This is a genomic window from Pelagibius sp., assembly GCF_965227505.1.
Classification (GTDB): Bacteria; Pseudomonadota; Alphaproteobacteria; order Kiloniellales; family Kiloniellaceae; genus Pelagibius.
This window is the reverse complement of the sequence record NZ_OZ245757.1, coordinates 5085343-5316028: the sequence shown is the minus strand read 5'-3', so window position 1 is coordinate 5316028 and position 230686 is coordinate 5085343. Positions and strand designations below refer to the sequence as shown.

Genomic DNA, 230686 nt, shown 5'->3' with positions numbered 1-230686 from the left:
TCCGGCCGCCGCATCGGCCCCGTTGCCGGCGCGGGTCAGCAGACGGCGTGGCGCGCCGTAGGGCGCGTGCCAAAGCTCGTTGGGGCTTTCCTGGCTCCACTCCAGCCCGCCCTTGTCGCCGTAGACGCGCAGCCTGAGGGCGTTCTCGTTCCCCGGCGCCACCTGGCTGGCCCAGAGCATGCCCCGGGCCCCGCCCTTGTAGCGCAGCAGGATGGCGGCATTGTCGTCGACCTTGCGGCCCTTCACGAAGGTGGAGAGATCGGCACAGAGCGAGTCGATCTTCAGTCCGGAGACAAAGCCGGCCAGGTGATAGGCATGGGTGCCGATGTCGCCGATGCAGCCGCCGGCGCCCGACTGCTTGGGGTCGGTGCGCCACTTGGCCTGCTTGTGACCCTCGGCCTCCAGGCGTTCGGTCAGCCAGTCCTGCGGGTACTCAGCCTGCACCACCCGGAGGGTTCCCAGCTCCCCTGCCGCCACCATGGCGCGGGCCTGGCGGATCATGGGATAGCCCGAGTAGTTGTAGGTGACGGCGAAGATACGCTTGCTCTTCTTCGTCAACGCCACGAGGTCCTTGGCCTGCTTCACCGTGGTGGTCAGCGGCTTATCGCAGATCACGTGGATGCCGGCCTTCAGGAAGGCCTTAGCCACCGGCGCATGCATGTGGTTGGGCGTGACGATGGCCACCGCCTCGACACCGTCCGGCCGCTTGGACTCCTTGACCGCCATCTCCTCATAGGACCCGTAGGCGCGGTCGCTGGCGATGCCCAGCTCCAGTGCCGAAGCAACGGCACGCTTCTTCTGCGAGGAGAGCGCCCCGGCCACCAGATCGTAGTGATCGTCCATCCGCGCGCAGAGGCGATGCACGGCGCCGATGAAGGCCCCCTGCCCGCCGCCGACCATGCCCAGGCGGATCCGCCCGCCGCTGCGCGCATCGCCGCGCCCTTCGATTGCCATGTTCTCTCCCCCTTACGCGATGCCGAGCATGCGCCGGTTGGCGTCGTCGTCGCTGCCGGCGTCGGCGAAGTCGTCGAAAGCCTTCTCGGTGACGCGGATGATGTGATCGCGGATGAAGGTGGCGCCCTCGCGCGCACCGTCCTCCGGATGCTTCAGGCAGCACTCCCACTCCAGCACCGCCCAGCCGTCGTAGCCGTAGCCCGTCAGCTTGGAGAAGATGCCGACGAAATCGACCTGGCCGTCGCCGAGGGAGCGGAAGCGCCCGGCCCGGTTCACCCAGGACTGGTAACCACCATAGACGCCCTGGCGCCCGGTCGGGTTCAGCTCCGCATCCTTCACGTGAAAGATCTTGATGCGGTCGTGGTAGATGTCGATGTGCTCCAGGTAATCCAGCGCCTGCAGCACGTAGTGGCTGGGGTCGTAGAGCATGTTGCATCGCGGGTGGTTGCCGAGCCGCTCCAGGAACATCTCGAAAGTGATGCCGTCGTGCAGGTCCTCGCCCGGGTGAATCTCGTAGCAGAGGTCGCAGCCGGCGGCATCGAAGGCATCCATGATCGGCCGCCAGCGTTTGGCCAGCTCGTCGAAGGCGGTCTCGACAAGCCCGGGCGGACGCTGCGGCCAGGGATAGATGTAGGGCCAGGCCAGCGCCCCGGAGAAGGTGACATGGGCGGTCAGCCCCAGGTTGGCGGAGGCCTTGGCGGCGCGCATGAGCTGGTCGACGGCCCATTCCTGGCGCGCTTGGGGATTGCCGCGCACCTCAGGTGCGGCGAAACCGTCGAAAGCATCGTCATAGGCCGGATGCACCGCCACCAGCTGGCCCTGAAGATGCGTGGAAAGCTCCGTCAGCTCCAGGCCGTGACTGGCGAGAACGCCCTTCACCTCGTCGCAGTAGTCCTTGCTTTCGGAGGCCTTCTTGAGATCGAAGAGGCGCCCGTCCCAGCTCGGCATCTGCACGCCCTTGTAGCCGAGCGCCGAGGCCCAGCCGGCAATAGACTCCAGGGAATTGAAGGGGGCCTCGTCACCGGCGAACTGGGCCAGAAAGATCGCCGGGCCCTTGATCGTCTTCATCAGGCATCTCCTCTTTTTGCGCCGGTGTTCCGCTCCGCTGGTCCGGGATCGGAGGCGGGGTGGTCCGGCCTTATGGAATGTTGTCGCGCAGGAACACATCGATGCGGATACGCTCCTGATCGGCCACGATGGGCGTTCCTTCGCAGGCCGACAGCAGCACCCGCGCGGCGCTCCGCGCTTCGTGCCCCGGGTCCTGATTGACCACGGCATCGATGGCGCCGCGCACGAGCTGCTTGCGGGTGAAAGGCGTCAGGTCGTGGGCGATGAAGACCACCTCCCCCAGGCGACCGGTCGCCTCCAGAGCCGCGACGATCCCCCGGTTGCCGGCGCCCACGTTGTAGATGCCCACCAGATCGGGGGTCTCTTCCAGCAGCGCAGTGGTCACGGCTTCCACCTTCTCGAAGTCGTCGCGACCTTCACGCACCGGGAGCACCTCAAGATCCGGAAACTCGCGGGCCATGATCTGTTCGAAGCCGAACTGGCGCTCCACGTGGTCGCGCAAGGCAAGCGATCCGGCGATCAGGCCGACCTTGCCCTGCCGCGGACCGACGAAGCGGCCCAGCAGCATGGCCGCTGTGCGGCCGGCTGCGGTGTTGTCGATGCCGACGTAGTGCACCCGCTTGGCGCCCGGCGCGTCGGAAACCAGGGTGACCACCTTGACGCCCGCATCCGAAAGGCCGTTGATCGCCTCGCGCACCGCGGGATGGTCCAGGGCCACGACGGCGACGCCGTCGAAGTCGTCGCCGAGCGCCTCCAGTTCCTCCGCCAGGGCCAGGCCGTCGAAGACGTCGACCATGCGCACGGCGATCCGCACCCGCTCGGCCGTCAAGCGCTCGGCCGTCCGCTCCACCTCGCCCTGGAGGGTCTGCATGAAGGTGTTGGTGCCGGTCGGCAGGATGAAGCAGAAGCGGTAGTCGCGCGCCCGCGCCAGCCGCGCCGCCAGCCGGTCGGGCTGGTAGGCGAGCTTGTCGGCGGCCGCCTCAACCCGCTTTACGGTTTCGGATCGGACGCCGCTTCTGCGGTTGAGAACACGGTCGACGGTCGCGACGCTGACGCCCGCCTCCCGGGCCACGTCTTGGATTGTTATCCGCGCCACGGGATCACTTCCTCCCTGAGGCGCAAACCATGGCACGGCGCCCTGATGGGCGCAACTCAAATGATGAGGCTTTGCCTTCTAAGGTCGTGGAAAGCCCCGGAAATCGCCGCGGGAATCTAGGCGCGTTCGAAGCCGCGGCGGCGTTCCCAGTCCGTTACCCGGCGGTCGTACTCGAGCTGCTCCCACTCCGCCGTGTGGACATAGTGGTCGATCACCGCATCGCCGAAGGCCGCGCGCAGCATCTTGGATTTGGCGAGGGCCCGCGTCGCCGCGCGCAGGGTCTTGGGCACCTCGCGCAGACGCTTGCCGTAGTAGGCGTCGCCGACGAAAGCGTCCTCCAGATCGAGCTTTTCCTCGATTCCCGCCAGGCCGGCAGCCAGCAGGGCGGCGAAGGCCAGATAGGGGTTGAGGTCCGCCCCGCCGACGCGGCACTCGATTCGCACGGCCTTGGTGTCCTCGCCGCAGAGGCGGAAGCCGGCGGTGCGGTTGTCGCGGCTCCAGACCGCCTTGGTGGGCGCGAAGGTGCCGACCTGGAAGCGCTTGTAGGAGTTGATGTAGGGCGCCAGGAAATAGGTGATGTCGTCGGCGTACTTCAATTGCCCGGCCAGGAACTGGCGCATCAGCTTGGACATGCCGAGCTCGCCCTTCGGATCGCGGAACAACGGCTTCTTGCCCGCCTTGTCCCAGAGCGAGGCGTGGATGTGACAGGAGTTCCCGGCCAGTTCATAGTCCCACTTGGCCATGAAAGTGACGGCCTTGCCCTTGGCGTAGGCGATCTCCTTGATCCCGTTCTTCAGGATCGCGTGGCGGTCGGCCATCTCCAGCGCGCTCGTGTAGCGCACATTGATCTCCTCCTGGCCCGGCCCCCACTCGCCCTTGGAGTTCTCCACGGGAATGCCCGCGCCCTGCAGGCCGTTGCGGATGGCCCGCATCACCTCCTCCTCCTTGGAGGTCTGGAAGATGTGATAGTCCTCGATGTAATAGCCGGCGGTCTTCAGGTCGTTGTAGTGCTTCTGGTGTGCGCTCTCGTAGCTTTCGTCGAAGAGGTAGAATTCCAGTTCGGACGCCAGGAAGGCCGTGTAACCCTTGGCGGCGAGGCGCGCCTCCATCGCTTTCAGGAGGGCCCGCGGCGAATGGGGGATGTCGTCGTGGTGGTGATGATCCTGGACATCGCAGAGCACCAGCGCGGTGCCTTCCAGCCAGGGCGTGACCCGCAGCGTCGAGAGGTCGGGCTTCAGCACGAAGTCGCCGTAACCCTGGGCCCAGTTGGCCGCTTCGTAGCCGGGCACAGGCTCCATATCCAGATCGTTGGCCAGCAGGTAGTTGCAGGCGTGGGTTTCGCCCTGCGCAGACTCCAGGAAGAACTGCGCGTGGAAGCGCTTGCCGACCAGGCGCCCCTGCATGTCCACCATGCAGACAAGGACTGTGTCGATCGCGCCCTGAACGACCGCTTCCTTAAGTTGCGCGAGTGTAAGATTGCCTGGCATGGCCGGACCTCCGGAGATGACTGGAAACACCGGAGAAGACCCTCCGGCAGGGGGAATCGGTTGGGACTGCGAGCATAGAGCCTGACGCGGCCCCAGGTCGAGGCCCAGGTCGAGGCTTTCGGCCGCCAGACGCAGGCGCGAGCCCGGCGGCAGCCCGAGTTTGATTGTGCATGCAGGCCTTGCCCGCATAATGGACCAGACGATGGACAGCATGACGGCAGACATTCTGCTCGCCATCGGCGGCGTCGGGCTCTTTCTCCTCGGCATGGTGGTCCTGACCGAGGGGCTTCGGCATCTGGCCGGCGATGCCCTGCGCGGCCTGCTGGCGCGCTTCACCCGAACGCCCCTGCGCGGTGTCGCCGCCGGGGCGTTGACCACCGCCGTCATCCAGTCCTCCAGCGCCACAACGGTCACCGCCGTCGGTTTCGTCGGCGCCGGTCTGCTGACCTTTCCGCAGGGGCTGGGCATCGTTCTCGGCGCCAATGTCGGCACCACCGTCACCGGCTGGATCGTCGCCATCCTTGGCTTCAAGCTCAACCTCGGCACGGTGGTGCTGCCGCTGGTGCTGCTCGGGGTGCTGCTCAGGCTCTTCGCGAGGGCGCCCTGGCGCCACATCGGCTGGGCCCTGGCGGGTTTCTCTCTGCTGTTCGTCGGCATCGAGGCGATGCAGCAGGGCATGGTCCCTTTCCAGGGCGTCGTGACGCCGGCGGACTTTCCCGATGACACACTCCTGGGTCGCCTGCAGATGGTGTTGATCGGCATCGCGATCACCCTGGTCACCCAATCCTCCAGCGCCGGCGTTGCCGCCGCACTGGTGGCACTCGGCACCGGTGCGATCTCCTTTCCCCAGGCGGCAGCGCTGGTGATCGGTATGGACGTCGGCACGACCTTCACTGCAGTGCTGGCGACCGTCGGCGGGTCCACCGCCATGCGGCAGACCGGCTATGCCCATCTCGTCTACAATAGCCTGGCCGCCACCATTGCCTTCTTCCTGCTCGGCCCCTTCGCCGTCGCCGTTGCCCCTTGGCTCCTCGCGGGAAGTACAGGCAATGCGCAACTTGCCCTTGTCGCCTTCCACACGACCTTCAACTGCCTCGGCGTTGCGCTGGTGACGCCTTTCGCGCGCCCCTTCGGGCGCCTCATCGCCCGGCTGGTCCCCGAGCGCGGCCCGCCGCTGCTGCGCCGCCTCGACAGCGGGCTTCTGCGCGATCCCTCCGCTGCCGTCGACGCGGCGGTGGCCACAATCCGCGATATCGCCGCGGGACTGACCATTATACTCACCAAGCAGCTTGAACCCGGGACTGCGCGACAGGCCGGCGAAGACCGACTCGCCGCGGTCGATGAGGCCCTGGCCGCGACCCGCGATTTTGTCGAAAAGATCCGCACCGAGCCCAGCAATCAGGCCGCACACCGGCGTCACCTCGCCACCATGCATGCGCTCGACCATCTGATCCGGCTTGCCCAGCGCTGCGACCAGCGGGCCCGCATCGAAATCCTGCAGACCGAGCCGCGCCTGCGGCGCCTGGCATCGCTGTTGCGCGGCGCCACCATGGCCATCGGCCAGGACGACGACCCCGGCGTCTCGGAGGAACGCTTCAACCGGCTGCGCAGACTGCTGCGAGAACAGCGGTCGCGCTACCGCGAGCGCATGGTCGAAGCGGCTGCCGCCCAGCAGATCGGTGCCAGGACCACGCTGCGACGCCTCGACAGCGTGCGCTGGCTGCACCGCGTCGCCTACCATCTCTGGCGTACCCTGCATCACCTGGGCCTCGCTCATCAGGCCGCCCCGCCACAGCCCGCCGCCCCGGAATCGTCCATCGAACTGGAGAACGAGTGAAGCGCGGCAGGCATGGTCGGAAAACGCGCCTAGTCCCCGTCATGCAGCCGGTGGCTGACCGGGGTCAGCCCCTGGCGGGCCTCGTCGTAGAGCGTGAAGAGCCGGCTGTAGACCGCATGGCGTCCGGGGTCCGGGACGTTCTCCTCCGCGATCCGCACGCAGGCCGCCACTGCTTCTTCGGGCGTGGCGAAGATGCCGGCGCCGACAGCAGCCACCAGCGCGGCGCCGAAAGAGGCATCGCCGTTATCCGGCACCTTTACCGTCAGGCCGGTCACGTCGGCGATGATCTGGCGCCAGTTGGCGCTGCGCGCGCCGCCGCCCAGCAGCCGCATGTCTGCGAAGGTCGCGCCCGAGAGCGCCTTGGCCGCCAGCAGCACGTCGTTCAGGGCAAAGGCGATCCCCTCGTAGCAGGCGCGGGCAAAGTGGGCCCGGCCATGCCCAAGGGTCAGGCCGATGAAGTCACCGCGCAGCTTCGGGTCCCAATGGGGCGCGCGCTCGCCCATCAGGTAGGGGTGGAAGATCAGGCCGTCGCTGCCCGGCGCGACCCCGGCGGCCATGCGATCCATCTCCGCAAAGGCGTCCTCTTTCGGCAGCTCGGAAAAGAAGGTGTCGCGAACCCAGCGGTGCGCCGTGGCGCAGGCATTGATGCCGGAGGCCATGTACCAGCGCTCCGGCATGATGTGGGGATAGCAGGAGACCGGCGGGTGGACTTCGGGGTTTGCCGTCGTCAGGAACACGACCCCCGCCGTCGCCAGCTTGATCGCCCCCTGCCCCGGCGCGATGGCCCCGGCGCCGTAAAGCTCCACCGTGGTGTCGTTGGAGCCCACCACAACGGGCGTTCCGGGCTTCAGGCCTGTCGCCGCGGCGGCTTCGGCCTGGACCGTGCCCGCGACCTCCCAGGGTTGGCGCAGCGGCGGCAGGCTTTCCACGGGCCAGCCGATGAGGCCGCAGATCTCTTCAGACCAGCCGCGGCTTCCGACATCGGACATCAGGGCGCCCAGGGCATCGGAGTAGTCGGAGGTCCAGTCCCCGGTCAGCCGGCTGCGCAGCCAGTCCTTTGAGATGTAGAGACGCGCCGTGCGGGCGATGACCTCCGGCTCGTGCTTCTGCAGCCAGGCGAGCTGGCAGAGGGTCCAGGTCGGGTTGGCGCGGTTGAGCCCCTTTTCGATGATCAGGTCGCCCGCACGGGCGTGCAGTTCGGCGGCCTCTTCGGCGCTGCGCTGATCGTTCCAGAGGATGGCCGGCCGCAGCACCTGACCGGCGGCGTCTTCGAGCACGGCGATGTGCGCACCACCGGAAAGGCCGACGGCTGCAATCTGCCCGGCATCGATGGCCGCCTGCTCCAGCACCCGGGGGACGGCGCTGCAGAGCGCCGCCCACCAGTCTGCCGGATCCTGCTCGGACCAGCCGGGCTGCGGGCTGTTGGTGACGATCGGGTCGGCGGCCTCGGCCAATGTGGTGCCGGTCTCGTCGACCAGGGTCGCCTTCAGGCTGCCGGCGCCGAGATCGATGCCCAGCGTGACCCGCTTGGCCGCCGTCATGCGCCGCCCTCAGATACGTCGTCCCCAGATACCCCGTCCTCTGGCGTCACGTAGGCGGCGGAGATACCCCCGTCCACCAGCCAGCCGGCGCCGGTCACATAGCTCGCCGCCTCGGAGCAGAGGAAACAGGCCACCGAGGCCACCTCCGCCGCCTCGCCGAAACGGCCGAGCGGCATGTGCACCCGCCGCCGCTCCAGCTTCTGTGGCGTGTCAAAGAGTTCCGCCGTCAGCGGCGTGCCGATCGGCCCCGGCAGCAGCGCATTGGCGCGAATGCCCTGGCGGCCGTACTGCACGGCGATCTCCCGCGTCATCGCCATCACCCCGCCCTTGGAGGCGGTGTAGGCAAGCTGGGGGACCGCCGAGCCCATGACCGCAACCAGCGAGGCCATGTTGAGTATGGCCCCGCCGCCGGCGCGCCGCAGGGCCGGAATGCCGAAGCGGCAGCCGTGGAAGACGCCGGTCAGGTTGATGGCGATGGTGCGGTCCCAGATGGCGAGGTCGGTGTCCTCCGGTCCGCGGTCCTCCGACAGCATGATCCCGGCGTTGTTGAACAGCGTGTCGACGCGCCCGAGCCCGGCCTCAGCTGCCGCGATCATTTCCGAAACGGACTCGCCCTTGGCAACGTCCACCTCCAGCGCCAGGGACTTGCCTCCGGCCGCCGTGATCGCCTCCGCCGTCGCCTCGGCCGCCGCGAGATTCAGATCGGCGGCTGCCACCGCCGCCCCTTCCCGGGCGAAGAGCAGCGCCGCCTCACGCCCGATCCCGGCGCCGGCGCCGGTGATGACCGCGTGGCGCCCGGCCATCTGCTGACCCGGCATCCGCTGACCCGCCGTCTGCTGATGCGTCATGCTTTCCCCCTGCGGGCTGATCCTCGTAAGGTCCCGGATCAGAAGGTAGCTTGCGTCACTTGGCAACTGCAACATAATGTTGGTAAGTACCAACTCAATGCGGCAGCACAGGGGCTGCCGCCAACAACGCGGAACGGGGACACGAGGAGGCAGGACATGGCGGGGGATTCAATAAAGGACATGATGGCGGCCTTGAAGAAGATGGACGCACGCTACGTCCGCTTCGAACTGCCGGACCTGCACGGCGTCAGCCGCACCAAGGTGATCCCGGTCTCGAAGGTCGAGGGCTACGCCCGCAAGGGTCTGAACTTCTACGGCGGCACCATCGGCCTCGACTCCGCCTCGGCGGTGATCGGTGGCTGCGGCGTCCACGAGGAGGTCAGCTACCGCGACCAGCAGTTGATCCCCGACCCCGCGACCCTGCGCCCCGTGCCCTGGCTGGAGGGAACCGCCAAGGTGATCTGCGATGCGCGCTGGGGACCGGGCGAACCCATCGCCGCCACCCCGCGCACGGTGCTGGCCAGCCTGCTGAACCAGGCCCACAAGATGGGCTACGACGTGATGTTCGGCCTGGAGTTCGAATTCTATCTGCTGGATGCGGAGACCAGGCAGCCTCTGTTCGGCGGTGTGCACATCTTCAACGCGACGCGGAATCAGTACGTGCCCTTTCTGGACAGCCTGCTCGACACGCTGCAGGCCGCCGGCATCGATGTGATCACCCACAACTGCGAGTACTCGCCCTCGCAGTACGAGACCAACTTCGGCCCCGGCATCGGCCTGGACGGCGCGGACACCGGCTTCACATTCAAGAACGCGATCAAGGAGCTGGCGCACCGCAACGGCTATCTCGCCACCTTCATGTCGAAGCCGGCGAGCGACATGGCCGGCTGCGGCTGCCATGTGCATGTCAGCCTGGTGAACCGCAAGAACGGCAAGAACGCCTTTTATACGAAAGGCGCGAAGGAAGGGCTCAATCCCCTGATCCGACAGTTCGCCGCCGGCATCCTGACCCATGCCAAGGCCCTGCAGCCGCTGATCGGGCCGACGCCCAACTGCTACCACCGCCTCAAGCCGCATACCTTCGCCCCCTCCAACATCTCCTGGGGCGTGGAGGACCGCACGGCCATGGTGCGCATCAAGCACGCGGGCGGCGAGGACTGCCATGTCGAGATGCGCGCCGCCTCCGGCCTCTCCAACCCTTACCTCGCCGCGGCGGGCGTGCTGGCCGCCGGGCTGCTGGGCATCAAGGCCAAGGGCGACCTGCCCACGCCCTCCAAAGGCCCTTCGGAGGACGACCCCAAGCACGAGAAGCTGGCCGGCAGCCTGGAAGAGGCCCTTGCGGCGCTCAAAAAGGACAAGGCCATGCAGGACATGCTGGGCAAGGACTTCATGAAGCTCTTCGTCACCGTGAAAGAGGCCGAACTCGCCCGTTTCCGCAGCCATGTCACCGACTGGGAGCGCAACGAGTATCTGGAGCTTTACTAGGCAACGACCTTTTGCCTGGGACGCGACAGCAGCGCGGCGGGCTAGGAAAAGCGCTCCCAGGCGGCCTGGCGGGAGACGCCGAGAGCAGCGCCGATGGCCGCCCAGCTCACGGCGCGGCGGCGCAGTTCGTCGATCTGTATTTGCAGCACGGCGCGGGTGGCCTCCACCGTCGCCTCGGCGGTCTTGAGGGCGGCCAGCAGGTCCTCGTCGCTCATGCGCTCCCAACCCTCGAAGCCGTCCGGCGTCGCCTCCAGGATACGGTTGCAGACGCCGACACAGTCATCGCAGATGTGGACGTCGGGGCCGCCGATCAGCCGCCGCACCTCCCGCTCCGGCTTGCCGCAGAACGAGCAGGCCAGGCTCTTCTTCCGCTTGAGCATCGCTGCCCGCCTTTTATGATTGTCAGGACATTCTTGACATACCTGAAGCCAGCGTCAAGAAATTCTTGACGCTGGCCCGCTTGTCGTCACGGCCATTCTCTGCGGGTACGCTACCGCATGCGCTTGATGAAGTTACGGGCGCAGAGGATTTCTTAACCACTGCCGCTGTAATCCACCACAGGTAGATATTCGGATTGCAACGGGGCCTGAGATGTCAACCCAAAGCGGCTGCCCGCTCCATGTTCTGATCATCGACGACCAGAAGACCATGCGGTCGATCATCAAGGGTATGCTGCGAACCATCGGCATCACCTCCATTACCGCCAAGACCAGTGGCGAAGATGCGCTGGAGTACCTGATCGACAGAAACAGCCGCTTTCCCGATGTCATCATCAGCGACCTTCATATGGAGAACATGGACGGGATCGAGTTCTGTAACACCGTGCGCCGTAACAAGGAACTCAAGAACAAGGGCGTGCCGATCCTGATCCTGACCGGCGATACGGAGCCCTTGCTGCACGAGGTCTCGAAGCAGGTCGGCGCCCTGACCGTTCTCACCAAGCCGATCACGGCAGAGGCCCTGAAGGTCCAGATCGAGGAAGCCGTGGGCTACTCCTTCGCCTGAACCCGGCAAAGGGGCGCTTCCGAATTCCGTATTGGTGAACGCCAAACTTCTGGTTGTATCACACGACAGCGACACCTCTCGATTTAAGACAAACGAAACGTCTTCCGCCCAGACTGGCAGCAGTTCGAGATCGACATCGAACAGCGACAGCAATCGCCATGAAGATCGACCAGAAGACGGCCAGTCCGGCGCTGCGCACCCGCGCCCGCGAGGACCTCTCCAGCCTGCTGCGCAGCCGCGTGGATGCACCGCCCCCCTGTGCGGCCAATTGTCCGGAAGCTTTCGGACCCCGCTGCTCGCGGAGCTGCCCGGAGGTTCCGCGCAAGCTGTCCTCCGACCCCGAAGGTCATCCGCTGGACCCGCTCATCGCACCGCTGGTCTACGAGCTTCAGCGCCTGAAGGTGTTTCAGCCCTGCTGGTCCTGTGAAGGCCACAACGGCCCGGACGGTGCGCTCTGGAAGGTTCCCCGCGTCTGGTTCTACAGCGACAGCATGACCCATGTCCGCGCGCTGGCAGGCGCCATTCGTCAAATGGAACTGGACCGGCGCCTCCATGCATACTGGCAGGTGGTGCTTGTCTCGCTGGATCAGAAAGACCCGGACTGCTGTTTCTCCCTGGAGCCGTCAGGCCTGGCGCCGACCGTCCGCCTGGAAGACCTGCAGGCCGACGTAACGGTTATCGCCGCCAGTCTTCACGATCTCGTCGTACAGATCGCCGACGATCTGGCGCGGAGGATCGGATAGATGTGTCTCGGACTGGACCCGGCGCTGCTGCCGCGCCTGCTTGAAGACCCGGTCGAGCCTTCGGCCGACCGGCTGCGCGGGGTCGGCTTCCAGGCCAGCGTGCTGATTCCGGACTATCGCCGAAGCCTGCTCAGCCACTACGGCCGGAACAGCGACAGCGGCCTGCCGCCCCTGCCCTTTCACCACTTCGGTCTGCTCCTGGATTTCGAAAGCCCTGTCGAACTGGCGCTCCACGACCATGCGCGCACCCTGGATGCGGAGCTGCGTTCCCTGGTACGGGCTTTCGGGCCGGTGCTGCTGCGCAACGTCGTTCTGCAGGGGGAAGACAGACGCGCCGAACAGCGCAATGTGTTCTCCAGTCTTCAGTTCCACATCGACCGCGGCCCCACGCAGCCCGACCATTACACGCTGTTCTGGCGCGACCCTCAGGATGCGCAGCAGCGGAGCCCGCGCAGCTCCTCCACCCTGGTCATGGCCAACACGGCGGCCTTTCTGCAGGCCGAACGAGAAGGTCAGGGCGGTGACTTCAGGTCATCCTACCAGCTGCTCGAAAACGAACCCGTCGACAGCCTGAAAAACAAAACCCTGATCGAGATCCCCTGGCGCGCGCCGGAGGGAACCGGCGAGGTGGCGGTCCTGGACAACACCACGGTCCTCCATGCCAGCTACTACGTCCACCCGGAGCTGCGCGGCTACCCGATTTCGGTGCGCTACCTCGCCTGAGGGCAGCCACACTTCCCGGCTTCAGTCCGCAAGGGTCGGGTCCAGCCGATCGCGCAGCCAGTCGCCGATGAGGCTGACCGAGAGCGTGGCGATAAAGGTGACGGCCCCGGGGAGAACCGCCATCCACCAGGCTGTCAGGAGGTAGTTCCGGCCGTCGCCCAGCATCTGGCCAAGGCTGGTGAGCGGCGGCTGCACGCCGAGGCCCAGAAAGCTCAACGAAGTCTCCAACAGAATGGTCTGCGGGAAGTTCAGCGTGAACTGGACGATCAGGACCGCAGCGATGTTGGGCAGCACATGGCGCAGGTAGAGCCGCCATTCGGAGGCGCCGAAGGCATAGATCGCCTGGGCGTAGCCCCGCTCCCGCACCGACAGGGCCGCACCGCGGGCCAGCCGCGCATAGACCTCCCAGCCGTTGATGCCGATCACCAGCACGAAAAGCGTCAGGTTGTTGCCGAAGAACGCCAGCACCGCCAGGGCCAGGATCATGAACGGCAGGGAGGCCTGCACGTCGACCATCATCATGATGGCCTCCCCCGTCCAGCCGCGCAGACTCGCCGCCAGAAGGCCCAGGAAGGTCCCCAGAATGGCCCCGATGATGGTGCCCAGGAAGGCGATGGAAAGACTGAAGCGGATGGCGTAGAGCAACCGGCTGAGCAGGTCGCGCCCAAGCTGATCGGTCCCGAGCACATGGTCCCAGCTGCCGCCCAGGAAAACAGGGGCCGCCAGCCGGTTCAGCAAGGCCTGGTCGCGATACCCATAGGGCGCCAGCAGGTCGGCAAACACGGCAATCAGAACCAGCAGACCGATTGCGGCAATGGACACGAGGACCAGAACCGGCGGGCGTTTCCAACGCCGTTGTGCGATCACGGCTGGGGCTGCATTGGCCTGGGTCATCGTCCTGCGCGCCGCCTTGCATCGCTGGCCTCGGCGACCCGCGGATCGAGAAAGCCGTAGAGGAAATCGACGAGCAGGTTGGCCAGCACCATGGTGAAGGCCGTCAGCACCAGAATGGCCTGAACCACAGCCAGGTCGCGCGACGTAACCGCCCCCACGAGCATCCGGCCCATCCCGGGCCAGGCGAAGACGGTTTCGACGATGATCGAGCCGGCAACGATGTCGCCCAGGCGAAATCCGAGGATCGTCACCACGGGAATTGCGGCATTGGGCAGAATATGGCGTGCGAGACGCTGCAGCTCCGGCACCCCCTTGGCCTTGGCCGCCCGGACATAGGGCTGGTTCAGAACCTCCAGGACCGAGGAGCGCATGAAGCGGGCGATGGTCGCCGCCAGGTGGGTGCCCAGCGTCACCGTGGGCAGGACAAGGTGCGCCCAGGTGCCGCTGCCGGAACTGGGCAGCACACGATAGACCATGGCGAAGACAAGAATGAGCACGATGCCGAAGAAGAAGTTCGGGATCGAATAGCCGAAGACGGCGACGCTCATGATGGCGCGATCGAGCCAGCTGTTGCGGTGCAGGGCCGCCAGGGTGCCGAGGATGCCGCCCACCACGAGGGCGAAGACCAGCGCCGCAAAGCCCAGCTGCAGGGTGGCGGGAATGGCTTCCAGGACCAGGTCGAGAGCCGGTGTCTCGTCCGAGAGGGAAATGCCGAAGTCGCCCCGCGCCAGAGAGCCCAGGTAGTTGAGGTACTGCTCCCAGACCGGCTTGTCGAAGCCGTACTTTTGCTCGTAGTAGCGCTGAACCTCCAGGGGCGCGTCGTCGCCGGCCAGAATCTCTACCGGGTCGCCTGTGAGCGAAAGGATCACAAAGGCGAAGCTGGCGACGATCCAGATGGTGATGAAGGCCCGGACGAGCTTGATCAGGACGACGTTGAGGGTCATGAAGCGCGCAGGGCCGCCCCGCCCTCTATGCGCTGGACGTCAGCCTCCTGGACGTAGACATGCTGCCCCAGACGGCGCCGGCGCAGGACATCCCGGCCAAAGGCGTGGACCGTTTCGAAGACTTCGTCCTCCGGCTCGGTAAGCGCGGCGGTGTCGTGACCGGCCAGGCCCTCGCTCAGGACCCTGCCGGACATGAGCGGCGGCGGCGCAATGCCCAGCAGCGACAGCACCGTGGGCGCGATGTCGACCACCCCGCAGGGCAGAGCGCTGACGACGCCGTTCCTGAAGGCGCTGCCGCCGGCGCCCAGCACGCTGCGCATCTCGTAGCTGCTGAGGCCGCCATGGGTGCTGCCGCCTTCTTTGAGCTCGGAGCCCACAAAGCGCCCGCTGCCGGGAACGCCGCGCGGCCCGGCCTCGTCGCCGACGGCGAGGGTGTAGAACAGGTCGGGGGAGCGGGCGTGATCGTTGAGCAGCAGGGAACTGTTCAGGGTGCCGGCGACAAGGCCGTTTGGAACTTGCGAGCCATCCGGGCCCTGCGTGAAGATCGCACCGCACCAGGGCTGCTCGCGCAGGAACTGCACGAGGTCCAGGAGCTGAGTATTGTCGGCCGCCTGCAGCGCGCGCACGGCGCCGACCTGCAGCGGCGCCCCCAGCAAGCCCCGTTGCGGGCCGCTGGCCGGATCGAGGTCAAAACCGGCCTCTCGCAGCTCCCGGCCCGCTTCGACGCGGCCGACCGCATTGATGTGTCCGTGGTCCGAAGCGACCAGGATCTGGATGTCGCGCCTGCGGGCTGGGTCCCGGGCCCAGTCGACAAGCCGCGCGAACTGCTGATCCACCGCGCGCATAGCCGCCAGGGCCTCTTCCGATCCCAGGCCGCGGTAGTGAAAGGTGTAGTCCGGGTCGCCGTACCACACGATCGCCACATCGGGATCGACCTCGGGCATGACATGGTCCAGGACGATGTCGGTCAGACAGCGCGAGATGGCGACGGCCGGCATCTGCAAGTCCGGCAGCCCGCCGAGACCGTCCATCACCCGGTCCGCAAAGGCCTTGGGGTAGGAAGAGCCCCAGTCCCTCAGGCAGAGGCTCACCTGGCCGTTCTCGGCGACGCGCGGGTTGAGGACGCGTGTCGTGCCGCCCGAGGCGGAGGTCACGACGGCGAGGCTCCTGCCGCCGGCGACCAGACTCTCGGCAAGCCCGTCGACGGTGACGAAGCGCCCCTCGTAGGCCTGCATCGCCGCCTCGATGTGGCTGACCTTCCCCGTGTGGAAGAGCCCATCGGCGAAGACCTTAGGATCGTAGAACTGGTTGGCGATCACGCCGGTCGTTCCCGGCACGCATCCGGAGCCGATGGCGGCGGCGTTGACCCGGGTCATGGAAGGAAAGACCGCGCGCGACTCCCTGTAGTCGACGTTCTCGCGCAGAAACGCGTGAAGGTTCGGCGTGTAGGCCGCGGTAACAAAGTCCCGTCTCAGGCCGTCCAGGACGACGAGTATGACTTGGGGGTCAGATGGCACCGGCTTGATCCTCTTCTGCTACTCTGTCTGCTTGTTCTTCGTTTGCTTGGTTCCTGGTCGCGTTTCGGGGCGCCACGAAGTGGCAGGCCGTGTGATGAAGCGGCTGGGTTTGCGCGAGGGCCGGCGCAACCGAGCGGCAGATCTCCTGCGCATAGGGGCAGCGCGGATGGAAGGCGCAGCCCGGCGGCGCATTCACCGGGCTGGGCGGTTCGCCCTGGAGCAGCGGCGCGCGCATCGCATCCGGGGCGTCGGGGCGTGGGATCGCCGTCAGCAGCGCCTGGGTGTAGGGGTGCCGCGGCCTGAGGAAGATCTCCTCCTTGGGCCCCTCCTCGACGATGCGCCCAAGATACATGATGGCCACGCGCTGGCAGAGTTCCCAGACCGCACCCAGATCGTGCGAGATGAAGAGATAGGAAAGGCCCAGGTCCCGCCGCAAGCGGTCGAGCAGGCGCAGGATCTGGCGCTGGATGGGGGCGTCGAGGGAGGCCACCGGCTCATCGCACACGATGACCTTCGGCTCCAGCGCAAGGGCGCGGGCGATGACGACGCGCTGCGCCTGGCCGCCGGAAAGCTCGTGCGGATAGCGCAGAGCCAGATCTTCCGGCAGTTCGACATCCCGCAGCAACTGCATCACCCGCTCCGCCCTGGTCTCGCGGGTTCCGAGCCGGTGGATCTCGAGCGGCTCGGCCACGGCCTCGGCGACCTTGAGACGCGGATCCAAGACGTCCAGAGGGTTCTGATAGATGGTCTGCACCCGCCGGGCATGGGTCCTGCGGTCGGCGGTCGGCGGCGCGCCGTCGACCAGAACGGTGCCGCCGTCCGGCTGTTCCAGCCCCTGTACCAGCCGCCCGAGCGTGGACTTGCCGCAGCCGCTTTCTCCGACCAGGCCCAGCGCCTCGCCCGGATCGATGGCGAGAGACACGCCGGCGACGGCCTGCACCCTTGGTCTCTCCCGGCCGAGGAAGCCTTTCGCCGGCCCGGCGAAGCTGCGCCGCGCGTCGGTCAGTGTGACGAGCCGCCGCGTCATGGCGAGCCCTGACCGGGCGGCCGGGGGTCTGCGTTCCCGAGATCAGGCGGCGTGAGCGCTTCCGGGGTCGGCAGGCGCATCGCGTCGGCAACGATCTCCTGCGTTACCGGGTGCCGGGGGTCGCGCAGGACGCTGGTCATGGCCCCCTCTTCCACGATCCGTCCCTGCGACATGACCGCCACGGAGTGGGCCAGTTCGGCAACGACGCTCATATCGTGCGACACCAGCAGGATCGCCGTGCCGAAGCGTTCCTGAAGGTCCCGCAGAAGCGCCAGGATCTGCGCCTGGGTGGTGAGATCCAGGGCCGTGGTGGGCTCGTCGGCGATCAGCAGGTCGGGCCGGGCCGCCGTCGCCATGGCGATCATCACCCGCTGGCACATCCCGCCGGAGAGCTGATGGGGATAGGCCCTGGACCGCAGATCCGGATCCGGAATGCCGACAAGGCGCAGCAGCGCCTTTATCTCACCTGTAAGAGCAACTCCTGAAAGCCCACGGTGCAGCTGCAGGGTTTCGCCCAATTGGGCGCCAATGGTCATGACGGGATTGAGGGAGCGCACCGGGTCCTGAAAGATCATCGCGATCCGCCGGCCGCGGCAGGCCGCCATCGCGCCTTCGTCGAGCGCGAAGAGGTCCTGACCATCGAAGACCGCGGTGCCGGAAAGGCGCTGGGCCGTTGGCGGCAGCAGATCGAGAATGGCGTGGCAGGTGACGGACTTGCCGCTGCCGCTGGAGCCCACGAGGCCCAGTGTGCGCCCTTTCTCGATGGCGAAGGAAACCCCGTCCACAGCCCTGCCGGCGCCGAGAGCGCCGTCAAAACTGACCGCGAGATCGTTCACCGATAACAACATCGAGACGCCACCGGAAGTCCTGACGAAACTGCGGCGGCGGTGATGCGGCGTTTTGGCACCGCATCACCGTCTCCGCCAGCCCAGCCTATTGGCCGAGGCTCAGCTTGAAGTTATCCGGGCCGAAGTCCATGAAGTAGAGGCTGTAGGGCGTCCACTCCACGTCATTGGCCATGATGAAGGTAACCAGGGGGTTGTAGAGCATGGTCATGGGCATCTCGTCCTCGAAGATGTCGAGCATGCGCTGAAACTTCGCCCTGCGCTCGCCCTGATCCTCGATGCTGACGAGGGACGAGGCAATGTCGTTGAACTCGGAGGGCGGCGTGAAGAAACCGTATTTCTTCTGGATGCCTGCGTTCGGCCCCCAGTTGACATTGATCGCCCCGGTCGGGTCCGGCAGGCGGTAGGTGTTGGACCAGGCATAGACCTGCGCCCCTTCGGACCGCACCTGCTTGAAGCTCTCGACGAAGTTGAGCTCCGCGTTGATGCCGACCTGACGCCACATCTCCTGAATGATCTGGGCTGCATCGCGGCCGTTCAGATAGTAACCGTCGATGAGGCGGAAGGAGATGGTGGAGCCGTCGTAGCCGCTGGCTTTGACCAGTTCGCGCGCCTTCTCCGGATCGTAGGTGTAGCCGGCACGCTCTGCGCTGTACATCGCGCCGAAGGAGGCGAGTTGATGGCCGTTAGGCGTGTAGTTCTCGTCGTTCCACAGCGCCTTGCGCAGGGCGTCGCGGTCGATCGCGTAGCTCATCGCCTGGCGCAGGTTCTTGTCCGCGAGAACGGGGTCCGCCTGGTTGAAGACCAGCACGTGGGTGTTATCCAGCGAGACGCTCGTTGACTTCACGTTGTCGTAGCCGGCGACGACCTGCATCTGATCGGGCGGAATGTCGACGGCCATCTTGTACTCGCCGCTGACGACACCGGCGATGCGCGCCGAGACCTCGGGGACCTCCTTGAACTCGATGGCGCTGACGGCCGGCTTGCCGCCCCAGTAGCCCTCGTGCGCCTCGAGCCGGATGAAGTCGTTCTTGCGGTAGCCGGTGGCCTTGAAAGGGCCGGTGCCGACCGGCGCCCACTTCATCTCGTCAAAGGCGGCTTCCATCCACTCAGCGAAGGGCACGCCGTCCTTCTGAAAAGCCATCCAGGGCTCGTCGCAGACAATGAAGGAGGTGTAGCTGGTCAGACGCTCCTCGAGGATGAGGTCGGGTGCCTTGGTGACGAAGCGCACCGTCCTGTCATCGACCTTCTCGACACTTTCCAGGTGACTGAAGTAGTTGCGGCCGCGCGGATAGAACGACTGCGCGCCCCATAGGCGTTCTTCGCTGAAGGTGAAGACCACGTCATCGGCGTTGAAGGGCGAGCCGTCGTGGCAGACGACCGCCTCGCGCAGCGTCACCTCCAGGGTGCGCGCGTCCGGGCGCGACCAGCTTGTGGCAAGTCCGGGTTCAAGCTTCACCCCGACCTCCGGGGCGTTGCGGAAGTCGCGCTTGATGAGCGTATCGTAGATCGAGAAGTAGACCCGCACGTCCACATTGCCGGTCTGCCGGCCGGGGTCGAGGTTGCGCGCAAGCTTGTTCACGGCCACGGCGATTTCCGGGGCCGTGGACTGGGCCTGAGCGGAGGCCACCGCGGTGGTGCACGCCAAGGCCGACACAAGACCAAAGGTGAGACTCTTCGAGATGGGGGACATGTCTGAAGCTCCTGTTCCTCTCTCCGGGTGAAGCGACACCGCCGGCGTTATCGTGCGAACCGTTTCTTCAGTTCGTCGTAGCGCGCCAAGGCGGCAAGCGAGCGGCCGTCATCGGTGGCCGCCAGTTCCAGAATGATCGCGTTGGTGATGGTCATGGGCACAACCAGCGACTGGGACTCGCCGGCGGCGCCGCGCGGTGCGGAAATGTGAAGATCGGGTTTGGGATCGAGGCGCCCGCCGCCCACGTCGGTGATGGCCAGGACGCGGGTGCCGATGCCCCGCGCGGTGGTCAGCAGTTCCTGCAGCCGCGCCGTGGGTTCGCGAAAGGCGAAGAGAAGCAGCAGGTCCTCGGGGCCCAGGTTGATCAGAAGCTCGGCAGGCCCGGTGATGTGCGACCCGATGTCGATAACCGGATAGCCGGAGCGCCGGAGCCGGCGGCTGACCAAGGACGACAGCGATGCGGCATGTCCGCGCCCGTAGACATAGAGCTGCCGCGCCTTTGCAATTTCCCTTGCCGCAGCAGTGATCTCGCCATCGGCAACGGCCTCGCGCAGCCCGGCCAGCGCCGCCATCTCGCTTTCGATGACGGCGGAAAGGCTGGAGCTCTCTTCGCTACGGGCCAGGCGGGCCATGACCCGCGCGGCCGGGCTGCGGAAGTCGTCCTCGCCGGCTGTCAGGTTCTCGCGCAGAAAGGCGCGGAACTCGGGATAACCGGGAAACCCCAGCCGCTTCGCCAGGCGAACCGCCGCGGCCGGATGCACGTTGGCCCGGTCCGAAATGTCCTTGCCGGTGTCCATGGCCGCACGCAGCGGGTCCTGCAGCAGGACATCCAGCAGGCGGCTGTCGGCGGTCGTCAGCCGGCTGGCATGGGCGGCGATGAGCTTTTGAAGTTCTGCGGACACCCGATCCCCCTCCTGCGATCCCGGTTAGACCAGCACTATTTCTGCAATTTAAATTGCAGACCACAGTTTTGTGAAATTTTGATGACAGTTGCGGTCGAACGCACCCCTGGCGTTGCACCAGAGGTTTCGGCTCTACCCTGCGTGGCCGGTCGGGCCAAGCAGGCTACAGAGTCTCAGATGTTGGAAGGGTGGCGGGTGTCAGGCCGCGCCGAACACTCAGGCCACGACCGTGATGATGCCGGCGTTCCTGGCCGCCTCGGCCAGCTTTTCCGGCAGCGGCCGGTCCACGACCAGATCGGTCAGGTCGGTCAGCGGCATGACGATCTCCAGCAGGCGGACGTTGAACTTGGCGTTGTCCATCATGAAGATGCGCCGCTCGGCCCGCTTGAACATCGCCCGCTTCACCCAGCAGGCGTTGGAATCCACATCCGTCACGCCGTTCTCGGTGATCCCCCCGGCGGAGGTGAAGGCGACGTTGGCATGGAAGCGGCCAAGAAAGTCGCAGGTGTCCTGACCGTAGACCCCCTTCTCATGGGCCGAGTAGGCGCCGGGACAGAGGATCACGCGCGCGTTGGGCGAGACGCCCAGTTCCTCGGCGATCTCCAGGCCGTTGGTGATGACGGTCACCTCGATGCCCTCCGCCGCGATGCGCTGGGCCAGGTGATGGGTGGTCGCCCCGGAATCGATCATGACGACGTCGCCCGGTGCGATCGCCTGGATCGCAACCGCGGCGATACGCTGGCGTTCTGCGACCATGGCCGTGTTGCGCTCGCGCACGCTGGGCTCCCGCCCCATCGGTGCCGCCGCGCCGCCATAGGTACGCTCCACCAGCCCGCGCGAGGACAGCGAGTCGATGTCGCGGCGGACGGTTTCCGTGGAAACCCCGAAAGCCTCGGCCAGATGCGAGATGCGCACCGTGGGATTGGACTGCAGTTCGCCGATGATGCGCCGATGGCGCTCGTCCCTGTCCAGGCGGTCACTGTTCCGCGCACCCGGTTTTGCATTCTGCCGCGATGCCAGCTTGGTCGGCGCCGTCTTTTGGGGCGCGGTCTTTTGGGGCGCCGTTTTGGCTGGGGCGGTCTTGGCGGACCCGCTCATACAGCCGCTTCCAGGATGTCGCCGAGCTGCGAGGCCAGGGCGCCCTTGCGCGGCGAGAAAGAACCGTCAAAGGCCGCGGAGCCGATGGTGAAGGCATTGGCGCCCGCCTCCGCCAGCCGGCGGACACGGTCGGGCGAGTCGACGCTGCCGGCCACCACCAGCTTGCCCTGCGTGCCGCGGCGCGCCGCCTGTACCAACTCCAGCGGGTCGGCCTCGGTGGCCCGATAGGCCAGCAGGTCGACGCCGGCACAGCCGAGCGATTCAAAGCGGCGGCAATCCGCCTCCACGTCCGTCGCCGTCCCGCCGAGTTCGGTCGGATGGCCCACCGGACGGCCGGGAAACGGCAGATAGCCGATGCCGCTGCCGTCGAGGATCTTCAATATCCCTGCGGCGTCGGTGCCGCCCATGACCCAGTCGACACCGATCTGACGTGCCGCGCGGGCAGAGTCCAGGCAGGCCTCCGGGGTCGTCGATACAACCTCCAGGTAGCTGGTGGCCCCGGCGGCCTTGATGCGCCGGTTCAGTTCCACCAGCGTCTCGAAGTTCACGCCAACGTCTTTGAAGCCCATGTGTTTCACGCCGGCCCCCGCAACGATATCGAAGACGTCGAGGCAGTCCTCCACCGTCTGATCGGCGCGGGTGAACATGAAGATAAAGTCAATCGCCGGTCGCGTGCTGGCTTGCGTCATTCAGGGCCTTCCCTCTTCGCAGTCCTTGAGCCGCTGGAAGCTGCAGGGGCGCTGTTCGGGCTTTGCGCCTTTCCGCCAAACGCCGTGCATCGGTTATGCCCCAAGTTCGTGGCGAGTACAACAAATCATGTTGGAATTACCAAATTCTGCGTGGTACTTTCATCACTGAAGGTTTCTTGGGACGCTGCCGAAAGATGCTTCCGGCAGCACAGTCCCGTTGGACCAGGTCCGTTTCGGACGGGCTCTCCAGGGGGACAGTACGGGCACAAACAAGAAAAGCGGGGAGCGTGATCATGCAGTTCGACCGTCGCAGTCTGTTGAGGTATTCCGCCGCTGCCGGGGCCCTCGGCCTCGCTGGCCCTCTCGCAGGTCCCGCCTTGGCGGCGCGCGAGAAGGAACTGAACATCCTTTGCTGGGAAGGCTATAACTCCGACGAAGTGCTGGACCCCTTCCGCCGCAGCACCTCGGCCGATGTCTCCGCCGAAAGCGGCACCTCTGACCCGGACATGATCAACAAGCTGCGCGCCGGCGAAGTGAACGTCTGGGACGTGATCAACGTGAACCAGCCCTGGGCCCGCGACGAGATGTGGCCGGAGGGGCTGATCAAGCCGCTGCCGAAGGACCGCTTCGAGCCGTTCTTCGCCGACATGATGGCGCCCTTCAACGAGAACTATAAGTGGTGCTATTCCGAGGACGGCGCCAACCTGCTGGGCATCATCCAGCGCTTCGGGCCCTTCAACTTCGTCGTAAACACCGACAAGGTCAGCCGCGCAACGGCCGAGGACGAAGGCTTCAACCTGTTCAACGAAGCTTCCAACGCCGGGCGTTTCGGCATCCTCACTTACGACAACTGGAACATCTTCCACATGTGCATCGGCGCGGGGCTCGATCCCTTCGTGCCCCACAGCGAGGCGGAGATCGCCGCCTTCGAGAAGACGGCGCGCGCGTGGTTCAAGGGTGCCAAGCTGCTCACCGACGATCTGGTGGCCATGAACCTGGCGCTGATCAACGGCGAGATCGATTTCTACCTGACCGGCGGCACCTACACCGCCAGCCCGGCGCGTCTCGACGGTTCCACCAACATCCGCGGCATCACCCCCAAGAAGGGCCCGCTGGCCGGCGGCAAGGGCGGCATCACCTGGGTGGAGGTGACCTCCGTGGTGAACAATCCGCAGGTCTCACCGCTCGCCTATGACTTCCTGGAATACGTGCAGGACCCGGAGGTCTGCCACGCGGTGGCTTTTGCCGAGGGCACCTACAATCCGGTGACCCAGATGGGCAACAAGAAGGTCTTCGACCTGTTCTCCAGCGAGGAACTGGACGCCATCCAGTGGGACAGCCTGGAAGAGGAACTCTCCAGCACCGTCGACTATCAGATCAATCCGGACTACGAGGTGATGGACAAGATCTATAATGCCGCCAAGCGCGAGGCCTAGTGGCGGAAAAGCCGCTCTAGGTCGGTTCTCCTCCGGTGGCCCAAAGGCCGCCGGAGGCTGGACCTTTCGGTCCGCAGCCGCCAGTGTGACCGAGCCGCCTTTCCAAAGGCCGAAGAAAGGGCGAGAGTTTGGCTGACCCCATCCTCAGACTGTCGCAGCTATCGAAGCGCTTCGGCCAGTTCGCAGCGGTCAAGGACATCGATCTCGCCATCGACGAAGGCGAGTTCTTCACCATCGTCGGACCCTCCGGTTCCGGCAAGACAACGCTCATCCGCATGCTGGCCGGTCTGGAAGATCCCAGCAGCGGGGAGATTCTGCTGCGCGGCGCACGCATCAACGAAACACCGGCCAACCGTCGGCCGACCTGCATGGTCTTCCAGTCGCTCGCTCTCTTCCCGCACCGTTCCGTCGGCCAGAACATAGAATTCCCGCTTAAGATGCGCGGCGTGCCGCCGATGCAGCGCCGTGAGCGCGCCGATGAACTGCTGCGCCTGCTGCGCCTGCCGGAAGACTACTACGGCAAGCAGGTCAGCCAGTGTTCGGGCGGCGAGCGCCAGCGCATCGCCCTGGCCCGTGCCCTGGCCTTCGATCCGGAGATCCTGTTCTTCGACGAACCGCTCTCGGCCATCGACTTCCGCCTGCGCAAGACCCTGGAAAAGGAACTGAAGGACCTCCACCGCGAGACCGGAAAGACCTTCGTCTACATCACCCATAGCCTGGAAGAGGCCATGGTGATGTCGGACCGCATCGGCATCATGCGGGCCGGCGAGCTGGTGCAGGTGGGCGCGCCGGACGAGATCTATTCCCGCCCCGCCAACCGCTTCGTCTCGGAGTTCATGGGCGAGGTCAATGTCCTGGAGGTGAAGCCCAACGGCGCCGGACTGCACTGCCCCGCCCTGGGTGTAACCCTGCAGGGCCCGGGCAGCCCGGGCGGCCAGGGCGACTTCGCCGGCGGCTACCTCGTGATCCGGCCCGAGTACCTGCGCTTTCTCGGCCCCGGTGAGACAGCCGAGAACCAGGTGGAGGGCGTGCTCTACAACGAATATGCGCTGGGCAGCCGCATCCAGTACCAGGTGCGGGTCGGCGAAGCCGTCTTCCTGGTGGAGAAACTGCGCGAGCAGCGCTACGAAGGCCGGCTCGACGACCGGGTGGTGATCGGCTGGGAGGCACGCGACAGCGTGCTGGCGCCGGAATGACCGCCGCGACCGAAAGCACCCTCACGGATACCACGAGACCCGCGCCGCGCCCGCGGCGGCGCCTGCGCAACCCCGGGCTGTTGGCGGCGCTGCCGGTGCTGATCTTCCTGGCGCTGGCCTTCGCCGCGCCGCTGCTGGCCGTGCTCGGCTACTCCTTCATGCCGGAAGGCAGCTTCGATTTCACCTTTCCGCCCACCATCGAGAACTATCACACGGTGTTCTCGGGCAGCTACTACATCTCCTTCGCCAAGTCCCTGGGGCTGGCACTGGTCACGGTCGCCCTGTTGATGGTGATCTGCTGGCCCATCGCCTACGGCATGGCCAAGATCTTCGGCCGCTGGGCCAACCTGATGACCCTGGCCATCGTGATCCCGCTCTTCGTTTCCGAGAACATCCGTCTCTTCGGCTGGGTGCTGTTTCTCATCAAGGGCGGCGTTCTGCTGGGCAGCCTGCAGACCTGGCTCGGCATCGACGCAGAGAGCATTCTTTACGACGTGCCGGCCATCGTGCTGGGTCTGGTCTACGTCTACCTGCCCTTCACCCTCTTTCCCATGGTGCTGGGCATCTCCATGGTCTCCCGCGAGGTGACCGAGGCGGCTTTCGACATGGGGGCCTCGCGCTGGCAGGTGTTCCGCGAGGTGGAGCTGCCGCTGGCCATGCCGGGCATTCTCATCGGCGGTCTCCTGACCTTCATCCTCTCGCTCGGTTCGCTGGCGGAGTCCAAGATCCTCGGCGGCCAGGCCGTCATCATGATCGCCGATGAGATCGAGACCGCCTTCACCTTCGGACAGAACTGGCCGCTGGGCTCGGCGCTCTCGGTGCTGCTCATTCTCTTCTCCGGCACCCTGGTCATCACCCTGCTGAACTGGGTCGACCTCGACCGCATCCTGGGGCGCGGCCGCGATGACTGAGGCCCGCAAAAAACGCATCACCCATGGCCTGATGGCCGCCTGGTCGGGATCGATCATCGTCTTCCTCTACCTGCCGATCTTCTGCGTGGTGCTCGCCTCCTTCTCGCGGCAGCGCTACTTCCGCTTCCCGGTTCCGGCCTTCGACACCAAGTGGTACGACCGCGCCTTCTCGTCGCTCACGGTGCGCGATCTGGTCTCCACCTCCCTCAGCATCGCGCTGCTGGTCGCCCTCGTCTCGGTGGTCCTGGCCTTCTTCGGGGCGCTGGCCTTCGCGCGCTTCGACTGGCGCGGCCGGCGGCTCTACCAGCGGCTCGTGCTGCTGCCGATTTTCTTTCCCCAGGCCGTGCTCGGCCTGGCCCTGCTCATCTGGTTCTCGTCGGTGGGGATCATTCCCGACTGGCGGACGGCGGTGATCGCGCACCTCGTTTGGATCGTGCCGATCGTGACTCTTGTCATCTCCATCCAGGCTTATTCGTTTGACCCCGCCTTGGAAGAGGCCGCCTTCGATCTCGGCGCCACGCGCTGGCAGACCCTGAAAGAGGTCACGCTGCCGGTGCTCTGGCCGGGCGTTGTCTCCGGAGGGCTCTTCGCCTTCCTGCTGTCCTGGGGCAACTTCCCGCTGTCGCTCTTCACCACCGGCGCCGACCAGACGGTCCCGGAATGGCTCTACGCCAAGATGGTCTCCGGCTACACGCCGCTGGTGCCGACCCTGGGGGCGCTCACCACCTCGGGCGCCGCGCTGGTGCTGATCCTCGGCTACGGCAGCTGGATGCTGCTGCGGCGCCGAAAGTCACAAAGGGCATGACCATGACCATTGATCTCGACGAAAGCCTGCGCGGCGAACGGGTGCCGCTGGAGAAGATCCCGGTGATCGACTTCGGCCCCTTCCTCACCGGCGACCTCGCCGCACGCCAGGCCGTCGCGCGGGAGATCGGCGCCGCCTGCCGCAACATCGGCTTCTTCTACCTTTCCAACCACGGCATCGCCCCCGATCTGATGGCGCGCACATTCGCAGAGGCGAAGCGCTTCTTCGACCAGCCTCTGGAGGCCAAGCTGGCCATCGACATCGAGCGCTCGCCCTGCCACCGCGGCTACTTCAAGCTGGGCGGCGAAAATCTGGACCCGGGCAAGCAGACCGAGGCCGGCGACCTGAAAGAGGGCGTGAAGATCGGCCGCGACCTCGCCCCCGACCACCCGCTGGTGCAGGCCGGTCTGCCGCTGCATGGCCCCAATCTCTGGCCCGACAACCTGCCGGGCTGGCAGGGCGCCATGCAGTCCTACTTCGATGCCCTGACCGGGCTGGGGCGGCAGATCATGCACGCTTTCGCTCTGTCCCTCGGCCTCGACGAGTGCCACTTCGACCGGGATCTTACCGACCCCATGGCAACCCTCGGCCCGCTGCACTACCCGCCGCAGCAGGGCGCCATCACCGAAAAACAGATCGGCGCCGGCGCCCATACCGACTTCGGTTGCCTGACCATTCTGGCGCAGGACATGAACGGCGGCCTGCAGGTGAAGAATGCCGCCGGCACCTGGATCGACGCGCCGCCCATCCCGGGTGCCTTCGTCATCAACATCGGCGACATGATGGCGCGCTGGACCAACGACCTCTTCGCCTCCACCCAGCACCGGGTGGTGAACCTCTCGGGGACGGAGCGCTATTCCCTGCCCTTCTTCTACGACCCCAACTTCCGGGCCAAGGTGGAGGCTCTGCCGAGCTGCGTGAGCGCGGAGCGGCCGGCGAAGTTCCCGCCCACGACCTCCGGCCAGCACCTGCTGGACATGATCAACGCCACCTTCGATTACCACCGCGAGAAGGCGGAAACGGCGTAACCATGACCGAAGGCGCTCCCGGCTACGATTTCAGCCTCTCGACCGGCGGTTCGGCCCTTCTGGTGGTGGATCTGCAGCGTGGCTTCTGCGACAAGGCTTTGGCCGAAGACCTGGGCTTTCCCGCCAGCGATCATTACTGGCAGCGCCTGGAGAGCACGGTGCTGCCCAATGCGGCAAAGCTGGTCGAGACCGCGCGCAGCGCCGGCATCGAGGTGATCTACACAGTGATTGAGGCCCTCACCAGGGACGGCCGCGACCGCAGCCTGGACCACAAGCGCAGCGACTTCCTGATCCCCAGCGGTTCGCCCGGGGGCCAGGTCATGCCGGCCCTCGCGCCCCAGGGCGACGAGATCGTCCTCCCCAAGACGGCTTCGGGCATCTTCAACGCCACCAATATCCACTACCTGCTGCGCAACCTTGAGGTCGAGCGCCTTGCGGTCTTCGGCGTTTTCACCAACCAGTGCGTGGAGTCAGCCGTGCGCGACGCCGCCGACCGCAGCTATCTGGTCACCATGGTCGCCGACGCCTGCGCCACCAAGAGCGCGGAAGAGGAAGCCGCCAGCCTGGCGGTGATGAAGGGCTACGCCCGCATTGCGGAGACGGCGGACTTGCTGGCGGAGATGCGGGCGCGCGGAGCCTCGGCGGCATGAGGCGCCCCCTCGTCGGCGTCACCGCCGACTACCGTACCTACGACAACGCGCCCTACCACGTGGTCGGCGACAAGTACCTGCGCGCGGTCTGGGAGGCGGCGGATTGTACGCCGCTGGTGATCCCGGCCATGGCCGAGAGTCAGGAGGCCGCGGCGATGCTGGAGGCCCTCGACGGCCTTCTGTTCACGGGCAGCCCCTCCAACGTCCATCCGACGCTCTACGGCCACACCCCCAGCGAGCGCTACGAGCCCTACGACCAGGCGCGCGACGCCATGACCTTTCGGATGATCGAGGCAGCGCTGGAGAAGGGCCTGCCGACGCTCTTCATCTGCCGGGGCTTTCAGGAGCTGAACGCGGCCCTGGGCGGCACGCTTCATCCCCGGGTGCACGAGGTCGAGGGCCGCCTGGACCACCGCATGCCCAAGCACGACGACCCGGACGTGCGCTACGGCCCGCGCCACGCCATGACCTTTACCGCCGGCGGCGCCTTCGCGGAGATCGCCGGGGCCACGGAGATCGAGGTGAACTCCCTGCACGGCCAGGGCATCGACCGGCCCGCCGCGGGCCTCACGATCGAAGGCCATGCCCCCGACGGGACGCCGGAAGCGGTCACCGTCAGCGGCGCCAAGGCCTTCGCCCTGGGCGTCCAATGGCATCCGGAGTACAAGCCGCTGGAGAACGCATTTTCCACCCGCCTCTTCCGCGCGTTCTCCCAGGCGGTTTACGGCTAGGGCCGGCGGCTTGGAACGCTATCTAAGCCGCTCCACCCTCTGGTCGATGGCGCCGAAGATCGACCGGCCGTCGGCATCCAACATCTCTATCCGAACGCTGTCGCCATTTTGCAAGAAGGGCGTCTTGGCTTCGCCGTCCAGGATGGTTTCCACCATGCGCACCTCGGCGATGCAGGAATAGCCGCGCCCGCCCGCGCCGACCGGCTTGCCGGGCCCGCCGGAAGCATCGCGGTTGGAGACGGTACCGGAGCCGATGATGCTACCGGCGGAAAGGGGGCGGGAGCGCGCCGCGTGGGCGATGAGCTGGCCGAAGTCGAAGGTCATGTCCTCGCCCGCCTCGGCCTTGCCGAAGGGCTCGCCGTTCAGCCGGACCAGCAGCGGCAGGCTCAGCTTCGCCCCATCCCACGCGGTACCCAGCTCGTCCGGGGTCACGGCGACCGGCGAGAAAGCCGAGGACGGCTTGGCCTGGAAGAAGCCGAAGCCCTTGGCCAGTTCGCCGGGGATCAGGCCGCGCAGGCTGACGTCGTTCACCAACATGATCAGACGGATCGCTTCCGCCGCTTGTGGCAGCGCTGTGCCGGGGGCGACGTCGTCGACGATCACCGCCACCTCGCCCTCCAGGTCGAGGCCCCAGGCCGGGTCGACGAAGGGGATCGGGTCGCAAGGCCCAAGGAAGGAGTCGGAGCCGCCCTGGTACATCAGGGGATCGGTCCAGAAGCTCTCCGGCATCTCCGCGCCGCGCGCCTTGCGCACCAGTTCCACGTGGTTCACGTAGGCCGAGCCGTCGGCCCACTGATAGGCGCGTGGCAACGGCGAGTGGCACTTGGCCGGCTCGAAGGGGAAGCTGTCGCCGCCGTCGCCGCCCGCTTTCACGATCTCCTCCAGGGCCGCCGCTTCGGCCTCCAGGCCGGGGGCCGCCGCGGTCCAGTCGTCGAGGGCAGCCTGCAGCGTTGTCACGGTCTGCGCCTTCGCCGCCCGGGAAAGGTCGCGCGACACAATGAGCAGGCGGCCGTCGCGGCTGCCGTCCTTCAGGGTTGCGAGTTTCATGGGTTCCCTCTTGTATGTCGAACTCGACAGCTACGGCGTGCCTTCGAAGTGCTTTTCAAGGCCATCCCAGCAGGTCACGTAGTCCTTATCCAAGGTTTCGAGATTAGCTCCAAAGTCAGTCACTTGCTGCGGAAACCTGGTTTCGAACATGAACGCCAGGGTGCCGCTTTGCTTGACCGGGCCCAGGTCCTCCGTGCTTGCCTTGGCAAAGGCGTTGCGGTCGGGACCGTGGGGCAGCATGGCGTTGTGCAGGCTCATGCCGCCGGGCTGGAAGCCGTCCGGCTTGGCGTCATAGATGCCGTAGATCAGCCCCATGAACTCAGACATCACGTTCATATGGTACCAGGGCGGGCGGAAGGTTCCTTCCGCCACCATCCAGCGGTCGGGAAAGATGACGAAGTCGACGTTGGCGGTGCCCGGCGTCGCCGAGGCCGAGGTCAGTACCGTGAAGATCGAAGGATCCGGATGGTCCGTCAGGACAGAGCCGACCGGAGAAAAGGTCCGGAGATCATACTTGTAGGGCGTGTAGTTGCCATGCCAGGCGACCACGTCGAGGGGCGACTGGGCGATCGCGCAGGCGTGGAAAGCGCCGCCCCACTTCACCGTCAGGCGGGCCTCTTCCGCCTGATCCTCGTAGGCCGCAACCGGCGCCTGGAAATCCCTGGGGTTGGCAAGGCCGTTGGCGCCGATGGGCCCGAGGCCGGGCAGCGCCAGGCGTGCGCCGTAGTTTTCGCAGACGTAGCCTCTTGCCGGCCCGTCAAGCAGTTCGGCACGGAACTTCATGCCCCGCGGCAGCACACAGATCTCGCCCGGCGTCACCTCCAGGACGCCGAGCTCGGTGGCGAAGCGCAGGCCGCCCTGCTGCGGCACCACCAGCATTTCGCCGTCCGCGTTATAGAAATACTCCCGCTCCATCGAGCGGGTGGCGAAGTAGAGGTGGGCGGCCATGCCGTCCTGCACGCGGGCATCGCCGGCGGCGGTCATGGTCCGCATGCCGGTCACGAAGGTCAGGGCCTCCCCCGGGATCGGCGGCGGCCCCCAACGCAGCGGGCCGAGCGCCAGTCCCGCTGCCGCCGGCCGCGGTGCGGTTTCCCAGAGCGGCAGATCCACGCTCTGGAATGGCCCCTGGTGGCTGACGGAGGGACGGATGCGATAGAGCCAGGTGCGCGCATTGCTGTCCCGCGGCGCGGTGAAGGCGGTGCCGCTCAGCTGCTCGGCATAAAGGCCGTAGGGGCAGCGCTGCGGCGAGTTCTGCCCCACCGGCAGGGCGCCGGACAGGGCCTCGCTCTGGAACTCGTTGCCGAACCCGGAAAGATAGCTCAGCGCCATAGACTCACTCCCTCATACTCTTTCTCAAACGGCAGCCGCAGGCCTGCAGCCCTGCTTGCCCATACCGGATCGCTTGCACAGACCCGGGCCTTTGTGATAGTTGCAGATGTAACTATCAAGCTGCGTGGAAACAACTCCCAAAGTGCGGCGACACCGAACGGGGACCAGAACAGGGATTGTATGCAATGACCCTGAAGACCGACCCATCACGGGCCCAGGCGCCCGACGCCCTGGAGCTGGAGACTTTCCTGCCCTACCGACTGAACCGGGCGGCGGCCATCGCCAGCCGCCAGTTCTCGGCGATCTACCGCAATGAGTTCGGCTTGACGGTGCCGGAGTGGCGGACCCTGGCCACCCTCGGCCAGTTCGGCGTCGCCACGGCCACCGAGATCGGCGCGCACTCGGCCATGCACAAGACCAAGGTCAGCCGGGCAGTGGCCGCCTTGCAGCGCCGCCGCTGGCTCCAGCGCCACACCGACGAGCAGGACCGCCGTATCGAACACCTCGCCCTCTCCGCCGCCGGGATCGCCGCCTACCGCAGGCTGGCGCCGAAGGTCCTGCGCTTCGAGGCGGAGCTGATGGAGGGCCTGTCGGCGGAAGACCGCGAGGCCCTGGTCAAGGGCATGGCCGTCCTCGAACGGGCGCTCGGCATTCACAAGAAGTCCTCGCTGCTGTCCCGGCGCCAGACGGCGGAGGGCAAGGGACCAACAGGCCTCCAATCACGCCGCACCCACGCTGCGTGAGCCGTCACAGGCCGAGATAGCGGTCCTGAAGGTCGGCATCGGCTGCCAGGTCGTCCGGGTTGCCACGCCAGACGCTGCGGCCTTTTTCCAGGATCACGCAGGTATCCGAAAGAGGCAGCAGGTCTTTCAGGTTCTTGTCGACGATGAGGATCGCTTGACCGCGGGCCTTTACGGCGGCGATGGCGGCCCAGATCTCGTGCCGGATGACGGGCGCCAGACCCTCGGTCGCCTCGTCGAGGACCAGCAGGCGCGGGTTGGTCATCAGCGCGCGGCCGATGGCCAGCATCTGCTGCTCGCCGCCGGAAAGCGTGCGCGCCATCTGCTCGGCGCGTTCCTCAAGCCGCGGGAAGAGTCGGGCGACGGCGGCCCGGTCCCAGCCCTCGCCCCGCGCGGTGGCCAGCAGGTTCTCGCGCACCGTCAGGTTCGGGAAGCAGCGCCGCCCCTCCGGCACCAGGCCGATGCCGCGGCGGGCGATGCGGTAGGCCGGCAGGCCGCCGATATCCTCTCCCAGAAAGGTCAGACTGCCGGCGCGGGCCGGCATCAGGCCGCAGAGAGTACGAATGGTGGTGGTCTTGCCCATGCCGTTGCGCCCGAGCAGCGCCACCATCTGCCCTTCGTCGACGGCCAGGTCGACGCCGAAAAGCGCCTGGGAGGAGCCATAGGCGGCCTCAATGCCTCTGACCTCCAGCATCAGGAGTCCCCCAGATAGGCTTCGCGCACCGCGGCGGAGCGGCGGATTTCCTCCACCGGGCCGGACGCGATGACCTTGCCGTAGACCAGCACCGAAATGCGGTCGGCCAGGGCAAAGACCGCGTCCATGTCATGCTCGACCAGCAGGATTGCCGCCTCCGCCTTCAGCGGTTTCAGGAACTCGGTGAGCTGGCGCGTGCCTTCGGGACCCAGGCCGGCCATGGGTTCGTCCAGCAGCAGCACCTTGGGCCGCAGCGCGAGCGCCAGGGCAATCTCCAGGAGGCGCCGCTCTCCATGGGAAAGCGTCGAGACCTGCAGCCCGGCGCGGTCCGAGAGGCCCACACGCTCCAGGATCGCCATGCCCTCCGCGCGCAGGCGGGTGTCCTTGCGCAGCGGCGACCAGAAACGGAAAGCGCCGTGGTCGCGCCCCTGCAGCGCCAGGAGCACGTTGCCCAGAGCACTGAACTCCCCGGCCAACGACGAAACCTGGAAGCTGCGCCCCAAGCCGCGGTTCGCCCGGGCTGCGACGGAGAGGTGGGAAACGTCCTCTCCCAACAAATGCACGGCCCCGGCGTCCGGTTTCAGCCAGCCGGCGACCTGGGCGATCAGGGTCGACTTGCCGGCGCCGTTGGGGCCGATGAGGGCATGGATCTCCCCGGGCAGCAGCGTGAGATCGACACCGTCGCAGGCCTTCACGGCACCAAAGGCCTTGCTCAGGCCCCGCAGTTCCAGCAGCGGCTCAGTCATGACGGGCCCGCCCCGCCAGCAGCCCCATCACCCCGCCGCGGGCGAAGAGCACCACGCCGAGCAGGACCGCGCCGAGCAAAAGCTGCCAGCGGTCGGTGAAGCCGCCGATGAAGCTTTCCAGCAGAATGAAGAGCGCGGCCCCGGCGAGTGGGCCGAACAGGCGGCCGACGCCGCCCAGGATGACGAAGATCATGATCTCGCCGGAGCGGTGCCAGGACAGCATGGAAGGTCCGACGAAGCCGTTCAAGTCGGCGAAGAGCGCGCCGGCGATCCCGGTGATCACGGCGGAGATCACGAAGGCGGTGAGCTTCACCGGGTAAGGCGCGATGCCGGAGGTGGCGAGGCGCACCTCGTTCATGCGCGCGCACTGCAGCGCCATGCCGAAGGGCGCGGCCACGATGCGCGCAGAGACAAACAGCGCCAGCAGCAGCAGGCCGTAGCAGAGGAAGAAGAACACCAGCGGGTTGTTGCTATCAGCCAGCGGCATCTGGTTGCGCAGGTAGATCGCCAGCCCGTCCTCGCCGCCATAGGCCGGAATGGAAATGGCGAGGTAGTAGATCATCTGGGCGAAGGCCAGGGTGATCATGATGAAGTAGACGCCGGAGGTGCGCAGCGAGATGGCGCCGATGGCCAGCGCCGCCAGCGCGGCCACCAGGGCCGCCACCAGCCAGACGACCAGAAGCTGGTCGCTGCCGCCGATGGTGATGGGCCAGGCGATGAAGGCCGAACCCTCGAAGGCATGGAAGGCGGCGATGCCCGCCACATAACCGCCGAGGCCGAAGAAAGCCGCGTGGCCGAAGCTCACCATGCCGCCGTAGCCGAGCGCCAGGTTGAGGCCGACGCCGGCCAGGGCGAGGATCGCCACCCGGCTGGCCAGGGAGACGTAGAAGGGTTCGTCCAACAGCGTTGCGACCAGGGGGGCCGCCAACAGCAGGCCCGCCAGCACGGCATTCACCAGGGTTTCGCGGGAGCGTTCGATCATCGCCGGCGGCTCATGCGTTCACCGGGAAGAGGCCCTTGGGCCGCCAGGCGAGGATCGCCGCCATCAGAAGATAGATGGCGACCGAGGCCAGGGCGGAACCGACGGCGGTGGCCTCGGCGACCGGCAGCACCAGCGCGAAGGCCTGCGGTAGGAAGACGCGGCCCAGGGTATCGGTGAGGCCCACCAGTATCGAGGCGACGAGCGCGCCCTTCACCGAGCCGATGCCGCCGATGACGATAACCACGAAGGCGAGGATCAGCACCGGCTCGCCCATCCCCACCTGCACCGACTGCAGCGCCCCCACCATGCCGCCGGCAAGCCCGGCCAGCGCGGCGCCGAGGGCGAAGACCGCGGTATAGAGCTTGCGGATATCGACGCCGAGGGCGCCGATCATCTCCCGGTCCGACTCTCCGGCGCGGATGCGCATGCCCAGACGCGTCCGGGTGATCAGCAGGTAGAGTCCGTAAGCGGTCAGCAGCCCGACGACGATGATCGCCAGACGGTAGATGGGATAGCCCCCGCCGCCGGGCAGCGGCAGGAAGCCGGACAGCAGCGGCGGAATGTCGAGATAGAGCGGCTGGTCGCCGAAGACCCAGCGCGTCACTTCGGAGAAGATCAGGATCAGCGCGAAGGTTGCCAGGACCTGGTCCAGGTGGTCGCGGTCATAGAGCCGCCGGATAACGACGAATTCGATCAGGGCGCCGGCCGCGGCCGCTGCCAGGAAACCGCCGCCGAGGCCGATCCAGAACGAGCCGCTGGCCTCGGCGATCCAGGAGCAGAAGAAGGCACCCAGCATGAAGAGGGAGCCGTGGGCAAGGTTGATCAGGCCCATGACGCCGAAGACCAGGGTCAGGCCGGCGGCCATCAGAAACAGCATGACGCCGAACTGGAGGCCGTTCAGAAGCTGCTCGATCAGGAAGGCAAAGGACACGCTGCGCCCGGCGGCTGGTGGAGGACCCTGAAAACAAACGGGGGCCGCCGGACGGCAGCCCCCGTGACCTGCGACGCCGCGGCGCTACATCTTGCAGTCCGCGACATAGGCGTTGGCATGCCCGGTGAGGCCGACGCCGACGATCTTGTTGGTCAGCACATCGCCTTCCTTCACCACCTCGCGCACGTAGATGTCCTGCACCGGGTGATTGTTGTCGGCGAACGCGAAGGCGCCGCGCACGGAGTCAAAGTCGGCAGCCTTCAAGGCTGCGCGGAACGCTGCCTTGTCTTCCAGGCCCCCTGCCTGCTCGCGGGCCGCCAGGATCAGCTTGGCGGCATCGTAGCCCTGGCTGGCGTAGAGCGACGGGAGGCGCCCGTACTCCGCCTGGAAGGCTTCGACGAAGGCCTTGTTGGCAGGGTTGTCGATGTCCTTCGACCACTGGGAGGTGTTCTTGACGCCGAGCGCCGCATCGCCCACGGCCTTCAGGATGCCCTGGTCGAAGGAAAAGGCGGGGCCGAAGACCGGAGTGTCGAGGCCGGACTGGGCATACTGCTTCATGAAAGCGATGCCCATGCCGCCAGGCAGGAAGAAGAAAATCGAATCCGGATCGGCGGCGCGGATCTGGGCAATCTCTGCCGCATAGTCGGTCTGGCCGAGCTTGGTGTAGATCTCGCCCGCCAGTTCGCCGGTGTAGTAGCGCTTGAAGCCGGTGAGCGCGTCCTGGCCCGCCGGATAGTTGGGCGCCAGGATGAAGGGCTTCTTGAACCCGTTGGCCTGAACGTAGCCGCCCATGGCCTCGTGCAGATTGTCGTTCTGCCAGGCGACGTTGAAGTAGTTCTCGTGACAGCCCTTGCCCGCGAGCGCCGAAGGCCCGGCATTGGGGCTGATGTAGAAGATGCCCTGGCGCACGCTGGCCGGCACCACCGCCATGGCCAGGTTCGACCAGATGATGCCGGTCAGGATATCCACCTTGTCGCGCTGAATGAACTTGTCGGCGATCTGCTTGGCGAGGTCCGGCTTGCGGGCATCGTCCTCGACGATGACCTCGACATCGTTGGCGCCGGACTGCTTCACCGCCAGCAGGAAGCCGTCGCGCACGTCGATCCCCAGGCTGGAGCCGCCCCCCGAGAGCGTGGTGATCATGCCGATCTTCACGGCGTCGGCCTGGGCCGTTCCGAAGCCTGCCAGCAGCCCCGCGGCCCCCAGGACCATTCCCCGGGCCATTCCCCGGGCCATTCCCCGCAATGCCTTGTTCATGCTCTTCCCTCCTGTTCTCCCTTTGCGGCCTTCGCGCGAAGGCCCTGCTTTCCTAGCTGCCGAAGGCACCGCCGGTGCCCGACCGGCCCTTGGAAAAGGCACGACCCGGGCCGGAACGGTTCTGGAGGATCCCCCTCCCCCTCAGCTTACGGGGCCTTGCGGCCGCCTTGCTTGCCGAAGGGTATAGCGCTTTCGGCGGGGTTCCGCCATAGAGCCCTGAGTGCCGGTCAGGCCACCCGGTCCGCCGGCTCGCGCCCGCCGAAGAAAGCGTCCAGGTTGTCCAGCGCGCGAAAGCCCATGGCGTCGCGGGTGTCCCGGGTGGCGGAGCCGATGTGCGGCAGCATGAAGAGGGTGTCGAGCGCCGCAAAGGCCGGATTGCCGCCAGGCTCCTGGCGGAAGACATCCAGGCCAGCCGCCGCCAGATGGCCGGACTGCAAGGCCTCGATCAGGGCCGCCTCGTCCACCAGCGCGCCGCGGGCGGTGTTGACCAGGATCGCGCCGGCCGGCAGCTTGGCCAGACGCTCCCGGTTCATCAGGTCCGTGGTCTCCGGCGTCGCCGGGCAGTGCAGCGAGAGGAACTCAGAGACCGCCAGCAGATCGTCCAGGTTGTCATGGAAGGTCGCGCCCTCCTCCAGCTCCGGGGCCAGGCGTTTGCGGTTGTAGTAGTGCACCTCCATATCGAAGCCGCGGGCGCGCCGCGCCATGACCCGGCCGACCCGGCCCATGCCGACGATGCCCAGCCGTTTTCCCGTCACCTGCTGGCCCACCATGAAGGCGGGGCTCCAGGAGGTCCAGGCGCCGGCACGGACCATGCGGTCACCCTCCGAGGCGCGCCGCGCCGCGCCCAGCAAGAGCAGGAAGGCGATCTCCGCCGTGGCGTCGGAGAGCACGTCGGGCGTGTTGGTAACCACGACACCCTTCGCCTTCAGAGCAGTCAGGTCACAGTGGTCGACGCCGACCGAGTGGTTGGCGATGATCTTCACCCGGTCCGAAAGCTGCGCGGCGACGTCAGCCGAAAAGACCTCCGAGTGGCAGGGCAGGATCGCGTCCACATCGGCGCTCCCGGCCACGAGTTCTTCGGCGGTGAAGACCCGGTCTTCGGGATTGAGGATGACGTGGTAGTCGTGCCGGGCTCTCGCTTCGGTCGCGGCGGACAGCTTACGGGTGATCCACAGACGGGGTTTGTCGCTCATGTCACTGCTCTGCTCGTGGAGAGGGTGGTTGCGGAAGACTGCGGCGGCTAGCGCTCGCCGACCGCATGGGTCAGGGAGGCGCCGAACTCATAGTAGGCCTGTTTGACGCCGGCAAGCCTCTCACGATGAGCGTCCACCGGGTCGCAGGGAAGCGCGCGCTCGTTGCCGTCGACCAGATAGGCCGCTACGGCCTTGCCGAAGGTGGTGCCCGGCGAGATCCCGCGGCCGCTGTAGCCGAAGACAGAAACGCCGCGCTCCCCCAAGCGGAGGATCTTGGGCAGATGGTCGCCCGTCATCGCGATGCGTCCGCACCAGGCATGCTCCAGGTCGATGCCCGCGAGATCGGGAAACAGGGCCGCCAGCTTGCGCTCGGCCCAGGCACGGTGCCAGCGCGCACCCGGTCCCTCCAGCGACCCCACGGCACCGACCAGCAGCCGTCCGGCCGCATCCAGCCGAAAGGACGACATGACCGGCGCCGTATCCCAGCAGCCCTGGCGCTCCGGCAGCACACCGCGCCGCAGATTGTCGGTGAGCGGCCGGGTCGCAATCTGAAAGTAGTGAACGGGCACATAGGCCGGGGCTGGCATACCCGTGGCGGGCCGGCCGTAGGCATTCACCGCGACCAGCAGCGCCCCGGCCGTGACACTGCCATCAGGTGTCGTAACCCGCCAGGCCTCTCCGTCGCGCGCGATATCCAGCGCCGGCGTGTGTTCGTGCAGAACGGCGCCCGCATCGCGGGCGGCGCGCGCCAGTCCGCGACAGTAGGCGAGCGGCTGGATCGTCCCCGCCCTGCGGTCCAGAAGCGCGCCGTGAAAGGCCGGGGTTCCCGTCCGCGCGGCCGTCTCCTGCGCGTCCAGCAGTTCCACAGGCGCGCCCTGGGCGCGCAGTTGGCGCAGGCGGTCGTTCAGGTCGTCGAGACCGCCCTGGCTGTGGGCGCAGTGCAGAGTGCCGCTGCGGGTTGCCTCGCAATCGATACCGAGGCGGCCGATCAGGGAGAAGACGAGCTCCGGACCGGCAGCCAGGGCGGCGTTCAGGCGGCGGCCGACAGCTTCGCCCAGGGCCTCCTCCACCTTCTCCGGAGGCAGCCAGAGGCCGGCGTTCACCAACCCGACGTTGCGCCCGGATCCGCCAAAGCCGATGCTCCGGGCCTCCAAGAGTCGGACGGCCATCCCAGCTTCGGCCAGATGCAGTGCAGCGGAACACCCGGTGAAGCCGCCGCCGACGATCACCGCGTCGGCCCGGACGTTCCCTTCCAGCGGCTCAGCGGCAAGCGGCGCGCCAGCGGTTCGCCACCAGAGGTTCCCGACATCCTGCGTATCCGAGTCTTCTCCAACCACGACTGCCGATGTCATCAGACGCCCGCCGTCGAAGCGCGCTCAACGATCGTGGCCTCCAGCCGCACGTCGGGCAACGCCGCACCTTTGTCCAGATGCGTGACCAGCGCCTCGGCAGTGCGCCACCCCATACGGGCGGTCGGCAGGCGCAGTGTCGTCAAGGGCGGCTGGCAGACAGCCGCCCAGTCCAGGTCATCGAAGCCCATGACAGAGAGATCGCCCGGCACCGACAGGCCGTGGCGCTGGGTCTCGAAAAGCGTGCCCAGCGCAAGGACGTCGGACAGGCAGAGAAAGGCGGTCGGTCTGATGCGCTCCGCCAGCACTGCGCGGGCGGCCGCGGCGCCGCCCTCGGTGTCCAGGCCGGTTTCCTTGAACGTCAGCGTCAGATCCTTTCTGGCTGCCCGCTTCACACCCTTTACGCGCCGCACCGTCCGGTCGTTGTTCTCCAGGGGCCCGTGGATGACGGCGATCCGGCGATGGCCGAGGTCGGCAAGATAACGCAGGGCCAGGCGCCCCAGGGCGGCATTGTCGTAGCCGATCGTCGCAAGCTGATAGCGCGGTTCGAAGATGCTGGTACAGACGGTTGGGATCTGCCGATGGTCGAGCAGGTCCAGAAGCTCCGGCACATGGGTCGCGCCGGAGAGGATCAACCCCTCCGCCCCCATGTCCAGGACCTCCTCGACCCGGCGCAGTTCCTGGTCCGGGTCATCGTTGGTCGTCGCAATCACCAAGGCATAGCCGCAGTCCGCCAGCGCCGTTTCCACCGCGTTGAGGAAACGCGCGAAGATGGAGTGGGACAGGGTCGGGATGACCGCTGCAATCGTTCGGGTGCGTTGCGTTGCCAGGGCGCGGGCGGCGGGATTGGGCGCATAGCCCAGCGCGCGCATGGTCGCGATGACCTGGTCGCGGGTCTCGGCGCGCACGGATGCAGAGCCGTTCAGGACCCGCGACACCGTAGCCACCGACAGACCGGCAGCCTTCGCCACCGTTCGCACTCCGGGCTTCTTCGCGCCAGCCTGCCGCTGGCCGGTCATCGAACCACCGGGCCCTTGCCTCCCCAAACTGCTGCCTCCCCAAGATGCGCGCCCTTCGTTCGACTACGAACCGCGCTTCCCCACAAAGTACTTGACGCCGGAGGCAGGTTACAATTCAATTGCAATGTAACCGGTTACAAAAACAAGGCCGGAAAGGACAGGGTGATGCAGATTCATGCACCTGCACGCCAAGGCTTGCTGTCAAAAGGCGTCCACTACCCAGGACATGGCTGGGCCGCGACCGGCACGGATCAAATGGCGGAGCGTCACCTCCTGCGCGCCGGCCAAAGCATTCACCTGCGTTTGACCGCGGGCGATCTGGTCAATCTGACCACGGAAGATGGCGGCGGCACCCTTTTGGCGGTTCCGCTTCGCCCCGACGGCACGGCGGCCCATGCGACGATCGGGCTCGACCCGCAGACGGCCGTGCCCTTGGATCTCACCAGCTTCGACTCGCGCCACCTTTCCGGGTGGATTGCCGCGCAGGGCGGCAGCGCCGACCGCTTGCCGGCGGGCCGGCTGTTCGGGGACAGCGTCACGCCCGGCGAAAACCTCACCCTGAAGGCGCAGGAGGACTGCGACCTCTGGCTGGTGCTCCCCGTCAGCCTGGACAGGCTCGTTGCGGGCGGGGCCGGCGGCACGGTCACCGCCGCGGTGCAGCGGCAGGCGCCGCCGAACGAAGTCTTGCCGCCCCTGCTCGGCGACCTGCGCGAGGAGCTTCGCGTCGAGCGCGCGACGGCGCGGGCGTACCGTCTTCAGAAGGGCGACTTCGTCCAGGTCATCGATGTCGACGGGCGGCAGTGTTCCGACTTCATGGCGTTCAATCTGGCGGCCCTGGACCGGGGTCTCGAGCGGCATATCGACTCAACCGTCACCCGCACGCTCGTCGGGGGCGCCTACCCCGCCCCCGGGCTCTTCGACAAGTTCTTCGATCAGGACATGAACCCGCTGCTGCGGCTGACCCAGGATACGGTCGGGCGGCATGACACCTTCGCGCTGGCCTGCACCGCGCGCGGTTACGAGGAACGGGGCTTTCCCGGACACGTCAACTGCTCCGACAACATTTCGCAGGCCATGGAGCCTTACGGGATCGGCGTCCGGCCGGCCTGGCCCGCGATCAATTTCTTCTTCAACTCCTGGATTCCGCATAGCGACAATCGTCTGCGTGTCGACGAGGCCTGGTCCCGGGCCGGCGACTACGTGGTGATGGAAGCTCTCACCGACCTGCTCTGTGTCTCAACCGCCTGCCCCGACGACGTCGATCCGATCAACGGCTGGAATCCGACCGACATTCACGTCCGCATCTATAAGCCGGACCGCCCGATCAGGCGCGCCGCCGCCTACCGTTCCGCCCCAGACTCGGAGGCCATCTTGACCGCAGAGTCCGCCTTCCACCCCCGGACCAGCAAACTGACCCGCGCCTTTCAGGTCGCGCGCGATATCTGGTTGCCGGGCAGCTACGAGGCAAGCCGCGCCCTGGAAGAGTACTGGGCCTGCCGATCGGCGGTGACGCTGCAGGACATGTCGTCGCTGCGCAAGTTCGACATTGTCGGCCCGGATTCTGAGGCCTTGCTCCAGCACGCAATGACCCGCGATATCGCAAAGCTGTCCGTGAACCGCGGCGTCTACTCCCTGCTTTGCGACGAAACCGGCGCCGTCATCGACGATGGGACCCTGTTTCGGTTGGCGCCGGAGATCTTTCGCTGGTGCTGCGGGTCGGACGAGAGCGCCCGCCACCTGAAAGACCTGGCGGCCGCGCGCGGCGACAAGGTCTGGATCAAGGCGCAGTGGTCGTCGATGCCGAACCTGTCACTGCAGGGCCCCAACAGCCGGGCGCTGCTGCAAAGCCTCGTCTTCACCCAGCCGACCCAGCCGTCGCTGGAAACCATGAAATGGTTCGGCTGTACCGTCGCCCGCCTGCACGACCGCAACGGCCCGCCGTTTTTCCTGACGCGCAGCGGCTTCACCGGCGAGTTGGGCTACGAAGTCTTCTGCGACCATCGCCATGCGCTGCAGATCTGGGATGCAGTGATTGAGCGGGGCGCCGACTTCGGCCTGCAGCCCATGGGTCTGGAAGCGCTTGAGATGCTGCGCATCGAGGCCGGCCTCATGACGGCGGGCGCCGAGTTCCTGCCCGGGGTCAATGCCATGGAAGCCGGCCTCGGTTTTGCCGTGGCAAAGAACAAGACCGGTTTTCACGGCGAAGAGGCCCTCGCCCGCGCCGCCGCAGCGCCTTCCAAGAAGCTGATGGGACTGTTGCTGGACGGCAACGAGGTGCCGGTCCACGGAGACGGGGTTTTCCAGGGACGCCGTCAGATCGGGGAAGTGACCAGCGCCACCCGCTCCCCCTCGCTGCAGCGTGCCATTGCCCTTGCCCGGCTGGCTGTCGAGGTTTCGCAGCCCGGCCAGAGCCTGGAGGTCGGTCAACTCGACGGCCAGATGAAGCGCCTTACGGCGACCGTCTGCGAGATCCCTTTCGTGGACCCCAAGCGCGAGCGGGCGAGAGCCTGACCCGAATGCGCAACTGACGACAGCGCCGGAGAGCGGACCGGCAGAAACCATGGTTCAGAAGGACTCAAGCGAAGGAGTGGAGAGATGAGAAGATGGATGCTCGGCGTCGCGGCGGCGGCGCTTGTCGCCAGCCCAGTGGCCGCGCAGGCGGAAACCATCATGATCGGCGAGCCGTCCTGGCCCGGCGCGAAGATCATTGCCAACCTGATCAAGGAGGTGATCACGGTGAAGCTGGGGGGCGAGGCCGACCTCGTCCCAGGCGCAAACGCCGTGATCTTCGCGGCGATGGACGGCGGACGTGGCGATATCGACGTTCACCCCGATGTCTGGCTGCCCAACCAGAAGAGCCTCACCGACGAGTATGTAGACGGCAAGGGCACGGTGGCGCTGTCCAAAGGTTCCTACGAAGGCCGCACCGGTTTCTGCGTGCCCACCTATATTGCCGAGGAGCACAACATCAAGTCGGTCTTCGACCTCGGAACGCCCATGGCGGAGACGCTGTTTGATGCCGACGGCGACGGCAAGGGCGAGATCTGGGTCGGTGCCTCCGGCTGGGCCTCGACCAACGTCCACAAGGTCAAAGCAAGGGATTACGGCATTGACACCTTCCTGGAGCCCGGCACGGAAGACGAAACGGTCTTCTATTCGAAGCTCCAGAATGCGGTTGCCCGGAAAAAGGGCGCCGTTTTCTATTGCTACAAGCCGCACTACGTGCACGCGCTCTACGACGTGACCATGCTGGAAGAGCCACCTCATGACCCGGCCAGCTACACGATCGTTCAGCCGAACGAGGATGCGGACTGGTTCGACAAGTCCAAGATCACGACCGGCGATGCCGTCAAGACCGTACGCATCGCACATTCCAGGTCGCTGGATTCCAGGGCGCCGGCTGTTGCAGCCTTCCTGACCAACATCGACCTCGACAGCGACACCGTGTCCCAGATGACCTACGAGGTCGTGGTCAATGGCCGCGAGCCCTCCGAGGTTGTCAAAGAATGGGTCGCCGCCAACGGAACCACGGTGGACGGCTGGCTGGGGATCAATTGAACGCCGAAACAGGCGTAACGATGCCGGGGGAGAGACCCCACCCTCTCTCCCCCGAAATCCGCAGTTGAGGGGAGACGCGGCACATGGATACCCAGGCCCAGAGTAGCCCGGCCCAGAGTAGCCAGGCCCAGAGCAACCAGGATCAGAGTGCGTCGATCGAGATCCGGAATGTCTGGAAGATCTTCGGCGAACGCGAAGCGGAAGCCCTGGCCGCCATCCGCTCCCAAGGGCTGGAGAAGGCCGAAGTCCTGGAGGAGTTCGGCTGCGTTGTCGGGGTGGCGGATGCCAGCTTTTCCGTCGGCCGCGGTGAGATTTTCTGTGTGATGGGCCTGTCCGGGTCCGGGAAATCCACGCTGGTGCGCCATGTCAACCGTCTGCTTGAGCCGACCGACGGCCACATCCTGATCGACGGCGACGACGTCATGGCGATGGATCCCCCAAGTCTGCGGGACCTTCGCAACCGGAGGGTCGCCATGGTTTTCCAGAACTTCGGTCTGATGCCGCACCGCACCGTCCGCGACAACGTCGCCATGCCTCTGGAAATCCGCGGCACCGGCAAGAGCAGGCGCTGGCAGGAAGCCGACCGCGTTCTGGAAATGGTCAACCTGACGGGCTGGGAGGACAAGTACGCCCACGAACTGTCCGGCGGCATGCAGCAGCGCGTCGGCCTCGCCCGCGCCATCGCCTCCGACCCCACCATCCTGCTGATGGATGAACCCTTTTCGGCGCTCGATCCGCTGATCCGGCGCCAGCTTCAGGATCAGTTCATGGAGCTCGCCTCCGAGCTGCACAAGACCACGATCTTCATCACCCATGATCTCGACGAGGCCATCCGGATCGGCGACCGCATCGCCATCATGAAGGACGGTCGCATCGTTCAGACCGGCGCGCCGGAGGAGATCGTGATGAACCCGGCCGACGACTATGTCTCGGACTTCGTTGCCGGCATTTCCAAGCTCGGGCTGGTCTACGCACACACCATCATGATCCCCAGGGAGCAGCGCGTCGCCGAGCGCGGGCCGGTGCCGGAAGGTGCGCTGCGCGCGCGCCACGATGCGGATCTGAACCACCTGATCGACCTCTCCGTCCAACAGGACGGGCCGATCGTGATCCTGGCCGACGACGGCGCCGAAATCGGCATTGTCGACCGCATCGACCTGATGCGTGCGATCCAGGGAAGCCGGGGAGGCGACGAATGAACGACCAAAGCCAGGCCATCACAGCGGACAGCGTCGGCGCGATCGCACCCCGCAACGACACCCCGCGCGACGACAAGCTTTCGGCCCTGATCGCCGACTTCGCCGGCGCGAATGCGGGCTACTACCAGCGCAGCTTCGCCTACATCACCGAAGCGCCGGGCTACCGCCTGACCGTCAACCCACTGGCCGGGCTGCTCAGCCCGGTCTGGTTCGGGGCGCGCGGGCTGTGGTCGTGGTTCCTCGCCTTCCTGATCGTGGAGACCTTTGCCTACATTCAGCTTGCCCGCGGCCTCATCGGCGATCTGGGCCGCGAGCAACGCGAACGCGCCGAGAGCATCGCCGCCACGTTGGAAACCCGGCGCCAGCAGATCGAGGAAGCGACGCGCAACAACTCCAGCAGCCTGGACGCCCTGCAGCGCGCCGCAGAGTCGCTGGAGGTGGCCCTGGCCGACGCCCTGCAGAAGGCGGAAGCCGCCTCCGCAGACACCCTTACCTTTATTGCCCTCGGCCTCTTTCTGCTGCTCGGCGCCAAGGCCGCGGCCGCCTGCAGCGCCAACTGGGCACTCGAGCGCCAATTCACCCGCTGGCGCTCCGACCGCAGCCTGGACAAGGGGCTTTCCTGGCCGCGGGCCGCCGTCGCCGCCGTCATCTTCTCAGGTGTGGCCGGACTCTCGGCCCTGCGCTTCGCACAGCCGGACCAGATGCCGGTGCTGCTCGACTTCCCGACCGACAAGGCCTGGCGCATCGGCGTGGGCGACTGGATCAAGGACGGTTTCGACTGGGCCAAGACGGCAGGCTCGGAGTTCTTCAACACCATAACCCTCGGCATCCGCTCCCTACTGGACGGTCTGGAAACCGTCTTCGTCGGGACGCCCTGGCCGGTGATCATTCTGGTGGTCGGCATGCTCGCCTGGCTCTCGGCGGGACCGCGGGTCGCCATCTTCACGGTGGCCGCCCTCGCCTACCTTGGCGTTCTCGGCTTCTGGGAGAAGGCGATGACCACCATCTCCCTGCTCGGTGCGGCGGCGATGGTCTCCATCACCCTGGGCATTCCGCTTGGCATCTTCTGCGCCCGCCGCCCCAAGGTCTATGCCTTCGTGCGGCCCGTCCTCGACTTCATGCAGTCGATGCCCTCCTTCGTCTACCTGATCCCGGTGATCGCATTCTTCGGGGCAGGCAAGCCAGCGGCCATCGTCGCCACCCTGATCTTCGGCAGCCCGCCTGTGATCCGCTTCACCGTGCTCGGCTTGCAGCAGGTGCCCCACGCGGCGCGCGAGGCCGCCATGGCATTCGGCGCAACCAACGGCTACCTGCTCTTCAAGGTCGACCTGCCCCTGGCCGCCCGCACCATCATGGCCGGTGTCAACCAGACCATCCTGCTGTCCCTGGCGATGGTTGTGGTGGCCTCGCTGATCGGTGCGAAGGGGCTGGGCGAGGATGTCCTGGAGGCCCTGCAGTACGCCTCCGAGGGCCAGGGTATCCTGGCCGGCCTCGCAATTCTGTTCTGCGCGCTGATCCTGGACCGCATCGTCGCTGGAAACCGGACCTGACGGTGCATGCCTGATCTCCGGATCAGGCGATCCAGATCGGCAGTACGGAGGCAGCCAGCAGCAGGCCAAGGGTGACGTTGACCATGCGCCACTGCCAGTCCTTGCTGAGTGCGCGGGCCAGCAATGAACCGCCGGCGCACCAGAGGCAAAGCGATCCGACTGCAGCGGCGCCGAAAGTGCCCGCCATCACCACGGCCAGTTCCAGGGGTTGGGCCGAGAGCGAGGCAAAGGAGGCCGCGGCGCCGAACACCATGGCCCAGGCCTTGGGGTTGACCAGCAGAAGCGCCGCCCCGGCGGCAAAGCCGAGCGGCCGGGTCGCATCCGCCGCCTGGCTGTCCGGCGTGCCGGCGGAGCCGATGCGCCAGGCCAGCCAGAACAGGTAGGCCGTGCCGGCCAGCTTCAGCCCCAGTCCCAGTCCTGGAAGACCCTGCAGCAGCGCGGCGAGGCCGGAGGCGGCGGAGGCCGCCAGAACGGCAAGCCCGGCAGCGATCCCGAACACCAGCGGCAGACTGCGCTGAAACCCGAAGCGCACGCCGGAGGCCGTGGCCAAGGTGGTGGCGCCGCCGGGCGTGATGGTGGCGACCACCGCAAAGAGCAGCAGGGATGGAAAGACCTCCGGCATGGCAGCCCCTCGTCCGCAGTTTCGAAGAGGCTTCACATTAGGGTCCGCTCAATGTATTATGAAAGGCAATTCCATTAATATATGAAATTAGCAATTGTGATATCTGAACCATGAACAGAAACCTCGACATCGGCCTGCTCCGCGCCTTCGCCGCAGTCGCAGGCACCCGAAGCATGACCACCGCCGCGGACCGCCTGGGTCTCACCCAGGGGGCCGTAAGCCAGCAGGTCAAACGCCTGGAGGAGACGCTGGACTGCGTGCTCTTCGACCGTGCGCGGCGTGGGCTCAAGCTTACGGCCAGCGGCGACCAGATGCTCGGCCACGCCAAGCGTCTGCTGGCGATGAACGACGAAATCCTGCAGGACATGGCTGGCCCGGCGATCGACGGCAAGGTGCGCCTGGGTATTCCCTTCGACCTCGTGTCGACCTACCTGCCCCTGGTCTTCGAGGGCTTTGCCGAGGCCAATCCCCGGATCGAGGTGTCGCTCAACTGCGCCACCTCCAAAATGCTGCTCGCGGGCCTGCGCGACGGCAGCGTCGATGTGGCGCTGGTCGAGGAACCGCTCGGCGAGTCCAAGGGCGAGTGCCTCGCCGTCGAACGTCTGCTGTGGATCGGCAGCAGGAACGGCACGGCCCACCGGAAGCGCCCCCTGCCCCTCTCCATCGTCAGCGAGACCTGCGCCTTCCGCGATCCCATCGTCGAGGCTCTGGAGGCGCGGGACATTCCCTGGCGCTCGGTCTTCGAGTACGGCACCCTCGAAGCAACCATGACCACCGTGCGCTCGGACCTGGCGGTGACGGCTTTTCTCGCGTCCTTCATTCCGGAGGACATGGAGGTCCTGGGGCGCGACAGCGGCCTGCCGGAGCTGCCGAACTTCACGATCAACCTCTACGAAAGCAACATCGAACCCAACCCGGCGGCGCGCCAGGTCGCCGACTACCTGCGTGAGAGCATGATCGGGCAGAACCGCCGCAGCGCCTGACGGTCGGCCAAGTTGACGCTCCAGACCGACACCCGCAGCGACCACGCGGCGAATTTGGGTGGACAGGCCCCGGCCGCGGCGGCACCTTCTGACGCCAGCCGCAGGGATAGCCAGAAAGAGGAACCCGGAATGGACCGCTCGCAGGGGCTCGACGCCCTGCAGTCCGCCTTGGCTGCGCGCTTCAGCGACGCAGAGTCGCTGCGGATCGACGACCCGCTGACGGGGCTTGAGAGCCTGGCGAAGATCGCCAGCCGCGGCTCCGTCCGCCATTTCAAGCCGGAACCCGTGGACCCTGCCCTGCTGCGCCTGCTCGCCGCCGTCGCCCTCTCGGCGCCGACCAAGAGCGACCTGCAGCAGCGCGATCTCGTCGTGGTGACGGAGAAGGACCTGCGGGCCAAACTCGGCCGCCTGATCGACGATCAGGCCTGGACCGCCGGCGTGCCCAGCCTGCTGGTCTTCTGCGGCAACAACCGCCGCCAGCGCCAGATCCACGACTGGCGCGGCCATGCCTTCGCCAACGACCATCTGGATGCCTTCTTCAACGCCGCGGTGGATGCCGGCATCGCGCTCGCCACCTTTGTGGTGGCCGCCGAGGCGCTGGGCCTCGGAACCTGCCCGATCTCAGCACTGCGCAACGATGCCGAACAGGTGAGCGACCTTCTCGGTTTGCCGGATCACGTCTTCCCGGTGGCGGGTCTGGCGGTGGGCTGGCCGGCCGAGGCGGCCCCCATCAGCCCACGCCTGCCGCTTTCCGTTACGCTGCACGAGAACCGCTTTGACGAGGATGGCGTCCGCGAAGCGGTCACGGCCTACGATCCTTCCCGGCGCTACGCCGCCCAGCGCTTTGTCGAGGACTTCGGAGAAGATACGGCTTACGGCTGGTCGGAGGACAAGACGCGCCAGTACGCGAAGCCCGAGCGCACCGGCTTCGGCGCCTTCATCCGCGGCAAAGGGTTCCGCCTGGATTAGCGGCTTCAAGCTGGATTAGCCGGCTACATCACCTCGTCTTCGCGGTCGTCGGTCTCGCCGTAGCGGTGCAGCGCCGGTGGCTTCAGGCCCTCGTAGAGCTTGCCGATGCCCTTGTTCACGATGTCGCCCTGCTGGGCAAAGAGCGAGTTGCCGCCAAGGTCGCTGTCGACGATGAAGGGCCCGAAGTCCTCCACCTCGAAAAGCCAGAGCGCCTGGGCGATGCCCAGATCCTTCAGCCAGTGCACCGAGCGCACGCCCTTCACCCCGCGGCCCAGCAGGGCGCCGGTGCCGTAGCCTACGGTGGTCAGATAGACCGCACCGCGCGGCGCCAAGACCTGCTTGTAGTCGTCGCGCGGCATGCCGCCCTTGCCGATCACGATCTTGGTGCCGGTCAGGTCGAGCCACTCGCCCAGGTACTTGGAGAAGCGGAAGCTGGCCGTCGCCGTTACGCCGCCGATGACGTAGCTGCCGTCCGGCTGCGGCGCTGCGGCGGGCGAGCAGTGGAAGTTCACATTGCTGGCCGCGGTCAGGCCGTCGGGCAGTGCGCCGCCCTCGGTCAGGACACGATTGTAGACGCCCTCACGGGCCGTATAGACGAGCCCATTCAGATAGACGACAGAGCCCAGTTCCAGCGCCGCGATGTCCTCCGGTTTCGCCGGCAGGCTCAGGCGGACCTGTTTAAGCTTCGATCCTGGCTTGGCCATTCCACAGTCTCCCGGCGCATGTAGGGGGTGAACCACTGGGGGTCGGTGCGGTAGGTGACGGACCCGTCCGCCGCAAGGCGCGCCGTGGCGCGGCGCGACGACAGGCAGAAGGTGTGCACGGACACAGGCATGCCGCCGGTGTGGGTGTAGCCGACCTCGATGTGGCAATCGACCACCATGGAAGATCCGACGAAGCCCATGGCGCCCATCCCGATGGAGTTTCCCAACGCCTTCAGGTCCAGTTCCAGGGCGGCGATCTTCGGGTCGGGGTTGCGGTCGCCGACGACGCGCAGGCAGGCCGCCTGCTTGCCGAGCACCATGCAGGTGTCCTTGGAACCGCCGATGCCGACGCCGACGATGGCCGGCTGGCAGGCCAGCCCCCGCTTGCCGAAGGCGATCAGGGTATCCAACAGGAAACGCTTGATGCCGTCGATGCCGTCGCCGGGAAAGAGCATGCGGTAGTCGGAGCCGAAGAGCCCGCCCTTGTGCACGGTGGTGATGTCGATCCAGTCCGCCTCCGGCTCGAAGCTCCACTCGATCTCCGGCGCGTTGATGCCGACGTTGTTGTTGTGCTCGCTGCGCCAGAGCGGGTGCACCCGGTTGGGCCTCAGCGGGACGTCGTGCGTGGCCCGGGCCGTCGCGCTGCGCAGCGCCCGCTCGATCCCGGTAAAGCCGCCGGTAAAGGCCGCCCGGTCACCGACCTTGACGTAGTAGCGCGGCAGGCCGGTGTCGGCGCACATGGGCCGCCGGTCCTCACTGGCCGCCTCCCAGTTCTCCACCATGGACTGCAGGACAAAGGCCGAGAGATCGCCTCTTTCCACGTCGATCATGCCCTTGATGCCGGCCAGATAGTCTTCCGGAATGTCGATGGCGGCCTTGCGCATGATTTCGTAGCCGGCCGCTTCGATCGCCGCATTCTCGATCATGTCATCCTCCCTAAACCGCCGCTGCCGGCGGTGCCCCGGCCTCGTCGGCGATCAGCGATTCGCCCGGCTGCACCCGGTCGAAGACCACCGGCACCATCGCGGTCTCAAGGGCGCGCCCCTCCAGGCGCACCCGTGTGAAGGCGCTCTGCGCCAGGTCGCCGGTCTCCGGAAAGTCCTCGCGGAAATGGGCACCGCGGGAGTCCTCACGGGCCAGCGCCGCCTCGGCGATAACGCCAGAGATGGTAAGCAGGTTCTGCAGATTGAGCCAGTCGTGCCAGGTGAGATTAAATGCCCGGTCGGCGTCGGCCAGGCCGGTCCCTTCCAAGGCAGCGGCAAGGTCGGCCACCGCAGCGCGGCCCTGTTCCAGGCCGCTGGCGGTTCTCAGGATGCCGACGTTGTCCCACATCTGCTGCCAGAGCGTCTCCCGCAGCGCATTCAGGTCGCCGGCCGTCTGCGCAAAGGGCCTTTCCGCCCGCCCGACGGCGGCATCGATGATGCTGTCGTCGGGTTCCCGCCAGGTCCGCTGGCCGGCGACGAAGGCGGCCATGGACTCGCCTGCGATGCCGCCGAAGACGGTGGAGTTGGCGACACCGTTGCCGCCCAGCCGGTTGGCGCCGTGGACGCCGCCGCAGTCCTCTCCCGCCGCAAAGAGCCCGGGCGACGCGGTCGAACAGTCGGCCTCGAACTCGACGCCGCCCATCATGTAGTGGGCTGTCGGAACCACCTCGACCCGCCCGCCGGCCAGGTCGAAGCCGCAGTCGGCACAGCGCTTCACCATACCCGGAAAGAGGTCTTCGACACGCTCCGGCCCCAGGTGCGCCATTTCGATGAAGACGCCTCCCATGGGGGTCGTCCGCCCGGCGCGCATCTCGGCATAGATGGCGCGGGAGACGATGTCGCGCGTCGCCCGCTCGCCAGCCGGATGCTGGTGCTCCATGAAGCGCTCGCCGGCACCGTTCAGCAGATAGCCGCCGACGCCGCGCAGCCCCTCCTCCAGAACCGTCCCCGTCATCCGGGTGTCGGTCCCGCCCAGGAGACCGGTCGGATGGAACTGCACCATTTCCATGTCGCGCAGCGCGAGTCCGTAGCGCAGGGCCATGGCCAGCCCGTCGCAGCTCTTGTCGCCGGAGGGCGTGTGATAGAGGTACATGGTCGGGCCGGCGCCGGTGCCCAGCAGCACCGCTTTCGCCTCGACCAGACGGTAGCCGCCGTCGCGGAGGTCGATCAACAGCACCCCGGCGATGCCGGAGCGGTCGCGCGCCGGGATCAGCTCGATAGCGCGGTGTTCCTCCAGCCGCTGCGCGTCCAGCGCCCAGACCTGCTCCATCAGGCGGTTGATGATCTCGATGCCCGTGAGATCGCCCTTGTGCACCGTGCGGTCGAAGCTCTGACCGGCGAAGGCCTTCTGATGCAGCGTGCCGTCGGCATTGCGGTCGAAGAAACAGCCGACCTCGTTCTCCAACTCCCGAATGCGCTCGACCGCCTTGACGCAGAGGGTCCAGGCGAGGTCCTGGCGCGGCAGCCACTTGCCGCCGACGATGGTGTCCATGAAGTGGCGTTCGATGGAATCGCCGGCGCCCAGGGCGACGTTGTAACCGCCCTGAACCATGCGGGTGCAGCCGGACTTGCCCAGCAGACCCTTGGCGGCGATGGTCACGTCGAGGTCGGGATTGGTCTGCTTGGCGTGAAGCGCGGCGAAGAGGCCGGCGCCGCCGCTGCCGAGGATGAGGATGTCGGTCTTCAGGCGCTCGATCCGCATGGCTCACCAGACCTGCGCATAGAAGGCCACGCCGACCGCGATGGCGGCGGCTGTTCCCGGAAAGATCCAGCGCAGGCGCGGATCGTTGCGGTAGGGCCAGACCAGCAGCTCCAGCGCCAGCAGGCGAAGCCCGAAGCAGAGGTGGAGCGTGAGAAGCGTGACCAGTCCCCACTCCGCGAGCTTCACCAGCGGCAGCTCGGCGAAGACCAGGAAGGCATCGAGCCGCTCGGCGCCTTCGAGGGCGAGACCGAGCACGAGGAAATGAAAAGGCAGGAAGACGGCCAGGGCCAGTCCCGACAGCCGGTGACCGAGGAAGGCCAGGTAGCTTTCGTGGTTCCGCAGGGGCTGCATGGCTCTAGGCGACCACCACAATGACGGCCCTGAGGCCGAGCCCGGCGAGCAAGATGCCGAAAGCAAGCGAGACAAGCATTGCAACGCGCGCGCTGGCGCCGGTCCACTCGCGCAGAATGGTGCGCAGGCCCAGCGGCGCATGGATGGCCGCGGCGATCACAAAGACCCCGTAGAACAGCGCCCAGCCAAGGCTGCCCTGGGTGCGGCCCAAGATCTCCTGTGCTGTCAGACCGTCGCGCACGGCATAGAGGATGAGGCCCAGATGCACCAGTACCAGCGGCGCGAGGATCAACGCCGTCAGCCGCTGCAGCACAAAGAGCCGGCGCTCCGTCACTCCGGGGCCTCCAGTTTCGGCAGGCCGAAGAAGGCGCTGCGCTTCAGCGCGGCGATGCTTTCCGACGGGCTGAGGCCGACCGGACAGTGGCGGGTGCAGTTGCCCTGGCTGTGGCAGGAGGTGCAGCCGCCTTCGGCAAAGGCACGGTCCAGGGTGTCCGAACGGGGGCCATGGCGCGCATCGTTCACCAGCGTCCAGGCGCGGTTCAGGGCGGCCGGACCCAGGTAGTCGGAATTCCAGGCGACCACATCACAGGCGGCGTGGCAGACCGCGCAGTTGATGCACTCGATGGCTGCCGAAGCGGCCAGACGCGGCGGCGACTGCGGGTCGACCCGCTGCGGTGGATCCTGCCGGCTTGCGGTTCCGGAAAACCGGCCGCCGGCACGCTGCCACTTGTCGAAGAAGGGCGCCATGTCGCAGGCCAGGTCCTTGATGCGCGGCAGGTTGCGCAGCGGCTCCACGGTCAGCGTCCCTTCCAGGGCGACCCGTCGCACATGGGTGCGGCAGGTCCAGCGCGGGCGGCCGTTGACGGTCATGGCGCAGGAGCCGCAGACGCCGACCCGGCAAGCAAAGCGGTATGCCAGGTCCGGCGCGTGGCGGCGCTGCACCTCTGTCACCACATCCAGGATTGTCTGATTGTCGCGGGCCGGGACGCGATAGGTCTCGAAACGACCCTCCGCTTTGCCGCGCCAGATGCGCACGGTCAGCGCGGTTTCCGGCCCCTCGGTCATGCGGGCGCTTTCGCCGGTTCCGGGGACTTGCGCGACACATTGGGCGCCGCCTGCGGTGCGATCGCGACATCGATGCAGGTCGGCGCACCGCCGGAGAGCGCATCGACGAGTGCGCCCTGCAGCTGCCCGGCCTCCGTCACATGAAAGCCCCGGCAGCCGAGCGCCTCCGCCGCCTTGTCATAGCGCGCGCCGGGCAGAAGGTCGCAGCCGATCTTGCGCTGCGCGCCATAGTCCCGAACCTGGATCACCTGCTCGGCGTTCCAGCGGGCGTCGTTCCCGACGATGACGGCAAAGGCGGTCCGCTCTCGCGCCGCCGTTTCGAATTCGCTGAGATGAAAGCCCGCGGTCCCGTCGCCCATCAGGGCGACCAGCGGCGCGTCGGGCTGCGCCAGTCTGGCGCCGATGGCATAAGGCAGCGCCGCACCGATGGCGCCGGAGGGCCCGTTGATGATCCGACGGGGGATGCGGGTCGTCGCCTGGATCCACTGACCGAACTCCCCGCCATCGCAGATCAGGATCGCATCGGCGCTGTCCTGCAAGGCGGACTGCACCACGGCACCGACCTCGGCGGCGTGCATGGCCTGGGTGTGCTCCGGCTCCGCGCGGCAGGCCAGCGCATCGGCCACCTCCCGGCGCCAGGCGGCGCGCGCCGCTCCGCCGCTGCCGGCCGCTGTCAGGGCTGCCGCCACCGGTCCCGGATCGGCAATCGCCGTAAGCTCGAGGCGCCCGCCCAGCGTCTCCTTGGCACGCGCGATGGCGGTGGGGTCAGGGTCAACCAGGATCACAGCTGCGGCAGAAGACTGCGCCATCCCGCCGAAGCCGGACATGAAGTCGGTCGCTTTGCCGAGGAAGAAGAGACAGTCGGCAGTGGCCAGCACCTCGGCAAAGGCACCCAGGGCCGGATCCCGCAGGCCCCGCGGGCTCTCCAGCGCGATGGCCGGAAGATCGAGCGCCGCGCCAAGCTTCGCCAGGCGGTCGCCGCCACGCAGGACGTTCAGGCTGGGACCGGCGAGCAACAAAGGGCGCTCGAAGGCGGCAAGCCGTGCCTGGATGGCTGCCAGCATCTCGGGATCGGCGCTGCGGACAGGGGCAGCGAAGTCCGCTGAGGTCATCGGCACCGCCGGGCCCACGTCCGCGTTCAAGACATCGAAGGGCAGCGCGAGGTGCACCGGACCGGGACGGCCCGCCTTGGCCAGCCGAACGGCTCTCGCAAAGGCCGGGGCGAGATCGCCGGCATCCTGCACCCGCTCGCTGGCCTTCACAAAGGGGCGCGCCGCCGCGCCCTGCGGAAACTCCTGAAAGGCCCCCTTCCCGTCCAGCCCGACCGGAGAGTCGCCGGACAGAAAGATCACCGGGCTTTCCGACATAGCGGCGGTATAGAGTGCCCCCAGCGCATTGCCGAAGCCCGGGGCGGCTGTCACCAGGGCAACGCCGATGCGGCCGGAAACCTGTGCATAGGCATCGGCCATAAAGACCGCGGCCGCCTCGTGACGGCTGTGAACGATGCGGATGCCCGGGTCGATCAGCGCATCGTAGAGCGGCATGATCTGATTGCCCGAGAGCGAGAAGACCACCTCCACGCCGGCCTGCGCCATGGCGCCCGCCAAATGATCCGCACCGCGCATCGGCATTCGCTCCCCGCATAAAAGCTGTTTCGTTCTGCTTGCGGTCAGTCTATTCTTTTGGAAATCTCAATCAAGCAATAACTAAGTTTAGAAATTCAGGAAAACAAGCAGTCGCGGCTCCGCATGGACGTCAAATCGCTTTACACCCTGATCGCTGCGGCGGACTGCGGCAGTTTCGCAGAAGCCAGTACGCAGCTTGGCCTCTCCCTCTCGGCCGTCAGCCTCCAGCTGCGCGCCCTGGAAGACGAGATCGGCATCACGCTGTTCGATCGCCGCAGCCGGCCGCCGCAGCTGACCGAGGAAGGCCGGGACTTCGTGCGCCGCGCCCGCGAGGTGATCGTCCATTGGGAGGCGCTGAGCGAAAGCCTCTCGCGGGATCCGGCGCGCGGTGTCCTGCGGGTCGGTGCTGTGCACACAGCGGTGGCATCGTCGGTGCCCGCCGCACTGCGCCGGCTGCAGAGCGAACGGCCAGAGGTCTCGGTGCGCCTCACCACCGGCCTCTCGCACGATCTGGAAGAGCGGCTGCGCCGCCGAACCCTTGATTGCGCGATCGTCACAGAGGCTGCACCGGGGGACTCGGACCTCGTCAGCCACCGGGTCTGCAGCGAACCGCTGGTGCTGATCGCCCATCGCGACATCAAGGGCCGCGACGTCACCAGGATCCTGGCCTCGGAGCCCTATGTACGGTTCAGCCGCCAGGCCCGCGTGGCAAGACTGATCGACGGGGAGTTGCAGCGACGCAAGATCGCGGTCAACTCCCGCATGGAGATCGATACCCTGGAAGCGGTGGTCTCTCTGGTGCGTCAGCGCCTGGGGGTCTCCATCGTCCCCGCCGCTTCGGCGGGCAACGGGTTTCCCGAGGACATCCGCGTCCGTCCCTTCGGATCGCCCCCTGTGCTGCGGCACCTCGCCGTCAGCCTGCGCAGCGACTGCCCCAAGCGGCATCTGGTCACCCCCCTGATCGAGGCCCTGCGCGGGGTTTATCGCCGTTCGGCGGCTGCCTGACGGCCATCCCGCTCCCCCGAAAACTGCAGTACCTCCGGGCCGCACCACGGCGCGCGACTCAACCCTATATAGATAATCATTTTGATAGTTTTCAACTCAAAAGAATTAACGTTTTGTCTAGAATTACTGTCGATAGTTCCTGATCAGAAGCGCAGGCGAGTGGAGGGATTTTCTCCTCGTGCCTGCGGACTGGGTGCTCATCACTGCTGTTTCCTGAGACCCAGGACCAAGGATCGGGCCTGGCGGGGCAACCCGGCACCCGCTGGAGCTGACGGGAGAAACGCTACCATGAAGGGCATACTCTTCACCGAGTTTCTGGAAATGGTGGACCAGAAGTTTTCGCCGGAACTGACCGAACGCATCATCGATCAGGTCGATGTCTCTTCGGGCTGCGCCTACACGACGATCGGGACCTACGACCACACCGAGCTTGTCCAACTGGTGGTCCAGCTGAGCAAGGAAACCGATACCCCGGTCACCGACCTCGTCCGCGCCTATGGGTTCTATCTCTTCGAGCGCTTCGTGCGCACCTACCCGCGCTTCTTCTCCGGGATCAAGGATGCCTTCACCTTCCTCGAAGGTGTCGAGAGCATCGTTCACGCAGAGGTCCGCAAGCTCTACAGCGATTCCAAGCCGCCTCTGATCACCGCCACACGCCAGGGCGACGACAAGCTTGAAGTCATCTACGAGTCACAGCGCTGCCTTGCCGATGCGGCGCACGGCCTGATCCTGGGCTGCATCGACTACTTCGGCGAGAAGATGACCGTCGAGCGCCAGGACATCGACGAGAGTGGCAGCAGCGTCCGGTTCCTTCTGACCAAGGCGGCTTAGAATATGGACACGGACGTTCTCAAGAAGCGTCTGGCGCGCGAGAAGATCGCGCGGCGGCAGGCCGAGTCCCTGCTGGAAACAAAGAGCCGCGACCTCTACCTGGCCAGCGAACAGGTCTCCAAGTCCGCCCAGCTCATCAAGGCGCAATCGCAGCAGCTCCAAGCAGTCCTCGACCACGCCATGGCTTCGATCTTCCTGGTCGACGAGAAGGATCAGATCATCCGCGCCAACCGGGTGGCCGAGCTGACCTTCGAAATGTCGAAGGAAGAAATGCTGGGAACCGACTTCTTCGAGCTGTTCAGCCCGGAGACCCGAGATGCCGCGCACGGATACGACGCCGTTTCGGAGCTCCACCAGGAACTGAACACTTCCGACAAATCCATCGAGTCTGTCGGCCAGCGCAAAAGCGGCGCGACCTTTCCGATGGAGCTGTCCATCACCCAGCTCGACATGGACGGAAGCACCTTCACGGTCTGGATCCTCAAGGATGTCTCAGCCCGCAAGGAAGCCGAGGAAAGGCGGGCCAAGCTCGAACAAGAGCTGAGCCAGGCTCAGAAGCTGGAGTCCCTCGGCACCCTGGCAAGCGGCATCGCCCATGAGATCAATACGCCGGTCCAGTACGTCAGCGACAACGGTCACTTCCTAAAAGACGCCTTCACCGATCTGATGAAAGTCCTGGAAGCGCAGGAGACCCTGCTGAAGGCCGCCGAAGCCGCCGGCGTTCTGGGCGACGAGATCGCCGCGGTGAAGGCCTGCCAGGAAGACGCTGACATCGACTTCCTGAAGGAGGAGGTTCCGACCTCTATCGCGCAGGGCCTGGACGGCGTCGCGCGGATCAGCAAGATCGTCACCGCGATCAAGGAGTTCTCGCACCCCGGCACCGCGGAAAAAAGCCTGGTCGATCTGAACAAGGCCATCGACACCACCTTGACGGTCGCCCGCAACGAGTGGAAATACATCGCCGAGGTTGAGACCAAGTTCGCAGAGAACCTGCCCATGGTTCCCTGCCTGCCGGGCGAGCTGAACCAAGTCATCCTGAACATGGTGATCAACGCCGCCCACGCGATCGAAAGCCTGAACAAGGAAGACCTGGGCAAGATCACCATCGAGACGCTGCAGCGCGGCAAGATGGCCGAAATTCGCATCAGCGACACCGGTTGCGGCATCTCCGAGGAACACAAGAAGCAGATCTTCGATCCCTTCTTTACGACCAAGGGCGTCGGCAAGGGGACCGGCCAGGGCCTGTCGATCGCCTACAGCAGCATTACGCAGAAGCACGACGGAACGATCTCGGTGGAGTCCGAGGTGGGCGTCGGCACCACGTTCATCATTCATCTGCCGGTTGGGGAGGCCGAAACCCTGAAGGAGGCTGTCTAGATGAAGCCGAGAATTCTCTTCGTCGACGATGAAAGCAACATCCTTCAGGGGCTTCGCCGCATGCTGCGCAGCATGCGCAACGAGTGGACCATGGACTTCGCCGAGGGCGGCGAGGAGGCACTGAAGACGCTTGAGGGGGAAAGCTACGATGTGCTTGTCACGGACATGAAAATGCCTGGCGTTGGGGGCGCAGAGCTGCTGGACCAGGTGGCGGAGCGCTATCCGCAGATGCTGCGCTTCATCCTTTCCGGCGAAGCCGACACCGAGGCGACGTTCCGCACGGTGGTGACGAGCCACCAGTTCTTTCCGAAGCCGTCGAACAGCGAGCGGCTTGTCGAGGTCATCAGCCACTGTCTGCAGCGGCGCAGCGAGTTCGAGACCATCGACACGGGGGCGCTGGTGACCGGCGTGCGCTGCCTCGCCACCTCGCGCAGCACCTTCGACGCCCTGGCCAACCTCCTGGACTCGGAATCTGCGACCATCGACCAGGCGGTGGAACTCTTCGCCGACGAGCCGGCGCTCGCCGCAAAGGTGATGCAGCTGGCGAATTCCGCCTACTTCGGGATCGGCGATCCGGTGTTCAGTCCCAAGGCGGCTGCGAACCTGCTGGGCTGGGACGTTCTGCGCGCCTTGCTGATCAACGAGTCCTTCGTCAGCGCCTTTCCTTCGGGGCCCTGCCGCGCGGCCTACGAGCAGGCGATTGCACAGGCCCGCAGCGTCGGCGAACTCTCCGCCTGGATAGCCGAGCAACGGGGGGCTTCCCCTCAGGCTATCGAACAGGCCCGTCTCGCCGGCCTGCTCCACAATCTCGGCCGCCTGCTGCTCTGCGATCAGGCCGGTGACGACTACGCCCGTGTCGTTGCGCTGGTCGAAGAGGGCAAAGGCCTGGACGATGCCGAGCGGGAGGTCTTCGCCACCTCCCACGTGGTGTTTGGAGCGTATCTTGCGGCAGCCTGGGGCATGCCCTCAGCGGTTGTCGAGGCAATCCGCCATCATCGCCAGCCCGCGGTCTCTGAGCAAAACGAAGACGCGCGGCTGCCGCTCCTGGCGGTCCACGCCGCCCTGGGTATCGTCAGCGCCAGCGACGCCGGTGAACCGGCAGACACCGTCGCCACGCACCTGGATACCGAGTTCCTGGGCCAGCAAGGCTGCGCCGAGAGCATTGCCGACTGGACCGAGGGCTGGCGCCGGCTCCGGAGCGCCGCGTGAGCGAGAAAGTCCTCTTCGTTGACGACGATCCGCAGATCCTGAGCGCTTTCAAGCGCGGTCTGCGCAAGCGCTTCGACCTGAAGACTGCCGAGGGGGGCGCTGCCGGCCTGGAGGTGATCGACCAGCACGGTCCTTTTGCCGTGGTGGTCAGCGACCAGCAGATGCCGGAGATGGACGGCATCAGCTTTCTGCGCCAGGTCAAGCAGAAGTCGCCGTTGACCGTCCGAATGATGCTGACAGGCAACGCCGACCAGAAAACCGCCATGGACGCCGTCAATGAAGGGCACATCTTCCGCTTCCTGACCAAGCCTTGCGGCCCGGACGACCTGGCCGTCGCGGTGGAGGCGGCCCAGCAGCAGTACCGCCTGATCGCCGCCGAACGGGAACTGCTGGAAAAGACCCTGGCGGGCAGCATCAAGGTGCTGGTCGACGTCCTCTCCCTGAACGATCCGGAGGCGTTCAAGGAAACCGCCCGGCTGCAGCTCTGGGCGCGCATGCTGGCGCGCTTCATGAAGCTGCGCGACGGCTGGGCGTTGAACATGACCATTATGCTGCACGGGATCGGGCGCATTACCCTGCCCCGGGAGGTCGGCCAGAAGCTGCGCGACGGCGAGAAGCTCAGCGACGTGGAAGCCGAGATGCTGGCCCGGGCCCCGGAGACCGCCCGCGACCTGATCAAGAACATTCCCCGACTCGAAGCCGTCGCGGACGCCGTTTACTACCAGTCCGCGGGATTCGACGGCAGCGGTTTTCCCGGCGACGGCAAGAAGGGCGAGGCGCTGCCGATGGAGGCGCGGGTCCTGCGCGTACTCTCAGACCTGGCACGGGCGACGACAGGCGAATGGCCCAGCCGCGCGGCCTTCGAGACCCTGGCCAAGGATGGTGCGCACTACGACCCCGAGATCCTGAAGGCGGCCCAGGCCTGCCTGGTCCCTGCGGAAGACAGCGGCGGCACCGCTTCGGCAGAGCCGGAAGTCCAGCAGGTCGAGCTCTTCCAGCTCAAGGAAACACACAAGCTGGCCGCCGATGTCGTCACCGAGGCTGATGTTCTGGTCCTCGCCAGCGGGCACCGCCTCTCCCCCGCCATGATCGAGAAGCTCAAGCAGTACAACAAGCTGAAGAAACTGAAGCAGCCGATCTCCGTCATCGAGGTGGACGACGAGGCCGAGGGGGCCGCTGAAGGGGCAGAATAGACCCCTTCCCGCCCGCGTGACGGGACCGAATGCGGCGCCGTCGTGCCAATGCCTGTTACCCACAGCAAAAAAGGTTGAGGCCCGGACGGGGCACAGGCATGAACGTCGGGTCATGCTGATCCGGCCCTCTCGATTCGCACGCCGACACGGGACCCCTTTGCTGGTGGGACCGCCCCAGGTCACCTTCGACGCCTCGGAGTGCGCGTGAGCGATCAAAAAGCACTGATACTCAAAGACGTCTTCGGATTCGACAGCTTCCGCCCAGGCCAGGCGGAAATCATCGACACGCTGCTGGGCGGGCGCTCGGCGCTCGCCGTCATGCCGACCGGGGCCGGGAAATCGCTCTGCTTTCAGGTGCCCGCCCTGGCGCGGGGCGGCCTGACGATTGTGGTCTCGCCGCTGGTGGCCCTGATGCAGGATCAGGTCGCCGCGCTGCGTCTGGCCGGGGTCGAGGCGGAAACCATCAACTCGGCGCGCCCGCGGGCCGAGAACGTCGACTCCTGGCGGCGCATTGCCGCCGGGGAGACCCGCCTGCTCTACCTGGCGCCCGAACGCCTTATGACCGAGCGCATGCTGGCCGCCCTCAAGCGACTGGACGTCCGGCTCATCGCCGTCGACGAGGCGCACTGCATTTCCCAGTGGGGGCCGGCCTTCCGCCCGGAATACGAGGACCTAGCGCAACTGCGGGAGATCTTTCCCGGGGTGCCGATTGCGGCTCTGACGGCGACAGCCGACGCCACCACGCGAAACGACATCGTCGACAAGCTCTTCGGCGGAGACGCTGAAAGCTTCGTGCTGGGCTTCGACCGGCCCAACCTGCAGCTTGGCGTCGAGGTAAAGCAGCAGTGGAAGAACCAGTTGATGGCGTTCCTCCAGCGCCACGACGGCGTCAGCGGCATCGTCTACTGCCTGTCCCGGCGCAAGACTGAGGAAGCTGCAGCCTTTCTGGTGGAGAACGGCATCAAGGCCCTGGCCTATCACGCCGGGATGGACAAGGAGGCGCGGGATGCCAACCAGAACGTCTTCATGACCGAGGACGGTGTGGTGATGGTCGCGACCATTGCCTTCGGGATGGGGATCGACAAGCCCGACGTGCGCTTCGTCTTCCACTGCGACCTGCCCGCCTCGGTGGAGGCCTATTACCAGGAGATCGGCCGCGCCGGCCGCGACGGCCTGCCCGCCGAGGCACAGATGCTCTACGGCCTGGACGACATCCGCATGCGCCGGGTCTTCATCGAGCAGGAAGAGAGCAGCGACGACCGGCGCCGGCGCGAGCACCAGCGCCTCGACGCGCTGATCGGCTACTGCGAGTCTCCCACCTGTCGGCGGCGCCTGCTGCTGGACTACTTCGGTGAAGACCTGGAGCGCTGCGGCAACTGCGACCTCTGCCGCAACCCGGTGGATCTCAGCGACGGGACCGCAGAGGGCCGGCAGATCCTCGCCGTCATCGAGCAGACCGGCCAGCGCTTCGGCGTCGCCCATATCGTCGACATCCTGCGGGGCACGGCGACCGAGAAGGTGGTGAAGGCCGGGCACGACAACCTTGCAGGTTTCGGCGCCGGGGCGGATGGCAAGAAAGAGGCCTGGCGCTCCCTGATCCGACAGCTTGTGGCCGCCGGTTTCCTACAGCTCGACATAGCCGGCTACGGCGGCCTTAAGATCACTGCCAAGGGCCGCGCCCTTCTGACCGGCACAGAAGCCTTCCACTACCGCCCGGACCGGGTGGCCGCACACGGCCGCACGCCGCGGGCGCGAAAGCAGGCGCCGGAGACGGCCCTGACGCCGGAAGAAAACTCCCTGCTCGGCAGGCTCAAGGAACTGCGCCTGCGCCTCGCCAAGGAGCGCGGCGTTCCCGCCTACGTCATCTTCCCCGACAAAGCCCTGGCCGACATGGCCCGGCGGCGCCCGCGCAGCCACAGCGAGTTCGCCGCCGTCAACGGCGTCGGCACCGCCAAGCTGCGGGATTTTGCCGACGTCTTTCTCGGCGAAATCGCAGACGCCGGCTGAGACCGGCGAGATCTTGGACCGAGCACCTTGGAGCGGGAGGGCTCTTTGACCTCGTGCTTCGAGACGCTCCGATCCTCAGCATGAGGTCAAACAGCTAAGCTCCACGCCTCGTCCTGAGGAGGCCTGAAAGGCCGTCTCGAAGGACATGGTGGACTCGCTCGGCCAACGCCTCATCGTCTCCTAGGCGACGGAGCTTTCGACGTTCTTTCCCAGACCGCCGAGCCGCTCGATGAAGGCGGCGACTTCCGCGACCCCCTGCCCCGACTTCACCTGGGCGAAGACGAAGGGCCGCTCACCGCGCATCTTCTTGGCATCGCGGTCCATGACGCCCAAGTCCGCGCCCACCAGGGGCGCCAGGTCCGTCTTGTTGATGACCAGCAGGTCGGAACGGGTGATCCCTGGCCCGCCCTTGCGCGGGATCTTGTCACCGGCGGAGACGTCGATCACGTAGATGGTGATATCGGCCAGTTCGGGGCTGAAGGTGGCCGCCAGATTGTCGCCGCCGGACTCGATCAGAACCAGGTCGAGCTCCGGAAACTGCGTGCGCAGATCGGCGACGGCGGCGAGGTTGATGGAGGCGTCCTCGCGGATGGCCGTATGCGGGCAGCCACCGGTCTCCACCCCGACAATGCGCTCCGGCGGCAGCGCGCCCGAGCGGGTCAGGAACTCCGCATCTTCGCGGGTATAGATGTCGTTGGTGATGGCGGCGATGTCGTAGCGCTGCGATAGCGTCTTGCAGAGCGCGTCCATCAGGGCCGTCTTGCCGGAGCCCACCGGCCCGCCGATACCGACCCGCAAAGGGCCTGTCTGTGCTGTGGTCATGATCGGAACAACCTCGTGTACTGGGTTTCGTGTTTCATTGCCGCCAGGTCGGCCAGGACGGAAGCACCGCCGAGATCCTCCAGCGGCATGGTCTGCGCCAGCGCCGCGGTCTCGGCAATGGCAGGTTCCAGCGCCGCCGTCACGCGCTGCCCGTCGCTCTGGCCGAGCGGGATGAGCCGCACCCCGGCAGAGACGATGTTGGCGGCAAAGCCGTGCAGGTAGGCGTGGAGGCTGGCGGCCAGCGGCAAACCGTGGCCGGCCGCAGCAACGGCCACCACCACCGGGTAAGCAGGCGGCCCCGCCGCGACCGACAGCAGGCGGTCAAGCGCGGCACAAGGCCAGGCGTCCCGGGTGGCCTCGGCAAAGGCGCGGCCCTGCGCAGTCGTTTCCAGATATCGCTCAGACGATGCGACAAAAGCCGCCGCCAAAATACTAATCTCCTTCAATCTTTCTGGATCGTCGTTCGCCTCAAAGGCGTGGCGGAAGAGGCAGGCATCGTTGCGTCCGGAGCCGAGCAGCAGCAGGTCCCGCAACCAGTTCTCCAGCGTCGCCGCGTCGGTCACCGTGCCGTTCTCGACGGCATACTCCAGGCCGTGCGAGTAGCTGAAGGCGCCCACAGGATAGGACGGCGACAGCCAGGTCATCAGGCGATAAAGCCCGGCATGATCGAGCGGCTCAGTCATGCCCGTGCCTACCATGCCCGTGCCCGCCATGCCCGTGCCCCTGCGTTCTTCCGTGCCCGTAGGCGCCGCCCTCCGGGCTGAAGGGCGCTTCGATCAACTCCGTGCGCGCGCCCAGCTTCTGCAGCATTTCCAGGATCACATGATCCTCGCGGATGCGCAGCCGGTCGCCCAGCAACTGGGTCGGCAGATGACGGTTGCCCAGGTGCCAGGCGATGCGCAGCAGGTCGGCGCCGGGGCCGGCCCGCACCTCGATCAGGCGCTCCGGCGCCGCCACCACGGCAACCGTTCCGCCCGCCTCCAGCACCAGGCCGTCGCCGTCCGACAGCGCCCTGGCTTCGGGCAGGTCCAGCAGGAACTCCAACCCCGCCTCGCCCTTCATGACAATGCGGCGGCGATGGCGCGCGTCGAAATCCAAGCGCACCGCGTCGCAGGCCTCCGCCGGGGACCAGGTCCCGGCCGCACGCACGCTGGTCGCTCTCTGCATCGCGCCGGTCCTTAGAACAGGAAGTAGCGCTGCGCCATGGGCAGCACCTCCGCCGGCTCGCAGGTCAGCAGCGTGCCGTCGGCCCGCACCTCGTAGGTCTCGGGATCGACCTCCACCTCCGGCGTGTAGTCGTTCAGCACCATGTCTTTCTTGGTGACCGTGCGGATGCCGGAGACCGGTACGACCGGGCGGGAGAGCCCGAGCAGCCGCCCCGCATCGCCCTCTGCCGCAGCCTGGGACACGAAGGTAACGGCGCTTTCGGTCATCGCCTTGCCGAAACCGGCGAACATGGGGCGGTAGTGGACCGGCTGAGGCGTCGGGATGGAGGCGTTGGGATCGCCCATGGCCGCTGCGGCGATGCTGCCGCACTTCAGCACCAGATCCGGCTTCACGCCGAAGAACATGGGTTTCCAGAGCACGAGGTCGGCCAGCTTGCCCACCTCGATGGAGCCCACGGAGTCGGCGATGCCGTGGGTCAGCGCAGGGTTGATGGTATACTTGGCGATGTAGCGCTTGACCCGGAAGTTGTCGTTGCGCGCGCTGTCCTCGGGCAGCGCGCCGCGCTGCTTCTTCATCTTGTCGGCGGTCTGCCAGGTGCGGATGATCACCTCCCCCACGCGCCCCATGGCCTGACTGTCGGAGGCGATCATGGAAAAGGCGCCAAGGTCGTGGAGGATGTCTTCGGCGGCAATGGTCTCTCGCCGGATGCGGCTCTCGGCGAAGGCCAGATCCTCCGGGATCTTGGGGTCGAGGTGGTGGCAGACCATCAGCATGTCGAGATGCTCGTCCACCGTATTCACCGTGAAGGGCCGCGTCGGATTGGTGGAGGACGGCAGGACGTTGGTCTCGCCGCAGACCTTGATGATATCCGGGGCGTGGCCGCCGCCGGCGCCTTCGGTGTGAAAGGCGTGGATAGTGCGCCCCTTGAAGGCGGCGACGGTGTTCTCGACGAAGCCGGACTCGTTGAGCGTATCGGTGTGGATGGCGACGCCGATGTCCATCTCCTCCGCCACCGCGAGGCAGGTGTCGATGGCCGCCGGCGTGGTCCCCCAGTCCTCGTGCAGCTTCAACGCACAGGCGCCTGCGGCGATCTGTTCGCGCAGGGCATCCGGCTTGGTGGCGTTGCCCTTGCCGAAGAAACCGAGGTTCATGGGAAAGCCCTCGGCAGCCTGGAGCATGCGCGCGATGTGCCAGGGACCGGGCGTCGCCGTGGTGGCGTTGGTGCCCTCGGCGGGGCCGGTGCCGCCGCCCAGCATGGTGGTGACGCCGGAGTAAAGCGCGTCCTCCATCTGCTGCGGGCAGATCCAGTGAATATGCGCGTCGATGCCGCCTGCCGTGAGGATGCGCCCCTCGCCCGCAATGGCCTCGGTCCCCGGGCCGACCACAATGTCGACACCGGGCTGCACGTCGGGGTTCCCGGCCTTGCCGATGGCGGCGATGCGCCCGTCCTTCAGGCCCACATCGGCCTTTACGATGCCCCAGTGGTCGACGATGAGAGCATTGGTGATGACCGTATCCACGGCGCCCTGGGCGCGGCTCGCCTGGGCCTGACCCATGCCATCGCGGATCACCTTGCCGCCGCCGAATTTGATTTCTTCTCCGTAGGTTGTCTTGTCTTTCTCGACTTCGATGACAAGCTCGGTGTCGGCCAGGCGGACACGGTCCCCGACCGTGGGGCCGAACATGGCGGCATAGGCGGCGCGGTCGACTTTCTGCGGCATCCCTTTAATCCTCCAGCGCGCCGTTGACCCGGGCGTTGAAGCCGTAGACCCGGCGCGCGCCCGCATAGGGGATCAGGCTGACCTCGCGGCTCTGGCCGGGCTCGAAGCGCACGGCGGTTCCGGCGGCGATGTCCAACCGGCGGCCCAGCGCCTTGTCGCGCTCAAACACCAGCGCTTCATTGGTCTCGTAGAAATGATAGTGGGAGCCGACCTGGATCGGCCGGTCGCCGCTGTTGGCGACCATCAGGGTGATCGCCTCCCGCCCTTCGTTCAGGGTGATGTCGCCCTCGGCGACCATGATTTCTCCGGGGATCATCGCGCGCCCTCCCTAGCGGATCGGCTGGTGCACGGTCACCAGCTTGGTGCCGTCGGGAAAGGTGGCCTCCACCTGTATCTCGTGGATCATCTCGGCCACGCCCTCCATCACCTGATCGCGGCCGAGGACCGTGCCGCCGTCGCGCATGAGGTCGGCCACCGGGCGGCCGTCGCGCGCGCCTTCCACCACGAAGTCGGAGATCAGCGCGATGGCCTCCGGGTAGTTCAGCTTGCAGCCGCGGCCCAGGCGGTTGCGCGCCACCATGGCGGCCATCGCCACCAGCAGCTTGTCCTTCTCACGCGGCGTCAGGTTCACGTCTTACTCCCCTAATTTTTCTCGTTTTTCTTCAAAGGTACCAGAGGCGCGGAAGCAGCGGCGGCAGGTCGGCCAGAGCGGCTCTCGCCGCTCCCCAGAACCTGCCGAAGCTCCCGCGCACCGCCATGGCCTCGCCGATGAAGCGGCCGACAATCAACCCGTTCACCGCAGTCAGGGCGTGCTGCACCGCGTCGCTTTCCGGCGGCAGCAAATCGCGCAGCGCCGCAAGATGGCTCGCCGCATCGTCGGCTGCATAGATCATCGAGGCGAAGGCCGTTGCCCCACCGAGACAGGCCGGCGATGTCAACGGCGCGGCAAGGTCGCCGTCCATGTGCAGGGCGTCGGCCCAGACCAGCGTGCCGCCGCGTCTGACGCGCCAGGCATCGTGGATCAATCCCCGGGCGAGCTGCTCGCCGGAGGCACGGCGGCCGAAGACCAGAAACTCGCCGGCCAGCACCCGGCTGCCCGCCGCCAGGTCCAGGGTGGTGCGCCGCCTGAGGCGCGCGCCGTCGAAGAGGATGGTTTCCTGCGGCAGCCATTCCAGCCAGCAGCCCTCATCGGATGTCAGGGTAACGTCGATGCGGCTGTCCGCACCGGTCGAGCGGTAAACTTTCTCCGCCGCCTGCGGATAAACCCGCGCCTGCGCGCCCTGCCCCGCCGTGACGGCGATCTCCAGCCGGTCGCCGCCGACGATGCCGCCGGAAGTGGTGATCAGACAGGCCTCCAGGATGTCGCCCCGCGCCGGACGCGGCAGACGCAGCGACAGCGGGTCGCGCTGATAGAGATCCGCCGGGCGGGTCTCGCCGTCCAGGTGCCGAAGCGACAACGCTGCCTCGCCATGCACAGCCGGACGCCGCAGCGGTACGACGGACCCCGCCCCCCGGTCCAACGGGACAGCCGCAGCCTCACACGGCGATGTAGCGACGGACATCGGCCTCCACCATCTCCTCACCCCGACCCGTCAGAACGATTTCCCCGCGATCCATCACCGCATAGCTGTCGGCCAGGTCCCTTGCGAATTCAAGATACTGTTCGACGAGCAGAATGGCCATATCGCCGCGCCCGGCGAGCAGGCGGATGACCCGCCCGATGTCCTTGATGATCGAAGGCTGGATACCCTCGGTGGGCTCGTCCAGGATCAGCAGGCGCGGGCGCATGACCAGGGCGCGCGCGATGGCAAGCTGCTGCTGCTGGCCGCCGGAAAGATCGCCGCCGCGTCGCCGCAGCATGTCTTTCAGCACGGGGAAGAGGTCGAAGATCTCGTCTTCGATGAAGCGCTCCGTTCGCCGCAAGGCCGCATAGCCGCTGCGCAGGTTCTCTTCTACCGACAAAAGCGGAAAGATCTCGCGCCCCTGGGGCACGAAGGCGATGCCGCGCCGCGCCCGCTGGTGCGGCGGCAGCCCATCCAGGGCTTCGTCCTCCCAGGTGATTGAGCCGCTCTTCACCGCCTGCTGGCCGGCAATGGCCCGCAGGAGAGAGGTCTTGCCGACGCCGTTGCGGCCGAGAACACAGGTGACCGCCCCCTTGGCGGCCGTCAGGCTGACCTTCCGCAGCGCCTGGCTGGCGCCGTAGAAGAGATCGATGTCCTGGACCTTCAGCACGGCGCTTGTCTCCTCACCGGCCGAGGTAGACTTCGATGACGTCACGGTTGTCCTGCAGGCTCTCCAGCGACCCTTCGGCCAGGACCGAGCCCTCGTGCAGCACCGTGACGTGGCAGTCGAGCGCGCGGATGAATTCCATATCGTGTTCCACCACCACGACGGAATGGGAGCGCGCGATCTCCTGCAGCATCTCCGCCGTCTTGGCGGTTTCCGCGTCGGTCATGCCCGCCGCCGGCTCGTCCACCAGGAGCAGCTCCGGGTCCTGCATCAGCAGCATGCCGATCTCCAGCCACTGCTTCTGTCCGTGGGAGAGGCTGCCGGCGCGCTGCCCACGCTGATCCTGCAGCGCGATGCGCTCCAGAACGGCATCGATCCGCGCCTCCTGATCGGCGGTGAGGCGGGACAGCAGGCTGGCAAAGACGCCCCGGTTGCCCTTCAGCGCCAGTTCCAGGTTGTCCAGGACGCTGTGGCTTTCGAATACCGTCGGCTTCTGGAATTTGCGGCCGATCCCCAGATTGGCGATTGCCGCCTCATCCAGTTTTGTCAGATCGGTCTCGCCCTGGAAGAAGACTTGGCCGCTGTCCGGCCGGGTCTTGCCGGTGATCACGTCCATCATCGTGGTCTTCCCGGCGCCGTTGGGGCCGATGATGGCGCGCAGCTCGCCTGCCAGCACGTAGAGGCTGAGACCGTTGAGGGCCTTGAACCCGTCGAAGCTGACGGTGACACCGTCCATGTAGAGGATCGTGTCAGCCGCCGCGCGCACCGCCGCCGGCACTTCGGCCAACTGCGAAGGCTCGGCTTCGGCCGGAGCCATCTCCGGTGCGGCTTCGCTCATTGCCGGCCTCCGGCAACCCGCGCCAGCAGGGGAACACGCGCCGACACCTGCTCCAGCGAACCGATGATGCCCCTGGGCATGAAGACGGTGACGGCAATGAAGAGGCCGCCGAGGAAGAACAGCCAGATTTCCGGCGCCGCGCCGGTCAGATAGGTCTTGGCGTAGTTGACCAGAACGGCCCCCAGGATGGCGCCGTGCAGATAGCCGCGCCCGCCGACGGCCACCCAGATGACGATCTCGATGGAGTTGGCCGGGGAGAACTCGCTGGGATTGATGATGCCGACCTGGGGCACGTAGAGCGCCCCGGCGATCCCGGCGAGCATGGCCGAGAGCACGAAGACGAAGAGCTTGTAGAACTCCACCCTGTAGCCGAGGAAACGGGTGCGGCTCTCGGCGTCGCGGATGGCGACCAGCACGCGGCCGAACTTCGAACCGACGATCCAGCGGCAGAGCAGATAGGCGAGCGCAAGGGCCAGCGCCGAGGCTGCGAAGAGCGCCGCCCGGGTGCCGTCGGCCTGCAGGTCGAAGCCGAGCAGGTCCTTGAAGTCGGTGAGACCGTTGTTGCCGCCGAAGCCCATGTCGTTGCGGAAGAAGGCCAGCAGGAGGGCGAAGGTCATGGCCTGCGTGATGATGGAGAGGTAGACCCCGGTGACGCGCGAGCGAAAGGCGAGCCAGCCGAAGACCAGCGCCAGCAGGCCCGGCACCAGCACCACCATCAGCATGGCGAAGGGAAAGGAGTCGAAGCCGTACCAGTACCAGGGCAGTTCCTTCCAGTTCAGGAACACCATGAAGTCCGGCAGGACGGGATGGCCGTAAACGCCGCGGTCGCCGATCTGGCGCATCAGGTGCATGCCCATGGCATAGCCGCCGAGGGCAAAGAAGGCGCCGTGACCGAGGCTCAGGATCCCGCAGTAGCCCCAGATCAGATCCACGGAGAGGGCCAGCAGGGCAAAGCAGAGATACTTGCCCAGCAGGCTCACCAGGTAGGTGGGGACGTGAAAGATGGAGTCCTGGGGCACCGCCAGGTTCAGCAACGGTACCAGCACGCCGGCGGCCAGCAGCAGGCCGAGGGTTATCTTCGCGCCGAGGGGGGACAGCAGGCGGCCATGGTCGTTGGAGAGCAGCACGGCGTCAGTTCTCCACGGCGCGGCCACGCAGCGCGAAGAGACCACGCGGGCGCTTCTGGATGAAAAGGATCACCACCACCAGCACCAGGATCTTGCCGAGCACGGCGCCGGCATAGGGCTCCAGGAACTTGTTCACCAGCCCCAGGGAGAACGCTCCCACCAGGGTGCCCCAGAGATTGCCGACGCCGCCGAAGACCACGACCATGAAGCTGTCGATGATGTAGCCCTGCCCCAGGTTCGGGCTGACGTTGTCGATCTGGCTGAGGGCCACGCCGGCCATGCCGGCGATGCCGGAGCCAAGGCCGAAGGTCATGGCGTCGACCCAGCCGGTGCGAATGCCCATGGAGGAGGCCATAGGGCGATTCTGGGTCACCGCACGCATCTGCAGGCCGTAGCTGGAAAAGCGGATCAGCGCCATCAGCAGGGCAAAGACCATCAGGGCGAAAACGATGATCCAGAGCCGGTTGTAGGTGAGGGTCAGGCCGCCGGCCACCTCCCAGGCGCCGCTCATCCAGGTGGGGTTGCCCACCTCCTGGTTGGTCGGCCCGAAGATGCTGCGCACAAGCTGCTGCAGGATCAGACTGAGACCCCAGGTGGCAAGCAAAGTCTCCAACGGCCGCCCGTAGAGGAAGCGGATGATGCCGCGCTCGATGCCGATTCCCACCAGGCCGGTCACCAGGAAGGCAGCCGGGATAGCGACCGCCAGGGAATAGTCGAAAGCGCCGGGGAACGACGTGCGGAAGACTTCCTGCACCAAGAAGGTCGTGTAAGCCCCTATCATCACCATTTCGCCGTGGGCCATGTTGATGACGCCCATGACCCCGAAGGTGATCGCCAGGCCGATGGCCGCCAACAGCAGCACGGAGCCCAGGCTGATCCCCTGGAAGATACTGGCGAGAAACCTGTTGAACTCCAGCGCCCGCTCGATAGTCGCCAGCGTTTCCTCAGCGGCGGCGCGCACCGCCGCGTCGGCCTCTAAGGGTGACCCTGCATCGTCATTGCGCAGGACACCGGCCACCAAAGCGCGGACATCGGGATCGGTGAAGTCCGCCAGGGTCTGCAGCGCGGCCACGCGCAGCGCGCTGTCCTCTGCGTTGACGAGACGCGTTGCCGCCAGCGCACGCCTGAGGCGTTCGGCGACCCTGGCATTCTCCTCGCTCGCCAGCGCCGCCTCCAGCGGAGCGACCATCTCCGCCGGCGCAGAGCGGAAGACCGCATCGGCAGCACGCATCCGGGCAGCGGGATCGGGGCTGCCCAGCGTCAGTCCGCCAAGGGCGGCCTTCACGACCTGGCGCAGGCGGTTGTTGATTCTGACCTTGCGCAGCTTGCGCTTGCCAAGTTCGCCGGCAGCCTCCCCAGTGACAGCATCGAAGATGCGGTAGCCCCTGCCTTCTTCTTCCCCGATCACCAGACGGTCGTCGGCCTTCACCTGGAACAGGCGCCCGTCGAGGTAGGCTTCAAGGATGGGCAAAGCCCGTTCGTGGCCGCCGGCGGCCAGGCCCTCCACCGCCGCGGCCTTTGTGTCATTGGATTTCTCGGTGAGGGCCTGAAGGTCCATTAGAAGATCCGCCCGCGCCGCCGCCGGCAGCAAGACGGCCAGCGCGACGGCAACAAGCGATATCCTCAAGACCTTCTGAAACACAAGCACCACCCAAACAAGGGTCACAGAACAGAGGGGGGAGACGGCTGGCGCCCCTCCCCCCTCGCAAGCAGGCTAGTTGGTCGCGTAGGTCGGCGCCTCGCAGTTGCCGCAGACCCAGGGATAGGTCCAGTCGGCCGTCAGCTTGGAGCTCTCCGGAATGAAGTCGCTCCAGGCATCGCCCACCACTTCCTTGTCCGTCGACCAGACGGTCTCGATCATGCCGTCGTCCTGGATCTCGCCGATCAGTACGGGCTTGGAGAGGTGATGGTTGGCGTTCATCACCGCCGTACCGCCGGTCAGGTTGGGCACGGTCTGGCCATACATGGCCTGCCGCACGGCATTGACCTCGGTGGTGCCGGCCTGCTTCACCGCCTGAGTCCACATCTTGAAGCCGATGTAGGTGGCCTCCATGGGATCGTTGGTGACCCGGTCCTCATCGCCGATGAAGGCGTGCCACTGCTCGATGAAGCTGTCGTTCACGTCGGCCTCGACGCTCATGAAGTAGTTCCAGGCCGCGAGATGGCCGACCAGCGGCTCGGTATCGAGACCAGCCAGTTCCTCCTCACCGACGGAGAAGGCCACCACCGGGATCTCCTCGGCGGCAATGCCCTGGTTGCCCAGTTCCTTATAGAAGGGCACGTTGGCGTCGCCGTTGATGGTGGAGACCACGGCCGTCTTCTTGCCCTGGGAAGCAAACTCCTTCACATCGGCGACGATGGTCTGCCAGTCGGAGTGCCCGAAGGGCGTGTAGTTCTCCATGATGTCCGCATCGGAGATACCCTTCTCGTTCAGGAAGGCGCGCAGGATCTTGTTGGTGGTGCGGGGATAGACGTAGTCGGTGCCCAGCAGCACGAAGCGCTCGGCGCCGCCGCCGTCCTCGCTCATCAGGTATTCAACAGCCGGGATGGCCTGCTGGTTCGGCGCTGCACCGGTGTAGAACACGTTGCGCGAGCTCTCCTCGCCCTCGTACTGCACGGGGTAGAAGAGCAGGCCGTTAAGTTCTTCGAAGACCGGCAGCACGGACTTGCGCGAAACCGAAGTCCAGCAGCCGAAGACCACGTCGACCTGTTCCTTCTCCAACAGTTCGCGCGCCTTCTCGGCAAAAAGCGGCCAGTCGGAAGCCGGGTCCACCACCACCGCCTCGACCTGCTTGCCGAGCAGGCCGCCGTTCTTGTTGAGGTCGTCGACCATCATCAGGACGGTGTCCTTCAACGTGGTCTCCGAGATCGCCATGGTTCCGGAAAGTGAATGGAGCACGCCGACCTTGATGACGTCGTCGGCCGCCTGGGCCGCTGCGCCGCCGGCGAGAACGGCTGCCATGGTCGCAGCGCTCATCGCCCCCCTAAGCACGGATTTCATTGAGTTCACTCCGCTAGAGTTGATGTTGCACCGCAAAATATTGCTGAATTACGACAAGCTATGTCAAGATTGAATAGTTATTTTTATTGATCTTCTTGAGATTCTTTTTTTGTTTTACATAGCTAATACAATAGAGTTTCGCGCGAAAGCCAACTGTTGCTTCCACGTGATCTTCGCCAGTTCTCTGACGAGCGCCTCCGGCCCTGCGCCACCGGCCAATCCCTTGACCCCCTCTGCGACAGCGCCTATGGGCACTGGTGCGGATCGCAAGCTCCGCTAGAGGCTGATGTTGCACACCTGAGGCCTCTCGGCCTCCAGGTGCCCGCGGGTGCCTGGAGGCCACCAGCCCGCGCCGCGGCGTGCCCTCTCCCCTATGCCTTCCCTCTGTGCCGCTTACTCCTTGTCTTCAAGCAGTCGGATCATTTCCCTCAGGTCGACATCGCGCCGTTCCCGCAGCGAGACGTAGACGAAAACCATGGTGGCGCGCTCCCGGATCATGTTTGCCGGGAACGGCAGGTAGACCAGATGGTCGGCGTTGAACGCCGGTGAAGCGGTTGCCACCTGATAGGCGTAGCGCAGTTCCACATCGACGAGACGCAGGACCGATCCGTCGGCGCCATGCAGGTGTTGCGGAATGCGCGCCATGCGCAGAAAGCTCGCCTTGTCCTCGGCGGCGTCGAACCCCTCCATCAGCGCATCGGCCAGCAGGTCCTCGTCGCCGCGCGGCTGGCCCGGCACCGCCGCATGCGGTCCGTCGTGCAGGTGGGAGTGCAGGTGCTCATGATCCGGCGGGTGGTTGTGGCCCTGCGGATGGTTATGGCCCGGCGCGTGGCTGTTGTGGCGGGCGCTCATGCGGTCCCCCCCTCCACAGCGGGAGTCATGGGTTTGTCGATGAGGGCTCGGTGGGCACCCAGCTTGCCGTGGGCCACCAGGGTCCCCAGCACGTCTACCATCACACGCGTCGCGAAGAGCGAGGTGATGTCGGAGGTGTCGTAGGGCGGCGAGACCTCTACCACCTCCATGCCGCAGATCCCCTCGGCGGCCACCTTGCTGACCAGGCTGAGAGCCTCGCGCGGCAGAAAGCCCCCGGGCTCCGGCCAGCCGGTGCCGGGCACGAAGCCGCAGTCCACGGAGTCGATGTCGAAGCTCAGGTAGACCGCATCCGCCCCCGCCCAGGCAGTCTCCAGGGCGATCTCGGCGACCTTGTCGAGGCCCAGCTTCTCAACATCGGCCATGGAAATGATGGTGGTATCGCGCTTGCGCGCCTCCACCACCGCCTCGCGGGGCACCTGCCAGCCGCCGATTCCGATCTGCACCAGGTTGGTCGCCGGCACGTTCTCCAGGTTGGTGGCATGAAACCACGGGGTGGTGTGCATCCGCTCGTCCAGGTCCTTCTCCTGGATGTCGGCATGGCGGTCGAAGTGGATGATGCCGATGCGCTTGGAAGTGCACTGCGCGATACCGCGCACGGTGGCGAAACCGATGGAGTGATCGCCGCCCATGATCAGCGGCAGGGCGCCGGAGGAGAACACGTGGGAGACGGCGCGGGAAATCTGGTCGAAGGTCTTTTCGATGTTGGCCGGGATGGTGAACACGTCGCCGACGTCGCAGAGCGTCATCTGTTCGCGCAGGTCGACTCCCATCTCGTAGTTGTAGGGCGTGTAGAGCGCGGAGATGCGGCGGATACCCTGCGGCCCGAAGCGGGTGCCAGGGCGATAGGTGGTGCCGCCGTCGAAGGGTACGCCCATCACCGCTGCGTCGTAGCCGCCGACCTTGGCCACGTCCTCGATATAGGGAGCCTTCAGGAAGGTGTTGATGCCGGCATAGTGCGGCAGTTCGCCCCGGGCGAAGGTGGAGATGCCCCGGTCCTCGATGCTGTCCGCCGCCGCCAGGCCGACCTTCACCGCCCACTGCCGCTCCTTCTGCCAGCCGTCCTCCGGCAGATCGGCCTCCTTCAGGGCCGAGCGCCAGCCCTGGAGCTGCATCTTGTCGAAGTCCGGGTGGTGGTGGCGCCGGCTTCCCGGCACGGGCGCCGCGGCGCCGGCCGCTTTGGTGGCGCGCCGGCGGTTATCAGTGCAAAACATCAAGAGATCCTTTGTTCCCAGGCAGGCGTTGATTGTTGTCGTGCTTGCTCCCGCTCACAGCGGCAGCGACGCCGTCAGGCAGCGTTCGGCGGTCCTTCAGCGGCAGGTCGTAGGTGATGGTTGCGCCGTAAGCCTCCGGCGCATGGGGGTCCCAGCGCAGCTTGTCGAAGACGAGCAGGCGCGTGCCGAGCTTGAAGCCCTCCTTCAGGTCGTGCGTGACCATGAAGATGGTCATCTTCTCTTCCTGCCAGAGCGACAGGATGATTTCGTGCATGCGCGCCCGCGTGCCGGGATCGAGAGCGCCGAAAGGCTCGTCCAGCAGCAGGACCTTGGGCCGCGGCATCAGGGCCTGGGCAATGGCGAGGCGCTGCTGCATGCCACCGGACAGGGTCTTCGGATAGGCGTCGCGGGCATGGGCGAGGCCGACACGCTCCAGCAGGTGTTCGGCCTGCGCCATGGCGTCGCGGCGGCGTGCACCGAAGAGCCGGCCCCAAAGCTTCGAGGCCCGCAATTCCAGCGGCAGGATCAGGTTTTCCATGACCGTCAGGTGGGGAAAGACCGAGTAACGCTGAAAAACCACGCCACGGTCGGCATCCGGCTCACTGCCGAGCGGCGCCCCGTCCAGTTCGATGACGCCGCGAGTCGGGCGCTCCTCGCTCAGAAGCAGCCTGAGGAAGGTCGACTTGCCGCAGCCGCTGGCCCCGACAATGGTGCAGAACTCCTGGGCCTCGATGTCCAGACTGATGCGTTCCAGCACGGTCTGGGCGCCATAGGTCTGCGAGACGTCTCTGACCGAGATCAGGCTCATGGCTGCTGCTCCCCCGGCAGCCAGCCAAAGGCGCGGCGGGCGAGCAGCCGCAGCAGATAGTCGAGCAGGAAGGCAAGCAGCGTGATCCAGATGACGTAGGGCAGGATGACGTCCATGGCGAGGTAGCGGCGCACCAGAAAGATCCGGTAGCCGAGGCCCTCGGTCGAAGCGATGGCTTCGCTGGAGATGAGGAAGAGCCACGCCGGCCCCAGCGAAAGCCGCAGGGCGCTGACGAGGCGCGGCAGAGTCTGGGGCAGCACGACGCGGGTCACGATCTGCCAGGTGGAGGCTCCCAAGGTCTGCGCCTTCACAAGCTGCTCGCGCGGCAGGCTGCCGACGGCCATGGAGAGATCGCGCACCAGAAACGGCGCGATCCCGATGACGATAAGGACGACCTTGGACAGCTCGCCGAGCCCCAAGACGATGAAGAGGATCGGCAGGATGGCCAGCGGCGGCACCATCGACAGGGCCGCCACCAGGGGCGCGAAGGCGGCGCGCACCAGGGGCAGCAGGCCGATGGCGATCCCCGCGGCCAGCGCGATGCCGGTGGCGATCGCAAGCCCCAGAAAGAGGCGCAGCAGGCTGGCCAGGGTATCCGACCATAAAATGTAGGTTCCCCTGCGTGGATCGGGCTGGAAGGCGAGACGATCGATGGCGGCGGCAAGGCTTTCCGGAGACGGCAGCAGCTTGTCTGCCGGATTGACCGCCAGGCGGGCATCGGAGGCGACCAGGTAGACGGCGACCAGAACAACGAAGGGCAAAGCCCCCAGCAGGATCAGTCCCGCCCGCCCCGGCCGCCGGTTCAGTGCCCGTGCCATGCCGCGCCGCTGGCAAATCCGCCGCGCCTTACAGCATGCCGTCCGCGGCCATGCTCATGAAGCTGGCGTCGAAGCGGAGCTTGGTGTTGCCCTGATCGCCGAGCGTCGCCCCGGAGGGGAATGTCATGCCGACATAGTCCGGACTCGGCGCGCCCTCGCCCAGGATGCCGTGAGCGAAGAGGAACTGACGCACCACGTCCATGGTCTCGACCAGTTCCGGGCTCTTGGCGAAGGCAATCGCCTCGGCGGGCTCGTAGAACATCTTGGTGGTGGCGAGCTGCGCCTCGTAGCCCGCCAGGTCGGTGCCCGACTTCTCGCCCATGAAGGTGCGCGCCGCCTTACCGGCCTCGTCGTCTGCAGACATGATCGCCATGGTCTCGTACCAGGCACCCACAAGCGCCTTGCCGAAGTCCGGGTTGGCATTCAGCACCTCGGTGTTCACCACCATCATGTCGATGATCTCGCCGGGAATGTCGGCAGAGGTGTAGAGCACCTTCGCGCCCGGCTCGGCGGCGATCTCGCTCAGCAGGGGGTTCCAGGTGACAACCGCCTCGACGTCTGCGGTCTTGAAGGCGGCGACCATGTCGGCGTCGGAGGTGTTGACGACGGTGAGGTCGCGCTCCGCCAGCTTCACGCTGTCCAGCGCCCGGGCCAGGAGATAATGGGACACCGAAAGCTCGACCAGGTTGACGTTCTTGCCCTTCAACGCAGCGATGTCGCCTTCGCCCTTCACCACCAGCCCGTCGTTGCCGTTGGAAAAGTCACCGAGGATCAGCGCCGTCGAATCGACACCGCCGCCCGCTGGAATGCTGAGCGCATCCATGTTGGTCATGACGGTACCGTCGAAGGCGCCGGCGGTGAACTGGTTGATGGACTCGATGTAGTCGTTGATCTGCACGACTTCGATTTCGATGCCGTACTTGTCCGCCCACTTTTTCACGATGCCCATCTCGTCGGCGTAGGCCCAGGGCATCCAGCCCACATAAATGGACCACGCGACGCGGAAGCTCTCCTTCTTGGCGGCCTCCGCCGGCTGGCCGGAAGCGGTGAAGACCGCAACACAGAGCGCAGCGATCACCGCTGCGAAGCTGCGCCGCCCAACCCCTCTTTGCGATAGAAACTGCAGCATCCCAAACCTCCTGTTCGATCTCGTTTCTTTGCGTCAGAGGTCGACATCAGGAACGGGAATCACCTGTAAGACGGCCTCAGACCTCTTGCAGTGATCTCCCGGGATTTTGGCCCGCCGTGGCTCCGGATGCGTTGCCCGGAGTGCGCCTCTCGGACCAGACACCGTCACCCAAACGGCCGGAACCCTAGACGCCCTGCATGCACGAACTCAGCAAGCTGCGTGCCAGTCCGCGGTGTGGTGACGATTGCGGCGGAAGTCCGCGCAATTCCTTGACTACAACGAAGCGCCGTATACAAACATTTGTAAAACAATGATAATTTTTGTTTGCCCAGAAATTGATCATGCTCGAGGTGGCGCCTAGAATTTGTGCATTCCAGCAGGCCGCCGAAAGGACCCGCAGCACACGGTTCTGGTCGCTGCCCAAAGACCCGCCGAGGATAGGCCGCCTTGCTTGGCTGACTTTGCCTTTGGGATCGGCGATGCCCTATCATCTGCCGGAGAGGTTCTTCCACTGGCGTTTCTTTCACCCGAGGACACCCGCTTGGTCATCGTTGTTTCCAACCGCCATCGTGGCGCCTGGGCATGAGAGCCTGGGCATGAGAGCCTGGCCATGAGAGCCCGGCCATGACAGAGGGAGAGGCCTCCCCCGCCTTCCTGACCACCAAGGAAGTGGCCGAGTTGCTGAGGGTCAAGGAGCGCAAGGTCTATGACCTCGCCGCCGAGGGCGAGATTCCCTGCCGGCGCGTCACCGGCAAGCTGCTGTTCCCGCGACTGGAACTGGAAGCCTGGCTGACCGGAGGCGCAGGCGCGGCCAAGCCGGCCCCGCAGCGGCCGAATGTGGTCGCCGGCAGCCACGACCCCCTGCTCGACTGGGCCATCCGCGAGTCCGGATCCGGGCTCGCCACCTTCTTCGACGGTTCCCTGGACGGGCTTGAGCGGATCGCCGCCGGCGAAGCTGCTGCCGCCGGTATGCATGTCTTCGAGGCGGCGCGGGACGACTGGAACGTGAACCACGTCGCCGCGAAGCTGGCCGGCCAGCCGGTGGTGGTGGTCGAGTTCGCCCGGCGGCAGCAGGGGCTGATCCTGGCGAAAGGGCTGGAAAAGGACGTACAGGCGCCGGTCGATCTGCGCGGCCGCAAGGTTGTTCAACGCCAGCCGGCCGCCGGCGCGGCGCTCCTGCTGCACCACCTGTTGAAACGCGACGGCCTCTCGGCGGAGGACATCGACTGGCTGCCCGGACTGGCGCGCACGGAAACCGAAGCGGCGGCCTCCGTCGCTGCCGGCGACGCGGAAGCCGCGCTGGGTCTGCAGGCCATGGCGCGTCAATTCGGCCTGCCCTTCCTTGCCCTCGCCGAGGAGCGCTTCGATCTGGTGGCAGACCGCCGCTGCTGGTTCGAACCGCCGATGCAGAAGCTGCTGGCGTTTTGCCGCACCGCAGCTTTCACAGAGAAGGCCCGCTGCCTGGGCGGCTACGATGTCAGCGGCTTCGGCCGGGTCCAGTGGAACGGCCCGTAGAAAGAACCGGCACCCTCAAGGGCACCACTTCTCCACGGTCAGTCGCCCGCCGGCAAAGCGCCGCTCTCAAAGCCATAGCCGGCCAGCTGTTCCTGGCCTTGCGGCGAAGGAATATACATCGCCAGCCGCCAGGCGCCTTCCGGCGCGCCGTCAAGCACCAGAAGGCCGTAGTCCGCACCCACCGCGAGCAGGGCCGGCAGCGCGATGATCCGCAGGCCGGGCACCTCCTGCTGTGCCAGGACCGCATTGGTGCAGTAGGTCAGAAAAAGGTCGGCCTGCCCGGACTCCATAACCCAGCCATAGAGGTTCCGGCCTTGCGGCGCCTCGGCGCTGTCCGGACCGCCGGTCAGCTGCAGCGCCTTGCCCTCGAGGATCGCCTGCGCCCCGCCCCGCAAGCGCTCCGCCTTCGCAAACAGTTCCCAGGCATAGTCGCCGGAAGGATCGGCCTTGGGTGTCGAGGTGCCGAGGCGGACTGCCGGATCGAGCATGACGTCAAGCAGCGTTTCGGTATCTACGGCAAGCCCGCCACGGGCCAGCGCACAAAGCCTGTTGCGGGCAAAAAGCGCGACCGGGCCGCCGCGCCCCGCCGCGTCCAGGGCTTTCGGATGACGCAGGTTGGCCGAGGCAAAGACGTGCGCCCCCTCGCCCGCTTCGATCCGTTGGCGCAGCAGGCCGGAGGGCGCGAAGGTCGTGTCCACGCTCTGGCCGTAGACCTGGGCATAGCGTTCCGCAACATCGCCGAGCGCCGCCTTCAGACTGCCGGCGGCGTAAAGCCGAAGGGGCTGGTCGGCCGCAGCGGTCCCGGTCATGCTGGTCGATAGCAGCGTTGCGAGGACGGCAGCGACAAGAAGTCTGCCCATGAAAGGAGTCCTCCATGGAAGAAAGCGATAGGGAGCGAAAAGAAAGATCGGCGGCACAGCGCTGGGACGCCCGATACGCAGCGGCGGAGGAACCGCTGTTCGGCAGCGAGCCGAACGAATACCTGCGGATGGTTGTGGCGCGTTCGGACTTCCGCGCCCGCAGCGCTCTTTGCCTGGCCGACGGCGACGGACGCAACGCTGCCTGGCTCGCGGGCCAGGGTATGACGGTTACGGCGCTCGACGTCTCCGCGGTGGCCACCGAGAAGGCGCTGAACCTTGACAGGGTGCGCGGCGTGACGGTCGAACGGCTGACCGCCGACCTCGATACCTGGAGCGCCGCGCCCGACCGGAGCTGGGAGATGGTCAGCCTGCTCTACCTGCAGGCGGCATCGGGCACCCGGCTGCGCGCCCTCGAACAGGCGGCGGGGCTTCTCGCGCCCGGAGGATGGCTTGTCGTCGAGGCCTTTTCCAAGGACCAGGCCGCGCATCGGACCATGGGACCGGAGGACCCCGATCTTCTCTACAGTCTGACGGAACTTCATAGCGCTACGCCCGGCTTAGAGGTCGTGGAGGCGCTGGCGGGACAGGTCCGCCTCGAAGAAGGACGGCGGCATCGCGGCATCGCGCATGTCGTGCGCTTTGCCGCGCGCCGTCCGGACTGACCGCTGCTTAGCTCATCCGGGCGTTGGGAAAGAACAGCTGCTGACCGTCGCGGGTGTAGTCGGCGATGGCGGACTGGCCTTCGTCGGAGAGGATCCAGTCGATGAACGTCTGACCCATCCCGGACTTCACGTTGTCGCAGCGCTCCGGGTTCACCAGGATCACACCGTACTGATTGAAAAGGCGCGTATCGCCCTCGACGACGATCCGGTGGTCCTGCTTGTTGCCGAAGGCGATCCAGGTGGCGCGGTCGGTCATGGTGTAAGCGCCCATCCCGACGGCAATGTTCAGGGTCGCCCCCATGCCGGAGCCGGTCTCCCGGTACCAGGTGCCGCTGGCGGCGCCGGGATCGACGCCGGCTGCCTTCCAGAGCGCCAGTTCCTTCTTATGGGTTCCGGAATCATCGCCGCGTGACGCAAAGATCGCCTCCGAGTCCTCTATCCGGGCCAGCGCCTCGGCCACATCGGTACCACCGCCGATCCCGGCCGGATCGGCTGCCGGGCCGACGACGACGAAGTCGTTGTACATGACATCGGCGCGGCTGACGCCATAACCCTCGGCCACGAACTTTTCTTCCGAAGCTTTGGCATGAACCAGCAGCACATCGCCGTCGCAGTTGCGCGCGTTCTTGATCGCCTGGCCGGTCCCGACCGCGACGACCCGCACCTCGATGCCGCTTGCCTCCTGAAACTGCGGCAGCAGATGGTCGTAGAGACCGGAGTTCTGGGTCGACGTGGTCGACTGCACGATGATGAAGTCTTCGGCCAAGGCCGTGGTTGCGGGAAGGGCGGTGGCTGCGAACAGGGCGACTGCGAACTTAAGGGCTCTCACCTGCATGGACCTCTCTCCTCAAAGGACGGATTTGCGTTCTACAGAAGCAGCTCGCCGGCAAGATAGGCGTGCGCCTCGGGGGTGCGGGGATTGTGAAAAAAAGCGGCAGCCGGTGCCGATTCGTGCAGCCGGCCCTTGTGCAGAAAGCACACCGTGTCGGCGAGGCGCTGGGCCTGACCGGCCTGGTGGGTGACGAGGACCACACTGACGCCGTCGTCCACCGCGCGCCGGATCAGGGCCTCGATGGCCGCCGTCGCCTGGGGATCGAGGCTTGCCGTCGGTTCGTCGAGAAGCAGAACCTTGGGCTCGGCGGCCAGGGCGCGGACCATGGCGACACGTTGCTGTTCGCCGCCGGAAAGCACCCGCGCCGGCCGTTCCGCCAGCTCCGTGAGCTGGCCGAGCGCAAGGAGTTCGGCCAGACGGGCGGCGCGCTCGCCCCGGGGTGTCCCATAGGTGCGCAGAGCGTGATCCAGGTTGGCACGCACGGAGCGGCGCAGCAGCACCGGCTTCTGAAACACGAAGGCGATTTCAGGCTGGGCCAGAAGACCGGCGGCGAAACGAAGCCGACCACTCGTCGGCTCGACGAGCTGGGCGATGAGCCTGAGCGCCAAGCTCTTGCCGGCGCCGTTGGGGCCCATGACGGCGGTGACGCCCCGCGCCGGTACCGTCATGCTGAGGCCGTCGATCAGCCGCTTGCCGCCGCGCTCCAGAACCAAGTCCTCCAGCACGATCGCCGGCGGCCCGGCGGGCCCCGGCCGGCAAGGATCACAAAGCGGCATCACGGCGGCTTCAGGCATAGGCCAGCCGCTCCGCCGTGCGCCGCAGGCCCAGAAGGCCGGCGTTGATGAGAATCGAAAGGCACACCAGGATGATGCCGAGGCCGAGCGCCAGCGCCAACTCGCCCTTGGAGGTTTCCAGCGCGATGGCTGTCGTCATCACCCGGGTCACATGGGCGATGTTGCCGCCGACGATCATCACCGCGCCGACCTCCGCCAGGGCGCGCCCAAGCCCGGCCAGGGCGGCCGTGAGCAGAGAGTAGCGGGCGTCCCAGAGCAGCGTCGCCACGGTGCCGAGGCGGCCGCTGCCCATGGAGCGCAGCAGTTCGTCGTACTCGCCGTGCAGATCCTCGACCACCTGGCGCGTGAGGGCGGCAACGATGGGCGTCACCAGGATCGCCTGGGCGATGATCATCGCCGTCGGCGTATAGAGCAGTTGCAGCACCCCCAGCGGCCCGGCGCTGGAAAGCATGAGGTAGACCCCCAGGCCGACCACCACAGGCGGCAGCCCCATCAGGGCGCTGACCACAACAATCAGGAGGCCGCGTCCCGGAAAGCGGCCGACGGCGAGCAGCGCGCCCAGAGGCAGGCCGAGCAGGCAGGCAATGGCCACCGCCGAGAAGGTGACGCGCAGCGACAAGCCGATGATCTCCACCAGCTCTGCATCCAGCCCGACAATGAGCGCAAACGCCTCCGCGAAGGCGGCCCAGAAATCCTGCATTCCCTCAACCCGATCGGTCTTCGCAATTTATGCGTTCTTATGCATTTTATGTCTTTTTCTCCGGAAAGAACAAGAGTCTTCGCAGGATCTGGACAGAGGCTGCACGGGCAGAGGGCCGGCCCTCTTCACCCCGGGGGCCCGGAAATGCCGGCTTCGGTCCGTTTCAAAGGGCAGCGCGATGCGGCCAGGCCTGCAGTGCGGAGAGACCTCGGTGCCGGCTCAAGGGCGGCAAGGATCAGGCGCGCTTGCGCTCCAGCCAGCGGGGCTCCTCGGTGGTCAGGACCTCGTAGGCAATGGCCGTGATGTGGGAGTTGATGCGCTTGAGGTCGCGGACCACGTCGATGTGCAGGCCTGAGGTTTCGATGCTTTCCACCCGACCGCGGCGCAGGCGATTGAGATGAGCCTCGCTGGCTTCCTGTTCCAGCTCGCGAAACTCCCGCTTTTCGTTCACGAGCTGCTGGGCGGTGGCGGGGTCCCTGGTGACGAACGATCCCAGGGCCAGTTGCAGATGATCAGCGACGCGCGCATGAAGGTCCAGCAGCTCGCTCCAGCCCTCCTCCGAGAAGGACAGCTTCTTGCGACTCTTCTTCTGAGCGCTCTTGCGCAGGTTCTTGCTAATGATGTCGCCGATGTGTTCGAGGTGCGTGGTGAAGGACAAGAGCTCGCTGCAGCTGCGGCTTGACGCCTCGTCCAGGGGTTCGCTGGAAAGCTCGGTCAGATAGAGCTTGATCGCTTCATGCAGTTCGTCGAGCTGATCGTCCATCTCGCCCAGCTCGTCAACGACGCTCTGCCCCTGCGGCTCGAAAGCATCGGTTACCTTGCTCAGCATCTGTTCGGTGATGTCCGCCATGCGCAAGGCCTCGCGCTTGGCGCAGGCCAAGGCCAGCTGCGGAGTCTGGGCGGCCTCCTTGTTCAGGTAGCGCGGTCCGGCCTCGCCCTCTTCCTCGCTTGCCGGCAGCAGACGCTCGGTCAGCTTCGCCATGACATGGACGAAGGGCAACCCGATCAGCAGCACGGCGGCGCAGAAAAGGCTGTGAAAGTTCGCGATCTGGCGTGCGGGATCGGACCCCAGCTCGCCGATCAACGGCGTGATCAGCCCCAGGAACGGCAGGACCGCCGCCACGCCGAGCACCCGGAACAGGAGATTGCCCAGGGGAATGCGCCGGCTCTCGTTGCTGCTGCGCAGGGTCAGAACCATCGGGATGATGCCGGAGCCGATGTTGGCGCCCAAGACCAGGGGGAAAGCCACCGCCGGCTGCAGCAGCCCGCCGGCGGCAAGGCCGACGATCAGCAGGACCAGGGCGACGCTGGAATGGAACAGCCAGGCAAGCAGGGCCCCCAGCAGCACCGCCAGCACGGCCTCGTCGGCAAGGGAAGAGAGCAGGCCTTCCAGGGTCTCGCTCGAGCGAAGCTGATCGGTCGCACCGACCGTAAGGTCAAGAGCGAGCACCATCAGCCCAAGGCCGACCAGCACGCGGCCGATCTGGCGGCGCAGCGGAGCACCGCCGGTCATGAAGCAGAGCACGCCCAGCAACAGCAGGGCCGGAGACAGCCAGTAGAGATCGAAGGAGAGGAACTGGACCACCATGGTCGAGCCGAGGTCGGCGCCCAGCATCAATGCCAGCGCCGGCGCCAGGGCGATCATCCCGCGTCCGGCAAAGGAAACCGCCAGCATGGTGGTGGCGGTGGAGCTTTGCAGGGCGGTGGTCACGCCGAAACCGACCAACGCGGCCGAAGGCGTTGAGCGCGTGGAACGGCCGATCAGGTGGCGGAGCTCTGTCCCGAAGGCGCGCAGCAGCCCGGTCCGTACCATGCGGGTGGACCACAACAGCAACGCCACGCCACCGGCTATGTGAAGCAGAATTTCGTGCCCTGCCAACCTCGATCTCCGGTCCAGCGGCGCTGCCCGCCGCGGCGGAGAGGGCAGACGCCGATGTCCATAACATCAAGACAAGGTTAACAAATGCCTACAGACTGCTATCTGAGCGTGCAATGCCGGGCCCTGCCCTGGCCCCGGGGTTTGTCCCCGGGGCCAGACAGGCGTCACTGGCCGCAGCTTCGCGGACGACCTTTGCGCGACTCTACTTCTGATCGGCGCGGCGGAAGGCGCCCTGAACGATGCGGTCGATCACCATGGCGCAGAACAGAATGGCGAGGCCACCCAGCAAGCCGGAACCTTTGGCAACGTACTGCAGCGCGTCGAGGATCTCCTTGCCGAGGCCGCCGCCGCCGATCAGCGAGATGATCACCACCATGGACAGACACATCAGGATGGTCTGGTTCACGCCCGCCATGATCGACGGAAGCGCCAGGGGAACTTCGACGTCCTTGAGCAACTGCCAGCGGGTAGCGCCGAAGGCGACCGCCGCCTCCTTGATGCTCTCCGGCACGCCGCGCATGCCGAGCGCCGTCAGGCGGATCACCGGCGGCATGCCGAAGATGATGGTGGCCAGAATGCCCGGCGGATTGCCCGTGCCGAAGAAGGCGATAATGGGGATCAGATAAACGAAGGCCGGCAGGGTCTGCATCAGGTCCAACACCGGCTCCGCGCCCTTGTAAGCACGCGCGGACTTACCGAACCAGATGCCAAGCGGAATGCCGACGGTTACACAGATCAAAACCGCAGCGCCCACCAGCGCCACGGTCTCCATGGAAACCTCCCAGAAGCCCAGCAACGCAAGGTATGCGAGGGCAGCCGCCGTGAAAATCGCCACCCGTGGCCCGGCCGCCCGCCAGGCAACGACACAGATCACCACCATGACCACCGGCCAGGGCGTGCCAATCAGGGCCAGAGTCAGGGTGTCAAGCACTGCGCGCACGCCGGCCGTTACACTGTCGAAAACACCGGCACCGGCCTTCGCTGCGGCGTCGATCTGCCGGTCCATCCAATTTGCTGTACCGGAGTAAATCGTCTGATTGTCGGCCGTGAAGAAGATCTGGCTGACTTCCCGCTCCGGAAAGCTGTTCAACACCTCGATCGGACTACTGGCGGTGAACTTGTAGATGGTTAGAGGCGCAATCGCCAAGACAAGAGCGATACCGAGCAGCAGACGTTGGGTGCTGACACCTGATTCGACGCGCTCGGGATCGATGCGCCAGCGCGAGTACTGCTTCTCGTAGATGACATTGCTGTAGAAGCCTTCGACGAGCTTGATCACCAGCAAGAGGACCAGGCCGACCATGAGGATGGTAAAGGCCTCGGCGTTGGCCGCCTCGGCGGCCTGCAGGTTGCGCTCGACGGCGCGCGCCATGTTGCCCGCAAGCGTCTCGAAGCGGCTGGGGTCCTCGCCCGCGGCGCGGGCGGCCTCGGCGCGCTGAGTGAAGTCGGCGGCGCGCTCGCTCTGGCTCGCGGCACGTTCGAGATACTCGGCGCCCGGATTGCCCCAGGCGCCGCGGCCGATCTGCACCCAGGCGATCACCTCCAGGATCAGAAAGCCCCAGAAGAACCCCCAGACGCCCCGCATCGCCGCCCAGATCGGGCCCAGAAGCATGGCCGCAAGATTGAAACCCGTCGGCACCACGCCCGTGGCTTCGTGGATCTTGTGGAAAGCCTCGGCATAGTATTCGCCATTACTGCCGGCGAAGCGGGAGATGGAGGCATCGAGTTCGGCGCGGTCGACCTCGATCTGCGAGGCCGCCGTGACGGTCATATCGGTCATTCCTTACCTCCCTGGATCCCACGCAGCAGTCGCGGCTTGGTCACAACGCCGACGTCGCGGCCATCCTCGGTGATGACGACCGGCAACTCGGTGCCGACGGAGAGATCGATGAGTTCGTCCAGATCGGATTCGGCGGAGGCACGCGGAGCAGCGTCGAGTGCACCGTTGACCTTGTCCAGCGGCTCCATGATGGAGTGAGCCTTGACGAGCTTAAGCTTCGAGATGCCCTGGACGAACTCCCGGACATAGTCGTCCGCCGGGTTGGTCACGATGTCTTCCGGCGTGCCGATCTGCACGATCCGCCCGTCTTTCATGATGGCGATGCGGTGCCCGATGCGGATGGCCTCGTCCAGATCGTGAGTGATGAAAAGCGTCGTCTTCTGAAGCTCCGCGACCAGCGCCTTGAACTGGTCCTGAAGCTGGAGCCGGATCAGGGGATCGAGCGCGGAGAAAGGCTCGTCCATCAGAAGGATTTCCGGGTCGGAGGCCAGCGCGCGGGCAATGCCGACGCGCTGCTGCATGCCGCCCGACAGTTCCTTGGGCAGGCGGTCCTCGTAGCCGACCAGGTCGACCAGGGACAGGGTGTGGTCCGAGACCGCCCAGCGCTTGGACTTGGACACGCCGCGGATTTCAAGCGGATAGGCCACGTTGTCGCGCACCGAGCGGTGCGGCATCAGTGCCATGTGCTGGAACACCATGCCGATCTGCTTGGCGCGCACCGCCCGCAGTTCCTTCTCGCCCATTTGGGCGATGTCCCGACCAAGGATCTCGATCCGGCCGGCGGTCGGCTCGATCAGCCGGTTGACATGGCGCACCAGGGTCGACTTGCCCGACCCCGAGAGACCCATGATGCAGAAGATTTCACCGCGGGGAACCGCGAAGTTCGCGTCCGCCACGCCGACGACGCAGCCATAGCGTTCAAGAACTTCGGGCTTGCCGATTCCCTCGCTCTTGACCGCCGCCATTGCCTCGGCAACGGCATCCGGCGGGCCGAAAATCTTCCAGACGTCTTCAACTTTGACAGCGGCTTCGGTCACGGTATGCCCCCCATCCGTGTCGAAGGATGCCGGCCGCCGCAAAGCGGCGACCGGCAGGGATCAGAGGGCTACTGGAGCCAGGACAGAACGGTGTCCTCGTTGGCAGCCACCCACTTCTTGGCGAACTCGGCCGGATCTTCCTTGTTGATCACCAGCGCGTAGCTCATCTCGGTGAGGGCTTCGCCTTCCAGCTTCATATTGGAAAAGAGCTTCGCCACTTCAGGGTGCCTCTCTTCCAGCTCCTTTGAGTAGTGGAGATGGAGCTTGGCACCGTTCCAGGCGGACCCGGCTTCCGACTTCGCGAGCCAGTCCGGATCGTCGGTCGGCTGCACCACGTTCCAGGTGGCAGCATCGTGCGGCGGCTCGTCCAGCGGCGTCAGATCGTGGACCAGGAAGATGTAGTGCGGCGTGTAGCAGAAGCCGATCCAGGGCTTCTTCTCCTTCACCGCGGCATCCAGGTTGGCAAAGGCCAGGGTCTCGTCGATTTCCAACAGCTCGAGAGTCTCGGCATAGCCATAGGACTTCGCGCGGATGCGCTCGACGATGGTCGAGGCCCAGCCGGGCGCACCGATCCAGATCTCGCCGCGGCCGTCACCGTCGCTGTCAAACAGCGCCGCTTTCTCGGGATCGGTCAGATCCTCGATTGTGGTCACACCCAGTTCCTCGGCGACGAAATCCGGAACACACATGCCCTGCTCCGCCGAAATGCCGTTGGGGTTCATGGCGACGGTGCCGGAATCCTTGACGAACTTGTCATGGAGGTTCTGCTGGTTGGGCAGCCAGACCTCCGGATGGGCGTGCATCGAGCCCTTGTCCATGGCTTCGAAGACCACGGGATTGGTGCCGTTCTGCAGTTCGACCTCGAGACCCAGGTTTTCTTCGATCACGACCTTCAGAACGTTGGCGGTCGCATTGACCGACGGCCAGTTCGGCACGCCGATCACAACATCCGCGGCCTGGGCGGCCCCGGCAAAGGTCAGGACGGCGGCAACGCCGACACTTGAGAGCGCTTTGTTCACTTTCATTGCCTCTTACTCCTGCTCATAAGTTTGTTTGTCTTGTACTTGACGTCGGTTGCCCCGATCGTCTGCGTTAACTCAACCCGATCTTATCTCAATTGAGGTGTCCTGCACCTCCCCATCTGATCAACCTCAAAAAGCAGACCGCACCGCGGACCAGCAGGGCCGGTCTAGGCGCAAGCCCTAACCTTCGTCCCCCTCGCCACCGCCATCGCCTCGGCCAAGACCGCAGCGATGGTCCGGCAGTCCTCATCATTCAACCAGAGCGGCAGGCGCAGATCGCAGAGCCGGTGCAGCACGCGATCCGCGCTTGGCAGACTACCCTTCCTGGCCGTGCCGATGTAGCGCCAATGGTCGTGCCGGCTTGTGAACCCGATCGCATGCTCGGCGCCGAACCATTTGACGTGAACGCCGTGAGCATCGGCCTCCTGCACGAAACGGAGGGCCTGTTCGCCCGTCAAAGCATCCTCGGCGAAGGAGAACTGCAACGAGCTGGGCGTGAATTCCTCTTCAGGCGGGCGCTGTGGCAGCACAATGCCGTCGACCGCCTCAAGCTCACCGGCGAGGACCCGATAGATGTGACGCCAACGCGCGTTGCGTTCATCCAACAAGGGGAGTTGGGACCGCAGGATCGCGGCCACCAGGCCCGACATCCGCATGGAGCAGTTGGGCGTGGCATAGCGGTGCCGTTCGAAGACCTCCAGCGACGGCCGGGCACGGTGCTGCGCATAGAGCATATAGCTGCCGGACAGCAGGATCGCCCGGGCGGCGATGTCTTTGTCGTCCGTCACCAGAAGCCCGCCTTCGCCGGAGTTCATGTGTTTGAAAGTCTGGGTGCTGAAGCAGCCGACATGACCGAACCCGCCGGTCAGTCGGCCCTTCCATCCGGCCCCCATGGTATGCGCGCAGTCCTCGATCAGGATCAGTCCGCGGCGCTCGCAGAGGGCGACGACCGCCTCCATGTCGGGAATGTGACCCCGCATGTAGGACAGCAGGAAGTAGCGCGCTCCGCTCTGCTCAGCCTTTCGATCGAGGTCGTCGAGGTCGACGACATAGCGCTCGTCGATGTCCACCAGCACAGCCTCGGCGCCGGCATGCGCGATGGCGCCGGGTACGGGCGCGAGGGTAAACGCGTTCACCAGAACCTTGTCGCCGGGCTCCACGCCACAGGCCCGCAATGCAAGGAACATGGCACAGCCGCCGGAGTTGACGCCCAGGCAGTACTTGCGGCCCGTGTAATCCGCGAACTCCTGCTCCAGGAGTGCGGCTTCCGGAATGCTGTTGCGGTCTTCGCCATAGCGGAACAGTCGGCCGTCCCGCAGCAGCTTCACCGCCGCTTCGACACCGGCCTCCGGTATGGGATCGGGTGCGCTCAGATCGCCGCGGAAGACCGTGCGGCCCGAAGTGTCCAGGAGCGCGCCCTTCTCGCTCATTGTGCAGCTGTCTCCGTTTCTGCAGAGGCCTCCGGGGAAAGTCGGAACTCCTCACCCGGGAAGTACTTGGCCAGGCGTACATCGCCGGTCATGGCATGCCCCTCCATGCCCTCCAGACGCGAAATACGGCTCGAGACCTGAGCGACGTCCCGCGAGGCTCCGCGGGTCATACGCTGATAGGTCAGCACCTTGATGAACTTCTGCGCGTTGAGGCCGCCGGAGTAACGCCCGGCACCGCGCGTCGGCAGAATATGGTTGGGTCCGGAGCACTTGTCGCCGAAGGCCACCGTCGTCTCTTCACCCAGAAACAGGGAGCCGTAGTTCTTTAGGGACTTCAGCCACCAGTCCAGGTCCTCCGCTTGAACCTGCAGATGCTCGGGCGCGTAGCGGTCGCAGACGGCACAGGCTTCTTCGCGGGTGTCGGTGAGGATCACCTCGCCAAAGTCTCGCCACGCCGCCGTGGCGGACTCCCGCGACAGACCGGGCAAGGCGTCGATGACCCGCGGCATAAGCTCGATCACCTGCTCGCCAAGGCGGCGGCTGGTGGTGACCAGCCAGACCGGGGAATCGGGACCATGCTCGGCCTGGCCGGCCAGGTCGGCGGCAACGATCGCGGCATCCGCCGTATCGTCGGCGGCAACCATCGACTCCGTGGGGCCGGCGATGACATCGATGCCGACGCGCCCGAAGAGCATCCGCTTGGCCTCGGCGACGAAACTGTTGCCGGGACCGACGATAATATCGGCCGGATGCCCTGTGAAATGGCCGTAAGCCAGGGCTGCAACCCCCTGTACACCGCCCAGGGCCAGGACGCTGTCGGCGCCGGAAAGCTTCATCGCATAGAGGATCGCGGGATGAATGCGCTGATCGCCCTTGGCCGGCGAGGTCGCGATCACGTTCTCCACGCCGGCGGTCTTGGCGGTGCAGACACTCATGATCGCCGAGGCGGCATGGGCATAGCGGCCGCCCGGGACATAGCATCCGGCCGTGGTTACGGGAATCAACCGCTGCCCGGCCACCAGGCCGTCAAGCAGTTCGGTTTCGAATTCCTGCTGGGAATCCCGTTGCCGCTGGGCGAAATCGCGCACCCGCGCGTGGGCATAGCGCAGGTCGTCCTTGGTCGTTTCGGGGAGCCGCGCCTCGGCATCGCGGAACCAGTCCTCCGGCGCCACGATGTCGCCGCGCCAGGAATCCAGCTTTTCGGCGAAGGCGCGACTGGCCGCCTCACCCCCGCTTTCAAGCTCTGCGAGCATGCCGGCGACAATCTCGCCGGTCTGCGCAGCAGCCGCCTTGGCCTGGCCCGAAGCCTTTTTGAGGTAAACCTCTCCCATCGCCGTAGAACCTTGCCGCCCGGGTCCGGCCGCCAGCCCGAAGACCCTATCCCTTGTCATTTTTGAAAGCGCTTTCACTTTCGCACTCTTTCCAACAACAGACCACAGACCTTGGCGGAGAGTCAACATGCTGGCGCATTAGCCGCCCTTGGGCCTGAAAACACAGTAAAATCCCAAATGACTAAGGTTCCCAGAACTCGCAGAATGCGCTAGCCTGATCTGACGGTCATGGCAGATTTGCCTGTTCCCAGGTTTTTTTGGAAGGGCTTTCAAACGAATGCGCCGTGCGTCGACGACCCTGGAAGATGTGGCACGCCTTGCCGGCGTCTCCCCTGCAACGGTCTCGCGCTGCATCAACCAGCCGCAGAGCGTCCGGGCGGAGAAGCGGGCGCGCATCCAAAGCGCCATCGACGAGCTTGGCTATGTCCCCAACGGGGCCGCCCGGGCCCTTGCGTCCCGGCGCTCCCATATGATCGGGGCCATCCTGCCGTCGCTCGACAACATGCTCTTCGGCGGCCCCCTGGAAGCCTTTCAGAAGGAAATCGGCAGCGCCGGCTACACGGTGGCGGTCGCCTGCTCCGAATACGACCCGCAGCACGAGCGGGTCCACATCCGCAACTTTCTGGAAAGCCAGGTCGATGCCCTGCTTCTGGTCGGGGCGCACCGCGATCCCAACATCTATCGCCAGATCGAACGCCACGGCATTCCCTATGTCCTGACCTGGGTGTCCAGCGGAGACCGGCAGGAGCATTGCGTCGGTTTCGACAATGCCGCGGCAGCCGGGCATCTCGTCGACTATCTGGTCTCCCTCGGGCATCGCCGCTTTGGGATGATTTCCGGCCACGTGGATCAGAACGACCGCGCCGGTGCGCGGCTCTCGGGCGTGCAGAAGGCGCTGACGCGGCATGGCCTCACACTGGACCCGGCCCATCTTCTCTACCGCCCCTTCGAGCCGGATGCCGGCCGCGATGCCTTTCACATCCTCATGTCGGCCCCGGAACCGCCGACCGTGATCGTCTGCGGGTCCGAGCCGCATGCCTATGGCGCCTTGTTCGAGGCCAAGGATATGGGCATCGCCGTGCCCGGCGAGGTCTCGGTCACCGGCTTCGACGACATGTGGCTGGCGAGCCAGACAAGCCCGACGCTGACCACCGTGCGCACGCCGCGGGAGGAAATGGGCCGGCAGGCGGCTCAGCACCTCCTGGCCTGCCTGCGCGGCGAGCGCATCGTCGCCCCGCGGCCCCTGGAGACGACGCTGGTGGTGCGGCGCTCGACGGCGGCGCCACGGACCAGCCGCCACCTCGCCTGACGACACTGCCTTCTCCGTCATACGTCACGCCCTTACGCGCGTGAAATCCGGATCGTAGAGGCAGGGCGCCGAAACCTCCGCAGCGACGGGCTCGCCGATCACCTCGACGGTCAAACTGGACCCCTCCACGGCGCAGGAGGGATCGACGAAACCGAGGGCGATGTTGCGCGCGACCCGGTGTCCCCAGCCGGCGGAGGTCACGGTGCCCACCACCGCTCCGTCGTGCAGTATCGAGTCGCCCGGCTGGGCCGGTGCGCGGGAGGTTTCCAGCGTCAGGGTGACGAAGCGGCGCCGCGGGCCGGCGGCACGCATGGCCTCCAGGCCTGCCTTGCCGACGAAATCCTTGTCCCAGCGGACGAAGCGGTCCAGCCCGCATTCCAAAGGATTGAACTCAGTGATCAGATCCGCCTTCCAATGCCGAAAGCCCTTTTCGAGACGCATGGCCTCCGTTGCGTAAAGGCCGAAGGGGCGCAGGCCGAAGCGCTCCCCAACCGCCCACAAGGCCTCGAAGGCCGGCAGAAGCTGGGCATTGGGAATGTGCAGCTCCCAGGCCAGCTCGCCTGAAAAGGACACCGCCATGGCGACCGCCTCGGCATGACCGATACGCACGGGGCGCACGGACAGCCAGGGCAAGGCTTCCCTGGACCAATCCGTCCGCGGCGCCACGGCGGTCAGCAGGCCGCGGGCCCGCGGGCCGGCAACCACCAGGATGGTATGGCTGTTGGTGAGGCTCTCGATCCGCACCGAGCCGTCGGCCGGCAGCTGTTCGCGGAGCCAGTCCATGTCGTGGTACTCCGCCGCCGCCGCCGAGCCGAACCAGAAACGGTCTTCTCCCAGAGCGGCGACGGTCGCCTCTCCGGCGACGTTGCCCCGTTCGGTCAGGAAATAGGTCAGAGCGACACGCCCGGGCCGCGCCGGCAACCGCGAGCAGACAAGACCGTCCAGCCAGTCCCGCGCGCCCTTCCCCCGCAATTCGTAGCGATTGAATCCGGAGATCTCCATGATGCCGACAGCGTTCTGAACCGCTTCGACCTCGGCGCCCACCACGCCGAAGGTGTTGTTGAAGCGGAAGGAGTGCACTTCCTCGAAATCCGGCGCCGGCTTGAAGTAGAGGGCGCGTTCCCAGCCGTTCACGACCCCGAAGGCGGCGCCCAGCTCTTTCAGGCGCGGATAGAGCGGCGTGGTCTTGATCGGCCGCGCCGCCGGGCGGTGCTCGTGGGGCATGTGGAAGCGGAACTCGTTCTGGTAGTCCTCGATCGCCTTGAGTGCCGTGTACTCCACGTTTGCATAGCGCGTGAAACGCCGGGGATCGAGGGGCCAGGTGTCGTAGCAGGCTTCACCATGAACCATCATCTGCGCCAGCAGCCAGCCGTGGCCGCCGCCCTCGCCGAGACCGGCGCGCAGGCCCGTGATGCACCAGGCATTGCGCTTGCCCGGCAGCTTTCCCACCAGCGGCACGCCGTCCGGCGTGTAGGTGATGGGTCCGTTGATCACGCTGTGAATGCCCGCCTCCATGAGGCAGGGCACGCGGGCGAAGGTTCCCTCCATGACGTCCATGCAGCGGTCGAGATCGTCCGGACAGAGCGCATTGGTGAAGTTGGGATCGATCCCGTCCAGGCCCCAGGTGCGGCAGTCCTGTTCGTAGAAGCCGACCAGCAGGCCGTGCTTTTCCTGGCGGGCGTAGAAGTCGTCGGTCGGACAGCGGATCAGGGGAACCCGGAAGTCCAGCGCCGCGATCGCCGGAATCGGCTCGGTCAGCAGGTACTGGTGCTCCATCGACGCCACCGGCAGTTCGTCGCCGGTCATGGCGGCGATCTCGTTGCAGCGGTAGCCGCCGGCGTTGACGAACATCTCGCAGTGAATGTCGCCCTTGTCCGTGTGGACGATCCACTCACCGCCCGGCTTTTGGGTCAGCCCGGTCACGGCGGTGTGGCGATAGATCTCGGCGCCGGCCAGGCGGGCACGCCGCGCCAGGGCCTGGCAAAGCTGCGCCGGGTCGATGTCACCGTCCAGCGGGTCCCAGAGGGCACCCAGCAGCCCGTCGGTGGTGATCAGCGGGTGGCGCCGCCCGCTCTCTTCAGGATCCAGGAGCTCGAAGTCCACGCCCATGCCCTTGGCCAGGGACATGAAATGGCGGTAACCGTCGAGATGATCCTGGGTCGAGGCCAGGCGCAGACCGCCCGTCGCGTGGTGGTAGTTGATGGGGTAGTCCGGGTCGTCGGCCAGTTCCTTGTAGAGGCGGATGGAATGGGATTTCAGGCCGACCATGACCTGGATGGCACCGAAATTGGTGACCTGCGCGGCCGAATGCCAGGTGGTTCCGGAGGTCAGCTCGTCCCGCTCCACCAGCACGACGTCGTGCCAGCCTTCCTCGGTCAGGTGATAGAGCGCGCTGCATCCGCCGATGCCCCCGCCGATCACCACCACCCGCGCATGCGTCTTCATCGTCCGACCGGCCCCTCACCGCCTTTATCTGGAAAGCGGCAGCATGCGCAACGGCGGCGCCGGGGTTAACCGGGATCCCGCGTGTTAAGGAAGAATGCCGGGCGGCCTTCGAATTCCCTTAACCTGACGTCGAACGCCCTGCGCAGGGAGGGGCCGTGAGGCAGACTGGGGCGCGTATCGAAAGGGCGCTGCGAGGGGATCGTCATGACGTCGGAAGAGTCCAGGCTGGGGCGCCGGGGACGCGGGCGCGCAGCCCGCATCGCCGCCCGCCAGGCCGCCGAGGCCGCGGTCGACCCCTGCCCGCCCGGCCAGCCCGGGGGCGCCTACCGGCCGCTGACGGAATCAGACCTGCGGACCATCTGTGACGAGGCCTTCCGGGTCCTGGAAGAAATCGGCATGGCCGAGGTTCCCACGATCGTCGAGGAAAAGGCGCTGGCCCGGGGCGCGCATCTCAACGCCGAACAGCGGCTCTGCTACCCCCGCGCAATGGTGGAGGACATCGTGGGCGGGGCAGCCAAGGGCTTCACCTATCACGGCCGGGACCACCGCCACGACATCGAGGTCGGCGGCGACAGGGTCTACTTCGGGACCGGCGGCGCCGCTGTGCAGACGCTGGACCGCACCACCGGCCTCTACCGCCCCTCCACCCTTGCCGATCTCTACGACTTCACGCGCCTGATCGACACCCTGGCGAACGTCAGCTGGTTCACGCGCTGCTGCGTCGCCACCGACGTTGAGGATACGCTCGACCTCGACATCAACACCGCCTATGCGCTGCTGGCCGGCACCACCAAGCCGGTCGGAACCTCCTTTACCTTACCGGAGCACGTGGCGCCGGTGATCGAGATGTTCGATCTCGCCCTCGGCGGTGCGGGCCGCTTTCGCGAACGGCCGTTCTGCAAAGCGCACATCAGTCCGGTGATCTCACCATTGCGCTACGGCGAAGACGCGGTGGGCGTGACGCTGGAGTGCATCCGCCTGGGGGTCCCGATTAACGCCATCGTGGCGGCCATGTCCGGGGCGACGGCGCCGGCGACGCCGGCGGGCTTCCTCGTGCAGTCCACGGCCGAGACCCTTGCCGCCCTTGCCCTCGTGAACCTCTTCGCGCCCGGCTTCCCGATGATCTTCTCCAACTGGCCGCTGGTCATCGATCTGCGGAGCGGCGCCTTTTGCGGCGGCGGCGGGGAGATCAGCATGATGAACGCCGCGGCGGCCCAGATCGGCCGCCACCTGGGCCTGCCGTCCGGGGTCGCCGCCTCCATGTCCGACGCCAAGGCCGTGGACGCACAGATGGGTATGGAAAAGGGCCTCGCGGCGCTGGCGGCCGGCCTCGCCGGGGCGAACATGGTCTACGAGTCCTCCGGCATGATGGCGAGCCTGCTGGGTGCCTCCTTCGAGGCCTTCGTCGCCGACGACGAGATGCTCAGCCACGTCTACCGCATGCTGCGCGGGGTCGAGGTCGACCGCGACAGCCTGGGGTTCGAGACCATTCGCGAAGCCGTGAGCGGCGATGGCCACTTCCTGGGTGCGGCACAGACCATGGCGGCCATGCAGCGCGACTACTTCTATCCCAGCCTTGCCGACCGGGACGAGCCCAGGACCTGGGCCGAGGCAGGCGCAAGCGACCTGCAGACGCGCGCCAAGGCGCGCGCCGACCGCATCCTCGCCGGACATTTTCCCAGCTACGTCGATCCGGCGGCCGACCGCGCAATCCGGGAGCGTTTCAAGATCCTCCTGCCGCAGGAACGGATGCAGGCGCCGGGTCCTCAAGGATCTTGAAAAGATCCTCGCCGCCGGGGATCAGTCGCCCGGCTTCAGGAAGCACAAGGTCGCGCAAGATGCCGCGCAGCGTCTCGGCCAGACGTGCTGGCAGCGATCCCAGCTCGCCGCGCCGAGCCGCCAGGGACACGCTGCGCGTGAGGCGGGTGAAGGGCGACGGGAGAACCACCACATCAGGCGCAAAGCGTGTCGCGTCGAGGATGTTCAGCGGCGTGCCCAGTGTCCAGCCGCCCAGCTGGCCGACCATGGCCAGGATGGAGCGCGACGCCTCGAAGGAGAACCGCCGCTCGGGCGCGAAACGATGGCGCCGCAGGTGCTGCTCGACCAAGCGGCCGATCGGCATCTTCTCGTTGTGGTGGACAAAAGGCAGAAGGCGCAACTGGTCGAGCACGGGCTCCGCAGCGTCCAGACATCCGCGCGCGGCCACGACCGCGAAGGTTTCGGTCAGCAGCGGGAAGACGTCGTAGGCCGAAGGGTCGTCCGGCGGCAGGCCGGTGATGACGACATCCGCCTCCCGGGCGACAAACGCCGCCGTGATGGCATCGGAACGGCCGGACACGGCGCTGAGGGCCGTCTTCGGAAACTCTTTGTGAAGCGCGGCGACAAAGCGCGGCGTCACCGAGGCATCGAAATCGTCGATCACCGCAAAGCGCAATTGCGGCAGCGCGGCCAGGTTCAGCTCCATCATCTGCGCCTGCGCATCGGCCACCGCCACCAGCACTTTGCGGGCGTGGCTCAGCATCAGGGCCCCGGCCGGCGTCGGCCGCAGGGGCCGTTCAGAGCGATCGAGGAGCATCGTTCCGGCAAAGGCCTCGAGGTTGGTGATCTGCTGGGAGATCGCCGCCGGGCTGGCACCCAGGCGTTCGGCGGCCTTGGCCATGGAGCCGGCCTCGTCCACGGCGACCAGCACACGCAGAGCCCGGATACTCAGCTCCTGTGGATGGTCCTGGGTCACTTGCACACCGCCTCCCCTGTCGAATTCGCTTCATCTTACGATCAACGTCAAATTCCCTTAAGTTTAAGGTACTGCCGACGCTTTGCGCCAGTCCCGGGTCGCGATTTCGTCAGCAGTGCGGCGGCTCTCAGGCTAGCCATGAGTCTCGGGAGTGAATGGACAAGGAGACAGTGCAATGAGCCGGCGGCCCAACTTTCTGATCCTGATGGTCGACCAGATGGCGGGAACGCTCTGTCCGGACGGTCCCGCCGCGTTTCTGCACACGCCGCATCTGAAGGCCCTGGCGGCGCGCGCCCTGCGCTTTTCCAGCTGCTACACGCCGAGCCCCCTTTGCCTGCCGGCGCGCGCGTCCTTCATGACCGGGCTGCTGCCGTCGAAGACCGGGGTCTATGACAACGCGGCCGAGTTCGCGGCGAGCCTGCCCACCTTCGCCCACCACCTGCGGCGCGCCGGCTACCGCACGGCGCTCAGTGGCAAGATGCACTTCGTCGGACCCGACCAGTTGCACGGCTTCGAGCGGCGCCTCACCACCGACATCTATCCCGCCGACTTCGGCTGGACGCCGGACTACCGCAAGCCCGGGGAGCGGATCGATTGGTGGTATCACAACCTGGGCTCCGTCACCGGCGCAGGCGTCGCCGCCATCACCAACCAGCTGGAGTTCGACGACGAAACGGCTTTCCATGGCGAAAGCGAGCTCTACCGCCTCGCCCGCGGCGCAGCGGAGACACCCTGGTGCCTCTGCGTGAGCTTCACCCACCCCCACGATCCTTATGTGGCCCGGCAGCAATACTGGGACCTCTACGAAGACTGCGCGGCCTTGTCGCCGGAGACATCCGCGCTGGACTTCAGCGATCACGACCCGCACAGCCGCCGGCTGCTGGAAGCGCTGGATCATCGAAACTACGCGGTCACGCCAGAGCATGTCCGCGCGGCGCGGCGGGCCTATTTCGCCAACATCTCCTACCTCGACGACAAGATCGGGCGGTTGCTGGCGGCGCTGGACGCCTGCGGTCAGAGCGAAAACACGGTGGTGCTGTTCTGCTCCGACCACGGCGACATGCTGGGCGAGCGCGGCTTGTGGTTCAAAATGAGCTTTTTCGAAGGATCGGCCCGCATTCCCCTGATGATCGCCGGGCCCGATCTGCTCCCCCGGACAATCGATACGCCGGTCTCCGCGCTCGATATCGCGCCGACCCTGGCGGCGATGGCGGGGATCGGCCTGCAGGCCGAAGGCCAGGAGCTCGATGGGCATTCACTGCTGCCGATCATCTCCGGCGAGCGGGCGCTGCGCGCACCGGTGCTGATGGAATACGCCGCCGAGGGCTCCGAGGCGCCCCTCGTCTCGATCCGCGAGGGCCGTTTCAAGTTCAACCACTGCCTGCTCGATCCGCCGCAGCTTTTCGATCTGGAGGCCGACCCCCTGGAACGGCAGAATCTGGCGGAGGATCCGGCCGCAGCGGTGCGGGTCCACGGCTTCCTGGACAAGGTGGACGCGTACTGGGACCTGGAGGCCTTCGATACGGCGGTGCGGCGCAGCCAGGCCAACCGCTGGATCGTCTACGAGGCCCTGCGCCGGGGCCGTTACCACCCCTGGGACCATGCGCCTGACGCGCAAGCTGCGGAGCGCTATATGCGCAACCACATGGATCTCAATGTCGTTGAGGAAGAGGCGCGCTTTCCCTAGCGGCCGGCGTTCTTCACTTCGGCCCGCAGGAAGTCGATCATCACCCGCACCTTGCGCGGCAGGTAGGCGCGGCTCGGATAGACAAACCAGGCCGCCGTGTCGAAGGTGGTGGCCGTGACCTCGTAGCCGGGAAAGAGCTGGACCAGACGGCCGGCGGCAAGATCATCGTCGATGAGCCAGTCGGCCAGAAGGCCCGGCCCCGCCCCGGCAATCACCGCAGAGCGCAGGCTGAGCGCCGACGACACGGCCAGGTCACCGGCCACGGGCACCTCGGTGATCGTGCCGCGCCGGTCGCGAAAGCGCCAGGCGGAGCGAAAGCCCGGCAGCGTGAAAAGCACGCAGCGATGATTCTCCAGCCCTTCCGGGCGTTGCAGCTTGGCTGCGCGCGCCAGGTATTGCGGCGCCGCACAGACCCGGTAGCGGGTGTCGAGGAACTTGGCGGAAACCACATCGCCGGAAACCTCGGGGCCCAGGCGCACCGCCAGATCGATGCCCTCGGCCACCAGATCGACGTTGGCGTCGGAGAGGACCAGTTCCAGGCGGACGCCCGGATAGGCGGCACGGAAGGCCGGGACCAGCGGCATGACGACCCTTTCGCCGAAGGCGATCGAGGCGGTCATGCGCAGGGTGCCGGACGGCGCCGCGCTGACCGCGCGGGCCTCCTCCCGCGCTTCGTCGAGCTGATCGAGGATCGCAGAGAGCTGCCGGAGAAAGACCGCGCCGCCCTCCGTCAGGCTCATGCGGCGGGTCGTACGCTGGAACAGGCGAATGCCGAGGTCGTCCTCCAGCAGCCCGACGGCGCGGGACACGGAAGACGGATCGACGCCGCGGTCCTTGGCCACAGCCGCGAAACTGAGGCGATGCCCCACGTCGACCAGCAAGCGCAGGCTCTCTATGTTCATTCGTGCTGATATCGCATGAGTCAGATGTAGACAAGGCTATTTAATGTTCAGAGATTTCGCAATAGCCTGCTGCTCGACGCTGATGGCCCCCTGGCACGGCAGGATGCGGGCCCATCGCTGCAAGATGTTGAACAGCACAGATGTACGAGGAGACCTCTGCGATGATCGATCTGACCGGAAAGGTGGCACTGGTGACCGGCGCCAGCCGCGGAATTGGTGCTGCCAGCGCGCGCAAACTTGCCGACTGCGGCGCCGCCGTACTCCTGACCGCCCGCAGCGGTGACGCGATCGACCGCCTGGCCGGAGAGATCCGCGCCGCAGGGGGCGCAGCGGATGCCAAGACCTGCGACGTCAGCCGCTACGAGGATGTCAGCGCCGCGGTGGACCTCTGCGTGGAGCGCTTCGGGCGGCTCGACATCCTGGTCAACAACGCCGGGCTGATCGATCCGATCAGCCGCCTTGCGGAGTCCGATCCCGAGGACTGGGCCAAGGTCGCAGACGTGAACTACAAGGGCGTCTACCACGGCCTGCGGGCAGCCCTTCCGGTCATGCTGTCCCAGGGATCCGGCATCGTCGTCAACATCAGCTCCGGCGCCGCGACCTCGGCGCTGGAGGGCTGGAGCCACTACTGCTCCTCCAAGGCCGCCGCCCTCGCCCTGACCCGTTGCGCCGACAAGGAGTACGGCGACCAAGGCATCCGGGTTGTCGGCCTGAGCCCGGGCACCGTTGCGACCGATATGCAGATCGCCATCAAGGCCTCCGGTATCAATCCGGTCAGCCAGCTCGATCCCTCCGTGCATATTCCGGCGGACTGGGCGGCCGAGGCGGTCGTCTGGCTCTGCAGCGATGCCGGCGCCGCCTATGCCGGCACCGACTTCTCCCTGAAGACCGAGGAAGGCCGCCGTCTGGTCGGTCTCACCTGAGGCGAAGCCCCTCCCCCGTCCTCCGCGTAACCCCTGCAGGCGCTCCGGCATCGGTGATGCGTGGTTCGGCCCGGCGGGAGTCTGCTAGTGTCTCCCCCCGGGCCGGAACTCCGGACCTGCGCGGCGTTCCCGGCCCCGCGATCGGACGGAAAGAGGGGGATGTCGTGGACACCTTGGGCTTTGTGGTGATCGCCGCCGGGGTCATCACCTTCAGTTTGATCTCCAACCGCGTCCAGGCGGGAATCGTCACCGCCCCGATGGTCTTCGCAGGCTTTGGCCTGCTGATTGGCGAAGGCGGGCTGGGTCTGGCGGATCTCGCCATCGATCACAGCATCGTGCACGGCCTCGCGGAGCTCACCCTCATTCTGGTCCTGTTTTCCGATGCCGCGCGGATCGACCTGCGCCAGGTGCGGCGCGATCACAACCTGCCTTTGCGCATGCTTGTCGTCGGGATGCCGCTCACGGTGGCTCTGGGCGCCGCCCTTGCCCTTCTGCTCCCCTTCGGCTTCTCGCTCTGGGAAGCGGCGCTCCTGGCGGCCATCCTGGCACCGACCGACGCCGCGCTCGGGCAGGCCGTGGTCTCGAACCGCCGCGTCCCCGTGCGGATCCGGCAGGCCCTCAACGTGGAAAGCGGGCTCAACGACGGGATCGCCCTGCCGCTGGTCCTGCTGTTTGCGAGCCTCGCCAGCCTGGCACCCGGGGCGGCCGGCGAGGAAAACTGGATCGCCTTCGGCCTGAAACAGATCATTCTGGGGCCGCTGGCCGGCATCGCGATCGGCGCCCTGGGCGCAAGGCTGATCGACCGCGCGGTCGCCACCGACCTGATGTCCGAAAGCTTCGAGGGAGCCGCCATTCTCGGCCTTGCCCTGCTGGCCTTCGCGGGCGCCGAGGTGATTGGGGGCAACGGCTTCATCGCGGCCTTCACCGCCGGGATTGTCTTCGGCAACCACGTGCGCGGGCGCTGCACCTTCATCTTCGAGTTCGCGGAGGCGGAAGGCCAGTTGCTGGTGTTGCTGACTTTCATGATTTTCGGTGCAGCCTTCCTTCCCGAAGCCCTGCACCACGTCACCTGGACGCACGCGCTCTATGCCGTCCTCAGCTTGACGGTGATCCGCATGGTGCCGGTTGCGCTGTCCTTGATCGGAGCGAAGGTGAGCCTGGCAACGGTGGGGTTTCTCGGCTGGTTCGGTCCCAGAGGGTTGGCATCCTTCCTCTTCGCCCTCCTGGTGCTGGAACAAAGCGCCATCCCTGCGCAGGAGCCCATCCTGTTGGTCGTCATCTGCACGGTCGCGTTCAGCATCGTTCTTCACGGCGTCTCGGCGGCCCCGACCGCACGGGCCTATGGTGCTTTGGCAGAGCGCATGGGCGAGTGCCCGGAGAACAAGCCGGTCGGCGAGATGCCCACGCGCCACGACGCCTCTGCCGGAACAGTCAGCCAGTCATGAGACCGCTCTCCAACGTCTGCGGTTCATCCCACCAGGCAAAGTGGCTTTGTCACAAAGTCGCGCTCGTGAAGACGCGGCGGCTTCACTAGCATGGCGTCGCAGCGTGTTTGGCCGCGGACCCACCACGGGGTCTGATGCCCAGAAGGTAACGTCGGTTGCAGTTTTCAAGGACGGACAGGAGAACAGGTCATGGCTGAGAACGAAGCGGGCAACAGCGGCAATCCTCAGGTCACTGTCGAAGTCGAACAGGACGGCCCGCTGAAGGTCACCGGACTGACTGCCTTTTTCAACTCGCGCGGCGAAGCGATCTCCGCCAAGAAAACCGTTTTCCTCTGCCGCTGTGGGGCCTCCAAGAACAAACCCTTCTGCGACGGCACCCACAGCCAGGTCGGTTTCACCGATGCCAAGGACGACGAGCGTATGCCCGACCGGCTCGACCGCTACGAGGGCCGGGAGATCACCGTCCTCGACAACCGCGGTGTTTGTTCCCATGCCGGGTATTGCACCTCCGGTCTGCCCTCGGTCTGGCGTTCGGCTGTCGAACCCTGGATCGATCCCGATGGGGCAGCCAAGGATGAGATCATCGATACCATCCGCAAGTGCCCTTCCGGCGCGCTCAGCTATCTGGAGGACGGGGCGGCCCAGACCGACTTCCACGAGGACGCGGAGGTCCAGATCTCCCGAGACGGCCCCTACTACGTACGCGGCGGCGTGGAACTGAAAGGCGTCGCCTTCGGAGAGGGCGCCAGCCGTGAACACTATGTGCTCTGTCGCTGCGGCCATTCGCGCAACAAGCCCTTCTGCGACGGCAGCCACTGGTACGCTGGCTTCCACGACGATGAGGCGCTGACCATCTCCAAGGCCGCCCGCGCCGGCGAGGCCGGCGAGGAGGCCTGGGTCGCCGTCGGCACCTCCGAGGACTTTGCCGAGGGCAAGGTAAGTGCGCTGACGGTGGGCGAAAAGCAGGTCGCCCTCACCCGCCTGGACGGGGAACTGCGCGCGCTCGACGGGCGCTGCCCGCACCAGGGCGGCCCGCTGGGGGAAGGCAACCTCTGTGACGGCGCCCTGCGCTGCCCCTGGCACGGCTACGACTTCGACCTCAAGACCGGCAAGGGCCGCGGCAATGAGCACAGCGTCGAAACCCTGAAGGTGCGCGAAGAAGACGGCAAGGTGGAGATCGCCCTGCCGAAGCCCAAGCGCTCCGACTGGACCGTCAGCCACGTGATCGCGGAGACCCTGGCTGAGTGGGGCATCGACACGGTCTTCGGCATGGTCGGCCATTCGAACCTCGGCATGGCAGAGGCCCTGCGCATTCAGGAGGGCCGCGGCAGGATGCGCTTCTTCGGTATCCGCCACGAAGGCGCGGCGGCCTTCGCCTGCTCCGGCTATGCCAAGGCGACCGGCCGGCCGGCGGCCTGTCTGTCCATCGCCGGGCCCGGCGCCACGAACCTGCTGACCGGCCTCTGGGACGCCAAGGTCGACCGGGCGCCGGTGATCGCCTTGACCGGCCAGGTGCAGACCCAGGTCATGGGCCCCGGCGCCTTCCAGGACATCGACCTCTCCTCCGCCTTTGAAGCGGTGACCCGCTTCAGCCAATCGGTCCTGCCGGACAGCGACCATGCGGAGCTGGCCTCGCTGGCGGTCAAGAACGCGGTGATCGAGCGCGACGTGGCCCATCTTATCCTGCCGGACGAGGTGCAGGTCATCGATGCCGGCAAGGCTGGACCCGGCCGGCCCGAGGGCCGGCTGTCTCCGACCGCCATCACGCCGCCCAAGCAGTCCGTCGATTACGCCATCGCCCGCATCGCCCGCGCCAAGCGGCCGTTGGTCATCGTCGGCTACGGCGCGCGCGAGGGTATTGCCGAGGTGACCGCTCTCGCTGAAGCTTTGAACGCCCCCGTGATCACCACCTTCAAGGCCAAGGGTCTGATCGGCGATCACCACCCCCTCGGCGGCGGCGTGCTGGGGCGCAGCGGGACGCCGGTGGCGAGCTGGTTCATGAACGAATCCGACCTTCTGATCGTGTTCGGTGCGTCCTTCTCCCACCACACCGGCATCGACGCCCGCAAGCCGACCATCCAGGTGGACTTCGACCGCATGGCCCTGGGCAAGTTCCACGGCGTCGACGAGCCGATCTGGGGAGACATCGGCATGACCGCAGCCCTGCTGCGCGACGGCCTGCCTGCCAGCCGGGCCTGCAGCGACCAGCGCAGGGAACTGGCCGACCGCTGGAAAGCCTGGCGTGCGGAAAAAGCCGAACGGGCCGCCAAGGACAACGGCCAGGGCGTCAATTCGGCCATCCTCTTCGAAAGTCTGGCCGAAGCGGTGCCCGAAGATGCCATCCTCAGCGTCGATGTCGGCAACAACACCTATTCCTTTGGGCGTTACTTCGAATGCCGATCCCAGTCGGTGCTGATGTCGGGCTATCTCGGGTCCATCGGCTTCGGCTTTCCGGCCGCCATGGGCGCCTGGGCGGCAGACACCGGGCGCAAGGTGGTCGCCATCAGTGGCGACGGCGGCTTCGGGCAGTACATGGGGGAGTTCACCACCGCAGTGAAGTACGGGATGGACATCACCCATGTGCTGCTGAACAACGGCGAACTGGGCAAGATCTCCAAGGAACAGCGCGACGGCGAGTGGAAGGTCTGGCAGACATCCCTGCAGAACCCCGGTTTTGCCGACTACGCCCGCCTCTGTGGCGGCGAAGGCTATCGCGTGGATCGCGCCGAAGACCTGGATACGGCCCTGCGTGAGGCTCTGGCGGCCAAAGGGCCGGCATTGATCGAGGTCATGACCGATCCCCTGCTGACCTGAGGAGCCGCTTGGGACACAAGGTCACAGGGAGGCGCCTCGCCAGCCGGCAGAATCGCGTGTATGAAGCCCGGACCAGCAACCTTGGCTGCGGCGCCGACACCGAGCGGGCCAACGCGGCCGGCCACGGGAGAAGGCGAAGGCCATGGTCCACACGATCTCCGGGGCGAGCGTCGTCGTCATCGCGGTCGTCGTCTGGTTCCTCGGCAGCTTCATCACACAGCGAGTCCCGTTTCTCCGGCGCTACAGCATTCCTGTCGCGGTCACAGGCGGGCTGATCTGCAGCCTAGTCGTCATGGCCGTCTACTATGTCTTTGGCATAACGGTCGAATTCGATACGGAACTGCGCGACCTCCTGCTGCTCATCTTCTTTTCCACCATCGGCCTCTCGGCAAAGCTCGGGCTCCTGAAGGAGGGCGGTAAGGCGCTGGCCATCCTGGTGGCCGCGGCGGCGGTCCTTCTGATTTTGCAGAACTCCACCGGGGTGCTGCTCGCCATGGCCTTCGGCGCCCATCCCGGCTACGGGCTCTTCGGCGGCAGCGTCTCCCTCGCCGGGGGCCACGGCACGGCGATTGCCTGGGGTCAGGTCGCCGAGGAGGCAGGCCTCGTCGCCGCCGCGGAAGTCGGGATCGCTTTCGCCACCTTCGGCCTCATTGCCGGCGGGATGATCGGGGGACCGCTCGCCGAGCGCTTGATCGACAAGAACCGGATCGAGAATGGTCACGGGGGCGAAGATCCCGCGGCCCGCTCCAGGCCCGTGGAGCCCCAGAAGAAGAATCACCTGCCGCCGCTTTCGGCCTCGCTGGGCACGCTCCTGGCTCTCGCGCTCTGCGTCGAGGCGGGCGATCTCGTCAACCAATTCCTGTTCTCCCGCGGTGTTACCCTGCCAGGCTTCCTGACAGCAATGATGGTCGGCATCGTCATCGCCAACCTTTCCGAGCCTCTCGGATTTCGCCTGGATCCGGTGGCGCGCGAACAGGCCGCGGAGATCAGCCTGCAGCTCTTTCTGGCCATCAGCCTGATGAGCATGCAGCTCTGGGTCCTGACCGACGCCGTCGGCCAGATCCTGCTCGTGCTTTTCGCGCAGATGACGCTGATCGCCCTCTTCGGCGCCTGGATTGTCTTTCGGCTCATGGGCCGGGACTACGACGCCGCAGTCATCGTCTCCGGCTTTGCCGGTCTCGGCATGGGCGCCACGCCGGTCGGCATCGCGAACATGAACGCCGTCACGGCGAAGTACGGGCCGTCGCCGAAAGCGTTCCTCGTCATTCCGCTGGTTGGCGCCTTCTTCCTCGACATTGTCAATGCCCTGGTGATCAAGACCTTCCTCGGCATGCCCTTCATGCAGGTGCCTTGACGCACCAAGAGGACTAGATCTCGGCCACGGCCTGACGAGCCCGGCGTCAATCGGCAGCGATCTCGCCGATCTCGACGGAGCGGCTTTCCTGCCACGCGGCGACCGTTTCGGCATCGACATCGTGACGCGTTCCACCGTCCCCTTCGGCGACGATCCAGCACTCCAGTTCGGTCTCGCCGGTGGGCACGCCCTGCGCCCAGACGGCGGTGATACGGTGCTCGCCGGGGGCGATCGAGCGGCTGCGTCCGTCCACGTCGGTGTATTCCACGGCCGTCTTCACCAGAAGGATCCTGCTCTGACTCGTGTCCACGTGAGTCTCTCCCATCCCCTGTTGCTCGATCCATCGGAACCGCCCAATTAGAGCGTGTAGGGATTCTTCCAGCTCTCCATGATGCGCAGATAGTTCGCCCGCGCGAAGGCGGTCGGGTCCGCCACCTTCTGCTGACTCAACACGCCTTGCATCTGAGCCACGCTCTCGAAACCACGCCGGTCCATCCACTCGCCGAGTCCCTCGACCAGCGTCTGGCAATAGCCCGGCCCGTTGCGCAGCAGCGCCGACGTAGACATCACGGCATCGGCACCGGCCAGAAGATACTTGACCACCTCCCGCGGCCCCTCGACGCCGGTCGTCGCCGCCAGAGAGACGCCGACGCGGCCATAGAGCATGGCGATCCAGCGCAGGGGCAAGCGGATCTCGCCCGCAGTGCTCAACTGCAGATCCGGCGCGACGGCCAGCTCTTCCAGGTCGAAGTCCGGCTGATAGAAGCGGTTGAAGAGAACCAGGGCGTCGGCGCCGGCCGCCTCAAACTGACCGGCCATATGCGCCATGGCACTGAAGTAAGGGCTGAGCTTGAGCGCCACGGGCAGCGAACAGGCGGCCTTGGCCGCTGCGAGGGCCTCCAGGTACTGCCGTTCGACCGCTTCACCGCTCATCGCCGGATCACCCGGCAGATAGTAGACATTGAGCTCCAGGCCGCTTGCGCCGGTTCCGGCCAGCAGGCCGGCGTAGTCGCCCCAGCCTTCTGCCGTGACGCAGTTAAGACTGGCAATGACGGGGACATCCACCGCCTCCGCCCCGCGCCGGACAAGATCGAGGTAGCGGTCCGGCCCGACGTGGAACTCGTCGACGCTGGGAAAGTAGCTGAGCGACTCGCCGAAGCTCTCCGCCCCGACGGCGGTCAGGTGGTCGACGGAGGCCATCTCCTGCTGCAACTGCTCTTCGAAGAGCGAAAACATGACGATGGCCGCCGCCCCACCGTCCTCCAGCCGCCTGATTCCGTCCAGGCTGGCGGAAAGCGGCGAGGCCGAGGCAACGACCGGGTGCTTGAGCCCGAGGCCCATGTAGCGGGTGGTCAGGTCCATAGCTGCGCCTACTCCCTCTCTGCCTTGTCAGCCACGCGCATCGGTGCCGCCCAGCGCCATTTCCTCATAGACGCTCCACTTGCGCTCAACGGCTTCCTGCGCCTTGGTCATCAGCGCTTCGGCGACCTCGGGGTTGGCATGGCTCAGCATGCGGTAGCGCAACTCGTTATAAGCGTAGTCTTTCACGCGGATCTTGGGCCGCTGGGAATCCAGCACGAAGGGGTTCTCACCGGACTGGCGGACCGCCGGGTTGTAGCGCAGCAGCGGCCAGTAACCGCTCTGCACCGCCAGGTGCTGCTGTTCCAGGCCTTTCTGCATGTTGATGCCGTGGGCGATGCAGTGGCTGTAGGCGAGGATCAGCGACGGTCCCTCGTAGACCTCCGCCTCGCGCAGGGCCAGAAGCGTCTGCTGTGGGTTGGCGCCCATGGCCACCCGCGCCACGTAGACGTTTCCGTAGGAGATGGCCTGCAGCGCCAGGTCCTTCTTGCCCACCGCCTTGCCACCGGCGGCGAACTTCGCCGTCGCCCCGATGGGCGTCGCCTTGGACATCTGCCCGCCGGTGTTGGAGTAGACTTCGGTGTCCATCACCAGGACGTTGACGTTGCGCCCACTGGCCAGCACGTGGTCGAGGCCGGCGGAACCGATGTCGTAGGCCCAGCCGTCACCGCCGACGATCCAAATGCTGCGGCGGACCAGATGGTTGGCGACGGAGAGCAGGTCGCGCCCCGCCTCGCTGTTCAGGTCATGCAGCCGTTCTTTGAGGATGGTGACGCGGGCGCGCTGGGCGCGGATCTCCGACTCCGTGTGCTGCGGCGCCTTGAGGATCGCATCGGCAAGATCCGGTTCGACCGCGTCGCGCAGATCCCCGAGCATCGATCTTGCGAGGTCCAGATGTTTGTCGGCGGCGAGACGGAACCCGAAGCCGAATTCGGCGTTATCCTCGAAGAGGGAGTTGGACCAGGCCGGGCCGCAGCCCTCGGCGTTCTTGGACCACGGTGTCGTGGGCAGGTTGCCGCCGTAGATGGAGGAACAGCCGGTGGCATTGGCGACGACGAGGCGGTCGCCGAAAAGCTGCGACAGCAGCTTCAGATAGGGCGTCTCTCCACAGCCGGCGCAGGCGCCGGAGAACTCGAAGAGCGGCTCCAGGAACTGGGCGCCGCGCACGGTGGAGAACTCGACCCGGGCGCGGTCGTTGATCGGCAGGGTTTCGAAGAAAGCCAGATTCTCCCGCTCCCGCGCCAGGATCGGGTCCTTGGCCTTCATGTTGATGGCCTTCACGCCGGTCTCCGTGGCGCTCTTGGCAGGGCAGACCTCGACGCAGAGTGCGCAGCCGGTGCAGGCGTCGGGGTAGATCTGCAGGCTGTAGCGGGTCTCCGGGAAGCCGCGTGCGTCGATCATCGCCGACTTGAAGCTCTCGGGCGCGGACTCCAGCAAGGGTTCCTCATAGAACTTGGCGCGGATCACACTGTGCGGGCAGACGAAGCTGCAGTTGCCGCACTGGATGCAGATCTCCGGCTCCCACTCCGGGATGAACTGGGAGAGGTTGCGCCGCTCCCAGGCCGCCGTGCCGGTGGGATAGGATCCGTCGACCGGCATCGCACTGACCGGCAGGTCGTCGCCCTTGCCCGCCATCATCGCCGCCGTTACCTGCTGGACGAAGTCCGGCGCTTCGGGCGGCACGATGGACGGGCTTTCCCGCCCGCCGGCGGCCGCGGCAGGCAGGGTGACGGGATAAAGGTGGGACAGGGCCGCATCCACGGCCGCATTGTTCTGCCGGATCACCTCCCGCCCCTTCTTGGCGTAGGACTTTTGGATGGCCTCCTTGATCCGGGCGATCGCACGCTCCGAAGGGATGACCCCGGCAAGCGCGAAATAGCAGGTCTGCATGATGGTATTGATGCGCCGGCCGAGGCCCGCCTCCAGCGCCACCTTGTAAGCGTCGATCACATAGAGGGCGATGGACTTCTCCAGGATCTCTTCCTGCAGGCGGCGCGGCAGGTGGTCCCAGACCTCCTCCGGGCCGTAGGGGCTGTTCAGCAGGAAAGTGGCGCCCGGCGCGGCGCGCGCCAGAAGGTCGACGCTGTCGACGAAGTGAAACTGATGGCAGGCGACGAACCTGGCGGACTGCACAAGGTAGGGCGCACGGATCGGCTCCGGGCCGAAGCGCAGGTGGGAGACCGTCTGCGACCCTGATTTCTTGGAATCGTAGACGAAGTAGCCCTGGGCATGGAGGCCTGGCTCGTCGCCGATGATCTTGATGGTGTTCTTGTTGGCCCCTACGGTGCCGTCGGCACCGAGCCCGAAGAACATGGCCTGGTGATTCGCTTCGGGCTCAATGGCGAAGCCCGTGTCGTAGTTCAGGCTGCTGTGGGAGACATCGTCGTGGATGCCGACGGTGAAGTGGTTCTTCGGCTGCCCCGACGCGAGTTCGTCAAAGACCGCCTTGATCATTGCCGGGGTGAACTCCTTCGAGGACAGTCCGTAACGCCCGCCGATGACCCGCGGCATCGCCGCCATCGGCAGGCTTCCAGCCGCCGCCGCCTCGGCCAGGGTGGTGAGCACATCCTGATAGAGCGGCTCGCCCGGCGCTCCCGGTTCCTTGGTGCGGTCCAGCGTGGCGACCGCCTGCACCGAGGCCGGCAAGGCGGCCAGCAGGTGCGCCGCGGAAAAGGGCCGGTAGAGGCGCACCTGCAGGACCCCAACCTTCTCTCCCCCGGCGGTAAGGTGGGCGACGGTCTCCGCAACGGTTTCGGCGCCCGAGCCCATGATCACGATCACCCGCTCGGCGTCCTCAGCGCCGTGATACTCGAAGAGGCCGTAGCGCCGGCCCGTCAGCTCCGCGAAGCGATCAAGGGTCTTTTCGACCACGGCCGGTGCGCCGGCGTAGAAAGGATTCACGGTCTCCCGCGCCTGGAAGTAGACGTCCGGGTTCTGCGCCGTGCCGCGGATCAGGGGCGCGTCCGGATCCAATGACCGGGCGCGATGGGCGCGCACCAGGTCGTCGTCGATCATCGCCCGGATCTCGGCATCGGTGAGCAGCGTCACCTGGTTCACTTCGTGGGAGGTGCGAAAGCCGTCAAAAAAGTGCAGAAAAGGGACGCGCGCCTCCAGGCTGGCCGCCTGCGCGACGAGGGCCATGTCCTGCGCCTCCTGAACCGAGGCGGAGGCGAGGAGTGCGAAGCCGGTGGTGCGCACCGCCATGACATCGGAGTGGTCGCCGAAGATCGAGAGCGCCTGCGCCGCCAGCGAACGGGCTGCGACATGGAAGACCGCGGCGGTCAGTTCGCCGGCGATCTTGTACATGTTGGGGATCATCAGGAGCAGGCCCTGAGAGGCCGTGAAGGTGGTGGTCAGGGCTCCGGTCTGCAGGGCGCCGTGCAGTGCGCCCGCGGCCCCGCCCTCACTCTGCATCTCGGCGATATCGGGCACATTGCCCCAGATGTTTGGGCGCCCCTCGTTGGACCACTGATCCGCCAGTTCCGCCATCGGCGAGGAGGGCGTGATCGGATAGATGGCGCAGACCTCGTTCACCCGGTAGGCGACGGATGCGACCGCCTCGTTCCCGTCGATGGTCGCTACCGCGCGCGTCGGCGGAACCGCAGCGCGCGTCAGGCCTTCCCGTGCTGGCATATCGTTCGGCATCGCTCTTCCGCTGTTGTGGCGCTGCGGTCAGCGGACCAGGACGGTCACCTTGTCCTGGGCCGCTTCCGCCTCGGGGATCATCTCGATGGCATGGCAGGGGCACTGCTCATAACAGACGGCGCAACCGGTACAGAGTGCATCTCTGACCTCGTAGCCCTTGCCGCGGCCCAGCTTGACGATGGCGCTTTCCGGACAGGCCCCGTAGCAACCGTCGCATTCGTAGCAGTTGCCGCAGGACAGGCAGCGCCGAGACTCATAGCGCGCCTCGCCCTCGCTGAGACCCTTGATGATTTCCTCGAAAGACTCGGCGCGGGTGTCGGCCTCCAGATGCTCCTGAGCCTGTTGCGGCGCATCGGTGGAATACCAGACGTGAAGCTTCTCATAGCCGGCCAGCGGGTTCTTCGCCGGCCTCTCGTAGGCACCGCCACGCAGCCAGGCATCGATATTGCGCGCCGCCTTTTTGCCGTGACCCACCGCCGCGGTCACGGTGCGCTCCGCCGGCACCATGTCGCCGCCGGCGAAGAGCCCGGGGTAGCCGGTCATCATGCCTTCGGAGACCAGTACGGTGCCATCGTCCTGGAACTCGACGCCGGGAATGCCCCGCATGAAAGCGGTGTCGCTTTCCTGCCCCAATGCAAGGATCAGGCTGTCGGCTTCCAGGGTTTCGAATTCGCCGGTCGCGCGCGGGCGGCCGTCGGCGCCGATTTCCATGCGCTCGACGGTAAAGCGGGTGCGATCGATGGCTTTGATGGTGCGCAGCCAGTGGATCTTCACCCCCTCCTCCAGGGCGTCCTGTGCTTCGAAGTCGTGCGCCGGCATGTGTTCGCGGTCGCGGCGATAGATGATCAGCGCCTCTGTCGCCCCCAGCCGCTTGGCGGTGCGGGCGGCATCCATCGCCGTGTTGCCGCCACCGTAGACGGCGACCCGGCGGCCGATCTGCGGCGGCTCGCCGGCATCGACACCACGCAGGAAACTGACGGCATCCAGGATGCCGCCGGCATCGCGGGCGGGAATCTCCGTGCGGCGGCTGAGATGGGCGCCGACGGCGACGAACATGGCATCGAAGCCGCCGGCTTCCTGCTCGGCCAGCAGGTCTTCCACCTTGTGATCGAAGACCATGGTCACGCCCATGGCGGCAATGCGCGCCACCTCGCCCTCCAGGATGTCGCGCGGCAGCCGATAGGCGGGGATGCCGAAGTGCATCATGCCCCCGGCGACCGGCCCAGCCTCGTGGATCTCCACGTCGTGGCCCAGGCGCGCCAGATGATAGGCGGCAGAGAGCCCGCTGGGCCCGGCGCCGATCACCAGCACCCGCTTGCCGCTCGGCGGACCAGGCTCGAAGGCCCAGCCGGATTCCAGGGCCAGATCACCAAGAAAGCGCTCGACCGCATGGATACTGACGGGCTGATCGAGGTAGCGCCGGTTGCAGGCAGTCTCGCAGGGATGGTAGCAAACGCGCCCATGCACGGCGGGCATGGGATTGTCACGTGTCAGGATCCGCCAGGCTTCCTCGAAACGGCCAGCCTGTGCGGCGTCCAGCCAAGCCTGGATGTTCTCGCCCGCAGGACAGGCATCGTTGCAGGGCGGCAGCAGATCGCGATAGATCGGCCGCTGTGTGCGGAAGGGCCCGGTACGGCGCTCGTGCGTGAGATCCGGCGGACGTGTCAGGTCGGTCTGTTTGGCCATTGCACTCCCCACCATCTGCTGAGGGATTTCGCGTCACCCTCGTTGGAACCGGATGTTCCCTGCCGACCGAACCGTGGTCCCGGCAAAGCTCGAAGAAAGGATCTCTGCGCCCGCGGTAGTGTGTGAAGGATCGGTCTCAAAGGCCTGCAGCCGCATTGATCCTGATCAAGCTCATACCCGGAGGCTGCATACGATCCCCATGCGGGATCGCGCAGGGCGGGCCGTTACGACGGCGACGCCGCGCCGACCGCCACCAGATCCCGCTGGGAAACCACGCCGAGGACCCGTCCCTCGCCGTCGACCACCGGCATATGGCGGAACTTTCCGGCCGTCATGCGTTGAACGGCGTCTTGCGGTGTCGCATCCGGCGGCAGGGTCTGCGGCGCCTCGGTCATCACCTCCGCCAAGTGCGTGAGGTCCGGGTTGCGCCGTGTCGCGACGAAGACCCTGAGGGCGTCGCGTTCGGTAAAGATGCCGCGCAGTGTCCCTTCCTCCATCACGAGGACGGAGCCGACGCCATGATCGACCATGTAGCGCGCGGCCTCGCGGATGGTGCTGTTGCTCGCAAGCTGCGCCAGGTTCTGGCCGCGGACAATTTCACGAACTGTGGTCATGGGTCGCTTCCCGGCTGTCAGAACATGGCGCCAGTTTAGTGAAACAGCCGCGTTCGACCTTGATCCATCTCAAGCGCGCAGGGATCCATCTCAAGCGCGCTGGCCGTCGAGCAGTGGCGAAGCAACACTTCAACTCTGGGAAGGGGGGCTGCGGACACAGATCGCGCGAGCGCTCGGGGTCAGGCTGCCCAAGGTCAGTTTGCCGGGGGTCAGCTTGCCGGGGGTCAGCTTGCCGGGGGTCAGCTTGCCGGATCGTCGATCAGCGGGCTTGGCTTCGCAAAGCGCTCCAGATCGCGCTGGTCGGAGATGCGCACTTTGATACCCTCCACCGCCACACCGTAGGGCTGAAGCCCCTTGAAGGCCCGGCTGAGGTTTTCCGGGGTCATGCCGAGGAACGATGCAAGCCGGCGCTTTTCGATCGCAAGATCAAACTCGGCGCCGCCGCCCGCGCGCATCTGCCGCCGCAGAAGGTAGTTGGCGAGCCGCTCCAAGGAAGTGCGCAGCTTCAGATCCTTGGTGCTCTTGATCACGGAGCGGTAGCAGCGGGCAAGCTCGGTAACGATCGCTTGGGCAAACAGGGGGTCGATTTCAAAGACGGCACGCACATCTTCGCTCGGTACCAGGACAATTCGGCTCTTCTCGAGCGTCCGGGCCGACATCAGGTAAGGCGCATCCTTGATCGTAGCCGCGAGGATGAAAGTCGCAACCGGATGCACTGTCGCCATGCTTGTCTCCCGCCTGTTCCACGTCGAGAAGAGCTCGACCGATCCAGTCAGAACGATGTGCAGGAAGTCGCTGGGATCGCCCTCGTTGATCAGCTCGATCTGAGGCGGGAAGTTCTGAACGTAGGACCCACGCATCAGGGTCAGGAAGTTGTCTTCCTGCATCCTCTGGAACAGATCCAGCCTGCGGATCTCGGGGAAATGCGACCTGGGCATAACGAAGGCGTACCGTCCGACTCCTCTCTTGATATTTATCAATCCCGTGATCGTCAATTGTCAACGGATGAAATATTGAGCCTTGTCCCTGCAATTGACTCGCAGCACATCGAGACCTCAAATTCTTCTGTAACCCATTTATTTCAAACAGAAAAAGCCGCCATTTGATCCTGATCAAATCGGCGAACGCAGATCTGTAGGCCTCTGACGACACGCGCTGGCCAGGGGCGGCGCAAAGACCGAAGGAGCACAGTGATGGATGTCATGATCGCCTACGATCACTCGCGCAATGCGCGGATCGCGCTCGAGGCCGTCAAGGAGATGTTTGGCGCGATCAAGCCGAACATTACCCTGATCTCCGTCATTGAGGACCCCGGCAGCGCAACCGCCGGCGCCGACGACATGTTCCAGGAACAGTACGCCGTACAGAAGGCCGGTGTCGACGCGGCGGCCGCCGAACTCCTGGCAGCCGGTTTCCCTTCCAAGGTCGTCGTCGCCCAAGGCGACGCCCGCAAGATGATCCTACGGGCCTGCGAAGAACGCCAGCCCAGCCTGCTCGTCATGGCCCGCCACAGCCACAAGCCCGACGGCAACTTTATCACCCGGCGCCTCGATGCGCTGGTCGAGGAGTTCGATCACATGACCTTCGGGTCGGTCTCCGCCTTTCTCGCGCGCCGCGTGCAGTGTCCTCTGCTGATCGTTCCGACAGGCGCCGATTGACCGCGCCTTTCCGCGGCCAATGAACAGCTCGATACTCTCTAGCCCGACCGAGGCACACCGATGCAAGTTTCTGATGTCTTCCGGTTCAAGAATCGTGAAATCCGCGCGCTCCATCTGACCTGGATCGCCTTTTTCATCACGTTCTACGTCTGGTTCAACATGGCGCCGCTGGCGTCGTCGATCCTCAACTCGGTCGACTGGCTGACCAAGGACGACCTGCGCCTCTTCGCCATCGCCAACGTCGCCCTCACCATTCCCGCCCGAATTCTCGTCGGCATGGCATTGGACAAGTGGGGTCCGCGGCGCGTCTTCTCCGTTCTGATGGTGACGATGGCCATTCCCACTTTCGTCTTCGCCTTCGGTGACACGCGCGAACAGCTTTTCATTTCCCGCCTGATAATGTCATCGGTCGGCGCCTCCTTTGTCGTTGGCATCCACATGACCGCCCTCTGGTTCAAGCCACGCGACATCGGGTTCGCCGAGGGTTTCTACGCTGGTTGGGGCAACTTCGGCTCGGCCGCCGCGGCGCTCACGATCCCCACCGTGGCCCTGACCATCTATGGCGGCGATAACGGCTGGCGCTATGCGATCGCCACTTCCGGCGCAATCATGGCGCTCTACGGCATCTTCTATTGGTTCGCGATTACCGACGGGCCGACGAAGGACACCCACAAGAAGCCGCGTCAGGCGGCGGCGCTGGAGGTTTCCAGCTACCGCGACCTCGGTATGCTGATCCTGTTCACGATACCTTTGATCGGGATTCTCTCGATCCTTGTCTGGCGGATCCAGGGCACAGGCTACATCGACACGATGACGGCATCGATCTGCTACCTGGCAATCGTCGTGGTCGTCGTCTACCAGGTCTGGCAGGTCCTGCGTGTCAACCTGCCGGTCCTGAAGAGAGGTGTGCCCAAAGACGACCGCTATCCCTTCTCTTCGGTGGCCGCCCTCAACACCACCTATTTCGCCAACTTCGGCGCCGAACTTGCAGTGGTGTCGATGCTGCCCCTCTTCTTCCAGGAGACCTGGGGCCTCACGCCAGTCACGGCCGGTATCATCGCCTCGTCGTTCGCCTTTGTGAACCTCTTCGCACGTCCGATGGGAGGGCTCGTCTCGGACCGCTTCGGCAATCGCCGCTTCGTGATGCTGTCCTACATGTTCGGCATTGGGATGGGTTTCGTCCTGATGGGACTTCTCGACTCGACCTGGCCCCTCATCGTCGCAATCGCGATCACCATCGCCTGCTCGTTCTTCGTACAGGGTGCAGAGGGTGCGACCTTTGGGATCATCCCCTCGATCAAGCGGCGCGTGACCGGCCAGATCGCCGGCATGGCGGGGGCCTACGGCAACGTCGGAGCGGTCTTCTACCTCTTCATCTTCATGTACGTCACGCCGTCGCAGTTCTTCTTCATTATCGCGACCGGCGCATTCATAAGCTGGGCAGTGTGCTTCATCTGGCTGCGCGAGCCTCAGGGCGGCTTCGGTGACGAGTACGTCATCTCCTCCGTCGATGAGGCAATCGCCGACGAAGCAAGGCTGCGCCGCGAGACGGAAGCCGACCTGGCGGTGATTTTCGCTGGCAGCGAGAAAGTCGCACTGGCCGACAAAGGCACCGGCCTGACCGTGACCGCCAGGTTCAAGGATATCAACGAGCTGCGCACGACGCTGGCACGTCTTGGTGATGGCGGCGTGAAGTCCGCGCCAGCCGAATGATACGCCTGCGGCCCACCGCAGGGGCCGCCCATTTGAAACCATACGCCACAGCGGGAGGAACCAACCCATGGCGACCACAGATCACCCCAAGCGGCCTCAGGGTTACGTCCTGACCGACTGGCGTCCCGAAGACCCCGAATTCTGGAAAGCCCGGGGTCACGCCATCGCCACGCGCAACCTTTGGATCTCGATCCCCAATCTTCTGCTGGCGTTCTCAGTCTGGATGGTGTGGTCGGTCGTCGTCGCCCGGCTTCCGGCGATCGGCTTCAGCTATTCGACCGGCGAGTTGTTCTGGCTGGCGGCCTTACCGGGCCTGTCCGGCGCGACGCTCAGGATTTTCTACAGTTTCATGATCCCGATCTTCGGCGGACGCCGGTGGACGGCGCTCTCGACGGCTTCCCTGCTTCTTCCGGCACTCGGGATCGGCTTCGCCATTCAGAACCCTGAAACGCCGTACATGGTGTTCGTGGCCCTGGCCCTGATGTGCGGTTTCGGCGGCGGCAACTTCGCCTCCTCCATGGCCAACATCGCCTACTTCTTTCCCAAGAAGACCAAGGGCCATGCGCTGGCCCTGAACGCCGGTCTTGGCAACCTCGGCGTCTCGGTGATGCAGTTCGTCGTTCCGCTGGTGATCACGGCGAGCGTTTTCGGAGCCATCGGCGGCCAAGCCCAGACACTGAGTGACGGGAGTGAGCTGTGGATTCAGAACGCCGGCTTCATCTGGGTGCCTTTCCTGCTGGTTTCGGCCGTCGCGGCCTGGTTTGGCATGAACGACATCGCCGACGCCAAGGCTTCGCTGGCGGATCAGCTCACGATCCTTAAGCGCAAGCATAACTGGGTCATGTGCATTCTCTACATCGGCACCTTCGGATCCTTCATAGGCTACTCCGCCGGGTTCCCACTGTTGATGAAGACTCAGTTCCCGGAAGTGAACGTGCTGTCCTACGCCTTCCTCGGTCCGCTTGTTGGAGCGCTCAGCCGGGCGGCGACCGGGTGGGTATCGGACAAGTTCGGCGGCGGCCGCGTCACCTTCTGGGTGTTCCTGGGCATGATCATCGCTGTCTGGGGCGTTCTGCAGTTTCTGCCGAACAACGGCTCCGGCGGCGACTTCTGGGGCTTCTTCGCCTGCTTCATGGCGCTGTTCTTCCTGACTGGGGTCGGCAATGCCTCGACCTTCCAGATGATCCCGACAATCATGAAGCAGGAGATCGCGCGCCTGATGCCGAATGCCGATCCGGCGGTGGGCCAGAAAACCGCGGATCGCGAAAGCGCCGCGATCATTGCCTTCACCTCGGCCATTGCCGCCTACGGCGCCTTCTTCATCCCCAAGAGCTATGGCACGTCGATCACGCTCACCGGCGGACCGGAGATGGCGCTCTACAGCTTCATGGCCTTTTACGCGCTCTGCGTCCTCGTCACCTGGTTCTTCTACACCCGGCGCAACGCGCCGGTGCCCTGCTGACCCTCGCGAAGAAGGAAGAGACACCATGAGCCACCTGCTCGACCGCCTGAACTTCTTCAGCGCCAGTCCCCGCGAGACCTTCTCCGAAGGCCACGGCGTCACGACCGACGAAGACCGCGGCTGGGAAGAGAGCTATCGCAAGCGCTGGCAGCACGACAAGGTCGTGCGCTCGACGCACGGCGCCAACTGCACGGGATCATGTTCCTGGAAGATCTACGTCAAAGGCGGCATCGTCACCTGGGAGACTCAACAGACCGATTACCCGCGCACCCGCCCGGATCTGCCCAACCACGAGCCGCGCGGCTGCAGCCGCGGTGCCAGCTACAGCTGGTACATGTACTCGGGCAACCGGGTGAAGTACCCGCTGATCCGCGGGCGCCTGCTGAAGCTGTGGCGCGAGGCGCGAGCGGTCCGTACGCCGGTCGCCGCCTGGGCCGCCATCGTCGAGGACCCGGCCAAGCGGGCCGCCTATACGAAAAAGCGCGGTCTCGGCGGCTTCGTGCGGGCCGGATGGGACGAGATCAACGAGATCATCGCCGCGGCCAATGCCTATACGGCGAAGACCTACGGTCCCGACCGGGTCATCGGCTTCTCGCCGATTCCGGCCATGTCCATGGTCTCCTATGCCGCCGGCTCGCGCTATCTCTCTCTGCTGGGCGGCGTCTGCATGTCGTTCTATGACTGGTACTGCGACCTGCCGCCGGCCTCCCCGCAGACCTGGGGCGAGCAGACCGACGTGCCGGAGAGCGCCGACTGGTACAACGCCGGCTTCCTGATGATCTGGGGCTCCAACGTGCCGCAGACCCGCACGCCCGATGCGCACTTCTACACCGAGGTCCGCTACAAGGGCACCAAGTCGGTGGTGGTGAGCCCGGATTACTCGGAGGCCTCCAAGTTCGCCGATCTCTGGCTGCACCCGAAACAGGGAACCGACGCTGCGCTGGCCATGGCCATGGGCCACGTCATCCTGCGCGAGTTTCACCTGGACCGTCAGGCCAAGTACTTCGAGGACTACGCGCGGTGCTACACCGACATGCCCATGCTGGTACGCCTGGAGAAGCGCGACGGCCACTACGTGCCGGAACGGATGCTGCGCGCCGCCGACCTGGACGGCAACTGCGGCCAGGACAACAACCCGGAATGGAAGACTCTGGCCTTCGACGAGAGGAGCGGCCAGATCGTCGTCCCGCGCGGTTCGGTCGGTTTCCGCTGGGGCGAGGAGGGCAAGTGGAACCTGGAAGAAAAGGATGCCGGGGGCAACGAGACCGAACTGCGCCTCAGCCTGATCCTGGACAGCGACCATGACGATATCGTCGACGTCGGCTTTCCCTACTTCGGCAACCGCGAGCATGACCACTTCGAGGGCACCGATCATCCCGACGTGCTGAAGCGCCGGGTACCGGTGAAGGCCGTCCGCACCGCCGAAGGTGAAACCCTTGTCACCACGGTCTTCGATCTCTTTGTCGCCAACTACGGCCTTGACCGCGGGCTTGGCGGCAACAACGCGGCCAAAGACTACGACGAAAACATCCCCTACACCCCCGCCTGGGCGGAACAGATCACCGGCGTTCCGGCCGACCATATCGTCACCGTGGCGCGGGAGTTCGCGGCCAACGCCGAGAAGACCCAGGGCCGCTCCATGGTCATCCTGGGAGCCGGCCTGAACCACTGGTACCACATGGACATGAACTACCGGGGGATCATCAATCTCCTGGTGATGTGCGGCTGCGTCGGCCAGTCCGGCGGCGGCTGGTCCCACTACGTGGGTCAGGAGAAACTGCGCCCGCAGACAGGCTGGCTGCCGCTCGCCTTCGCCCTCGACTGGGGCCGCCCACCGCGGCACATGAACTCCACCTCCTTCTGGTATGCCCATACCGACCAGTGGCGTTACGAAACCCTCGGGGTCGACGAGATCCTCTCGCCGACGGCGCCGGCCGGCCCCTGGGACGGCGCGCTCATCGACTACAACATCCGCGCCGAGCGCATGGGCTGGCTGCCCTCCGCACCGCAGTTGCAGACCAATCCCCTGGACGTCTGCAAGGCGGCTCAGGAAGCCGGCAAGGACCCCAAGGACCACGTGGTCGAGCAGCTCACCGGCGGCGGCCTGAAGATGTCCTGCGAGGACCCGGACAATCCGGCCAACTGGCCGCGCAACCTCTTTGTCTGGCGCTCCAACCTGCTGGGCTCGTCCGGCAAGGGGCACGAGTATTTCCTCAAGCACCTGCTGGGCACCTCCCACGGCGTGCTGGGCAAGGACCTCGGGGAGGACGGCGGCCAGAAACCGCAGGAGGCGGTCTGGCACGACCAGGCGCCGGAAGGAAAACTGGATCTGCTGGTCACGCTCGACTTCCGCATGTCCACCACCTGCGTCTACTCCGACATCGTCCTGCCGACGGCGACCTGGTACGAGAAGAACGACCTGAATACCTCGGACATGCATCCCTTCATCCATCCGCTGACGGCGGCGGCCGATCCGGTCTGGGAATGCCGCAGCGACTGGGACATCTATAAGGGCATCGCCAAGGCCTTCTCGGAGGTGGCGCCCGAGGTTCTCGGCGTCGAGAAGGACGTGGTGCTGGTGCCGATCCTCCACGACACGCCGGCAGAGATCGCGCAAGCGATGGACGTGAAGGACTGGAAGAAAGGTGAAGTCGAGGCCGTCCCCGGCAAGACCATGCCGCAGATCGCCGTCGTCGAGCGCGACTATCCCAACCTCTACAAGCGCTTCACCGCTCTGGGCCCGCTGATGACCAAGCTTGGCAACGGCGGCAAGGGCATCACCTGGGACACCGAGCACGAGGTGGAAGGGCTCGGCAGGCTGAACGGCATCGTCACCGAAGAAGGGCCTACCAAGGGTATGCCGCGCATCGAAAGCGACGTCGATGCCAGCGAGGTCATCCTGATGCTGGCGCCGGAGACCAACGGCGAGGTGGCGGTGAAAGCCTGGCAGGCCTTGAGCAAGAACACCGGCCGCGATCATAGCCATCTGGCGGTACCCAAGGAGGACGAGAAGATCCGCTTCCGTGACGTCGCCGCCCAGCCGCGCAAGATCATCTCCTCGCCCACCTGGTCCGGCCTGGAATCGGAAAAGGTCTGCTACAACGCCGGCTACACCAACGTCCACGAGATGATCCCCTGGCGCACGCTCAGCGGGCGTCAGCAGCTTTATCAGGATCACCTGTGGATGCGCGCCTTCGGCGAGGGCTTCTGCGTCTACCGCCCGCCCATCGACACCAAAACCGTAAACCCGGTGATCCAGTCCAAGGACAACGGCAACCCGCAGGTCGTGCTGAACTTCATCACCCCGCACCAGAAATGGGGCATCCACTCGACCTACACCGACAACCTGCTGATGCTTACCCTGAACCGGGGCGGCCCGGTGGTCTGGCTCAGCGAGGTCGATGCGGCGAAGGCCGGGATCAAGGATAACGACTGGGTTGAGGCCTACAACGTGAACGGAGCCCTGACGGCGCGGGCCGTTGTCTCCCAGCGCATGAAGGAGGGCACGATCTTCATGTACCACGCGCAGGAGAAGATCGTGAACACGCCGGGATCGGAGATGACCGGCCAGCGCGGCGGGATCCACAACTCCGTGACCCGCGCGGTGGTCAAGCCGACACACATGATCGGCGGCTACGCCCAGCAGTCCTACGGCTTCAATTACTACGGCACGGTCGGCGCCAACCGCGACGAGTTCGTCATCGTCCGCAAAATGGACAAGGTCGACTGGCTCGACCGACCGGCCCGCGAAGAGATGGAGGCGGCAGAATGAAGATCCGCGCGCAAATCGGCATGGTCCTGAACCTCGACAAGTGCATCGGCTGCCATACCTGTTCGGTCACCTGCAAGAACGTCTGGACCAACCGCGAAGGCATGGAATATGCCTGGTTCAACAACGTCGAAACCAAGCCCGGCATCGGCTACCCCAAGGAGTGGGAGAACCAGAAGCGCTGGAACGGCGGCTGGGAGCGGACCCGAAACGGCGGCCTGCGTCCGAAGATGGGCGCCAAGTGGCGGGTCCTGGCGAAGATCTTCGCCAATCCCGATCTGCCGGAAATCGACGACTACTACGAGCCCTTCACCTTCGACTACGAGCACCTGCAGAAGGCGCCCGAACTGGAGGCTTCGCCGACGGCGCGCCCGCGCTCCCTGATCACCGGCGAGCGTATGGAAAAGATCCACTGGGGGCCGAACTGGGAGGAGATCCTGGGCGGTGAGTTCGAGAAACGCTCCCAGGACGTGAACTTCGATGGCGTGGAAAAGGAAATCTACGGCGCCTTCGAGAATACCTTCATGATGTATCTGCCGCGGCTCTGCGAACACTGCCTGAACCCGACCTGCGTGGCGGCTTGCCCTTCCGGTGCGATCTACAAGCGCGCCGAGGACGGCATCGTCCTGATCGATCAGGAGAAGTGCCGCGGCTGGCGCATGTGTGTCTCCGGCTGCCCTTACAAGAAGATCTACTACAACTGGTCGTCGGGAAAATCGGAGAAGTGCATCTTCTGCTATCCGCGTATCGAAGCCGGCCAGCCGACCGTGTGCTCGGAGACCTGCGTCGGGCGCATCCGCTATCTGGGCGTACTGCTCTATGACGCCGACAGGATCGGCGAGGCCGCGGCAACGGCCGAGCCCGGCGACCTCTACCAGGCCCAGCTCGACATCTTCCTCGACCCCAACGACCCGGAGGTGATCGCCCAGGCCCGCCGCGACGGCGTGCCCGAGGCCTGGCTGGAAGCGGCACAGCGCTCGCCGGTGTGGAAGATGGCGATGGACTGGAAGGTCGCCTTCCCGCTCCACCCCGAGTACCGCACCCTGCCCATGGTCTGGTACGTACCGCCCCTCTCGCCGATCCAATCGGCGGCGGAGGCCGGCAAGATCGCCTGGGACGACGGCCTGCCCGATGTCTCGGCCCTGCGCATTCCGCTGCGCTACCTGGCGAACCTCCTCACCGGCGGCAACGAACAGCCGGTGGCCGAGGCCCTGCAGCGCATGCTGGGCATGCGCGCCTACATGCGCGCCAAGACCGTCGACGGTCTCGTCGATGAGGTCCTTGCCGAGCGGGTCGGCCTTACCCCGCGGCGCATCGAAGAGATGTACCACGTCATGGCGATCGCCAACTACGAGGACCGCTTCGTCATTCCGACAGCGCACCGGGAGATCGGTGAGGACGCCTACGACCTGCGCGGCTCCTGCGGCTTCAGCTTCGGGAACGGCTGTTCCGAGGGCACCAGCGGCGGCACCCTCTTTGGCGGCGGACGCAGGAAGACGGTCAAGACCCCGACGGAGGTAATGTGATGGCCAAGACCTTCAAGGTTCTCTCGCTCCTCTTGTCTTATCCGGAAGAGGAACTGCAGGCTGCCGCCGCAGCCATGAAAGAGGTGCTGGCACAGGAAGAACTGGTCCCAGCCGCCTGCATGTCCGGCCTTTCGAAGCTGTTGGACGAAATTGCCGCCGGCGATCTCTACGATCTGCAGGCCCGCTACGTCCTGCTGTTCGACCGGAGCCGCTCGCTCTCCCTGCACCTTTTCGAGCATATCCATGGCGAAAGCCGCGACCGTGGCCAGGCGATGGTCGATCTGGCGGATCACTACGCCCGCCACGGGCTCCACCTCTCGGCCCGGGAACTGCCGGATTTCCTGCCGCTCTTCCTGGAGTTCCTCGCCGCACGGCCCCTGCCGGAGGCGCGTGAGCTGCTGGGCCAGCCGCTGCACGTGATCAGCGCGCTGGGCGAGCGGCTGCGCAAGCGCAAGAGCGCCTACGCCTGGGTGTTCCTCGCCTTGGAAAGCATTGCCCGGGGAAAGCCGTCGAAGGAGGCGATTGAGAGCCTCCTGGCCGAAAGCGACGACGACCCGAACGACCTCGCAGCGCTGGACCGGGCCTGGGAGGACCAGCCGGTCACCTTCGGACCCGGCGCCGCGCCCGGGGGCGGCTGCCCGGCCGCGCGGGAGACCCTCGCCCGAATCGACAGCACCGCCCGCCAACCCGGCCGGTCCACCGGCCGGCCGTAAGGAGCAAGCGTCATGGCCTCATTCCTCAACACTTTCTTCTTTGGCATCTATCCCTACATCTGCCTCGCCATCATGATCCTGGGTTCGATCTTTCGCTATGAGCGCGAGCCCTACACCTGGCGTTCCGGCTCCAGCCAGCTGCTGCGGCGGCGTCAGCTCGTGGTGGGCTCGGTGCTGTTTCACGCCGGTGTGCTGATCGTCTTTTTCGGCCATCTGATCGGGCTCCTGACGCCCATCGCGCTGTTCGATCTCGTCGGTATCAGCCACAGCTTCAAGCAGCTCATGGCCATCGTCATCGGCGGCATCGCAGGCATTCTGGCGCTCATCGGGGCGACCATGCTGGCTCACCGTCGGCTCTTCGACGCCCGTATCCGCGCCACCTCCAGCTTTGGCGACAACGCCATCATCCTGCTGCTATGGCTGCAGCTGGCGTTGGGCCTGGCGACCATTCCCATCTCTCTCGGCCATCTCGATGGCGAGGAAATGGTGCGCTTCATGGCATGGGCACAGGGGATTTTCACCTTCAACTTTACGGCAGCAGACTACGTCGCGGGCGCGCACCCCATCTTCAAGCTGCACCTCTTCCTGGGCCTCACCATATTCCTGATTTTTCCCTTTACCCGCCTTGTGCACATGCTGAGCGTGCCGATGCGCTATCTCTGGCGGCCGGGCTATCAGGTCGTCCGCGCGCGGTCCAGCGCACCGCAAGTGCAGGCAACCGAGCAGGCGCCCGCCCGGGGCCTGGGCAGCCCGGCGGAGTAAGGTCATGCAAGCGATCCGCATCAACGACGTGACGATTCCCGAAGCGGCGGTGCTGGCGGAGGCGCAGCACCATCCCGCGGACCGCCCGGAGGCGGCGCTCGCCGCCGCCGCCGAGGCCCTGGCAATCCGCGAACTGCTGCTGCAGGAGGCCCGCCGCCAGGAGATCGCGGCTGTCCGGCGGGCGGACGGGAACGGTCGCAGAGAGGCTGAAGACGACGCGCTGATCCGCCAACTCCTGGAGGCCAATGTCACGGTCCCGCAAGCCGATGCCGTATCCTGCCGGCGTTACTACGACAACAACACACCACGGTTCCGCAGCCCCGACCTCTACGAAGCGGCACATATTCTGTTTGCGGCAGCACCGGACGATCAATCCGCCTACGACAACGCGGTCTCCAAGGCCGAAGCCGCCATTGCCACCCTACAGCAGGACCCCGCCGCCTTTGACAGGCTGGCCCGGGAGCTGTCCGACTGTTCCTCGGCCAGAGACGGCGGCCGCCTGGGTCAGGTGGCCCGCGGCGACACGGTGCCGGAGTTCGAGACCTTTCTCTGCAATCTGGAGGAAGGGCAGCTTTGTCCGCTGCCGGTACGCAGCCGCTACGGAGTGCACGTGCTGCGGCTCGACCGCCGTTTCGAAGGCCGGCAACTGCCGTTCGATGCCGTGCATGACCGCATTGCCGACTATCTGCAGACAGCGAGCTGGCAGCGTGCGGTGGCTCAGTACATCCGCATCCTGGCGGGGCGTGCAGAGATTTCCGGTGTTACCTTGGAGGCCGCTGCCACGCCCCTTGTCCAGTGAGATTATGAAGAGGCCCGTGAAGGGTCCGGCCCAGGTTAGGAATACGGGAGGGCGAGCCCATGAAACCTGCCATTGCCAGACATCCGAGACTGGAGGCGATGCCGGCAAGCCTGCTGGCAAAGCCCTTGGATTACATCTTCGCCGACCATTTCCGCCAGCGCACGCTGTGTAACCTTCTGGAGGAGTTGGCGGACGCCGCAACGCCCGACGAACCTCTGACGCGCGAGGTCATCGGATTCCTTGCGGGGGATATGGCCCTTCACGTCCAGGACGAAGAGGAGGACCTGTTTCCCCTTCTGCGCCGGCGCTGTCCGCCGGAAGACGAGATCGAAGCGGTTCTGAGCGCACTGGCCCGGGAGCACCACGCCGATGAACGTATGGCAAGGGACATCGTCGAGGGCCTGGAAGCCTGCATGGCGGCGGGCAGAGCCCCGCGCACCGACGCCGACCTGCGGGCCAGGCTCACGGAGTTCGCCCGACGCCAACGCCGTCATCTGGCCGTAGAAAACAGCATCGTCCTGCCCATCGCCCGGAACCGCCTGACGGAACTGGACCTGGCGAACCTCACGAAGCGCATGGCGGAGCGCCGCGCCTAGAGCGGACCGCCGGAGGTGTCGGGGCCGGACCGGGCCCGCGCCTGCCGTCAGTCCAGCCGCCGCGCCGCCTCGCGAACGGCTTCGGCCGTCTCTTCGATGTCCTCCGCAGTGAGGGCAAGGCAGGGATAGACCTTGCCCGGCAGCTTGAACAGGCCGCAGTCGCGCAGCAGCGTGTTGAAGCGGGCATGACGGCCCTGGTCGGACTTCAGCACGTCGCGGTAATCCTTCACCGGGTTCGGCGTGAACACGATGTCGAAGAGCGTCGGGTCGCCCACGACCTGATGATCGAAGCCGGCCTCCGTCAAGGGCCCGCTGAAGGCCGCCATCAGGGTTTCGCCCGTTTCCCGCAGACGCGCGTAGCTGCCGGGCCGGCGCAGGATCTCCATGGTTTTCAGCCCGGCGACAGCGGCCACCGGGTTGCCGCTCAGGGTGCCGAGCTGCATCAGAAAGCCCTCTTCACCGACCTTAGCCTTGTCGAAGTGGGCCATGATGTCCGCCCGCCCGGCGATGGCCGCCAGCGGAAAGCCGCCACCGATGACCTTCCCCAGGGTGCAGACGTCCGGAACGACGCCGTAGTGTTCCTGGGCGCCGCCGTAGGCAAAGCGGAAGCCGGTGACGATCTCGTCGAAGACCAGGACGATGCCGTGCTTGCTGCATTCCTCGCGCAGCGCCTCCAGAAAACCAGGCGCCGGCGGGATGATGCGCTGCAGCGGCTCGACGATGATCCCCGCGATCTCCCCGGCATGCTCGGCGATCAGTTGCCGGGCGAAGTCGATGTCGTTGAAGGGCGCGACCAGCATCTCGTCCCGCACCGACTGGGGGATCCCGGCCGAATCCGGTACGGCGAGCGGGAAGTTGACCAGGCGGGTGGGCGCCAGGCTCATCTGCGCCTCCGCCGACATGCCGTGGTAGCCGCCTTCGAACTTCAGGATCTTGTCACGGCCCGTGAAGGCCCGCGCCAGGCGCATGGCGTACATGTCGGCTTCGCCGCCGGAACTGACGTAGCGCACCTGCTCGGCACAGGCGACCGCCCGGCAGATCTCTTCGGCCAGTTCGATGCCGCGGGCGTTGTTGGCGAAGAAGGTCATCCCTTTGGAGAGCTGTTCGCGCGTCGCCTCCAGCACCTCCGGGTGACCGTGGCCCAGCAGCATGGGGCCCGAGCCGATCAGGTAATCGATGTACTCCCGCCCGTCCTCGTCCCAGACGCGAGCACCCTTTCCCTCGCGAATAACGATGCCGGGATCGAAGTTGCCGAAGCCGCCGGCGGGCAAGACACGCTCTGCACGCTCAATCCAGTCCTGTTGCGTAAACGGGGCGTCCATCATCTGCATCCTTCTGTTCCAACAACCGGGACCGGTACGGTTCCCAGACCAGATCCCTCCGGCGGCGCGAAACCGCCATTCTTGCGCGTCGGGCGCAGGGGGTCTACCCAGAGCATCGGCGAAAGCCTTGTACCTCGGCTCTCGAATTCCCTATTTTGAACGTGAACCCGGAACGATCCGGAACGCCAACCGCGCCGGCTTCGTGATCGATCGATGATCGGTCGCAGGTGCTCATGACAGCGAAAGGCAAAGGATGACGGCCACCATCACGCGGCCCTCTGCGCCCGTATCTATCGTCGATGTCCGCGAAACCGTAGTTCCCATCAAATCGGACCTGCGCAACGCCTACATCGACTTCAGCCAGATGACCGTCAGCGTCGTCGCCGTCGTGACCGACGTTGTGCGCGACGGAAAGCCGGTGGTTGGATACGGCTTCAACTCCAACGGCCGCTATGCGCCCAGCGGCTTGCTGCGTGAGCGTTTTCTTCCGCGCCTGCGCAACGCAGACCCCCAATCGCTGGTGGACCCGGACGATGAGACCCTCGATCCCCATCGAATCTGGGATTGCCTGATGGCCAACGAGAAACCCGGTGGGCATGGCGAACGCTCGGTGGCGGTCGGCGTGCTCGACATGGCCGTCTGGGATGCGGTGGCCAAGATCGCCGGTGTGCCGCTCTACCGCCTGCTTGCGGACCGCTACCGCCAGGGGGAGGTCGACGACAGGGTCTTCGTCTATGCCGCCGGTGGCTATTACTACCCCGAAAAGGGCCTCAAGGGGCTGCAGGACGAACTGCAGAGCTACCTCGACCGCGGCTACAGCGTCTGCAAGATGAAGATCGGCGGCGCCCCGCTGGAGGAGGATCTGAAGCGCATCGAGGCGGCCATCAAGGTCGTGGGGGCCGCGGACCGGCTGGCCGTCGACGCCAACGGGCGCTTCGACCTGGACACGGCCATGGCCTACGCCCGTGCGCTCGAACCCTATGGGCTGTTCTGGTACGAGGAAGCGGGGGACCCTCTGGACTACGCGCTGCAGGCCACGCTGTCCGACTGCTACAGCGGCCCCATGGCGACGGGCGAAAACCTGTTCTCCCATCAGGACGCCCGCAACCTGCTGCGCTACGGCGGGATGCGGCCCGACCGCGACTGGCTGCAGTTCGACTGTGCGCTCAGCTACGGTCTGGTCGAGTACCTGAGGACGTTGGACGTCCTCAAGGCGCAGGGCTGGTCACCGCGCCGCTGCATTCCCCACGGGGGGCACCAGCTCTCCCTCAACATCGCCGCCGGCCTCGGCCTTGGCGGCAATGAAAGCTATCCGGACGTCTTCTGGCCCTTCAACGGATTTGCCGAAGACTGCCCCGTGGAAGACTCCAGCGTCGGCCTGCCCGATGCGCCGGGCATTGGCTTCGAGCGAAAGCCGGATCTCTATGGGGTGATGAAGGACCTGGCGGCGTAGCGGATCTGCTTCAGGCTGCGTCGCTTGACTGCGGAAGTCCGCCCTCGATCCAACCGGCAAGCGCATCGGCATCCGGCTCCAGCCGCAGCGCAAGCCCGGCTGCAAACTCCTGGAAGGCCGACTCGTTAAGCCTGTTGACGCCAACCAGGATCGGGATCTCCCGGGCAAGAGCGTCTGCGATCAGCTCGCGAAACCCGTGCCCCTCAGCTTCGTGCCGCCCGAACTTGTTGATGATCAACACATCGGCACCCTGCGCAAGACGGGCCTCGACCTGGGCCACGGCCGACTCCAGAGCACTCGGATCGAGGCGGCACCCGCGCGCGCCCGTCCCCAGGGACTGGGAAATTCGAATGACCGGGCCGTCGGGAAGAACCCTGACGTCCATGTCGCAGGGGCCGCGGCCCTCGCACTCGGTATTGATCTGCACCGTCCCGCAGGTCCGCAGACCCCGCGCCTGAAGCCTGTCCGCAAGCCCGGCCAGCAGGAGATCCACGCCTCCCCGGCCCTCCGCCATTGTATAACCGATCTTCATGTTCTTCTGTCCTCACGTGGTGTGAAAGGGCCAAAACAGCCCATGAGGTCTAGGTCTCGACCTGCTTTACTCCGCGACTTCCCCGAGAAGCCGCCGGAACCCGGCCTTGGCAAGCGCGCTCAGCCTCAGCGTATCCACCTTGTCCAGATCCTCCGCCGTGACCTCGACATCCCCGACAGCCACCAGCATGACCATGCCGTACCGACCGTGCCGCCCGCAGATCAGGCCGTAGAGCCCGGGTTCATCGAAGGGCACGTCGGCGCGCAGCTGGCCGGCAATGTCGACCAGTGGCGCGCCCTCCGGCCAGAGCCCTTTCTGGGTCTTGACCGTATGGCTGCCGCGGCTGTTCAGGAAGGTAACCGTTTCGCCGGGTGCAATCCGAACCAGGTCCGGCGCGAAGCGAAACATGCCCGATGCCGCGGTGGCGGAGAAATCGGTGATCTGATCGACGGTCCTGTGGGCCTGCTGCCCGAAAGCGAAACCGATCCCGCCCACAATGACCATCGCCAGACAGACCGCGAGAGCCTTGCCGACGTGGCCGATCCGTTGACGGGTGAAGAATGGGGAAAGGGTCATGCAGTCACTCTCTTGACCTGGGCAAAAGCATTCAGAAGAACCAGTGCCTTGCGCGGCGGCAGCTTCGAGCGCGACAGCCTGCTCAGCCCCTCAGCGGTCGCCCGTTCCGAGGCCGAGGCCAGAGCCGCCAGCGTATCCGACCGCTCCGCCGTCAGGAGCCGGTCGACAGCGGAGGAAACCGTTGCACCCGACGTGCCGGCCAGGACACGTTCCACCGCAGCGCCGCGCACGGTGAGCGCATCGTCAGCGAGATGATCCACAGCGGTTTCCGGTGGCAGTGCGGCGACAGCGGCGGCACGCAGAAGCGCGTCCCGGTCCGCTGCGGCTGCGGCGATCAGCTCCGCTCCGCCGCCGTGACGCGCCAGAACGGCAAAAGCTGCGAAGCGCACGACGGCATCCTCATCTGCAAAGGCCTTGTGTGCCGCAGCCCGCGACTCCGCGCAGACAGCCGATACCTCGCTGTAACGGGCCAACGCCTGCCAGGCGGCGCGGCGCTGCTGCACGGCACTGTCCTGCACTTTCGTCAGGATTGCCGCCTCGATGCGCTCCAGGCCCAGATCCGCGCAGGTCTGCAGCGTGTCGCGGCACAGTGTCTCTGCAACCTCGCGGGGTCCCTCGACCGCCCTGCGTTTGCGCCGCTTCGCGCCCGTCTCCTCGGGCGTGTCCTCGGCCATAGCGGGCTCCGGCGCCGTCGTGTCGCCCAGGATCGACGAAAGCGTCGACTGACCGCCCTCATCCGCAGGGGCGGCCGGGTCCATCGCGACGATGTCCCCTTCGGGCGTGATGCGGATGCGGCCGGCTCCCGCCCCCTCGCCTTTCGGCGCCGAAGCGTCCCGGCCGTCTTCCTCGCCATCGGGCGCGATAACGGCGGCGTCGTGCGAAAGAAGGGTTCCAGCGATGGCCTCCGCAATCGCCTCGACAGCGGTGATGTCTTCATCCCGGGCACGCGCGCGCAGGATCACGAGTGCGGCGGCGCGGACCTGCTGCGCAGGGTTCGCCAGAAGATCGACGAAGGTCTCGGTGGCGACGGTCGGTCCGGCCGCGCCCAGGGCGGCAACGCCGGCGACCCGCGCCTCCAAGGGGCGGTCCTTGTCCGCGATCAAAGCCAGAACCGGCTCTTCGGCACGGTCCGGCGCCAAGGCCGGCAGGTGCCGCGCCGCCGCCGTCATGAGCACAGCGGGAGCGGTGTCGAGCCAGGCCAGCATGTTGTCGACCAGGGCTTCACGCAGGGCCGGCACCGCCGGCGGCTGGAGATGTCCGAGCGCGGCGGCCTGCACTTCCGGCGCTTTGTCGGTCAGCGCCCGCAACGCCAGATCAGGATCGAGCGGAGCGGTGCGGTGCAAGGCGGCGAGCCGCACCGCCGCGTCCGGGTCCTTGATGACGCTTTCGCGTATGCGCCTGTCATCCGGCGCCAGGGCGCTCAAGGCAATAACCCGCAGCTGCGGGTCCTCACTGGCCAGCAAGCCGTCGATATGCGGCACCAGCGTCTCGGGCGATACGCGGGCCAGAGCCTCCGCAGCCCGCTGACGGGCGAGGCCGTCTTCGGTCCGGATCACAGCCAACAGCTGCTCGACACCCGCGGCCCCCATCCGGCCCAGAGCCTCGAAGACCTGAACGTCGAGAGCCTGTCCCAGCTCGTCGGCCCGCGCAGCGATCAGGTCCTCAATCGCTTCGCCAACTCGCATCTCGCCCAGCGCCGCGATGGCTGCAATCTGCACGTCGAGCCAGTCTTCCCAATCGCCCCCTTCGTCTTCCCAGGCAACGTCCTCCTCGCAGCGGGACAGGACCAGCGACCGCAGCAGGCCGACCGATGCCCGGTCATCGAGGCGGGCCAGCGCAGCAACAGCCGCCAGCTTCACCTCGCGTACCGGATCACCCGCCAGCGAACGGCGGATCGTATCGGCATCCTCAGGCCGCGCGATCTCCGCCAGCGCCTCCATCGCATCGCCGCGAACATCGGGGTCCGGGTCCAACAAAGCGGCGATCAGAGGCCCCCGCATGGCCTGCGTGTCGGCCAGGACCCCCGGCAGGGCCCTGACCGCTGCACTCCGCAAGACCTCGTTATCGCTGTCCAGATAGCGCCGAAGCACGTCAAGCGGTGTTTCCGCATCGGATAGGGTGACTGCTTCTACCGTCATATAGCTCTCCGTGCCCCGGCGCTCTCTTGCAACTAGGCGATGTCGCGGCGGGCGAAAGACATCGACCGGAACTGCGTCTTGTACGGGCTTTCACCCATCTTACGCACCTTGCCGACGCCCATCTTGTAGTTGTAGTTGCCGCTGATCCAGTCCACGACCCGGCCCGCGAGCGCATTCGCCGGCTGCGCGGTGTGCAGGAAGTCCATGTAGCCGAGGTTTTCCTTGACCGCAGGGGTGACAATGGCCACCGCCGTGATGGACGCGCGTGTCAGCTCGATGTGCCCGTTCTTCAGAAGCGAGGCGAAATCGAAGTCCGAGCCCTCGACACCGACGATGGTGTCTTTCTGCACTGGGATTCGGTCGGAATAGACCTGGACGTAGTCGCCGGACTCGATCCCTTGGGCCTCGGCCACCTTCGGGTGAAGCTCGATCCAGTTCTCCGGCCAGCGCTGCACGATATAGGGTCGGCGCCGATCGTCGTAGCCCGACTGCCAGCGCTCGTTGATCCGTCCGGAGGAAATCCAGATCTCGCCCTCGCGCGGCTTCAGCCACTCCCAATAGCTGGCGAAGAGATCCCATGGCGCCTTCTGGATGTTGCACTTGCCGGTCTGGCTGTTGAAGTGCGTGAGCTTCTTGTTGAAGACGTTCTTACCGTAGGGACCTTCTGCCGGCAGCACGCGGTTCACGTCATGAAGGCGTTTGGTCTCGACCAGATTGCCGTCGGAATCCATCAGCACCGGGCCCTGGATACCGTTGGTGCCGAATTCAGCGAACTTTTCGTGAAGCGTCTTGCCTTCGCGCCGCGCGGCGACAAGCACCATATTGAAGTCCTTGCGCGAGCCGCGCGAATGGCGGGCGCCTTCCTCCAGCACGTCGTTCGAATTGCGCCAGTCGAACCCTTCGAAACCCATCTTCCTGGCCAGCTGGGCGATAATCCACCAGTCCGGCTTGGCTTCGCCCGGGGCGTCGTAGAACTTCGGATAGAGCCGCAGGCGGCGCTCGCCGTTGGCGCGGGTGAAGGTATCCTCGCCCCAGCCCGACGCCGGAAAGACGATATCCGCATAGCGTGCGCCGATCGGGTCGACCAGATAGATGTCCTGGTCCCAGACCACCATGCCACCGGAATCCACCCGCCGCTTGAGCGTGTCGATGATGTCCTGCTTTTCGAAGGACATAACCTGGTGGGGATTGCGCGTGGTCAGTTCATCGAACTTGGCCTGCAGCGACTGGCTGCCGCACATGGCCTGAACCCAGGTGGTGCCGATCACATGCGCCAAGCGGGTGTGGCCCGACATCAGGTAGCGGTCGGTGTCCATCGCACGGCGCCGCCGGCCCGGCAGTTTCTCCGGCGACTTGTTGCGGGGATAGCCACCGCCCCGGAGACCGCCGCGCTGGTGCCCGCCGGCCCGACCGATCACCTGCCCGGGCCTGCCGCCGGCCCCGCAGATGATGCCGAGCGAGGAAATGGCCTGGGTGTTGCCGGTGTTGTTCGACCAATAGAACCCCTTCTCGATCATGATCGAGGTCTTGGGACGCGACCCGTCATCGCGCGGTTTCGCCATCCACTCCGCGGCGGTATAGATCTTCTGTACATCGATCTGCGCCATCTCCGCGGCGACCTCGGGCTTCGAGTAATCCTGCGCCAGCAGCCACTCCTTCCAATCCTCGAAGCCGCTGGTCTGGAACTTGCCCCAGGTGGTCCGCCACTGCCAGGGCGTGTTGCGGGTGCCCTGACCGAAGCCGGAAGAGGACTCCCACTTGTTGTTGACCCAGTTCTGGATCCACTCGGAATCCTCCCAGCCGTTCTCGACGATGACCCGCGCGATGGCGAGGACCACCGGCAGGTCGGTGCCGGGCTGGATGTCGAGCACAAGGCCGCCGTTCTTCTCGGCGTAGGCGACGCCACCCGTACGGCGCGGCAGCATGAAAATCGTCTTCTGCCCGCCCTGGATCGCCGGCATGATGAAGTCGGTGAACAGAATGGTCTTCGACTCGTAGGGGTCTGTCCCGCACATCAACAGGGTCTCGGCATCGGCCCAGTCGTCATAGCTGGGGCCGAAGTTGTCGAAACCCGCGTCCCGGAAGCCCGGGGTGGAGGTCACGTCGGAGGGCGTGTCGTGGAAAGTGAAGTTCGCCGTCCGCACGTGCCGCAGGGCGTACTTGGTAATGGCGTAGGTGTTCTCCATGTAGCCATAGGAGAAGGTCTTGACGCCGTAGGCGTTGGTGCCGTGCTTTTCCAGCACGTAGTTGCCGACTTCGGCTGCGATATCGAGGGCAAAGTCCCAGGTCACCGGCATCAGGACGCCGAACATCCGAACCATCGGCGATTTGAGCCGGTCGCGCGTCGGCGTCTGCGGGTTGTAGACCTTCTGGGCGATCGCCCCGCCGCGAATGGAGGAATTGCCCGTGTAGTTGACGAACTGGGTGTCCTTGTCAGGAACAATCACGACGTGGTGCGGCTCGCCGTTGTGCAGCACGATGTTATGCTGGTTGGGCGCAACCCAGGCGCCGAGCGGATTGACCGGGAAGTCTTCGCCGAAGGCGTTCTCCTCCGCCTTGGGCCCGCCCACCTTGCCGCCGGCTACGGGCCAGCGGTAGACCTTGTACCCGCAAGCGACAACGCAGTAGTCGCAGGCGGTCGAGATAACGTCCGCGTCAGGCGGCGGCAGCGGCACAGAGGTTTCCGGTACGTAATATGGCGTGGACATGCGCTTTCCCCCTCAGCCCTGCAGGTTGTCAAAGCGGCCGTAAATCAGGCCGAACATGCCGACGGCATAGATCTCATCCCCTTCGAGTTCCAGAAGCACCTGCGGTAGCGACTGGTATGCCTGGCCCGAGATGAAGATGCCGTGGCGCGTGAGATCAAAGGTCGTCAGGTGCAGCGGACAAGGGCCGAGCGCCTTGTCCGCGGCCTGGTAGGTACCCTGCAGCGGACCGCCCTGGTGCGTGCAGGTGTAGTTGAAGGCCACCACGTCCTTGTCGGGCCCGATACCGCCGCCGGCCTCGCGACCGAGCTTGACGAGAATAGACTCCGCATAGGCGCCCTCGTCGGGGTATTCGAAGTCGAAGGGCTCGTCGACCTCCAGATCGCTGAGCTTGGCAATCAGCTTGCGCGGATAGGTGGACACGGCGGCCGGGGTTTGTGCCTCGGCCATACCAGGGATGCCTACCATCACCACCGTGGTGGCAATGCCGCCCGTCAGCAGGAACTGGCGCCGGTTCATCAGGCAGCGCCGCGTTCCGGCCTTTTCGGCTTCGCCGTTCTCGCCATTGATGGCGGCGCGGACCTTTGGATCTACGTTGCTCATTGTCGTATCTCTCCTTATCGGTTCTGCGCCCCGTCAATTCTGCAGTGCGGGCAGCGGTTCCATGAACGGAAGCTCAGGATCGTCCGGCACGATCTCCTCACCGCTGAGGCTTTCGAGGAAAGCCACAAGGTCGTCGACTTCCGCGTCGGTCAGGCCGAGCGGCTGGATGAGCGAGGACTTGTTCGCCGCGAACTCGTTCTCGCCGCCACCCTCGTTGTAAAACACCACCACGTCGCGCAGTGTCTCGATCATGCCGTTGTGCATGTAGGGAAAGGTGTACTTGGTGTAGCGCAGAGAGGGCACGCGGAACTTGCCCATATCGCTGTCCTGCTTCGTGCGGAAGTAGAGCCCCGGATCGTCCTTGAGGGCCCGGTACTTCTTCTCCGTCACGCCTTTGGCGTAGAGCTCGAAGCGGAAGGTAATCTGGGCGAGCGGATCCTCTTCCCAACCGCTGTAAGGCGGCACACCGGTGTTGTAATAGGCTTCGTTGGTCAGAAGCGGGCCGTTGTGGCAGGCGATGCAGTTCGCCTTGCCCGCAAAGAGCTCCAGCCCCCGCTTCTGCTGAGCGGTCAGTGCATCGTCATCGCCGCGCATGTAGGTATCGAAGGGCGTGTCCGTCTGGACCAGCGTCCGCTGGTAGGCGGCGATGGCCATGTAGGCGTGGCGGATGCTGGGCCAGTCATCGCCGAAGACCTCTCTGAAGGCCTCGCGGTACTCCGGCACGAAGGCCAGCCGGGCCTCCATCATGTCGTCCTCGCCGTTGCCGGCGACGCCGCCGCGGGCGGCGGAGCGCGCCTGGTGTTCCAGGCTGCCACTCGCGCCGGCCCAGAAGAGCTTGCCGTAGTAGGCCGAGTTCACGACGGTCTGGCTGTTGCGCCAATGGGTCGTGCCGGGGTAGCCGAAGCTGATCGGGGCCTGCACGGCCCACCCGGCCTCCGGACGGTGGCAGGCCGAACAGGGCATGCCGGCGTTCCCCGAGAGGATCGGATCGAAAAAGAGCTTCTCGCCGAGCGCGACCTTTTCCGGGCTCATCGGATTGTCCGCCGGGATCGGCGGCGGCCCCAGCGGCGCCAAGCCTTCGGGACGGGGATTGTTGTCGGCCAGCGCCGCTCCGGCTGTGAGTCCGGCGAGAGCGAGGGCGGTAATGGTGATGCGTGTCGTCATGGCAGCCTCCCTCAGTTCTGCACGTTGCGCCAGTCTTCGATCAGCGCATAGTCGTAGTCGTCCTCACGCCAGACATAGGCGTCGATATCGAAGCTGTCGCCGGAGAGGCTCTGCAGGAAGGCCAGCAGATCGGCTTTCTCGGTGGGGACGAGGCCAAGGGGTTTCAAACGCGTGTCCTTCAGCGGATCGTCGCCGCCACCGGCGTCGTAGAAGTCCACGACTTCCTCCAGCGTCTCAAAAACGCCGTTGTGCATATAGGGCGCCGTCCATGCCAGCTCGCGCAGCGTCGGTGTGAGGAAGCTGCGGCGCGTCTCGTCGCGGTGGGTCCGGATATAGGCGCCGAGGTCTTCGCGGAGGTTCATATAGTTCGGCACGCCGAAGAACTTGGCGTAGGTGACGAAAGCCGAATGGCGTTCGGCATCGGCCCAGATATCGGGATTGTCCGGTACGCCGATGTTGTGCGGTTGGTCGTCGGTGAAGCGGCTGCCGGAATGGCAGCTCGAACACTGGCCCTTGCCTTCGAAGATCGCCTGCCCCCGCTGGGCGGCGGCCGACAGGGCGCCGGTATCATAGGGCGCATTGCGCGACTGAATAGTCTTCATGAAGTCCATAAGGGCGTTGCGGGCGCCACCGTTCGAAGGCTCGGACATGCCCGCCGCCTTGAACATCTCGACATAAACCGGGTCCTGCTTGAGACGCTCCTGCATGATCCGCATATCCATGTTCATCAGGTAGGTCTCGGTGATCATCTCCCGCGCCGTGTCGTTGAGATTGGTTCCGAGTCGCCCGTCATGCATCCAGGCATCGCGGAAGCCGACATTGGCCAGCGTCGGTGAGTTGCGGAAATGCGCCGCGCCCGTGTAAGCAGCCGACAGCGGAAGGCCGTCGGTGAAGGCCTTGTCGGGCTGATGGCAGCTCGCGCAGGCAAGCGATGTATCCCCCGATAACCGAAAGTCGTAAAACAGCCGCTTGCCCAATTCGGCGCGCGCCGCGTTTACCTCCAGCGGTGGTTCCGGGGTGACCGCATCCTGTGCCATAGCCGCAGGGCTCACAAGCAGCATGCCTGCGAGCAGGGTTCTAAGGATCATCTGGAGTCTCTCCTTTGCTTCGCACGCGGGTGCTTTGACCCGGTGCGCTTTCGGCCAGGTGTGATTCAGGCCCAATCTGCATTTCATTTGTGTGCATTTTGCCCAGTGCGGTGCGCCCAGTGTCGTCCCTGACCTTCCGCGCGTGGCAAGAAGCCCAGGTCATGTCGATTGTCGGTAGTCGCCCCCTTGACGCGGCCGATGACGGGGCGATGGCGTGCCCGTGACCGTCGTCCTGCAAAGTCAAGCAGCCCGGGCCAGCGACAGCTTTGATCGAGATCAATGCGGATGCATCAAGCACGCCGTGTCGCAGCGGATATTGCCCTTTGCGCACATGGTGCCGATCAAACCCATCGAAGCCGGTTGCAGGTCGGCCGCCCTCTTCGCCCATACCGCTCAGGGTGCCGCGACTGCATCGCGCGCTGACGGGCAAAGGCGAAGCGCTCGTCGCGCCACGGCCACGGCACCGCCTTCCAGCGGATGCCGCGGCTTGCGGTGTCACTGAAATCCTGCCAAACACGAGACGATGTAGGCCCAGGGTTCCGTAACCCCAGAGCCACGTGAGAGAGAGGCCTTACCTTTGCAGTTGCGAAAGCTCATGCGTTACGGCTACCGCTCGCTGATCGGAGAGCCGCACGAGAAACGCGATTTCGCTTTTTACGTCATGAACCAGTTCGCCAAGTGGCTGGACATGAGGATCTACAACAAACATACGAACTGGCAGGACGATCCGGAGGTCCTTGCGGTCATGCGCCGCTTTGATCCGCACTATCCCCGGATCAAAGAACGCCAGTTCTTTCTCTACAACCTCGCGCGCAGTCTTCGCCATCTGCCTGGAGACAGCGCCGAATGCGGCGCCCTTGACGGCGCGTCGAGCCACGTCATCATGTCGGCCCTGGGAGACGACAGGCCACACCACATCTTCGATTCCTTCAGCGGCCTGTCACAGCCCAGCGAACACGACATACCGAAGACGGAGGCCGTACGGGCGTTGCAGGCCGGCGAGTTCGCCAGCCCGTTGGAGAACACCCGCCGAAACCTGGCTGCGCACGCCCAAGCCGTGTTTTACGAGGGCTGGATTCCGGAGCGTTTCGGCGAGGTCGCAGACAAACGGTTCCGCCTTGTGAGCATCGATGTCGACTTCTACGAACCGACGCGGGACTCGGTCCGCTTCTTCTATCCCCGGCTCGTTCCGGGTGGCGCCATTATCTGCGATGACTACGGATTCAATACCTGTCCCGGCGCCAGGAAGGCCATGGACGAGGCGGCGGAGTGCTTTGGCCGCCAGGTCGTTCATGTCCCCACCGGCCAAGGCCTTCTCATAAAGTAGCAGTGCCTCACAAAGTAGGCGCGCCGGGCCCGGCCGCGGCGAAGCGATGCTCCGGGGGCTACTCCGCCGCCAAGGCAGCCGGCTCCAGGGCCCCGTCGCTGCCGGCCTTGCCGCAAAGCGCCATGCAGGCGCGCAGGTGAATTTCCTGCGGGAAGTCGTCCGTCACGATCATCGGATGGAGCCCGAAGCGCGGGAGATCACGGACGCGTCCCTGAAAGTAGTCCTGCCGAAGGATGTTGAAGCGCGGCCAGAGGTATCCGTTGACTTCACGGAATGGCTCGATCATGAGGGTCCATCGTGAGCAGACCCTTGCCATCTCCTGCAGGGCTGTGCGGCGAATGCGCTCCATTTGTTCCAGAGCCAGGATCGACATGACAAGATCGACGGAGCCATCGGCGAACTCAAGCCGTTCCGCCGTGCCCTGGCGAATGGACACCTGTTGGAAGGCGGTCGGGTCCCGCGCCGGCAGGGGGGCGTAGTCGACGAGGTTCGCAGGAAGCGCGCCCGCCGATCTCAACGCGTCGAACACGCCCGGCCCGGCGTCGGTCAGTTCAACCCCCGCGAAACTGATGTGCGGAAAGCGGTTCGCGAGCAGCAGCAGATTGATGCCGTTGCCACAACCGACTTCCAGAACCGTCTTCGGCTGCAGCCTTTCGATCACGGCCGCAAGCAGCAGATGGCGAAAGCGCGCTGAACCATAGGTACTGGCCAGAAAACGGCGGTCCCCCCACAGCCATGGGGCGTAGTTGCCTTGCTTCTTGGCAATGTCGTAGTTCGCGTATCCGATTTCGTTCCACTTCGCCGCGTAGGAGTCCGTGATCACCTGCGTCGTGCGCGCTGCGACCTTGGGCTTCCCTCCGAAGTACTTGCGGCGAAGGTTTTTGGCGATCCGCTTGCGCTGCCGCTTGACGCCATCGCGCCAAACCACTGCGTTCTCCGCATTCTCAGGCAAGGCGAAGGGCTCGAAAGCCTTCCATAGGGCCTCCCGATCCACGCCCAAGGGAGTGTCTTCGAGGCTGGACTTGCGCACCGCTTCCGTCTTTCCTGCTTTGAACCTAATCACCGCTTCCCGCCTGGTACCCGAACGCGCCCTGCAACTCCCTGTCCATCATTGTGCTTACCTGACTGATCAGCCCCGGGTAGAGGTCTTCAACGAAGCCACCGACAACCCCGCGGCGAACCTTGAAGGCCTGCGGGTCGTCGATGTGACCTGCATTGAGACGGTTCGACCGAAAACCGCCCTGGCTTTCCATGTGGCGGAGCTGCGCAAACTGCGTCTCCTCGACAGTCTCCGCAAGCGCGATGTGATCGATAGGTTGTTCGAGATGACTCAGCACGGCCTGAAAGGTCCGCTGAGGGTCCGAATGAAGGTCCTCATAGCGAACGACGACGGCGTCGCCGTGACCTTCCAGAAAGCCGCTCCATAGCGTGAAGTATCGCAACGCCGTCGCGAATCCGCCCTCTGCGCTTGCAATGAAGTCCTTAATGGGCCCGTCCCAATTCCTGTCGCGACGGAGCCGGTGCGCATAAAGGGACACGATGACGTCGCGGGGATCACGCGCCAGGAAAATCAGCTTCTTGGCCTCCAGGCGTCTGCGGTCGATGGAAATGCGGTCGGGGCTGCCCTTGTAGTCGGCTTCGTGGGAAAAGAAAATCTTCGGCACCCGCGAGTCTGACCTATGAATGTTGGCAAAATCGAACAATACATCCCTTGGCGTATTGTAGATTTTGGCAAAATAGAGGGTCAGCATTGCGCGAAGCCAGGTCCGGCCGCACTTCGGATAAGAAATCACGACGGCATCACAAAGATGAAGCTTAACTCTGCGATCGACGTACTTGGAAGCCGCCTTCGGCAGAAGCTTCTTGATCGTCTTGTGTAGCGGGTACTGGCTAGCGTTGCCCATAGTGCGCGGTTTCTCTCAGGCGACCGTTTCGCCCAACCTAGTGGAAGCCCAGGCTCCTTGCCTTGCCGCCAGAACCTCCGCCACGCCGCTCTTTATTGTCAAGCAGAAAGCATGCCCTCACCCGCCGTGCGCCGGCACGCCTCGCGGGGCGCAGCGGCGGCAAGAGGCCCGGGGTCCGCGAGGGCCGCAGTCCGGGCTTCGAGGTCGCGAAGCACCGGGCAGTTGGCGTGGCGGTCCTGTGAATTAGCCTTGACCCATCTGGAAATCACGCAAATAGATGGTCGATGATCAGCGTGCTTCGCATCTTCTACGGCGCTAAGGGCACGAAGCCCTGGCTGGTGCTCGCCTGCTTGCTCCTGGCTGCCGTTGCCGAGGGCCTTGGCCTCGCCACGCTGCTGCCCTTGCTCTCCCTGGCGATTGACGAGGAGGGCGGAGACGAGGTCTCCACGATCAGCCTCTATCTGGAACAGGTGCTCGGGTACCTGGGCCTGAAACCGGAGTTGGGGCTGCTGCTGACGCTTGTGGTCAGCGGAATCCTGTTGAAGTGCCTGCTCACCATGGCGGCCATGAAGTATGTCGGCAATGCCGTGGCAACGGTCGCCACCGGCCTGCGGGCAGAGCTGATCACGAGCCTGCTGTCGGTCCGCTGGGGCTTCTTGACGCAACAGCCCCTGGGCCGTATCGCCAACGCCATGAGTGTTGATGCCACCCGGGCCGGCCAGGCCTATCTGATGGCCGCGAACTTCCAGGTGAACGTTTTCCAGACCGTGATCTACAGCATCGTCGCCGCCCTGGTGTCCTGGCAGCTCGCCCTGGTGGCCTTGGCAATCGGCGGCAGCATCGCCCTCGTCCTGCACTTCCTCGTCAAGGCGAGCAAGAAAGCCGGACGCAGGCAGGTTCGCAGGACGTCAGAGCTTGTGGTCTATCTCAGCGATGCGCTGAGCAACATCAAACCGCTCAAGGCCATGGCCAAGGCGGGCAAGTTCACCAATCTCTTCGACCGCAAGATCCGGCAGCTGAACAAGGCGCTGCGCCGCCAGATCATTAACCAGTATGCCCTTAAGAACCTGGAAGAGATGCTCGTCGCCATCGTCATCGGCGTCGGCTTCTACCTCGCGACCACGCGCTGGGATGTCCCGGTTTCGCAGCTGCTGGTCATGGGCATTCTGCTTTTCCGAGCGATCTCAAGCATCGGGAAGATGCAGCGGCAGCTTCAAAAGGCGGTGCTCTACGAGAGCCCTTACTGGTCCATGCGCCAGCTGATCGACGAGGCCTTCGCGGCAGGCGAACAGGGCACAGGCGCCGCCGTTCCGACCCTGACACAGGGCTGCCGCTTCGAAGACGTGTCATTCGCGTTCGATTCCGATGAGATGCTTCGAAACGTGACCATCGACATTCCCTGCGGCGGGTTAACGGTCATTTCCGGACCTTCGGGCTCGGGAAAAACGACACTCACCGACCTCCTGCTTGGTCTCTACCAGCCGCAAAACGGACGCATCTTGATCGACGGAGTTCCGCTCAACGAAATCGACCTGCAGGCCTGGCGCGGCCTGATCGGCTACGTACCGCAGGAGCTGACCCTCTTTCACGACACGATCCTGGCCAACGTAACTCTGGGTGACCCGCGCATCGGAGAAGCCGAAGCACAAGCGGCCCTGAAAGCCGCAGGCGCCTGGGACTTCGTCGCCGCCATTCCGGAGGGCCTGCACAGCTTCGTCGGCGAAAAGGGCGCCAAGCTCTCCGGCGGCCAGCGCCAGCGCATCGCGCTGGCCCGCGCGCTCGCCGGAAAACCGAGGCTCCTCGTCCTTGACGAGGTGACCAGCGCATTGGACCCGCAGACCGAGAAGGCGATCTGCCGCAACATCGACGCGATCAGCCGTGACATGACCGTTCTCGCCATAACCCACCGCGAGGCCTGGACCGAGATTGCCGACCGTACCTATCACGTCGATCGAGGCAGGGTCGAACTGGTCAAGAACGGGCGCGCGTTGAAGCGGCCGGCCTGACGGCAGACAGCCGCACCCTCATATGCTCTCGATGTTGATCGTCAGGGTTCGACGCAGAACCTTCGGGTCATTGCCGGTCATCGGCCAGACCGCGTGCCAGGAGTTGTAGGTCTTCACGAAAACCAGGCACTGGTTCGGCTCGAAGGGGTAGGTCCGCAGGCAGTCGACCTCATCAAAGTCCAGATAGCCGTTGACGAGGTTGAAACTGCGGCTGCGATCCTTGGGCCAGATAACGCTGGTGCCACCGCCGTACTCTTCTTTCCACTCGTCTTCGTGCAACATGGGAATCACCATCGTCACGACCTTCGAGGTATGGTCGGTGTGCGGGCGGATATTGCCGCCGGTCACAGGCATGGAGGAGAACTCGAAGCGAGAGCGCAGGCGCGGAATGTGCGGCTGCGGATTGCCCTTTTTCAAGGCCTTGAAGCGTTTGATTGCCCGCTTCTTCCACGACAGGTTGGCCAGGCCCAGGTCAACGTTGTGCGCCTTCAGCATCGCCATGGTGTCGGAAATGAAGCGCTCGCTGTTTATGTAGTCGTAAAAGCGCCCCCAGGCAGCATTCCTGCGCAGGTGTTCGAAATAGCCCGCCTTGTTGTTGAGGCGTGAAAGCGAGTACTTGATCCCGTGAAACTCTTGCGGGACAAAGACGCTGTCTTCGGGAAAAGTATCGATCAGTTCCCGATAAATGTCCGGGTCCAGAGCGCCGCGCGCAAGCCCGACCGGATAGGGATCGTAGTCGAACTCCATGGATTCGAAGTTCAGCATGAGGCTGCCCTCTTAACCGCGAAAGACGCGGTCGCTCTTGCCAAGCGCACCCCTGAGTTGGGCGCAGAGTTGCCACTGCTTGCCCGGATTGCGGCGGGCCGCGACTTCCATCTGCTCGCGCCACCACTCCGGCGGCTGGACCGTGCAGTGCGCGTTCTGGCCATCCGGCAGATGCTTCTTGGCCGGATAGCAGGCCGCCACGGCAAAGACGAAGCGGCTGGCATGGCCGAACAGCTTGTCCAGCACCCAGGGGATGTCTTCTTCGGAAATGTGCTCGAGGACGTCGGTGCAGATGACGCCGTCGTAGCTTGGCTCGATGGGACCCGAGAAGGGCTCGTATCCCGGATCGTAGCAGGTCACTTTGACATCACCCCACTGGCGCATGGCCTTGAGGCGCGACCCCGTCGGCTCGCCCGGATAGTCCTCGTAGAACTGTGCCTTTCCGGAGCCGTAGTCGAGCACGGTCTTGGCACCGGACTCTCGGATCATGCCGCCGATGCGGCCGACATGCTCGGTCAGCGACTTGCCGGTGAAGGTCCAGTCCGGCGCCTTGCCGGTGCTTGGCGAACCCTCCTCGTGCATGGTCTTGTACATCTTCACCAGGTCGCGGTAGCGCTGGCTGGGCCGCTCCTCGGTGAACAGCGTGAAGCCGGCCGCATCGGCCGCACGCTCCATCTCGAACCAGATCTTCCCGTTCGGGTTTTCCTTGTAGCGCAGGATCTTGGGAAAGGGCCGCCAGGGCTGCATCTGCAGTGTTGTGTAGTGCAGCAGCTTGGACACGCCCGGTTCGTACTCATGGTCGCGCGCATTCCAGACGCCCGAAAGCTGACGCCACATTCCGTCGATTGCGTGCACCCGGCGACGAAAGAACTTGTGGCGCTCACCGCGCTGGGCGTCCTCGTGATGCCAGATCTTCGCCATCTTCTCGCAATCCAGCAGCATCACCGCGGTTTCCCTCTCGGTGATGCACATCTGGCCGGCCCCCTGCATGTCGAGATCGAAGAGCTCGGCCGGGTCGGTCAGGTAGATCTGGTCGACGTCGTTGTAGATGGCGCGGCCGGTCTTACCGGCCAGATCGGGGATTGCGTAGCGGTAGGCGGTGAAGCCCGTCTTCCATTTCGTTCTGTCGAACCCTTCGAGGTCCTTCATCAGATAGATCTCGTAGCGGCGCGCCGGGTCGCGCGCCTGCAGGATCGACCAGACGAAGATCCGCTCGGCGCGATGCTGCGCCGGCTCGGTGCCGAGGAAGATTCGCACCGGCGGCTTCGCACTCGGCGTCACACCGGGCACGACATCCAGCGCCACAAGCTCAGGCACACCGCGCATGCCGGGCGGCCGGCCGCGCTCCAGGCTCAACAGGTGGCCGATCCGCTTGTGATAATACTTGGTCTTGAAACTGGGCTGGACAGCAGTCAACGACTCACTCTCCCAACAGACGGTGGGTTCAACTCAACGACGGCTTCGGCGGTTGCATGCTTCCCGCCCTGGGCAGACTGCCAACCAGGCAAGGACACGCAACCGAGAGACGGCCGGAGGCCGGATACCTTTGGGGCTCGAATATCTTTGGGCCCCGCATACCTTTGGGCCCCGAGGCCTCTAGCCCGGAACCTTTAAATCAGACGCGCCCGCCCGGGACAAGGGGGAGTTGGAGCGGTAAACCGGCCCGGTCACGCGCAGAATACGCCTGCAGGCACCCTCGCTCAGGCCAGGGCATCGCGGGCCTGCGGCCGCGCGGCACAGTGCTCGTCCCAGCGTGCCTTCAACGCGGGACTGAGGATTGTCAGTTCACCCTGGTAGAGATCCAGGGCCTCCAGCAGCAGTGCCAGTTCGGACTCGGCATCGTGGCCCGGCGAATAGGCGTTCGGAGTCGTGCGGTCCCCGGGATAGGTGCCGTCCGGATGGCTGAATAGGTCGATGCCGGAGATCACGAGACGCGCGGGCTTCAGCGCCACGGCGGTCGCCAGCATCGCCGCGCCGTTGGTCGGGCGGACCCCCTCCCAGCGCGCCTCCGAGAGATAGAGCCCGAAGCGTTCGATTGTCGCATAGCAGCTTCGGCCCCGCCCCGGCCGCAGGAAGCGGGTGGCCAGAAGGCGGCCTTCCGACTTGATGCTCTGCAGGCCGAAGACCGGCGCCCGCACGGCTGCCAGCGTCGCCTTTGCGCCGGTGAAGACCATGTCCGGCGCGGTGAGGAAACCACGTGAATGCCAGACGTGGTTGACCCTGAACAAACAATCGAAGGCAACGTTTCCGACCTCCGGCGCTTCGGACGACGGCCCGTTGCCCAGGCAGAGGATGGTGGAGGGATTTCCGAGGCGCGCGCCCAGCTGATCGAGGGTATCGACGCGCTCGACCATTGCCGAGAGCCAACGCCTGACGCGCGGATGATCCATGCAGCGCAATGCCGCCTGTTCGAAACGCCGGCGCAAGGGGCGCTGGGCACTGCGCATCAGCTTGAGGTCCTGCCGCAAAAGCGGAGCCGCGACCTGAAGAAACGCCTCCTTTCGGATCTCTGGATCAGCGGAGAGCAAGGTTACACGCCCACCCGGCAGCCCGGCCTCCAAAAGCGCGGCCCGCGCCGCCTCGCCGGCGACGAAGCCGTGCTGCACGCTGTCGAGGTCCGCGGCCGTCACCCGAGTGGCGGCCACCGGATCAGCGCCGGACCGCCCCTGTTCGCCGGCGCCGCAGAAGTCCATCACGACGACCGGCGCCGCACGATGGCGGGCAGCGCGCAGCATGAATTGCTCCATCTGGCCGGCAGCTGTCAGCAGCACAACGCCGCGGACATTCAAGTTGGCCAGATAACGCCCGGCAAAGAGGGCCTGCGGCCATGGGGGCGGCAGAACGGTTGCGTTGGGAAAGTGAGCCGCCAGCCACGCGCGCACCGCCGGATCGGGTGCCGTGAAGACAAAGTCGAGGCGCGAGAAACGCTCAGAAAGTGCCTCAATAAGAGGTCCGACGGATTTGAAATCAATACATTCTTTCCCATGAAACCAAAGCGTCCGTTCGCCGGAAAACCGAACCCTGCCGCAACGGGTGAGGAAGCCATCCGCCGCCGTTTCCTTCGCCGGGCGCACATCGTCTGACACCGTCATTGGCGCTCCAGGAGCAGCCTGACGCGTTCCAGCAGTCCGCGCTGGCCGGGATGCGGTTCGGGCTTTCGCAGGGTCTCGTCGCGGGAAAACCGCCGCGCCAGCCCGGCCTCTACCATGCCCCGGTGCATGATTTCGAGGTCGCGTGGGGGCACGACCCCACCGCTCTCGATAAGGCTTCTGCACAATCCTCCGACCGGGCCCTGCCGCTTCTGCGCCTGCGCCAGAATCCGCCCGGCCCAGCGCGCGCGCAGCGACCGGGGGCGCGGCGGAACCGGGTATATGAGAAGCGGCTTTGCGGTCGCCGCCGCCTCGGCCAGCATCGATTCACTCTCTCCCGTGACCACCAGGATGTCAGCCTGCGCCAGATACCCGAGGTAAGGATTCTCAGACTGCCGCGGTCGCCAGCAATGGAGCTGCGCCCCGGGAGCGCCCTGCCGCAAGGCCGATTCCACCGCCGTCCCGCTGCGCCGGCTGGTGACGCAGGTGAGCGAACCGCCCAGCCGCTCCGCAAAGGCCTGGACCTCGCCGGCCATCCTCAGGGCCGTTTCGGCCGTCAGGCGATGGTGCGCCGTGGTGCCGCCGACCAGCAGAACGACGCGCGGGGCCGCCGCGGCGCCGAGCAGGGCCGGCCAGCGCGCGGCCGCATCGCGAAGGCGGTCGCCGTCGACCTGCGTCGGCGGCAGGAGCACCTGGATCCGCTTGGGGTGATCGGGAAGCTGAAAGTGGCGGCAGCTGACGGCCAGGTCGAAGGGGCCGGCCACGTTGGCGGCCTTGCGCCCCAGCTGCACCAGGCGTGTACGATTGCCGCTTTGACGCTTGATCCAGCGCGCCACCGGGGCGGAGCGGCGACCCATGGCGATCACCAGATCGGGCCAGGGCGGCTGCAGACCCGCCGCAGCTTCACGACGAAGCGTTGCTTTGCTGGCACCCAGAAGGCGATTGCTGATGCGGTTCAGCGGGGTGAACTGCAGCCTCTTGGTCTCATAGGGCCAACCCAGGGCCTCTGCGAGGCCGACTACCTGGGTCACATGGCCGGGCCGATCGTCCAACAGCAGCCACACCAAAGGAGACCGTGCGATATCACCATCCGGTTCCGGTAACTGTTGCTCCAATACGGCTTGGGGCTGCGCTGCGGTCATGACCTCGGGCCGATGGCCTCTGCTTGTTGGCTTCCAGGGGTTCAAGAGCAGGCCGCCCCTCGGCCCGGAACAAGGCGAGCATTTGCGGGCGGCCCCTCTAGGGTTTATATCCCCTGGCCACGACGGTAAAGGCTCTCGCGGGCAACGGCGCGGCCCGGCAAAGCAGGGGAGAAAATGCCTACACTTGTGCTGGTACGGCACGGCAAAACCGAATGGTCAAAGCAGAACCGCTTCGCCGGCTGGGCTGACGCGCCCCTGAGCGCCGAGGGCCGCCGCGAAGCCCGCGCCGCCGGGCGGCTCGTGGCCGGGCTGGACCTCGCGTTCGGCGTCTGCGCCACCTCCTGTCTGAGCCGGGCGGCGGAGTCCCTGGCCGTGATGCTGCAGGCGATGGAACAGCCGGAACTGCCGGTGACGCGAAGCTGGCGGCTGAACGAGCGCCATTACGGCATCCTGCAGGGCGAAAACCGGGCCAAGATGGCGATACGCCACGGCAACCAGCAGCTCGGCCGGTGGCGCCGCGACTTCACGGCCGCGCCGCCGCCGCTGCCCGACGGCGACCCGCGCCTGCCCTGCCAGGACCCGCTCTACGCCGGAATCGACCGCGCCTTGCTGCCGCGCAGCGAGAGCCTGGAGCAGGCCAGCGAAAGGGTCGCCCCCTGGTGGCGCGAAACCCTCGCCCCAAGCCTGCGGGACGGCGCCGATGCGCTGGTGGTTGCTCATACCAGCAGCATCCGCGGGTTGGTGCGGCAGATCGAGAGCCTGAACGACAGCAGCGCCGCCGCGTTTCGCATCGCGACCGCGACGCCCCTGGTCTACCGGCTGAACCGGAGCCTCGAAGTCCGGGACAAACGGGAGATCACGGCGGGCTGGGGCGGTCGCCTGCGCCAACTCGTCAACCGGCACAAGCCGGGTACCCGGATCTCCTGGATCTGATGTCACGCCAAGGATGCGGAAAACCCTGTAGAAGCGTTGATTCTCGTCCTCCTTCACCCTAGCTTGGGCTTGAATCCCAATGAAGATCGCCTGAGCAACCCAAAGGTTCGTAATCCGTGCTGATCGGCAGAACGCCCTGGTCCGGGCGCAAGTACTTCCTCGACAAGATGACGCTTCGCGACCTGGTCCGGGCCTACGTCACCTATCCGGCAATCCAGGCCTATGCGCTGCTCAGCGTTGTGGGCGCGACGCTGGCGGTCTACTGGGGCGCAGCGCCCTTGGCGATGGCCGCGGCGGTGGCGGCCACGGTCCTGGTCTATCCCGTCGTGTGGTACCTGCTGCACCGCTTCGTGCTGCATGGCCGCCTGCTCTACCGGTTTCCGCAGACGGCGGCTCTGTGGAAACGCATCCACTTCGATCACCACCGCGACCCCAACGATCTGGGCGTCCTCTTCGGATCGCTCTACACCACGCTGCCGACGATCCTGGCCGTCACAATTCCGCTCGGCTGGCTGATCGGTGGGCCGGGCGCAGCGGCGGCAGCGGCCGCCACGGGTATCGTGACGACCTGCTTCTACGAGTTCTGCCACTGCATCCAGCACCTGCCCTTCACGCCGAGGCTGGCTTTCCTGCGGCGGATCAAGCGTCACCATCTGGCGCACCATTTCCACAGCGAGCAGGGCAATTTCGGCATCACCAACTTCTTCTGGGACCGCGTGTTCAACACCTTCTATGGCGATGCAAAGCAGGTCCCGCGCAGCGCCACCGTCTTCAACCTCGGCTACACCGGCCCGGAGACGCTGCGCTTCCCCTGGGTCGCGCAGCTCTCGGGTCTGGCTGCCGACGGCAGCCAGGTCCAAAGGCACCGAAGGGATGATTGAACGGCCGCAGTGTCGGGCCGGCAGCAGCCGCGCGATTCGCCACCGAACCGCGCCCTGATCGGCTCTGGAAGCGCCGGACGCGCATGACCAGCGGCACCCAGGCGCTGAGCATCAAGGCCGTGGAGACGGCCGCCCAGCGGGACGCCTTTATCCGCCTTCCCTGGACGCTCTACCAGGACGACCCGGCATGGGTTCCACCGCTGCTTCAGGAACGCCGCGACCACCTCAATCCCCGCAAGAACCCTTTCTTCCAGACAGCCGAAGCGCGCTTCTGGCTGGCCCTGCGCGCCGGGCGGACGGTCGGGCGGATCTCGGCCCAGGTCAACCATGCCCACCTGGCGCGCCATGGCGACGCAACCGGCCATTTCGGGATGCTGGAAGCCGAGGATGACGCCGAGACCTTCCAGGCCCTGACCGCAACCGCCGAGGACTGGCTTCGCGCGCAGGGCATGCGCCGCATTTCCGGTCCCTTCAACTTTTCGATCAACGAAGAGCTGGGGCTTTTGGTCGACGGCTTCGCAGCGCCGCCGTACCTGCTGATGGGCCACGCCCGGCCTTACTATGCCGGACACCTGGAACACCTGGGGTATCGCAAGCAAAAGGACCTTCTGTGCTATCACTACGATGCACGCAGGGAGCCACCCCCGCCGGTCGCCGGCCTGCTGCGCAAGGCCGCCCGGCTCGAGGAACTGACGGTTCGCGCGATGGACATGGGCCGCTACGCGCAGGACCTGTCGACGATCATGGATATCTTCAATGACGCCTGGTCGGAAAACTGGGGATTCGTACCGATGTCCGAGGCCGAACTGCAAAGCCTGGCCAGAGACCTGAGGCCGATCGTGCGGCCCCAGTCAATCGCCATCGCGGAACTGGACGGCATCCCCGTGGCCATGGCGATCAGCCTGCCCAACGTGAACGAGGCGATTGCCGATCTCGACGGGCGCCTGCTGCCTTTTGGCTGGGCCAAGCTGATCTGGCGGCTGAAGGTGAAGACCACCAAGACCGCGCGGGTGCCGCTGATGGGGGTGCGCAAGGCCCACCAGGGCGGGCTCATGGGCGCGATGCTGGCATTTTCGGTCATCGACAAGATCCGCCGGGCCCAGTGCGCGCTGGGCGTCGAGCATGGCGAGCTGTCATGGGTTCTGGAAGACAACCAGCCGATGATCCGCATGATCGAAGCGGTCGGCGCCGTTCCCTACAAGACCTACCGCCTTTACGGGCGCGCCCTCGCCGCATGAGCCCCGCGTTGGCCGAACCGGAGGACAGGCGCTTCGCCGCGCTGGTACTGGCCGCCGACCGGGGCCATGACGACCCGGTGTCGCGGGCGGCCGGGGTCGAGCATAAGTGCCTTGCCACGGTCGCGGGAAAGCCGATGCTGGAGCGCGTCATCGACACCCTGGCGGCCAGCCCCTGGATCGGGCCCATCGCCGTTTCCCTGCGCGACCCGGCGCTTCTCGGGCGGATCGAAGGGCTGGCTCCCCTGATGGAGACCGGCCGCCTGACCGCTCTGCAGGCCGAAGCCTCGCCAAGCCTCAGCGTTCTCCAGGCCACCGCGGACATGGGCTCGGCCCGTCCCCTGCTGATCACCACGGGGGACCATGCCCTTCTGCGCCGCGAAATCGTGGATCACTTCTGCGCCGAAACCCTGAGCGGCGGTGCTGCGGTCACTGCCGGCCTGACCGATTCCGGCACCCTGCTGGCCCGCTTCCCCTCTTCCCGGCGGACCTACCTGCGCTTCCGCGACGAGCGCTATTCCGGCAGCAATCTTTTTGCCTTGCGGCTGCCGGAGGGGCTGGACGCCGTGCGCCTGTGGCGCAGGGTCGAGCAGCACCGCAAGCAGCCCTGGCGGATCGCCGCCCTCTTCGGCCCGGCGCTTCTGCTCAGCTATCTGCTGCGGCGCTTCAGCCTGGATGAGGCCATGGCCCGGGTCTCCACGAGGCTTGGAGTCTCCGTTGCCGCCGTCAAGATACCCTTCGCGGAGGCTGCCGTCGACGTAGACAAGCCGGAGGATCTGGAACTGGCGGAAAGAGTCTTAGGAGGTCTTGGCTGAGGCCAGGACAGGATCGGCGTCCGCCTGCCACGAGGCCACCATGCGGCGGGCGGCCTGCAGATCCACCGGATAGTCGATTTCGCACCAGTCGTGGCCGCTAATGGTGACCGCCTGAACCGTGAGCGCAGGCGCCAGCGCGGCGATCACCGAAAGATACCACTGCCGGATCGCCTGAGCGTCCAGCATGGCCGCCTCCAGGGCTGCGACAAAGCGGCCCGGTCCTTCGCCGCGGAAGTAGAGCATGCCGATGGACTCGCCGTGCACCCGCTCCGCCGGAAGGGTCTTGCCGATGTCCAACAGGCGCGTGCCGTCCAACTGCACCTTCATGTCGTCGTCGTCGTACCTGTCCTTATGGTCGACGGCCAGACTGACGGCCGCAGCCGGGCTGGCGAGCAGCGTTTCGAGAACCGGCTGGCTGAACAGGGTATCGCTGTTCAGCAGCAGGAAATCGCTGTCCATTTCGTGCCGGGCCATCCAGCAGGTCGCCAGGTTGTCCGCCACGCCGTAAAACGGGTTGTAGACGCTGCGGAAGGCGGCCTGCGACCAGCGCTCCGAGCAGCGTTTCAGGCTGCGCTCGACCGCCGGCAGGTTGAAACCGGCCAGAAACACGACCTCGTCAACGCCGCAGCTGACCAGGGCATCGACTTGCCATTCGAGCAGGCTCTGCCTGCCTACGGGAAGAAGCGCCTTGGGTTCGACTTCTGTGAGCGGAAGCAGGCGCCGGCCTTGGCCGGCCCCGATAACCAGTGCTTTCAATGCAGAAAGAACCCCTTAGGCGATTTTACCTTTGACCCTGAAGGGCATTTTGATCACATGTTCCCGCAGATACGTCAACCTTTGAGCCGTCGTCCGGACCTGCCGAAACCAGGTGTTTAAACTCGCTCATCTCTCCGACCCGCATCTTGGCCCGCTGCCAGCGGTGCGGCTGTCTGACCTGCTGAACAAGCGGTTCTTCGGCTATCTGTCGTGGCTGCGCAAACGCCGGGCGATGCACCGCCCGGAGGTACTGGCCGCCCTGACGGCGGATCTGGCAGCCGCCGAGGCCGATCATCTCGTGATCACAGGCGACCTCACCAATATCGCTCTGGTCGAGGAATTCTCGCAGGTCGGGGCCTGGCTGCACAGCCTGGGCAGCGCCGAGCAGATCACCGTCGTCCCCGGAAACCACGACGCCTATGTGGCGGTTCCCTGGGAAGCCTCTCTGGGCAAATGGCAGGCCTTCATGGCGGGCGATCCCATCGCAAGGGCATCGCAAACCCAGGCGGAGGATCAAGCGGAGGATGAGGGAATGCCGGCGCTGGGGCCGGATGCGTTCCCCTTTGTGCGCTTTCGCGGCCCGGCCGCGATCCTGGGGCTGAGTTCGGCCCAGCCCACGCCGCTGTTCTGCGCGCACGGAACCCTGGGGGAGGCCCAGCTGGCACGCCTGAGCAGCGCCCTGGACCGTTTGGGAAGCGAGGGATGGTTCCGGGTCGTGCTGCTCCACCATCCGCCGAGCCTGGAGGGCATCGCCCGGCGCAAGCGCCTGATCGATGCGGAGCCCTTCCGCAGTGTGATCGCGGAGCACGGTGCCGAGCTGGTGCTGCATGGCCATGATCACATGTTCGGAAAGCTGACCATTCCCGGGCGTGACGGGCCGGTGCCGGTGCTCGGTGTACCGTCGGCTTCCGCCGCCAGCAGCGGCAAAAAGCCGCAGGCGCATTATCAGCTCTACAGCATCGCCCGCGACGGCGCGCGGTGGCGCATCGATGTGACCGCCAGGGGTTTCGACCCGGCTTCCGGCCGGTTTGCCGAGGCCCGGCACTACAGTCTCTGAAGACCTAGAGATAGAGCACGGAGATGCTCACCTTGGTGGTGCTGCCGTTGACGGAAAACAGCGTCTCCTCCTGCTCCGGCTTGCCGAAGCGGAACCCGGGATTGTTCGAGAAGCCGTAGCCCTCGGAAGGAATGCCGAGGAAGTTCCGATCGAACTCTTTGTTCCCGTTCTCATCGTGATAGAGTGCCACCGAATACCGGCCCTCTTCCGGGGCCTTGAGGCAGAGCAGCGTCTCGCCCTCCTTGGCCTCAACTCTGATACGGTCAAGCCGCTGGCCGCGTTTCAGAAAACCTTCCGGGTTGTCGCCGTATAAGACCGCTGTTATCAACCCCTTGGAACTGCGCACATTTTCGACCTTGACCTCAATCAGCGCATCGCCATCTGCAGAGCAGGCCAACTGGTCGTCGGCAGCCCCGCGGCCAGGGGCGATTCCCAGGGCAAGCAGGCCCAGGGCCAGCGCCAAGGCAGCGGCCGCTCTGGCACTGCAGCGCTTCATGGTTGAGATCCGGGAAGTGATCATCAAAACTCCTTGTCGTCCGACAGCGCGAAACCGCCAGCGTCAGGCGGCCTTCGGTATTACGAGCAGCATAGCCGAAGCATCCCCCCTTAGCGCAGCCGTCATCCGGCCCGTCAGCCACAGCGAGGTATGATCCAGTCGTGAATTTGTCAAGCGGACCGGAAGCGCCCCGCACGGGCTCAGGTCGAGCCAACGCGACCATGACCAAGTTCGGCTATCCCGAAACGCTGATCCGCGAGTACGGGCACTGGGTCGTGCTGCTGCGACCGCACCAGACCACCCTGGGCGCCCTGGTCCTGGCCTGCAAGGACGAGGCCAGAGCATTCAGCGACGTAACAGCCGGTGCCTTTGGCGAACTCCAGGGCGTCGTCACGGACATCGAGGCCGGGCTGAACGCCTTTCGCCCCTACAAGAAGATCAATTATCTCATGCTGATGATGGTCGATCCGGACGTTCATTTCCACGTGCTGCCGCGCTACGACGCCAGCCAGGAGTTTGCCGAGACCGTCTATCCGGATGCGGGATGGCCCGCCGCCCCCGACCTGTCGTCCGGGCCCACGCCGGACGCAGCCGCCCTGACGGACCTTGCCGAGGCGCTGAAGGCCGTCTGGCCGCGGCCGGCGGACTAGGGTCAAGGCAGGCCGGAACGGGCGAACGGGGAAGCGGAGCGCGCGGTGTCAACCATCAACAGCTATCTTCTGAGGCAGACCATGATGCCTCTGATGGTCGCCATCGGCATCGCCCTTCTCGTGCTCCTGACCGAGCGCATGCTTCGGCTGCTGGACATGGTGCTCGATTCCGACGGCGGCCTGACCGTGCTGCTGCAGATGCTGGCCTTTCTCGTGCCTCACTACATGGCTCTGGCGCTCCCTGCGGCCTTCTTCCTTGGCGTGTTCCTGGCTTTCAGCCGGCTGCACCACGCGCGCGAACTCGATGCCCTGGGTTCCGCCGGCATCGGTCTGCCGCAGCTTCTGCGGCCGGTTGTCATCCTGGCGCTCGTTCTGGCGGCGGTGTCCGCGGTGAACTTCAACATCGGCCAGCCCTATGCCCGCTACACCTATCGCGCCCTGGTTCACGAAGTCGCCGAGACCGCCGTGAACACCTATCTGCAACCGCGCACCTTCATGGAGGTGAACGACACCACCTTTATGGCCAACAGCGTGCGCCGCGGCAGCCGGGAGTTCGGCGGCGTCTTCGTCTACGAAGAACGCGAAGACGGCAGCAGCATTGTCATGACCGCGGAACGCGGCAGGCTCGCGCTCGCCGAAAGCGGCGGTGGCTCAGCGCTTTTCCTGTCTGACGGCGTGCGCCTGGAAGCCGCGCCGCCGGCAGCCTCCGGGAGGCCGGAAGCAGAGGCTTCGACAGAAAACCCGCCAGAAAACGGGTCGGAAAACCGCAGAGTCGGCGTCTTGAACTTCGGCCATCTGCGGCTGCCCACAGACCTGGTGGGTCAGGAGGCCTTCCGCCCGCGCGGCGAAGACGAACGCGAACTGACCCTGCTGGAGCTCTGGCAGTACCGGGCGATCCCGCCGCCAGGAGTGACCAGCGACCAGATGCTGGCCGAGTTTCACGACCGGCTCGTGCGCACCTTTTCTCTGGTCTTCCTGCCGTTCCTCGCCGTGGCACTCACCATCGGTCCACGGCGGAGCCATCAGGGCTATGGAATCGCAGCCGGGCTGTTTCTGCTGGTCGTCTATAACCAGGTGCTCGCTATCGGAAAATCGACCGCCTCGGTCGGCCATGCGAGCGCTCTTGTCAGCCAATGGTTGCCCTTCGTCATTCTCGCTGCTGTAAGCGCTTTCCTGTTCTATCGGCGCGCCTATGTGGTGACCCAGGGCGCCGCATGGCCTTCACCGCTGGAGTTGGTCAAGGCGGCCCTGCAAAGCCTGCGTACGGGCGGCAGCGGCGCAAAGAGACAGCCGTCCTCAGAATGAAGATCCTCACCTGGTATCTCTCGCGGCTCTTCATCGCGCGCTTCGTCCTGCTGCTGTTCGGTATGGGGGCCTTCTTGATCGGCCTCGACCTGATCGCCAATGCCAGAAGCGTTATGACACAGGATGACGGCGGGACGGCGGCGCTGGCGCGCTACATCATGCTGCGTTCGCCAACCATTGTTTCCGACCTGATAAAGATTGCGACGCTGCTGGCCGGTCTGCTCACTCTGACTCTCCTCATAAGGCATGGTGAATTGACCGCGATCTGGAACTCCGGTGTCTCGCAGTTCGGTTTGGTCGGCCGCTTGATCCCCTTGGCCATCGCATTGGGCGGCCTTCAGTTCGTGGTGGACAACGAGATCGTTCCGCCCAGTGTTCAGGCCCTGCAGGATTGGGGAGTGGCCGACAACGACAGGCGGCCGGGCCTTCAGGACGGCCACGGCATGACTTGGATCCATCTGGGCAACGACATTGTCCGGGTCCCCTCAGAGAACATCGAAGCCACCGGCCTGCGCGACTTCACCCTTTTCGAGCGCAACGCGGACGGCAGATTGCTGGCGCGGGTCGACGTCCAGCGGGCCGAATACCGCGACGGCCTGTGGCGGCTGACCGGCGTCACAACGATTTCAGCCGCCGGGGGCCAGGTGACCTTCGAGGCCGTGCGGGACTGGCCGATCGACCTGCAGGCGACCAGTCTGAAGCATCTTCTGGCCCATCCGCGAGATCTTTCCTTTTACGAAACACAGCGCTTCGTCGGCGGTGAAGGTCGTGGCACCTGGGCACCCTATCTCTACGAGACGTGGCACTACGCCAAGCTGGCAGACTGCCTCGTACCCTTCCTGATGCTCTGCCTCAGCGTCTTCCTTGCCCACCAGTCGCAGCGCTCGGGCCGGCTCGGTTTCCTCCTGCTCGGGGGCATCACCCTCGGCTTCGTGTTTTTCATCTTCAACGGCATCACCCTCGCGATGGGCGAAGTCGGATTGCTGCCCCCGCTGCTTGCCAGCATCGCGCCGCTGGTGAGCTTCGCGGCTGTCGCCGCCAGCGTGGCCTATTGGCACGAACTGAAACACCGCCCCACCTAGCCTCTCCCGGTCCTGGCTGTGGGCCGCCGCCCTTGACAACTGTGGGTCAGGTCGCCAAATGGGGCGCGGCCGCCGTTGCCCCTCAGGTTCGGCGGGCCTTTTCCCGGCCGTCTCCGGCCGCCGCCCGCCGATTTCCTGAAGAGAGCCCAAGTGGACGCTGAAAAAGATACAGGGACGTCCGGAGAAACCGGCAGCGGCGAGGCCCGATCAACGGCGGAGCCCCACGTTCCGCGAACGGCCTGCCTGATCGGCGAGAGCGCGCTTGAGATCTGGTTCGCCACGCCGGAGGACCGCCTGCAGCGCAGCTTCACCGCGGCCGGGGTCAACCGCTTCGTCAGAGAGGCCGATCTTGCCAGCCAAAATGTGCCGACCATCCTGGTCCGTGCCGACGCGGTCATCGACACGCCGCTGATCGGCGCCCTCCTCGCAGCGCCCGGAAGCGTTCTGCTCTCCAACGGAGCGGAGGCCAGGGTACCCCTGGCGGTGCATGCGCCCGCCGGGCTCGCAGAGGCCGGCGCCGCGGTGCTGCGCGCAGGGCAGACAGCCGGACAGGCAACCGAGATCCCGGATGGCCTGCGGGCGGTGCGCGGCACCGAACTGGGCGCGTCCTACTGGGAGGCGCTGCGCAAGCGGGAAGAACCCTACGCCCTGCTGCCCGGCCCCGACACACTGGCGCAGGCCGAATGGCGCATGTTCATGGGAACCTACAAGGGCGCCACCGACCTCGTCACCAAGTGGGCCTGGCCAAAGCCCGCATTCCACGTCACCAAGCTCTGCGCGCGCCTCGGCATCTCACCCAACCAGGTGACCGCGGTCAGCCTGGTGGCCGTCATCGCGGCCTTCTACTGGTTCTGGGAAGGCAACTGGCTGCCGGGGCTGCTGGCTGCCTGGCTGATGACCTTTCTCGACACCGTCGACGGCAAGCTTGCCCGCATCACACTGCGCTCTTCCAAGTTCGGGAACGTCTTCGATCATTCCATCGATCTCATTCATCCCCCCTTCTGGTACCTGGCCTGGGGCATCGGCCTGCAGCGGGGACCCCATGCCATAGAACCCGCAGAACTCACCCTCGTGCTGACCGTAATCGTCGCCGGCTATGTCCTGCAGCGGGCGATCGAAGGGATCGCCATCTGGCGGCTGGGCCTGGAGATTCACATCTGGCGGCGCATCGACACCTGGTTCCGCCTGGTGACGGCACGGCGCAATCCCAATCTTCTGCTGCTCACGCTGGCCGCTGCGGCGGGCCGGCCGGACCTCGGCCTTGTCGCCGTGGCCCTCTGGACAGCGGTCTGCCTGCTGCTGCACGCTCTTCAGCTGCTCCAGGCTTTGCAGGCGGCGCGCAAGGCGGGGCCCCTGAGATCCTGGATGACAGAGCCACAGTGATCATGGGGCCGCAGTGATCATGGGCAAGCTCGGCGTCATCACAAACCCGCGCAGCCAGAAAAACAAGCAGGGCTTGGAAAAGCTCACCGCTACGCTGGAAGCAATGCCGGAGGCCCGCCAGGTGGTGCTTGAGGCCATGACCGACATTCCGGCGATCCTGGCGGACTTTGCCCGTCAGGAGGTCGATACCGTAGCGGTGGCCGGGGGCGACGGCACGGTCCAGGCGGTCCTCACTGCCCTCTTCGATGAGCGGCCCTACGACGATCCGCCGCGCCTGGCCGTCCTGCCCTGCGGCATGACCAACATGATCGCCGGCGATGTCGGCCTCAGGGGCAGCCTTAGGGGTGGCCTGGAGAAACTCGGCAGCCTGCTGCGGACCGGCGGCCCGGACGCGATCGCCGGCGCCACCGTCACCCGCCAGATCCTCAGACTGGAAAACGCCCGCGGCAAGGGGCCGCAATATGGCATGTTCTTCGGCGGGGCCGCCATCTACCGGGCCATCATCGCCTGCCGGGCCAAGGTCCATCCCTACAGGATCAAGGCCGATACCGCAGCAGCCGTGACCCTGGCCGGTATCCTGGCCGGCTGGCTGCTGCGCGGCGGCGAAACGGCGGGGCCCGCAGGGGAGCCGGCCAGAAAGGTCTTCTCCGGCGACAAGATCGACGTCACCTTCGACAACCAGCCGGTCGAGCATCTCACCAGCCTGATCATCCTGGCGACCACGCTGGACCGGCTGATCCTGGGCAGCCGCCCCTTCTGGAATGGCGGCGACGGGCAGATGCGTTTCACCAGCATCGCCTATCCGCCCGACCGGCTCCTGCGGTACGCCTGGCGCGTGCTTTACGGCGGCGAAGACCGCAGACTCCCCGAGTCGAGCTATCTGAGCCGCGGGGCCAACCGAGTCTCCCTCGCGATGAACTGCCCCTTCACCTTGGATGGCGAGCTCTTTGAGCCGGAGCCGGGGCAGCCGATTATCCTGGCGGCCAGCGACCAGGCCCGCTTCCTGCGGATCTGACCGGTGGCCGAGGGAAGACTGCAAGCGCTGATCGCAGCAGAGATCGACCAGGCCGTCGCCGCGCCAGTCACCGCGATCGCGGCAGCCGCCAGACAGCGTCACGGGGCTGTTTCAGCAGTGCTGTTCTATGGCTCCTGCCTTCGCCACGCCAACCTCGAAGACAGGATCGTCGACCTCTACCTCCTGGTCGACAGCTACGCCACCGCCCAGCGCAGCCGGCTGAGCGCCCTGGCCAACCGCGCCCTGCCGCCGAACGTCTATTACCTCGAGACGCAGGATGCAGAGGGACGCCCTGTGCGCGCGAAGTACGCCGTGTGCTCGCTCGCCGACTTCGCCACGGGCGCCGGCGGCGGCTGGTTCCACCCCTATCTCTGGGCCCGCTTCGCCCAGCCCTCACGACTGTTGTACTGCCGAGACGCGGCTGTGAGAGCGCAGGTGACGGCAGCCCTAACGGGCGCAGCCGCCCATACCGCAAGAGAGGGGGCGGCGCTCATGGTGGGAGAATTCACAAGCCGGGAGCTGTGGAAGACTCTGTTCCGCGAAACCTACCGCACGGAACTGCGGGCCGAAGGCCCGGAGCGGGTGGACGACCTCTACGAGGCCAATCGCGGCTACTTCGAGGCCGTCACCGATGCCGCGCTCGCCTCCTTGAGAGTTCCGGCGGCCACTGCCGGCGACGACAACCGTCCCACCCCGGCAAAGTACAGGCAGGGCACCACGATGCGGCGCGGCCGGCTGCGCGCCCGTTGGCGCCTGCGCCGCGCCCAGGGCAAGCTGCTGTCGGTCCTGCGGTTGATCAAGGCCGCTTTCACCTTCGCGGGCGGCCCCGATTATCTGGCCTGGAAGATCGAGCGACACTCCGGCGTGGCGCTGGTGCTGACGCCCTGGCAGCGGCGCCATCCGGTGCTGGCCGCACCGCTTCTATTCTGGCGGCTCTATCGCCGGGGCGCTTTTCGATAAGCTTGAAGCCTGCGGATCCGCGCAGCTGCCGCGCCCGACAGTCGGGCGCCGGCGAGCCGCTACTCGGCGGCGGACTGGGCGTCGTCCCAGGCTTTCAGGGCCTCCAGGCACGCGCCGAAGATCTCGCAGATGCGGGTCACCTGCTCCGGCGTGTGGGCGGCAGAGAGGCTGCAGCGCAGCAGCGAACTACCGTCCGGGGTGCCCGGCGGAAGCGCGAGGTTCACGTAAACGCCGGCCTCCAGCAAGGCATTCCACATATAGACCGCCGCTGCTTCGCTCGGCATTTTCAGGGCGATGATCGCGCTGGCTTCGGCGCAGATGGAGAATCCGAGTTCCGTCAGGCCGTCGTAGAGGGCGCGGGCGTTCCGCCAGAGCTGCTGGCGCAGTTCCGGGCGCGACTGGATCTTGTCGAGTGCGGCCATCGCCGTGGCGATGGTCGAAGGCGAGGACGATGCCGTGAACATGTAGGGCCGGCTCGTGTATCGCAAACGCTCGAAAGCCGGATGGTCCGAGGCACCAAAGCCGCCGACGGCCCCCAGGCTCTTGCTGAACGTTCCGACCACATAGTCGACGTCTTCTTCGACACCCGCGGCCTCGACGAGACCGCGGCCGCGATCCCCGAAAACGCCCAGGGAATGTGCTTCGTCAACCAGCAACTCGACGCCGTGGCGGCGCTTGACGTCGACAAACTCATCCAGCGGCGCCTGATCGCCGAGCATGCTGTAGATGCCCTCCACGACCACCAGAGTCCCACCGGCCCCCTTGCCCAGCCGAGCGAGGCGCTTGTCCAGATCCTCGGCGGAATTGTGCCGGAAGCGGATCAGCTTGGCGCCGCTCAGGCGGCAGCCGTCATAGATGCTGGCATGAGAATCCGCATCGAGAAGAATCGTATCGTCCGGACCGGCCAGACCCGCCAGGATTCCCAGATTGGCCTGATAGCCGGTCGGAAACACCATAGCCGCACGGCGTCCCAGAAACCCGGCAATCGCCTGTTCCAGGCCGCGGTGGCTGGCATAAGTGCCGTTTGCGATGCGCGAGCCGGTCGTCCCGGTCCCCTCGCGCACCACGGCGTCAGCCGCCGCGTCGACGCAGTCGGGATCGAAGGTAAGACCCAGGTAGTTGTTCGTGCCAACCAGGATCACGTCCCGGCCGTTGATGACGGCTTCAGTGGCGGAGACGATCCGGTCCATGCAGATGTTGAAGGGATCGCGGCCAAAGGAGAGGAGACGCTGATGGCGTGCGGAGACCTTGTCGTACTTGTCGAGAAGACTCATTGGGCCCGTTTCTTGCTCAGTTCGGCAACAACCACATCGACCAGGTCCTGCAGCGTTTTCACGTCCGGCAACTGGCTGATGGGGATGTCAATCTCAAAGCGGTCCTCGACTTCCATGACCATGTTCATGGCCGCGACGGAATCCATGCCGAGATCGGCGGCCAGGTCCGTTTCCGGCCTCAGCTCCACGGACTGAGGGTTAAACGGCTCAAGCAGCCTAACCACCTCCACATGGACCTCATCGGCAGTCCACTGCATATAGGTACCTCGTTGCGTGGTATGCCCCCCATCAGGGGCCTGAGATTGAACGCTCACAGAACCGACCACACTCCCGGATGCTTTCCCCGCCCTGCACGCTGCCCCTAAAGCCAGCCCGCAGCCTTATACCATGCAAGGGTCTTTGACAAACCCTCCTCGAACCCGACAGCGGGCTGCCAGAACGCAAAGTCATTGAGCCGATTGGTCCGGCACACCCAGTCCGGATAAGCGATCTCACTAACCTTTCCCTGCGACAGCATCGGCGCGCGGCCTGTGAGCAGGGCCGCGCCGACACTGGCTGCCGCCGCAAGGCGCTGCACGGTCCCGGGTACAGCAATGCTGCGGACCCTGTGTCCCAGACGATTCTCCGCTGCTGCAGTGACGTCGGCCCAGCCATAGCCGCCGGCCCTGCCGTCATCGATCTCCAGGATCGAGGCTCCTGGGGCCGAGCCCCGCAGCAGCGCCGCCACGCCGGCCGCCAAATCCTCGGCATAGATCATCGAAAAGCGACCGCGGCTCCGCGGGATCACGGCCAGCCCTCTGGAAAACTGACGGAACAGGCCCAGTGTGGCCCGATCGCCGGGACCGTAGACGACCGGCGGCCGAAGGATCTGCCAGAACAGGGCGTCCCCCCGCTGCCGGAGAGCCTCCTCGCCCAGGTGCTTGCTCGCGGCGTAGCGGGACACCTGGGGGGCGCGTGCGGCAAGGGTCGAGATAAGCAGGAACCGCGGCGGCACCGGCGCAGAGGAAGCGATCTCGGCCAAACGGGCCGTCCCGCGATGGTTCACCTGATCGAAGTCGCGAAGGCGGCGAGCAGCCACCAGACCAGCGCAATGGACGACCGCGTCGGCACCCTTGACCAGTTCGGCCAGGGCGGCCTCCGATTCGAGCCCCCCCACGACCGGTGTTACGCCGGGTCCGGGGCTGCCCAGGCCGTCGCTGCGCCGGGTCAGGGCGCGGACCTGCCAGCCGGCGGCCGTGAGCTGCCGCAGTATGTGGCCGCCGACGAAGCCGGTGGCGCCGGTCAGGGCAACGCAGCCGGGCGGCGCGGCGATCTGGCTCATGCTCCGTCGGATTTCCTGCGGCAGTTGGGGCGCGTGGCCTTTGTCGGCCGCCAGCAACGCCGGCTACCCTGGACGGCCTCACCGCCCAGGGTCTTCCCACTGTGACATCGTTCTGTCAATCGCCGGGCTGCGACCCGACCGAGGCGACCTTCGGGGCCTGATCGAGCGCGTGGCTCACATCGGCAATCTCGCCGTCCAGATAGCCTTGGCGCACCGCAGATCGGCTGAGCTTCCCGGAAGACGTGAATCTCAAGGTCTTGGGCGGCACCAGCACGACCCGGCAGTCGGCGCCGCAGGTCTTGCGCACCATCGCAGCCGCTTGCTTGCGCAGCTGCTCGCGGGCGGCCGAGTCGTGCAGACGGCACTGCAGCACCACGACCATCTGCTCGCCACCCTCGCTCTCGAGGACCGAGAAACAGGCGACGTCCCCACCCCGGACCTCTTCCAGCCTTTCAATCGCCCACTCCACATCCTGTGGCCAGATGTTGCGGCCATTCAGGATCACAAGGTCCTTGCGGCGACCGGTGACGATCAGCCGACCGCCGGACATGTAGCCGAGATCGCCGGTGTCCAGCCAGCCGTCTTCCGTTTTCGCAGCAGCCGTTGCTGCCGGGTCGCCGAAATAGCCATCCATAACACTGGGACCACGGACCACGATTCGGCCCACGTGATGGTCGGGCAGCGTGTCGTTTTTCTCGCTGCGGATTTCCACCGCGTGGCCCGGCAGCGCGGTACCGCAGCTCACAAAGGACCGCGCGTTGCGGCCCGCCCCGTTTGCTCTGCGCTTCACGGGCGTGACGGTGCCGTTGCCGGCGTAGTAATCCTGGTCCACGCGGTCGATCTCAATGCCCTTGTCCAGAGGCGCAAAGGATACCGCCAGGGTCGATTCGGCCAGGCCGTAGCTTGGCAGAAAGGCCTTTGGCGAGAAGCCGGCCGCGCCGAACGTCTCGGCAAAGCTCTTCAGAATGTCGGCGCGAACCATATCCCCGCCGATGCCGGCGACGCGCCAGTGCTTGAGGTCGATGTCCTTCGCCGAACCGTTCAGACCGCGGCGCACACAGAGTTCATATCCAAAGGTCGGGCTGAACGAAATACTGCTGCCATAGCGCGACAGCAGCTTCAGCCAAGTCAAAGGCCGAATCGCGAAACTTTTCGTTGCAAGATAGTCGACTGTGACCTGACTCAGCATCGGTGTCAGGCAAAAGCCGACCAAGCCCATGTCGTGATAAAGCGGCAGCCAGGACGCGCTGCGGTCCCCGCTGCGCAGTTTCAGGCCATGCCGTCCGATCCCGCGGGCATTGCTGGTGATGGCGCGCTGGGAGACGAAAACACCGCGCGGCAGACTCGTGCTGCCCGAGGAATACTGGATGTAGCAGGGTTCATCGGCTGCGAAGGGCCGCAGATCGCCGCCACTGTGCGGCAGAGCGGAATAGTCCGACGGCGTGCCGATCATCTTCAGACCGCCGCCGGCTTCCTTGAGAAAGTGGATCAGGTCTTCCGGACCAACGGCGATTTCTGCTCCGGCCCGGAAAATCATCGTTCGCAGACGTTCGACGTAGGCCTCATGGCTGCCCAGATGGATGGGCAGAGGCAACGGTACCGGGATCAGCCCGGCATACTGGCAGGCGAAAAAAAAGACCGGAAACTCAGGAACGGTCTCAGCAACGATCGCGACTCGCGTACCGCGTTGAAGACCCAGCTTATCCAAGCGCAGCGCGAGAGTGATGGCGCGATCGCGCAGATCCTCATAGGTCAGAACTTCTTCGATCTCACCTCTGCCCGAGAAGAAGTTGTAACCCGTGTTCCCCTTGGCTGCGTAGTCTAATCCCTGAACCAGCGTGTCAAAATCTGCCACTACAAATGGCAAATCTTCATTGATAGACGCTGTAACATTCATCATCAAAAGACCCCTGAATCAAGCCTCTTCTGATTTCATTGCTTAGACTTGAGTTGATTATAAAGCTGCAAGTATTTCTGAAATCGACTCACCTTCTACAGAGATACTCGCATGCAGTTGTTGCGTTGGCTTGCACCGTAAAGGCGGCGCATGTTTGGAAGTGCGGAATGGGAAGGTCCGTGCGGCGAACCGATAGCAGGATGCTGTTTGGCGACGTCCACCGCCTTTGTCACGCGATGAGGCAAGGCTGCGGACGGAAAACCCCCACTCTGTAAACACAACCGCTCAGAAAAGTCCCCTTGTCTTATTGTTGAACGGATGCGCTGTCCTTCCGGCAGCTTGGTGCTTCCGCCTACTCGAAGATGTCAGGCCCAAAACCGTTAGATAAGGTAATCCTTTGTTACGTAAAGACGCAAGACGCCCAATGGATCGGTCGTCGCCGCAAGCGGCAACCGCTCGATTAGACGAATCAGCACCTTTGCCGCCGCCGACACCGCGCGAGATCTCTTTTCCAGATACTCCGACCATCCGGGAAGTTACATAAGTACTGGGGAGAGCGATTCCAAAAAAAAGCGACGTTCCCCGAAGGCAATGGATACCCCACAAAAATCTACTTAAAGTTGATAAGCATCGCCCTGAAACAGCAACCCGGATGTCCGGGTTTGGCCCTGCGCAGTCCGCGTTGACTCTTGGCTCACTTCGGGCTTTTCACCCCTCGGCGAGCCCGTCCCGGCAGGAACGCACGGAGCCTTGCTTTAGGTCAATGTGTCCCTCTCTCTGAAGCGCTTTAATCGCCAACAATCCAACAAGCCGTCCGTCATGCGGTCATCATCGCTGTGACGGAGTTGTGAGGGAGTAGTCAATGATTACCAGGGTACAGATCTCCGCACTCACGATCGGCGCACTCATGCTCCTTGGGACCACAGGCTGCGCAACCAACGAGCAGGTCGAAGCTTTGAGGGCTGAAATCGCCGCCGCCCAGGACATGGCAGCGAACGCGATGGCTCGCGCCGACGAGGCCCACGATCTCGCCAGCCAGGCCGACGCCAAAGCCGATGCCGCAAGTGCTGCGGCGGAGGCGGCGATGGCCGAGGCCCGCGCCGCGAGATCAGCCGCAGAGGCCGCCGACGCGAAAGCGGAGAGGATCTACACGGAGTCTCTGCGCAAGTAGGCAACCGGTATCCGCCTGCGTAGGCGAGATCGCCATAGGGCGGCGATCACCTCATCTTGAGATTCGGACTGCAGATTGGGAAAGGTACGCCGCTGCGCTCGGCAGCGGCGTACCCCCCCCCCCCGCGTCCAAGTCGATGACCAGACCTCGACTTTCGATGTTGCGCTCAACAACCGGGGGCAACGCGGCCAGGGGTTCGGGTTCGAATGTGCCGCCAGTCTCAATCTGATCGGCCTGCCGTCGGCTTGGACGGATCTCGAGATAGAGATCATCGCCGATCCAGCTGCGCGTCTGCCACGCGCAGCTCAACGAAGCCCAAGATGATCACGCCTTTGTCGACGGCTCCGCGAGCGATCGGTTCAACTGAAGAGTTGACGCCCCGCGATCTGTAAAGCGGAGAGAGCGTCCCGCAGGCTGCCGCTGACGAGGTAGTGCAGCCCGAAAGCCGCCCCCAGAAAGATACCCGCGAGGGCCAGGGGCGCACTCATCGACAGCGTGGCCATGCCGGAGATTCCCTGGCCGACAGTACAGCCCAGCGCCGTAACGCCGCCAAAACCCATAAGGAAGGCGCCGAGCAGATGGCGGCGCATCTCCCGCGCGTCGTCGAAGGCTTCCAACCGCAGCTCGCCTTTTGCCGCTGCGGTCAGAAAAGCACCGGCAACGGTTCCCACCACGAGCCCGACACTGAAAGTGACGGTGGCGCCGGAGAAGGTCAGCAGGTAGACGATCGCCTCTCCGGGTGGCAGCACATAGCTGAGCGACTGGACGCGCTGCGGATCGAAAGGATCCGCACCCAGGATACCTGTCGCGGCAAAGCTTGCAGCCACCGTAGCGCCAATCAGAACGCCGGCGGCAATGTCCCGATAGGCGCGGCGGAACTCTGCATGGCGGAAGCACCACCAGAAGATCATTCCCGGCAACAGGAGCCCGAGGACCAGGCTGGCGATGGCGCGTTCGATGCCCAATGCCGCCGCCAGGAGATGGGAAAGCCCCTGCCCCTCCAGACTCTCCAGGTTCCAGTTCAAGGGCTCAATGAAGCTCTCGCGAAAAGTACCGGTCAGTCCCCGCGCGGTCATGTAGGCCGTCAGACCCAAAACCAGAAAGACCACGAAGGACCGCAGGTCGCCGCCGCCGAGGCGAACAAGCGTCCCATAGCCGCAGGTTCCCACCATCGCCATGCCGAAGCCGAACAAGAGTCCGCCCAGAACGGCCCCCAGCCATCCGAAGTCGGCGGCGAGATAAAAGCTCTCGCCGATGCGCGCAAGACCGGCCGCATCGAGGAGTTGGACCGCGAGCATGGCAACCGCGATCGCCAGGCCCCAGCTGCGCAGCCGAAGGCTCTCCTCCGCCAGCACCCAGTCCTCGATCGCACCGAATGTGCAGAAGCGCGCGCCCCGGGCGACCGCGCCCACCACGCAGCCGGCAACCAGACCACAGCCGGCCAGCATCAGCGAGGTGGGGATATCGTCCATGGGTCAGCTTACCACAGGAACCGACTCACCATACATCGGCAGCCTTTCCTTCAGCCTCCCAGCGCGTGAGCTTGTCCTGAAGATAGCGCTGAAACGACTGAGATCGGTACTCGCCGCCGCGCACGTACTCGAACATGGTGGCAAAGGGGAACGGCTTGAAATAGCCGGGCATGCGGGCAACTTCGCCGGCCCGGCCCGCCTTGCCTTCCATGGCGGCAGTGTCCATGGGGAAAAACACGATCGTCGGTGTGAAGTTTATCTGCCACTTGCGCGCCAGGGCGCGTTCCTCCAGTTCCTCCCCGTCGAAATCGGTGACGCTGCGGCTGCCCCAAAGATCGAGCTGCAGGATGTCGAAATTCTCTTGCAGATAGGACACGATCTTCTGCCGGCTGAGGTTGGCGGCATGCAGTTCGCGGCAGTAGGGACAGCCGCGCTGTTCCCAGAGGACCGCAAAGTGCTTGCCGTTGGCAGCCGCGTCGCCGAGGTCTTCCTGTAGATCAAGAAAGGTCTCGACGAACCAGTCTTGCACGTGAAGGCCGTTGTCGCCCAACTCCGGTTCGGCGGCGCCGAGGCGCAATGGGGCGAGAAGGCAGGCAGCGGCGGTCGTCCCACCCACGAGCAGAGTCCTGCGGGTGCACTTCATGGCACATCTCCCAATCCGGACCTGCCGCCTCGACGTTGGCTCGATGGTCTATCTCGTGCAGCGGTTCTGAGCCGACAGTCCGGAACCCGGCTCAGAACCCTCACGGGAGAGGCAGCGGCGGTTCATTTCATTTTTATATTCAAATTTTTATATATATACTTTCGCGATGACAACCAAAAACCCGGGAAGCCTGCCGCAATCGGACAGCCCCGCTTCCCAGCAATCGGGAGGGCCCTCAATGAACACAAACCGCAATCTCGTCGTTGCCCGCAATCTCGTCGTTGCCCGCAATCTCGTCGTTGCCCGCAGTCTCGTCGTTGCCCGCAGTCTCGTCGTTGCCCGCAGTCTCGTCGTTGCCCGTAGTCTCTTCGCTGCAGCTGTTGCAGCCGCCGGCCTCGCCGCAACGCCGGTCCTGGCGCAGGATGCCATCGTGACCTTCAAGTCGCTTGCCCCCGATGTCGCCGTCGAAGCCGCCCAGGCGGCGCTGGAAAGCTGCCGGGCGGAGGGCTACCAGGTGGCCGTGTCGGTCGTGGATCGCGGCGGCAACCTTCAAACCACGATCCGCGACCGCTTTGCCGGTCCCCACACACCCGATACCGCCTACCGCAAGGCCTGGACCTCCGTCAGCTTCCGCACCGATACCTTGGAACTCTCGACCCTGACAGAAAAAGGCGAGGCCTGGGCGATCCGCAACGTCTCCATGGCGTTGCCGCTGGGCGGCGGAGTGCAGATTCTCGCCGGCGACGGCAGCATGTTGGGCGCCATCGGCGTCTCCGGCGCACCCAGCGGGTCCGCCGACGCGGACTGCGCAAGGGCTGGTCTCGCCGCCATCGACGAAAAGATCGCCTTCTAAGCCGGCCTTTCCGGTCCCTGCTTCGTCGAAAGGAATGGAGATGCGTCTGTATGTCTCGGTCCTGACCTTTCTGCTCGTAACGGCGCTGCCGGTCACGGCAGCGCCGGGTTTTGCCAGCGAGCAGATCCCAGACCAGTATCCCCAGTCGGTTCTCTATTCGAAGCCGGTGGAGGTGATTCCCCATGTCTGGTCGGCCATCGGCGCGACAGCGCCACCGACCTATGAGAACTCGGGCCACAACAACAACCTCTCCTTCATCGTCACCGGCGAAGGCGTCATCGTCGTGAACGGCGGCGCCAGCTACCTGCTCGCCAAGGCGCTGCACGATGAAATCCGGCAGATCACCGGAGAGCCGGTGACACTGGTGATAAACGAGAACGGCCAGGGCCATGCCATGCTCGGCAACGCCTATTGGGCCGAGCTGGGCGTGCCGATCCTGGCCCATGTGGATGCCGCCGTGGAGTTCGAGGACCGCGGCCCGCAGATTCTGGCCCGCATGGAAACCTACAACAGGGACAAGGCCGCGGGCACCGTACTGCAGGGCCCAAGCGAAACCTTCGAGGAGGAGCGGGTCGTCGAGATGGGCCGCTTCCGCATCGAGGCAAAGAACCTGGGGCCCGCCCACTCCCCCGGCGACATCGTGGTCTGGCTGCCGGAACAGAGCCTCGTCATCTCCGGCGACATGGCCTTCCATGAACGGCTGCTGCCGATCTTCGACGACACCGACACGGCGGGCTGGCTCGAAAGCTGGGAAGTCTTCGAGGCGTTGAAGGCAACCTATGTCATTCCCGGCCACGGCCACCCGACCAACATGGATCAGGTGCGCCGCTACACGAAGGACTATCTGGTCTACCTGCGCGGGCAGGTCGGCAAGCTGCTGGACGAAGGCGGCACACTGGAACAGGCCTACTACGTGGACCAGTCGCCTTTCGCCCACCTCGACACCTTCGAGCAGCTCGCCACCCGCAACGCCGGCCGCGTCTTCGAGCAGATGGAGTTTGAGTGAAGGTCACCAAGGCCCTGCATCGACAGGCTTCCCGATGCAGGGCCCCGACGGCAAATCACCCGAACATGTCGGCGGTTATGCCGGCATACCAGCCGACGGACTCCTCGTAGGTCCGCTTGCGGAGGTCTTCATCCTCGCCGGTCTGTGAGATGAAGCCGTCGACCTTGGCGATCTTTTCGTCGGTCGCCTGGTAAGTCGCGCCCACCTTTACGCCGTCGTCGGTTTCGATCAGCGACCAGCAGGTGTTCGAGAACTTGGCCGGGAAGACCTTCGTCCCTGTCAGGGCCCCGCGCACGGCCATGGCGCAGACCTTGGCCTGGCTGTTGGCGGCGAAGCCGGACTTGGGCATATCCCCCTGCTGGGCGGCATCGCCCAGGACATGGATGTTCTCGTCCATGCGGCTCTGCATGGTGGCCGGCACGACCGGGGCCCAGCCCGCCTCGTTGGTAACCCCGGCAAGCTCGGCGACATGCCCGGCCTTCATCGCGGGAATGACATTGCAGACGTCGACCTTCTCGACCGACCCGTCGATGATGACCTCCATGGCCTCCGGGCGTACCTCCACGATATCCCCGCCGAAGTCCGGCCCTATGCGATCCACCATGCCGCCATAGTGGTTCTGCCAGCCTTCTTCGAAAAGTGCCTGTTTGGAGAACTTCGGCTTGGGATCGACGATCAGGATCTTGGCGCTCGGATTCTGCGCCTTCAGCTTGTGCGCCACCATGGAGACCCGCTCGTAGGGCCCTGGCGGACAGCGGTAGGGGTTCGGCGGCGCAACCATGCAGAAGACACCGCCCTCCGGCATCGCCTCGATCTGCGCCTTCAGAAGCTCGGTCTGCGAGCCTGCCTTGTAGGCATGGGGCATGGCGTTCTGGGCCGCGAGGTCCCAGCCCGGAACCGAGCCTTCTTTGAAATCGATTCCCGGCGCCAGGATCAGCCGGTCGTAGCCCATCGACCCACCGCCCGCCAACGTGACGCTTCTGGCATCCCGGTCGACGCCGATCACGTAGTCGTGCACCACATTGACACCGAAGTCGCTGGCCAGCTTGCCGTAACCATGGCCGATGGACTCCATGTCGACGAAGTCGCCGATGTAGAGATTGGAGAAAAAGCAGGTGTAGTAGCGGCGCGTCGGCTCGATCAGCGTGACGTCGATAGCGCCTTTGCTGTCCTTCGCGATATAGCGCGCCGCGGTCGCGCCGCCGGCGCCACCCCCCACCACAACGACCCGGGGCCTCGCCTGCCCCAGCACAGCAGGCGCTGCGAGGGCGGCAGCCGATGCCGCAGTGGTACCGATAAAGGTTCGTCTGTTGATTCTCATTTGTTCCTCCCCTGAGCTGCCGTTTTATTCAAGGCTTGCAAAGTAAGCCGCCAGCGCCGCGATCTCCTCGTCCGACAGGCGGCTGGCCATCATCTGCATCACCGGATGCGGCCGCAGCCGCTGCTTGTAGGCATGCATGGCGACAACGAAGTTTTCCGGCGGCCAATTGGTGATGGAGGGAATGCCCTGGTTCGAGCCGTCCATCTGATGGCAGGTGGTGCACTCGCTTGAGAGATACTCCCCGTAGTCCGGATCGCCCTTCAGCGCCAAAACGGCCGGGTCGAGATCGGGCCCCGCCGCGCGCAGGGTCGGCGCGCTTTCCGGAATATCCCGCGGGTTGTCCGAGAACTGGCGCAGGTAGGCGAGAAGGTCGGCCCTTTCCTGCTCCTTTTTCAACCCCACAAAGCTCATACGCGTCGCCGAGACCATGGACTTGGGGTTCTCAAGAAAGGCGTCCAAGGTATCGTAGGTCCAGACCAGCCCGTCAGCGCTGGCGCGCTGCATGTGGTCGGAGTAGCGGAAGGCTTCGACGGCGCCCGCCTTGCGCCCGAAAACGCCGTTGAGATGCGGCCCGATGCGGTTCTTCGCACCCTCGCCCACCTGATGACAGGCGACGCATTTGCGGAAGACCTTGGCCCCACGCTCGACATCGCCGGCCAACTGAGCCCCAGCCGGAGTCGCCCCGACCAACACCAAAGCCACGAGGATTGGCCCGACCCGCATGGCTCACTCCGCTGTGCTCGTGAGATAGGCAATCACGGCATCGATCTCTTCCTGCTTCTTCAGGCCGGCAAAGACCATTCTGGTCTTCGGCATGTAGCCCTTGGGGTTGGCCAGAAAGGCCCCCAGGCTTTCGTGATCCCAGATCAATCCGCCCTCTCCGGCCTGAATCATCGGCTCGGAATAGCGGAAACCCTCAACACTGGCTGCCGGCTGGCCGACGATGCCGGTGAGAATCGGGCCGACGCGGTTCTTCGCCCCCTCGCCCACCTGATGGCAGGCCTTGCACTTGCGGAACACCTTCTCGCCGCTGGCGATCAGCATCGGCTCGGCCACTGCCGATGGCGCAGGAACCACGGCCCCGACGTCAGCAGCAGGCGCCGCAGCCTGTTCCGCGGCCGCGTCCTCCCCGCCGGACCCGGCCGCGGCCTCCTCTTCCTCCGGTGTCACGTCCAGGATACGGGCACGCATGGTGATCTCGACCATCTCCTTGCAATCGGACATGCAGAACTCGGACCTGGCGAAGACCGGGCTCTCTTCGCGATCGTCCATGAAGAAGCCGGCTTCATTGGGCAGCCGCATCTGCGCGAAATTCTCCTGCGAAAGCACGAAGTCTTCATCGTCGACGACGTCGTTCATGTAGAGCAGGTAAGCGGTGATCGCATAAACCTCATCGTCGTTCAGCGACTGCGCTTCGCCAAACGGCATGGCGCGGTGGACATAGTCCCAGACCGTCGAGAGGTAGGGCCAATAGGAGCCGATGGTCTTCACCGGATCTTCGCTGTCCAGCGTATCCTGCCCCCCGGCCAGGACTGGCCAGCGGCCCACGCCCTCGCCGAAATCGCCGTGGCAGACGGCACACTTCTCGACGAAAACCTCTTCCCCTTCGACGACGGAGCCGGCGCCGGCGGGAAGGCCGAGACCGTCGGGCCTGATGTCGATATCCCAGGCCGCGACCTCCTCCGGTGTCGCCTCGCGACCCAGTTCATAAGGCTCAGCGAAAGCACCCTGGCCGATGACGAGAACCAGAGCCGTCGCAAAAAGGAGCCTAGGAAACCTCAACATTTTCGGCTGCCCCTTTCTCGTTCACGTACCAGGTCTGGATACCATTGTTGTGGTAGATCGAGTTCTCGCCGCGCACCTGCCGCAGTTCGTCCTTGGTCGGCTGGACATAGCCGGTCGAATCGTGCGCCCGGCTCTGCAGCAACAGCGGCCGGCCGTCCCAATCGAACTCGAAGTAAAAGCGGTGCAGCGACATCGGCAGGCTCGGCCCGTCCATACGCGCCTGGCGCCAGTTTTTCCCGCCGTCCAGCGTGACATCGACCCGCGGGATGGTGCCGCGTCCGGACCAGGCGAGCCCCGTGATCACCGTGTGGCCGCGGCCGTGGGTGATCGGCGCCTGCGGGCTGGGGTTGGTGATCACGGACTTGGCGTCCATGACCCAGGTAAAGCGCCGGGCCCGGCCGTCGGCGAGCAGGTCGGTGTACTTGGATGTCTCCTCGCGGTGATGCCAGGGCTCGTCGCCCACCTCGATGCGGCGCAGCCACTTGACCCACATGTTGCCCTCCCAACCGGGGACAACGAGGCGCACGGGATAACCTTGTTCCGGACGCAGCGCCTCGCCGTTCATCTTGAAGGCGACAAGACAGTCGTCGAGGGCCTTCTCCATGGGAATGGAGCGGGTCATGGCCGAGGCGTCGGCGCCCTCGGCAAGGACCCACTTGCCGTTGGTCCTGACACCGGCCCGTTCCAGCAGATGACGCAGCCGCACGCCGGTGTACATGACGTTGTGGACCATACCATGGGTGAACTGGCAGCCGTTCAGCTGGGCGCCCCGCCACTCCATGCCCGAGTTGGCGGCGCACTCGAGGAAGTAGATGTGGTTCTCCCGCGGGAAGCGCTTCAGGTCCTCCAGAGTGAAGACGATCGGTTTCTCCACAAGCCCGTTGATCATCAGCCGGTACTGCGCGGGTTCAACCTCTGCAATTCCCGCGTGGTGGCGCTCGAAACAGAGTCCGTTGGGCGTGATGATGCCGTCCAGCTCATGCAGCGGCGTGAAGTTGACCGAGCTGATGGGGTCCGCGGTCAACCAGGGGACGTTGCGCCGCACGACATGGCTCTCGAACTGCGAGGGCGTGCCGTAGGGGCGGGCGTCGACACCCTCGCCAAGGACCTGCGCCCAGGGCTGGACTTCGAGAATGGCCGGATCACCTGCCGCCTGTGCCCTGCCCCCTGCCGCCATTGCGCCCCCCGCCAACAGCGAAGCTGTCAGGAAACGGCGCCGGGTCGTTGGCGGCGGTCCGTTGGACTCGGTCATCTCGGTTACCCTCCTGCGGGATACTGGCTTCGTTGCGCTTTCGTCCATGTCTCCGGAACCTGCCTTCCTCACAAGCCGGCCACCTTGACCGAAGCGTTCGGAGCCAGGTTCACCGTGCCTTGGCGCTGTAGATAGGCTGCGACGACATCCCATATCGGCGGCCCTTCGGTTCCCTCGTTCACGCTGGCCCAGCCGGCCACCCAGTAACTCCGGCCTGCCTCGATGGGCTCACCGGTCGCCAGGAACGTCATGTCGGAGATCCTCTCGCCAGCCGCCGCAGCGGGATCGATTGTGTAGCCAAGTCCACCCACGCGCACCATGTCGCCGCCCTGCTGATAGTAGGGGTCCGGGTTGAAGAGGTTGTCGGCCACATCCTCCAGCACCGTCTTCAGGAAGGCGCCGGTCATCTCCGTGCGATAAGCAGCCGGGTAGGTGATCGAGGTGACGTTGTGAACGTCCTCCACCGTGATGTCCTGCCCCGGGAGCAGGGTCGCGCCCCAGCGGAACCCGGGTGAGAGCGCGATCTCCGCCTCCCGCTCCTGCAGCAGGGCCTGGCAGATCAGATCGTCGAAGGTGCCGTTGAAGTTGCCGCGCCGGTAGAGCAGCGAGTCCGTCTTGCCCAGCACGCGCTCCAGCTCCGCAGCGTGGGGCGCGCGGATCTCGCCCACGAGAGCTGCCATCTCGGCATCAGGCGTCACAACGTCCGAAAACACCGGCATCAGCTTGTAGCGATAACCCCTGACTGCACCGTCGCGGACATCGAGGTCCAGGCGCGAGAGGAACTTGCCGTGCGAGCCGCTGGCAACCAGCAGCGTCTTGCCGACCGTTACCACCTCCGGCAGGGCATCGTGGGTGTGTCCGGTGAGGATGACGTCGATGCCCTGCACGCGGCTGGCCAGCTTGCGGTCGACATCGAAGCCGTTGTGGGACAGCAGGACCACCAGTTCCGCCCCTTCCTCCCTGGCTGTCTCGACCTGCATCTGCACGGCCTCTTCACGAATGCCGAACGACCAGCTCGGGATCTTGTAGCGGGGATTGGCGACGGGCGTGTAGGGGAACGCCTGGCCGATGACGCCGACCTTCACGCCACCGCGTTCGAAATAGGCGATGCCGTCGAAGACAGGCTCCTCCCAATCGGTGTCGCGCACGTTGTTGGCGAGGAAGGGGAACGCCAGTTCCTCCAGCAACTCTGTCACGCGGTCCGCGCCGTAGGTGAACTCCCAGTGCGCGGTCATGGCATCGGTGCCCAGCGCGTTCATGACCCGCACCATGTCGGCACCCTGGCTCTGGAAGGAGGTGTAGGAGCCCTGCCAGGTGTCGCCGCCGTCCAGGAAAAGCGTGTTGTCGGGCCGCTCAGCGCGGACGGACTTGATCATCGTCGCCAAGCGGTCGACGCCGCCGACACGACCGTAGTCCCGCGCCAGGCTCTCGAAACCCACATCGCTTAAGGCATAGGCATCGGCGCTGCCGGCTTCGAGCCCATAGCGCTCAAGAAAGGCCTTGCCGGTCACGTGGGGCGGCAGCCCGCTGACTTCTCCCACGCCGATGTTGATCGACGGTTCGCGGAAATAGAGTGGCATCAACTGGGCATGGATATCGGTGATGTGCAGCAGCGTCACGTTGCCCAGAGGCTGGAAGGCGAGGAGATCCGATTGGGTAAGCGCCGTTCCCGCAGCCCATCCGGCCCGGGTCCCGCCCGCTGCGGAAAGGGCGCTGGTGGCAAGCGCAATCTGCAAAAAATCCCTTCGGGAAAGCACGTCTAGTCTCCTGCCAAGTCAAGCCTAAGCATTCTGGCGGCGGGCATCTCCCGCGCGCCCAGTCAAATCCGCACTCCTTCAGGATGGCCGCCGCGACAATGCCGCGGCTTGCCCAGGGCCTTTGTTATTGCCGGACGGCCGGCGTCTCTACGGGCAGCCCCTGCCCGCGCCAGTTGACGTAAAGCTCAAGCGCCACGAACTCGTCGGACCCGTACTTGTAGGGCTCGGCGCGAACCTGGCTCATGCAGCCCCGGAAACGCCGGTGCAACGAGCCGATCTTCTGCCACTTCAGACGGTAGGTCGGGAATCCGTTGGACTGCCCCTGGCTCAAGCGGTCGGCGCGAATGCTCAGTCCGTAGTAATTCTGGTGGCAGTTCACGCAGGCAAGGTCCAACTGGCCGACCCGAGTGTGATAGAGCTCCTGCCCCCTCTCGAACCAGGGCTTCATGGGCCCGTCGACCTGGACCTCCACCGGCATGCCGCGCGACTGATTGCGGACAAAGGTGCTCATCGACAAGAGCTCGGCGGACTCCCACTTCCAGGACTCCGCACCCATCCGCTCGCTGCGACACTGATTGATCTGCTGTTCCAGGTTGACCGGCTTGGCCAGGTCTTCGTTCCACTTCGGCATGGAGGCCCCAACGCCCGCCATGGACTCAGCGGCGTCCCCGTGACAGGACGCGCAGGACTTCTCTGCGCTCCCGTCGACGGTCTCCCAGAGCTCCTCGCCCTGCTCGACCCAGAGGAAGCCCGGATTTTCGAAGTCGTCCGCCTGCAGGGCCTGGGTTTCCGGCGTTCGGAAATGCCAGCCCGAATAGATCTCATCGAGTGGATGATCCTTGGCGACGGCGGTCACCTTCACCTTGTCGACACCCTCCGGCAGGGCGAGGGCATATCCGCTCAGCGTCAGGCAGGCCGCCGCGGCGCTGATCAGCGCAACCTTCATTTTCGTCGTTGTCATCGGTTTCCCTCCCAGACACCGCGCCGGGTTTTCTCGACAGGACAGGACATCGCCGTGTCCCGCCCAGCCGCCGGACTTATTGATTAAGAAACGTCGAGCTTGTGCGTCTTCGTGTAGACCGAGCCGTCGTCATCTTCCCAGATGAATTCGAACTCGCCGGGCTCATCCGCCCGCATATTGAACTGAAGATAAGGGTTGGCCGAGATTGCCGGCTCGATCTCCACTTCGAAGACCGACTCACCGTTGAACTTGGCCGTGAAGTGATTGATGATCTGGCGCGGAATCAGATTGCCTTGCTTGTCCTTGCGCTGACCGGATTCCATCTTGTGAGAAATAAGGGTCTTGATCGTGATGATCTCGCCCTTGCCGGCCTTCTTCGGCGCCTTCACGCGTGGCTTCGACTTTGCCATCGACGGATTCTCCTATCTTGCTGATCAGCCGCCGCAGCCGCCGATCGTCACTTTGACGATAGCCTTTGCCATGTGGAACGAACCGTCCGACATCTCCGCGACGGCGATCACGTTCTGCGTCCTGGCAAGGCGCATGCGGGTCGAGGCCTCGGCAACGCCGCTCTTCGGCGAGAAATGAAAGGTCGCCACACCGGGGCGAGGGTTGGCATCGGCGACGATCAGGACCCGCTTGACGTAATCGTCGTCGGTCATCGGGCTGTCGATGGCAACCGACAGCGGAACGGTGTTGCCGTTCTCCGCGATTTCCGGCATCGACAGGCTGATGCGGCCGCTCTCGGCAACTTCTTTCCCGCCGGTGAAGCTCTTCACATCGTCCATCGCCAAATCGGCCGCCAGCACCGGCAGGGGCGCGATCGCGATGGCCGCCAGTCCGGCTCCGAACGCCAGGGCGTTACGGCGCGTCATCTCCATTGTGGTCTCTCCTTTCAGTCTCGGGGCACCCACGGGCCTTCGGCCACGGCCGGAGCGCACTACTCCTTCAGCGTCTTCAGGTAGGCGATCACGTCTTCGACCTGCTGGGCCGAGAGCACCGGCTTGCCCTGGAAGTCCTTGTGGACTCGCTGTCCCTCTATCAGCCGGTAGAACCCGGGCATGATGGTCTCAGGCCCGAACACCTGCTTGGCATTGACGATAATGGCCCGCAGTTCCCCTTCGGAGTAGCGGTCAGCAACACCGTCAAGGGGTGGTCCGATGTCACCGTGGAAAGGTTCGCTGGCGAGGTCCCTGTTGCCGTGACAGGCCAGGCAGTTCCCCAGCTTGCGGTTCTTGAACCACTTCGCGCCTTCCGCCGGGTTACCGGGCGAACCGCTGAGCGAGGCCTCTACGGCGGCTTCGACGAAGACCACGTCCTGTGGCTCGACGGTCGCAGCGACCGCTCCCGCGGTCAGACAGCCGAGTGAAAACGCCAGACAGACTCCGGCTGCAGATTTACGGACCACCATTTCCTCCCGCTTTCGCGTGGCTTGATCGGCGCCTTTGCTTTGGTTGCTTTCTTGGCGGCGCCGTGTCCCTTCCATCGATAATGGAGAGTCGCCGCAATCAAATCAAGACATATTGCAATATGTGAATACGAATTCTCTAACCCTCTGTTATCCAATGGTTCCAAGGCCTGGAAAGGCTTCAAGAAGCCAATAGGAGAGTGTGCTCATCGATCCGGTGATGAACAGCAGCCCCGTCGCCACCAGCAACCCGCCCATGGCCTTCTCGATCTTGCCGAGGTGGCGCCGGAAGCGGGCCGCAAAGCGCATGAAAGGCCCGGCGAAAAGCGCGGCGAGCAAGAAGGGAACCCCAATGCCAAGACCATAGGCCGTCAACAGCCCAGCCCCGCGTGCTGCCGTGTCTTCGCTGCCGGCAATGAACAGTATGGTCGCCAGCACCGGCCCCACGCAGGGCGTCCAACCGAAGGCAAAGGCAAGTCCGACGACATAGGCGCCCAGCAGCCCTGCCGGGCGGGCGGCCGGATGAAACCTGGCTTCGCGGTAGAGAAAGGGAATGCGGATCACGCCCAGAAAATGCAGCCCCATGACGATGATCAGGGCGCCGGCCAGGTAGCTGAGCAGCGTGAGGTGACCGGCAACCACCTGGCCAAGCGTACTGGCGCTGGCCCCGAGCGCGACAAAGACGGTCATGAAACCCAGAACGAAGGCCAGCGCCGCCGTGAAGACGCGCCCTCCCGCCGCAGCCTGCCCACGCCCGGCCATCTCCTCCATGGTCATGCCGCCGACGAAGCAAAGATAGGGCGGCACAAGCGGCAGTACACAGGGCGACAAAAAGGACAGCAGCCCTGCGATGAATGCACCGCCCAGGCTGACATCAAACCCCATCTAGCCCTCTCTCCTGGCATTCATATTCGATTTATGATATATGTAAAACCATGGGCAGGGCTAGAAAATGATGCGCGGCATCTTCTTCGGCGTGGCGATCTGGTTGGCGGCGCTGGCTCTGCCGGCTTCAGGCGCGGCAGCCGAGTTGATCATGTTCGAAGAAGCGGGGTGTCCCTGGTGCGCGGCCTGGAACCGGGACATTGCCGCCATCTACCCAAAGACGACGGAGGGCAAACGGGCGCCGCTGCGGCGTGTCGACCTGCACGCGCCCTGGCCTGCCGACCTCCCGGAACTCGAGCCGGTTCACTACACGCCGACCTTCGTGCTGATCGACAACGGCCGGGAGATCGGCCGCATTCTGGGGTATCCGGGCGAGGACTTCTTCTGGGGCCTTCTGGGCGAACTGATCGGGAGACTGGAACCAATTGCCGCACCGCAGGCGGCAGGCGGGAGTGGACAGTAAAGGTCGGCAGCGCTATTTCAGAGGCAGATTGTCGTGATTCCACAGACAAGAGTGCAGCGATGGCGGTTGCCAAGAATCTCCCAGATGCCGGGCCCATGGAGGACATGATGGCCAACGCCCGCTATGCGAGCGACTTTCTGAAGGCCATCGCCCACGAAAACCGCCTCTTGATCCTCTGCATGCTGGTGGACGGCGAGAAATCGGTCCGCGACCTGGAGATCCTGCTCGAACTGCGGCAACCCAGTGTTTCCCAGCAGCTGGCGCGCCTGAGAGCCGATAGGCTGGTTTCCACCCGCCGCGACGGCAAGACGATCTACTACTCGCTGGCCAGCGAAGAAGCGCGCGAGCTTGTAACGCTGCTCTACAACATGTTCTGCAAGCCGCGGAGCGACTAGGGCCGGCGATCGGCCGAGGCTTGCCGACCTTGGACATAGCCGGCCAGCCTTCAGCGGGTCGGCTGCTGGTCTTCGGGCCCTTCCCCGGCCAAGTCCGGCCAAACCCCGGCAGCCAGGGGTTCGAGGCTGCCGCAAGGGCACAGCGTCAGGCCGCTCTTCAGCCGAGCCTGGATGAAAACTCTGCGGCGACCTGCCGCAGTGCGTTCTTCAAATGAACTCGAAATCGGAACCGCGGAGATCGGAAAGGCTCAAATCCGGCCCCAAGAGAGAAAGGCTGGCCCCCTCCTCAAACAAGAAGCGGACTCCGTCGGCGGTATCGAAGGCATCGCCGGATGCGGTCATTCCTGAAAGCCAGTCCTCCTCGTCGTGGAGACCCCAGCCCTCAAACACGATCACATCCCTGCCTGGGGTAAAGTCGCTTATGACGTCTGCCTCCGAAAGAACGAGACTCTCACCCTTGACGAACACGAACTCGTCGGCCCCCCAGCTGCCGCGCATCTCGTCGTCGCCGAGACCGCCAATGATCGTGTCGCCGCCAAAGCCCCCTTGCAGAGTGTCATTGCCTTCGCCGCCGACAAGCAGATCGCCGGGATTGCGGCCCAGAAGATCAAAGAAGTTCAGCCACTTGAAGCTATGGCCGGCAATGAGCAGGTCGTCGCCGCCGCCGCCCTGAAGCGTATCGTTGCCGCTTCCGCCGGTCAGGGTGTCCGCACCGCCGCCGCCGTCGAGATGATCGCGGCCACGGCCGCCATCAAGTTCGTCATCGCCCTCCCCTCCCTTCAGCGAATCGTTGCCGGAACGTCCGCTAAGCCTGTCATTGCCATCACCGCCATCCAGTGTGTCCCTGCCACTGCCACCCGATAGCGTGTCCTCCCCGTCGCCGCCTTCGAGTCTGTCGTGCCCCCGATGCCCCAGCAGACGGTCGTCATCGGCGCCACCGATCAAAACGTCGTCACCGCGCCCGCCGATGACCAAATCCTCACCCATTCCGCCATGAATGCTGTCGTCGCCGCCAAACCCCTTGAGCGTGTCGTTGCCATGGCCGCCTTCGAGGATGTCATCACTGCGCCTGCCGTAGACCTTGTCGTTTCCCAAACTGGCGTAGACCTTGCCGCCTCCGCTCAGCGTGTCATCCCAAATCGTTCCATAGGTGACGTCGCGCCCCAGCCGATCAATCAGCACATCCGCCTTGATCTCAACGAGATTGCTGTTGAACTGAATAATGGTGATCTGGCTGTCCGCCTCGAAAGACTGCTCATAGAATCCTGCGGAAGCGCCGGAGACGTAATCGATCTGGTTGTCCTGATCGATATCGATGTCGGTATCCTGGATGAACTCAATGTGGCCCTGGTCTCCAGCTACATGATGGTCTACTTCGAGGTCACCGATCATCTCAGAGGACACCAGTGTTCCAAGGCTTCCGAAATAGCCCAGGAGCTCAGGTTGGGACGGATCCGACGTTTCGAGAACGATAAAGCCGGTGGCGATAACCGCTTCGCTGTACTCGCGGTCGGGGTTCTCGATTTCCTTCGACGCCATGTCAGAGAAGACATCGAAGTCGAAGGTGAAGGTTTCGCCCTCCGCGACGGTGAAGGAAGCAACGACCTCGGCATAGCCTTCGGCTTTCACCTCGCTTGCGCCGTCGATGATTATTCCTGAAGTATCGGTTGTGGTCAGAAGATCCGCGAAGAGGCCGCCATCGCTGAACCCAGAGGCCGTCGCCTCCGCGGTCACGAGAGCCACGCCCTGATTAGCGAGGGTCACAGCATCGGTCGCGACCAAAAGGTCCGATGGCGTGTGACTGAAGCTAAAGAGATCGCTAAAGCCAAAGGCATTCGCGAAGGTAGGACTGTGGGGATCGCTGGAAACCGGCGGCAAGAAGTATGTAGCGGAAGACATGTCATTCCCCCTGTGGGAAAGCTACCTGCCTTCAAGGCCTCGGCCCGCAGTGACGCCGCCGGCGGAAGGCGCGGGAAGCCGGCCCTCCGGCTCAAAGCTGCATCGTCCCGGCCGCAGCGGGGTCGAGCAGGTGATCAACCTTTCATGCGACCTTTCATGCGACCCTCCCGGAGGAGGCCGCAACACGCCGGTCTCCGACCAAGCCCCGGACGCAGCGCAGGCACCGCCCTGCAGATGAACGGCGCGGCCCGGACGCCCTGCGGGCCGGTGTCCGTTGGAAACCTTCCCGCAAAGGACCGGGCGAAGTCGCTAGGCGAGCAGAGACTCGTCGAAGTCGAGATCGGAGACCATCACCAGAGTGTCGACGCCTCCGGTGTTGTCGATGTCCTGGAACTCGTCGTTCGTGACATCGCTGAACTCATTCTCCACCAGCCAGACATGCCGATCGACGTCGTCGTGCAGGGCCATCAGCGCATCCGCCACCGGTGGATCATTGACGAGTAACGTGCTGTCGTTGTCACCAAGGAAGTAAAGCTGATTGATGCTTCCCGGCGCCGGCGTCCCGAAGAAATTCCCCGCTTCCTCAAGAGCAGGACCGTAGTTGGTCGTGCCGCTGGACCCGGTATCCTCCAAGGCGTCAAACAGTGCCGTGGTCCCGTTGGTGAGCGGGTCAAAGCTCTGCGATGAAACACCGCCGTCGTCGTGGAACTTGATCAGCTGGATGGTCAGGTTCACGTCTTTTCCTGAAGCCGCAATGTCGTCCAGAATCTCCTGGGTCAAGCTCTTGTAGGCCGCGATCTCCGCGTCGATCACGTCTCCCTCGTCCGGCGGGCTGCTGCCCATCGGCGGCGTCGGGTCGTTCGGCGGATCGTTCGGGTCCGGGTTCTGCTCGCTGTCAAAGCCCTCGAACCCGGTGGCGCTGTTCAGCCACTCCTCGTCCGTGCTTCCGGTCGCGTCGATGACGAAGGCTATGTTCAGGTCGATCGGGTCCGGATCGCCGCTCACCGCCGCCAAGGACTCGGAGAAGGCGAAAGCCCCTGAGTCATCCACCTGGGCGAAGGTGTCGGTCTCGGCGAGGGCGTCGTCGCCCAGGGCGTCCGCAGAAGCTTCAGCGGTTGCCAAGCGGCCGTCGATATCGACATCGGCATCGACGTCCTTGAAGACGTCAAGGAAGACGCTCTTCGTAATCTCGACATTCTTGTCAATGTCTGTGTTGAAGTTTACCTGTCCCATGTCTGTCTCCCCACGGAAGGGCGGGCGCGATCAGTATCGACGCCATCGCTGTGCGACAAGGGCTGTTAGCCTGTTGTCATTGAAAACCTTCCGTGATCGTGACATGGCATTAGCAAATGCTTCAATTCGCACGATAGGCGTATCTCCCTTTGATTGGCTGAGGATTGGCCACCGGGGCTAAGGCACGGGCGAAGGCACGGCTTTGCTTCGCTTGCAACAAGCGCCGGTCGCCCGAGAGCACAGCAGAGAAGAGCCCCCTGTGAGCGGATGAACAGGCGCTCTTTGCCGACCCGGGCATACATCTCTCTTAGCCTGCTGTGGCAGGCTAACGACATCGAGGTGGGAGCTGTCTCAACGGATCCCTGGTCATCCCGGTGTCGCATCCTGGAAGATGCACAGGCCTCAGAACCGGCTGCGGCCTTCTTCCGGGCTTCCGGGAGCCTTGGTTCAGGGCTCAGGTTCCTCGAAGGTGGAGCCGGTAAGGCTCCTTTTCAGGATACGGTTCTTCAGCATCAGTTCTGCAGCCAGTTGCTTCAACTGCTCGTTCTCACGACGCAGCTCTGCGACTTCCCGCGCGGCTGCTTCACGGGGCGGACTGCCTCTGAGGCGCAGCTTGCCCGCTTCCAGAAACTCCTTGCTCCAGCGGTAGTAAAGATTGGTGGGAATGCCTTCCCTTTGGCACAGCTTCGAGATGCTGACCTCGCGCCGCAAGCCCTCCAACACGACACGAACCTTCTCCTCTGCCGCGTACTTCTTCCGGGTCCGGCGGCTGACCTCCCCGGCGGCGCCTCCCCCTGACACGTCCTTGCCCATATCAAGCTCCTTGTCCGGTGAGAATACCGGAAGGCGCGCGCTGGCCGATCAACCTCTTTGGTTCACCTCGCTCCTTACCACTTCAGCGACCTGCTGAAGTTACGCCTTTTGGCGGAAGGCCGCTTCCTACGCTCTTTGGTGAGCTATGCGCGTACTGCTTGCATCCATTAGCATCACTTCATACACGTTCCGCGATTACTGCCGGACTACGCACAGGGATAAGGGCCAAGAACATGGTGCTGACCTTCCTCCTATCGTCCAAAAGCGCGGTGCTTGGCTTGGTGCTTTCCGTGGCGACGCTCCACTTCCTCACCTCCTACGTCGACGCGGCTGAGCGCGGCTTTGTCAGGTCGTTGCTGGAGACACGTCAGAAAGCTGTGGTGGTCCAAAGCTGGGATCTTAGTTGTGGAGCCGCAGCGTTGACGACGCTGCTTAACTATCAACACAGAGACATGGTTGGGGAGAAAGAGGTCGCACTCGGCCTGATTGCGCAGAAGCGCTACGTCGAGAACCCAAGCCTGCTGCGTTTGCGACACGGGTTCTCGCTGTTCGACCTGAAGCGCTACGTCGATGCCCGTGGGTATCGGGGAATTGGCTTCGGCCAGATGGAACTGGAGGATCTTGTCGAAAGGGCCCCAATCATGGTTCCGATCACGAGCAACGGATACAAGCACTTCGTCGTTTTTCGCGGGCGGATGGGAAACCGGGTGCTGCTCGCCGATCCTGCATACGGCAACCGCACGATGCTTGCCGGGAAGTTCGAGCGCTCATGGATCGACTACGGCGGATCGATCGGCAAGGTGGGCTTTGTCGTTGCCCGCAAGGATGGGCCTGCGGAGCCGAATGATCTTGCACCAAGACCTGAAGAATTCCTGACGCTTCGGTAACGGCCGCTGCGCCGGCCTTTATGGGTCACGCGCCGTGGAGAGGGGAGAAGGCCGATGGCAAGCACGCAAGAAAACGCAAGCCTTGTGTCCAAACCCGCTGGTTCGGGTACATTGCTCCGTTTGTGCCAGGGCCCTGTTTCAAGCGGTCTGCTTTCCGCTGTCGCACTCTCCTTCGCACCGACGGGCTGCGTTTCGGCGGACCCGACTTTACGGACAGCGACCGTGGCAACCCTTGCGGTGCCGGAGACCCTGCCGGAAGACCCTGGTTTTCGGCTTCCTCTGCCGGAACGGTTTGCAGCCGTGAAGCTGGCTGCACTCGAGCCGAAGGATGAGACCCCTTCACGGCCGGACTGGATGGTTGAGGAGCTGCACCGGCGCCTGGAGGAACGGCACGCACTGGTGTATGACCTTGAACAGCGGCTGAACGAGAAGGATGCTGCCGTGCGTGCGCTGGAAAGCCGCGTTGAGCAGCTTGAGAGGCTGGTCAGATCGCTGCCCCGTTTGGCCGCAGATGGCCCCCCGGGGATCGAACCCGGCGCCACGACGCGAGCCAGGTCGACCGACGTGGCGGCCTCGCAAGAAGCGGCCACGGAGTTGCCGGGCAGCGGGCCGGAAACAGCGCCGACGGGGAGAGAAGCTTCGCCGCCAGCCCCCGGCGAGGTCGCCGTCGATCCCGAGGCGGCCGAGCGTGCGCTTGAGCGCACATTGGTTCTGACCGGCGACTTGCTGTTGCCGGTTGGCAAGGCCGACATCGAACCCTTCGTCAGCTATGAATTCGACGACACCAGCGACCTGCCGGCGAATGTGCTGATCGACTCAGGCGGCAGCTTGATTGCCACCAACCGCCGCGTCGAACGCGACGTGATATCGACCGGCCTCAATCTGCGCGCCGGGCTGCCGTACGACTCGCAAGTCGAGATCAGCCTGCCATACAAGTTTGTCCGCAGGCAGGAAAACCAGGATCTCTCGTCGCAAACAAGCTCGGACAACAGCGGCAACGGTATCGGCGATCTTCGCTTAGGCGTGGCGACCACCCTTTTGCGGGAGAACGGCTGGTTTCCGGATGTCGTAGGCCGCGTAACCTGGGACAGCGATACAGGAAAGGACTCCGACAACGGGGTTTCACTGAACTCCGGCTTCCACGAAATCATCGGGTCCCTCAGCGCGATCAAGCGCCAAGATCCCTTCGCCTTCGTCGCGCGGCTCAGCTACGAGCACGCTTTCGAAAACGATGATGTTCAGCCGGGTGATCGTTTCGGAGTAGGTGCAGCCGCGATCCTCGCCGCAAGCCCGGAAACATCGCTTCGCGTCAGCTTCAGTGCCTCTTACCGGGACGATCTCGAGTTCAACGGCAACACGATCGATGGAACCGATGAAAATCAGGCGATCCTCAGTTTGGGGATCTCAAGTATCCTGGCACGGGGAACACTGCTGAATTTCTCGGCCGGGGCAGGACTTACGGACGACTCGCCCGATTATACGGTCTTTCTATCTCTGCCGGTGCGGCTCACTCTCTGGTAATCCGCTGATCCGGGCGCTGCCGTATCCGCCCGGGAAGGCCGATCGCGGGATCGTATAGCCCCCGTCCCTGGTGCTGCCACAGAAGAGAGAGCCGTCTTGGACCGCTACCCGGAACTGCACTGCAGGAAAAGGCATCAGCCAAGGCCTTCGCAGCTGCGACACAAACCGAGGATTGAGAAAGAGTTCGCTGTGATCTTCCTGTGGCAATCCTTTGGGCGGCCATCCGACTGTCACAAAAATGCAATCGCAGTGATAATGTCATAACTTTAGAGAGTACTGTTCCTCGCAATAGCTAAACTGCACGGCATCTGCTTGTCGGGATCCGAGTAAGAGGCCAGACCTCAGGGGGGCAACCATGATGATCTCCAGAGCGATGGGTGAAGAGCGGTCCGGCGACGGGAAGGTCGCGGCAATTCCGACAATCGCGGAGGTTCACAAACCCGAACCGAACCATCGGCCGGTCCTGGCACTCCTGGATCCGCGCCCCCTCACACGAGAATCGTTCTCACAGCTCTTTCGTGCGGCAACGAGGGACTACGTCGTCCTGCCTCTATCGGGGCCTGAGGACCTGCTCGACCTCCGCAGCGATATGGCCGAAGACGTCAAACTGGTCGTTCTGAACATCGCTTCGCGGTCGATCAGCGACAAACCGGTGCGTGACGACATACGCGTCCTGAGGCACAACTTTCGCGACTGCCCAATCATCATTCTGGGCGACCGAACCAACGGAAGCCAGGTCACCCAGGCCGCACGGCAAGGGATCAACGGCTATATTCCTACAACGCTTACAGCGACCGTCGTCAAGGAAGCCCTGCGCCTCGTGCGCGCCGGCGGCATCTTCCTGCCTGCCGGAGCGCTCGTCGATGCCCTCACCCAGCTCTCCACGGCTCCGGGCGAGCTTCATGCCAACGAGGACCAGGGCGATCATGACAATCCGGCAGAGGGCAACGCGCCCAGTTTCACGCCCCGCCAGCAGCAGGTCTTGGCGCACCTTTGCCGAGGCGATCCGAATAAAGTCATAGCCTATGAGCTGAACATGCAGGAAAGCACCGTAAAGGTGCACATCCGACAGATTATGAAGAAGCTCAAGGCGACAAACCGGACGCAGGCCGCTCTCTATGCGATGAAGCTTGTTGGATCCTCCAAGGCCTAGAGAGCGGCTCGCCGGCGCTCACTCCCTTGCCGTGAGCGGCTCTGCGATGAGACACGACGGATACCCTCCCAAAGGAGGGGTTCGTACGGTGACCGGGATCCGCCATGCTTGAGTCGGGTAGAACGAGGGCTTTCCCTTCACCGATGCGCATCGCCCGCAGGCGCGAGGAGAGCCTTCTCAGCAGGCGAGAACGAGAACCGTGTTTGTATCCAAGAACCTGATCAAAGCCTGCGCGGCGATGAGCGCAATCACCGTTGTCGCGCTCATGGCTGCGTCGCCAAGCTCAGCCGAAGCAGCGCGGGACTGCTCCAGTGCCCTTCACGGCCCGTCTTCAAAGCCGAGCTCCCCGGTGGTCACCGGGACCTCCGCGCAAAGACACCGGGCCAACGGTGATGTCGAAGAGCAGGTCATAGTCTGTCGCCAGGGGCGGACCTCTTCCGCAATGGCCCGGGCAAAGGGCGGCAAAGCTTCAGTTGATGTGACGGTCTCGACCGGAAACGGATCCCGCACAGGCGCCTCTTCACAGGCCACAAGCCACGCGACAAGCCGCTGACGCACGCAGGCCCTCTGCTCCCTGCAGCGCTCGGGTCCGGTCAGCGCTCGGGTCCGGTTCTCGCAATACCGGAAGCGTCTAAGCCAGACATGCAGGCCCAGCCATCGAGGCATGGCGACCGAAGGCTATGCCGCCTATGGGCGTACACCCATCGAACAGCTTCTCGGTCTCCTGCATTACGTGTCATGCATAGACCTGCCTAAGAGACACACCAAGAGACAGCCTAAACCAGATCCAGCGAACCATGGTTCGCATGTAGCGGCAAACGGATCGCGGCCTCTGCAGACGGGAAGGCGGAATGGCGATGCGGGGCAAAGCGGTAAGCAGCTGCCTGTCGGGGCGCAATCCCGTCTTTGACTTCGCGGATCATGGCTTGGCAGGTCGCCGGCAAGGCAGCCCTGCCGCCGCTTGCGACACCGCGCTTCCTTAAGAACACGCCCTAAAGGGCGCCGGTTAAGGGTGTCGGGGGTCGGCGGCCGGAAAGCCCGGGGAGGAACAGGAAATGGCAAGGTTCAGCAGTTCGCGATCATCCACCAGCGCGTCGGAGCCCTACACTACCCGCGGCGACTTCCTGCGCGGAAGCGGCGCTGACGACGTCATCGGATTCAGGCAGGAAGGCTTTACCCAGGTTCAAGTTGACCTGGTCCCTCTCATCAACGGGTTCGGTATTCCCCTCGCCTTTGGGCTTCCCAACTCGCCTGCGGCCGCGGCGTTCATTCTGAATGCACTGGGCATTCCCCAGACCGTCGACCAGGCAGACCTGGTGCCGACACTCGTTGCCATCGAGAAGGGCTTTGAGAACACCGTCATTAACGGCATCTCCATCAACCCCGGCCTCTGGGACACGTCGCTTGACGCCCTCGGCTTTGTCGCGGCTTTCACCGGGTTCTTCGGCATCGATACCGAGTTCGGTGGCAACGACCGGGTTTTCGGCCGCGGCGGCGACGACACGATCATCGACCTGGAAGGCAACAACAGGGTTCAGACCGGCGACGGTGACGACCGCATCTATCTTGGCACCGGGAACGACCGGGTAACGGACACCGGCGGCAACAACACCATCACCGACCTTGGCGGCAACAACACAATCACGCTTCTGGCGACCACCAGCTTCGCCAACCCCTTTGTCGGCACCGACATCGTCAATACCGGCGACGGCAACGACAACATCAACGCCTTTGACGGACGAAACTTTATTGACGCCGGCGACGGCAATAACACCGTGCGCGGCGGCGACAACTACGATGAGTTTGTCGTCGGCACGGGAGACGACTTTGTCGAGGTGCGCGGCGGCTTCAAGGACGAGGACGCCAACGGCAACGGCGTGTTGGATCTCGGTGAGGACTCCAACTTCAACGGCGTTCTCGACAGCGCGGACTCCGAGACTTTTGGCCTGTTGAACACGGGACAAGCCTTCGAAGCCCACAACTACGTCCTCGACCAGGGCGGCAACGACAACATCAGATCGACGGCATCGGCGAGCGACCAAGGAGACGACCTGGTTCTGTCCGATGTCGTGGTCGTGGTGGAAGACTTCGATCCGATTTCGGGCTTCAGGATCATTGGCCTGACCGGTAACGCGTTCGGCGATGACCTCATCGACCTCGGGGGTGGGGAAAACTATGTGATTGGCGGCGGGGGCAACGATACCGTGCGAACCCTGGATGGTCCCGACATCGTGTTCACCTCTTTCTTCTCCAGCGGCAACGACGACATCAACACCGGTGCCGGCGCCGACTTCATCAATCCGGGTGGGGGAAGCGACACGGTAACCGGCGGGGCTGGTGGCGACAACATCGACCTGGAGAACGACGGCGCCGCAGACACCCTCGTCTACACTGATCTCCTGGTCGACGTCTCATTCTCCCTTGAAACGACCGACATCGTACAGGGTTTCGAGGAAGGCGGTCTCGACAAGCTGGATGTGAGCGCTCTTGGGGTCCAACCCGGCATGGAAAGGATCATCTCCCTTGGCTCATCGCTGGGCGATCCCATGCAGGAGGACTTCCTGATTGCCTGGGATGTCGACGCAGACCCAGGCCTGGAGTTCTTCACCACCATCCTGGTGGACGTGGATCCGGCGGGCCTGAATGACAGCATCTTCACCTTCGCGGATCCCGCCCCGCTGGCCTGACGGACGGATCGCGCCGCATGCCGAAGATCACGGCTGCCGTGACATCCACTGGGGCGATCGGCGCCTTTGCGGCGCCGGCTGCTGCCGAAATGGACACGAGCGGACCACACCCTGAGGAACATCTAAAGGCGTATCAGAGACCCTGATCAGGAGCACCAAAAGTGGATCACACTTATTTCGAATTGAGCGGGAGAGCGGGCTTGACGGACGATGGTGTCGCGGGGAGGCGTTCTGATCAGGGTTGTCCTGCGCGGGGAACCGACCTGCTACTTCATACAGGAGGAAATGTAATGAAAAGGATGCTCACACTTCTCGCGGGCGCATCGCTGCTCGCGCTGTCGGGCGTTGCAAGCGCGGATGAACCCGTGGTTCTGGACGGGACTGCGCTTGACAGCGTCACGGCAGCCGGCGCCGTCAACTTCAACACCAACGTTGTGAAAACGGTCGAGATCTTCAAGACCGTGAACCTCGAGGTTGACAAGAACGTTGACGCCTTTGTCGACATAGAGGGCCGACTGGCAACGGCGGAAGCCTCGGCAGATGCGCTGGGCGTGGATGCCCTGGCAGAAACCGACACCTTCGCCCAGGTCGACGGCTCCGGTGCTTTCGCGTTCTCCGAGTCCCTCGCGGCAACCGACGACAACGGCGGCGGAGAGTGACCAATCCCCGGAACACCACTCTCTCTCGCTTTTCTGTGGAGGTAGACAAGATGAAGAGAATTTTTGCACTGCTTGCTGGTGCGAGCCTGTTTGCGTTGGCGGGGACCGCCAGCGCTGACGAGCCGATGGTCCTGAGCGAAACGGTTCTCGACAGCGTCACGGCGGCCGGGACCGTAGAGTTCGAAACGCTCATCTTCAAGTTCGTCGATATCGACAAGGATGTGGAACTTACCGTCTTCAAGACCGTCGATGCCGAGGTCAACATCGAGGGTCGCTTGGCGACTGCGGAGGCCTCTGCAGATGCGCTGGGTGAGGATGCCCTGGCCGAGACCGATACCTTCGCCCAGGTGGACGACAGCGGCGCCTTTGCGTTCTCCGAGTCCCTGGCGGCGACGGATGACAACGGCGGCGGCACCGGTGGTGGCGGCTGATCGCGACGGCGGTCCACAAAGGTGGTGGATCCCCTGCGGCCAGGACCCTTAGCCGGACGGGATAACCACCCAGTCAGCCGACTGGAGGGGCGCACCAAGGGGGCGCCCCTCCCTTCTGACGGTTTGTGACCCGCGACAGCCGGGCGAGCGGCAAGGAACACGCCGACGCGCCGGAAACAGGTGGGCTGGGGATAGCAGACGCTGAGCTTGTGAGACGAGAATGGGCAACGCAGCAGAACTGCCCCTCCGATCCGCTCTTCGGCAGTGCCGGGCGGCGCTTCCGATGCTCTGCATGTTCAGCTTTTTCATCAATCTGCTGGTTCTGACGTCGCCCATCTACATGATGCAGACCTTCGACCGCGTGCTGGCCAGCGGACGCGTCGAAACCCTGATCTTGCTGACGATCATCGCCGGTGTGGCGGTGCTGACAATGGGCCTCCTCGAGGCGGTCCGCGCCCGCATACTGGCGCGGATCGGGCGCTGGTTCGAACGAAGACTTGCGCCGGACTTCATCAGGGCCGGCATGCGCGGTATGACCTGCGGGCTTGCCGGCGGCGCACAGTCCCTCCGCGATCTTTCCACCATTCGGAGTGTGCTCGGCGGCAACGGGATCAACTCCGTCTTCGATGCGCCATGGGTCCCGGTCTTCATCGCCGTGATCTGGTTGCTGCATCCCTGGCTCGGCGTCATTGCATTGATAGCGGCAGCCGTCCTGTTCTGCACCGCCTTGGTCAATGAGTATGCCTCCCGCCTGCTTCTGAAAGAGTCGAACCAGCTCGCCATCTCCAATACGCGCCGCGCCAGCGCCGCGATCCGGAATGCCGAGGTCTTTCATGCCATGGGTATGCTGCCGGGCTTTCTGGCGACATGGGTCGATCGTCATGACCAGGCCCTCGACCTTCAGCTCAGGGCCAGCGACCGGAACGCGGCGCTGCTTGGCTTTTCCAAGTTCTTCCGGCTTTTCATCCAGGTTTCGGTGCTGGGGGCCGGTGCGTATCTGGTACTCTTGGCGGAACTGACGCCGGGCGGCATGATTGCCGCCTCCATTCTGCTGGGCCGCGCGCTGGCGCCCGTGGAACATGCGATTGGGGCCTGGAAAGGCCTCGTTGCGGCGCGCGACGCCTACGGTCGCCTGCGGCAGCTTCTCGACAGCCTGCCCCCTAGGCCGCCCCGCATGCAGCTGCCGGCGCCGCGCGGTCAGCTCACCTTTGAGAACGTTATCCTTGTGCCGAAGGGCCGTGACGAGATGGTTCTGAAAGGGCTCTCCTTCGCGGTGGAGCCCGGGGAAGCGTTGGGCATTGTCGGCCCCTCTGCGGCTGGAAAATCCACCTTGTGCAGGGTTGCCGTCGGCACATGGCAGCCGACACGCGGCCGCGCCCGGCTGGACGGCGCCGATCTCTTCGACTGGCCCACCGAGGCGCTTGGGCGCTACCTCGGTTACCTGCCCCAGAACGTCGAGCTGTTCGCCGGCACGGTGCGGGACAACATTGCCAGGTTGAGCCCCAGGATCGATCCCGAAGCAGTGATCGAAGCTGCGGTCGCTGCAGGAATACACGAGGAGATTCTAAGGCTGCCGGAAGGTTATGACACGGAGATCGGCGAAGGCGGCGCGTTTCTTTCCGGTGGGCAGCGTCAGCGCATTGCCCTGGCACGGGCCTTCTACGGCCGACCGCGCCTGATCGTCCTGGACGAGCCGAACGCAAGCCTGGACAGCGAAGGGGAGCGGGCCCTGATTGCGGCCATCGAGCGCGCCAAGAGCTGGGGCGCAGCGGTTGTCCTCGTTACGCACCAACCGCGTGTTCTGGGTCCCGTAAGCAAGGTGCTCCTGCTTCGCGAAGGCCGCATAGAGGCCTTCGGCAAGCGGGACGAGGTCTTCTCCAAGCTCAACCCCCTTCGGGTCGCTCAGGGCGGCAAGGGAGACGGCAGGGATACAGCGGGGGTGGCAAAGGCAACGACCCCGCACGGCCAAAGCGCACCATCGCCGGGTCAATCCGGCGCCGGCCACGGCGGAGCAAGGCCGTGAGCGGCCGGGCCGTCATCGATGCCATCCCGGCCCCGCCCTGGCCCCGCCGGGTCGCGCCCTTAAGAAGCGATCTCAGATCAACCTTCCGGATCGGGTTCGCAGCAGTCGTCCTGTTCTTCGGCCTTGGCGGAGGATGGTCCGCAACGGCGCCGCTATCCGGCGCTGCGATTGCACCGGGGGTCGTCAGTCCTGAGGGAAGCCGCCAGACCGTACAACACCTGGAAGGCGGAATCATTCGGCAGATCCTGGTCCGGGAAGGGGACCAGGTCGATGCCGGAGACACGCTGGTCGTTCTGGAAGATGTCGCCGCCAGGGCGGAAGCCGGCGCCCTGATGAGCCGTCTCAGAACACTCGCCGCCCGGGAACAACGCCTCGAGGCAGAGCGTTCCGGCGCCAAGGTGATCGCGTTTACTCACTTCTCTCTCCAGAGGCCGGACGATCAGGAAGTTCTGGCGGTCCTCGCGCAGCAGCGCGACCAGTTCGAGACACGGGCAGCCAACGACGAAAGCCGCAGGGCGATCCTCAAGCAGCGAAGCGCCCAACTGGAACAGCAGATTGCCGGCGCCCGGCGTCAGCTTGCCGGCACCAGGCGGCAGGCCGATTTGATCCGTGAGGAAATCAAGGTCGCCGAGTATCTGGTGCAGCGTGGCTACGAACGCAAACCACGCCTTCTCGCCCTGCAACGTGCAGAGGCCGAGCTGGTGGGAACCGAGGGCGAACTGGTTGCCAGCATTGCCCGCTCGAAAGAGGCGATTGCCGGGACTGAGCTGGAGATACTCAGCATCAAAACCGAGCGGATAGAGGAGATTGCCTCTGAGCTTTCGGACGTCCGGGCACAGCGCATCGAAGTCGAGAAACAGATCCGGGAAAGCCTCGACCGCCTGCAACGCACCGAAATACCGGCGCCGGTGGACGGCACGGTCTTCGATCTGAGATACAAAACGACAGGCGGCGTCATCGGTCCCGGCGAAGCGGTGCTCGACATCGTGCCGGCGAAAGACAAGCTTGTGATCGATGCCCGTGTTTCGCCCGGCGACATTGACGATGTGCGAAGCGGCTTGTCGTCCTATGTCGTTTTCCCGTCCTACCCGCAACGCCACCTCCTGCGGATCGATGGCCGGGTTACACAGGTCTCCGCCGACGCTCTGGAAGATGAACGCTCCGGCGAGCCCTATTACCTCGCGAAGGTCGAGGTCTATCGCGAGAAGCTGGAAGCGATCGCACCCCAGATCCAGCTAACGCCGGGCCTGCCGGCCGAGGTCTTCATCACGACAGAGGAACGCACGGTCCTGGAGTACCTTCTGCAGCCGCTTCAACAGACCCTGGAGCGCAGCCTGCGCGAACCCTAGGGCGCACGGTAGGAGGGGCCGCCTCACCAAGCAGAGGTTGTGGATCCAAATCCGGTCTCCGGAAACCAATGAAGCCCGTTGAGCTTTCCCCGGGAAAATTTCTGGTGCGCGGACACGCAACCACAGGGACCGGCGTTCGCTTGCTGTGGCAGCATGACCGGAACATCGATCAGGGTCAGTCCGCGAGCGACCGGATCAGGCTGGTGGTCTGGGTCACGCGGGTCGCCAGCAGGCGCACGAGATGCTCGTGGAAGGCGGAGGCGATGTCCGGGGCCTCGGCCTTCATGCGCGCCAGGGAGTCGCGGCTGAGGCGCCAGACAACCGCGTCGGTATCGGAGATCACCGACGCGGAGCGGCACTGGTCCAGATAGAAAGCGATTTCGCCGACAATGGTGCCGGCACCCATAGTCCTCAGGCGGACACCAATGCCTTCCGGCGTTTCGATCTGGACGCTGACGCGGCCGCACTCGACAAAGAAGAGGTCGCTCGAGACTTCGCCCTGGTGCATCAGCGTGGCATCGGGGCTCAAAACCATCCGCTCGAGGTAGGAAAGCATCACCGCTGCGGCCTGTGGTCCGCCGAGGGCGCGGTCGAGCAGCCCCTCAATGCAGTCCTCCTGCGCCGGAGGCCGCGCGCCTGCCACATCGTCCAGAAGACGTTCCTCACACCATTCCAGGGCCCGGTCGAATTCCTCGAAGCTGCGCAGCGGCAGTCCGCTCCCGGGCCTGAAACCCCCATTCGCAAGCAGATGACCGATGCGCGCGGGCAGGTTGGTGGCGACCACCGTCGCGCCTGACCGTTCGGCAAGCTGGCCGATCTTGATGAAACTCAGAACCGCCGAAGAGTCGAGCCCCGTCAGACTGCGGCAATCCAGCAGAAGGAAGCGCAGCTTCGCCTGGTCGGCGTCCTGCAGGCGGGCGCGGACCAGTTTCTGCAGGCGATGGGCGGTACCAAAGAAGACGAAGCCCTGAAGCCGCAGGATCAGGGTCTGGCGGCCCTGCGACGTCAGGACCCGGCGGTCTGCTTCGCCACGCTCGACGCTGCTGTGGAAGGTGTCGCCGGTGGCGGCGTACTTCACGATCTCGACCCGGCTGTAGTCGAGGGTAAACAGGACCGCCGCGGAAATCAGCCCCACCAGAACGCCCTCAAGGAACCCAACCGCAGCGATCACCAGCAGGATCAGCAGAATGATCAGATACTCGCGGCGGCGCATCTTGAAGAAGGCCTCGACCAGCCAGTCATAGAGCAAGGAAATGCCGATCCAGAGCAGCAGGCCGCCGAACAGCGGAATTGGCACATAGGTCAGCAGCGCCGACCCGAAAAGCAGCGTTGCCACGCAGACCACCGAGACGACGATGCCGACCAGTCGATAATCGCCCCCCAGCTTATGGCCCAGGAGGGAGAGGCCGAGGCCCTGAAAGCCCGCCGCGCCGCCGCCGGAACCGGCGAAGACGTTGGCCAGCCCGGCAGCCCGCAGTTCACGATCCAGATCGATGTCGCGGCGCAGCGACAGCTCTATGCCGCTGGACGCCAGCAGCACCGACGCGGCGGTCACCACGACCATCGCCATGACCTTGGGCGCCTCCGCCCAGATCACGCTCCAGTCGACACTGCTTAGCGGGTTTTCGGTGAAGGGCGGCCAGACCCTGCCCTCCATCGGCAGGTCGAACACCCAGCCCTGGGCCTGCAGATGCGACGGTGGCAGGCCCAGCGCCCAGGCCAGGCAATGAAACAATGCCAGAGCGGCGGCAATCGCAACTGGCAGGCTGAGGGCGCTGCCGTCTCGCCGAGCGATCGCCGCCAGGACACAGGCGAAGAGGGTCGCCGGCGCCCACTTTGCTATGTTCGCCGGCTCGACCAGCATGCCCAGGTTTTCCAAGGTCGGAACCGTGCCCAGGATAACGCCGAAGGCTCCCTGGACGATCAGCCAGCCCATGCCGGCCAGAAAGCCGCCGATCACCGGGTAGGGAATGAAGCGGATGAGGCGGCCCAGGCGAAACACCCCGAGGGCCAGCAGGCAGAGCCCGGTGAAGGACGTCGCCAAGCCGATTGCCACCACGATGGTCACCAGCATCTCGCGCTCGCTGCGCAGACCGTCCATGGCCGCATGCATGGAGGCGGCAATGACCGCCAGGGTGACCACCGTCACCTCCTGGGACAGCCCGACCATGCCGGGATGGGAAGAGCTGAAGGCGATGACAGCGGCCAGGACGGCGCTGCTGAACAGGCAGAGCCCGATGCCGACGGCGACGTAGCCGCTGAGCACGCCGTTGAACAGCAGCGCCGCGTCAGAGATCGAGAAAACCACCACCAGCAGGCCGCAGATAACCCCGGCGGTCAGGCTGGCCAGCAGCGGCCGCAGACTTGCGACAGCGGCCAGTGGGCCCGCCGGCTGCGCTAAGGGCGCCTCGCCCGATACCTGCTGCTGCCCCAACCCGGCCATTCCCCACCCCCAGGAAATCCGAACTACACCCCCAGGCCGGGCCTAACTGGCGTCGACGGTAACGAAAATGTCGACGTCGACCCTGACCGTCGCATTGCTGAGCGTGTAGGTGGTCAGATCATTGGATGTTGCACCCTCGGTCCAATTGCCGACGAGATTCACCAAATCCGATGCTCCGCTGTTGCTGTTGCCATCCCCGAGGATGATCAACTCGCTGCTGGGGCCTGTATCCGTAATATCCAGCACTTCTGCCAGGTTTAGAACGATGGCGTCGTTGGTTTCGCCGTCGGTCACGTCAAGGACTTCGAAACCGCCCCAGTTATCGGCCAGCTGGATGAAGTCCGCCACCCCGTCAATCAACAGGGTGTCCGTGTCCCCGAGGTTTCCACCGCCGCTGACTGAGCCGTCCTCGCTATCGAAAACGATCCGGTCGTCACCGGACCCGCCGCTAATCAGATCTCTCCCGGCGCCGCCGTCTATAAAGTCGTTGCCGAAATCGCCAAGTAGGCGGTCATCGCCGAAACCGCCGTAGAGGGAGTCGTCACCGTCGGAAGCACTGAGACCGCCGTAGATGAGATCGTCACCGGCATCGCCAAAGATAAGATCCGCGCCATCACTTCCATTCAGGGTGTCGTCGCCGCCAGCGCCGTAGAGGGTATCATTCCCGGAACCGCCATTGAGGAAGTTCTCGAAACTGTTCCCATCCAGCCTGTTGTCGCTATCGTTGCCAGTGAGGTTAGCGGCACCCGCTGCTTCGACAAGATCCGCGTTCTCGATGTTGTCGAAGCCGGCGCTATTGAAGTTGACGCCAACCGAGGTAAAGACCGTGTCGTTGCCTTCATCGGCCAGTTCGATCAGGCTGTCGGTACCATCGTAGTCGTAACGGTCGTCACCCGCGCCGCCGTAGAGCGTGTCGCTGCCGGCGTTACCACTCAAGACATCATTCCCGGCGCCGCCATAGAGGACATCGTTGCCGCCATTGCCACGCAAGGTGTTATCCAAGGCATTGCCGACCAGCCTGTTGGCGCCGTCATCCCCTGTCAGGCTACCGGCGCCCGCTGACTGCAGCAACTCCGCGTTCTCGATGTTGTTGAAGTCCGGGTCATTCAGATCGACGCTGAAGCTGGCGACCACCGTGTCGTTGCCCTCCCCGGAGAACTCCGTGACACTGTCGAATTCGTCGATGACCAAACGGTCGTTGCCCTGGCCGCCGTAGAGTGCGTCGGCGCCGGCGTCGCCGAGGAGGAAGTCGTTCCCCCCACCGCCATAGAGGGTGTCGTCGCCGTCCCGGCCGCCGATCTGGTTGTCGAAATTGTTGCCGGTCAGCCTGTTGGCGTTCTCGTCGCCCTCCAGACGCTGCGCCGCGGCGGCGTTCTGCAACTCCGCGTTTTCGATGTGGTCGTAGACGTCATCGTTCAGATCGATGTTGAAATTCGCGACGACCGTATCACTGCCTTCGCCGTCGAACTCGAAGATTCTGTCGTCCCCGTCAATGATCAGGCGGTCGTCACCGGCCCCGCCATAGAGGGTGTCATCGTCGAAGGTGCCGTTGAGGGTGTCTGATCCCTCACCGCCCAGCAGGGTATCTTTGCCGAAACCACCAATAAGAACATCGTTGTCGGCTTCACCGAGAAGAACGTCGTCGCCAACGTCTCCATAGAGGCTATCGCCGCCAACGCCACCGAACAGAGTGTCGGTGCCGGTGCCTCCGTAAAGGTGATCGTCGTCTTCGCCGCCGATCAGCGTGTCATCGCCAGCGGCGCCGCGGAGTGTATCATTCCCTTCCTCGCCAATAAGCCTGTCGTTACCTTGGTCGCCATAGAGAACGTCATTGTTCTCTCCGCCGAGTAACAGGTCTTCGTCGTCACCGCCGACCAGCGTGTCGTCACCGGCACCGCCCAGCAGGGTATCGTCACCGGCGTCGCCGAGTTGTAGGTCGTCACCCCCTTCGCCCAGAAGCGTATCGCTGCCTTCACCGCCGAAAAGAGTATCGCCCCCTGCACCGCCGTAAAGTAGGTCGTCATCCTCATCGCCGGAAAGTAGATCGTCAGCGCCGCTGCCAAAGAGCGTGTCATTGCCCTCCCCGCCATACAGATTCCCCCCGTTGCTGCCGGCATAGATCAGATCCATACCGGAGCCGCCATCCACCTGGCTGTACGCTTCACCGCCGTAGACCGTATCGTCTCCGCCGTAGGCGAGCATAAAACTGAACACACCGGTTCCCCCGATGATGTAGTCGTCGCCTTGACCGCCGAAGATGTTACTGAAACCGCTGGGTCCGCCGATAATGACCTGGTCCACGTCAAGTCCATTGACAAGACCGCCGCTGACGATTCCAACTTCCGCACTGAGGCGGAACTCCTCACCCAGCGCGTTGCGGACGGTGTAGACAAAGCTGCCGGTCGTGGCACCGCTGGTGTCGGCGGTGAAGCTCACTGCATCGAATTCACTATCCCCGTCGGTGTCGATCAGTGCGGCCGTGCCACCGGCGGCGCCGGAGACGGCAACGATCGAGAGACCGGCAGCGCCACCCGACAACAGGGCCGCAAAGGGCACCACGATCGGCGAGTTGTCCGCGATGTTGCTCAGCACCGGCTTGCCCGGGGCCGCCGGGGGCTGGAGCACATCATCGACATCGACCAGCCGATTGAAGTTCTTCACAGCGACATCGAATATGCTGTCGCCATCCAGGTCGAAGAGCCCTTCTACACCGTTGTCGCCATTGTCCTGAATGAAACGCTGCAGACGGCGGAGTTCGTCCAGGCTTATGGCATTGGGTGCAGGACCGAAGCTTATCTCCAGGACATCGTTGCCGCTGCCGCCATCAAGCGTGTCAAAAGAACGGTTCGAATTGCCCGCTCCGACCCTGTGGGCCACGACGTCATCACCGGCGCCGGCATCGACGGAATCGTTGCCGGCCCCACCGTCCAGGGTGTCGGCCCCGCCGCCGCCGTTCAGCGTGTCGTCACCGTCCAGGCCCAGCAGCAGATTGGCGCCGCTGTTGCCGGTGAGGACATTATCCAGGGCATTGCCGGTACCATCAGCATCGTCCGTGCCGGTCAGCACCAGGTTTTCCATATCGCTGCCGAGCACGGCGTCGACCTCGCTATAGAGCGTATCGCTGCCGTCGCCACCCTCGGCTGTGTCGTCGCCGTCGACGCCGTAGAAAACGTCGTCTCCCAGCCCGCCGTACAGCAGGTTCGCGCCCTCACCACCATAGAGGGTATCCTCGTCCGCACCGCCGTAGAGCGTGTCATTGCCCGCGTCGGCGGTCAGGCTGTCATTGCCGCCGTCCCCGTACAACAGGTCATCGCCGCCCCCGCCGATCAGCGTGTCCGCGCCGTCGCCGCCGTAGAGCGTATCGCCGGAGGTGCCGCCATCCAGGCTGTCGGACCCTTCGTCGCCGTAGAGGAGGTCGGCGCCGATGTTGCCGAAAAGGGTATCGTTTTCGAGGCCGCCGTAAAGAACGTCGTTGCCGCTGCTGCCGTCCAGGCTGTCGTCACCCTCACCACCATAAAGGGTGTCGAAGTTGCGACCGCCGGTCAGCGTATCTGCGCCGAAGCCGCCATAGAGCGTATCGGCACCCTCGTCCCCATAGAGGACATTGTCCTTGTCGTTGCCGGTAATCCGGTTGGCAGAGCGGTTGCCGAGGCCTTCGATTGCTTCCCCAACCAGCTCCAGATTTTCGATGTAGCGACGGTTGGGGTCGTCACCGAGGTCGAAGCTGACCGAGGTGATCACCGTATCAGTGCCGCTGCCCTCTGCCTCCAGCAGTCGCTCGCCGGCGCTGTCGACGAAATAGACATCATCGCCGCCGCCACCGGCCAGGCTGTCGTTGTCGCCGCCGGGACCACCGTACAACGTGTCGTTGCCCTCGCCGCCTTGCAGTGTATCCACGCCGCCGTCGCCATAGATCAGATCATCGTCGGCGCCGCCGTTCAGGCTGTCGTCGCCTGCGCCGCCATAGAGGGTATCGTCGCCGGCCCGTGCCAGCAGTCTGTCATCATCCTCGTTACCGTAGAGCAGATCGTCGTCGTTGCCAGCATCCAGGAAGTCCATGCCGACACCGCCGTAGAGCGTATCATTGCCATCACCGCCAAGCAGCGTGTCCATACCATCGTCGCCGTAGAGCAGATCATCGTCGGCGCTGCCGTTCAGGCTGTCGTCGCCTGCGCCGCCATAGAGCGTGTCGTTGCCCGAGCGCGCGAGTAACCGATCAGCATCTTCGCCGCCGTAAAGCAGATCGTCATTGTTGCCAGCATCCAGGAAGTCCATGCCGACACCGCCGTAGAAAGTATCATTGCCATCGCCGCCAAGCAGCGTGTCCACACCATCGCCGCCGTAGAGCAGATCGCTGTCCCCGCCGCCACTCAGGCTGTCGTCGCCGGCGTCGCCATAGAGCGTGTCGTTGCCCGAGCGCGCGAGCAACCGATCAGCATCTTCGCCGCCATAGAGCAGATCGTCATCATTGCCGCCATCCAGGGAGTCCATGCCGACCCCACCATAGAGCGTGTCATTGCCGGCCCGCGCGGTTATATCGTCGTTTCCCCCTTCACCGTAGATCAGATCGGCGCCGAGGTCGGCGTTGCTGCCATCACCATCCAGTTCATCGTCGCCGGCACCACCGTAGAGCGTGTCGTCGCCTACGCTGCCTGACAGCCTGTCATTACCCTCGCCGCCATACAGAAGGTCGTTGTCTTGCTCGCCGAACAGGGTGTCGTCACCCAGGCCGCCATAGAGAGTGTCGTCGCCTTCGTTCCCCTGCAGGATGTTCTCACCATTGGCGGCGCCGACGATGTAGTCGTTGCCCCCCAGCGCTTGCTGGTTGGAGGAGATGTCGGGGTCGACAATGACGATCTCGTCCGCCGATGAAGCGTTGATGAAGTTGCCGGTTTGAATATCGATGTCAATCGTGGCGCTGCGTTCGTTGAAGCCGTCGGAGGTGATGTATTCGACGCTGGCGGAACCCGCGCCGCCCTCACCGGCGATGAAGCGCACCGCGTCGAGCAGGTTGTCGCCGTCGGTATCGACCAGTTCCGCCGTGCCGCCGGTAACGGCCCCGATGCCGATGATGGTCAGTGTCTCGCTGTCGTTTAGCAGCAACGCCGCGAAGGGGATGTCAATGGGCGCGCGGTCGAAGATGTTGGTCAGCACCCGGTTGTCGCCGGCCTGCGGGTCCTCGATACCGCCGACGACCACGGTCAGGTTCTCGATATCCTGCACCGTGAGATCGTTATTACCGTCACCGTTCAGGTCGAAGCTTTCGGAGACGCCGTTGTCCCCGCCGCCGGCGGCGTTGTCTTCGATGAAGGCCTGCAGCCGTTGCAGCTCAGACAGGGCCAGACCCTCGGGCCTGCCTTCGAAGGTCAGCGCCAGGGTGTCGAAGCCCTCGCCGCCGGAGAGCGTGTCATGGCTGTCGCCGGCCTCGACATCGTGGCGCAGCAGGTCGTCATCGGCGCCGCCGTCGAGGGAATCGTTCCCCGCGCCGCCTTCCAGAGTGTCATCGCCGCCGTTGCCGGCCAGCGTGTCGTCACCCTCCAGACCGCTGAGCGCATTGTCGGCGTCGTTGCCGGTCAGGCTGTTGTCCTGATCGTTGCCGGTGCCGTCGATGGCAGCCTCACCGGTCAGCTCCAGGTTTTCGAGGGTCTCGCCCAGGGTATAGGTGATGGAGGCCTTTACCGTGTCGCGGCCTTCGCCCGGCTGCTCGGTCACCACATCGTCGAGGCTGTCGACGACATAGCAGTCGTCCCCGGCGCCGCCGACGAGGGTATCCGCGCCGCCGCCGCCGATCAGGGTGTCGTTGCCGTCCTGGCCGCTCAGCAGGTTGTCACCGCTGTTGCCGGTCAGGCTGTTGTCCAGGTCATTGCCGGTACCGTCCACGTTGTCGCTGCCGGTCAGCACCAGGTTTTCGATGCCCGGACCCAGCACCGTGGCAAAGGCGCTGAAGATGGTATCGTTACCGCCGCTGTCGGTGATGTCGTCATCGCCGTCGACGCCGTAGAAGGCATCGTCACCCATGCCGCCGTAGAGAAGATCCGCACCCGCGCCGCCATAGAGGCTGTCGTTACCGCCGCCGCCGTAGAGCGTGTCATCGCCCTCAGCGCCATAGAGCAGGTCGTCGTCGCCGGTCGTGGGGTCGGGATCGTCGGGGGCATCGCCATAGATCAGGTCACCCTCGGCGCCGCCATAGAGCGTGTCCTGGCTGCCCTCATCGCCGATCAGGGTGTCCGCACCGCCACCCCCATAGAGCGCGTCGTTGCCGCTGCCGCCGTCGAGGAAATCATCCCCGGCGCCGCCATAGAGCGTGTCGTCGCCGGCACCGCCGTAGAGATGATCGTTATCGTCCCCACCGTCGATGAAGTCGTCACCGCCGATGCTGTCATCGGTATCGCTGCTGTCGCCGTAAATCGTATCGCTGCCGATCCCGCCATAGAGCGTGTCGTCACCGCCGGCGATGTTCAGTTCCGCCGTGGTGCCGCCCAGCGTCAAGACGTCGCCGGCGATCAGGTCGTTACCGGCCCCACCGCGGATCGAATCGTCACCGCCGCCGTTCACCACCGCGGAACCGGAAGTGCCTTTGGCCAGTGCATCGCCGGATATGGTGTCGTTGCCCGCGCCGCCGTCGATGGTATCGCTGCCCGCGACGCCGCCGTCACTGGCGGTATTCGTCACCGTCGCCGACACGGCGCGGCCACTATCGACCAGGGCATCGCCGGCGATGAGGTCGTCACCTGCACCGGTAACGATGCTGTCGTTGCCGGCCCGGCTGCCGGCCCCATCTGCCGTGTTCTCAGTCAGAACGACGGCAAGCGAGACATCCCTAAATAACCCATTCCAAACCATGGCATCGCCGGAGACGACCTTGTTTCCATCACCACCTCGAATGGTGTCGTTTCCGGCTTCGGCGCGCGCCGATGCTGCGCCATCCCCCTCAACCGCCGCTGTATTGATGGCTTGGGCCTCACCGAAACCGGCATCGAAGGTCAGCGCATCGCCCGCAACGAAGCCTTCTCCGTTGCCAATGCCAATATCATCATTGCCCGATCGCGCAACAGAAGAACCTGCTTCACCCCTGCTTGCTAGGGCAGTGTTCTCCGCCAAAGTGGCGCCCATTGATGGACCAAGTATTGCCGCACTCAAGGCGTCGCCGGCGATGAGCGACCCGTAGGGGCCCGTCTCGGCGTTCAATGGCAGGGCGATGCGGTCGTTGCCGGCCGAGGCTCGGCCGTCGCCGAACACGCCGGCTGTCGCCTCTGTCCAGTTGGTCGCAACAGCCGTGGAGGACGAGGGGGTCCCAATAGTCAGGGCATCTCCGGCGATCCAGCCGCCGTCCCCAAGACCGGTAATGGTGTCGTCACCAGCCTTAGCCTCGCCGCCGAATCCGCTCACATCCGCAACATTGCTTAGCGCTCCGAAACCATCGGCGAAAGTAAAGTTGCCACCAGAGATGAAAAAATAGTCACTACCGGAGGTACCGAAAAGAATGAGATCGTTGCCGGTACCGGCTGCTGCATAACCGTCGCTGGTCTCGGCTGTATTCGCCCTGACATCGTTGTCCCGCCCAACATCCTCACCGGCGATAAACTGGGACTCTGCATCGTCGCCGTAGATGACGTCATTGCCGGCCCCGCCGACGAGGGCGTCAATCCCAGAGACGTCACCGCCGCCGTAGAGCGTGTCGTCACCGCCACCGCCAAAGAGTCTGTCACTCCCTCCGCCGCCGTAGAGCAGGTCGTCGTCGCCGCTCTGCGGGTCGGCATCGTCGGGGGTGTCGCCGTAGATCAGGTCGTCGTCGCCGCCGCCGTAGAGCGTGTCCTGGCTGCCCTCGCCGCCGATAAGGGTGTCTTCACCGGCCTCTCCATAGAGAAGGTCGTTGCCGACCCCGCCGTCGAGGAAGTCGTTCCCCGCACCGCCGTAGAGGTCGTCATGGCAGATGCCGCCATAGAGGTTGTCGTTGCCGCCGAAGCCAAAGATAGTGTCGTTGCCGGCGCCGCCGTTGATGTTCTCGCCGGTGTCGTCGCCTTCGATCCGCTCCGCGCCGAGTTCGCAGAGGTTCTCGACGACCTCACCGTCGACGACAATCTCGACCTTTTCCCAGTCGGCCACGGTGATGTCGTCGAAGCCGTCGCCGTCCAGGTCGAAGCTGTTGTCGGCAAAGCCGTTGGTGGTGTTACCCCAGGAAGCTCCGCCGAAATCGAGCGGGTCGCGGTCCGCCGCCGGGTCACTGAAGGAATCCAGCAGGGCCAGCATCTCCTGCAGTTCCAGAATCGCGGTTTCGTTGGGCAGCGCCGCGTAGGTGACCACCAGCTTGTCCAGGCCCAGGCCGCCGTCGTAGAGGTTGCCCGTGCCCTGCCCCACCACATCGACGACGTGGAGACCGGTATCGTCACCCGCGCCGCCATAGACGCTGTCATCACCAGCGCCGCCATCGAGAAAATCATCATCAGCGCCGCCGGAGACGACGTCGCTGCCGGCATCGCCATGGAGCGTATCCGCGCCGCCATCACCGGACAGCGTGTCGGCCCCGCCACCGCCATAGAGCGTGTCGTTCCCACCTTCGCCGTGGAGCAGGTCGTCGTCGCCGCTCGTTGGGTCGAGATCGTCTGGCGTGTCGCCGTAGATCAGGTCGCCGCCGGCACCCCCGTAAAGCGTATCCTGGCTGCCCTCACCGCCCACAAGGGTATCGATCCCGGCGCCGCCATAGAGGGCGTCGTTGCCGATACCCCCGTCGAGGAAATCCTCACCGGCGCCGCCATAGACGACGTCGTCGCCGGCACCGCCGTAAAGATCGTCATCACCGCCGATGCTGTCGTCGGCATCGTTGCTGTCGCCATAGAGCGTGTCATTGCCGATACCGCCATAGAGCGTGTCGTCGCCGGCGGCGGCGTTCAGTTCCGCCGTGGCGCCGCCCAGGGCCAGCACGTCGCCGGCGATCAGGTCGTTACCGGCACCGCCGAGGATCGAATCGTTGCCGCCGCCATCTACCGAGGCAGAACCCGAAACGCCGTCGGCCAGCGCGTCGCCCGAAATGGTGTCGTTGCCGGCCCCCGCGCTGATGGTGTCGTTGCCGGTCACGCCGCCTTCGCTGGCGGTATTGGTGGCGGTGGCGAAGGCGGCGCCGTCGGCGCTGATCGCCAGCGCGTCGCCGGCAAGGATGTCCGCGCTGTCTCCGGCTGTAATGGAGTCGCTGCCAACGATGCCGCCACTCTCCACCTCAGCCGTATTGTCGGTGACCGCCGTGGCGGTACCGCCGGGCGAGAGACTGATCGCCACAGCATCGCCTGACACCCGGTTGCTGCCGCCAGCAACAAGAATCTCGTCGTTCCCCGCCAAACCCCTCACAGTCGCCGCGTTCGTGACCATGGCAGTGGCATTGCCGCCGGTACTGACCGCCAAGGCGTCACCGGCCACGTCATCGTTACCACTACCGCCGCCAAGATCGGCCGTTATGGAGTCATTGCCCGCCCTTCCAGGGCCGAGATTGGTGGCGCTGACCGTCGCCTCGTTCGTCTGCACTGCCGTAGCGCCGGCAGCGCCGATCGCCAGGGCATCGCCGGAGATGGTGTCGGCCCCGCCGGCCGCTTCAATGGTATCGCCGCCGGAAACGCCGTTGTCCTCAGCACTGTTGCTGCCACGGGCATCGGTCGACCCAGCGGTGGAAATCGCCTGAACATCACCCGCCAGCGCGTTGTTACCGCCGCCGGCGTCGATGCTGTCTCCGTCCGCATGGCTCCCAAACCCTGTGGCGGTGTTGGTCTGCCGGGCAGTGGCCGTGGCCGCGCCGATCGCCTGAGCGCCGCCGGAAACGCTGTCACCGTCGGCGCCTGCGGTAATCCTGTCGTCGCCCGCAGTGTTGGGGAAACCCGTCTCATCGTTGTTGTCCGCCGTATTGGTGCAATAAGCCGTTGCAGCACCGCCCGAAGAGATTGCCTGGGCATCGCCGGCGGCCTGGTTGGCGCCGTCGCCGATATCGATCTCGTCGTTGCCGGCCTGGTTTCTTTCGCCGTTCGTCGTATTGGTCTGCCGGGCTTCGGCGGAGGTCGCGCCAATCGCCTGGGCATCGCCGGAAACCCGGTCCGCCGCGCCGCCGGTGGTGATATTGTCATTACCCACCCGGCCAAAGCCGTCCGCGGCGCTGGTGTCGTTGCTGCCGGTGGCTGAGGCCGTGCCGGCATCGGAGATCGCCTGGGCATCGCCCGCCACGCGGTTGGCGCCGCCGCCGACATCGATATCGTCGCTACCGGCAATACCGCGAAGCGCCCGGTTCGTCTGGGTCGCTGTCGCAGAGGTCGCGCCGATCGCCTGGGCATCACCGGAAACCCAATCTGCCGCCCCGCCGGTGGTGATGTCGTCGTTGCCGGCTCTGGCATTGAGATTCGAGGCGAAATTGTCGCCAACAGCCGAGGCCGTGCCGCCATCGGAGATCGCCTGCGCATCGCCCGCCACCCGGTTGGCGCCCCCACCCGCGGCGATCACGTCGTTACCGGCGGTGGGCCCCCTGTTGGGACTCTCGGCATGGTTGGTCTGGCTGGCCAGAGCCGAGGCCGCGCCGATCGCCTGCGCGCCACCCGAGATACTGTCCGCACCCTCCGCCGAGGTGATGGTGTCGCCACCGACCGGGGCGCCCTGCCCGGCATAGTTTGCGCCGGTCGCCGTGGCCGTACCGGCAGCGACGGCCTGAGCGTCGCCCGCCACCCGGTCGCCCGCAAGACTGAACCCGCTGGTAGCAATGACATCGTTACCTATGGAGTCACCGCTGAAGAGGCTGTCACCGTTTTCGGCCGTCGCCGTGGCGTCGCCGCCGGTCGAAATCGCCTGGGCATCGCCGGCCACGACATCGTCGCCACCTTCGACCTCACCGCCATCGTCCGTGGTGATGGTATCGTTGCCGACAGAGCCACGGCCTTCAGGCGTCAGATTGGCCTGCTTGGCCAAAGCCGTGCCTTGCGCGATCGCCTGGGCGCCGCCGGAAACAGTATCGTCGCCGCTGCCGGCGATCATCGTGTCGTTGCCCGCCTGGCCGGCGCGGAAGCCTACGGTGTTACTGGCAGTGGCGGTTGCTGTGGCGCCACTGCCGATACCGATCGCCTGGGCTTCGCCGGCCAAACGGTTGGCGCCTTCGCCGGCCTGAAGAGAGTCGTTGCCGGCGCGCCCGAAGCCACTGGCGGCATTGGCCTGCTCAACCGTCGCATTCGCACCCTTCGCCAGTGAACCGCCGGAAACGGTGTCGTCGCCCGCGCCACTGACGACGGTGTCGTTGCCGGCGCCGATATCGCCTCGGGGCCGCTGGTTATCGCTGTTGGCTGCATTGTTCCCAAAGGCCTTGGCGTCATAACCCTGAGCCAGCGACTCGCCGGCGACCATGTCGCCCCGTTCGGCATCACCACTGAAGATCAAGTCGCTGCCGGCGCTCGTTGCAGACCTGCTCTGACTGTTCGCGGTGTTGTCGGTGGTGGCCTCGGCCAACCCGTCCCCGGCATCGGCAAAAGCCGCCGAATCGCCGGCAAGGACGTCGTCGCCACTGCCGCCGTTGGCGCCATCGAAACCGTCGATCCCGACCTGGATCACATAGTCGCCGGTGTCGCGGCCGTCGTCATCGACGGCACCGCCATCATTGACGTCGTTACCGCTGCTGACGATTCCAAAGTAATAGACGCCGTCGGCAGGGACGATGAAGGTCAGCAAGGAGTCGTACTCATCTCCATTAAAGCGCGACGAGCCCGGGTCCAGCTCCTCGCCGGAATCGTCATTATCGGCAATGACATTGCCGTCGGCGTCCAGCAGCCAGACCGCCGGGTCGAAGCCATCGCCCTGGCCCCAGGCAAAGTCGACGTCCAGGGTGAGGATTTCGCCAGCCTTCAGTTCGACACGGTAGAAGTCGGCATCGTTCACGGCGTTGATCTTGCCTTCGATCCGCACCCGGGGACCGCCGTCGTCACCGACGGTCGCATCCGGTGCAACGCCGAAGTCGGTGCGCGCGATGACCTGGGCGCTTGCCAGTGTGCCGTTCACATCCACATGATCGCCGTCGGCGGGAAGTTCGACACCCCCGCCCCCGTCGCCGCTGGGCTCAAAACCGGTGTCGCCATCCACAATCGTCGCCGGGCCGCCTGGGTTACCGGCTTCAGCGGGAAGCTGATCGGCCCGGATCACGTCGTTTCCGGCCGAGCTCTCATCGTCGGCGACGTTACTGCTGTAAGCCTTGGCGTCGAAGCCCTCGGCGAAGGAATCGCCGGCGACGGAGTCGTCGCCACTGCCGGCCGCTATCGTGTCGTCACCAGCCTTGCTGCCGTCCTCATCGGCCTTGTTGAGGGTGTTGGCGTTTGCGAGGGAAGCCGAGAGTTCCATCGCGTCGCCGGCAACGTGATTGTCGCCCGCACCGGCATCGATGTCGTCGCTGCCTGCCCTGCCCGCGGCCTCGGCAAGGTTCTCGGTCAGGGCAATGGCACCGGTTACACCGATGGCCAGGGAATCACCGGACAGCCTGTCGGCGCTATCCCCCGCGGTGAGACTGTCGTTGCCTGCCGAACCGCTGCCGTCAGCGGTGTTTTGGGCCGTCGCCGAGGCGCTGCCGCCCTGGGCCAGGGCGTCGCCGGCGACGGTGTTCGCGCCGGCGCCGGCGTCGATCCCGTCGTTGCCGGCCACGGCCTCCGCGCGGTCGCTGCGATTCTGGCTCAGGGCTGTCGCCGAAGCGGAACCACTCCCGCCACCTGCATCCGCCAGCGCCTCGCCGGCGATCAGGTCATCGCCGTCCCCGCCGTCTATGGTATCGCTGCCGATCGCTGCCGTGCTCTCGCCGTCGTTCAGGCCGAGGTTGTAGGCGGTCGCTTCGGCTGCAGCGGGCGATCCCTCTCCGGAAACGATCGCCGCCGCATCGCCCGCAATCCTGTCGTTGCCGGCACCGCCATGGAGGGCATCGTTGGAAAAGCCCCGGTCAGTCTCGCTCGTACCGTCGAGCGGACGGACGACGCTGTTGTCGGAGTAACTCACCGCCTCGGCGCTTTCGGCATCAACCGCCAGGGCATCGCCGGAAACCGCGTCATCGCCGTTGCCGGCAACGATGGTGTCATTACCGCCCAGCACTGCGATGGCTGCAGCGCCGTCGACGGCGGACCCACCCGGAATGGACCCCACGTTGTTCATCGCGTCGCCGGCAATAAAATCCGCGCCGGCATGGTCAGGGTCGTCGTCCGGCAGGCCGCCGAACTCTTCCGAGCCGTCGCCGTGGATCTCGTCGTCGCCGCTGCCGCCCTCCAGGGAATCGTTGCCCTGACCACCGATCAGATAGTCGCCGCCGGCACCGCCATAGAGCGCATCGTCGCCGGCTTCACCGAAGAGGAAATCATTGTGGTCGTTGAACAGCGGAGCCTGGATAAGACCTGCAGAAGCACCGCCCTCAAGCACCCCGGAATCAAGAACCTGCTGGAACTGGTTCTGCGCTTTATCGCCCTGCTGCCCGCGCAATCCCTGCGCGCCGCCGTAGAGCGAATCGCCGCCCCCGGCGCCCAAGAGGAAATCCGGACCGCCGCCGCCCTGAAGAACTTCGCTTCCGGCATCCGCCGCCTGCAGAAAGTCCTGGCCGGCCAGGGGATCGGGGTTGTCCTGGCCCGGGTTCAGATCGTCGTTCAGTGGATCCCTGGCATTGGCATCAACGGCATTGGCATCAACCTGCGCCGACTCATCGTTTGTATTGATGTCATTAAGGCGACCGTCGGTAGCAATACTGCCGATGGTCCAGTCGGTCGGGTTGTCGCTGTCGGTCGTATCGACGCGCGAGAAGATCCGATGACCGCCGGTCAAGCGGCCGTTGAAGGTCTCGAAGGTCAGATTCAGCAGCGGCGAGCCGAAACCGTCAGGCGCGCCGGTAAAATCCGGCCCGGTCAGTCCGCCCAGCTCGCCCTGGGTCAGATTGGCGGCGAAGGTGTCGAGGGACCCGGTGATCCCTTCGCCGTCGGTGAACACCAGATTCACGGCAATGGCCTGGGTGGTATCCCCACCCAGACCCCAGAAAGGCTGCGCCGGGATCTCCAGACCGCCGACAACGGTGCCGTCGGCATCGAAGATCCGCACCACCACCGTCTCAAGGCCGTCGTCAAGGCCGTCACCGGCCAACTGGTAGAAGACCACGAAGCCGCCGGCGGGGATGGTGATCCCGTCCGGCACCGCGAAGGAAACGACGTCACCGGCGGGATTGAGAAGCTCAACCACCAGGCCCTCGGTCGAAACCGCTGCGCCGCCGTTGTTCAGCACCTCGATGAAGGTGTAGGCCTCGGGCGGCGTCGCCGCGGCGGCAACCGGGCCTGCAGGACCGGCGCCGGGTAGGTCGGGAACCGCCATTTCGACCGACAGGCCAATCTCGTTGATCAGCAAGGACGGCGGCGGCAGGCCTTCCGGATCGGCAAGCAGTTCGATGGCATCGGGGACAACCTCGAGGAGACCAAACTCCAGCTCCGTTCCCTCGAGCACCTCCGCCGCAGCCCCCGGCAGATCGATGGTTTCTCCCAGATTTTCGCTGTACACGGTCGCGCCACCACCCTGGGCACCCTGGCCCGCCGCCGTTTCAAGGGTGGCTTCGCCGCTCTCGGCAAGCGCTAGGGCCTGACTGATCAAGATCTCCGCGCCCACTTCGATGCCGGCGATGGTGAAGCTCGGTGCTTCGCCGCTCTCGGCCAGCGTGACCAGGTCGAGGAAGACGATCCGGCTGTCCGGCGCGCCGTCGCCATTGTCGTCGAAGGTGAGGACGAGGCCGGTTCCGTCGACCTGAACCTGCGCATCGCCCGGCGGGAAGGTCAGGTTGTAGATCTGGCCGGCGCGGGCTTGGATTTCGACGGTCTGCCCGAGAGGGCTGCGCGAGACATCCACGACTTCCGCAGCTTGCCCGACCAGGGTTGCATGGCCCTGAGCTACGGCGATACTCGATGCCTCAGTGAACTCAGCCGGCGTGTCATCCTGACCCTCATAGCCAAGGCTAAGGTCATCCTTCATGGCCTGTCTCCCACCCCTTGCACACCCAGTTTTCAGATGCGAAAGCCGGCCATGAAGGAGAGATTCCCCCATCTGCCCGGTACCTGAAGCCCGGTACCCGATTTCTTAAGCATCTGAGTTCATAGATGCTCCGGGACACCTGTGTTCCTGGAAACCAGCACGTTGGTTTTCCGGACACCTGTGTTCCCAGACACCCGAAGCAGCGCGAGGGCCTAACCTGAGCCGTGCAGCCGCCGAGGCGAGTAGAGACAGTTTTGTGCTTGATTTGAATGGAGAATTGGTGGTTTGACCGATCTGCGGACACCTTTGTCCGAAATGAGTCTTCGCCTATTACGGGAATGTGAGGTTGCGCGCCGTCACCCTTGAACTAGACTCCGTTTTCAATGGTTAACTCGCCCGGGTATCTGAGCGCACTTTTTCTCCTGGCGCTCCTCTTTGCAGCCGCACCGGGCAGAGCCGTGCAGGCGGACGATGCCGGCATTGCATGCCCGTCTGCATTCGCCGGGGAGGCCGGCAGTGCGGTCGCGGCGGCCAACAGCCTGTCGCAACGCCCGGAAGACCAGATGCGGTCGCTGATGGCGGACTCTTTCCTCGACCCGACAGGCGCGCTCGAGCCACGGACCATTGCCGCGCAGGCTTTCGAACCGGGGCACTGCGCCCGGATCTTCCGTGCCCCGCTGCCCGGTCAAGCGCTCTGGCTCCGGTTCACGGTGGTCAACGACCATGACAGCGAAAGAAGGTGGTTCGTCACCTTTATGGAGTACATCTTCGACGAGGTGACTCTGTTTGAGCAGCAGGCGGACAGCATCGTTGCCTTAGCGCGGAACGGCCGGACGGTCCCTTTGCCGGAGCGGGCCGACACAGCGGTCAAGACCGGGTTTCCGCTGGATGTCGGCCCGAAGGAAGAAAAGACCTTCCTTCTGCGGATTACGGGAACCTTCGCGCCCAGTATTACCCCGGCAATCATGTCGCCGGATCTGTTTTCCGACTGGACGACGCTGAGTCTGGTCATGACGGCGGTCATGTTGGGCTATCTCGCGACAATTGCCCTCATCAGCATCGTTCTGTTCCGCCATGTCGAGGCGCGATTCTATCAGTACTACGCGCTCTACATGATGTGCTTCTTCGTCTTCTCCTTTATCTATGACGGATGGCTCAGCAACTTTATGGGCGTGACCCTGCCCGTCACGGTATTGTCGCCCTTCCGGGAGTTCATGGCAGGGCTCGGCGTCTTCGCGAACATCCAATACTGCCGTGTGCTGCTGAGGATTGACACGGAACGGCCTGCAATAAGGCGTTTGTTCACGGTTCTTTCCGGCATAGCCATGGTGACAACGGCTCTGGCGGTCGTCGACCCATGGCGCCTGTCCATGCCGCTTCACCTCACCTTTTTCGCCTCGCCTCTGGTTCTCCTCGCTGTGTCCCTGAAGAAGGTGCGCGACGGTCTGCCACAGGCCAAGTACGTCGCCTGCTCCCTGCTCTTCCTGACGGCCGGGCTCTCCATTGCCGTCTACTTCTTCATTTTCCCAATCGAGATCACCCAGGCGGCGGCCGCCTACGACCTGATCATCTTGCGCCCCCTCACCTGGGGGTATTCCCTCGCCATCATGGGCGAAACCACGTTCATGATGATTGCCATCTCTGCCATGATGAACGCGGTGCAGGCGCAGAGGCGAGACGCGCTCGCCAAGGCAATGGCCTTGCAGCACGATGTGACGGCCGCAGAAGACCGGCATGCGGAAGCCCTGAAGACCTCCAAGGCCAGGATCGAGGCGCTGGAGGCCAGTTTGATGGAGAGCCCCGACAGGAAGCTTCAATCCCCCGCCGAGCAGCGGTTTGTTCAATCCGCGACCGAGTGCGTCCTGGAGCGCCTGAGCGAGCAAGGGTTCGGCGCCAGGGGGCTGGCGGCAGCCCTGGGGACCAGTGAGAAAACCCTCGGACGGCGCCTGAAGGCGGCCTGCGGCCTGGCGCCGGCCGCCTTTATTCGATCCGTCCGCCTGAACTTCGCCCGCGACCTGATCCTCCTGCGCCAGCACAGCACCATCGCCGAGATTGCCCATGCCGCCGGATTCTCCAGCGTGGGCCACTTTGCAAAGTTGTATCGGCAGGAGTTTGGGCAAACACCGAGCGAATCCTTCAGATCGGCGAAAACAGCGGACTGACCCGAATCACAGAGCCTGCGGCCAGCCCCCCAAGTCTTCTCCTGGTAAACCCAGCGCGGCCCGAAAGGCAGGGAAGCCGCCCTTTGGGTGACTTCATTGCACTTGATTGCAGCGCATCCGCAATCGCGGCATCGGTGAACGCTTCAGCCTGCGCGAGGTTGAGCACAGGGGCCAACACGACACAGTTGGCATCTTCAGACAGGATCAACTCGCGCCCGGGGTTTCCAGGGTCTGAAGAAAACCTGCAAGACACTCGGCCGAAGCCTGGGCATCCTCGGCGGTGATCGCTTCATCGGGATGATGACTGAGGCCGTCCCGGCACCTCGTAAACAGCATCGCGACCGGGCAGAGGTCGGCCATGGCCGAGGCATCGTGCGTAGCCCCGGAGGCTAGCCGATGCGGACAAAAGCCGGACTGAATCAAGGACCGCGCGAGGGCGCCTCTGAGCCCGGGATCGCAGGGCACGGCATTTTGCGCGTAGGTCCTTGTCAGGCGGCACTCCAGACCGCGCCTCCTGCTGATGGCCTCGACCGCTTCCGAGATCACGGCGGCGGCGGCTTCGCGGATCGAATCCTCCGAGGCACGCAGCTCAATGGAAAACGTCGCCTGGCCCGGAATGGCGTTGGGAACGTTCGGCAGCAGCGAGACCGAGGCGACGATTCCGACCAGGCCGTCGGTTGCGCGGCAATAGGATTCGACCTCAAGCGCAACCTCTGCGGCCCCGGCGTAGGCATCGCGGCGAAGGTCCATCGGCGTCGTGCCGGCGTGGGCGGCCTGGCCGATCAGGTCCACCGTCCAGCGCTCGATACCGCAGATCGCCGTGACGATGCCGACAGGCAGGCCAAGCGATTCGAGGACGGGACCCTGCTCTATGTGCATCTCCAGGTATCCAAGGAGATCGTCCGGATCCCGCCTGGCTGCGGCGATGCCGTCCGGGTCGCCGCCGAAATCCGACAATGCCGCCGCAAGGGAAACGCCGTCCTTATCGGTCTTCTGAAGGTTAGTCTTGTCGAAGGTACCGGCAAGCGCGCGCGGCCCCATCAGGGCCGTGGGAAAGCGTACGCCCTCCTCATCGGCGAAAGCCAGAACCTCCACCGCGTAAGGCAGCGTCCGCCCGCGCAGGGACTCAAGAACCAGGATCGGCAGCGCGATGCCGAAGATGCCGTCATACTTTCCGCCTTGGCGGATGGTATCCTGGTGAGAGCCGATAAGCAGCGTCTTGGCGCCCGGCGCAGCGGCCTTGCGTCCGACCAAGGTCCCCGCGGCATCGATGTGCACCTTTAGGCCGGCCCGCTGCATCCATGCCGTGATCACTTCGTTGGCGCGGCGGTGCTCCTCGGTGAAGGGACGCCGCGTGACACCGGGCCCGCTTTCGGAAAACTGTGCAATCTCGTCCAGTCGCTGCATCAGGGTGTGACCGGCATCGGCCGGCAGGGCAGGAGACATCAACATCGGTGGGGGTCCTCCAGAGTCGGAACGACGTTGATCCAGGAAGCGTAGGGCTCGGTGGTCGCGAGGTCATAGATCGTGTTCAGGCGCTCCAAGGGGTCCTGGTCATAATCGACGCGCAGGTCCAGCGGCGCGCGCTGCGGATGCACGATCTTTATCGCCGCCGAAAGCGTGCCGCGGGAATCGCTCCCTGCAGCAACCCCCGCGGCGAGGGTATCCAGAAGCCGCCGGCCGAAGTCAGCGCGCTTCTCCGCGCTGCTCTGAAACGCAGCCTCCATTTCACCGAGCACGGCTTCACTGGCCAGCCAGTTGCCGGCGATCACATAGCCGCGGCCTTCGATCTGACCCTTATGGTCGGTGTTCGCGGAGCCGGTCCACGCGGCGACGCCGCCCGAACAATCCAGAACGGAGAGTTGCCGGCGGTCGCGGCCGCTGTCGGCAGCGGTGAGCCGCTCCACTGTGTCGCGCGCCGAGGCGCCCTTTCCGAGATGGATAAGCGCGTCGTCGCCCCAGAGCGGGCTTACGCTGAAGCCCTGGGTGGCCACGGCGCCCGCCTTGGCCGAGGCCCGCAGGACCCAGGCGCCGACGGCGAGATTTCCTGTCGCGGCCGCGCAGCCGATCGCGCCGCTTTCTTCATCTCTTGCCAGAATAGAGAAGGTCACCTTCCGGGATCCTCTGGATTTTGCGCCAGTGTTTCGGACGACTTGTTGAATTTATCATGATAAACTTGAATCTGCAAATTTATTATGATAAATTCAGCACTTCAAATAAGAATATCCAGGAGGCGAACATGGGATACCTGTACAAATCCGGGCTCGGGCTCAGCCTGGCCGCCGTGGCGTTCGCTGCGCAGGCGGCCATGGCCCAGACCCCGCCCGGCGTTCTGGTCGTCGGCCAGATCGCGGAGCCGAAGTCCCTCGATCCGGCCGCCGTCACGGCGGTCAACGACTTCCGCATTCTGATGAACGTCTACGACGGTCTGGTCCGCTACAAGGACGGCACCCTGGAGGTCGAACCGGCCCTGGCGGAGAACTGGACGATCAGCGAGGACGGGACGGAGTACACCTTCGACCTGCGCGGCGACGTCAGCTTCCATGACGGCACCCCGTTCAATGCCGAGGCGGTCGAGTTCAACTTCGACCGGATGCTCGACGAGAGCCATCCGTTCCACGACACGGGGCCCTTCCCTCTGGCCTTCTTCTTCTCGGCTGTCGAAGATGTCGAGGCCGTCGACGGGGATACCGTCAAGTTCACGCTGAACGCACCCTACGCGCCCTTCCTGTCGAACCTGGCCTATCCGACCGGCCTGATCGTTTCACCGGAAGCCGTGAAATCCAGCGGCAAGGAATTCGGACGCAACCCGGTCGGCACCGGCCCCTTCAAATTCGCCGAGTGGGAATCCAACGCCAAGGTCGTCGTCATCCGCAACGACGATTACTGGGACGGCGCGCCCGCGCTGGAAGCCGTCGTGTTCCGGCCTATCACCGACGCCAACACCCGGGTGGCCGAGATGCTGTCGGGCGGCATCGACGTCATGGTCGAGATCCCGCCGGACTCCGTCGCCTCCTTCGACGGCAACGGCTTCAGCCTGCTCGAGCAGGCAGGCCCGCACCTCTGGTTCCTGATCCTGAACGCGAAGGAAGGCCCCTTTGCCGACAAGCGTGTGCGCCAGGCGATCAACTATGCCATCGACAAGAAAACTCTCGTCGAGAACATCCTGCAGGGAACCGCGGAAATCGCATCCGGCCCGACTCCGCCGGCCTTTTCCTGGGCCCATAACGAGGCGCTCCAGCCCTATCCCTACGATCCGGAAAAGGCCAAGGCACTTCTTAAGGAAGCGGGTCACGAGGGCGCCGAATTGGTCTTCTATGTCACGGAAGGCGGCTCCGGCATGTTGGACCCGGTGCCCATGGGCACCGCCATCCAGGCCGATCTCGCCAAGGTCGGCCTGTCGGTCAAGATCGAGACCTATGAATGGAACACCTTCCTCGGCAAGGTGAACCCGGGGCTCGAAGGCAAGGCGGACATGGCGCAGATGGCCTGGATGACCAACGATCCGGATACCCTGCCCTACCTGGCCCTGCGCACAGGCGCCTGGCCCGATGCAGGCGGCTTCAACTCGGGCTACTACTCCAATCCCGAAGTCGACACGCTTCTGGAAGCGGCCCGCAGCGCGACCGACCAAACCGAACGGGCGGCGCTCTATCGGCAGATGCAGGAAATCGTCTATGACGATGCGCCCTGGGCCTTCATCGCCAATTGGAAGCAGAACGCCGCAACATCCGACCGGGTCTCCGGCTTCAAGCTTCAGCCTTCCTTCTTCCTGCTTCTGAAGGATGTTACGAAGGGCTAGGATGCGGATCAATCAGCCGGGAGGGCTTGCACCACAAGCTTTCTCCCGGCTGCTGCCGCGGCTTCCTCCGGCGGGGAGTGACCCATGCACCTTTACGTCCTGAAACGCCTGCTGGCGATCGTCCCGATTCTGATCGGCCTGACCGTCATCGTCTTCGCCATCATGGCGTTGATCCCGGGCGATCCGGCGACAGCGATCCTCGGGTCCTACGCGACGCCGGAGAATGTCGAGAGACTGAACCGCAGCCTCGGCCTGGATAAGCCTGTTTTCCAGCAGTACTTCATCTGGCTCGGCAACCTGCTTCAGGGCGACCTGGGGCGATCCTATAGTCTGAACCGCCCGGTGCTGGACGAGGTACTGGAGCGTTTCTCCGCGACCCTGATCCTGGCTGGCGCAGCGCTGCTGCTCTGCACGGTCTGGGGCCTGCTGATCGGGATCTGGACCGCGGCCCGGCAATACGGCTGGACCGACAAGATCCTGACCTTCGTCGTCCTGATCGGCATCTCCGTCCCGTCTTTCTGGCTCGGCCTGTTGTTGATCCTGCTGTTCTCGGTTGAATTCCGGGTGCTGCCGGCGAGCGGCATGTTCGCGATCTACGGCGGCGGCGACCTGCCGGATCTGCTGCGCCACCTGATCCTGCCCGCCGTCACCCTCTCCGTCGTTGCCACTGGCGTGATCGCGCGCCTGACACGCTCGGCCATGCTGGAGGTCCTGCGCCAGGATTTCGTGCGGACGGCCCGGGCCAAAGGCGTCCCGGAGACCGGCGTTCTCTACCGCCATGCCTTCAAGGCGGCTCTGGTGTCGGTGATCCCGGTGATCGGCATTCAGGCCGGCTTCGTGCTGGGCGGCGCCGTCTACATCGAAACCGTGTTTCAGTGGCCGGGCGTCGGGCGCATGCTGGTTCAGGCGATCTCCACGAGGGACATTCTCTTGGTGCAGGGCGGCGTGGTGGTCGTGGCGGGCAGTTACGTCCTGTTCAATCTTCTGGCCGATCTCGCGCAGAGTTGGCTCGACCCGCGGGTCAAGACGTGAGCGCACGGCGATGACCACCCTCAAGCTCATTGCGCGCAACCATCTTGCTGCCTTCGGCGGAATCGTCCTTCTGCTGGTCATTGCGATGGCGCTGCTGGTTCCCTTCCTGCCGATCGCAGACCCGGACCTGACCGACCCGGCCAACCGGCTGAAACGGCCCTTCACCGAGGGCGCCCTGCTCGGCACCGACCATCTCGGCCGCGATCTCCTCGCCCGGCTGCTCTGGGGCACACAACTCAGTCTCGTGGTCGGCGCGGCGGCCGCCGTGATCGCCGCCGTCATCGGCTCCGCCATCGGGATCGTTGCCGGATACTTCGGCGGGCGCACCGACGGCCTGATCATGCGCGGCATCGACATGCTGATGGCCTTTCCCTACATCCTGCTGGCGCTTGCCATCGTCGCGGTGCTGGGTCCGGGCCTTCTGAATGCGCTCTACGCCGTCGCCGTCGTCAACATTCCCTTTTTCGCGCGCAACATCCGCGGCGTGACGGTCAGCCTTGCCCATCGGGAGTTCGTCGATGCCGCGCGTCTGTCCGGCATGAACGACTGGCAGATCATCACCAAGGAGATCCTGCCCAACGTTCTGCCGGTGATCGTCATCGCCATGTCGACGACCATCGGCTGGATGATCCTGGAGACCGCGGGCCTGTCCTTCCTGGGTCTGGGATCGCAACCGCCGCAGGCCGACCTCGGCTCCATGCTGGGCGAAGGGCGCAAGCTGCTGATCACCGCGCCCCATGCTTCCATCGTGCCCGGCGTCATGATCTTCATCATCGTCATGAGCGTGAACCTGCTCGGCGACGGCATCCGTGACGCCCTCGACCCAAGACTGCGTTCCGGCGCGCTCTCGCGGCCGGCGGCGGCCACGCGCGTCGACCGCAGCGAAACCCCTGCGAAGACCGAAGACACGGAGGCACTGCTGAAGGTCGACGACCTGCGCACCGAATTCCGGCTCGGCAACCGGACCTATCGCGCCGTGGGCGGCGTCGACTTCACGCTGCGCGCCGGCGAGTGCCTTGGCATCATCGGCGAGTCCGGCTCGGGCAAGTCGGTGACCGCCCTGTCGCTGCTGGGCTTGGTCGCCTCGCCGCCGGGGGTGATCGCCGGCGGTGCTGTGCGCATCGACGGCGCCGACACCCTTTCCATGAACGGCGAGGCCCTGCGGCAGTTGCGCGGCGGAAAAGTCGCCTATGTGTTTCAGGACCCCCTGGCGACGCTGCATCCGCTCTACAGGATCGGCGACCAGATGGTGGAAGCCATCCGCTGCCACCGCGCGATGCCGAAACAGGCGGCCTGGGACCACGCCGTCTCCCTGCTGGAACAGGTGCGCATCCCCAATGCCGCCTTTCGGGCCAAGGCCTATCCGCACGAGCTGTCCGGCGGCATGCGCCAGCGGGTCGGCATCGCCCTCGCCCTGGTCAACGATCCGGAACTGCTCATCCTGGACGAGCCGACGACCGCCCTGGACGTCACGGTCCAGGCCCAGGTGCTCGCCCTGCTCGACGATCTGCGCCGCGAGCGCAATCTGGCCATGGTCTTCATCACCCACGATTTCGGTGTGGTCTCCCAACTCTGCGACCGGGTCGCGGTGATGTATGCCGGAAGGATCGTGGAAACGGGGCCGACCGAGACGGTCCTGGAGAACCCCAGTCATCCCTATACGAAACGCCTAATTGCCTGCGTGCCGGAGCTCGGCGGCGGGCGCCGCGCCTTGTCCGCCATTCCCGGCCTGCCGCCGCCGGTGGACGACCTTCCCGCCGGCTGCGCCTTTGCGCCGCGTTGCGACAAGGCGCAGGATCAATGCCGGTCCGGCGACATCGCCCTCAGCGGCAACGAAGCGCGCGCCGTCAGATGCCTGCAGCCGGAGGGCGCGACGGCATGACCCCGGCATTGGAAGTTCGCAACCTTCGCAAGACCTTCGGCGGCGGGCGCAGCCTTATGGGCAAGCCGCTCCCCGCCGTCCATGCCGTGCGGGACGTCAGCCTGTCGGTGCGGAGGGGCGAGACGCTGGGCATTGTCGGGGAATCCGGCTGCGGCAAGTCGACCCTCGCCCGCATGCTGGTCGGATTGCTGAAGCAAAGCGAAGGCGAGATCGCCATCGAAGGAAAAAACCTGTCGGATCAGATGGGTGACCCGGCCGCCTTCGGCCGCCTGATCCAGTATGTCTTTCAGGACCCGATATCCTCCCTAAACCCCCGCAAGACGATCCGCGAGATTCTGGAAGCCCCCCTGATCCATCTTTTGGGCATGGACGAGGGCGGCCGCAGGGCGCGGATCGCCGAGCTGTTCGAGGCGGTGAACCTGCGCAAAGAGTTCCTGAGCCGCTATCCGCACGAGTTCTCCGGCGGGCAGGCGCAGCGGATCGGCATCGCCCGCGCCTTGGCGGCGGCGCCGCGGATCCTGGTGCTCGATGAGCCGGTCTCGGCGCTCGACGTCTCCGTCCAGGCCCAGGTGCTGAACCTGCTGGCCGAGCTGCGCAAGGCCATGGACCTGACCTACCTCTTCATCAGCCACGATCTTGCGGTCGTGGAGGCGGTGAGCGACAGCGTCGCCGTGCTTTACTTTGGAAGGGTGGTGGAAGTCGGCCGCGCCGAAGCGATCTTCACCGCCCCCCGTCATCCCTACACGGACCTGCTAGCCCGCAGCGCCCCCATCGTTGGGCGCGACCTGGGCCGCACCGAGTCCCAGGCCGTGGAGCTGCCGGACCCGCTGAGCCCCCCGCCCGGCTGCGCCTTTGCGGCGCGCTGTCCGAAAGCAACGGCGCTATGCCGTGACAGAGTCCCGGCAATGGAGGCATTCTCAGAGCATCATGAAGCCGCCTGTCACCATGCCAACTAAGACCCCGACCGAAACCTCAACCGAGGCCCCAACTGAAGCCAAGCCCACCCCTTCCGACGAGAAGAGCACGGCGGCTCCGGCTACGGCTGCGGGCGCGGGCAAGGGCCGGAACCGTCCGCTGGCCGTCGCGGAGACCATCAAGGATTGGATCATCGACCATAACCTGGAGCCCGGAGACAGGCTGCCCCAGGAACACCAGCTGATCGAGCGGCTGGAAGTCAGCAAGGGAACCGCCCGCGAGGCCCTGAAGGTGATGGAGACGCAGGGGCTGATCCGAACCCGGACCGGGCCCGGCGGCGGCGCCTTCATCACCGAGGTCAGCGCCGATCACGCCTCGGCCCTGCTGGCCAACCACTTTTTCTTCAAGGACGTTTCAATCGCGCATATCTACGAACTGCGCATCGCCCTGGAACCGCAGCTCGTCCAGGAACTGGCCCCGAAGATCACCGAGGCCCAGGTTGCCGAGCTGCGCGGCGTCATGAGCGCCTATACGGAGCCGCCCACCTCCATCGAGGAAGAACGGCGCCAGCGCGTCGCCGAGCTCGAGTTTCACGCGGTGCTGTCCCGTTACTCCCAAAACCCGGTCCTGGGATTCTTCTGTGGGTTTCTGGTCCGGCTCCTGAAGGACCTCGCGGTCTGCAAACGCATCTACGATGAGCCGAACCCGGAACTCCGCGAGCGCGGCGTTTCCTACCAGGAACAGCTCATCGAAGCCTTCGAGATGCAGGACGCGGATGCCGCCCGGGCGGTGATGGAAATGCACATGCGCGCCGCCCAGCACATGATGCTGCAGCGCGAGGCCGAGATCGCGAAAGGGTTTCTCGACACCGACAGCTAGAGCCCTCTGCAACCGCTGTCAGCTTACAGGCGGACCGTACCTCCGCTAATCTCACCGGAGTCTTGGCACGAGTCCTCGCGCGACTGCGAACTGCGGGAACAGGCGGCCGCGCATGCGGTCTGACTGCGAAGCCGTCCCTGCGACCGATCCTCGGTAAGCAGAAAGAGTACAGAGTGCTCCGCGACTACTGTGGTATGAGGGCCATCCTTCTGTCCGGAAGCAGGCCAAGCATCAGGACGATGTCCGGTGTCCCGATGGCGCCGCGAACCGGGAACACGGTCGGCTCGCCCCAATCCTATTAAACACGAGGAAGCTGCTTCCTGGTGTCGAGGGCCGCCCGCTGCCCGGCAATGAATCCAAGCACCACCGCCGACAACAGGCCGTTGCCCGAAAGATATCCGCTGTCGCCTGTGCCCGAGACACCCACGGCAGCACCGCCGGCGGCAAACAGATTGGGAAAGGCCGTGCCGTCGGTGTGTTTGACGCGGGCCTCCGGCGTCACATTCAGCCCGCCTTGCGTGTGAAACAGCGCACCAGTGACCTTGACCGCGTGATAGGGAGCGCTGAGCGGCGCAGCGGCAAACCTCCGACCAAATGCGTCTACGCCGTCGTTTGGCACTGCTGCGAGTGTCTTTACAAGCGCCGATGGCGGAAGTCTGCAGGCTTCCGCCAGCTCTTCGGGTGTTTCGGCGGTCTTGATCGCACCCGCCTTCTCGGCGTCCTTAAAATCCTCAAACTGGCGCGCGATGCCGGCAATGCGCGCATCAAAGATCGTCCAGGCGATGCCGTCCGGTTGCCGGAGGACCGCCTGGGCTGCCTCGGAGTATCCCTGGCTTTCGTCCCAGAACCTTTTGCCCTCGGTGTTCACCTGAACGCCGCCCTCGGTGATCACGGCCCAGGTGATCAGGATCCCGTGCGGGGTCGCGACGTTCCCGTGTCCCTGGTAGGCGCCGAGATGCAGGCAATCGGCGTCCAGCGCCTCGCCCCAGATCACTGCGTCACCCTTGTTGCCGTCATGGCCGAACCAAAGGGCTGTCTCGATCTCCGGCATGAACCGGGCCACCATCCCGCGGTTACCGCCAAAACCGTTGCACGCAAGAATCAGTGTCTCGCAGCCGATCCGCTCGGGGCCTTCCGGGCCCTCGACCTCGACGCCGGTGATACGCTCGCCTTCTCGGAAAAGCGTCCCTGCGCGCCGATTGCAGACGATGTCGATCCCATTGGCTTCACAGGCGGCACGCAGGCGATCCACCAGCTCGCGCCCGGCCCGGGTCGGCAATCCATGCATACGGCGCCGGGAATGACCCGGATAGTCGAAATCCGTCACGACAGAGAAGGGAAAGTCGAAGCGATCGGCCAGCCAATCGACAACCGGCCCAGCCTTCGCGGCGAGCAAATCCACCAAGTCCTGCGGGTTCTCGCCCTTGGCCTTGTCCTGGATGTCACCGGCAAAAAGGCCGCCGTTGTCATCGATCCCTGCCGCCGCCTGAAACCGGGTGCCCGCTGCGGGTATGAGACCCGCGGAAAGCGCGGTTGAGCCGGACGGCACAGCGTCGGCCTCGACAACAAGGACCTCGCCGCCAGAATCCAAAGCCGAATCCAAAGCCGAAAGCGCGGCAACCATACCGCACGCCCCTGCTCCGATGATCAGCACTGGCACTTCGAGATCAAAGCCCGTCTCAGGAGTCGGACGAACGCACATTCTCAGCGCGACTCGTATCGTCTGCCAAGGGCCAGCATTGCGTCGGTTCCGATCCGCTGGTTCAAGCCGTCAAAGTCGTACATACGGTCGGCGAACGGCCGGTTGGACCCGTTTTCGCGGAGGCTGGCATAGTAGTCGCGCGCCGTTCTGGCCAAAGCCCGGACAATGCCGCCGGGAAAGATGACGATGGAATAGCCCAGCGTCTCGAGGTCGGTCGCGCTCTGAAGAGGCGTCGCTCCGCCCTCGACCATGTTGGCCAGCAGGGGAACGCGATCACCGAAGTGGTTGACCACCTTCTGCAGCTCGTCGCCGGATCGCGGCGCCTCGACGAAGAGCACGTCGGCGCCCGCCGCGACATAGGCCTCCGCACGTGCAATTGCCTGGTCAAACCCTTCGACCGCGATCGCATCGGTCCTGGCGATGACCAGCGTCTCCTCGGACGCGCGGGCATCGGCCATCGCCGCGATCTTTCCCGCCATCTCCCCGACCGGCACGAGCGACTTGTCCGACAAATGCCCGCAGCGCTTGGGGAATGTCTGATCCTCGACCTGAAGCGCACTCGCGCCTGCGCGTTCGTAAAGCCGCATCGTACGCTGCGCGTTCAGGGCATTGCCGAAGCCTGTGTCCGCGTCGATGATGACCGGCAGGGACACGCGGTCGCGGATCAACGCCATCGTATCGGTCATCTCGGACACCGACGTCAGGCCGATGTCGGGACGCCCGAGACGGGTATAGGCAATGGCCGCTCCCGACAGATAGAGAGCTTCGAAGCCGGCGTCCTCGGCAATCGCCGCCGTCAGCCCGTCATAGACGCCGGGGGCGATCAGTATGCTCTTGTCCTGAAGTCTGGACCGCAGGCTCATGTCAGACCCTCCAGAACCTCGGCGCAGGTTCGAACCGGAGTGATCGATCCAAGAGAGATCAGCGTCGCGTCGTGCACCTCTTGCATGAACGCTGCGCAGCCATCCGACAGCAAGACGGTGTGGACGTTTCTGAGGTGCGCATCCCGCACCGTACTGGCGACGCCCCCATTCGTGACGATGCCGCCGACGATCAGGGTGTCGATGTCCAACGCGCGCAGTATGTATTCGAGCCGCGTTTGGTAAAAGGCCGAATAGGCGACCTTCTCGACCGTGTAGTCGGCCGGCGCCAGCTCATCGACAAGCGCATGGCCGAAGGCACCCGGCGCGAAGTCGCCCTTGCCCAGGAAGGGGCGCAGTTCCTTGAGATGTGGCGCGATCAGCGGTTCTCCGCCCGGTCCCGGCACCAGCGTGAACTGAGCGCTCATATAGACACCGCCCTTGGCGCGGAGCGCGTCGGCGAGCGGCTTTATCCGCCCTGGAAGGGCCGAGATCATCGCAGACGTCTGACCCGCCCGGCCGTACGCACCCTCCGGGTGCAGAAAGTCGTTCTGCAGGTCGATCGTAAGAAGCGCCGTGCGTTTTGGATCGATCATGTCGGTCATGCTTGGGCCCCGTCAGGCTCGATGATTGTGTTGCCGAAAGCGTCGACGCGCCCGGTAAGGCCGGGGTCAATCAACACTGTGGTATCCGGCTGGACCAATATCGCCGGGCCCGAAATTTCGGCGCCGACCGGAAGGGCCAGCCGGTCAAAAATCGCTGTTTCGTGCCATGTATCGCCGAAGTGTACGCGGCGCGTGTCAGTACGAGCTGAATCGACACTGCCGCCACGGGGAGCCAGGGCCGTCAGGTCGAACTTGGGGCGCCGGCCGATGACCGCGGTGCGCAGGTTCATCACGCGCCGTGCGCCGTTGTTGAGAAGCCGGCCGTAGGTCGCGTGATAGGCGGCATCGAAGGCCTTCTCGATATCGGAAATGGTGAGTGCCTGAACACGGTTCCGCTGGACCTCGACCTCGATCGGGACCGAAACCGTGTGGGTCTGCCCCACATAGGCCATATCGAACTCGAAGACCGTTTCGCGAGCGTCGAAACGTGACTGAGCGGCGTCCAGTAGGGCGAGCCCATCGTCCACATGCCGCTGCATCACTTCGGCCAGCGCGCCAACATCCAAGGCAGTTGTCAGTGCGTTGATGGTTTGAACGAAATCCTGCCGCATGTCGGCAATCACGCAGCCCATGGCACTTGTCACACCCGGATAGCGCGGCACGATTGCGCGGCCGATTCCCACCTCGCTCAGAATCGCACCGGTGTGCAGCGCGCCGCCACCACCGAAAGGCATGAATGCAAAGCGCTTTGGGTCGAACCCACGCTCGATGCTGACCAGCCGGATCGCGCCGGCCATGCGAGAGTTGGCCACACGAAGGATTGCCTCCGCCGCCGCGGTCGTTGTGAGGCCGAGCTTCGCCCCGACATGGGCATCTATGGCCTCTGCGGCGGCCTGGACATCCAGGCGATCGAGCTTGCCACCGATGGGACTATCGGGATCGATCCGGCCAAGGACAGCATTGGCATCGGTCACCGTGGGCCGGGTGTTGCCCTGCCCATAGGCGACCGGTCCGGGCGTGGAGCCCGCACTTTCGGGGCCGATGTTCAGGAGTCCTCCCTTGTCCACCCAGGCGATCGAGCCGCCGCCGGCCCCGATCGTCGTGATCTCGATCATCGGCGTGCGCACGACCATACCGAAGTCGATCGACGTCTGGGGCGAGAGCATCGACTTTCCATCCGAGATCAAGGCAACGTCAAAACTCGTGCCGCCCATGTCTCCTGTGATCACATTGTCGAACCCGGCGGTCTGGGCGATGTGTCCAGCCGCGATAACGCCGGCTGCCGGGCCTGAGAGAGCGGTCCGGACCGGCAGGCGGCGGGCCGTCTCCGTGCCCATCACGCCGCCGTTGGACTGGACGATCATGAACTCACCCTCGAACCCGTCCTCGGACAGGGCGGAATCCAACCGCTTGATGTAGCCCGACACCTCGGGCTGGAGGTAGGCATTCAGCGCTGTCGTCGAGAACCGTTCGAACTCCCGGATTTCAGGAAGGATCTCGGAAGAGGCGCTGACATGGGGATTGGGCCAGAGTTTGCGGACCGCCGCGACAGCCTTCTTCTCGTTCTCGGGATTGGCGTAGGCATTGGCGAACAGGATTGCGACCGCCTGGCAGCCGTTGCCGAGTAGCTTCTCCGCAGCGGCG

190 protein-coding genes and 1 riboswitch (2 of these 191 running past the window's edge) are annotated in these 230686 nt (G+C 65.2%); of the genes, 77 read left to right on the top strand and 113 right to left on the bottom strand.

What is annotated here, in order from left to right; genetic code table 11:
- The 4 genes from ACO06P_RS24680 to ACO06P_RS24665 form a co-directional block, all read right to left on the bottom strand.
- Positions 1-954: the 5' portion of a Gfo/Idh/MocA family protein gene (locus ACO06P_RS24680; protein WP_420347873.1), read on the bottom strand. Its footprint begins 219 nt before the window's first position; only the first 954 of its 1173 coding nucleotides appear in the window; its start codon is at positions 952-954; its stop codon lies beyond the left edge, outside the window.
- 12 nt (positions 955-966) lie between these two features.
- Complete coding sequence (locus ACO06P_RS24675; RefSeq protein WP_420347872.1) at positions 967-2022, bottom strand: sugar phosphate isomerase/epimerase family protein; 1056 nt, start codon at positions 2020-2022, stop codon at positions 967-969.
- Positions 2023-2092: 70 nt separating this feature from the next.
- On the bottom strand, positions 2093-3118 hold the full coding sequence (locus tag ACO06P_RS24670) for a LacI family DNA-binding transcriptional regulator (RefSeq protein ID WP_420347871.1): 1026 nt from the start codon (positions 3116-3118) through the stop codon (positions 2093-2095).
- A 116-nt stretch (positions 3119-3234) separates the two neighbouring features.
- The gene (locus tag ACO06P_RS24665) at positions 3235-4605 is read right to left on the bottom strand and encodes a glutamine synthetase family protein (RefSeq protein WP_420347870.1); all 1371 of its coding nucleotides are present in this window, start codon (positions 4603-4605) and stop codon (positions 3235-3237) included.
- Between the two features lie 211 nt (positions 4606-4816).
- On the opposite strand from ACO06P_RS24665, the gene ACO06P_RS24660 reads away from it, so the two are divergent.
- Positions 4817-6442: a Na/Pi cotransporter family protein gene (locus tag ACO06P_RS24660; RefSeq protein WP_420347869.1), complete on the top strand. Its 1626-nt coding sequence runs from the start codon at positions 4817-4819 to the stop codon at positions 6440-6442.
- A 29-nt stretch (positions 6443-6471) separates the two neighbouring features.
- On the opposite strand, the gene xylB is transcribed toward ACO06P_RS24660, so the two are convergent.
- Together xylB and ACO06P_RS24650 are read right to left on the bottom strand one after the other, a co-directional pair.
- Positions 6472-7983, bottom strand: a complete 1512-nt coding sequence (gene xylB / locus ACO06P_RS24655; protein WP_420347868.1) for a xylulokinase — start codon at positions 7981-7983, stop codon at positions 6472-6474.
- Positions 7980-8831, bottom strand: a complete 852-nt coding sequence (locus tag ACO06P_RS24650) for an SDR family oxidoreductase (protein ID WP_420347867.1) — start codon at positions 8829-8831, stop codon at positions 7980-7982. Before ACO06P_RS24650 ends, xylB begins: the two co-directional genes overlap by 4 nt.
- A 156-nt stretch (positions 8832-8987) precedes the next feature.
- On the opposite strand from ACO06P_RS24650, the gene ACO06P_RS24645 reads away from it, so the two are divergent.
- Entirely contained in the window at positions 8988-10316 is a 1329-nt protein-coding gene (locus ACO06P_RS24645; protein ID WP_420347866.1) for a glutamine synthetase family protein, read from the top strand.
- Between the two features lie 41 nt (positions 10317-10357).
- Here the strand turns inward: ACO06P_RS24645 and ACO06P_RS24640 are convergent, their stop codons facing one another.
- Complete coding sequence (locus tag ACO06P_RS24640; protein WP_420347865.1) at positions 10358-10696, bottom strand: ClpX C4-type zinc finger protein; 339 nt, start codon at positions 10694-10696, stop codon at positions 10358-10360.
- 211 nt (positions 10697-10907) lie between these two features.
- On the opposite strand from ACO06P_RS24640, the gene ACO06P_RS24635 reads away from it, so the two are divergent.
- The 3 genes from ACO06P_RS24635 (at position 10908) to ACO06P_RS24625 (ending at position 12787) form a co-directional block, all read left to right on the top strand.
- The gene (locus tag ACO06P_RS24635) at positions 10908-11321 is read left to right on the top strand and encodes a response regulator (protein ID WP_420347864.1); all 414 of its coding nucleotides are present in this window, start codon (positions 10908-10910) and stop codon (positions 11319-11321) included.
- 158 nt (positions 11322-11479) lie between these two features.
- Positions 11480-12064 carry a hypothetical protein gene (locus tag ACO06P_RS24630; RefSeq protein ID WP_420347863.1) on the top strand — a complete coding sequence of 195 codons (585 nt, stop codon included), beginning with the start codon at positions 11480-11482 and terminating at the stop codon, positions 12062-12064.
- A complete protein-coding gene (locus ACO06P_RS24625) occupies positions 12065-12787 on the top strand; it encodes a hypothetical protein (protein WP_420347862.1) in 723 nt (240 codons plus the stop codon). It begins immediately after the preceding gene.
- A gap of 21 nt (positions 12788-12808) precedes the next feature.
- Here the strand turns inward: ACO06P_RS24625 and ACO06P_RS24620 are convergent, their stop codons facing one another.
- The 9 genes from ACO06P_RS24620 to ACO06P_RS24580 all read right to left on the bottom strand — a co-directional run bounded on the left by ACO06P_RS24620 (position 12809) and on the right by ACO06P_RS24580 (position 22396).
- Positions 12809-13681: an ABC transporter permease gene (locus tag ACO06P_RS24620; protein ID WP_420347861.1), complete on the bottom strand. Its 873-nt coding sequence runs from the start codon at positions 13679-13681 to the stop codon at positions 12809-12811.
- Positions 13678-14625 carry an ABC transporter permease gene (locus ACO06P_RS24615; RefSeq protein WP_420347860.1) on the bottom strand — a complete coding sequence of 316 codons (948 nt, stop codon included), beginning with the start codon at positions 14623-14625 and terminating at the stop codon, positions 13678-13680. The genes ACO06P_RS24620 and ACO06P_RS24615 overlap by 4 nt, the downstream gene beginning before the upstream one ends.
- Positions 14622-16142, bottom strand: coding sequence for an alkaline phosphatase family protein (locus ACO06P_RS24610; protein ID WP_420347859.1), 1521 nt, complete (start codon positions 16140-16142; stop codon positions 14622-14624). Before ACO06P_RS24610 ends, ACO06P_RS24615 begins: the two co-directional genes overlap by 4 nt.
- The gene (locus tag ACO06P_RS24605; RefSeq protein WP_420347858.1) at positions 16132-17169 is read right to left on the bottom strand and encodes an ABC transporter ATP-binding protein; all 1038 of its coding nucleotides are present in this window, start codon (positions 17167-17169) and stop codon (positions 16132-16134) included. Before ACO06P_RS24605 ends, ACO06P_RS24610 begins: the two co-directional genes overlap by 11 nt.
- Positions 17166-18005 carry an ABC transporter ATP-binding protein gene (locus tag ACO06P_RS24600; protein ID WP_420347857.1) on the bottom strand — a complete coding sequence of 280 codons (840 nt, stop codon included), beginning with the start codon at positions 18003-18005 and terminating at the stop codon, positions 17166-17168. The genes ACO06P_RS24605 and ACO06P_RS24600 overlap by 4 nt, the downstream gene beginning before the upstream one ends.
- A 97-nt stretch (positions 18006-18102) precedes the next feature.
- Positions 18103-19707 (bottom strand): ABC transporter substrate-binding protein, encoded by a 1605-nt coding sequence (locus ACO06P_RS24595; protein WP_420347856.1) that lies wholly within the window; start codon positions 19705-19707, stop codon positions 18103-18105.
- Between the two features lie 47 nt (positions 19708-19754).
- Positions 19755-20609 carry a MurR/RpiR family transcriptional regulator gene (locus ACO06P_RS24590; RefSeq protein ID WP_420347855.1) on the bottom strand — a complete coding sequence of 285 codons (855 nt, stop codon included), beginning with the start codon at positions 20607-20609 and terminating at the stop codon, positions 19755-19757.
- 216 nt (positions 20610-20825) lie between these two features.
- Positions 20826-21707 carry a DeoR/GlpR family DNA-binding transcription regulator gene (locus ACO06P_RS24585; RefSeq protein ID WP_420347854.1) on the bottom strand — a complete coding sequence of 294 codons (882 nt, stop codon included), beginning with the start codon at positions 21705-21707 and terminating at the stop codon, positions 20826-20828.
- Positions 21704-22396, bottom strand: coding sequence for a hypothetical protein (locus tag ACO06P_RS24580; RefSeq protein ID WP_420347853.1), 693 nt, complete (start codon positions 22394-22396; stop codon positions 21704-21706). Before ACO06P_RS24580 ends, ACO06P_RS24585 begins: the two co-directional genes overlap by 4 nt.
- Before the next feature lie 293 nt (positions 22397-22689).
- Here ACO06P_RS24580 and ACO06P_RS24575 point away from each other — a divergent pair, with 293 nt between their 5' ends.
- From ACO06P_RS24575 to ACO06P_RS24545, 7 genes are all read left to right on the top strand, one after another.
- A complete protein-coding gene (locus ACO06P_RS24575; protein ID WP_420347852.1) occupies positions 22690-23832 on the top strand; it encodes an ABC transporter substrate-binding protein in 1143 nt (380 codons plus the stop codon).
- A gap of 128 nt (positions 23833-23960) precedes the next feature.
- Positions 23961-25028, top strand: coding sequence for an ABC transporter ATP-binding protein (locus ACO06P_RS24570; protein WP_420347851.1), 1068 nt, complete (start codon positions 23961-23963; stop codon positions 25026-25028).
- Complete coding sequence (locus ACO06P_RS24565; protein ID WP_420347850.1) at positions 25025-25939, top strand: ABC transporter permease; 915 nt, start codon at positions 25025-25027, stop codon at positions 25937-25939. The genes ACO06P_RS24570 and ACO06P_RS24565 overlap by 4 nt, the downstream gene beginning before the upstream one ends.
- Complete coding sequence (locus tag ACO06P_RS24560; protein WP_420347849.1) at positions 25932-26744, top strand: ABC transporter permease; 813 nt, start codon at positions 25932-25934, stop codon at positions 26742-26744. Before ACO06P_RS24565 ends, ACO06P_RS24560 begins: the two co-directional genes overlap by 8 nt.
- Entirely contained in the window at positions 26741-27772 is a 1032-nt protein-coding gene (locus ACO06P_RS24555) for an isopenicillin N synthase family dioxygenase (RefSeq protein ID WP_421938159.1), read from the top strand. The genes ACO06P_RS24560 and ACO06P_RS24555 overlap by 4 nt, the downstream gene beginning before the upstream one ends.
- 2 nt (positions 27773-27774) lie before the next feature.
- Positions 27775-28422 (top strand): cysteine hydrolase family protein, encoded by a 648-nt coding sequence (locus ACO06P_RS24550; RefSeq protein ID WP_420347847.1) that lies wholly within the window; start codon positions 27775-27777, stop codon positions 28420-28422.
- A complete protein-coding gene (locus tag ACO06P_RS24545) occupies positions 28419-29153 on the top strand; it encodes a gamma-glutamyl-gamma-aminobutyrate hydrolase family protein (RefSeq protein WP_420347846.1) in 735 nt (244 codons plus the stop codon). The genes ACO06P_RS24550 and ACO06P_RS24545 overlap by 4 nt, the downstream gene beginning before the upstream one ends.
- A gap of 18 nt (positions 29154-29171) precedes the next feature.
- Here ACO06P_RS24545 and ACO06P_RS24540 read toward each other — a convergent pair whose 3' ends face one another.
- A complete protein-coding gene (locus ACO06P_RS24540) occupies positions 29172-30200 on the bottom strand; it encodes a fumarylacetoacetate hydrolase family protein (protein WP_420347845.1) in 1029 nt (342 codons plus the stop codon).
- 30 nt (positions 30201-30230) lie between these two features.
- The gene (hmgA, locus tag ACO06P_RS24535) at positions 30231-31529 is read right to left on the bottom strand and encodes a homogentisate 1,2-dioxygenase (protein ID WP_420347844.1); all 1299 of its coding nucleotides are present in this window, start codon (positions 31527-31529) and stop codon (positions 30231-30233) included.
- 185 nt (positions 31530-31714) lie between these two features.
- Here hmgA and ACO06P_RS24530 point away from each other — a divergent pair, with 185 nt between their 5' ends.
- On the top strand, positions 31715-32272 hold the full coding sequence (locus tag ACO06P_RS24530) for a MarR family winged helix-turn-helix transcriptional regulator (RefSeq protein ID WP_420347843.1): 558 nt from the start codon (positions 31715-31717) through the stop codon (positions 32270-32272).
- 4 nt (positions 32273-32276) lie between these two features.
- Here ACO06P_RS24530 and ACO06P_RS24525 read toward each other — a convergent pair whose 3' ends face one another.
- The 8 genes from ACO06P_RS24525 to ACO06P_RS24490 form a co-directional block, all read right to left on the bottom strand.
- Positions 32277-32963: an ABC transporter ATP-binding protein gene (locus tag ACO06P_RS24525; protein ID WP_420347842.1), complete on the bottom strand. Its 687-nt coding sequence runs from the start codon at positions 32961-32963 to the stop codon at positions 32277-32279.
- Positions 32963-33709, bottom strand: a complete 747-nt coding sequence (locus ACO06P_RS24520) for an ABC transporter ATP-binding protein (RefSeq protein ID WP_420347841.1) — start codon at positions 33707-33709, stop codon at positions 32963-32965. Before ACO06P_RS24520 ends, ACO06P_RS24525 begins: the two co-directional genes overlap by 1 nt.
- Positions 33702-34691, bottom strand: a complete 990-nt coding sequence (locus tag ACO06P_RS24515; RefSeq protein ID WP_420347840.1) for a branched-chain amino acid ABC transporter permease — start codon at positions 34689-34691, stop codon at positions 33702-33704. Before ACO06P_RS24515 ends, ACO06P_RS24520 begins: the two co-directional genes overlap by 8 nt.
- A gap of 10 nt (positions 34692-34701) precedes the next feature.
- Positions 34702-35622, bottom strand: a complete 921-nt coding sequence (locus ACO06P_RS24510; protein ID WP_420347839.1) for a branched-chain amino acid ABC transporter permease — start codon at positions 35620-35622, stop codon at positions 34702-34704.
- Between the two features lie 84 nt (positions 35623-35706).
- Positions 35707-36879, bottom strand: coding sequence for an ABC transporter substrate-binding protein (locus tag ACO06P_RS24505; protein WP_420347838.1), 1173 nt, complete (start codon positions 36877-36879; stop codon positions 35707-35709).
- Positions 36880-37106: 227 nt separating this feature from the next.
- A complete protein-coding gene (locus tag ACO06P_RS24500; RefSeq protein WP_420347837.1) occupies positions 37107-38072 on the bottom strand; it encodes a 2-hydroxyacid dehydrogenase in 966 nt (321 codons plus the stop codon).
- Positions 38073-38119: 47 nt separating this feature from the next.
- Positions 38120-39424 (bottom strand): NAD(P)/FAD-dependent oxidoreductase, encoded by a 1305-nt coding sequence (locus ACO06P_RS24495; protein WP_420347836.1) that lies wholly within the window; start codon positions 39422-39424, stop codon positions 38120-38122.
- Complete coding sequence (locus ACO06P_RS24490) at positions 39424-40392, bottom strand: LacI family DNA-binding transcriptional regulator (protein ID WP_420347835.1); 969 nt, start codon at positions 40390-40392, stop codon at positions 39424-39426. Before ACO06P_RS24490 ends, ACO06P_RS24495 begins: the two co-directional genes overlap by 1 nt.
- 303 nt (positions 40393-40695) lie before the next feature.
- Here ACO06P_RS24490 and ACO06P_RS24485 point away from each other — a divergent pair, with 303 nt between their 5' ends.
- The 4 genes from ACO06P_RS24485 to ACO06P_RS24470 all read left to right on the top strand — a co-directional run bounded on the left by ACO06P_RS24485 (position 40696) and on the right by ACO06P_RS24470 (position 46747).
- Complete coding sequence (locus ACO06P_RS24485) at positions 40696-42951, top strand: DUF1989 domain-containing protein (RefSeq protein WP_420347834.1); 2256 nt, start codon at positions 40696-40698, stop codon at positions 42949-42951.
- Positions 42952-43035: 84 nt separating this feature from the next.
- Positions 43036-43998, top strand: coding sequence for a glycine betaine ABC transporter substrate-binding protein (locus ACO06P_RS24480; RefSeq protein WP_420347833.1), 963 nt, complete (start codon positions 43036-43038; stop codon positions 43996-43998).
- An 83-nt stretch (positions 43999-44081) separates the two neighbouring features.
- Positions 44082-45197, top strand: a complete 1116-nt coding sequence (locus ACO06P_RS24475) for a quaternary amine ABC transporter ATP-binding protein (RefSeq protein ID WP_420347832.1) — start codon at positions 44082-44084, stop codon at positions 45195-45197.
- Positions 45194-46747 carry an ABC transporter permease gene (locus ACO06P_RS24470; protein ID WP_420347831.1) on the top strand — a complete coding sequence of 518 codons (1554 nt, stop codon included), beginning with the start codon at positions 45194-45196 and terminating at the stop codon, positions 46745-46747. The genes ACO06P_RS24475 and ACO06P_RS24470 overlap by 4 nt, the downstream gene beginning before the upstream one ends.
- A 22-nt stretch (positions 46748-46769) precedes the next feature.
- Here ACO06P_RS24470 and ACO06P_RS24465 read toward each other — a convergent pair whose 3' ends face one another.
- On the bottom strand, positions 46770-47369 hold the full coding sequence (locus ACO06P_RS24465) for a LysE family translocator (RefSeq protein WP_420347830.1): 600 nt from the start codon (positions 47367-47369) through the stop codon (positions 46770-46772).
- Positions 47370-47479: 110 nt separating this feature from the next.
- On the opposite strand from ACO06P_RS24465, the gene ACO06P_RS24460 reads away from it, so the two are divergent.
- Both ACO06P_RS24460 and ACO06P_RS24455 read left to right on the top strand, forming a co-directional pair.
- Positions 47480-48352, top strand: a complete 873-nt coding sequence (locus ACO06P_RS24460) for a LysR substrate-binding domain-containing protein (protein ID WP_420347829.1) — start codon at positions 47480-47482, stop codon at positions 48350-48352.
- 129 nt (positions 48353-48481) lie between these two features.
- On the top strand, positions 48482-49321 hold the full coding sequence (locus ACO06P_RS24455) for a nitroreductase family protein (RefSeq protein ID WP_420347828.1): 840 nt from the start codon (positions 48482-48484) through the stop codon (positions 49319-49321).
- Between the two features lie 23 nt (positions 49322-49344).
- Here the strand turns inward: ACO06P_RS24455 and ACO06P_RS24450 are convergent, their stop codons facing one another.
- Genes ACO06P_RS24450 through ACO06P_RS24420 form a run of 7 tightly spaced genes read right to left on the bottom strand, consistent with a single transcriptional unit; the run spans position 49345 to position 55751 of the window.
- Positions 49345-50025: a fumarate hydratase C-terminal domain-containing protein gene (locus ACO06P_RS24450; protein ID WP_420347827.1), complete on the bottom strand. Its 681-nt coding sequence runs from the start codon at positions 50023-50025 to the stop codon at positions 49345-49347.
- Positions 49986-50951: a fumarate hydratase gene (locus tag ACO06P_RS24445; RefSeq protein ID WP_420347826.1), complete on the bottom strand. Its 966-nt coding sequence runs from the start codon at positions 50949-50951 to the stop codon at positions 49986-49988. Before ACO06P_RS24445 ends, ACO06P_RS24450 begins: the two co-directional genes overlap by 40 nt.
- A 10-nt stretch (positions 50952-50961) precedes the next feature.
- A complete protein-coding gene (locus ACO06P_RS24440; protein WP_420347825.1) occupies positions 50962-52710 on the bottom strand; it encodes an L-aspartate oxidase in 1749 nt (582 codons plus the stop codon).
- Positions 52711-52713: 3 nt separating this feature from the next.
- Complete coding sequence (locus ACO06P_RS24435) at positions 52714-53061, bottom strand: succinate dehydrogenase, cytochrome b556 subunit (protein WP_420347824.1); 348 nt, start codon at positions 53059-53061, stop codon at positions 52714-52716.
- Positions 53062-53065: 4 nt separating this feature from the next.
- Entirely contained in the window at positions 53066-53395 is a 330-nt protein-coding gene (locus ACO06P_RS24430; RefSeq protein ID WP_420347823.1) for a hypothetical protein, read from the bottom strand.
- Positions 53392-54126 carry a succinate dehydrogenase/fumarate reductase iron-sulfur subunit gene (locus ACO06P_RS24425; protein ID WP_420347822.1) on the bottom strand — a complete coding sequence of 245 codons (735 nt, stop codon included), beginning with the start codon at positions 54124-54126 and terminating at the stop codon, positions 53392-53394. The genes ACO06P_RS24430 and ACO06P_RS24425 overlap by 4 nt, the downstream gene beginning before the upstream one ends.
- Positions 54123-55751 (bottom strand): thiamine pyrophosphate-binding protein, encoded by a 1629-nt coding sequence (locus tag ACO06P_RS24420; protein ID WP_420347821.1) that lies wholly within the window; start codon positions 55749-55751, stop codon positions 54123-54125. Before ACO06P_RS24420 ends, ACO06P_RS24425 begins: the two co-directional genes overlap by 4 nt.
- A 123-nt stretch (positions 55752-55874) precedes the next feature.
- Here ACO06P_RS24420 and ACO06P_RS24415 point away from each other — a divergent pair, with 123 nt between their 5' ends.
- From ACO06P_RS24415 to recQ, 6 genes are all read left to right on the top strand, one after another.
- Positions 55875-56756, top strand: coding sequence for a LysR family transcriptional regulator (locus ACO06P_RS24415; RefSeq protein ID WP_420347820.1), 882 nt, complete (start codon positions 55875-55877; stop codon positions 56754-56756).
- 288 nt (positions 56757-57044) lie between these two features.
- Positions 57045-57587 carry a heme NO-binding domain-containing protein gene (locus ACO06P_RS24410; RefSeq protein WP_420347819.1) on the top strand — a complete coding sequence of 181 codons (543 nt, stop codon included), beginning with the start codon at positions 57045-57047 and terminating at the stop codon, positions 57585-57587.
- A gap of 3 nt (positions 57588-57590) precedes the next feature.
- Entirely contained in the window at positions 57591-58964 is a 1374-nt protein-coding gene (locus ACO06P_RS24405; protein WP_420347818.1) for a sensor histidine kinase, read from the top strand.
- The gene (locus tag ACO06P_RS24400; protein WP_420347817.1) at positions 58965-60173 is read left to right on the top strand and encodes an HDOD domain-containing protein; all 1209 of its coding nucleotides are present in this window, start codon (positions 58965-58967) and stop codon (positions 60171-60173) included.
- Complete coding sequence (locus tag ACO06P_RS24395) at positions 60170-61366, top strand: HD domain-containing phosphohydrolase (protein WP_420347816.1); 1197 nt, start codon at positions 60170-60172, stop codon at positions 61364-61366. Before ACO06P_RS24400 ends, ACO06P_RS24395 begins: the two co-directional genes overlap by 4 nt.
- A gap of 204 nt (positions 61367-61570) precedes the next feature.
- Positions 61571-63373 (top strand): DNA helicase RecQ, encoded by a 1803-nt coding sequence (gene recQ, locus ACO06P_RS24390; RefSeq protein WP_420347815.1) that lies wholly within the window; start codon positions 61571-61573, stop codon positions 63371-63373.
- 180 nt (positions 63374-63553) lie between these two features.
- On the opposite strand, the gene ureG is transcribed toward recQ, so the two are convergent.
- The 17 genes from ureG to ACO06P_RS24305 form a co-directional block, all read right to left on the bottom strand.
- Positions 63554-64195: an urease accessory protein UreG gene (gene ureG / locus ACO06P_RS24385; protein ID WP_420347814.1), complete on the bottom strand. Its 642-nt coding sequence runs from the start codon at positions 64193-64195 to the stop codon at positions 63554-63556.
- Positions 64192-64878, bottom strand: coding sequence for an urease accessory protein UreF (locus tag ACO06P_RS24380; protein ID WP_420347813.1), 687 nt, complete (start codon positions 64876-64878; stop codon positions 64192-64194). The genes ureG and ACO06P_RS24380 overlap by 4 nt, the downstream gene beginning before the upstream one ends.
- On the bottom strand, positions 64871-65362 hold the full coding sequence (locus ACO06P_RS24375) for an urease accessory protein UreE (RefSeq protein ID WP_420347812.1): 492 nt from the start codon (positions 65360-65362) through the stop codon (positions 64871-64873). The genes ACO06P_RS24380 and ACO06P_RS24375 overlap by 8 nt, the downstream gene beginning before the upstream one ends.
- Before the next feature lie 11 nt (positions 65363-65373).
- The gene (gene ureC, locus ACO06P_RS24370) at positions 65374-67083 is read right to left on the bottom strand and encodes an urease subunit alpha (protein ID WP_420347811.1); all 1710 of its coding nucleotides are present in this window, start codon (positions 67081-67083) and stop codon (positions 65374-65376) included.
- A gap of 4 nt (positions 67084-67087) precedes the next feature.
- Positions 67088-67399: an urease subunit beta gene (locus tag ACO06P_RS24365; RefSeq protein ID WP_420347810.1), complete on the bottom strand. Its 312-nt coding sequence runs from the start codon at positions 67397-67399 to the stop codon at positions 67088-67090.
- Positions 67400-67411: 12 nt separating this feature from the next.
- On the bottom strand, positions 67412-67714 hold the full coding sequence (locus ACO06P_RS24360; protein ID WP_299394438.1) for an urease subunit gamma: 303 nt from the start codon (positions 67712-67714) through the stop codon (positions 67412-67414).
- A 31-nt stretch (positions 67715-67745) separates the two neighbouring features.
- Entirely contained in the window at positions 67746-68540 is a 795-nt protein-coding gene (locus tag ACO06P_RS24355) for an urease accessory protein UreD (RefSeq protein WP_420347809.1), read from the bottom strand.
- A 79-nt stretch (positions 68541-68619) separates the two neighbouring features.
- Complete coding sequence (urtE, locus tag ACO06P_RS24350; protein WP_420347808.1) at positions 68620-69315, bottom strand: urea ABC transporter ATP-binding subunit UrtE; 696 nt, start codon at positions 69313-69315, stop codon at positions 68620-68622.
- Between the two features lie 13 nt (positions 69316-69328).
- Entirely contained in the window at positions 69329-70048 is a 720-nt protein-coding gene (gene urtD / locus ACO06P_RS24345; protein WP_420349677.1) for an urea ABC transporter ATP-binding protein UrtD, read from the bottom strand.
- A 98-nt stretch (positions 70049-70146) separates the two neighbouring features.
- Positions 70147-71274 carry an urea ABC transporter permease subunit UrtC gene (gene urtC / locus ACO06P_RS24340; RefSeq protein WP_420349676.1) on the bottom strand — a complete coding sequence of 376 codons (1128 nt, stop codon included), beginning with the start codon at positions 71272-71274 and terminating at the stop codon, positions 70147-70149.
- 7 nt (positions 71275-71281) lie between these two features.
- The gene (gene urtB, locus ACO06P_RS24335) at positions 71282-72904 is read right to left on the bottom strand and encodes an urea ABC transporter permease subunit UrtB (RefSeq protein WP_420347807.1); all 1623 of its coding nucleotides are present in this window, start codon (positions 72902-72904) and stop codon (positions 71282-71284) included.
- An 87-nt stretch (positions 72905-72991) separates the two neighbouring features.
- Positions 72992-74278, bottom strand: coding sequence for an urea ABC transporter substrate-binding protein (urtA, locus tag ACO06P_RS24330; protein WP_420347806.1), 1287 nt, complete (start codon positions 74276-74278; stop codon positions 72992-72994).
- A gap of 393 nt (positions 74279-74671) precedes the next feature.
- On the bottom strand, positions 74672-75130 hold the full coding sequence (locus ACO06P_RS24325; RefSeq protein WP_420347805.1) for a hypothetical protein: 459 nt from the start codon (positions 75128-75130) through the stop codon (positions 74672-74674).
- Positions 75127-76362: an agmatinase family protein gene (locus ACO06P_RS24320; RefSeq protein WP_420347804.1), complete on the bottom strand. Its 1236-nt coding sequence runs from the start codon at positions 76360-76362 to the stop codon at positions 75127-75129. Before ACO06P_RS24320 ends, ACO06P_RS24325 begins: the two co-directional genes overlap by 4 nt.
- The gene (locus ACO06P_RS24315; protein WP_420347803.1) at positions 76349-77170 is read right to left on the bottom strand and encodes an ABC transporter ATP-binding protein; all 822 of its coding nucleotides are present in this window, start codon (positions 77168-77170) and stop codon (positions 76349-76351) included. Before ACO06P_RS24315 ends, ACO06P_RS24320 begins: the two co-directional genes overlap by 14 nt.
- Entirely contained in the window at positions 77167-77988 is an 822-nt protein-coding gene (locus ACO06P_RS24310) for an ABC transporter permease (RefSeq protein ID WP_420347802.1), read from the bottom strand. The genes ACO06P_RS24315 and ACO06P_RS24310 overlap by 4 nt, the downstream gene beginning before the upstream one ends.
- Before the next feature lie 28 nt (positions 77989-78016).
- Positions 78017-79117: a putative urea ABC transporter substrate-binding protein gene (locus ACO06P_RS24305; RefSeq protein WP_420347801.1), complete on the bottom strand. Its 1101-nt coding sequence runs from the start codon at positions 79115-79117 to the stop codon at positions 78017-78019.
- 93 nt (positions 79118-79210) lie between these two features.
- A riboswitch (guanidine-I (ykkC/yxkD leader) is annotated at positions 79211-79316 on the bottom strand.
- 425 nt (positions 79317-79741) lie between these two features.
- Between ACO06P_RS24305 and ACO06P_RS24300 the strand changes: the two genes are divergently transcribed.
- Positions 79742-80632 (top strand): substrate-binding domain-containing protein, encoded by an 891-nt coding sequence (locus tag ACO06P_RS24300; protein ID WP_420347800.1) that lies wholly within the window; start codon positions 79742-79744, stop codon positions 80630-80632.
- Positions 80633-80670: 38 nt separating this feature from the next.
- Here the strand turns inward: ACO06P_RS24300 and ACO06P_RS24295 are convergent, their stop codons facing one another.
- Positions 80671-81492, bottom strand: a complete 822-nt coding sequence (locus tag ACO06P_RS24295) for a molybdate ABC transporter substrate-binding protein (protein ID WP_420347799.1) — start codon at positions 81490-81492, stop codon at positions 80671-80673.
- 14 nt (positions 81493-81506) lie between these two features.
- Between ACO06P_RS24295 and ACO06P_RS24290 the strand changes: the two genes are divergently transcribed.
- Positions 81507-82154, top strand: coding sequence for a class I SAM-dependent methyltransferase (locus ACO06P_RS24290; RefSeq protein ID WP_420347798.1), 648 nt, complete (start codon positions 81507-81509; stop codon positions 82152-82154).
- A gap of 7 nt (positions 82155-82161) precedes the next feature.
- Here ACO06P_RS24290 and ACO06P_RS24285 read toward each other — a convergent pair whose 3' ends face one another.
- The 9 genes from ACO06P_RS24285 to hisD form a co-directional block, all read right to left on the bottom strand.
- On the bottom strand, positions 82162-82989 hold the full coding sequence (locus tag ACO06P_RS24285) for a substrate-binding domain-containing protein (protein ID WP_420347797.1): 828 nt from the start codon (positions 82987-82989) through the stop codon (positions 82162-82164).
- 32 nt (positions 82990-83021) lie between these two features.
- The gene (locus ACO06P_RS24280) at positions 83022-83780 is read right to left on the bottom strand and encodes an ATP-binding cassette domain-containing protein (RefSeq protein WP_420347796.1); all 759 of its coding nucleotides are present in this window, start codon (positions 83778-83780) and stop codon (positions 83022-83024) included.
- Positions 83773-84480, bottom strand: a complete 708-nt coding sequence (locus ACO06P_RS24275) for an ABC transporter permease (RefSeq protein ID WP_420347795.1) — start codon at positions 84478-84480, stop codon at positions 83773-83775. The genes ACO06P_RS24280 and ACO06P_RS24275 overlap by 8 nt, the downstream gene beginning before the upstream one ends.
- Positions 84481-84715: 235 nt before the next feature.
- Positions 84716-86359 carry a Na/Pi cotransporter family protein gene (locus ACO06P_RS24270; protein WP_420347794.1) on the bottom strand — a complete coding sequence of 548 codons (1644 nt, stop codon included), beginning with the start codon at positions 86357-86359 and terminating at the stop codon, positions 84716-84718.
- Between the two features lie 202 nt (positions 86360-86561).
- Positions 86562-88139: an ABC transporter permease gene (locus ACO06P_RS24265; protein WP_420347793.1), complete on the bottom strand. Its 1578-nt coding sequence runs from the start codon at positions 88137-88139 to the stop codon at positions 86562-86564.
- A complete protein-coding gene (locus ACO06P_RS24260) occupies positions 88136-89176 on the bottom strand; it encodes a quaternary amine ABC transporter ATP-binding protein (protein WP_420347792.1) in 1041 nt (346 codons plus the stop codon). Before ACO06P_RS24260 ends, ACO06P_RS24265 begins: the two co-directional genes overlap by 4 nt.
- A 68-nt stretch (positions 89177-89244) precedes the next feature.
- Positions 89245-90201, bottom strand: a complete 957-nt coding sequence (locus tag ACO06P_RS24255) for a glycine betaine ABC transporter substrate-binding protein (RefSeq protein ID WP_420347791.1) — start codon at positions 90199-90201, stop codon at positions 89245-89247.
- A 164-nt stretch (positions 90202-90365) separates the two neighbouring features.
- The gene (locus ACO06P_RS24250; RefSeq protein WP_420347790.1) at positions 90366-91628 is read right to left on the bottom strand and encodes a DegT/DnrJ/EryC1/StrS family aminotransferase; all 1263 of its coding nucleotides are present in this window, start codon (positions 91626-91628) and stop codon (positions 90366-90368) included.
- Positions 91625-93019: a histidinol dehydrogenase gene (gene hisD, locus ACO06P_RS24245; RefSeq protein ID WP_420347789.1), complete on the bottom strand. Its 1395-nt coding sequence runs from the start codon at positions 93017-93019 to the stop codon at positions 91625-91627. The genes ACO06P_RS24250 and hisD overlap by 4 nt, the downstream gene beginning before the upstream one ends.
- 217 nt (positions 93020-93236) lie before the next feature.
- On the opposite strand from hisD, the gene ACO06P_RS24240 reads away from it, so the two are divergent.
- Positions 93237-94268, top strand: coding sequence for a LacI family DNA-binding transcriptional regulator (locus tag ACO06P_RS24240; RefSeq protein ID WP_420347788.1), 1032 nt, complete (start codon positions 93237-93239; stop codon positions 94266-94268).
- Between the two features lie 24 nt (positions 94269-94292).
- On the opposite strand, the gene ACO06P_RS24235 is transcribed toward ACO06P_RS24240, so the two are convergent.
- The gene (locus ACO06P_RS24235; RefSeq protein WP_420347787.1) at positions 94293-96713 is read right to left on the bottom strand and encodes a GcvT family protein; all 2421 of its coding nucleotides are present in this window, start codon (positions 96711-96713) and stop codon (positions 94293-94295) included.
- Positions 96714-96917: 204 nt separating this feature from the next.
- Between ACO06P_RS24235 and ACO06P_RS24230 the strand changes: the two genes are divergently transcribed.
- Positions 96918-98492 carry a trimethylamine methyltransferase family protein gene (locus ACO06P_RS24230; protein ID WP_420347786.1) on the top strand — a complete coding sequence of 525 codons (1575 nt, stop codon included), beginning with the start codon at positions 96918-96920 and terminating at the stop codon, positions 98490-98492.
- Here ACO06P_RS24230 and ACO06P_RS24225 read toward each other — a convergent pair.
- A complete protein-coding gene (locus ACO06P_RS24225; protein ID WP_420347785.1) occupies positions 98437-99453 on the bottom strand; it encodes a LysR family transcriptional regulator in 1017 nt (338 codons plus the stop codon). The two genes, ACO06P_RS24230 and ACO06P_RS24225, sit on opposite strands and share 56 nt — an antisense overlap.
- Before the next feature lie 169 nt (positions 99454-99622).
- On the opposite strand from ACO06P_RS24225, the gene betC reads away from it, so the two are divergent.
- Entirely contained in the window at positions 99623-101134 is a 1512-nt protein-coding gene (gene betC, locus ACO06P_RS24220; protein WP_420347784.1) for a choline-sulfatase, read from the top strand.
- Here the strand turns inward: betC and ACO06P_RS24215 are convergent.
- Positions 101131-102036: a LysR substrate-binding domain-containing protein gene (locus ACO06P_RS24215; protein ID WP_420347783.1), complete on the bottom strand. Its 906-nt coding sequence runs from the start codon at positions 102034-102036 to the stop codon at positions 101131-101133. The genes betC and ACO06P_RS24215 overlap by 4 nt on opposite strands.
- A gap of 161 nt (positions 102037-102197) precedes the next feature.
- On the opposite strand from ACO06P_RS24215, the gene ACO06P_RS24210 reads away from it, so the two are divergent.
- The 4 genes from ACO06P_RS24210 to gltS all read left to right on the top strand — a co-directional run bounded on the left by ACO06P_RS24210 (position 102198) and on the right by gltS (position 108572).
- Complete coding sequence (locus ACO06P_RS24210; RefSeq protein WP_420347782.1) at positions 102198-102959, top strand: SDR family oxidoreductase; 762 nt, start codon at positions 102198-102200, stop codon at positions 102957-102959.
- 164 nt (positions 102960-103123) lie between these two features.
- Positions 103124-104404, top strand: coding sequence for a cation:proton antiporter (locus ACO06P_RS24205; RefSeq protein WP_420347781.1), 1281 nt, complete (start codon positions 103124-103126; stop codon positions 104402-104404).
- Between the two features lie 189 nt (positions 104405-104593).
- On the top strand, positions 104594-107218 hold the full coding sequence (locus ACO06P_RS24200) for a thiamine pyrophosphate-dependent enzyme (RefSeq protein WP_420347780.1): 2625 nt from the start codon (positions 104594-104596) through the stop codon (positions 107216-107218).
- Between the two features lie 142 nt (positions 107219-107360).
- Positions 107361-108572 (top strand): sodium/glutamate symporter, encoded by a 1212-nt coding sequence (gene gltS / locus ACO06P_RS24195; RefSeq protein ID WP_420347779.1) that lies wholly within the window; start codon positions 107361-107363, stop codon positions 108570-108572.
- A gap of 46 nt (positions 108573-108618) precedes the next feature.
- Here gltS and ACO06P_RS24190 read toward each other — a convergent pair whose 3' ends face one another.
- From ACO06P_RS24190 to ACO06P_RS24165, 6 genes are all read right to left on the bottom strand, one after another.
- Positions 108619-108882 carry a hypothetical protein gene (locus ACO06P_RS24190; RefSeq protein WP_420347778.1) on the bottom strand — a complete coding sequence of 88 codons (264 nt, stop codon included), beginning with the start codon at positions 108880-108882 and terminating at the stop codon, positions 108619-108621.
- A 47-nt stretch (positions 108883-108929) separates the two neighbouring features.
- Positions 108930-109934 (bottom strand): dihydroorotate dehydrogenase-like protein, encoded by a 1005-nt coding sequence (locus ACO06P_RS24185; protein WP_420347777.1) that lies wholly within the window; start codon positions 109932-109934, stop codon positions 108930-108932.
- Positions 109935-109961: 27 nt separating this feature from the next.
- Positions 109962-113564, bottom strand: coding sequence for a pyruvate:ferredoxin (flavodoxin) oxidoreductase (nifJ, locus tag ACO06P_RS24180; protein ID WP_420347776.1), 3603 nt, complete (start codon positions 113562-113564; stop codon positions 109962-109964).
- 39 nt (positions 113565-113603) lie between these two features.
- The gene (locus ACO06P_RS24175) at positions 113604-115262 is read right to left on the bottom strand and encodes an NAD(P)-binding protein (RefSeq protein WP_420347775.1); all 1659 of its coding nucleotides are present in this window, start codon (positions 115260-115262) and stop codon (positions 113604-113606) included.
- A 224-nt stretch (positions 115263-115486) separates the two neighbouring features.
- Positions 115487-115876, bottom strand: coding sequence for a CBS domain-containing protein (locus tag ACO06P_RS24170; RefSeq protein ID WP_420347774.1), 390 nt, complete (start codon positions 115874-115876; stop codon positions 115487-115489).
- Between the two features lie 239 nt (positions 115877-116115).
- Complete coding sequence (locus ACO06P_RS24165; protein WP_420347773.1) at positions 116116-116871, bottom strand: cyclic nucleotide-binding domain-containing protein; 756 nt, start codon at positions 116869-116871, stop codon at positions 116116-116118.
- A gap of 198 nt (positions 116872-117069) precedes the next feature.
- On the opposite strand from ACO06P_RS24165, the gene ACO06P_RS24160 reads away from it, so the two are divergent.
- The 9 genes from ACO06P_RS24160 to ACO06P_RS24120 all read left to right on the top strand — a co-directional run bounded on the left by ACO06P_RS24160 (position 117070) and on the right by ACO06P_RS24120 (position 128874).
- Positions 117070-117534, top strand: coding sequence for a universal stress protein (locus tag ACO06P_RS24160; RefSeq protein ID WP_420347772.1), 465 nt, complete (start codon positions 117070-117072; stop codon positions 117532-117534).
- Positions 117535-117594: 60 nt separating this feature from the next.
- Positions 117595-119247 (top strand): MFS transporter, encoded by a 1653-nt coding sequence (locus ACO06P_RS24155; RefSeq protein ID WP_420347771.1) that lies wholly within the window; start codon positions 117595-117597, stop codon positions 119245-119247.
- Positions 119248-119314: 67 nt separating this feature from the next.
- Positions 119315-120709, top strand: a complete 1395-nt coding sequence (locus ACO06P_RS24150; protein ID WP_420347770.1) for a NarK family nitrate/nitrite MFS transporter — start codon at positions 119315-119317, stop codon at positions 120707-120709.
- A 25-nt stretch (positions 120710-120734) separates the two neighbouring features.
- Positions 120735-124481 carry a nitrate reductase subunit alpha gene (locus ACO06P_RS24145; protein WP_420347769.1) on the top strand — a complete coding sequence of 1249 codons (3747 nt, stop codon included), beginning with the start codon at positions 120735-120737 and terminating at the stop codon, positions 124479-124481.
- A complete protein-coding gene (gene narH / locus ACO06P_RS24140; protein ID WP_420347768.1) occupies positions 124478-126004 on the top strand; it encodes a nitrate reductase subunit beta in 1527 nt (508 codons plus the stop codon). The genes ACO06P_RS24145 and narH overlap by 4 nt, the downstream gene beginning before the upstream one ends.
- Positions 126004-126717 carry a nitrate reductase molybdenum cofactor assembly chaperone gene (gene narJ, locus ACO06P_RS24135; RefSeq protein WP_420347767.1) on the top strand — a complete coding sequence of 238 codons (714 nt, stop codon included), beginning with the start codon at positions 126004-126006 and terminating at the stop codon, positions 126715-126717. The genes narH and narJ overlap by 1 nt, the downstream gene beginning before the upstream one ends.
- A 12-nt stretch (positions 126718-126729) precedes the next feature.
- A complete protein-coding gene (gene narI, locus ACO06P_RS24130) occupies positions 126730-127479 on the top strand; it encodes a respiratory nitrate reductase subunit gamma (protein ID WP_420347766.1) in 750 nt (249 codons plus the stop codon).
- Positions 127480-127483: 4 nt separating this feature from the next.
- Positions 127484-128278 (top strand): peptidylprolyl isomerase, encoded by a 795-nt coding sequence (locus ACO06P_RS24125; RefSeq protein ID WP_420347765.1) that lies wholly within the window; start codon positions 127484-127486, stop codon positions 128276-128278.
- Positions 128279-128337: 59 nt separating this feature from the next.
- Complete coding sequence (locus ACO06P_RS24120) at positions 128338-128874, top strand: hemerythrin domain-containing protein (protein ID WP_420347764.1); 537 nt, start codon at positions 128338-128340, stop codon at positions 128872-128874.
- Between the two features lie 47 nt (positions 128875-128921).
- On the opposite strand, the gene ACO06P_RS24115 is transcribed toward ACO06P_RS24120, so the two are convergent.
- Positions 128922-130199: an aspartate aminotransferase family protein gene (locus ACO06P_RS24115; protein ID WP_420347763.1), complete on the bottom strand. Its 1278-nt coding sequence runs from the start codon at positions 130197-130199 to the stop codon at positions 128922-128924.
- 250 nt (positions 130200-130449) lie between these two features.
- Here ACO06P_RS24115 and ACO06P_RS24110 point away from each other — a divergent pair, with 250 nt between their 5' ends.
- On the top strand, positions 130450-131649 hold the full coding sequence (locus tag ACO06P_RS24110; RefSeq protein WP_420347762.1) for a mandelate racemase/muconate lactonizing enzyme family protein: 1200 nt from the start codon (positions 130450-130452) through the stop codon (positions 131647-131649).
- Between the two features lie 10 nt (positions 131650-131659).
- On the opposite strand, the gene ACO06P_RS24105 is transcribed toward ACO06P_RS24110, so the two are convergent.
- The 7 genes from ACO06P_RS24105 to ACO06P_RS24075 all read right to left on the bottom strand — a co-directional run bounded on the left by ACO06P_RS24105 (position 131660) and on the right by ACO06P_RS24075 (position 140455).
- Positions 131660-132181, bottom strand: a complete 522-nt coding sequence (locus ACO06P_RS24105; RefSeq protein ID WP_420347761.1) for a DUF2478 domain-containing protein — start codon at positions 132179-132181, stop codon at positions 131660-131662.
- Positions 132182-132247: 66 nt separating this feature from the next.
- Positions 132248-132757, bottom strand: a complete 510-nt coding sequence (locus ACO06P_RS24100; protein WP_420347760.1) for a plastocyanin/azurin family copper-binding protein — start codon at positions 132755-132757, stop codon at positions 132248-132250.
- Positions 132754-134895, bottom strand: a complete 2142-nt coding sequence (locus tag ACO06P_RS24095; protein WP_420347759.1) for a HEAT repeat domain-containing protein — start codon at positions 134893-134895, stop codon at positions 132754-132756. The genes ACO06P_RS24100 and ACO06P_RS24095 overlap by 4 nt, the downstream gene beginning before the upstream one ends.
- Before the next feature lie 32 nt (positions 134896-134927).
- On the bottom strand, positions 134928-137603 hold the full coding sequence (locus tag ACO06P_RS24090) for an arsenate reductase (azurin) large subunit (RefSeq protein WP_420347758.1): 2676 nt from the start codon (positions 137601-137603) through the stop codon (positions 134928-134930).
- 12 nt (positions 137604-137615) lie between these two features.
- Positions 137616-138203: an arsenate reductase (azurin) small subunit gene (locus ACO06P_RS24085; RefSeq protein WP_420347757.1), complete on the bottom strand. Its 588-nt coding sequence runs from the start codon at positions 138201-138203 to the stop codon at positions 137616-137618.
- A 33-nt stretch (positions 138204-138236) separates the two neighbouring features.
- A complete protein-coding gene (locus ACO06P_RS24080; protein ID WP_420347756.1) occupies positions 138237-139367 on the bottom strand; it encodes a cytochrome-c peroxidase in 1131 nt (376 codons plus the stop codon).
- Between the two features lie 11 nt (positions 139368-139378).
- A complete protein-coding gene (locus ACO06P_RS24075) occupies positions 139379-140455 on the bottom strand; it encodes a cytochrome-c peroxidase (RefSeq protein ID WP_420347755.1) in 1077 nt (358 codons plus the stop codon).
- Between the two features lie 577 nt (positions 140456-141032).
- Here ACO06P_RS24075 and ACO06P_RS24070 point away from each other — a divergent pair.
- Entirely contained in the window at positions 141033-141782 is a 750-nt protein-coding gene (locus tag ACO06P_RS24070; protein WP_420347754.1) for a TylF/MycF/NovP-related O-methyltransferase, read from the top strand.
- A 58-nt stretch (positions 141783-141840) separates the two neighbouring features.
- Here the strand turns inward: ACO06P_RS24070 and ACO06P_RS24065 are convergent, their stop codons facing one another.
- Together ACO06P_RS24065 and ACO06P_RS24060 are read right to left on the bottom strand one after the other, a co-directional pair.
- Positions 141841-142845 (bottom strand): class I SAM-dependent methyltransferase, encoded by a 1005-nt coding sequence (locus ACO06P_RS24065; protein WP_420347753.1) that lies wholly within the window; start codon positions 142843-142845, stop codon positions 141841-141843.
- Positions 142838-143686: a sulfotransferase domain-containing protein gene (locus ACO06P_RS24060; RefSeq protein WP_420347752.1), complete on the bottom strand. Its 849-nt coding sequence runs from the start codon at positions 143684-143686 to the stop codon at positions 142838-142840. The genes ACO06P_RS24065 and ACO06P_RS24060 overlap by 8 nt, the downstream gene beginning before the upstream one ends.
- 284 nt (positions 143687-143970) lie before the next feature.
- Here ACO06P_RS24060 and ACO06P_RS24055 point away from each other — a divergent pair, with 284 nt between their 5' ends.
- On the top strand, positions 143971-145692 hold the full coding sequence (locus ACO06P_RS24055; protein WP_420347751.1) for an ABC transporter ATP-binding protein: 1722 nt from the start codon (positions 143971-143973) through the stop codon (positions 145690-145692).
- Positions 145693-145710: 18 nt separating this feature from the next.
- Here ACO06P_RS24055 and ACO06P_RS24050 read toward each other — a convergent pair whose 3' ends face one another.
- From ACO06P_RS24050 to ACO06P_RS24040, 3 genes are all read right to left on the bottom strand, one after another.
- A complete protein-coding gene (locus tag ACO06P_RS24050; protein ID WP_420347750.1) occupies positions 145711-146457 on the bottom strand; it encodes a 2OG-Fe(II) oxygenase in 747 nt (248 codons plus the stop codon).
- 12 nt (positions 146458-146469) lie between these two features.
- Positions 146470-147873 (bottom strand): hypothetical protein, encoded by a 1404-nt coding sequence (locus ACO06P_RS24045; protein WP_420347749.1) that lies wholly within the window; start codon positions 147871-147873, stop codon positions 146470-146472.
- 284 nt (positions 147874-148157) lie between these two features.
- Entirely contained in the window at positions 148158-149192 is a 1035-nt protein-coding gene (locus ACO06P_RS24040; RefSeq protein ID WP_420347748.1) for a hypothetical protein, read from the bottom strand.
- Between ACO06P_RS24040 and ACO06P_RS24035 the strand changes: the two genes are divergently transcribed.
- Complete coding sequence (locus ACO06P_RS24035) at positions 149172-149540, top strand: hypothetical protein (protein WP_420347747.1); 369 nt, start codon at positions 149172-149174, stop codon at positions 149538-149540. The genes ACO06P_RS24040 and ACO06P_RS24035 overlap by 21 nt on opposite strands.
- 5 nt (positions 149541-149545) lie before the next feature.
- On the opposite strand, the gene ACO06P_RS24030 is transcribed toward ACO06P_RS24035, so the two are convergent.
- Entirely contained in the window at positions 149546-150598 is a 1053-nt protein-coding gene (locus ACO06P_RS24030) for a mitochondrial fission ELM1 family protein (RefSeq protein ID WP_420347746.1), read from the bottom strand.
- A gap of 264 nt (positions 150599-150862) precedes the next feature.
- On the opposite strand from ACO06P_RS24030, the gene ACO06P_RS24025 reads away from it, so the two are divergent.
- The 4 genes from ACO06P_RS24025 to ACO06P_RS24010 all read left to right on the top strand — a co-directional run bounded on the left by ACO06P_RS24025 (position 150863) and on the right by ACO06P_RS24010 (position 154552).
- Entirely contained in the window at positions 150863-151621 is a 759-nt protein-coding gene (locus ACO06P_RS24025; RefSeq protein WP_420347745.1) for a 2,3-bisphosphoglycerate-dependent phosphoglycerate mutase, read from the top strand.
- A gap of 116 nt (positions 151622-151737) precedes the next feature.
- Positions 151738-152502 carry a sterol desaturase family protein gene (locus ACO06P_RS24020; RefSeq protein WP_420347744.1) on the top strand — a complete coding sequence of 255 codons (765 nt, stop codon included), beginning with the start codon at positions 151738-151740 and terminating at the stop codon, positions 152500-152502.
- Between the two features lie 83 nt (positions 152503-152585).
- Positions 152586-153740, top strand: a complete 1155-nt coding sequence (locus ACO06P_RS24015) for a dATP pyrophosphohydrolase (protein WP_420347743.1) — start codon at positions 152586-152588, stop codon at positions 153738-153740.
- Positions 153737-154552 (top strand): NTP transferase domain-containing protein, encoded by an 816-nt coding sequence (locus tag ACO06P_RS24010; RefSeq protein WP_420347742.1) that lies wholly within the window; start codon positions 153737-153739, stop codon positions 154550-154552. Before ACO06P_RS24015 ends, ACO06P_RS24010 begins: the two co-directional genes overlap by 4 nt.
- On the opposite strand, the gene ACO06P_RS24005 is transcribed toward ACO06P_RS24010, so the two are convergent.
- A complete protein-coding gene (locus ACO06P_RS24005; protein WP_420347741.1) occupies positions 154535-155308 on the bottom strand; it encodes an NTP transferase domain-containing protein in 774 nt (257 codons plus the stop codon). The genes ACO06P_RS24010 and ACO06P_RS24005 overlap by 18 nt on opposite strands.
- A 112-nt stretch (positions 155309-155420) precedes the next feature.
- Between ACO06P_RS24005 and ACO06P_RS24000 the strand changes: the two genes are divergently transcribed.
- Positions 155421-156365 carry a metallophosphoesterase family protein gene (locus ACO06P_RS24000; RefSeq protein ID WP_420347740.1) on the top strand — a complete coding sequence of 315 codons (945 nt, stop codon included), beginning with the start codon at positions 155421-155423 and terminating at the stop codon, positions 156363-156365.
- Positions 156366-156369: 4 nt separating this feature from the next.
- Here ACO06P_RS24000 and ACO06P_RS23995 read toward each other — a convergent pair whose 3' ends face one another.
- The gene (locus ACO06P_RS23995) at positions 156370-156885 is read right to left on the bottom strand and encodes a DUF2141 domain-containing protein (RefSeq protein ID WP_421935143.1); all 516 of its coding nucleotides are present in this window, start codon (positions 156883-156885) and stop codon (positions 156370-156372) included.
- A gap of 197 nt (positions 156886-157082) precedes the next feature.
- Here ACO06P_RS23995 and ACO06P_RS23990 point away from each other — a divergent pair, with 197 nt between their 5' ends.
- The 6 genes from ACO06P_RS23990 to ACO06P_RS23965 all read left to right on the top strand — a co-directional run bounded on the left by ACO06P_RS23990 (position 157083) and on the right by ACO06P_RS23965 (position 163256).
- A complete protein-coding gene (locus tag ACO06P_RS23990) occupies positions 157083-157511 on the top strand; it encodes an HIT family protein (protein ID WP_420347738.1) in 429 nt (142 codons plus the stop codon).
- A gap of 45 nt (positions 157512-157556) precedes the next feature.
- The gene (locus ACO06P_RS23985; RefSeq protein WP_420347737.1) at positions 157557-158816 is read left to right on the top strand and encodes an LptF/LptG family permease; all 1260 of its coding nucleotides are present in this window, start codon (positions 157557-157559) and stop codon (positions 158814-158816) included.
- Complete coding sequence (locus ACO06P_RS23980; RefSeq protein WP_420347736.1) at positions 158813-159898, top strand: LptF/LptG family permease; 1086 nt, start codon at positions 158813-158815, stop codon at positions 159896-159898. Before ACO06P_RS23985 ends, ACO06P_RS23980 begins: the two co-directional genes overlap by 4 nt.
- A gap of 150 nt (positions 159899-160048) precedes the next feature.
- Positions 160049-161281: a CDP-alcohol phosphatidyltransferase family protein gene (locus tag ACO06P_RS23975; protein ID WP_420347735.1), complete on the top strand. Its 1233-nt coding sequence runs from the start codon at positions 160049-160051 to the stop codon at positions 161279-161281.
- A gap of 19 nt (positions 161282-161300) precedes the next feature.
- The gene (locus ACO06P_RS23970; RefSeq protein WP_420347734.1) at positions 161301-162296 is read left to right on the top strand and encodes a diacylglycerol/lipid kinase family protein; all 996 of its coding nucleotides are present in this window, start codon (positions 161301-161303) and stop codon (positions 162294-162296) included.
- A 3-nt stretch (positions 162297-162299) separates the two neighbouring features.
- Positions 162300-163256 (top strand): hypothetical protein, encoded by a 957-nt coding sequence (locus tag ACO06P_RS23965; protein ID WP_420347733.1) that lies wholly within the window; start codon positions 162300-162302, stop codon positions 163254-163256.
- Positions 163257-163315: 59 nt separating this feature from the next.
- Here ACO06P_RS23965 and spt read toward each other — a convergent pair whose 3' ends face one another.
- From spt to ACO06P_RS23945, 4 genes are all read right to left on the bottom strand, one after another.
- A complete protein-coding gene (gene spt / locus ACO06P_RS23960; RefSeq protein ID WP_420347732.1) occupies positions 163316-164530 on the bottom strand; it encodes a serine palmitoyltransferase in 1215 nt (404 codons plus the stop codon).
- Positions 164527-164787, bottom strand: a complete 261-nt coding sequence (locus ACO06P_RS23955; RefSeq protein ID WP_420347731.1) for an acyl carrier protein — start codon at positions 164785-164787, stop codon at positions 164527-164529. Before ACO06P_RS23955 ends, spt begins: the two co-directional genes overlap by 4 nt.
- Positions 164788-164891: 104 nt before the next feature.
- Positions 164892-165851: an NAD-dependent epimerase/dehydratase family protein gene (locus ACO06P_RS23950; RefSeq protein WP_420347730.1), complete on the bottom strand. Its 960-nt coding sequence runs from the start codon at positions 165849-165851 to the stop codon at positions 164892-164894.
- Between the two features lie 115 nt (positions 165852-165966).
- On the bottom strand, positions 165967-167751 hold the full coding sequence (locus tag ACO06P_RS23945; RefSeq protein ID WP_420347729.1) for a fatty acyl-AMP ligase: 1785 nt from the start codon (positions 167749-167751) through the stop codon (positions 165967-165969).
- A gap of 859 nt (positions 167752-168610) precedes the next feature.
- Between ACO06P_RS23945 and ACO06P_RS23940 the strand changes: the two genes are divergently transcribed.
- Positions 168611-168919, top strand: coding sequence for a hypothetical protein (locus ACO06P_RS23940; protein WP_420347728.1), 309 nt, complete (start codon positions 168611-168613; stop codon positions 168917-168919).
- A gap of 359 nt (positions 168920-169278) precedes the next feature.
- Here the strand turns inward: ACO06P_RS23940 and ACO06P_RS23935 are convergent, their stop codons facing one another.
- Positions 169279-170391: a YeeE/YedE family protein gene (locus tag ACO06P_RS23935; protein WP_420347727.1), complete on the bottom strand. Its 1113-nt coding sequence runs from the start codon at positions 170389-170391 to the stop codon at positions 169279-169281.
- 25 nt (positions 170392-170416) lie between these two features.
- Positions 170417-171034: a thioredoxin family protein gene (locus ACO06P_RS23930; RefSeq protein WP_420347726.1), complete on the bottom strand. Its 618-nt coding sequence runs from the start codon at positions 171032-171034 to the stop codon at positions 170417-170419.
- Positions 171035-171272: 238 nt separating this feature from the next.
- On the opposite strand from ACO06P_RS23930, the gene ACO06P_RS23925 reads away from it, so the two are divergent.
- Both ACO06P_RS23925 and ACO06P_RS23920 read left to right on the top strand, forming a co-directional pair.
- Positions 171273-171887, top strand: coding sequence for a GlcG/HbpS family heme-binding protein (locus ACO06P_RS23925; protein ID WP_420347725.1), 615 nt, complete (start codon positions 171273-171275; stop codon positions 171885-171887).
- A 40-nt stretch (positions 171888-171927) separates the two neighbouring features.
- Complete coding sequence (locus ACO06P_RS23920) at positions 171928-172893, top strand: MBL fold metallo-hydrolase (protein WP_420347724.1); 966 nt, start codon at positions 171928-171930, stop codon at positions 172891-172893.
- Positions 172894-172948: 55 nt separating this feature from the next.
- Here the strand turns inward: ACO06P_RS23920 and ACO06P_RS23915 are convergent, their stop codons facing one another.
- The 10 genes from ACO06P_RS23915 to ACO06P_RS23870 all read right to left on the bottom strand — a co-directional run bounded on the left by ACO06P_RS23915 (position 172949) and on the right by ACO06P_RS23870 (position 182262).
- Positions 172949-174214, bottom strand: a complete 1266-nt coding sequence (locus tag ACO06P_RS23915; RefSeq protein ID WP_420347723.1) for an FCSD flavin-binding domain-containing protein — start codon at positions 174212-174214, stop codon at positions 172949-172951.
- Between the two features lie 24 nt (positions 174215-174238).
- Complete coding sequence (locus ACO06P_RS23910) at positions 174239-174937, bottom strand: c-type cytochrome (protein WP_420347722.1); 699 nt, start codon at positions 174935-174937, stop codon at positions 174239-174241.
- Between the two features lie 3 nt (positions 174938-174940).
- A complete protein-coding gene (locus ACO06P_RS23905; RefSeq protein WP_420347721.1) occupies positions 174941-175999 on the bottom strand; it encodes a c-type cytochrome in 1059 nt (352 codons plus the stop codon).
- A complete protein-coding gene (gene soxC / locus ACO06P_RS23900; RefSeq protein ID WP_420347720.1) occupies positions 175983-177251 on the bottom strand; it encodes a sulfite dehydrogenase in 1269 nt (422 codons plus the stop codon). Before soxC ends, ACO06P_RS23905 begins: the two co-directional genes overlap by 17 nt.
- A gap of 68 nt (positions 177252-177319) precedes the next feature.
- Complete coding sequence (gene soxB / locus ACO06P_RS23895; protein ID WP_421938158.1) at positions 177320-178987, bottom strand: thiosulfohydrolase SoxB; 1668 nt, start codon at positions 178985-178987, stop codon at positions 177320-177322.
- Positions 178988-179132: 145 nt separating this feature from the next.
- Positions 179133-179969 carry a sulfur oxidation c-type cytochrome SoxA gene (soxA, locus tag ACO06P_RS23890; protein ID WP_420347718.1) on the bottom strand — a complete coding sequence of 279 codons (837 nt, stop codon included), beginning with the start codon at positions 179967-179969 and terminating at the stop codon, positions 179133-179135.
- An 83-nt stretch (positions 179970-180052) separates the two neighbouring features.
- Positions 180053-180379, bottom strand: coding sequence for a thiosulfate oxidation carrier complex protein SoxZ (gene soxZ, locus ACO06P_RS23885; RefSeq protein WP_420347717.1), 327 nt, complete (start codon positions 180377-180379; stop codon positions 180053-180055).
- 24 nt (positions 180380-180403) lie between these two features.
- Complete coding sequence (gene soxY, locus ACO06P_RS23880) at positions 180404-180850, bottom strand: thiosulfate oxidation carrier protein SoxY (protein WP_420347716.1); 447 nt, start codon at positions 180848-180850, stop codon at positions 180404-180406.
- A gap of 59 nt (positions 180851-180909) precedes the next feature.
- Complete coding sequence (gene soxX, locus ACO06P_RS23875; RefSeq protein ID WP_420347715.1) at positions 180910-181380, bottom strand: sulfur oxidation c-type cytochrome SoxX; 471 nt, start codon at positions 181378-181380, stop codon at positions 180910-180912.
- A gap of 147 nt (positions 181381-181527) precedes the next feature.
- On the bottom strand, positions 181528-182262 hold the full coding sequence (locus tag ACO06P_RS23870) for a cytochrome c biogenesis CcdA family protein (protein WP_420347714.1): 735 nt from the start codon (positions 182260-182262) through the stop codon (positions 181528-181530).
- 67 nt (positions 182263-182329) lie between these two features.
- Here ACO06P_RS23870 and ACO06P_RS23865 point away from each other — a divergent pair, with 67 nt between their 5' ends.
- Positions 182330-182725 carry a transcriptional regulator gene (locus ACO06P_RS23865; protein ID WP_420347713.1) on the top strand — a complete coding sequence of 132 codons (396 nt, stop codon included), beginning with the start codon at positions 182330-182332 and terminating at the stop codon, positions 182723-182725.
- Positions 182726-182784: 59 nt separating this feature from the next.
- A complete protein-coding gene (locus ACO06P_RS23860; RefSeq protein WP_420347712.1) occupies positions 182785-183120 on the top strand; it encodes an ArsR/SmtB family transcription factor in 336 nt (111 codons plus the stop codon).
- A gap of 207 nt (positions 183121-183327) precedes the next feature.
- Here ACO06P_RS23860 and ACO06P_RS23855 read toward each other — a convergent pair whose 3' ends face one another.
- From ACO06P_RS23855 to ACO06P_RS23845, 3 genes are all read right to left on the bottom strand, one after another.
- Positions 183328-185019 carry a calcium-binding protein gene (locus ACO06P_RS23855; RefSeq protein ID WP_420347711.1) on the bottom strand — a complete coding sequence of 564 codons (1692 nt, stop codon included), beginning with the start codon at positions 185017-185019 and terminating at the stop codon, positions 183328-183330.
- A gap of 309 nt (positions 185020-185328) precedes the next feature.
- Positions 185329-186252, bottom strand: coding sequence for a hypothetical protein (locus tag ACO06P_RS23850; RefSeq protein WP_420347710.1), 924 nt, complete (start codon positions 186250-186252; stop codon positions 185329-185331).
- Positions 186253-186699: 447 nt separating this feature from the next.
- Positions 186700-187065 (bottom strand): transposase, encoded by a 366-nt coding sequence (locus tag ACO06P_RS23845; RefSeq protein ID WP_420347709.1) that lies wholly within the window; start codon positions 187063-187065, stop codon positions 186700-186702.
- Between the two features lie 233 nt (positions 187066-187298).
- Here ACO06P_RS23845 and ACO06P_RS23840 point away from each other — a divergent pair, with 233 nt between their 5' ends.
- The 8 genes from ACO06P_RS23840 to ACO06P_RS23805 all read left to right on the top strand — a co-directional run bounded on the left by ACO06P_RS23840 (position 187299) and on the right by ACO06P_RS23805 (position 197775).
- Positions 187299-187952 (top strand): C39 family peptidase, encoded by a 654-nt coding sequence (locus ACO06P_RS23840; protein ID WP_421935142.1) that lies wholly within the window; start codon positions 187299-187301, stop codon positions 187950-187952.
- A 222-nt stretch (positions 187953-188174) separates the two neighbouring features.
- A complete protein-coding gene (locus tag ACO06P_RS23835) occupies positions 188175-189473 on the top strand; it encodes a transporter (protein WP_420347708.1) in 1299 nt (432 codons plus the stop codon).
- A 355-nt stretch (positions 189474-189828) separates the two neighbouring features.
- Complete coding sequence (locus ACO06P_RS23830; RefSeq protein ID WP_420347707.1) at positions 189829-190626, top strand: LuxR C-terminal-related transcriptional regulator; 798 nt, start codon at positions 189829-189831, stop codon at positions 190624-190626.
- A gap of 1055 nt (positions 190627-191681) precedes the next feature.
- Positions 191682-193313 (top strand): calcium-binding protein, encoded by a 1632-nt coding sequence (locus tag ACO06P_RS23825; RefSeq protein ID WP_420347706.1) that lies wholly within the window; start codon positions 191682-191684, stop codon positions 193311-193313.
- Positions 193314-193612: 299 nt separating this feature from the next.
- Positions 193613-193972 carry a hypothetical protein gene (locus ACO06P_RS23820; protein ID WP_420347705.1) on the top strand — a complete coding sequence of 120 codons (360 nt, stop codon included), beginning with the start codon at positions 193613-193615 and terminating at the stop codon, positions 193970-193972.
- 50 nt (positions 193973-194022) lie between these two features.
- The gene (locus ACO06P_RS23815; RefSeq protein ID WP_420347704.1) at positions 194023-194403 is read left to right on the top strand and encodes a hypothetical protein; all 381 of its coding nucleotides are present in this window, start codon (positions 194023-194025) and stop codon (positions 194401-194403) included.
- A gap of 220 nt (positions 194404-194623) precedes the next feature.
- Positions 194624-196426, top strand: a complete 1803-nt coding sequence (locus ACO06P_RS23810) for a type I secretion system permease/ATPase (RefSeq protein WP_420347703.1) — start codon at positions 194624-194626, stop codon at positions 196424-196426.
- Positions 196423-197775 (top strand): HlyD family type I secretion periplasmic adaptor subunit, encoded by a 1353-nt coding sequence (locus ACO06P_RS23805; protein WP_420347702.1) that lies wholly within the window; start codon positions 196423-196425, stop codon positions 197773-197775. Before ACO06P_RS23810 ends, ACO06P_RS23805 begins: the two co-directional genes overlap by 4 nt.
- A gap of 175 nt (positions 197776-197950) precedes the next feature.
- Here ACO06P_RS23805 and ACO06P_RS23800 read toward each other — a convergent pair whose 3' ends face one another.
- On the bottom strand, positions 197951-200218 hold the full coding sequence (locus ACO06P_RS23800) for an SLC26A/SulP transporter family protein (protein ID WP_420347701.1): 2268 nt from the start codon (positions 200216-200218) through the stop codon (positions 197951-197953).
- A gap of 42 nt (positions 200219-200260) precedes the next feature.
- Positions 200261-215203 carry a beta strand repeat-containing protein gene (locus tag ACO06P_RS23795; protein ID WP_420347700.1) on the bottom strand — a complete coding sequence of 4981 codons (14943 nt, stop codon included), beginning with the start codon at positions 215201-215203 and terminating at the stop codon, positions 200261-200263.
- Positions 215204-215586: 383 nt separating this feature from the next.
- Between ACO06P_RS23795 and ACO06P_RS23790 the strand changes: the two genes are divergently transcribed.
- Positions 215587-217365, top strand: coding sequence for a helix-turn-helix domain-containing protein (locus tag ACO06P_RS23790; protein ID WP_420347699.1), 1779 nt, complete (start codon positions 215587-215589; stop codon positions 217363-217365).
- A 204-nt stretch (positions 217366-217569) separates the two neighbouring features.
- Here ACO06P_RS23790 and ACO06P_RS23785 read toward each other — a convergent pair whose 3' ends face one another.
- Positions 217570-218817 (bottom strand): allantoate amidohydrolase, encoded by a 1248-nt coding sequence (locus ACO06P_RS23785; RefSeq protein ID WP_420347698.1) that lies wholly within the window; start codon positions 218815-218817, stop codon positions 217570-217572.
- Positions 218811-219476, bottom strand: a complete 666-nt coding sequence (locus ACO06P_RS23780) for a DUF1028 domain-containing protein (RefSeq protein ID WP_420347697.1) — start codon at positions 219474-219476, stop codon at positions 218811-218813. The genes ACO06P_RS23785 and ACO06P_RS23780 overlap by 7 nt, the downstream gene beginning before the upstream one ends.
- A 128-nt stretch (positions 219477-219604) precedes the next feature.
- Between ACO06P_RS23780 and ACO06P_RS23775 the strand changes: the two genes are divergently transcribed.
- From ACO06P_RS23775 to ACO06P_RS23755, 5 genes are all read left to right on the top strand, one after another.
- Positions 219605-221167: an ABC transporter substrate-binding protein gene (locus ACO06P_RS23775; protein ID WP_420347696.1), complete on the top strand. Its 1563-nt coding sequence runs from the start codon at positions 219605-219607 to the stop codon at positions 221165-221167.
- An 84-nt stretch (positions 221168-221251) separates the two neighbouring features.
- Positions 221252-222199 carry an ABC transporter permease gene (locus tag ACO06P_RS23770; protein ID WP_420347695.1) on the top strand — a complete coding sequence of 316 codons (948 nt, stop codon included), beginning with the start codon at positions 221252-221254 and terminating at the stop codon, positions 222197-222199.
- A 10-nt stretch (positions 222200-222209) separates the two neighbouring features.
- Entirely contained in the window at positions 222210-224081 is a 1872-nt protein-coding gene (locus ACO06P_RS23765) for a dipeptide/oligopeptide/nickel ABC transporter permease/ATP-binding protein (protein WP_420347694.1), read from the top strand.
- A complete protein-coding gene (locus tag ACO06P_RS23760) occupies positions 224078-225037 on the top strand; it encodes an ABC transporter ATP-binding protein (protein WP_421938157.1) in 960 nt (319 codons plus the stop codon). The genes ACO06P_RS23765 and ACO06P_RS23760 overlap by 4 nt, the downstream gene beginning before the upstream one ends.
- The gene (locus tag ACO06P_RS23755) at positions 225027-225875 is read left to right on the top strand and encodes a FadR/GntR family transcriptional regulator (RefSeq protein WP_420347692.1); all 849 of its coding nucleotides are present in this window, start codon (positions 225027-225029) and stop codon (positions 225873-225875) included. Before ACO06P_RS23760 ends, ACO06P_RS23755 begins: the two co-directional genes overlap by 11 nt.
- 298 nt (positions 225876-226173) lie before the next feature.
- Here the strand turns inward: ACO06P_RS23755 and ACO06P_RS23750 are convergent, their stop codons facing one another.
- From ACO06P_RS23750 to ACO06P_RS23735, 4 genes are all read right to left on the bottom strand, one after another.
- Positions 226174-227499, bottom strand: coding sequence for an FAD-dependent oxidoreductase (locus ACO06P_RS23750; protein ID WP_421938156.1), 1326 nt, complete (start codon positions 227497-227499; stop codon positions 226174-226176).
- 80 nt (positions 227500-227579) lie between these two features.
- A complete protein-coding gene (locus ACO06P_RS23745; RefSeq protein WP_420347690.1) occupies positions 227580-228440 on the bottom strand; it encodes an isocitrate lyase/PEP mutase family protein in 861 nt (286 codons plus the stop codon).
- Positions 228437-229042 (bottom strand): cysteine hydrolase family protein, encoded by a 606-nt coding sequence (locus ACO06P_RS23740; protein WP_420347689.1) that lies wholly within the window; start codon positions 229040-229042, stop codon positions 228437-228439. Before ACO06P_RS23740 ends, ACO06P_RS23745 begins: the two co-directional genes overlap by 4 nt.
- Positions 229039-230686: the 3' portion of a hydantoinase/oxoprolinase family protein gene (locus ACO06P_RS23735; protein ID WP_420349674.1), read on the bottom strand. 407 nt of this gene lie beyond the right edge of the window; 1648 of the gene's 2055 nt are visible here — the last part of the coding sequence; its start codon lies beyond the right edge, outside the window; the stop codon is at positions 229039-229041. The genes ACO06P_RS23740 and ACO06P_RS23735 overlap by 4 nt, the downstream gene beginning before the upstream one ends.

Coding starts and splice junctions, on each gene's coding strand:
- ACO06P_RS24545 (WP_420347846.1), top strand. CDS start 28,419: ATGAGGCGCCCCCTCGTCGGCGTCACCGCCGACTACCGTACCTACGAC.
- ACO06P_RS24015 (WP_420347743.1), top strand. CDS start 152,586: ATGACCAGCGGCACCCAGGCGCTGAGCATCAAGGCCGTGGAGACGGCC.
- ACO06P_RS24405 (WP_420347818.1), top strand. CDS start 57,591: ATGGACACGGACGTTCTCAAGAAGCGTCTGGCGCGCGAGAAGATCGCG.
- ACO06P_RS23825 (WP_420347706.1), top strand. CDS start 191,682: ATGGCAAGGTTCAGCAGTTCGCGATCATCCACCAGCGCGTCGGAGCCC.
- ACO06P_RS23905 (WP_420347721.1), bottom strand. CDS start 175,999: ATGTTGAGGTTTCCTAGGCTCCTTTTTGCGACGGCTCTGGTTCTCGTC.
- ACO06P_RS24080 (WP_420347756.1), bottom strand. CDS start 139,367: ATGACGACACGCATCACCATTACCGCCCTCGCTCTCGCCGGACTCACA.
- narH (WP_420347768.1), top strand. CDS start 124,478: ATGAAGATCCGCGCGCAAATCGGCATGGTCCTGAACCTCGACAAGTGC.
- ACO06P_RS24215 (WP_420347783.1), bottom strand. CDS start 102,036: ATGAACATAGAGAGCCTGCGCTTGCTGGTCGACGTGGGGCATCGCCTC.
- ACO06P_RS24230 (WP_420347786.1), top strand. CDS start 96,918: ATGACGTCGGAAGAGTCCAGGCTGGGGCGCCGGGGACGCGGGCGCGCA.
- soxA (WP_420347718.1), bottom strand. CDS start 179,969: ATGACAACGACGAAAATGAAGGTTGCGCTGATCAGCGCCGCGGCGGCC.
- spt (WP_420347732.1), bottom strand. CDS start 164,530: ATGAGTCTTCTCGACAAGTACGACAAGGTCTCCGCACGCCATCAGCGT.
- ACO06P_RS24110 (WP_420347762.1), top strand. CDS start 130,450: ATGACGGCCACCATCACGCGGCCCTCTGCGCCCGTATCTATCGTCGAT.
- ACO06P_RS24420 (WP_420347821.1), bottom strand. CDS start 55,751: ATGCGCGGTGCGGATCATTTGGCGGGCGCCATGGCGCAGGCCGGCGTG.
- narJ (WP_420347767.1), top strand. CDS start 126,004: ATGGCCAAGACCTTCAAGGTTCTCTCGCTCCTCTTGTCTTATCCGGAA.
- ACO06P_RS24305 (WP_420347801.1), bottom strand. CDS start 79,117: ATGCTGCAGTTTCTATCGCAAAGAGGGGTTGGGCGGCGCAGCTTCGCA.
- ACO06P_RS24455 (WP_420347828.1), top strand. CDS start 48,482: ATGGACCGCTCGCAGGGGCTCGACGCCCTGCAGTCCGCCTTGGCTGCG.
- ACO06P_RS23915 (WP_420347723.1), bottom strand. CDS start 174,214: ATGAGAATCAACAGACGAACCTTTATCGGTACCACTGCGGCATCGGCT.
- ACO06P_RS24625 (WP_420347862.1), top strand. CDS start 12,065: ATGTGTCTCGGACTGGACCCGGCGCTGCTGCCGCGCCTGCTTGAAGAC.
- ACO06P_RS23920 (WP_420347724.1), top strand. CDS start 171,928: ATGCGTCTGTATGTCTCGGTCCTGACCTTTCTGCTCGTAACGGCGCTG.
- ACO06P_RS24555 (WP_421938159.1), top strand. CDS start 26,741: ATGACCATGACCATTGATCTCGACGAAAGCCTGCGCGGCGAACGGGTG.
- ACO06P_RS23790 (WP_420347699.1), top strand. CDS start 215,587: ATGGTTAACTCGCCCGGGTATCTGAGCGCACTTTTTCTCCTGGCGCTC.
- ACO06P_RS24500 (WP_420347837.1), bottom strand. CDS start 38,072: ATGAGCGACAAACCCCGTCTGTGGATCACCCGTAAGCTGTCCGCCGCG.
- ACO06P_RS24605 (WP_420347858.1), bottom strand. CDS start 17,169: ATGACGCGGCGGCTCGTCACACTGACCGACGCGCGGCGCAGCTTCGCC.
- ACO06P_RS24160 (WP_420347772.1), top strand. CDS start 117,070: ATGGATGTCATGATCGCCTACGATCACTCGCGCAATGCGCGGATCGCG.
- ACO06P_RS24090 (WP_420347758.1), bottom strand. CDS start 137,603: ATGTCCACGCCATATTACGTACCGGAAACCTCTGTGCCGCTGCCGCCG.
- ureC (WP_420347811.1), bottom strand. CDS start 67,083: ATGCCGCAGAAAGTCGACCGCGCCGCCTATGCCGCCATGTTCGGCCCC.
- ACO06P_RS24325 (WP_420347805.1), bottom strand. CDS start 75,130: ATGAGCGCCCGCCACAACAGCCACGCGCCGGGCCATAACCATCCGCAG.
- ACO06P_RS24050 (WP_420347750.1), bottom strand. CDS start 146,457: ATGCTGAACTTCGAATCCATGGAGTTCGACTACGATCCCTATCCGGTC.
- ACO06P_RS23910 (WP_420347722.1), bottom strand. CDS start 174,937: ATGCGGGTCGGGCCAATCCTCGTGGCTTTGGTGTTGGTCGGGGCGACT.
- ACO06P_RS23840 (WP_421935142.1), top strand. CDS start 187,299: ATGGTGCTGACCTTCCTCCTATCGTCCAAAAGCGCGGTGCTTGGCTTG.
- ACO06P_RS24480 (WP_420347833.1), top strand. CDS start 43,036: ATGAGAAGATGGATGCTCGGCGTCGCGGCGGCGGCGCTTGTCGCCAGC.
- soxZ (WP_420347717.1), bottom strand. CDS start 180,379: ATGGCAAAGTCGAAGCCACGCGTGAAGGCGCCGAAGAAGGCCGGCAAG.
- ACO06P_RS24495 (WP_420347836.1), bottom strand. CDS start 39,424: ATGACATCGGCAGTCGTGGTTGGAGAAGACTCGGATACGCAGGATGTC.
- ACO06P_RS24265 (WP_420347793.1), bottom strand. CDS start 88,139: ATGACCGATATGACCGTCACGGCGGCCTCGCAGATCGAGGTCGACCGC.
- ACO06P_RS23850 (WP_420347710.1), bottom strand. CDS start 186,252: ATGGGACAGGTAAACTTCAACACAGACATTGACAAGAATGTCGAGATT.
- ACO06P_RS24210 (WP_420347782.1), top strand. CDS start 102,198: ATGATCGATCTGACCGGAAAGGTGGCACTGGTGACCGGCGCCAGCCGC.
- ACO06P_RS24025 (WP_420347745.1), top strand. CDS start 150,863: ATGCCTACACTTGTGCTGGTACGGCACGGCAAAACCGAATGGTCAAAG.
- urtD (WP_420349677.1), bottom strand. CDS start 70,048: ATGGACGGTGTCACCGTCAGCTTCGACGGGTTCAAGGCCCTCAACGGT.
- ACO06P_RS23760 (WP_421938157.1), top strand. CDS start 224,078: ATGACCCCGGCATTGGAAGTTCGCAACCTTCGCAAGACCTTCGGCGGC.
- ACO06P_RS24315 (WP_420347803.1), bottom strand. CDS start 77,170: ATGAGCCTGATCTCGGTCAGAGACGTCTCGCAGACCTATGGCGCCCAG.
- ACO06P_RS23995 (WP_421935143.1), bottom strand. CDS start 156,885: ATGATCACTTCCCGGATCTCAACCATGAAGCGCTGCAGTGCCAGAGCG.
- ACO06P_RS23755 (WP_420347692.1), top strand. CDS start 225,027: ATGCCAACTAAGACCCCGACCGAAACCTCAACCGAGGCCCCAACTGAA.
- ACO06P_RS24175 (WP_420347775.1), bottom strand. CDS start 115,262: ATGGCCAAACAGACCGACCTGACACGTCCGCCGGATCTCACGCACGAG.
- ACO06P_RS24620 (WP_420347861.1), bottom strand. CDS start 13,681: ATGACCCAGGCCAATGCAGCCCCAGCCGTGATCGCACAACGGCGTTGG.
- ACO06P_RS23770 (WP_420347695.1), top strand. CDS start 221,252: ATGCACCTTTACGTCCTGAAACGCCTGCTGGCGATCGTCCCGATTCTG.
- ACO06P_RS23945 (WP_420347729.1), bottom strand. CDS start 167,751: ATGATGAATGTTACAGCGTCTATCAATGAAGATTTGCCATTTGTAGTG.
- ACO06P_RS24675 (WP_420347872.1), bottom strand. CDS start 2,022: ATGAAGACGATCAAGGGCCCGGCGATCTTTCTGGCCCAGTTCGCCGGT.
- ACO06P_RS23925 (WP_420347725.1), top strand. CDS start 171,273: ATGAACACAAACCGCAATCTCGTCGTTGCCCGCAATCTCGTCGTTGCC.
- ACO06P_RS24595 (WP_420347856.1), bottom strand. CDS start 19,707: ATGTCCCCCATCTCGAAGAGTCTCACCTTTGGTCTTGTGTCGGCCTTG.
- nifJ (WP_420347776.1), bottom strand. CDS start 113,564: ATGCCAGCACGGGAAGGCCTGACGCGCGCTGCGGTTCCGCCGACGCGC.
- ACO06P_RS23955 (WP_420347731.1), bottom strand. CDS start 164,787: ATGCAGTGGACTGCCGATGAGGTCCATGTGGAGGTGGTTAGGCTGCTT.
- hisD (WP_420347789.1), bottom strand. CDS start 93,019: ATGACAAGGGATAGGGTCTTCGGGCTGGCGGCCGGACCCGGGCGGCAA.
- ACO06P_RS24475 (WP_420347832.1), top strand. CDS start 44,082: ATGGATACCCAGGCCCAGAGTAGCCCGGCCCAGAGTAGCCAGGCCCAG.
- ACO06P_RS24580 (WP_420347853.1), bottom strand. CDS start 22,396: ATGACGCAAGCCAGCACGCGACCGGCGATTGACTTTATCTTCATGTTC.
- ACO06P_RS24650 (WP_420347867.1), bottom strand. CDS start 8,831: ATGACGCATCAGCAGACGGCGGGTCAGCGGATGCCGGGTCAGCAGATG.
- ACO06P_RS24100 (WP_420347760.1), bottom strand. CDS start 132,757: ATGACCCTTTCCCCATTCTTCACCCGTCAACGGATCGGCCACGTCGGC.
- ACO06P_RS23930 (WP_420347726.1), bottom strand. CDS start 171,034: ATGAAGTGCACCCGCAGGACTCTGCTCGTGGGTGGGACGACCGCCGCT.
- ACO06P_RS23870 (WP_420347714.1), bottom strand. CDS start 182,262: ATGGGGTTTGATGTCAGCCTGGGCGGTGCATTCATCGCAGGGCTGCTG.
- ACO06P_RS23865 (WP_420347713.1), top strand. CDS start 182,330: ATGATGCGCGGCATCTTCTTCGGCGTGGCGATCTGGTTGGCGGCGCTG.
- ACO06P_RS24055 (WP_420347751.1), top strand. CDS start 143,971: ATGATCAGCGTGCTTCGCATCTTCTACGGCGCTAAGGGCACGAAGCCC.
- ACO06P_RS24280 (WP_420347796.1), bottom strand. CDS start 83,780: ATGCCTGAAGCCGCCGTGATGCCGCTTTGTGATCCTTGCCGGCCGGGG.
- ACO06P_RS24445 (WP_420347826.1), bottom strand. CDS start 50,951: ATGATCGAGAATGCGGCGATCGAAGCGGCCGGCTACGAAATCATGCGC.
- ACO06P_RS23800 (WP_420347701.1), bottom strand. CDS start 200,218: ATGGCCGGGTTGGGGCAGCAGCAGGTATCGGGCGAGGCGCCCTTAGCG.
- ACO06P_RS23820 (WP_420347705.1), top strand. CDS start 193,613: ATGCTCACACTTCTCGCGGGCGCATCGCTGCTCGCGCTGTCGGGCGTT.
- ACO06P_RS24250 (WP_420347790.1), bottom strand. CDS start 91,628: ATGAGCGAGAAGGGCGCGCTCCTGGACACTTCGGGCCGCACGGTCTTC.
- ACO06P_RS23775 (WP_420347696.1), top strand. CDS start 219,605: ATGGGATACCTGTACAAATCCGGGCTCGGGCTCAGCCTGGCCGCCGTG.
- hmgA (WP_420347844.1), bottom strand. CDS start 31,529: ATGGCGCTGAGCTATCTTTCCGGGTTCGGCAACGAGTTCCAGAGCGAG.
- ACO06P_RS24285 (WP_420347797.1), bottom strand. CDS start 82,989: ATGCAGGTGAGAGCCCTTAAGTTCGCAGTCGCCCTGTTCGCAGCCACC.
- ACO06P_RS24290 (WP_420347798.1), top strand. CDS start 81,507: ATGGAAGAAAGCGATAGGGAGCGAAAAGAAAGATCGGCGGCACAGCGC.
- ACO06P_RS24375 (WP_420347812.1), bottom strand. CDS start 65,362: ATGCAGAGAGCGACCAGCGTGCGTGCGGCCGGGACCTGGTCCCCGGCG.
- ACO06P_RS24470 (WP_420347831.1), top strand. CDS start 45,194: ATGAACGACCAAAGCCAGGCCATCACAGCGGACAGCGTCGGCGCGATC.
- urtA (WP_420347806.1), bottom strand. CDS start 74,278: ATGAAATCCGTGCTTAGGGGGGCGATGAGCGCTGCGACCATGGCAGCC.
- ACO06P_RS23980 (WP_420347736.1), top strand. CDS start 158,813: ATGAAGATCCTCACCTGGTATCTCTCGCGGCTCTTCATCGCGCGCTTC.
- ACO06P_RS24540 (WP_420347845.1), bottom strand. CDS start 30,200: ATGAAACTCGCAACCCTGAAGGACGGCAGCCGCGACGGCCGCCTGCTC.
- ACO06P_RS24515 (WP_420347840.1), bottom strand. CDS start 34,691: ATGATCGAACGCTCCCGCGAAACCCTGGTGAATGCCGTGCTGGCGGGC.
- ACO06P_RS23950 (WP_420347730.1), bottom strand. CDS start 165,851: ATGAGCCAGATCGCCGCGCCGCCCGGCTGCGTTGCCCTGACCGGCGCC.
- xylB (WP_420347868.1), bottom strand. CDS start 7,983: ATGACGGCGGCCAAGCGGGTCACGCTGGGCATCGATCTCGGCGCCGGC.
- ureG (WP_420347814.1), bottom strand. CDS start 64,195: ATGACCACAGCACAGACAGGCCCTTTGCGGGTCGGTATCGGCGGGCCG.
- ACO06P_RS24640 (WP_420347865.1), bottom strand. CDS start 10,696: ATGCTCAAGCGGAAGAAGAGCCTGGCCTGCTCGTTCTGCGGCAAGCCG.
- ACO06P_RS24185 (WP_420347777.1), bottom strand. CDS start 109,934: ATGGACCTGACCACCCGCTACATGGGCCTCGGGCTCAAGCACCCGGTC.
- ACO06P_RS23785 (WP_420347698.1), bottom strand. CDS start 218,817: ATGTTGATGTCTCCTGCCCTGCCGGCCGATGCCGGTCACACCCTGATG.
- ACO06P_RS24560 (WP_420347849.1), top strand. CDS start 25,932: ATGACTGAGGCCCGCAAAAAACGCATCACCCATGGCCTGATGGCCGCC.
- ACO06P_RS24565 (WP_420347850.1), top strand. CDS start 25,025: ATGACCGCCGCGACCGAAAGCACCCTCACGGATACCACGAGACCCGCG.
- ACO06P_RS24295 (WP_420347799.1), bottom strand. CDS start 81,492: ATGGGCAGACTTCTTGTCGCTGCCGTCCTCGCAACGCTGCTATCGACC.
- ACO06P_RS24440 (WP_420347825.1), bottom strand. CDS start 52,710: ATGCGGATCGAGCGCCTGAAGACCGACATCCTCATCCTCGGCAGCGGC.
- ACO06P_RS24040 (WP_420347748.1), bottom strand. CDS start 149,192: ATGCTGCGCGCTGCCCGCCATCGTGCGGCGCCGGTCGTCGTGATGGAC.
- ACO06P_RS23815 (WP_420347704.1), top strand. CDS start 194,023: ATGAAGAGAATTTTTGCACTGCTTGCTGGTGCGAGCCTGTTTGCGTTG.
- ACO06P_RS24310 (WP_420347802.1), bottom strand. CDS start 77,988: ATGGCACGGGCACTGAACCGGCGGCCGGGGCGGGCGGGACTGATCCTG.
- ACO06P_RS24155 (WP_420347771.1), top strand. CDS start 117,595: ATGCAAGTTTCTGATGTCTTCCGGTTCAAGAATCGTGAAATCCGCGCG.
- ACO06P_RS24550 (WP_420347847.1), top strand. CDS start 27,775: ATGACCGAAGGCGCTCCCGGCTACGATTTCAGCCTCTCGACCGGCGGT.
- ACO06P_RS23845 (WP_420347709.1), bottom strand. CDS start 187,065: ATGGGCAAGGACGTGTCAGGGGGAGGCGCCGCCGGGGAGGTCAGCCGC.
- ACO06P_RS24525 (WP_420347842.1), bottom strand. CDS start 32,963: ATGCTGGAGGTCAGAGGCATTGAGGCCGCCTATGGCTCCTCCCAGGCG.
- ACO06P_RS24095 (WP_420347759.1), bottom strand. CDS start 134,895: ATGACGGTAGAAGCAGTCACCCTATCCGATGCGGAAACACCGCTTGAC.
- ACO06P_RS24170 (WP_420347774.1), bottom strand. CDS start 115,876: ATGACCACAGTTCGTGAAATTGTCCGCGGCCAGAACCTGGCGCAGCTT.
- ACO06P_RS24660 (WP_420347869.1), top strand. CDS start 4,817: ATGACGGCAGACATTCTGCTCGCCATCGGCGGCGTCGGGCTCTTTCTC.
- ACO06P_RS24505 (WP_420347838.1), bottom strand. CDS start 36,879: ATGAACAAGGCATTGCGGGGAATGGCCCGGGGAATGGCCCGGGGAATG.
- ACO06P_RS24410 (WP_420347819.1), top strand. CDS start 57,045: ATGAAGGGCATACTCTTCACCGAGTTTCTGGAAATGGTGGACCAGAAG.
- ACO06P_RS24665 (WP_420347870.1), bottom strand. CDS start 4,605: ATGCCAGGCAATCTTACACTCGCGCAACTTAAGGAAGCGGTCGTTCAG.
- ACO06P_RS24035 (WP_420347747.1), top strand. CDS start 149,172: ATGGCGGGCAGCGCGCAGCATGAATTGCTCCATCTGGCCGGCAGCTGT.
- betC (WP_420347784.1), top strand. CDS start 99,623: ATGAGCCGGCGGCCCAACTTTCTGATCCTGATGGTCGACCAGATGGCG.
- ACO06P_RS24365 (WP_420347810.1), bottom strand. CDS start 67,399: ATGATCCCCGGAGAAATCATGGTCGCCGAGGGCGACATCACCCTGAAC.
- ACO06P_RS24615 (WP_420347860.1), bottom strand. CDS start 14,625: ATGACCCTCAACGTCGTCCTGATCAAGCTCGTCCGGGCCTTCATCACC.
- soxX (WP_420347715.1), bottom strand. CDS start 181,380: ATGGTGGTCCGTAAATCTGCAGCCGGAGTCTGTCTGGCGTTTTCACTC.
- ACO06P_RS24085 (WP_420347757.1), bottom strand. CDS start 138,203: ATGAGCAACGTAGATCCAAAGGTCCGCGCCGCCATCAATGGCGAGAAC.
- ACO06P_RS24145 (WP_420347769.1), top strand. CDS start 120,735: ATGAGCCACCTGCTCGACCGCCTGAACTTCTTCAGCGCCAGTCCCCGC.
- ACO06P_RS23810 (WP_420347703.1), top strand. CDS start 194,624: ATGGGCAACGCAGCAGAACTGCCCCTCCGATCCGCTCTTCGGCAGTGC.
- ACO06P_RS23855 (WP_420347711.1), bottom strand. CDS start 185,019: ATGTCTTCCGCTACATACTTCTTGCCGCCGGTTTCCAGCGATCCCCAC.
- ACO06P_RS23750 (WP_421938156.1), bottom strand. CDS start 227,499: ATGGTTGCCGCGCTTTCGGCTTTGGATTCGGCTTTGGATTCTGGCGGC.
- ACO06P_RS23860 (WP_420347712.1), top strand. CDS start 182,785: ATGGCGGTTGCCAAGAATCTCCCAGATGCCGGGCCCATGGAGGACATG.
- ACO06P_RS23830 (WP_420347707.1), top strand. CDS start 189,829: ATGATGATCTCCAGAGCGATGGGTGAAGAGCGGTCCGGCGACGGGAAG.
- ACO06P_RS24460 (WP_420347829.1), top strand. CDS start 47,480: ATGAACAGAAACCTCGACATCGGCCTGCTCCGCGCCTTCGCCGCAGTC.
- ACO06P_RS23765 (WP_420347694.1), top strand. CDS start 222,210: ATGACCACCCTCAAGCTCATTGCGCGCAACCATCTTGCTGCCTTCGGC.
- ACO06P_RS23990 (WP_420347738.1), top strand. CDS start 157,083: ATGACCAAGTTCGGCTATCCCGAAACGCTGATCCGCGAGTACGGGCAC.
- ACO06P_RS24060 (WP_420347752.1), bottom strand. CDS start 143,686: ATGGGCAACGCTAGCCAGTACCCGCTACACAAGACGATCAAGAAGCTT.
- ACO06P_RS24585 (WP_420347854.1), bottom strand. CDS start 21,707: ATGAGCGGGTCCGCCAAGACCGCCCCAGCCAAAACGGCGCCCCAAAAG.
- ACO06P_RS24645 (WP_420347866.1), top strand. CDS start 8,988: ATGGCGGGGGATTCAATAAAGGACATGATGGCGGCCTTGAAGAAGATG.
- ACO06P_RS24300 (WP_420347800.1), top strand. CDS start 79,742: ATGACAGAGGGAGAGGCCTCCCCCGCCTTCCTGACCACCAAGGAAGTG.
- ACO06P_RS24575 (WP_420347852.1), top strand. CDS start 22,690: ATGCAGTTCGACCGTCGCAGTCTGTTGAGGTATTCCGCCGCTGCCGGG.
- ACO06P_RS24010 (WP_420347742.1), top strand. CDS start 153,737: ATGAGCCCCGCGTTGGCCGAACCGGAGGACAGGCGCTTCGCCGCGCTG.
- ACO06P_RS24400 (WP_420347817.1), top strand. CDS start 58,965: ATGAAGCCGAGAATTCTCTTCGTCGACGATGAAAGCAACATCCTTCAG.
- ACO06P_RS24465 (WP_420347830.1), bottom strand. CDS start 47,369: ATGCCGGAGGTCTTTCCATCCCTGCTGCTCTTTGCGGTGGTCGCCACC.
- ACO06P_RS24150 (WP_420347770.1), top strand. CDS start 119,315: ATGGCGACCACAGATCACCCCAAGCGGCCTCAGGGTTACGTCCTGACC.
- ACO06P_RS24425 (WP_420347822.1), bottom strand. CDS start 54,126: ATGACCGAGGGGCCGGAAACCGCGCTGACCGTGCGCATCTGGCGCGGC.
- narI (WP_420347766.1), top strand. CDS start 126,730: ATGGCCTCATTCCTCAACACTTTCTTCTTTGGCATCTATCCCTACATC.
- ACO06P_RS24105 (WP_420347761.1), bottom strand. CDS start 132,181: ATGAAGATCGGTTATACAATGGCGGAGGGCCGGGGAGGCGTGGATCTC.
- ACO06P_RS24485 (WP_420347834.1), top strand. CDS start 40,696: ATGGCGGAGCGTCACCTCCTGCGCGCCGGCCAAAGCATTCACCTGCGT.
- ACO06P_RS24380 (WP_420347813.1), bottom strand. CDS start 64,878: ATGACTGAGCCGCTCGATCATGCCGGGCTTTATCGCCTGATGACCTGG.
- ACO06P_RS24120 (WP_420347764.1), top strand. CDS start 128,338: ATGAAACCTGCCATTGCCAGACATCCGAGACTGGAGGCGATGCCGGCA.
- ACO06P_RS23740 (WP_420347689.1), bottom strand. CDS start 229,042: ATGACCGACATGATCGATCCAAAACGCACGGCGCTTCTTACGATCGAC.
- ACO06P_RS24415 (WP_420347820.1), top strand. CDS start 55,875: ATGGACGTCAAATCGCTTTACACCCTGATCGCTGCGGCGGACTGCGGC.
- ACO06P_RS24435 (WP_420347824.1), bottom strand. CDS start 53,061: ATGCAGCCCCTGCGGAACCACGAAAGCTACCTGGCCTTCCTCGGTCAC.
- ACO06P_RS23940 (WP_420347728.1), top strand. CDS start 168,611: ATGATTACCAGGGTACAGATCTCCGCACTCACGATCGGCGCACTCATG.
- ACO06P_RS24125 (WP_420347765.1), top strand. CDS start 127,484: ATGCAAGCGATCCGCATCAACGACGTGACGATTCCCGAAGCGGCGGTG.
- ACO06P_RS24320 (WP_420347804.1), bottom strand. CDS start 76,362: ATGTTTTGCACTGATAACCGCCGGCGCGCCACCAAAGCGGCCGGCGCC.
- ACO06P_RS24275 (WP_420347795.1), bottom strand. CDS start 84,480: ATGCAGGATTTCTGGGCCGCCTTCGCGGAGGCGTTTGCGCTCATTGTC.
- ACO06P_RS24235 (WP_420347787.1), bottom strand. CDS start 96,713: ATGAAGACGCATGCGCGGGTGGTGGTGATCGGCGGGGGCATCGGCGGA.
- ACO06P_RS23970 (WP_420347734.1), top strand. CDS start 161,301: ATGGGCAAGCTCGGCGTCATCACAAACCCGCGCAGCCAGAAAAACAAG.
- ACO06P_RS24255 (WP_420347791.1), bottom strand. CDS start 90,201: ATGAAAGTGAACAAAGCGCTCTCAAGTGTCGGCGTTGCCGCCGTCCTG.
- ACO06P_RS24450 (WP_420347827.1), bottom strand. CDS start 50,025: ATGGCCAAGCCAGGATCGAAGCTTAAACAGGTCCGCCTGAGCCTGCCG.
- ACO06P_RS24630 (WP_420347863.1), top strand. CDS start 11,480: ATGAAGATCGACCAGAAGACGGCCAGTCCGGCGCTGCGCACCCGCGCC.
- ACO06P_RS23745 (WP_420347690.1), bottom strand. CDS start 228,440: ATGAGCCTGCGGTCCAGACTTCAGGACAAGAGCATACTGATCGCCCCC.
- ACO06P_RS24635 (WP_420347864.1), top strand. CDS start 10,908: ATGTCAACCCAAAGCGGCTGCCCGCTCCATGTTCTGATCATCGACGAC.
- ACO06P_RS23935 (WP_420347727.1), bottom strand. CDS start 170,391: ATGGACGATATCCCCACCTCGCTGATGCTGGCCGGCTGTGGTCTGGTT.
- ACO06P_RS24240 (WP_420347788.1), top strand. CDS start 93,237: ATGCGCCGTGCGTCGACGACCCTGGAAGATGTGGCACGCCTTGCCGGC.
- ACO06P_RS24075 (WP_420347755.1), bottom strand. CDS start 140,455: ATGATCCTTAGAACCCTGCTCGCAGGCATGCTGCTTGTGAGCCCTGCG.
- ACO06P_RS24530 (WP_420347843.1), top strand. CDS start 31,715: ATGACCCTGAAGACCGACCCATCACGGGCCCAGGCGCCCGACGCCCTG.
- ACO06P_RS23795 (WP_420347700.1), bottom strand. CDS start 215,203: ATGAAGGATGACCTTAGCCTTGGCTATGAGGGTCAGGATGACACGCCG.
- gltS (WP_420347779.1), top strand. CDS start 107,361: ATGGTCCACACGATCTCCGGGGCGAGCGTCGTCGTCATCGCGGTCGTC.
- ACO06P_RS24520 (WP_420347841.1), bottom strand. CDS start 33,709: ATGACTGAGCCGCTGCTGGAACTGCGGGGCCTGAGCAAGGCCTTTGGT.
- ACO06P_RS24115 (WP_420347763.1), bottom strand. CDS start 130,199: ATGATGGACGCCCCGTTTACGCAACAGGACTGGATTGAGCGTGCAGAG.
- soxC (WP_420347720.1), bottom strand. CDS start 177,251: ATGACCGAGTCCAACGGACCGCCGCCAACGACCCGGCGCCGTTTCCTG.
- soxY (WP_420347716.1), bottom strand. CDS start 180,850: ATGGAGATGACGCGCCGTAACGCCCTGGCGTTCGGAGCCGGACTGGCG.
- ACO06P_RS24200 (WP_420347780.1), top strand. CDS start 104,594: ATGGCTGAGAACGAAGCGGGCAACAGCGGCAATCCTCAGGTCACTGTC.